The following is a 223,881-nucleotide window of genomic DNA, read 5'->3' as shown; positions in this document are numbered from 1 at the left end:
AAACGGTGGCAGCAGAGCCGTTGTCACCAGTCGGTGAAATGGCAATGGCTAGCGGCGCCCGGCTGCCACGGAGATACTCGGCGACCGAGGCGATCGAGAATTCGTTTTCCTCGATCTCGGTTTCAGCTACCGCCTCTTCCTCCTGCACCGGATTTTCCACGGGCTCTTCGGTTTCAATGGCGACGGCGAGCATGCTGGTCTTGCCCGCGCGCGGCGTGGCGACGACCGCTGGAACTGTCTCCACTTCGAGCTCGTCTTCTTCCTCACGACGCACAGGATCCACGGGACCGGCGATCGGGCGAAGCGCGCGGCCGCTGAACAGTTCAGCCAGCATGATGACGATCGAGGTCATGATGAACGTCGCAAGTGCCGCCACGATGACGATTGGAATAACCTTGGGAAAGTAAGGATCGACAGGCTGGATGGCATTGGAAACAATGCGCGCATCGGCTGGGCTGGAATTGGTATCGGCGCGCGACGCGGCTTCGCGATAGCGCGAAAGATAGGTTTCAAGCAGTTGCCGCTCGGCGGCGGCTTCGCGCTGCAGGGCGTTCAGGCCAACTTCGTCCTCGCCCGCCTGGGCGCTGCTGGCCTGCAGCTTGTTGGATTGCTGTTCCAGCTCCTGCTGGCGCAGCGCCGCAACCTTGGCTTCGTTCTCGATGCTGGCGAGAACCCGCTGCGTTTCAGTGCGAAGCTGGGACCTGATATCGGCAAGCTGGGCACGCAGCGCCTTCAGGCGCGGATGGTTATTGAGCAGCGATGTCTGCAGATCGGAGATCTGCGATTGGAGGTTCGATGCCGTCGCGTCGAGACGCTGGATCGACTGGGAGGACATGATGTCCTGCATCGCACCGGAGACTTCGCCCGAAGCAAGGGCATTGCGTACGGCCTGCGCACGGGCTTCGGCATTGGCACGCTCGCCGCGAACGCGGGTCAGTTCGGCGGAGATGTCGTTCAATTGCTGCGTCGGGAAGGTCGAGCCGCCATTTGTCGGCAGCAGGCCGTGTTCGGCACGGTATTCCGCGACCTTCTGCTCGGCGACGCTGACCTTCTGGCGCAGGCTTTCGATTTCCGGCTCCAGCCAGCGCGTCGCTTCGGAATTGGAATCGAGCTTGGCACCGCTCTGCGTGGCGAGATAGACCGCGGCCATTGCGTTCGGGATCGCCGCCGCGAGCTTCGGATCCTTCGAGGTGAAGGTGATCCCGATCACGCGGGAGCCGGGAACCTGATAGACCTGCAGGCGCTCGACGAAGGCATCGATAACGCGCTCTTCCGGTGGGTTTTCGAGCGGGTTCTTCTTCAGATGAAGCGCGACAAGGATGTCCGTCAGCGCCGAACCATTGGCGGCGGCGTCGAACTCGGGCAGATCGTAGAGCTTCTGGCTGTTGATGACGCGCTTGATCAGGTCCTGCGACTGAAGCAACTGCACCTGGCTGGCGATGTTGAGCTCGTCCATCAGCGGCCCGCTGGTGGCGTCGCTGGTCTGGGCGGCGGCGAATGCCGGGGCGCGCGGCTCGATGAGGATGCGCGTTTCGCTTCGGTATTTCGGTGAAATCATCTTAGCGCCGGCAAAGGCAACCCCTGCCCCAAGCAGCGTGATCGCCACGACCTTCAGCCGTCGCGCCCAGACGGCGCGGACCAACTGGGCCAGGTCGATGTCCACATCCTGATTACTCGCCACGCCAGACATGCCTGTACTCCAAGAACAAACGTGGACGCGAGGGTAAATGACTATAGTAACTCAACGGTTAATGTATATTTCGCCTACTCAAGCCCGGCAAACGACAGCAAATTCCAAAAAGCTCTCGATTTTTACCAGCCATTAACCCTAACGGAACAATAACGGTCAGGATCAAATCGTTTCCTGTGAGCCGCCGCGAATGTCGTTCGTCCAGCCAAAACTCCTGATGGCTCTAAGCTTTGCCGCCGCTGCCGCGGTGCTCAGCGGCTGCAACAGCTACAAGCCCGCGCCGCGCGCCTTTAACGAGGCAACCATCCAGCCTTATTCGCTCGATAGCGGCGATCGGCTTCGCATTACCGTGTTCGACCAGCCTAGCATGACCAACACCTACACGATCGACCAGGCCGGCTACATCGCCTTCCCGCTCGTCGGCCAGGTGCCGGCACGGGGGCGCACGCTGCAGCAGCTTTCCGGGCAGATCGCTCAGAAGCTGAAGCAGGGTTATCTCCGCGATCCCGATGTCACGATCGATGTCGATCGCTATCGCTCGATCTTCGTCATGGGCGAAGTCGGTCAGTCCGGCCAGTATGCCTACGTGCCCGGAATGACCGTGCAGAATGCCGTGGCGGTGGCCGGCGGCTTTACCTCGCGCGCCAATCAGGGTGCGGTCGATGTGACGCGCAAGATCAACGGCCAGGTGATTACCGGCCGGGTGAATATCTCCTCGGCGATCATCGCCGGCGATACGGTCTATGTTCGCGAGCGGTTGTTCTGACCATCAATGACGGAACAGCGCCCACTCCGCATTCTTCATTGCTTCAGGTCACCGGTCGGCGGAATTTTCCGGCATGTGCGCGATCTGGTGATGGAGCACAGCAAGGCGGGACACGAGGTCGGCATCATCTGCGACAGCTCGACCGGCGGCGAGCACGAGGACAATCTCTTCGACGATATTCGCCCCTACCTCGCCCTCGGACTGACGCGCGTGCCGATCCGCCGCTCCGTCAGTTTTTCCGACATCGGCGTGATGTGGGAGGCATACAAGAACATCAAAAGCTTGCGGCCGGATGTGCTGCACGGGCATGGCGCCAAAGGCGGCGTGCTCGCGCGACTTGTCGGCTCAGCTCTGCGGGTGAACAGGTATAGCGTAGCCCGCCTCTATACCGCGCATGGCGGAAGCCTGCACTACAATCGCGCATCGCTAACCGGCCAGTTCGTGCTTCGCATGGAACGGCTGCAGGAGCACTTCACCGATGCGCTGGTGTTCATCTGCGAATACGAGCGGGACACCTACACGAAGAAGGTCGGCCGTCCGCGAACGGAAACGCGGCTGATCTATAACGGCATAGGGGAACGCGACTTCGAGATCATTCCGACCCGATCGGATGCCGTCCACTACATCTACGTCGGCATGCTCCGGGACCTCAAGGGTCCCGATCTGTTTATAGACGCCTTCGCCAAGGCCGAGCGCATCCTCGGCCGGCCACTCTCCGCGCTGATGATCGGCGACGGCCCCGACCGCGATCGCTACCGCGACATGATGGTCGAGCGCGGGCTTGGCAAGCGCATCGGCATGCTGCCGGCGATGCGGGTGCAGCAGGCGTTCGGCATGGCGCAGAACCTTGTCGTTCCATCGCGTGCCGAGGCCATGCCCTACATCGTCCTCGAGGGCCTTGCTGCCGGCAAGACGATCATCGCCACGCGCGTCGGCGGCATTCCCGAGGCGCTTGGAAAGGACAGCCCCGCTCTGGCACAACCCGATGATGCCGACGACCTTGCGCGGATCATGGCGGACGCAATCCGCGTTCCGGGCTGGCACGACCAGACGATGCCGGAAATGGGCAAGGTGAAGGCGGTGTTCTCCGCGTCGGTCATGGCGAACGACGTCCTGCGGCTCTATCACGATCTGATCGACCGCCGCCGCAAGCGATCGGCTGCGTCCGCTTCGTAAAAGTTTCTTAGGGGCTTTCTGCTATTGCCGTCCTGTTAACAGCGGCGGTGGCCTGATGAACAAGGCAGAGAAAAACGATCAGTTTGATCTGGAAGCGCTGAGGAAGCAGGTTTCCGACATATCGAGACGCGGAGAAGTGGGCGGCGAACCGACCTCGGGCGAGCCGATCAACGCCTATGCCCGGCAGATCGCCGCGCAGTTCAGCGATGGCACACGCTCACCCTCCATCTTGATCGGCCAGTTCCGCCTTTTCGAGTTTCTGTCGCAGATGGTCATTGGCCTGCTCGCTTTCCTCGTCTGGCCCGGCGACGGTTCCGAGGCATTCTCGCATCGGCTGCTTACGGCGGCGTTGATCGCCGGATTGCTGGTGATCGCGCTACAGACGATCGACACCTATTCCATTCCGGCGCTTCGCACCCGTGCCCATCTCCTGCCGCGGGTGTTTTTCGGCTGGGCAGGCGTCTTCGTGGGCGTCACGGGTACGATCGCCGTCTTCAAGGGCCTCAGTTGGTCGCAAGCGCAGGCGGACCTTGCCTGGTTCTGCGCCGGCGCGCTGTTCCTGCTCGGCTCCCGCTTTCTCGTCGCCTACGGCATCCGCAACTGGGCGCGCAATGGCGTCATGGAGCGACGCGCGGTCATCGTCGGCGGCGGCGAGCCCGCCAAGGACCTGATCCGCATACTCGAGCAGCAGCGCGATAACGACATTCGCATCTGTGGCATCTTCGACGACCGCGGCGAGAAGCGCTCACCGATCATGGTGGCGGGCTATCCGAAGCTCGGGACGATCGCCGAACTCGTTGAGTTCGTGCGCATGACCCGCATCGACATGCTGATCATCGCGCTGCCGCTTTCGGCCGAGGCCCGAATCCTGCAGCTCTTGAAGAAGCTCTGGGTGCTGCCGGTCGACATTCGGCTGGCCGCCCATGCGAACCGCCTCCGCTTCCGCCCCCGCGCCTATTCGCATATCGGCTCGGTACCGATGCTCGATATCTTCAACAAGCCGATCCGCGATTGGGATTCCGTCGCCAAGCGCTGCTTCGACATATTCTTCGCGCTGATTGCGCTTGCCCTGCTGTGGCCGATCATGCTTGGCACCGCGATCGCCATCAAGGCGACATCGAAGGGGCCGATCTTCTTCATGCAGAAGCGTCACGGCTTCAACAACGAGGTCATCAACGTCTTCAAGTTCCGTTCGATGTACACGGAGCTCGCCGACCCCACGGCCAAGGCAGCGGTGACCAAAGGCGACCCACGCGTCACCCGCGTCGGCCGTTTCATCCGCAAGACATCGATCGACGAATTGCCGCAGCTCATCAACGTGCTGCAGGGCGGCTTGTCGCTCGTCGGTCCGCGACCGCATGCCGTTCTCGCGCAGACGCGCGACCGCGCCTTCGGTGATGTCGTCGAGGGTTACTTCGCTCGCCACCGCGTCAAACCCGGCGTCACCGGCTGGGCGCAGATCAATGGCTGGCGCGGCGAGATCGACAATGACGACAAGATCAAGTTCCGCACGGCCTACGATCTCTACTATATCGAGAACTGGTCGCTCTGGTTCGACCTGAAGATCCTGTTCCTGACACCGATCCGCCTGTTCAACACGGAAAACGCATATTGAGCGCCGTTGCGGCGACATATCCGCGCGTCGCCCAACCGCATCGCGCCACGATGCGCCTGATCGGCTCCGGCCTTTTCGCGTTCGGCATCTTCCTCTCCGGCTTCGTCATCAACGAGCCGGCGCCCTATGAACTGTGGATGGCCGGGCTTCTCGCTATCTGGTTCATTCTGGGCCTGCGGATCTCGCGCTACGTCGCACCGCTCCTCGTGCTGCTCATCACCTTCAACGTCGGCGGCATGCTGTCGCTCACGCAGATGAAGGACCTGACGGGCGGGCCGATGTATGTGGCGGTCTCCACCTTCCTGGCGCTGACGGCGGTGTTTTGCGCGGCGATCGTTGAGGACAATGCGCGCCGCCTGCCGCTGATCTTCAACACCTGGGTCGTCGCCGCGGTTATCACTTCGATGCTCGGCATCCTCGGCTATTTCCATGCGTTTCCGGGCTCCGAAGTATTCACCCTTTACGACCGTGCCAAGGGCGCCTTCCAGGACCCGAACGTCTTCGGCCCCTATCTCGTCCCCCCTTCCCTCTACCTCGTGCACGGCATCCTTACCGGCAGGCTGAATACGGCCTGGTTCAAGGCGGGTGCGCTGCTTATCCTCTCGCTCGGGGTCTTCCTGTCGTTTTCCCGCGCCGCCTGGGGCCTGTTTTTCCTCACCATCCTGCTGCTGATCTTCGTCATGCTGTTGAAGGAGCGGAGCGGCGCGTTCCGGCTGCGCATCCTCGTGCTTTCGCTTGCCGCGATCATGATGATGGTCGTGGCTTTGCTGATCGCCATGCAGTCGCCCAAGGTGAGTGATCTCTTCTCGACGCGCGCGCAGCTCGTTCAGGAATATGATGGCGAGCATCTCGGGCGTTTCGACCGTCACCGTATCGGCTTCCAGATGATGATGGAGCGCCCTCTCGGCATCGGCCCCATGGTGTTCGGCACGATCTTTCCGGAGGACGAGCACAATATCTGGCTGAAGTCGCTGACGACCTATGGCTGGCTCGGCTTCGTCAGCTATATCGGAATGCTGTGCTGGACCTTCTATCTCGGCTTCAAGAACCTTCTGAAGAACCGCTTCTGGCAGCCATACCTGATGATTGGCTGGATCTCGATCATCGGCCATGCCGCGATCGGCAACGTGATCGACATCGACCACTGGCGCCATGTCTACCTGCTGCTCGGGATCGTCTGGGGATGTGCCGCGCTGGAACAGCGCCACCGCAGCACGCAGCTCACCTGAATGCTTGCCACCCCTTGCGAAGTTCGCGCGGCACGCTAGATTTTCATCCATGATCACAGCGACACAAATCCGCGGCGCGCGCGCCATGACCGGTATGAGCATCGAGCAACTGGCAGCCGCTTCCGGCGTGCCCGTGGGCACCATCGAAACATTGGAACGCGGCGACCACAACGCCGAATCTCACACCGTGCTGGCTGTCCAGCATGCGCTGGAGACGGCGGGCGTGCTGTTTATCGCAAGCGGGAATCAGGACGAAGGCGGGCCAGGTGTGCGACTAAAGGAGCGCACGAGCGTCGATGAGGGCATCCGTCCAGAAAACCTCAGTGCCGCCAACGACGGTTGAGCCGGAACAAAACGGCTCTATTCGCGTTTTACGTCACGTTATCAAAACGTTGAGGGTAATTCGTTGAACCGCGCAAACAATCTATATTTCATCATCGGCGCACTCGTCGTCATCGTCATAGGCCTTGGCGCCTATCTTTATCACGAAGAGAGCAAGCCTGACGGCGTCGAGATGCGCATCGGCGAGAACGGCGTTTCCATCAAGGAAAACTGACGTCAGAGATAGGCCTTCGCGAGATCGGCGAGCTTGCCGCTGTCGCGTACACCCTGCTTATAAAGCTGAATAATGAGCGAGCCGATGCGCTCGGCCTCAGGCGTATCGCGCTTGAGGCCCCTTTTGTTACACACATCGCCGAGAACCCCTGACAGGAGATCGAGATCGTCCGAGAACAGTGGCATGTCACGAGGAAGAATTGGCGTCTTAAGCATTGACCCGCAAGTCCCACAAGGGCTGCCCCAACCGATGCACCATCGCCGGCCGCCCATCCATAGCCGACAATGCTCCGACTATGCGCGCCGGTATGTGTTTAATCAACCAAACATCTCGGCTCGTAACATTATGTGAATAGAGATGCATGGCAGTCGCTTTCGCGGTGGTTCATGCGATCACGACGTTTTGTGAGGATGTCACTTTCGGCTCCTGGGGGCTGCCGAAAGTCTGTTTTAAATGGTCGGGGCGGCCGGATTTGAACCGACGACCCCTTGACCCCCAGTCAAGTGCGCTACCGGGCTGCGCTACGCCCCGACCTGCCGTTACGGCCTGATCCTGTTAGTCTTTTGAAATTTTCGGCGCAAGCAAAAAAGCTGCGGCACGGAATAAAAAACGGTCAAACGCGTGGAAAAGCCCGTGCTGCAATCCGATCTGGCCGTCGCGGCGACTACCGGCACTCGCCGATCCGTTTGCGATGGCGTCACCATTGCCCCGTGACGGCAGGCAGAAGACCGAGGAGGCCCAGCAATGCCGGGCCTCCTGGAAGACTTGTTTCTGATGCATGAACAGCTTAGCGGGAGAACGACTTGTTGTTGCCCGACTGCTGGTTTCCACCGCGGGTCTGCTGGTTGCCGTTGTTCGAAGGCCCGCCTTCGTTGCGGCCCTGCTGGCTGCCATTGTCCGACGGCGCGTTGTCATTGCGCCCCTGTTGACCGTTGTTGTTGGACGATGCGCTCTCGTTGCGACCCTGCTGATTGCCGTTGTTCGACGACGGGCTTTCATTGCGATCCTGCTGTCCGCCGTTGTTGGCCGACGCGCTTTCATTGCGGCCCTGCTGGCTGTTGTTGCTCGACGGCTGACTTTCGTTGCGACCCTGCTGGTTGCCGTTGCCTGGAGACGCGCTGTCGTTACGGCCCGAGCGGTTGCCGTTGTTAGAGGACGTGTTTTCGTTGCGGTCCTGCTGGCTGCCACTGCGCGGAGAGTTGCTCTCGCCGCGGGTCTGCGGGTTGTTGTTCGACTGAGACGGACCGTCTTTACGTGCCGGCTGGTTGTTGTTCTGCGGAGCGCGATCCTTGTTATCGCGGTCCCCTTCCGGCTTGGTCTTGCCGCCAAACGGACCCTTGCGATCATCGTTCACATTCGAGCCACGCTTCCCGCCATCCTTGCGGGTCTTGTCGCCATCCTTGCGGTCCTTGTTACCCTTGGGATCCTTATGGTCCTTGCGATCCTTCTTGTCGCCGCCGTCCCGGTGATCCTTGCGGTCCTTGTGATCCTTCCGGTCCTTATCGTTCTTGTGGTCCTTATGGTCCTTACGGTCTTTGTGTTCGCTACGGTCTTTATGGTCCTTGTGTTCGTCGCGATCCTTGTGGTCTTTGTGATCCTTGTGATCCTTCCATCCGCCGGGACCGGGGTGCTGCCCATCGCGGGGCTTGCCCGGCTGGTGCTTTCCACCGCCATGGTGATGGCCGTGATGGTGAGGGTGATGTCCACTGTGCGGCGGAGTGACCGGGCCGGAGCCATTGCCGCCGTCGTCTTCACCGCCGCCTTCATTCTCGCCGTCGCCCGGGTTCTCACCACCGGAGGCCGGATTGCTTGGGGCTGCAGTCTCGTTGCGGGCTGAACGCTGCGTCGGGCGGCTGTGATCGTCGCTCTTGAAGTCGTCGGCAGCCTCAATCGAATAGGTCGGCAGGCAAAGCCGCTGTTCGATGCTGCCCGGCAATGCAATTGCGCAGTTGATCGTCAGCGGTGCGGCAACCGTCAAGCAGGTTGAACTCATGAAGAATGCGGCTGCGACTGCAACGCCAAGCGTGTTTCTTACCATTACTCCAACTCCCAATGGTTAATTTTACGTTAATTCTGGGAGATGTATTACATTAGCAATTCAAGAATACAAAATATAACCGTTTATTAACCTTACCAAATCCGAGACTTACTTAATATGTAAGATTTTATATTATACGATCTTCCATCCAAGGAGGAGCAGCCACATCATCCGGACGGCACAATTGTGTGCGCCGTCGCGACGCCTGCGCAAAAGCCTTGCTCCGTCGTGGCCAGCTGTCCTATGGAGAGTGAAAGATCAGGAGCGAGGCATCACATGCAGATCGAAATCCCCTGCCCGAAGTGCAGGAACACAAGAATGAAGTTCGAACGGCCGGAGCCGCTGGACAGCGACATGCTGACCTGCTTCACGTGCGGTCACGAATTGGGAACGCTTGGCTCGGTCAAGGAAAAGCTTCTGGCCAACATGGCGCGCATGCAGACGCAAAAGCGTAAGCACTAAGCTCACTTAGCGGCCGAGGACAAGCCGCTCGTCATTGGTCACATCCACGTGCCAGCCGCGATAATCGTCCAGTGACAGATGCGGTGTCTCGAACGGCGTTGTGTGCGTGGCGGTGATCACGGCCACGTCGGCACCGGCGGCCTCGCCGGCGAGAATGCCCGCGACGGCATCCTCGAACACCAGGCATCTGGAAGGATCGACACCGAGACGACGCGCGCCCAGAAGATAGCATTCAGGGCTCGGCTTTCCAGCCGAGACTTCTTCTCCCGTCACCATGATGGCGGGCGTGGGTATGCCTGCTGCCGTCATGCGGCGCTTGGCGAGATCGGCCGGCGCCGAGGTAACGATTGCCCATTTGCCCGATGGGATGCTGCTCAAAAGCGCGATCGCGCCGGGTATTTCGACGATGCCGTCGACATCCTCCATCTCCTCAAGCAGCAGTTGGTGGGCCTCATGGGCGGGATCCACCCCGGGCAGCGCCAATTGGCGGATGACGTCGGAGGCGCGGATGCCGTGGATGGTTTTCAGGAATACTTCCGGCACCAAGCCATGGCGCAAAGCCCAACCGGTCCAGACCCGTTCGACCACCGCAATGGAATTCAAAAGCGTGCCGTCCATGTCGAACAGGAAGGCATCGTAGGATTTGCCGAGAACGGGGCGCAAAGCAGTCACGAGAGTCTTCCTAGCAAGAGGATCGAGCAGCTCACCTAACCTGTCGCTGCCGGAGCGACGGCTGACCGGCTGCCTTCAAGGGAAAGGCGTTAGCGGACCTGGTCCAGCAGGCGCTTGCATTCCAGGAGATCATAAAGCGTCTCCTGCAAAAGCGCGCGATCCTCCTTGCCGACACTCGACTTGCCGACCGATATCTCCGGCGAATCTTCCTCGCCGCCGACGAAATTGAAGAAGCGGCGTGTGATTGGCGCCTTGGCGCGGCCGACTACCTGATCCTCGTCGGAAATGCCGACACGTGGTTCACCGGCCTCCCCGGTATCCTGCTGACCACTGGCGAGCGCCTGGACGCTCGCAACGTCTCCATGGCCGATGGAGATGACGAACTTGTTGCCGTTCGTCTTCAGGAGCTTCTGCACACCCTTGATCGTATAGCCGTGATCATAGAGCAGATGCCGAATGCCCTTTAGGAGATCGATATCCTCGGGGCGATAATAGCGTCGCCCACCGCCACGCTTCATCGGCTTGATCTGCGGAAACCGGGTTTCCCAGAAACGCAGGACGTGCTGCGGGAGATCGAGGTCATCCGCGACTTCGCTTATGGTGCGGAAAGCATCCGGGCTCTTATCCAACATCTCTACTCCCACGCGATCATCCGGCGCGCGCTGTCGAAACGAAGCGGCGACTCATCATATTTCAACGGTTTGCCGTGGCGAATTCAAGTCACGTCTTGAAATACCGCACAGTTCACTGAGGGAAAGAAAAAGAAGACAACCGGCGGACGAAATTTCCCGCCGATCTATCAGGACGCCGGATTGGCGGTCTTCAGCTTGGCCTTGCGGGATGTGTGCGCCTTGAGGATGCGCGTCTTCAGGACGTTGGAGGCCTTGAAGGTCATGACGCGGCGGGGCGAGATCGGCACTTCCTCACCGGTCTTCGGATTGCGGCCGATACGCTCGTTCTTGTCGCGCACCTGGAAGGTTGCAAAGGACGATAGCTTCACCGTCTCGCCACGAACGATCGCGTTACAGATTTCGTCGATGACAGTTTCAACGAGTTCGGCGGACTCAGTCCGGGAAAGACCGACCTTACGAAAAACGGATTCCGCCAGGTCTGCTCGCGTCACTGTCTTTCCGGTCATGGTTTCCCCGCCCATCGGCTAATTATATTATGAAAGAGACCAAAGGATATTTGTCTTGCGCCTCACGGTCAAGCTCTTGTTCGTCGGTCGTTTTTTCGATTTATCCAAGCTACCAGCGGAGCAGCACGGCACCCCAGGTGAAGCCACCACCCATGGCTTCGAGCATCACCAGATCGCCCTTCTTGATGCGGCCGTCGCCGGCAGCGGTCGCAAGCGCGAGCGGGATCGACGCCGCCGACGTGTTGCCGTGCAGATCGACCGTGATGACCACCTTGGCGGGATCGATGTTCAGCTTCTTGGCCGAGCCATCGATGATGCGGCGGTTGGCCTGATGGGGAACCAGCCAATCGAGATCGTCGGATGTCGTTCCGGTTGCATCGAATGCGGCCTGGATAACATCGGTGATCATGCCGACCGCATATTTGAAGACTTCGCGGCCTTCCATGCGCAGCTTGCCGACCGTTCCCGTCGAGGACGGGCCGCCGTCGACGAAGAGCTTGTCCTTGTGTGAGCCGTCGGAGCGCAGGTGCGCGGTCAGGACACCGCGATCGGACGTGATCCCCTCGCCTTCGCCGGCTTCGAGGATGATCGCGCCGGCGCCGTCGCCGAATAGAACGCAGGTCGTGCGGTCGTTCCAGTCGAGAATGCGCGAAAAGGTCTCGGCACCGATGACAAGCACGCGCTTGGCAAGACCGCCGCGAATATAGGCATCCGCGGTCGTTACGGCGTAGACGAAACCGGTGCAGACCGCCTGGACGTCGAAGGCGAAGCCATGGGTCATGCCGAGGCGGTTCTGGATGTTGACCGCCGTCGCCGGGAAAGTGTTATCGGGCGTCGAGGTGGCGCAGACGATCATATCGATATCGGCGGGAGTCAGGCCGGCATTGTCGAGAGCGGCGCGCGCCGCCGCCTCTCCAAGCGACGACGTCGTCTCGCCGTCGCCGGCCACATAGCGCTGACGAATGCCGGTGCGCTGGACAATCCATTCATCGGAGGTGTCCACGACATCTTCCATGTCGCGATTGGTCATCACGCGCTTCGGAAGTGCCGCTCCGAATCCACGAACCACTGAACGGATCATATTGCTTAAACCCCGTTGCTCATGCGGCTTCCGGCCCGATCGGGGGCAGCCGCTTGGCATGATATTTCTGAAGATCGTTTTCTATTTTCTGATTGAGGCCATTCTTGGCCATGTCGTAGCCGACCTCAATGGCCGCCGAAATGCCTTCCGCATTGGCGCCGCCATGGCTCTTGATGACGACACCGTTCAGGCCGAGGAAGACGCCGCCATTGACACGGCTCGGATCCATCTTCTCGCGCAGCATGTCGAAGGCACCCTTGGCAAGGATGTAGCCGATCCTGGCGAGCAGCGTGCGCGACATTGCGGCGCGCAGGTAATCGCCGATCTGGCGAGCCGTGCCTTCCGCGGTCTTCAGCGCGATATTTCCAGTAAAGCCCTCGGTCACGACCACGTCGACCGTACCCTTGCCGATGTCATTGCCTTCGACGAAGCCGAAATACTCGACCGAATCGATGTTCGCCTCACGCAGCAGGCGACCTGCTTCCTTGACCTCTTCCTGGCCCTTGATCTCTTCCACGCCGACGTTGAGCAGGCCGATCGTCGGACGTTCGATCTCGAACAGAGCGCGCGCCATGGCGCCACCCATCAGGGCGAAGTCCATCAACTGCTGTGAGTCCGCGCCGATCGTGGCGCCGACATCGAGCACGATGCTCTCTCCCCTCTTCGTCGGCCAGATTGCGGCGATCGCCGGACGTTCGATATTGGCCATGGTGCGAAGACAGAATTTGGCCATGGCCATCAGCGCGCCGGTGTTGCCCGCGGAGATCGCGACGTCGGCATCCTTGGTCTTCACGGCTTCGATCGAGCGCCACATGGTCGAGACATAGCGGCCGCGACGCAAGGCCTGGCTCGGCTTCTCGTCCATCCGCACGGCGAGCTCGCAATCGTGGAAGACCGACTTGTCCTTGAGCTTCGGGAACCTATCGAGAATAGGCTCGCACTGCTCCTTCAGACCGTACATCACGAATGAAATATCCGGATGTCTTTCCAGCGCCTTGGCAGCGCCGGGGATGACAACCTGGGGACCAAAGTCGCCACCCATGAGGTCGATAGAAATTCTGATCACGCGTCCCTGATCCTTATTTTTCGCCCCATGAGGGCGAAATTTCGGCCAAAATACCGGTTTTCCCGTCGCTTACAACTGAATTGTGTCAAATACCCAACGGGGTTCAGTCCTTTTTCCAATCCTTCAGCACTGCGAAAGCGGACGGCTTTTTATCGTTCTCTCCGGTGTCTTCTATGTGACTGCCGAACTCCACGCCCGGCTTGCGCGGGTACGGATCGATCGCCATCGCAGCGAACTCGGCGACGACTTCCCCGACATCGATCGTGTCGCCGACGAAGCTTTCCGGCACGTCGGGACCATCGGGATCGAGCACCATTTCGCCAGTGTCGTTGGCTGGGCGGCGGGCGGCGAGCTTGGAATTTTCAGGCACGAAAATCTGCTCGAAGGTCTCGTCGATCTCGGAGGTCACAGGATCGAGCGTCACGACGCAGGCCTGGACGATCTTCGCCTTCACTCTGCCCTTGATGCGGATTCCATCCCGCTTCCAGCGCGCGATCTGCAGATCGGCCCTGAGGTCGTCGACCGCCAAGATATCCCAGCTACCGGCCAGCGCCTTCAATTCGCGCTCATCGGCTTCGACATGCACCTCCACCGCATTGGCGGATATGTTGCCGACCTTGACCAGATAGGAGAAAGGCACTTCTTCGCGGGCGGCCTTCATTGATCTCTCCTTTAAGCGACGGCCGGAAGGGTCGCGGATCCTGTCGCGATCAACTCTTCCGGTTGGGACAATAGATGGGCCTCGGCCTGGAACATCCAATCGGCGAGCCCGTGCATATCGACGGCCTCGGCCGACTTGGGGTGTATATTGCGTGCCAGCGCGGCTGCCAAGGCCTCGCGGTCGTTGGCATCCATCGCCTTGGCGTAGGATTCCAGCCGGCCATAGAACATCCCCGCCAGCTTCTTCATGCGCTTAGGCACCGTGTTGTCGCCGATCCCCAGTTCGCGGATGGAATAGTCGACGTCCTCGAAAAATGCGTCGACGATCTCCTGGGCGATCTCCTGGCCGCTGGTCTGCGACGACCGGGTGCGGCGGAAGAACAGGATCATCACCACCGACAGCATCTCGAAGCGGCCCATGACGGTATCCGGCACATTCAGCCGCTCGTAGAGTTCCGGCATGCGCGCCGCCGCCGTCAGCGTCGCGTATTGCCGCTCGACGATCGACTGGTTGTTGTTTTTCTTGCCAAAGAGCCCGAAGATCATTGTTTTTTCCGGAAAGGACCCATTCTTCACGCCAAGCTGCGTGCGGCCTTGTTGCATGATTTCGAAAGCTGGTTTACCGAAGCAGGCGCGAATTGCAATGCCGAAGGTGGCTGCTTTCGGGACAGTGTCTTTATCGGTGCTTACAGGGCCGAATGGGAGTTTCCACCCCGGAATGGCCACAAAGGTTTTGCATCAGCGATCTGGGGCCGATGGCTGCTATTGATAGTTTAAGGGAGTAGATGTCGTTGAAGAAACGGTATTTCAAGTCTGACAAGAAATTCCTCAGCAGTGCCGCCATTGCCATCATGATTGCTTCCGCCGGACTTTCAGGTTGCCAAACGGGTACAGTTCTCAACGGCGGCTATGTCGCCGACGAGCAGTCTCTCAATCTCGTTCCCGAGGGATCGAGCCGCGAACAGGTTCTGCTTTCGCTCGGCACTCCCTCGACGACGGCGACCTTCGACGGCGAAGTCTTCTATTACATCTCCCAGCGGCGTCAGCGCTCCGTCGCTTTCCAGAAACTCAAGGTCGTCGACCAGAGCATCCTGGCGATCTATTTCGACAAGGACGGCGTCGTGACGCGCCGCGCCAACTACACGCTCCAGGATGGCAAGGTGTTCGACACGATCACCCGCGTTACTCCGACGGGCGGCAAGGACCTCACCTTCCTGCAGCAGCTGCTTTCGGGCGGCAGCGCGGCCAACATGGCCAAGGGTCTGTTCGGCGCCGGCAACCAGGCATCGCCGCAGAACCCCGGCAGCCTGCGCTAACAGGCTTCGTCATTCAAACAAAGAAACCCGCCGGATCGCTCCGGCGGGTTTTTCCTTGTTCGATGCAGGCGTCTCAGGCAAGAATGGCAAGCAGCAGAAGCGCCACGATGTTGGTGATCTTGATCGCCGGATTGACGGCGGGGCCGGCGGTGTCCTTGTAGGGGTCGCCGACGGTATCGCCGGTCACCGACGCCTTGTGCGCTTCCGAGCCTTTCAGGTGACGAACGCCGTCCTTGTCGACGAAGCCGTCCTCGAAGGATTTCTTGGCGTTATCCCAGGCGCCGCCGCCCGAGGTCATCGAGATCGCCACGAAAAGGCCGTTGATGATCACGCCGAGCAGCGACGCACCGAGTGCCGCGAAGGCCGAGGCCTTCGAGCCCGAGATCGCCAATACCCCGAAGTAGACGACGACAGGTGCCAGCACCGGCAACAGCGACGGGATGATCATCTCGCGAATGGCCGCCTTGGTCAGCAGGTCCACGGCCTTGCCGTAGTCCGGTCGCTCTGTGCCCTGCATGATGCCGGGCTTCGCCTTGAACTGCTGGCGAACCTCCTCGACGATCGCGCCGGCGGCACGGCCGACGGCGGTCATGGCGATGCCCCCGAAGAGATAAGGGATGAGGCCGCCGAAGATCAGCCCGGCGACGACATAGGGGTTGGAGAGATCGAAGGAGATGTCGCCGATGCCCGCGAAGTAGGGATACTTGTCGCCATTCGACGCAAAATACTTCAGGTCGTAGGAATAGGCGGCAAACAGTACCAGCGCGCCGAGACCGGCCGAACCGATTGCATAGCCCTTGGTCACGGCCTTCGTCGTGTTGCCGACAGCATCGAGCGCGTCGGTGGACTTGCGGACCTCCGGCGGCAGATGCGACATCTCGGCGATGCCACCGGCATTGTCGGTGACCGGTCCGAAGGCATCGAGCGCAACGATCATGCCGGCAATGCCGAGCATGGCGGTGACGGCGATGCCTGTGCCGAAGAGGCCACCGAGCTGGTAGGTGGCAAGGATACCGCCGACAATGACGATGGCCGGCAGCGCCGTCGATTCCAGCGAGACCGCGAGGCCCTGGATGACGTTGGTGCCGTGGCCGGTTACCGATGCCTGGGCGATCGAATTGACCGGACGCTTGTTGGTGCCGGTATAGTACTCCGTGATCACCACGATCAGAGCCGTCACGACAAGACCGATCAGGCCGCAGAAGAACAGGTTCGTGCCAGACACTTCCATGCCGCCCGCATTTCCGATTGATCCCCAGCCGATCGTCAGCGATGTCGCGATGCCGAGACCGACGATCGAAAGAAGGCCGGTGACGATAAGCCCCTTATAAAGCGCGCCCATGATCGAGCCGTTGGAGCCGAGCTTGACGAAGAAGGTGCCGACGATCGAGGTGATGATGCAAGCGCCGCAGATCGCCAGCGGATAGATCATCGCCGACTGCAAAATTGGAGCGCCGGCGAAGAAGATGGATGCTAGGACCATTGTCGCCACCACGGAGACCGCGTAGGTCTCGAACAGGTCGGCCGCCATGCCGGCGCAATCGCCGACATTGTCGCCAACGTTATCGGCGATGGTCGCCGGGTTGCGCGGATCATCCTCCGGGATGCCCGCCTCGACCTTGCCGACGAGATCGCCGCCGACATCGGCGCCCTTGGTGAAGATGCCACCGCCGAGACGCGCGAAAATCGAGATCAGCGACGCGCCGAAGCCGAGCGCGACCAGCGAATCCACTACTTCACGCGAGCCGGCCTCATGGCCAAGCACCGCCGTCAGGATATAGTAGTAGATCGACACGCCAAGCAGCGCGAGACCGGCCACCAGCATGCCGGTGATGGCGCCCGACTTGAAGGCGATCTCGAGACCGGCGGAGAGGCTGTTGGACGCGGCTTGCGCGGTGCGGACGTTGGCGCGGACCGACACATGCATACCGATAAAACCGGCGGCGCCGGACAGGACGGCACCAATCAGAAAACCGATTGCAGCAGTGCTGGAGAGTAGCAGCCATGCTGCGATGAAAACAACGATGCCGACGAGGGCAATGGTCTTATACTGGCGCGTCAGATAGGCCTGCGCGCCCTCGCGGATATAGCCCGCGATCTCCTGCATGCGGCTATTGCCCTGATCGGCGGCCAGCACCGAACGGGTTGCCCAGATGGCGTAAACCACCGAAAGCAGACCGCATGCTATTACGCATAAAAGAATGGTCATTTCGCTCTTTCCTCCAAAAGAGCCGGAGCTCACTCCCTCTCCGGCTGCGAACACGCCGACTCGATTTCCTCCCACAGAAATGCTGCAACGCCGGGTGGAGATTGCGTGGCGGAAAACGGCGCGTCAAGCCCGCAGGGGCTGAAAACCCTTACGGAGCAACGGGAAAGGAGAAGTGTGCTCTCATGGAGATGCGGCTACACGACCGCAGGTAGAGCTTATTTTTTTGCTTCGCCGCGAACCTGCTTGGCGATGCGATCGAGGACGGCATTCACCAGCTTCGGCTCATCATCGCTGAAGAATGCCTGGGCGATCTCCACGTATTCCGTGACGATCACGGCGACAGGAACGTCCTTGCGGTCGAGAAGTTCGAAAACGCCGGCGCGCAGGATGGCGCGAACGGTGCTGTCGAGACGCGAAAGCGCCCAATCATCCTGTAGCGCGGAAGCGATCAGCGGGTCGAGACGGCGCTGTTCGCGCACGACGCCCGAGACGATGGAGCGGAACCAGGACGGATCGGCCTTGAGATAGGTCTCGCCGTCGATTTCCTGGCCGAGACGGTGCGCCTCGTATTCGGCAACGATTTCGAGGACGCCGGTACCGCCGATGTCCATCTGGTAGAGCGCCTGAACGGCAGCAAGGCGCGCAGCACCTCGCTGGTTCGCAGCCTTGACCGGACGCTCTGCGTTTTCGTTGCTCATTCTTTACGCACCCAACTTCTTCTTCAGCTCAATCATGGTCAGCGCCGCACGGGCGGCAAAGCCGCCCTTGTCCTTGTCCGAACGGCGAACACGCGACCAGGCCTGCTCGTCATTTTCGACCGTCAGAATACCATTGCCGATGGCAAGCGATTCACTGACGGACAGATCCATGAGGGCGCGCGAGGATTCATTCGAGACGATATCGAAGTGATAGGTTTCGCCGCGAATGACCATGCCGAGCGCAACAAAGCCATCATAGTTCGTCCCGTCATTATCCGCTCCGTCGAGCGCCATTGCAATCGCCGCCGGAATTTCTAGCGCGCCGGGCACGGTCACGACGTCGTAGGTCGCGCCGGCTTCGTTCAGGGCAAATGTCGCACCATCAAGGAGGGCGTCAGCCATGTCGTCATAGAAGCGAGCTTCGACGATCAAAATATGGGGAGCGGTTTCACGCGCCATGCTTCACCTTCATTTTAGAGGACTTGCCGTTCGGCAGGTCGCGGTCAAAACATGCCTTCGCCCGAATGGCAAGCAAATTCCGATCATAGCTCGGATGCAAATTCGGAAAGGCCCGCAAAGGCATAGCCGACGAACGTCCGCCGGCATCCCGACGATAAATTTCGACCGCTCCGAAAATGGCAAACTGAAGGCGCGGAAGATAACCAATTTGTAATTCGAATTCAGTGGCTTAAGTATTGAAATGGAGATGATTTCACGCCAGCTTTATCTGGCAACCAGACGATCCCCTGCACGACAGCCGACCGTCAAAGCAGATGGAAAGGATACTATCATGAATCGTGTTGCCGCTATCGCTTCCGCCGTCGCCTCTCTCGCCTTCGCCGATGCTGGCCACGCCGAGGGCTTTGCCATGAACAGTCCGGCGGGCATCGAAAACACGCTCCGGAACTTCAACGGCACCAACTTCGACGTCAAGCACATCTCCGGTGATACCGATGGCATCGCAAGCGGCAGTCTTTCCGAGGAGCGTGGGCCGCGCGACGTCCATATGATCCGGGCCGCGATCGCCTCGAATGCCAGGCTCGCGCACCGTCTGAGCGAACAGGGTGTTCGCGTGCAGAACGTCATCAATGCAGACCAGGCGGCTGATGGCAGCATCGTCTTCTATTATCGTTGATCTCGAAGGGCGGCGGACTGCCTGCCGCCCTCATATGACCTTTCGAGGGTTGTATTCTCTCATGGAATGATGCCTCCTCGCCGTCACAGGAGGAGCAAATCATGTCCGCAGTTCCCAAGCCGGTTATCAACATCGGCGATCTCGCTCTCGAACACTGGGCCCAAGGCACGCTCTACGAGAGCCGCGATACGTCCTTCGGCGCCATGCTCGGGCTTGCCGGTCTCGGCATCAGCTACAACGAAGTGCCGCCAGGCAAATCCGGCTGCCCCTTTCACAATCATCACGTCGAGGATGAGCTGTTCTTCGTTCTTGAGGGCAGCGGCGAATATCGTTTCGGCGATCAGCGCTATCCGATCAGAAAGGGCGACACGCTTGGCGCACCGGCAGGCGGGCAGGAGACGGCGCATCAGATCATCAACACCGGGACGGCGACGCTGATCTATCTCGGCATCTCGACCAAATCGAAGACCGACATCGTCGAATATCCCGATTCCGGCAAGTTCCTCGCCAAGACCAATCGCCCTGAAGGCGGCGGCAGGAGCTTCCGGGCCATGGGGCGGGCGGACGGCAATCTCGACTACTGGGATGGCGAGCCCGGAGCATGACGTTCATCCCGACGATAGACACCGAACGGCTGACGCTGCGAGCGCATCACCTCGACGATTTCGACGATTACGCCGCGCTCTGGGCGAACGAAGACGTCGTCCGCCACATCTCCGGTGTTGCCTCGACACGCGAGCAGAGCTGGGCGCGGCTGATGCGGGCAGCAGGCATGTGGCACCACATGGGCTTCGGCTTCCTCGCGATCGAGGAAAAGGCGACCGGACGACTGATCGGCGAGGCCGGATTTCATGAGGTCAGGCGCGACATGACGCCGTCGATCGAAGGCACACTGGAGGTCGGTTGGCTGCTGTCACCCGAAGCACAAGGGCGCGGCTATGCGACGGAGGCACTGGGGGCGCTCATCGGCTGGGCGGGAGACAACTTTCCGGGCAAGCCGATGACCTGCATCATCAGCCCTGAAAACACCGCGTCGCTACGGCTCGCGGGCAAGCTTGGCTTCGCCGAATTCGCCCGGACCGATTATCACGGAGAGGTTATTCTGCTTTCGCGCTCGGGAATTCCGCCAGCCTAGCGGCATAGCGGGCCATGGTGTCGACCTCGAAGTTCACGAAGTCGCCCGCCTTCCGCCCACCCCACGTCGTGACCTCGAGTGTGTGGCGGATCAGGAGGACGTCAAAATCGGTTCCATCGACGGCGTTGACCGTAAGCGACGTGCCGTCTAGCGCGATCGATCCCTTGGGAGCGACGAACTTCGCCAGATGCTCCGGCGCGCGAAGCCGATAGCGCGTCGCTTCGCCTTCCTCGGTCACCGACAGGATCTCAGCCTTACCGTCGACATGGCCGGACACGATGTGGCCGCCGAGTTCGTCGCCGATCTTCAGCGAACGCTCGAGATTTATGCGGGTACCCTCACCCCATGTGCCTATCGTCGTGAGGCGGAGCGCCTCTTCCCAGGCTTCGACCTCGAACCAGCGACCATTGCTTCCATCGGTCGGCAGGCCGGTGACCGTCAGGCAGATGCCGGAATGCGAGATCGACGCCCCCATGTCGATGGTCGCGGGGTCATAGGCGGTGGCGACGCGAAGCTTGATGCCCTCCTTCATCGGAGAAACGGATTCGATCGTGCCGACGTTGGTGACAATTCCTGTGAACATCAAACTTCTCTTTCGTATTCGTCCAGGCGATCCTCGCCGACGATCAATGTACCCCTGTGGGCAAAGCCGGGTGGGATATCGGTTTTCGAGACCGGCGTTTCAATACCGCCTTCGCCGATCACCCCGGGTCCCTGGTAGAGCAGGAGGCGATCGACGAACCCCGCATCGAGGAAAAGCCGCGCCGTCTTGGCTCCACCTTCGACAAGGAGCGAGGAAATGCCGCGCGAAGCAAGCGCCGGCAGCAGCTGCTCGGGGTGGTAGGGGTGGCAGTAGACAACTTCGACGCGGGCGGCTTCCAGAGCCTGGCGGCGGGCGTCCATTTGACTGTCCTCGACGTCAGCGGTGGGAGCGCGTTCCTCGGCATCGGCCGTCAACGAAGAAACCTCCTCGCTCGCCACCACGATGACGGGAACCTCGCGCGCGGTCTTCACCAGTTTGCTCGTCAGCGGCAGCCGAAGCTGCGGATCAAGCACAACACGCACTGGCGAACGGCCCTCAAGACCGAGGATGCGGACCGTCAAGAGCGGATCGTCGGCAATGGCGGTGCCGATGCCGACAAGGATCGCATCCGTTTCGGCGCGCAGCTTCTGAACCTGTTCGCGAGCCTCGGGTCCCGTGATCGCGATCTGGCCCTCGCCCGTCTTGCCGATCATCCCATCGACGGAAACGGCAAGCTTGAGAGTCACATAGGGGCGATTGTTCGTCTGGCGCATGAGGTAGGCGGTGAGCGAGCGCTTGCCCTCTTCCTCCAGCAGACCGGTCTCGACCTCGATGCCGGCATCGCGCAGCATGGCAATACCCCTGCCCGACACCCGCTCGTCCGGATCCGTGACGCTGATAACGACGCGAGAGACGCCGTAGGCAATCAGCGCTTCGGAACAGGGTGGGGTCTTGCCGTGGTGCGAGCAGGGCTCGAGCGTGACATAGGCTGTCGCTCCGCGGGCGAGTTCACCGGCTTGCGCCAGCGCCTGCGTTTCGGCATGCGGACGGCCGCCTACGGCGGTCACGCCGCGGCCGACGACCTTTCCGTCGCGGACAATGACGCAGCCGACGGAGGGGTTGGTGGATGTCTGGCCGAGATGCTGCAGGCCGAGCCCTATGGCTTCCCGCATGAAACGCGCGTCATCGGGTGAAGCGGTCATGGCCTAGCTATCCAGCGGATCGCGGCCGATCTTGGCGTTGATCTCGGAAATGACCTTCTCGAAGTCCTCCGCATGGGAGAAATCGCGATAGACGGAGGCGTAGCGAACGAAACCGACGTCGTCGAGGCTCTTCAGCGCTTCCAGCACCTGAAGGCCGATCTGCTCGGAGCTGATCTCGACCTCGCCAGAGCTTTCAAGGCGTCGGACGATGCCGGAGACCGCACGCTCGATCCGGTCGCGATCGACAGGACGCTTGCGCAGCGCGATCTCGAAGGATCGTACCAGCTTCTCGCGGTCGAAAGGCGCCTTGCGGCCGGTCTTCTTGACAACCATGAGCTCGCGCAGCTGCACGCGCTCGAAGGTCGTGAAGCGACCGCCGCAATCGGGACAGATACGCCTGCGGCGGATGGACGTATTGTCCTCCGCCGGGCGTGAATCCTTGACCTGGGTGTCTTCCGATCCGCAGAATGGGCAGCGCATGCGCTATCCTTAGCCCATATAGTCGTACATTGGGAAGCGGTTGGTCAGGTTGACCACCTTATCCCGTACGGCAGCTTCGACGCCAGCATTGCCTTCGTCGGAGTTGGCGGCCTTCAGGCCATCGAGAACCTCGACGATGAGGTTGCCGATTTCCTTGAATTCCGCTTCCTTGAAGCCGCGCGTGGTACCGGCAGGCGCGCCGAGGCGGACGCCCGAGGTGACGAAGGGCTTTTCAGGGTCGAACGGGATACCGTTCTTGTTGCAGGTGACGTAGGCGCGGCCAAGGGCTGCCTCGGCGCGCTTGCCCGTCGCGTTCTTCTTGCGAAGGTCGACCAGCATCAGGTGGTTGTCGGTGCCGCCGGAGACGACGTCAAGGCCGCCCGCGATCAGCGTGTCGGAGAGCGCCTTGGCGTTCTTGACGATCTGGGCAGCGTAGTCCTTGAACTCAGGCTGCAGCGCTTCGCCGAAGGCAACGGCCTTGGCGGCGATGATGTGCATGAGCGGACCGCCCTGGAGACCCGGGAAGACGGCCGAGTTGAACTTCTTCGCCAGATCCTCGTCGTTGGTGAGGATGACACCACCGCGCGGGCCGCGCAGCGACTTGTGGGTCGTGGTGGTCGCGACATGGCAATGCGGGAATGGCGACGGATGCTGGCCACCGGCAACGAGACCGGCGATGTGGGCCATGTCGACCATCAGGTAGGCGCCGACTTCATCGGCGATCTCGCGGAAACGCTTCCAGTCCCAGATACGGGAGTACGCGGTGCCGCCGGCGATGATAAGCTTCGGCTTGTGGGTGCGTGCCTTTTCGGCGACGTCGTCCATGTCGAGCAGGTTATCGCCTTCGCGAACACCGTAGGAGACGACATTGAACCACTTGCCGGACATATTGACCGGGGAACCGTGGGTCAGGTGACCGCCCGAGTTGAGGTCGAGGCCCATGAAGGTGTCGCCCGGCTGCAGCAGCGCGAGGAAGACGGCCTGGTTCATCTGCGAACCGGAGTTCGGCTGAACGTTGGCAAAGTTGACGCCGAACAGCTTCTTGGCGCGTTCGATCGCGAGCTCTTCGGCGATATCGACGAACTGGCAGCCACCGTAGTAGCGCTTGCCCGGATAGCCCTCGGCATACTTGTTGGTCATGATGGAGCCCTGGGCTTCCAGAACCGCGCGGGACACGATGTTTTCCGAAGCGATCAGCTCGATCTCGTGACGCTGGCGACCGAGTTCCTTTTGGATCGATCCGAAGATTTCCGGATCGGTATCGGCGAGCGAGCGGTTGAAGAAGGTCTGTGTAGAAGCATTGGTCATCGGCGGGCTCCTTAACTGGAATGCGCTAGGCTATTAGCGCCCTGCCCTGCCAAGGGCAATACGGAGAGCGACATTTGCTAGGCAATCTACGCGCAACAAAAAACCGCGCCATGAAAGACGCGGTTTTTGATGTCGATTTTTGACTTTTCCGGCTTACTGAACCGGCTGCTCCATGCCCGATGTGGTATCCAGCGCCAGTTCGGCGTTGCCGTCCATCTCGTAGATGTCGTCGCGGAACTGCACGATACCGTCGGGCATGCCCCACGCGGAGATGTAGACGAAGTAAACAGGCACTTCTTCCGCGAGCTTGATCGGCGTGTTGACGCGGGTGGTGATCACCTGCTCCATCTGCTGACGAGACCACGGAGGCGTGTCACGCAGTAGCCAAGTCGTCAGATCGCGAACGTTCTGGACGCGGACACAGCCGGAGGACTCGAAGCGCATGAGCTTGTTGAACAGCCCCTGCTGCGGCGTGTCGTGCATGTACTCGCCGTTCTTGTTGTAGAAGTTGATCTTCGTCGACGCCATGGCGTTGATCTTGCCCGGGTCCTGACGGAACATCAGGTTCGGCGCCTTTTCGGCATTCCAGTCGATCGTCTCAGGCGCAACTTCCGTCCCCCTGCCGTCGATCAGGCGAATGCTGTTCTTCGTCAGGTAGGTCGGGTCCTTGCGCATCAACGGCACGATGTCCTTCTCGACGATCGAACGAGGGGCCGTCCAGTAAGGATTGAGGATGACTTCGTAGATCTTCGAGTTGACCAGGTGCGTCGGGCGGCTGAGACGGCCGACGACCGCATTGTGGCGGGTGACGACATTGCCATCTTCGACGCCTTCGACGTAGGCCGCCGGAATGTTGACCATGACGTGACGACGACCAAGCTCCGCCGGGAAGGTCTGCAGGCGGATCAGGTTGGTGTTCAACTGCTGCAGACGGACGTCCGCAGGAATATTCATCGCTTTCAGCGTGAATTCACCGATGACGCCGTCGGCCGGAAGACCGTGTCGGGCCTGGAAGCGCTTCACCGCGCCGTCGACGTAGGAATCGAAAGCCGAGGACAGGCCGGCTTCGCGCGGCAGGTCGCCGGTGACGGCAAGACGCTGGCGCAGCGACTGAACAGACGGATCGGTGACGCCGATCTGCAGTCGCTGTTCGCTCGGATTGACCTGCGGCCAACCACCGGCTGAGGCGATCTGCTGATATTCCATGATCGCCTGCTGGATGCTGCCAACGGACTGCGGTCCGAGGATCGGCGTGTTGGAAACCACGGCGGTTGCCGTGCGCGAGGCAGCCTTGGCGTCGAACTGATCGTCCCAATCGCCGCGTTCCGGCGCATTGATCAGCGAATCGAGTGCTGATTGCGCGAATGCGGGGCCGGCGACAGCGCCCGCTCCAGCCATTGCCGCGGACGCGAGAAACGTCCGGCGAGAAAGAGCTTCAGTTTTTGACTTTTTCGACATCATCCCAACCACTAAATTGCCGCTGCTTGAGAGACCGGCGGCTTTTGCCTCATCCCTGCGATAACGCAGATCTGTACCTACCCGTTGCAACGGTGCACCACAAAATTCCGCTACCTGTCATCACTTGATTGCGAGCAGGGAGCGCGAGGTTATCGGACCTCAAATTTGGGAAGCGCCGGATTGCTTTGTATTTTCGCTGACATGCCAATATGGCCAATTCGTGTCGCCGCATTCAACCTCAACCCAGGATGGCGAGCGGCATCGAAAAAGAACCATTTAACTGCAGAAATTTCGTCGGGTCTTAGCGGCTAAAGATTGATTTGAATACCGGCTGAAACGCTTGCCTGCCATGCGTTGCCGAGATGCCACGTGGGCTAAAACGGCAAAACCGGACGCGCAGGGAAACGCATCCGGTTTTCCTTGACCTTGGAGGAGGTCTTATGCCTTAGAGACGATACATGATCGAGTCGTTCCAGAAACGATCCAGACGGGTCAGCAGCTTGTTCATCTGCGTGAATTCGTCTTCGCCAATGCCACCGACCTTGTCGATCGAGGCGATATGGCGCTCGTAGAGCTTGGCAACGGTTTCGGCGATGTCCTGGCCGGTTTCCGTCAGGCTGATGCGGACCGAACGACGGTCGATACGCGAGCGCTGATGGTTGATGAAGCCGAGGTCGACGAGCTTCTTGACGTTGTAGGACACGTTGGAGCCCAGGTAGTAACCGCGGGAGCGAAGTTCGCCGGCGGTCAGTTCCGAGTTGCCGATGTTGAAAAGGAGGAGAGCCTGGACGGCATTGACGTCGCTGCGACCCTGACGGTCGAACTCGTCCTTGATCACGTCGAGGAGACGGCGGTGAAGACGTTCAACAAGGTGAAGGGATTCCATGTAAAGATCACGGATGCCCAGGTCCTGCTGGTCACGGAAGTTCGATACCGCCTGCGGCTTGATTTTCGTATTCATGATGACTGCCTCACTGTTTTGTTTGGCGGTGTTGGTTTTCTTCCCGCCTTGAGACAGACCCTATCGAATACAAATAAAATTCTACTTAAACCGCAGGCTTAACAGTGCCTTACCGAAAACCCATCGTTGTATCAGGGTAAATCAACGCTTACCTCGCGCCGGCGCTTGCGGTTCTCCCACCATAACGTGGCCCGGAAACCCAGGTAAACCAGCGCCACTGAGATATGCAACATCACGACGAGCCGGTTGGCGCCGAAGATTTCGGGCAGGAAACCGTACATGATAATCTGGCCGCCAGCCGCCAGCACCCAGATAACCGGCCCCCAGGAGACGACCAGCCACAGGCCGAGCGACGTCACGAGGAAAAGAACGGCGAGGCTCGAGCTCGCGACCTTCCAGGGAAGCGTCAGCAAATCGAAACGTCCCGCACCGACAAGCGAGTAGCCGACGAGCATCGCCCAGTACTGTAAACCGAACCAGAAGCAGGAAATGGCGACAAGGCGCAGGAACAGGATAAAGAGAATATCCGTCAGCGTCCGTTTCGGTATCGTCGGAGAATCAGCGTCCATGGATCAGACAATAGGGTTGCGGCGATCAATTCGCCAGTCATCGCCCTGTTGCGGCCAATCGTCCGGTTTCGGTTGCCGGAGCGTCATGGTAATGACCTCACCAGCGATGAAATGACTGAAAGCTAGACCACCATGCAGGACAAGACCCACCTCGTCGACGAAATCACCGGCCACCGCCGCATGCGCCGCAATCGCAAGGCGGACTGGACGCGCCGGATGGTGCAGGAGAACCGGGTGACGGTGGACGACCTCATCTGGCCGGTGTTCGTCGTGCCCGGCTCCGGCATCGTCGAGCCGATCCCCGCCATGCCGGGCGTCAACCGCATGAGCGTCGACAAGCTGGTCGAGGCCACCAAGGAAGCGGCCGATCTCGGCATTCCCGCGATCGCGACCTTCCCTAATATCGAGATGAACCTCCGCGACGAAACGGGCTCCAACAGCCTGGAAGCCAACAATCTGATCAACCAGGCGACGGCGGCAATCAAGAAGGCCGTGCCCAATATCGGCATCATCACCGATGTGGCGCTCGATCCCTTCACCAGCCACGGCCATGACGGCATCCTGCGCGGCGGTGAAATCGTCAACGACGAGACCGTCGACCAGGTGGCGCGTGCCGCTGTCATGCAGGCGGATGCCGGCTCCGACATAATCTCGCCGTCTGAAATGATGGACGGCCGAATCGGCGCTATCCGCCGCGCGCTCGACGCCGCGGGGCACCAGAATGTCGGCATCATGAGCTACGCGACCAAGTTCGCGTCGGCCTTCTACGGTCCCTACCGCGAGGCGATCTCCACCGGCGGCCTGCTGAAGGGCGACAAGAAGACCTACTACATCGATCCGGCGAACGGTACCGAGGCTATCCGCGACGCGGCACTCGATGTCGAGGAAGGCGCCGACATGCTGATGGTCAAGCCCGGCCTTCCATACATCGATATCTGCTGGCGCATGAAGGAAGCCTTCGGCCTGCCGACCTTCGCCTATCAGGTTTCCGGGGAGTATTCGCAGATCAAGGCCGCCGCGATGAACGGCTGGATCGATGGCGAGAAGGCGATGCTCGAAACTTTGCTCGCGTTCAAGCGCGCCGGCTGCGACGGCATCCTCACCTACTTCTCGATCGAAGTCGCCAAGATCCTGGCGAAGCGCTGATCGCTGCCGGCGAATATTGTATCTGCGTTGAGCGACACCATATCTGTGGCACCACTTCTCGAAAGGAGATCGCAACGATGTCGCTCAACCCCAACCCGCTTTATGCCGCACCTGAGGATTGGCGCGCCTATAGCGGCACGCTGAGCCGGCGCGTCTTTGCCTTCATTCTCGATTACGTCATCATCCTGCTGCTGTGCATTCCGGCGGCGGTGATCCTGTTCTTCCTGTCGATCGTGACGCTTGGTCTCGGCTTTTTCCTCTATCCGGCGCTCTTCGTCATCGTCGCGGGCCTCTATTTCGGCTTCACGGTCGGCGGCTCCAGCCAGGCGTCGCTCGGCATGCGGGCCATGGGCATCGCCATCATGCGCGTCGACGGGCAGCGGATGGATTTCCTCACCGCCATCGTCCACCTCGCCCTGTTCTGGATTCTGAACTCCGTGCTAACGCCACTTATCCTGCTGGTCGGGCTGTTCACCGAACGCAGCCGGCTGCTGCACGATTTCCTCGTCGGTACGGTAACGGTCCGGACCGCTTGATATCAGGCTAATTCGGCGTTGGGCCTTTATCCCTGAGCTTTAGCGGATATATCCGAAAGTATGACTGAGCGCGGCGTCCGACAGGCTGCCGCGCTGTTGACGTTTTTCATTCTTAAGTCATGCTGTCATATAGCTTTTAACCCGAAGGGAAGCATCTGCCCCAGATGAATACGCAGACAACGCCATCACCGCAGTTTTATCTGACGGCTCCGGCTGCGTGCCCCTATCTGGCTCATGAAATGGAGCGCAAGGTATTCACTCATCTTGTCGGCCCACGGGCGGCGGAGATGAACGATATACTGACCCAGGGCGGCTTCCGCCGATCCCAGAACATCGCCTACCGTCCCGCCTGCGAATCATGCCGTGCTTGCATCTCCGTGCGCATCCTTGCGCAGGACTTCATGCCTACGAAATCGATGAAGCGGGTACTTGCGAACAACGCGGATATCATCGCTACCGAATTTCCGGCACAGCCCTCCAGCGAGCAATATTCGCTGTTCCGGCGCTACCTGGATTATCGCCACCAGCAGGGCGGCATGTCCGACATGACCGTTCTCGACTATGCGATCATGGTCGAAGACACGCATGTGAACACCAAGATCATAGAGTACCGCTTGCGCGAGGAAGGCTCCGGCCTGCAGGAGCGTCCGACCGGCGAATTGGTGGCGGCGGCGCTGACCGATACGATGAGTGACGGACTCTCGATGGTCTATTCCTATTTCAACCCGGACCTCGAGCGGCGCTCGCTCGGAAGCTTCATGATCCTCGACCACATCAGGCGCACGAAGGCGCTCGGATTGCCGCATGTGTACCTCGGCTACTGGGTTCAAGGATCGCGGAAAATGGACTACAAGACACGCTTCCAGCCGCAGGAACACCTGACGCCTCGCGGCTGGGAACGCTTTGATCCGTCCACATTGCCCGAAAGCCCCCGCGACTAACATGTCCCTCCCATCCCCTGCCGATCATCGGAAGGGTCTTCTGCTGACAGCGATCGGCGGATTGGCTCTCTCCATGGATATTCCCCTCGTGCGACTTGCGCATGGCGAGATGTGGTCGATCCTCGGCGCGCGCAGCATCACCACCGTGCTGGTTTCGCTAGTGATCGTGACCGCGATCCGAATTTTCAGCGGGCGCTGGCCGACACTGGTACCAGGCTGGCCCGGTATCGCAGCCGGGCTGCTGTACGGCTGCGGGACGCTGACCTTCCTGCTTGCGGTGTTTCACACGGCGACAGCCAACGTCGTCTTTATCCTGGCGTTCAATCCCATGTTCGGCGCGCTGCTCTCCTGGATTTTCCTGAAGGAGCGGCCGTCCGCCTCGACCCTTACCACCATGCTGGTGATGATCTTTGGGGTCGGCCTGATCGTTCGGGAGGGTCTGGCGGGTGGCCATGTCTTCGGCGATGCCATGGCACTGCTCAGCGCTCTCGTTCTCGCTTCGGCGATTACCGTTGGTCGCGCGTCGCGGCGGGAGATGGGGTTCGTGCCGCTTCTGGCCGCCGTCTTCCCGGCAGCGCTCGGCTTTGCCATTGCCATGCCCGGCGGGGTGACTATCGAGCATCCGGCATGGATCATATTAAACGGCGCGGTGTTGATGCCGGTCGCCTTCTGGTGCCTGGCAACGGGGCCACGCTATCTTTCGGCGCCCGAGGTCGGCATGTTCTACCTTCTCGAAACCATCCTGGCGCCGATCTGGGTATGGCTGATATTTTCGGAAACGCCGCCGACCATGACACTTGTCGGCGGCGGCATTCTGGTTTGCGCGATTATGGCGCACTCGCTTTGGATGGTGCGGACGAAGTCTGCGCGACCAGTCCCGGCAGGCTGACGGTCTGCATGGCTTCCAACTCGCGCTCGAGGCCGTTCATCACATGGACCCAGCCCTGCCGGGTCTGTTCCTCATTCTGCGCCCACTCCGCGCACATTTCATGCGAGAGCGTCAGCCGCGTAACGTCACCCACCGCCTCGATATCGATCTCGATGCGGTCGGCGTTATGATCGTGTTCGGCGACAGAGAAGCAGAACACCATTCTCCTCGGTCGGCGAAGTTCCAGGAAAACGCCGTAATGGACGGCGTCTCCCGTCGGGCGCCGGTCAACGACGAGAAAATGACCTCCAATCCGCGGGTCGATCTCGGCACGGATGACCCGGCCTTCATCGGACGCGAAGAGGAAGCGTTTTGCTATATCCGGATTGAGCCACGCGTCGAAAACGGCGCAGGGCGAGGCGTTGTAAGTATGCGCTACATTCAGTGTGATGGTATTGCAGCCGATCATCAACATTCCTCCGTGATTGGACGTGGGGCCGCAAAGCGCCACATTCCATCCCGTCCGCCTTCGGAATGATCCTGTCCATATTTATGGTGACAGGACTGAGATAGCGGCGCCGGCCCGCTCGGCAAGAGCAGACCGGCTATTTTCTAAGGTCAGCCGGCGAACTTGCCGCTGCGGGGGAAGCCCTTGGGAACGGTGCGGCCGGCAGTGGCGCGATCGCCCAGCCATTCTACGAGCTCGTCCTTGTTCTTCGTGAAGGTGCGGCCGGCGCTGTCTTCCCAGACGAGGCCATCGGCGATCGTGAAGCAGCGCACGTCGGAGATGCCGCCATCCTTGTAGCGCTGTAGGCGAACGCCCTTGCCGCGCGACATTTCCGGCACCTGCTCTAGCGGGAAGACCAGCAACTTTCGGTTCTCGCCGACCACAGCGACATAGTCACCACTCACTGGCACGATCAGCTTGGCTTCGTCGGGCATGGAGACGTTCATGATCTGCTTGCCCTTGCGGGTATTGGCAACCATGTCGGCTTCAGCGACGACGAAGCCGTTGCCCGCTGTGGACACGATCATCTGCTTGCGAGAGGCGTCGTGGACGAAGGCGGTGAGCACGTCCTGGTCGTTGTCCATGTCGATCATGATGCGCAGCGGTTCGCCGTGGCCGCGACCACCCGGCAGCTTGTCGCCGCCAAGCGTGAAGGCCTTGCCGCCGGTCGTCATGATTAGGATCTTATCCGTTGTCTGCGCCGGGAACGCGATGCGCAGCCCGTCCCCTTCCTTGAAGGTCAGCGTCGAGGTGTCGGAGATGTGTCCCTTGAGCGCGCGGATCCAGCCCTTTTCGGAGACGACGACGGTGATCGGCTCCTTCTCGATCATCGCCTGCTGGATCGCCTGTTCGTCGGCCTCAGGAGCTTCGGCGAACTGCGTGCGGCGGCGGCCGAGTTCGGTGGCCTTGGCGAACTTCTTCTTCACCTCGCCGATTTCCCAGGCAATGGTCTGCCACTGCTTGTCATCCGATGCCAGCAGCGCCTCGATCTCGGCCTTCTCCTTCGAGAGTTCGTCGAACTCGGTGCGGATCTCGAACTCTTCGAGCTTGCGCAAGGACCGCAGGCGCATGTTGAGGATCGCTTCGACCTGAATGTCGGTCAGCGACCAGCGCGCGATCATCACGGGCTTCGGCTCGTCCTCCTCGCGGATGATGCGGATCACCTCGTCGATGTTGAGGTAGGCGATCAGGAGACCACCGAGAATTTCGAGGCGGCGGTCGATGGCGGCAAGACGGTGGCGCGAGCGGCGCTGCAGAACTTCGCGGCGATGGTCGAGCCACTCCTTCAACACATCGTTCAGCGCCATGACCTTGGGCACGCGGCCCATGGAGAGAACGTTCATGTTGAGCGGGAAACGGCTTTCGAGCTCGGTAAGCTTGAACATCGATTCCATCAGGATGGTCGGATCGACGGTGCGGTTCTTCGGAACCAGCACGACGCGGACGTCCTCGGCCGACTCGTCCCTGACGTCTTCCAGAAGCGGCAGCTTGCGGGCGATCAGCAGCTCGGCGATCTTCTCGATCAGGCGCGACTTCTGGACCTGAAACGGAATTTCGGTGACGACGATCTGGTAGCCGCCGCGGCCGAGATCTTCCGTTTCCCACTTAGCGCGGGTGCGGAAACCGCCGCGACCGGTCTTGTAGGCTTCGACGATGCTCTGGCGATCATCGATGATGATGCCGCCGGTCGGGAAGTCAGGACCGGGAATGAACTCGACGAGCTTTTCGACCGTCGCATCCGGATGCTTGATCAGGTGCAGGGCCGCGTCGCAGAGTTCGTGCACGTTGTGCGACGGGATCGAGGTCGCCATGCCGACGGCAATGCCGGACGAACCGTTGGCGAGAAGATTCGGGAAGGCGCCCGGCAGAACGGTCGGCTCCTCGTCTTCCTCGTTGTAGGTCAGGCGGAAATCGACGGCGTCCTGCTCAATGCCCTCGAGCAGTAGCCCTGCGACTTCTGTCATGCGCGCTTCGGTGTAACGGTAAGCAGCAGCGCTGTCGCCGTCGATGTTGCCGAAGTTGCCCTGCCCGTCCACAACCGGATAGCGCTGAGAGAAATCCTGCGCGAGGCGGACCAACGCGTCATAGACTGACTGGTCGCCATGCGGGTGGAATTTACCGATGACGTCACCGACGATACGGGCGCATTTCTTGAAGGCCGAATTCGGGCGAATGCCCATTTCGCTCATCGCGTGGATGATGCGGCGGTGCACCGGCTTCAGGCCGTCGCGAACATCAGGCAGCGCGCGGTGCATGATGGTCGACAGCGCATAGGCGAGGTAACGCTCTTCGAGCGCCGCCTTCAGGTCGATCGGCAGGATGCTGTCATCGTCTCCGCCAGAGGGCGGCAAAATCTCTTGTCCCATACCTTCTGACTAGCGGAGATAGCCCGCTCGGGCAAGGAATCCAGGCATTGCGGCTGTGGATGAAGTGTTGGAACGCCAAGAAAAGAACAGTCGAAAGCGCCCTGCCCGAATTTGGACTTTGTTTGCTTATCCCTTCAGCACAAATTTAGAAATCGCGAAATATAAACCGCCATCGATCCATAGTAGATTGACGGCCAACTTCACACCGGACAAAGGACCCATGATGACATTTTACCGGACGACGCGGCTCATGCTCTCGGGCGCGGCTTTTCTTTCGCTTGCCGGCTCCGCCTTCGCACTCGATGGCCAGGACCTGCTGAAGAAGATCAATGCCGCCTACACCCTTCAGGGCGGAACACTCCTCGCTGATGGCGTCGATGTCGATGGTACGACGGTTACGCTGAAGAAGGCCAGTTTCAAGCCCAACAGCGGCGGCGAAGCGCTTCCGATCGGCGAAATCACCATGACGGGCGTGGAAGAGGACGACGACGGCGGCTACTACATCGAGGAAGCCGCCTTCCCCGATATCAGCACGACCAATGACGGCGCGACGCTGACGGTCACCGACCTCAATCTCGGCGGCATTTCGATCCCGGCAGACCCCAAGGGCGACGGCCTGGATTCCATGCTGCTCTACGAAAGCGCCCACAGCGGCCCGCTGAAGGTCGTGAAGGACGGTGCCGAGGTGTTCTCGCTCGGCGGCAGCGACATGAACCTGACGTTGCGCGAAGACGAATCCGGTTTCGATTTCGACGGCACTTTCAAGGGCCTCAAGGCGGACCTGACCAAGGCCGCCGATCCGGCGAGCAAGGACGCGATCGAAAAGCTCGCGCTGCAGCAGGTCAACGGCGACATCACCATGAAGGGCGCCTGGGATCTGACACCAGGCACGATCGACGTCTCGGAGTTCGCCTTCGATTTCGCCAATGTCGGCAAGCTCAACCTCGCCTTCAAGATCTCCGGCTACACCATGCCGTTCGTGAAGTCGCTGCAGGAAGCGGCCAAGCAGGCCGAAGCCAACCAGAACAAGGAAGAAGCGCAGCAGGCGCTCGGCCTTTCGATGCTCGGCCTCCTGCAGCAGCTGTCGTTCGAAGGCGCACAGATCCGCTTCGACGACGCCTCGATCACCAAGCGCGCGCTCGACTATGCCGGCAGCCAGCAGGGTGTCTCGGGCAAGCAGATGGCGGATTCGCTGAAGGCGATGACCCCGATCATGCTCGCCCAGCTGAACATCCCGGAACTGCAGAACGCCGTCTCGGCGGCCGTCAGCACCTTCCTGGACGATCCGAAGAGCCTGACGGTCAATGCCGCTCCTGAAAAGCCGGTGCCGTTCCCGATGATCATGGGCGCTGCCATGGGCGCACCGAACACGCTGCCGCAGGTGCTCGGCGTCAAGGTTTCGGCGAACGATTGATCGTTGCCGCATGAATGACAAGGCCCGGCGCGCAGTGCACGCCGGGCCTTTTTTTTGTCGCTGACGTCGGAAAGCTGGGAAACAAAAAAAGCCGGGCATCGAACCCGGCTTTCTCTATTCTGAAGCGATGTTCGCTCAGTCCTTCTTGACCGGCGGCATGACGCGCAGCGACAGTTCCATCAGCTGCTTCGGCGTTGCCGGCGATGGGGCGTTCATCAGGAGGTCCTGCGCCTGCTGGTTCATCGGGAACAGCGTGATTTCGCGCAGGTTCTTGGCGCCGAGCAGCAGCATCACGACACGGTCGATACCGAAGGCGCAGCCACCGTGCGGAGGCGCGCCGTACTGGAATGCGCGGTACATGCCGCCGAAGCGTTCCTCGACATCCGTCTGGCTGAGGCCGACCAGTTCGAAGGCCTTGACCATGGCTTCCGGCGACTGGTTACGGATCGAGCCCGAGGCGATTTCGAAGCCGTTGCAGACGGCGTCGTACTGGTAGGCCTTGAGCGACAGCGGATCCTGGGTCTGCAGCGCCTCGAGACCACCCTGCGGCATCGAGAAGGGGTTGTGGGCGAAATCGATCTTCTTGTCTTCCTCGCTCCATTCGTAGAACGGGAAGTCGATGATCCAGCACAGCTCGAAGCGGTCGCGATCGACCAGGTTCAGGTCTTCACCCGCCTTGGTGCGCGCTTCGCCCGCAAACTTGTAGAACTTCGCCGGTTCGCCGGCGACGAAGAAGGCGGCGTCGCCTGCTTCAAGGCCGAGCTGGACGCGCAGCGCTTCGGTGCGCTCTTCGCCGATGTTCTTTGCAAGCGGACCGGAACCGCCGACCTTGCCGTCTTCTTCCTTCCAGAAGATGTAGCCGAGGCCCGGCTGGCCGAGCGACTGCGCCCAAGCGTTCATGCGGTCGCAGAATGCGCGCGAACCACCTGTCTTGGCCGGGATCGCCCAGACTTCGACCTTCGGGTTCGAGGCGATCATGCCGGCGAAGACCTTGAAGCCGGAGCCTGCGAAGTGCTCGGTGACGGCCTGCATCTCGATCGGGTTACGCAGGTCGGGCTTGTCGGAGCCGTACTTGCGGATGGCGACATCATAGGGGATGCGCGGCCATTCCTTGGTGACCGGCTTGCCTTCGGCGAACTGCTCGAAGACAGAGGTCATGATCGGGGCCATCGTGTCCCAGACGTCTTCCTGGGTGACGAAGCTCATTTCCAGGTCGAGCTGGTAGAATTCGCCCGGCAGGCGGTCGGCGCGCGGGTCTTCATCGCGGAAGCACGGCGCGATCTGGAAGTAGCGGTCGAAACCGGCAACCATCAAGAGCTGCTTGTACTGCTGCGGCGCCTGCGGCAGCGCGAAGAACTGGCCGGGGTGGATTCTAGATGGCACGAGGAAGTCGCGCGCGCCTTCCGGCGAAGATGCTGTCAGGATCGGGGTCGTGTATTCGCCGAAGCCGGCCGACGTCATGCGGTTGCGGATATCGGAAATGATCTGGCTGCGCTTGACGATGTTCTTGTGCAGCGTCTCGCGGCGCAGGTCGAGGAAGCGGTACTTGAGGCGGATGTCCTCGGGATAATCAGGCTCGCCGAAGACCGGCAGCGGCAGTTCCTTGGCTTCGGAGAGCACTTCGATCTCCTGGGCGTAGAGTTCGATCTCGCCGGTCGCCATGTTCTTGTTGACGGTGTCTTCCGAACGCGCCTTGACGACGCCATCGATGCGGATAACCCATTCGCCGCGAACAGTCTCGGCGATCTTGAAGGCCGGGCTATCCGGGTCGGCGACGACCTGGGTCATGCCGTAATGGTCGCGAAGGTCGATGAAGAGAACGCCGCCATGGTCACGAACGCGGTGGACCCAGCCGGAAATCCGGACATTGGCGCCGACATCCGACTTGCGGAGGGCTGCACATGTATGGCTGCGGTAACGATGCATCATCTCAATTCCCAGTATTTGGCTTAAAGACGGCAGCAGGGGCTCCAAAGGCTCTCTCGCGCCGACAAGAAAATCGGGCGGAAAAGCGCATGGACGGCCTGATTTGTCAAGACTTGGCGCCGCTTGCACGCGCTTTGAACGAGGTTTTCGGCCATACGGCAACCTTACCGCCTCCTGCCGTCATGCGGCAGTTTGGCAGAGCGCCGCATATTGCTGAAGTCAGCGGTCAACTTTAAAGAGGACGGATATCGTTCTGCCGGAGCCATGCCATGCCCCTCCTCACCCGCCGCAATCTGTTGAAAGTCTCCGCCGTGGCCGGCGCTTACGGTGTAGGCGTCGCGGTCGCGGGCAAGTTCGGGCTGGCGGAGGCCGCACCCGAGCCGCAGGTGCTGAAAGCGCTGAAGACGCAAGCGACGCTCACCGACGCCGGCATCACGAAGAACATAATGACATGGGGTGATGTAGGGGGCGATGCCGGGCTGCCGCCCGTGCTCCGCATGACCAAGGGCAAGCCGTATGCAGCGCGGCTGACGAACACGCTCGACGAGCCGACCACTATCCACTGGCATGGCCTGCGCATCCTCAACAAGATGGACGGCGTGCCGTTCATGACGCAGCCCTACGTCTATACCGGCGACAGCTTCGACTACTCCTTCACGCCGCCGGATGCCGGCACCTTCTGGTATCACCCCCACTGCAATACGCTGGCGCAGATGGGACAGGGCATGACGGGGGTGATCGTCGTCGAGGATGACGCCGACCCGACGTTCGATTCCGAAGTGGTGCTCAATCTGCGCGACTGGCGGCTGGGCGGCGACGGCCAGTTCATTGCCGCATTCCGTCCGCGCGACGCCGCCAAGGCCGGCACCTACGGAACGGTGCGAACCGCCAACTGGCACCAGGAGCCGCAATACGACGCGCCGGCCGGCGGCCTGATCCGCGTGCGCATCGCCGTCACCGATGTCACACGCATCTTCTCGATGAAGATGGAGGGCGCCGAGGCGACCGTCATTGCCATCGATGGAAACCCGGTACCGAAGCGCTTCCCGCTCGACCTGCTGCAGATCGGCCCCGGCCAGCGGCTGGATCTGGCGGTCAGAATGCCGGATAGCGAGGGCGCCATCGCGACGCTCGAGGATATCCGCGGCACGACGCCGAAGACCATTGCAAGGTTGCGATCGGTCGGAACATCGCTGAAACGCAATGTCGGTGACCTCGCGGTACTGGCCGAAAATCCGATCGCCAAGCCCGACGTGTCATCCGCGCAGAAAATTTCAGTGGTGCTCAGCGCCACCGCGGAGAACGCGCCTGTGGACGGCATCTGCGGCACGCTCGGCTACAGCTTCTGGGCCATCAACAAGGTGCCGTGGCCGGGAGACACCAGCGACCCGACGGCGCCGCTCGCGGAACTGAAGCTCGGCAGGAGCTATATCCTGCAGCTGGAAAACGTGACGCCACACACGCACCCGATCCACCTGCACGGCATGAGCTTCACGGTGCTTTCATCCTCGACGCGAGAAGTCATGCCGCTCGTCACCGATACCTATCTGGTCCAGCCGGACGAGAAGGTGCAGCTTGCCTTCGTTGCAGACAATCCCGGCGACTGGCTGTTGCATTGCCACATCATCGAGCATCAGAAGACCGGCATGACGAGTTATGTCCGGGTTGTTTGACCCCTCTTTGTCTGTAGCGGTTGACATATCCGACCGAAAGGAGAAGGAAGGTTCAACTATGTCTATCCTGCGAATGAATTGAGATGATTGTAACAACCGCCGATTTGGAGGCGGCCTGCATCGAGCTGGCCAAGTCAGAATTCATTACTATCGACACGGAGTTTCTGCGAGAGACGACGTTCTGGCCGGAGCTTTGCTTGATACAGATGGCAAGCCCGACGACCGAAGTGCTTGTGGATCCTTTGGCCAAGGGCCTCGATCTGAAGCCGTTCTTCGAGCTGATGGCCAACGCCAACGTGTTGAAGGTCTTCCACGCGGCGCGCCAGGATATCGAAATCATCTACAACAGGGGCGGTCTCATCCCGCATCCCATCTTCGATACGCAGGTGGCCGCCATGGTCTGCGGTTTCGGCGATTCGGTTTCCTACGACCAGCTCGTCAGCCGCACGAAGGGTGTACAGATCGACAAGTCGTCGCGCTTCACCGATTGGAGCCGCCGTCCGCTGTCGGACAAGCAGCTCGACTACGCGCTCGCCGACGTCACCCATCTGCGCGATGTCTACCTCTACCTCAAGGCCGAGCTCGAGCGCGAAGGCCGCTCCTCGTGGCTGTCGGAGGAGATGGATGTTCTCGAGGCGCGCGAGACCTACGACATGCATCCCGATGATGCGTGGCAGCGGCTGAAGATGCGGCTGCGCAAGCCGCAGGAACTCGCGATCCTGAAATATGTTGCCGCATGGCGCGAACGTGAGGCCCGCTCACGCAACGTGCCGCGCTCGCGCGTCATCAAGGACGACGCGATCTACGAGATCGCCCAGCAGCAGCCGAAGGATGTCGAAGCGCTCGGCCGCCTGCGCACCATTCCGAAGGGATGGGAGCGTTCCAGCTCCGGCGCGGCCGTCATCGAGGCCGTCAACGCGGCACTGGCGCTGCCGAAGGCCGAGATGCCGCATGCTCCGCGCCAGACCCAGGCGCCCGAAGGTGCTGCTGCTGCTGCCGAACTCCTCAAGGTGCTGCTGAAGTTGATTTCGGAAAAGCACGGCGTCGCGCCAAAGGTCATCGCCAACAGCGAGGATCTCGACAAGATCGCTGCCGAAGGCGAGAAGGCCGAGGTCGCGGCACTATCGGGATGGCGGCGGGAGCTTTTCGGCGAGCCGGCGCTGCAGCTGATCCAGGGCCACGTCGCCCTGCGCTTCGTCGGCAAAAAAGTAGAGACGGTAACTCTCTAACTGCCCTTACGAAGACACTTTGCGTTGCCTATATGCCGACGTAGAATGCGGCACGCAGAGCAGAGGAACGGCATGAGAGAAGTATCCCCGGTCCAGAACTGGCTTCTGATCGTGCTGGTCATGGCCGGGAGCGGCGTGCTCTACAGCGTCATGTTCTTCCAGGACAGCCGCCCGCTCATCGGGGCGGTTTTTGCATTGTGCATGGGGATGCCGATCATTGCCTTCGAGCGCAAGGTGATCTTCCGCGGGCTGCATAACCGCATCGAATCGCTACCGACTCTTACTTTTTTTCTGGCCGAGCTTTTTATCTACGAAGTGCTGATGAGTATCGGCTTTGCGGCCGCCGGCCTTTCCCTATGGGGTACCGGCATTGTCATTCCCAATTCCTGGGTCGACATGGTGGTCTTGCCGTTCAATGCTTTTCTCTACGCCCTCGCCGTCTGCTCGCTGATGATCTTCGTTCTCAGGGTTCGCGAATTGCTCGGCCGTGAGGTCTTCACCAGCATGCTTGTCAGCCGCTACCGAAAACCGGTCAGCGAGGAGCGGGTGTTTCTCTTCATCGACCTCGTCGATTCGACGGCCTTCGCGGAAAGGCATGGGGATCTGCGCGCGCAACAGATGTTGAGCTCGTTGTTTTCGGCCTTCGCCGAGCCAGTGCGGAAATACAAGGGAACGATCGTCGATTATGTCGGGGATGCCGCCATCATCACGTGGCCGCTCGACCGCGGGATCAAATTCGGCCGTTGCGTGAACTGCATCTTCGACATCATCAACGCGATCGAAGCGGATGCGGAGAACTGGCTGAGGACCTATGGCCAGGTGCCCCGCCTGCGCGCGGCGCTGCATGGCGGCAGCATCATCACCGCGGAAATCGGCGTGGACCATCACAAGATCACCTACTTCGGCGACACGATCAACACGGCATCGCGCCTGGAGACGCTGTGCAAGGCGCTGAACCGGTCGGTCCTGATCTCGACCGATCTGATGCAGCGGATCACCTTGCCCGAGGATATCTCCGCCGAAGATCTCGGCTATCACGCCGTGAAGGGACGCGGGCAGAGCCTTGGCGTGGTGGCGCTTGTGAAGGCGGATAACCTGGTGGCGTCACCAAAGCTTCACGCAGGCGTCAACGCGCCGACATAAGAGCCCTGCTAATCGAAACCCGCATTCCAATCTTTGGGGGTTTCGATGAAAAATACTCTGCTTGCGTCCGTTTCATTTCTTCTTTTGATTGCCGGTTCGGCCACCGCCGACCAGCAGGAATTTCCCGCCAAACTTGCTGGCCAGGCAATCCTGCCTGCCAATACCATGGTGCCGGCGCCCGCCGATGCACCGGAGTTCCTCAGGCATTCCGGCAAGTTCACGACGGCCGATCGCAAGCGGACCGAGGCACTTGGCACAGTTCCCGGCAAGGACGGCGCGCGCGTGACCGACCTGAAGCTTCCCTTCGACGGCCAGCCGATCCAGGGCTTCTCTGGCATCAAGACCATGGAAGATGGAACCTTCTGGACGCTTTCCGACAACGGCTTCGGCTCCAAGGCCAATTCCAGCGATGCCATGCTCTTCCTGCACCAGCTGAAGTTCGACTGGGCGACCGGCAAGGTCGAGGTCGTCAAGAACCTGTTCCTTTCCGATCCCGACAAGAAGTCCCCCTTCCCGATCGTGCTTGAGGGCGCCGAAAAACGCTACCTGACGGGCGCCGACTTTGACATCGAATCCATCCAGCCCGTTGCCGACGGCTTCTGGCTCGGCGAAGAGTTTGGCCCCTACCTGCTAAAATTCGACATCGAGGGTCGTCTGACGGACGTGTTCTCGGCATCGGTCGATGGCAAGCCGGTGCTGTCACCGGATAATCCGCTCCTGTCCGTGCCGGCCAACCCGACAGCCAAGATGCCAGCGTTCAATCTGAAGCGTTCGGGCGGCTTCGAGGGTCTTGCGATGTCCAAGGACGGCAGCAAACTCTACGGGTTGCTCGAGGGTGCGCTCTATCTGGACGACGGCAAGATGGAGAGCGTGGACGGCCACACCGCCATCCGCGTCATCGAGTTCGACACGGCTTCGAAGAGCTGGACGGGCCGCAGCTGGCTTTACCCCTTCGAAGACAAGGGCGTTTCGATCGGCGACTTCAACATGCTCGATGACAGCACAGCCCTGGTGATCGAGCGCGACAACGGCGCCGGCACCAAGGACAAGGCCTGCGCCGATCCGAAGCAGCCGAAGCCGGATTGCTTCGAGGCTCCCGCAGAACTGAAGCGCATCTACAAGATCGAGTTCAACGACGCCAATGTCGGCAAGGCCGTTCGCAAGATCGGCTACATCGATCTCCTGAACATTCAGGATCCCGATAACAAGAAGAAGGCCGGCAGCAAGGATGGCGTCTACGACATGCCGTTCGTGACCATCGAAAACGTCGATCGCGTCGATGCCACGCACATCGTCGTCGGCAACGACAACAACCTGCCCTTCTCGGCCGGCCGCGCCGTCGACAAGGCTGACGACAACGAGTTCAGCCTGCTCGAAGTCGGCGAATTGCTGAACGCCAAGTAAGCGACATCATCGGATAAAAAGAAGGCCTTCGCGGCGCCTGCCGCGAAGGCCTTCCTGCATTCAATACGCGCGTTCTATTCGAAGCGGAAAGCCAGACGCTTGTTGGTCAGCTTCGAAAGTTGCTGCAGGCGCCCTTCCAGGCGCTCGCCGGCGAAGTCGCGATACTCGTGAGGAACGACGAACTCGAGATCGAGGTCCGGGTTCGAGGACCGTTCAAGGCGCAGGTTTCGGACGACGCCCGGCATCGAAGCCGAGAACAGGTAGACGACGCGCAGCATGCCGCCGAGCAGCTTCGCCCGCTCGACATATTGCGGCGTCGCGATCGTTGCCAGCGGACCCGTCGCCCCGTCGTCATGCAGGCCTTCGAAGCGGTAGTAATTCGCCAGCGCGATGAAGGCACGGCCGGGGTGGCTGATGCCGACGAAGGAGGTGTGGGCGATGATGTTGAGCGCCTGCAGGCCGCGATAGTCCGGATGGGCACGCCAGCTGATATCGGCGAGAAGACATGCCGCCTGACGGTAACGAGCCTCTTCCGGCGTTTCGTCAATATCGAAGAACGGCATCATCCGGCCGGTCCAGTCCGCGAGTTCGCGGGCGTGTTCCGGGGATCGCGCGCGCAGGATCGCCAGTTCGCGTGCTGCTTCCAGCAGCGGATCGGCGCGGCGCTCGCTCTCCGACAGCAGCGAATAGAGATAGCCCTCGCGAACGCCCTGGCCGGAGAACGAGATGACCGAGGGCTTCATCACGCTCAGCACCTCCTTCATGGCGACGGCGCCGAAAGGAAGAAGCGCGCGGCGGTATTTCGACACGGCCATCCACGATGGATCCTTGGAGTCTTTCGCCGACTCGACCTGGTCGAGGAACTGCATCATGGCTTCGAAGGAAATTTCATAGCCCTGCATCATGTGCAGCGGATAATGGGTCATCTCCATGTGCAGCTTGGCGATGTTTCGCCAGGTGCCGCCGACGGCGTAGAAGGTGCGCCCCTCGCCCTTGGCGAGCAGCTTGGAGATGGTCTTGACGTGCTTTCTGGCGAAAGTGCGGGCCTTCTCCATAGAACCACCCGCATATTCAGACAGGCGCAGGCCGCCAAGGGGCAGCGTCACGCCCTGTCCGAGTTCCTTGCCCTTGATATCGATGAGTTCGAGCGAGCCGCCGCCGAGGTCGCCGGCGATGCCATCGGGCATATAGAAGCCGCTGACGATGCCGAGCGCGGAGAACTTCGCCTCCTCCTCGCCCGAGAGGACGCGGACCCTTCGCTGCAGGATGGTTTCGGCGCGGTGGATAAAATCGGGGCCGTTCGATGCCTCGCGGGCAGCGGCCGTCGCCAGAACGTACATCGTGGAGGCGCGAGCCTGGTCGGAAAGCGCCTTGAAGCGATGCAGGGCCGCAAGCGCCCGTTCGACGCTCGCTTCGTCCATCTTTCCGGTCAGCGCTATGCCTTTGCCGAGGCCACAGAGAACCTTTTCGTTGAAAAGGATCGTCGGCGACCGGGACATGCCTTCATAGATGACAACACGGATCGAGTTCGACCCGATATCGACAACGGAGACCGGAGCAATCCCTGGAAGGCGCCCCTGGGCTTCTGATTCAACCATGCAGGTCCAGTTTTATCTTTTTGTCCGGCCGGAAAGAAGGCCGGCAATCAGCTTTGGCGCACTGGATTTCAGGGCTTCACCACGGCCGGAAAGGCTGGGATTGGTCATGAAATACTGTTGCGCGTTGAACGGCTCCTTGCCCTTGCGCACTTCCATGCGCCTGGACGTCCCGTCGGGCAATATCTCGTAGCTTTGCTGATTGTCAATGAGGTTGCCGAGCATGATTTGAGACAATACCTGCTCGTGAACCGTCGGGTTGGTCAAGGGAACCAGCGTTTCCACGCGCCGATCGAGGTTTCTCGGCATCATGTCGGCCGAGCCGATATAGACCAGCGCCTTGTCCGACGGGAGGCCGTGGCCGTTGCCGAAGCAGAAGATGCGGCTATGCTCAAGAAAGCGGCCGACGATCGACTTGACGCGGATGTTTTCCGAGAGACCGGGCACCTGCGGACGCAGGCAGCAGATGCCGCGGATCACGAGCTCGACCTCGACGCCGGCATGGCTTGCCGTGTAGAGCGCGTCGATGATCTCGGGATCGACGAGCGAGTTCATCTTCATCCAGATCGCCGCTGGCGCGCCGTTCCTGGCGTGGACGATCTCTTCCTGGATATGTCGAAGGATGCGCGAACGCAGCGTGTAGGGAGACACCGCGAGCTTCATGCTCTCCTCCGGCTCTCCGTAGCCGGTGATGAAATTGAAGATGTTGGCCATGTCGTGGGCAATCACCGGATTGCAGGTGAAGAACGACAGGTCGGTGTAGATCTTCGCGGTGATCGGATGGTAGTTGCCGGTGCCGAGATGGCAGTAGCTGCGCAGCTTGCCCTCCTCGCGGCGGACGACCAACGACATCTTCGAATGCGTCTTCAACTCGATGAAGCCGAAGACGACCTGCACGCCCGCGCGTTCGAGGTCGCGCGCCCAGCGGATGTTCGCCTCTTCGTCGAAGCGCGCCTTAAGTTCGACCAGCGCCGTCACCGACTTGCCGGATTCAGCGGCGTCGATCAGCGCGCGGACGATCGGGCTGTCGTTGGAGGTACGGTAGAGCGTCTGCTTTATCGCCAGAACGTCAGGATCGCGCGCAGCCTGGAGAAGGAACTGGACCACCACGTCAAAGGACTCATAGGGGTGATGAACCACCATGTCCTTTTCGCGGATGGCGGCGAAGCAATCGCCGGCGTGCTCGCGGACGCGCTCTGGAAATCGGGCATTGTAGGGCGGGAAGCGCAGATCGTCGCGCGGCGCCTTGGTGATCTCGGAAAGCGTGTTCAGCGCCAAGAGGCCGGGCAGAACCGCGACGCGGTTATCGGGAACGCTCAGCGCCTGCACAACGAACTGGCGCAGCGATGCCGGCATTTCGGAATCGGTCTCGATGCGGATCACCGACCCGCGGCGACGGCGTTTCAGCGCGGTCTCGAAGAAGCGGACGAGATCTTCCGCCTCCTCCTCGACTTCGATATCGCTGTCGCGGATGATACGGAAGGTACCGGAGCCCTGCACCTCGTAGCCGGGATAAAGCCGATGGATGAAGACGTTGGCGACGTCTTCCAGCGTGATGTAGCGGATCGTGTTGCCGGCGTCGGGCAAGCGCACGAAGCGATCCAGCGCCGGCGGCAGGCGCAGCAGCGCCGTCATCGGCTCGCGGCCGCTCTTGCTGACCAGCTGCAGGCCGATCGAGAATCCAAGGTTCGGAATGAAGGGAAACGGATGGGCCGGATCGATAGACAACGGCGTCAGCACCGGGAAGATCGCCTGCTCGAATTCCGTCGCCAGCCACTGGCGGTCGCCTTCGCTGAGAGCGCCCGGGCGAACGATCAGAATGTCTTCCTTGGCGAGATACTGCTGCAGGACCGCAAGCGAAGCCTGCTGCTCCATCTGCAGGTTGTCGATCTCGCGCAGGATGGCATCGAGCTGCTCGGCCGGCGTCTTCCCATCCGGCGTGCGGATGACGATATTCTGGCGCACCTGCGCCTCGAGGCCGGCGACCCGAACCATGAAGAATTCGTCGAGGTTGGCGGCGGAGATCGACAGGAAGCGAACGCGCTCGAGCAGCGGATGCTCGGTGTTCAGCGTTTCCTCGAGGACGCGGCGATTGAACTGCAGCCAGGAAAATTCGCGGTTGATGAAGCGCTCGGGGCTGGCGAGCAGCTCTTCCAGAGGCGGAACGTCTGCCGCGCCTTCAGGGGTTGGTTCCTGGTGTTCCGCGACTGCACTGTCCATCGTCTGAATGCCCCGTTTGAATTCGCCGACGCGAATATATCAGTTTCACGACAGAACTGTGACAGTCAATCGGGCGGATCGGAATTGCCCAATTCATTCAACACTTCAGCGGCCAGCGAGCGGGTGATCTTGGTGCCACGCGACAAAGCAAGCCGGTCAAGCCTGTCGACAATCGTCTGGGCCGCGTTCAGCGAACGTTCCATCCTGTTGACAATATAGAGCACCAGTTTGTCATCTATATAAAGCTGGCGATCGGCAAACAGCTTGACGATGACCTGCGACAGCAGTTCCTCGTCTGGCTCGCCGATTTCGACCACGGTCGCCGCCTTCAGGCGCGACCGGAGGTCCGCAAGCTGCACGGGCCACGACATGGGCCAGAGGCGGCTGGTGATCAGCAGGCTGTGTCCGTTTTCGCGGACGCTATTGATGACATGGAACAACTCGGTGTCATCGAAGCCGAGGCGATCGGCATCCTCGAAGAGAACCGGACCATTGGCGGCATCGACGACGGCGTTGGCGCCCGATTTCGGGTGAATGATCGTCGCGCCGCTATGATCCTTCCAGATATTGGCGAGGTGCGTCTTCCCGGAGCCGACGGGTCCGGCCAGAATGACGACCGGCGACGGCCATTGCGGCCATGCATCGACGATCTCGACGGCGGCGGCAAGCCGCTCGGAGATCAGCAGATCGTCACGCCCGGTCGCGGCGTCGTGCGAAAAGGCCAAAGGGAGCTGCTCCACGGCCTTGCGCCTCAGGTCAGCGTTTTTCACGTCAGTCATTTGGGGCCAGCTTTTGTCTTTCGGACCGGGGCGGCCTTTGCCTCGCCCGCATAAAGATCACTGTCAAGGTAACGCGAAAGCGCGAAGCGGACAAGAACACCGACGGCAGCGGCGGCAGGCACGGCGACCAAGAGGCCGACGAAGCCGAACAGCGCGCCGAACGCAAAGAGCGCGAACATCAGCCAGACGGGATGCAGGCCGACGCTGTGGCCGACGAGCTTGGGCTGCAGGATGTTGCCTTCCAGGAACTGGCCGCTGAAGAAGACCGCGAGAACCGCACCGACCCAGATGTAATCAGGCCAGAACTGGACGATCGCGACGCCGACGGCAAGTATCAGCCCGACCATCGAGCCGACATAGGGGATGAAGCTGATCATGCCGGCGAAGAGGCCGATCAGCAGGCCGAAGTTCAGCCCGACCAGCGACAGACCGACCGCGTAGTAGATGCCGAGGATGAGGCAAAGCGAGCCCTGCCCGCGAATGAAGCCGGCGATCGACTGGTCAATCTCGAACATGATCTGGTGGACATTGGCGACGTAGTCGCGGGGGATATACTTGTCGATGTTGGCGACCATGCGGTCCCAGTCGAGCAGCATGTAGAAGGCGACCACGGGGGTGACGATCATCAGCGAGATGACGTTGACGACGGCGAGGCCGGAACTCCAGACTTGGCTAAACAGTCCCGTCAGTAGACCGAAACCCTGCGAGAGGATTTCCGAGAAATTGTTCTTGATGGTGCCGAGCTGGTTCTTGATCCAATCCGGGAGCATCGAGTTCTGCTGCTTGGCTATGAAGGCCTGCAGCTGATCGATATAGCCAGGCAGACGGCCGGCAAAATCGGTGAACTGGCTGGCGAGGATCGGGATCAGGATCATCAACGCCAGCACGATCAGGATCACGAAGGAGATGAGGATGACGATCGTTGCCATCAAACGACTGAGGCCGAAGCGCTCCAGCCGATCAGCGACCGGATCTAGGAAGTAGGCAATCGCCATACCGGCCAGGAACGGCAGCAGGATCGAGCTGAACACCAAGAGGAAGGCGATGAAGAAGGCGAGCACGATCAGCCAGAAGACGACCTGGCGCTTCAGACCGGCACCGCTAACCTGCTGTGGCATCATGTTCTCCGCTGATCGATCGCAGTCCATGCCGCATCGCAGCGATACGGCCTGCGAGCCACATAGGGTGCAGGTGCGAGAATGGTCAACCCCGACGTCCAATTTCCGCGAAGCTCCGTTCAAAAGAGCGGGAAATTGGGGCTTTTGGCACGCAACGCCTTGCATAAACGCCCCTGTCATGCAATTGCGACCCGCATATCACGCGGGGATATTTCCCGCCCGACGACAGCCATCGGAGAGCAGTATGAGCCAGTCCGGAAAAAACGGTCTCACCTATAGCGATGCAGGCGTGGATATCGACGCGGGCAACCTTCTCGTGGAGAAGATCAAGCCGGCCGTTCGCTCGACCCGCCGCCCTGGCGCCGACGGCGAAATCGGCGGTTTCGGCGGGCTGTTCGACCTTAAGGCCGCAGGCTTCACTGATCCGGTTCTGGTCGCAGCCAATGACGGCGTCGGCACCAAGCTGAAGATCGCGATCGACGCGGACTATCATGACACCGTCGGCATCGACCTCGTTGCCATGTGCGTGAACGATCTCGTTGTGCAGGGCGCCGAGCCGCTGTTCTTCCTCGATTATTTCGCGACCGGCAAGCTCGATCCGGATCAGGGTGCCAAGATCGTCGAAGGCATCGCCGCCGGCTGCCGCGACGCGGGCTGCGCGCTGATCGGCGGCGAGACCGCCGAGATGCCGGGCATGTACTCCTCCGGCGACTATGATCTCGCCGGCTTCGCCGTCGGTGCCGCCGAGCGCGGCAAGCTGCTGCCGTCTGGCGACATCGGCGAAGGTGACGTCATCCTCGGCCTCGCCTCCTCCGGCGTTCATTCCAACGGCTTCTCGCTGGTGCGCAAGATCGTCGGCATCTCCGGCCTCGACTGGAGCGAGCCGGCACCGTTTGCTGATGGCAAGACGCTTGGCGAAGCCCTGCTGACGCCGACCCGCATCTATGTGAAGCAGCTGCTCAGCGTCATCCGCGAGACCGGGGCGATCAAGGCGCTGGCGCACATCACCGGCGGCGGCTTCCCCGAGAACATTCCGCGCGTGCTGCCGAAGCATCTGGCCGCCGAAATCGATCTTGCCGCCGTCAAGGTTCCGGCCGTGTTTTCCTGGCTGTCTAAGACCGGCGGCGTGGAAGCGAACGAGATGTTGCGCACGTTCAACTGTGGCGTCGGCATGATTGCCGTCGTCTCCGCTGAAAACGCCGACACCGTCATCGCGGCGCTGGAAGCACAGGGCGAGAGCGTCGTGCGGCTCGGTCGGATGATCGCGCGTGCCGAAGGCGCCCATGGCACGCTCTACAAGGGCACGCTCGCCATATGACGTCTTCGCGCAAACGCGCCGTCGTCTTCATTTCCGGCGGCGGCTCCAACATGATGGCGCTGGTCGCCGCCGCTAAAGCTAAGGATTTCCCGGCCGAGATCGTCGGCGTGATCTCCGACAAGGCTGATGCCGGCGGGCTCGCCAAGGCAGCTGCCGAGGGCATCGGGACCTTTGCCTTTCCGCGCAAGGATTACGCCAGCAAGGAAGCGCATGAGGAAGCGATCTTCGCGGCGCTTGACGCGCTGTCGCCTGATATTCTCTGCCTTGCAGGGTACATGCGGCTCTTGAGCGGGACGTTCATCCAGCGCTACGAGGGGAAGATGATCAACATCCACCCTTCCCTGCTGCCGCTCTTCCCCGGACTGCACACGCACCAGCGGGCGATCGATGCCGGCGTCAGGGTGGCGGGCTGCACCGTGCATTTCGTCACCGAGGGCATGGACGAAGGTCCGATCATCGGCCAGGCGGCGGTGCCAGTTCTCTCGGACGACACGGCCGATGACCTGGCGGCCCGCGTGCTGACCGTCGAGCACCGGATCTATCCGCAGGCGCTCAGGCTGTTTGCCGAAGGCAAGGTGGCGATGAAGGATGGCAAGGCTGTCAGAACCGCCGAAGTGTCCGATACCACCGCAACGGGTTCTATTATCTCTGCCTGACCGGAGATTGACCGGCGAGATGATGCGGATCATCATGTGCGTGGCCCACGGGGCGACGCCATGACTGTTACCGTTAATATTGACGAAGCGAGCCTCCCCGAACTCCTTGCCAAGGTAGAAGCCGGCGAGGAGGTCGTTATCCTGCGCGATGGTTTGCCGGTGGCGAGGTTGGCGGCAGTCAGCGCGCCGCGTCAAAACCAGGAGCTTGTCGACGCCATCATTCGCGAGCGTGCCGGTCGCAAACCGGTAACGGAGGCCGAAATAGCCGAATGGAAGCAAATCGGACGGCGCTGATGACATTTGTGGTCGATGCGTCGCTTGCGCTTGCCTGGTTTCTTCCGGATGAAGCCAACCCGGCTGCCGATGATATCTTGAGGCGTGTGGCACATGAGGGTGCCTACGTGCCAGCCCTATTTTGACATGAAATGCGCAACGTATTGGTCACCTCATGTCGCCGCAGACGATTGTCACGCGACGAGGCAAGACTTTCTCTATCGCGTCTTACTCAGCTTCCTCTCGTCACCCGAACTATTGCCGATAGTGTGGCCGTGTTCGATCTGGCGGAACACCATCAGCTGACCGCCTATGATGCAGCCTATTTGGCGCTTGCTATCGACTTGACGCTGTCGCTTGCCACCGTGGACGAGAAGTTGATGGGAGCAGCGGCCCACCAAGGTGTTCCGCTGCTTCGCTGAATTGACCTTGATCGTTACGCCGCGATCGCCCGCGGCTGGTGCAGCGTGCCGTCGCTGTAGACGAAGCGGCCGCCGCGGAAGGTGGCGCGGATGCGGTGGATATCGCCGGCCTCTACCACGACCGCTGGCCGATGGCGATTTCACCGCGGTCAAGCAGGCCAGCAGAGCGGGCGGCGTTCTTCGTTGCCATTGCGACGGCGGTCGGCAGGTTGGTGGCCTCGGCAATCTTCAAGATGCCCGGAACGAAGGCGGCCGGGTGATAATCGGCGGCGATGACGGAGAGGACACCGGCGCGCGCGGCATCGAGCGCGCTGAGATTGCCCGACATGGACTGGCCGCGCAGCGCGTTCGGCGCGCCCATCAGTGTCCACAAGCCACGACGGCGTGCTTCTTCGGCTGCCGGCAGCGTTACCGGGAATTCGCTGATCGTGACGCCCATCTCGTGCATCTCAGCTACCTTCTCGGCGCTGTCGTCGTCATGCGAGGCGAGCGACAGCTTGTAGCGCAGCGAGAGGTCGACGATGCGGCGAAGCGTGGTCTCGATCTCGGGATTGTCGCGCATGGCGATGCGCTTGGCGACCATCTCGGCAGCCATTTCCTCGGAGATGGCACGGCGTTCAGCCATGCTCAGAATATAGCTCCGGATGTCGTTATACTGGCCCTGCCCCGGCGTATGGTCGGTCAGCGAGACCATGTCGACATGACCAGCGTCGAGCAGCTTTTCGAGAGCGGGAGCCGCGCCGACATTGGTGATCTCGTAGCGCGCGTGAACGCGATGATCGATCAGCAGGCTGTCCTTGAAGCGGCTGACGCCCTCGATGACGGCGCAGGTGGTTTCCAGCGAGCGGACATGGCCATAGACGCTTTCCGTGGCGAAGGAGACGGCGGCATAGGCGGTCGTCACGCCATGGGCGGCGAGCTTCTTGTCGAGTTCATGGATACTAAAGCCGATCGGCATCATGGCGTTGGGGCGCGGTGCGATCTCGCGCTCGATCATGTCTCCGTGGAGGTCGACGAAACCGGGCATCAGCAGCCGCCCCTCGCCGTCGATCGCGGCATTAGCGACGAACTCTGGGCGGATCTCGGCGATGACGCCATCCTCGATCCGGACCGAGCCGTGGTTCACGACCTCATCGGGCAGAACGATCGTGAAATTGCTGAGCCACATCGGCCTTCTCCTCGCATTTGGGAATTATGACAAGCCGGAGCCGTTAGACCCGATTCATGACATCCGAATGAACGTCTCAGGGCTTATTCAAGGCAGCCCTGTTCAGCGTCGCCCACTGCAGCAGAATGATCGTCTTGAAGTCGATGATCTCGCCGGTGGCAATCATCTGAACTGCCTCGTCGAGCGCGATTTCGACGACTTCAATGTCCTCGTGCTCCTCGGCCAAGCCGCCGCCTTCGGACACGCGGTCTTCGGTATCGATCGAGGCCGCGAAGAAGTGGACAACCTCGGCGTTGGAGCCGGGCGAACTGTAGGCCTTGAAGAGGAAACGGACATCGCGGACGCGGAAGCCGGTTTCCTCGATGGCTTCGCGGCGGATGGCCGCTTCCGGCTCATCGCCGTCGAGCAGGCCGGCGGGTGTTTCCAGCATCCAGGCCGGCTCGCCGTGGAGATAGACGGGCAAGCGGAACTGGCGTACGAGGACGACGGTGTCCCGCTTGGGGTCGTGCAGCAGGATCGTGGCGGCGGCGGTGCGGTGGTAGATCTCGCGGTGTATCCGGTGCGTTTCGCCGTCGGAATTGGTGTAATCGACCTCATAGTTGCTGAGCCGCGTCCAGCCATCCGAGAGCGTCTCCTCGTGGACGATCTCGGCATTCGCCTTTTCAAATTTCGTCATGCCGCATCCTTGCGAAGCCAAACCTTGTTGTCGTGGACGGCAGCACCGCCATAGGGCGCGACGGGATCGGCCCCGGTCAGAACGTTGATGCCTTCGCCATCCACATGCGCCTTGTTCGGCCAAAGGCCCTCGGCGATCAGCACGCCCGGCTTGACCTCGGTCGTCAGCTTGGCGTGCAGACGAACGTCGCCTCTAGCGTTGCCGACCTGAACGAGGTCGCCGTGTGCGATCCCCCGCGCTTCTGCGTCAGCGGGATTGATCATCAGCTCCGGCCGCCCCTCCTTCTGCCGCGAGGTCTTGGTCTCGGCGAAGCTGGAGTTCAGAAAGTTGCGCGCTGGTGACGTCGCCAGGCGGAACGGGTGTTCGGCGTCGGCCACCTCGATGACGTCGACCTGATCTGGGAATGGCGGCAGCTCGGGATAGGGACCGAGCAGGCCGACGGATTCGGGCGGGCGATTGGGGGCCGGCTGGTTCCGCCAGTCGGGCCGGAAATGGAAGCGGCCGTCGGGATGAGCGAAGCCGTTAAGGAAATGCGCCTCCTCGAAGGCGGGCTGGCGGTCGAACCATTTGTGCTCGAGGAAGTGGTCATAGCCGGGAAGCTCGCTTGATGTGAGGATGCGGTCGATCATCTCGCGCGCGGTGAAACCGAAGCCGGGACAGTCGGAGACGCCGAGGCGCTTGGCCAGCTCCTCGATGACGAAGAGATTGGTGCGCACCGTCTCCGGCGGCTCGACCAGCTTCGGGCCGAGCAGGATGTGGTTCTGGCCGCCGGCCCGGTAGATGTCGTCATGCTCGACGAACATGGTGGCGGGGATGACGATATCGGCCATCTCGGCGGTATCAGTCATGAATTGCTCGTGGACGGCGACGAAGAGATCGTCGCGGGCAAAGCCGCGCTTCACCAGCCGTTGTTCGGGCGCGATGTTCACCGGGTTGGTATTCTGGATCAGCATGGCGGTGACCGGGCCGCGATCGCGCAGGGCTACGGCATCACCCGTCAAGGCGCGGCCGATCTGCGACTGGTCGATCATGCGGATATCCGCATCCTTCATCGACTTGCCGGTCAGTTCCGCGCCGTTCATGCGGAAGATATCGCTGTTGGAGTGGAAAGCGCCACCGCCTTCGTACTGCCAAGAACCGAGGACAGTTGCGACCGAGGCTGCCGCGTGCATGGCGACCGCGCCGTTGCGCTGGCGGGTAAAGCCGTAGCCGAGGCGGAAGAAAGTCTTCTTCGTCGTGCCGACGAGCTTGCCGAAGGCCTCGATCTCGTCCACGGAAAGCCCGGTGATGGCGGCAGCCCATTCCGGCGTCTTCGGCTTCAGATGTGCTTCGAGGCCGGCGGGATCGTCGGCATATTTCGCCATATAGGCGCGGTCGGCATAGCCGTCGCGGAAGGCTATGTGCATGGCGGCGCAGGCAAGTGCGGCATCGGTGCCGGGCTTGAGGATCAGCGCCAGATCGGCCTGCTTCATCGTCGGGCTGTCATAGATGTCGATGACCACAATTTTGGCGCCGCGTTCCTTGCGCGCCTTGATCGCGTGGGTCATGACATTGACCTGCGTGGCGACCGCATTGGTGCCCCAGATTACGACGCAATCGGTGCGTGCCATCTCGCGCGGATCCGGCCCCCGGAGCACGCCGGTCGCCATGGTGAAGCCGGTCCAGGCCGGGTTGGTGCAGATCGACGAGAAGAAGCCGGAGTAGCGCTTGGCGTGGCGCAGGCGATCGATGCTGTCGCGCTGCACCCAGCCCATGGTGCCGGCATAGTAATAAGGCCAGATCGCCTCGCTGCCATCCCTGGCCTCGGCCTTGACGAAGGCTTCGGCGATCTCATCCAGCGCATCATCCCAAGAGATCTGCTGCCACTGCCCTGCCCCTTTGGAGCCCTTGCGGCGCAGGGGGTGCATCAGGCGGTCAGGATGATAGAGGCGCTCGGCATAGCGGGCGACCTTGGCGCAGATGACGCCCGAGGTGTAGCTGTGGTCGTTTGCCCCACGCACGCGGCCGATCCGGCCGTCATCCGTGACCTCGACCTCCAGCGCGCAGGTGGAGGGACAGTCGTGCGGACAGGCGGTGTGGCCGATCCTGACCGCAGACTTCGGGGATTTGGCTTCGATGGGGGTCGCAATGTTCATGGAGTTTCTATATTCCAACCGGCAACCGGCCAAAAGCCGGAAACGACGCCCTCACGCGAATTCATACAGGCATCAGCGAAAATGAACTACCGCCACATCTATCATGCGGGCAACTTTGCCGATGTCCTGAAGCACGCCGTTCTGGCGCGGCTCGTCATCTATATGCAGAAGAAGGATGCGGGCTTCCGCGTGCTTGACACGCATGCGGGCATCGGGCTCTACGACCTGTCCTCGGAAGAGGCACAGAAAACAGGCGAGTGGCGCGACGGGATCGGCAAGATCATGGAGGCCGAGCTCGCGCCGCAGGTGGCCGAATTGCTGGAGCCCTATCTGAGTGCAATCCGCGAGCTCAACCCCGAAGGCGGCATGCGCTACTATCCGGGCTCGCCGAAGCTCTCGCGCATGCTCTTCCGGCCGCAGGACCGGCTTTCGGCGATGGAGTTGCACCCCGAGGATTATCAGCGACTGCATCGCCTGTTCGAGGGCGATCATCATGCCCGCATCACCGAGCTCGACGGCTGGCTGTCGCTCGGCGCGCATCTGCCGCCGAAGGAGAAGCGCGGCATCGTGCTTGTCGATCCGCCCTTCGAGGAAGGCGGCGAATATGAGCGGCTGGTCGATGGCCTCGCCAAGGCCTATCGCCGCTTCCCCGGCGGCACCTATTGCCTGTGGTATCCGATCAAGAAGGGTGCGCCGATCAAGGAATTCCACGAGGCGCTGCAGGCGCTCGATATTCCGAAGACACTCTGCGCCGAACTCACCGTGCGCAGCGACCGCGGAATGGTTACGGGACTGACGGGCTCGGGGCTCATCATCGTCAACCCGCCTTATACGCTGAAGGACGAGCTGCATCAGCTGCTGCCGGCGCTGAAGGACCATATGGCGCAGGACCGTTATGCCTCGCACCGGGCGTTCTGGCTGCGCGGTGAAAACAAGGCCGTGAAAGAGGATTGACCGACTCTTTTATGCGCGGAATAGTCCGGCCGCATTCCAGATATTTTGCCAGGCATTTTGAAAGAGACCGACGATGAAGATCCTCTGCGCGCCCGCATCCCCCTATTCCAGCAAGGTCAGGATGGCCGCTCGCTATCTCGAGCTGGGCGCAACCGAGATCCGCGTCGACACCAACGCCGGCCCCGCGATCCTCGTGGACAACAATCCGTTGGGCAAAATCCCGACGGTGCTGACGGATGACGGCGTTTCCATCTTCGACAGCGTCGCGATCATGCACCATTTCGGGCGACTGAAGGGCAAGCAGCTCTATCCGTCGAAGGACGGCAAGCGCGTGGAGGCCGAAGTGCTGGAAGCGCTGTGCGACGGCATTTGCGATTGCCTCCTCGCCATCGTCTACGAGCGTCGCTTCCGTGACGAGGAAAAGATCCACCAGCCTTGGATCGACCGGCAGTGGAAGAAGGTCATCAGCGGCCTCAACCACCTGAGCGTTCATCTGCCGAAGATCGGCAAGAAGCTGCATGGCGGCCATTTCGCGCTGGCGGCAACGCTCGGCTACCTCGACCTGCGCTTCAAGGGACAGTGGGAAGCCGAGCATTCCGAGCTGATCGGTTGGATTCGTGACTTCGAGAAGAAATTCCCTGGATATGCGGAGCTCAAGCCTCAGGGCTGAGCACGATCGCGCTCCGCTTTCACGAAATCGATGAAGGCGCGCAACGCCGTCGGCAGCTGCCGGCGGCTCGGATAATAGAGGAAGAAGCCCGGGTAATGGGGGCACCAATCCTCAAGCACCCGCACCAATCGGCCGGCCTCGATCTCGTCCCGCACCTGATCCTCGAACAGATACCCCAGACCGTCGCCCTGAAGCACTGCATCGCGGATGATGTCCTGGTCGCCTAAAGTCAGCGGCCCCTGCACTTCGATCTCCAACTCGATGCCGCCGCGCTCGAATTCCCAATGATAGAAAGAGCCACCGCTGAAGCGCAATCGGATGCAAACGTGGTCCTTCAAATCATGCGGCGTCAGCGGCCTGGCCCTGCCTTCGAAATAGCCCGGCGTGCCGACAATGGCGAAGCTGTGGCGCGGCCCGATAGGGATCGCGATCATATCCGCCGCTATGCTTTCGCCGAAGCGTATGCCGGCGTCGAAGCCAGACGAGACCATGTCAATCAACGCGTCGTTGACGACGATCTCGACCTCGACGGATGGATGCGCTTTCAGAAAACGTGAGACGATCGGCAACAGCACCAGCTTGGCCGCCGCACGGGGGGCATTGATGCGCAGCTTGCCGTATGGCTGGCCGCGGAAGGTGTCGAGATCGTCAAGCGCTGCATCGATATCGAGAAAGGCCGGGCGTATCCGATCGAAGAGGCGCGCTCCTGCTTCCGTCAATGCCACGCCGCGGGTAGTGCGGTTGACGAGGCGCACTTCCAGCCTCTCTTCGATCGCTCTCAACGCGTGGCTGAGAGCGGAGGGCGTAACGCCGAGATCGACGGCCGCCTTTCGAAAGCTGCGATGATTGGCTATCGCCAGGAAGATCGCGAGATCGGTGGATCGCACGCGTTTCATTGCTGAATATTTCTCACTAGCTCATGAAGTAGAAGGGAAATTCTCTCAGCTATATGCATGGGCTAATTTCGGGATGTCAAGAAATCACAACCCGAAAGGAAAACGTCATGCGTGTTTGGTTCATCACCGGTGCGTCGCGCGGCTTCGGCGCCCTTATCACCCAGGAAGCCTTGAATGCCGGCGATGCGGTCGTCGCCACGGCGCGCAATCCGAAAGGACTGCAGGAGAAATTGCAGAATCATTCGAATCTGTTGACCGTCGCGCTTGATGTGACGGATGAAGCCTCGGCGCACGCCGCCGCCGAGCAAGCCGTCAAACGCTTCGGGCGGATCGATATCCTGCTCAACAATGCCGGCTTCGGCCCGCTCGGCGCCGTCGAGGAGGCGACCAACGATGAGATTGAGAAGCTATACGCGGCCAACGTCTTTGGCCTGTTGAAGGTGACCCGCGCCGTGCTGCCGCATATGCGCCGGCAGCGTTCCGGCCATATCCTCAACATCTCGTCGATCGGCGGCTATGTCTCGCATGCCGGCTGGGGTGTCTATTGCTCGACCAAGTTCGCGGTTGAAGGACTGACGGAAGCGCTTGCCGCCGAGGTCGCGCCGCTCGGCATCAAGGCGACGGTCGTCGAGCCCGGCTTCTTCCGTACCGATTTCCTGGACGAGAGCTCGCTATCGGTGAGCCCGAGTTCGATTGCCGATTACGCCGAGACGCCTGTTGGCGCCATGCGCGAATTCGCGGCCGGCCATAACCACCAGCAGCCCGGGGACCCTGCCCGCTTCGCCAAGGCGATGATCACGCTCACGCATTCCGACCATCCGCCGCTTCGGATGCCCTTCGGCAGCGATACAGTGGCCGCGATCGAGAGGAAGAATGCAAGCGTCGCCGAAGAACTGGCTACATGGCGGGAGCTTGCGGTATCGACGGATTTCCCGACAGGTAAATAAACGTCAGGCCGCCAAGAACAAAAAAGCCGGGCGCTGGGCCCGGCTTTTTCATGTACTTTGTTCGGCTTAGAACTTCATGCCGATACCGACCTTGACGCTGTGCTCATCGTAGCCGCGCGAAACAGTCGAGCCGCCGATGTTGTAGTCGTTGGTCTGGTAGTCGGTGTAGCGGTATTCAACACGAGCCGTGATGTTGTTGGTGATGAAGGTTTCAGCACCTGCGCCAACGGTGTAGCCGGCAGCGACGTCGGTGTCAGAGCCAACGCTGTTGCTAAACTTGTTCTTGCCGACAGCCAGACCAGCCGTGCCGTAGAGCAGGAAGGGGTTCAGGTCGTAACCGATACGGCCACGGACAGAGCCGTTGACTTCGTTCTTGCCGATGCCGTCGCGGGCAGCGCCGTCAGCGCCGGAGTAGCCGATGTCGGCTTCAACGCCGTATACGATCTGGCCCTGCTGCCAGTTGTAGCCGGTGTAGATCTGACCGCCGAGAGCGCGAGCATTGTACTTGTCGCCAAAGCCGCCCATGTTGTAGGTGCCGGCGCCGCCGAGGTAGAAGCCCTGCCAGTTGCCGGCCGGGGCAACGTCGTTCTGAGCGATCGGGGCTTCCGGGATCTGGTCAACGGCGTCTGCTGCGTAAGCTGCAGAGAAGCCACCCAGGGCAACGGTCGAAACCATCAGGCTAGCAATAAAAGTACGCATACTCGTCTCCTTTCAAACCCGCGCCCTTCGTCAACTGTTTCACAGCGAAGCATTCGCGAGCAATTACACATGTCCCTTGCGGTTCGGGAGGGAAATTGATGTCCAATTGCGGATTTGGAAGAGCCAAATTGTGATTTGATTGTGGCTGCTGGGTGACGAGAATTGGATGTTGCTTCACCGCAACAGGATATTCATTAACCATAACGAATGGTTAAAACAACAATACTTATTTTATGGAAATATACTTGCAAATAATACATACCGCGTTTCGAGCTTTGGATCAATGAAAACGCCTATTTATCTGGTCTTCCCCCGCCCCTATATAGTCGGAGAGCAGAGTTGAGCGATGAAAAGGCATGATCTTGAGCGGTGGAAGACTTCGAACAGCTGTGGTCACGGGCGCGGCAAAAAGAATAGGCCGCGCGATTGCTGAGGATCTCGCCGAGAACGGCTTTTCCGTCGCGATCCACGCGAATGGTTCCATCGCCGAGGCAGAAAATTTTGCGGCAGAATTGCGGCGAAAGGGAAAAACAGCGATTGCGCTTCACGCCGATTTGAAGAATTTCGAAGCCGCCAACGGGCTGATAAAAAAGGCTTTCGAGGCGATTGGCCCTATCGATTTGCTGGTTAACAACGCCTCCGCCTTCCACAATGATTCGGCACACCACTTTGACGCTGCGGCATGGGACGAGCATTTCGCGCTGCACGTGCGGGCGCCATCGATCCTCTCCGCCGCATTCGCGGAACAACTGCCGGAAGACCGTGCAGGGCTCATCATAAATGTGATCGACCAACGGGTCTGGGCGCTCAATCCCGGATTTTATTCCTATACACTCTCCAAGGCAGCACTGTGGACGGCAACGCAGACGATGGCGCAGAGCTTCGCGCCGCGCATCCGCGTCAACGCGATTGGCCCCGGCCCAACGGTTCGCAGCGCGCGGCAGAGCGAAGAGGACTTCCAGGCTCAGGTGGACGGCCTTATCATGAAGGCGGGGCCGGGATTCGGCGAGTTCGGACGGACGATCCGCTTCCTCTATGATACGCCCTCGATCACCGGCCAAATGATTGCCCTCGACGGCGGCCAGCATCTTGCATGGCAAACGCCCGATGTGGCGGAGATTACGGAATGAATTCAAGGAAGCTGCCGGATGGCGGCGTTCTTTACGACGAAAATGACGAGACCGACGACGATATCGAGGTGGAAGGCGAAAGCTCTGCCTCGCCCGTTGCCTCTGCCATCGACTGGAACGAAGGCGGCAGCAACGAGACGGGGCTTGTCGGCGCCGACCTGATCGCGGAATTCGTCAAGCGGCTGCCGAATAGCCCCGGCGTCTACCGCATGTTCAATGAGGCCGGCGACGTGCTCTATGTCGGCAAGGCGCGCAGCCTGAAGAAGCGCGTGAGCAACTACGCGCTCGGCCGCGTGCACTCGAACCGCATCGCGCAAATGGTGCGGCAGACGGCGCATATGGAGTTCGTGACAACAAGAACCGAGATCGAAGCGCTTCTTCTGGAAGCGAATCTGATCAAGCGGTTGCGGCCGCGCTTTAACGTGCTTCTGCGCGACGACAAGTCGTTTCCATATATCCTGATCTCGGGCGACCATCGCGCCCCTGCTATCCTGAAACATCGTGGCGCGCGCGCCCGCAAGGGCGATTACTTCGGCCCCTTCGCATCCGCCGGCGCCGTTGGCCGCACGATCAACTCGCTGCAGCGCGCCTTCCTGATCCGCACCTGCACTGACAGCGTGTTCGAGACGCGAACGCGCCCCTGCCTGCTCTACCAGATCAAGCGCTGTTCCGCCCCCTGCACGCATGAGATCAGCGATGCGGGGTATGGCGAACTGGTGCAAGAGGCGAAGGACTTCCTTTCCGGCAAGAGCCAGAAAGTGAAGGCGCATATGGCCGAGGCCATGAACGAGGCGGCCGAGGACCTCGATTTCGAGCGGGCCGCGGTCTATCGCGACCGCCTCGCCTCGCTCTCGCACGTCTCAAGCCATCAGGGCATCAATCCTGCCGGCGTCGAGGAGGCCGACGTCTTCGCGATCTACCACGAGGGCGGGATTTCCTGCATCCAGGTGTTCTTCTTCCGCACCGGCCAGAACTGGGGTAACCGCGCCTATTTCCCGAAGGCCGACCCACAACTGTCGGGCGCCGAAGTGCTGAGCGCCTTCCTGGCACAGTTCTACGACGACAAGCCGGTGCCGAAGCAGATCCTGCTGTCGGAAACGGTGGACGAGATGGAGCTTTTGGCCGCCGCGCTGGGAGAAAAGGCAGGCCACAAGATTTCGGTGCTGGTGCCGCAGCGCGGCGAGAAACGCGATCTGGTCGATCACGTCATGGGCAATGCGCGCGAGGCGCATGGGCGCAAGCTCGCCGAAACAGCATCCCAATCGAGACTGCTCGAAGGCTTCAAGGATACGTTCAAGCTCTCCTACATTCCGCAGCGCGTCGAGATTTACGACAACTCCCATATCATGGGCACGAACGCTGTCGGCGGCATGGTGGTCGCGGGGCCGGAAGGCTTCGTCAAGAACCAGTATCGCAAGTTCAACATCAAATCGACCGACATCACCCCTGGCGACGACTTCGGGATGATGCGCGAGGTGATGACCCGCCGCTTCACGCGGCTCATCAAGGAAGAAGGCATTCCCGACAGGAGCCAGTCCGTTGCGGCGGCGGATGCGGTAGACATGCCCTTCCCCGCATGGCCTGACGTGATCTTGATCGACGGTGGTCAAGGACAGATGACCGCCGTCCGCGCGATTCTCGAGGAGCTCGGGATCACCGACAGCGTCACCGCCATCGGCGTCGCCAAGGGCGCCGACCGAGAGGCGGGACGCGAGCGCTTCTTCCTACCGGGGGGCGACAACTTCACGCTGCCGCCACGCGATCCGGTGCTCTACTTCACCCAGCGTATGCGCGACGAAGCGCATCGGTTTGCCATCGGCTCGCATCGGGCGCGGCGCAAGAAGGAGATGGTGAAAAATCCGCTCGACGAGATCGGCGGCATCGGCCCTTCACGCAAACGTGCACTGCTACAGCATTTCGGCACCGCCAAGGCGGTTTCGCGGGCAGCACTGTCGGATCTGATGGCCGTCGAGGGCATTTCGGAGACGGTCGCCAAGCAGGTTTACAATCATTTTCATGACGACGCCGCGAAATAGGTGGCGTCGGTCGCAAATTCCACGCAAAGGCAGAGAAAAAACAGAAAGAATGTTGACGCCTTGCGATCAAGTCCGTCATCTACGGACGCATCAATTCAGAGAAAACACTTCATGGCTTCGCGCGCTTACAATATCCCCAATCTGCTGACCTATGGCCGCATTCTGGCCGTGCCGCTCATCGTCCTGTGCTTCTTCCTCGAAGGCAAACTGGCGATCAGCAACACGGCGCGATGGGTTGCGCTGTGGATCTTCGTCATCGCGTCAATCACCGATTTTCTCGACGGCTATCTCGCGCGTATCTGGAACCAGACGTCGAACATCGGCCGCATGCTCGATCCGATCGCCGACAAGCTGCTGGTTGCCTCCATCCTGCTCCTGGTCGCGGCCGATCAGACCATTGCCGGCTGGTCGATCTGGGCGGCGATCACCATTCTCTGCCGTGAAATTCTCGTGTCGGGCCTGCGCGAATATCTGGCGGCGCTGAAGGTCAGCGTTCCGGTCACCCGTATCGCCAAGTGGAAGACAACCGTGCAGCTGGTCGCCATCGCCTTCCTGCTGGCCGGCCCTGCCGGAGACGAGATATTTCCCTACACGACAATGACCGGCATCGGCCTTCTCTGGATCGCCGCGATCCTGACCATCTATACCGGCTACGACTATTTCCGCGCCGGCCTCAAGCACATCGTGGAAGACGAATGACAAAGCTCATCTATTTCGCCTGGGTGCGTGAACGGATCGGCAAGAGCGAGGAAGAGATCGCCCTGCCCCCCTCCGTAGTGACTGTCTCCGATCTTCTGAATCATTTGATGACCTTGGGCGAGGAATATGAGACGGCGCTTCAGTTTCCCGACGTCATCCGCGTGGCGTTGGATCAGGAGCATATCGAGCACGACGAGCCGATTGGCGACGCGCGCGAGATCGGCATCTTCCCGCCGATGACGGGCGGCTGATGCTGCCGGCGCCGACCATCCGCGTGCAGAGCGAGGATTTCGACCTGCAGGCCGAAATCGAACTCCTGACCAAAGGGAAGCCCGGGATCGGCGCCATCGTCACCTTTTCCGGGCTCTGCCGCGATGAAGGCGGAACGCTCACGGCACTCGAACTCGAGCATTACCCCGGCATGGCCGAAGCGGAGATGACGCGGATCGCGGAGATGGCGATCGAGCGATTCAATCTGCGCGGACTGACCGCGATCCATCGCTACGGCAAGATCGCGGCGGGCGAGAATATCGTTCTGGTGATTGCCGCCGCACCCCACCGCCAGGCTGCCTTCGATGGCACCAGCTTCGTCATGGATTTTCTGAAGACGGCGGCGCCCTTCTGGAAGAAGGAGCACGGTCGCGACGGCGCGAGCGGAGAATGGGTCGAGGCCAAGCATGCCGACGATGCCGCGCGGGATAAGTGGAAGTAGCTACGGCACCGCGCGCTCGCGCCGGCTGAGAACCAGAAGAAGCACGAGCAGCGCGAAGACCACCGGGTCGCGCCACAGCACCGAGCCGTATGCGCTCCAGAGCGTTTCCAGCAATCCGAGAAGACCCGCGCCCGCCGCCGATTTCAGCGGATCTGAATAACCGCCGGCAGCGGCCACCATCAACACCTTCAGCCCGAACATCAGGCCCGCGCCGAAGTCCATCGTTCCATAGTAGAAGGTAGCGAGGATGCCGCAGAGTGTCGCGACGAGGCCGGCCGCCGCATAAGCGAGCAGAAATACCCTGCCTGCACTGATGCCGCAAAGCTCGGATGCCAGGGGATCGTCGGTCACCGCGCGCCAAGCTCGGCCCCACGACGTGCGCTTCAGCGCGACCGCTCCGATCGCCGTCATGGCGCACATCAGCGCCGTGTTGATCAGCTGAATCTGCGTCAGCCGGACGTCGAATGCACCATCGCTCCAAAATGTAACGCTACCGTTGAGGAAAGGAGAAAGCCACAGGCTCTTGGTCTCCGAGGCTAGCCTGGCCGTCTCCATGAGGACGATCGAGATGCCGAGGGCGGCGACGATCACCGCGTTCGACGACTGGCGGACGAGCGGGCGCATGACCGACCGTCCAATCCAGACTGTTGCCACTATCGAATAGGCCAACGATGCCAGTGCCCCCAGCGCGATCGCAGCCGGCAGGATAAGCCACAGCCTGTTATAGGCGATGTCGGTGAACAGCAGCAGGATCTGGCCGGAGAAAGCGAAGATGGCGCCGTAAGTGATATCAGCCCGCCGCGTCACGCCGAACGCCAGTGAATAGCCAAAAGCAAGCGTTGCATAGAGCGCCGCCAGCGGTATCGCATTCGCCAGTTGCTGCAGCAGATAGGCCATGAACACTCCCCACGCAGAAATCATAACTGGCAAAATGCTTTTTACCAGTTATATTTGCGCATGACCTTTTCGTGGACCGCCCATCGCTTCTCCGGCGGCGCGTTGGCGCTTGATGTCGCCAACAGCGTCATACTCAGGCATGACGACGCGCTTCGCGTCGATCGCTTCGCCGTGCGGGAGAATTGGGAAGCGTTTCCCGCCGCCGCCGCGAAATTCTGCGCCGAGCGCGCCCTCTTCGGGGGCATGATTGCGCCGACCGCGAACAGCAAGGAAGGCCTGATCACGCTCAGGGAAGCGACGGATCGCTATTTTCGAAAGCGGGTGCTGAGCGGCAGCGACGACCTGTTGCTCGCCGATCTGCTGGAGGCGGTGGCGGGGACGTTGAGGCAGCCGGAAGCGGCAGGAGCTATAGGCCATGCGACAGCACATTCCGCTCTGCGACTGGTCTCGATGCCCGAGCCCGAGCGGATGAAGATCTGCGGCAATTGCGGCTGGCTGTTTCTTGATCGCAGCAAGAACAGGAGCCGCGCCTGGTGCGACATGGCGGTCTGCGGCAACCGAGCCAAGGCGAACCGGCACTACCGGCGGCGAAAAGAGGAGGAAGCGCCATGAAAGGAGTTTCGATCCTGCTGATAAGCGCGGCAGCGGCGCTGAGCGGTTGTCAACGGCAGAACGAGGAAGCGGTCGAGGTGAGCGGGCATGTCTTCGTGTTCAACTACCGCGTCGCGATCGCGACCTATCTTGTAACGCTGAACAAGAAGGGGACGTTGCCGGAGGGCGCGGTTGCGATCGCCGAGTTCGAGAACCCTGCGGGCGGCGATCCGCTGGTGACGGAGGAGAAGATTTTTCCCGCCTGGGACCGGATCACCCTGCAGAGCCCGGCCATTCATTGCGTCAAGAAGGATCGCCCCTATACGGTCAGCATCCGCCTCGTAGATGCCAAGGGAAGCACGTTGCAGAGCTTGAAGACGACGGTGACATCTGATGTCGATCAGTCGATCATGCCCGGCAAACCGCTGGTCGTGGGGCCGCTCTACACCAAGAACCCGGACGTGTTCAAAGCTGATGGCAGCGTGGATTACCACAGCGCTGACAATTGCCCCGCGACATGAAAAAGCCCGGCGCAGTGGCCGGGCTTTCAGAGTCATTTCAAAAGGTTCAGCCGTTGGGCTGCGCTTTTGAATCAGCCGACGATTTCGGTTTCGGCGAACCAGTAGGCGATTTCCTGGACGGCGGTCTCAGGAGCGTCCGAGCCGTGAACCGAGTTTTCGCCGATCGACAGGGCGAACTGCTTGCGGATCGTGCCTTCGTCAGCGTTAGCAGGGTTGGTGGCGCCCATGATTTCGCGGTTCTTCAGGATGGCGTTTTCGCCTTCCAGGACCTGAACGATGGTCGGGCCGGAGGTCATGCCTTCAACCAGTTCGCCGAAGAAGGGGCGTTCCTTGTGAACGGCGTAGAAGCCTTCGGCTTCGCGCTTGGACATCCATACGCGCTTGGAGGCGATGATGCGCAGGCCGTTGTCTTCGAATACCTTGGTGATGGCGCCGGTCAGGTTGCGCTTCGTTGCGTCCGGCTTGATCATCGAGAAGGTGCGTTCAATCGCCATATCGTCTGTTCCTTTTAATTCCCGTGGAAAGTGGGCGGTATCTACCCGTCCCTTTCGCCGGAAACAAGGGGGTTTAGGCTATTGCCGCCTTACCGCGTTCAATTTCACGCGGCCGTCACACTACGGCCCACGCCGTCGAAGAGATCGAGGCATCGATCGAACCACAAGCCGACCGGGTCATCCCCAGTAAAGACTTCGGTACCGGCGGTAATCCGCATCCATTGCAATGCGCCGAACAGGATGTAATCGGCAAACAGCGGCGCGTCTCCGCCGAGGAAAGGCTGGAAGGCCAGCGTCTGGCGCACGGGCTCCAGCTTTGCGGCAAACCCCGCGACCGCCGCATCACGTCCGGAACGCATGTCTTCAAGCGTCCGCCCAAGCATCTTTTCCCGCGAGGAGCGGAAATAGACCTGGTCGGCCTCGCCCAGAATGTCGTGAATGTCGGCAACCGCGATGCCTGTGATCGCCGGATGCACGATCGACTGCGAGAAGCGTTCGACGAAACGCGAAAGCGCCTTGCCGCCCTCGCCGCCAAACAAGGTCGGGCGATCCGGGTAGCGCTCTTCCAGATAAAGCGCGATATCGAAACTGTCGCGAATGAGTTCATTGCCGTCTCTCAGGATCGGCACGGTCTTGGAAAAGCCGTTCTCCAGAACCGGGATCCGGGTGAACGGTGCCGGCTTCTCGACGAAGTCGAGGCCCTTGTGCCTGAGCGCCAGGACCACCTTCCAGCAATGGGGCGAAAAAGGCCGGCTCTCGTCGGTGCCGCAGAGCGAATAGAGAATGCGAGTGGTCATGGGTCTGCTCCGGATCAGGGGATGGGTCACGATGATGGCCGCGAATGGCGATACGATCCAATCAGAAGATTTCATGAATGGTATCAATACGAAGGATCGACATTCCGGTTGCATTGCACGAAAGATGGCCGATAAAGGAGAGCAAACGATGCAGCGCCATTTCCAGATGCTTGCCGATTACAATCGCTGGGCCAATGCGCGGATCTACGACGCCTGTGCTGCGCTGCCCGACGCGGACTACCGTGCCGACCGTGGCGCCTTTTTCGGCTCCGCGCATCGCACGCTCAACCACCTTCTCGTCGCCGATCGCATCTGGTTGCGCCGCATCACCGGCAACGGAGTGGCGCCGATGGAACTCAACGTCATTCTCCATGACGACCTTTCCGAACTGCGCCGGGCACGCGAAGCGGAAGACCGCAGGTTCATCGACCTTACCGCCTCGTTCGGGCCGGAGGATTTCGAGCGCCTCGTCCACTATACGCCGGTAACGGTGCCCGAGCCGATGACGGAACCGCTCGGCGTGATGCTCGCCCATGTGTTCAACCATCAGACCCATCATCGCGGCCAGGTCCACACGATCCTCACTTCGCTCGGCCAGTCCTCCGTCGTGCTTGACATGATCGCCTTCCTGCGCGCGGACGGCAGGCAGTGGATGACGTCAAGACAGCATTAACCGCGTTCTTCGATCGCTTGCCTGCCGCGCAATTGCTGCACCCTCAATTCAACTAATATTAAATCCTGGGGTGCATAGCGGATACAACGCCAGGTCGGACAGGACCACAGAGCGAGGGAGCCGTCATGCAGCATGCAGGAGCGAATGCACAGGTACAGCGCGAAACCCCGCGCCCGGCAGCAGCAACCGATATTCAACGCATCAGCCAGCACATGACGCGGCTCGGCATTGCCGGGCTGCCGCGCAACTACGAACTCTTTCACGACGCCATCATCGGCCAGAACGCGGCGCTCGCCCAGGAGATCGCAGCACTTGGCCCGACGCCGCGCCAACCGGCGCTTGACGAGCTCGGCCTGAAATACCGGCTTGTCAGTCATTGCGGTCTGGTCAACGAGGCCTCGCAGGCGGAAATGGGAAAGATGCTTCGCGACGCCGCGGAGCGGCTGAGTGAAAGCCTGCGCCAGAAGCAGTCCTTCCTGCGCGCCGCCGAGACAGTGCTGCATTCGATCTCCGGTTCGCCGACCCAGAGCCTGTCGGGCCTTATGAGCGAGATGGAATTTCTGTCGACGGCACTCACCAACGTGCTCGCGGGCGAGACGAACCTCGAGGCCAAACTGCGTGGCGACATCGACCGGCTGGAAGCGCTGGAACGTGGCGTCGCTGCGGCGCAATCCGCCTCCTCCACCGACAAGCTGACCGGTCTTCCCAATCGCATCGCGCTCAGCCAGACGGTGCTCGATCTCTACGAACGCGACGAAGGCGCTGCCGGCAACGCGCTGATCATGGTCGATATCGACGACTTCAAGGTTCTCAACGGTCGCTACGGCACGCAGGCCGGCACGCGGCTTTTGAAGAAGCTTGCCGATCTCTTTCGCAAGTCGATCAAGAAGAACGATTTCGTGGCGCGCACCGATGGTGACGAGTTCACCTTTGTCTTCGCCAATGTCGGCATGCAGGAGGCGACGGCAATTGCCGAGCGGCTGCGCAGGTCTGTGGAAGAGCACATCATCTTCGCTGCCACGGAGACCGTGCCGGCAACGCGCATGACGGTTTCGCTGGGGATCGCGCTCAGCGCAGACGCGGCCACGGCGTCGCAACTGCAGGCCAACGCGCGCATCGCGCTCCACGCCGCGCAGACCAACCGCCACCAGCCCGTACAGGCCTTCGGACGCTGAACGACAGGCCCTTGCGCTGATCGCGGCTTTCGGCCAAAACGCCGGGCATGATCACGATCTCGGACATCTCCGCCCGCATCGCAGGCCGCCTGCTTCTCGACCATGCCAGCGTTTCGCTTCCGAGCGGAACCAAGGCCGGTCTCGTGGGGAGAAACGGCGCGGGCAAATCCACGCTGTTTCGCGTCATCACCGGCGATCTCGGATCGGAGTCCGGTTCCGTCTCGATCCCGAAGAACGCGCGCATCGGCCAGGTGGCCCAGGAAGCGCCGGGAACGGAACAGCCGCTTATCGAGATCGTGCTTGCGGCCGACAAGGAGCGCACCGCGCTTCTCACTGAGGCGGAGACCGCCAGCGATCCGCACCGGATCGCCGAAATCCAGATGCGGCTCGTCGATATCGACGCGCATTCGGCCGAAGCGCGCGCGGCAAGCATCCTTGCCGGCCTCGGCTTCGACCAAGCGGCGCAGGCGCGCCCGGCATCGGCTTTCTCCGGCGGTTGGCGCATGCGCGTGGCGCTTGCGGCGGTTCTGTTTTCCGAACCTGATCTGCTGCTTCTCGACGAGCCGACAAACTATCTCGACCTTGAAGGCACGCTCTGGCTCGAGGATTATATCCGTCGCTATCCGCATACCGTCATCATCATCAGCCATGATCGCGACCTCTTGAACAACGCGGTCAACGCGATCGTCCACCTCGACCAGCAGAAGCTCACCTTCTACCGCGGCGGCTACGACCAGTTCGAGCGCCAGAAGGCAGAAGCCGACGAGTTGCAGACCAAGGCCAAGGCGAAGAACGACGCGGCGCGCAAGCATCTGCAGAGCTTCATCGATCGCTTCAAGGCAAAGGCATCGAAGGCCCGGCAGGCGCAGAGCCGCGTCAAGGCGCTGGAGCGCATGGGCACGGTCGCGTCCGTGATCGAGAGCCATGTCCAGCCGATCACCTTCCCCGAGCCCGAGAAGCAGCCCGCCTCGCCGATCGTCGCGGTCAGCGGCGGCGCCGTCGGCTACACGCCCGGCAATCCGATCCTGAAGAACCTCAACCTTCGCATCGACAACGACGACCGTATTGCCCTCCTCGGCTCGAACGGCAACGGCAAATCGACATTCGCGAAATTCATCTCCGGCCGCCTCGACGCCGAGGCCGGCCAGGTGAAGCTGGCACCGAGCCTGAAGATCGGCTTCTTCGCACAGCATCAGCTCGACGACCTCATTCCGGACCAGTCGGCCGTCGAGCACGTGCGCCGGCTGATGCCGGACGCGCCGGAAGCCAAGGTCCGCGCCCGCGTCGCCCAGATGGGCCTTGCCACGGAAAAGATGGCGACGGCGGCGAAGGATCTCTCCGGCGGCGAAAAGGCGCGTCTGCTGATGGGACTTGCGGCCTTCCATGCGCCGAACCTCCTGATCCTCGACGAACCGACCAACCATCTCGACATCGACAGCCGTCGCGCGCTGATCGAGGCGCTGAACGACTACAGTGGCGCCGTCATCCTGATCTCGCACGACAGGCACCTGATCGAGGCAACGGTCGACCGGCTGTGGCTGGTCAATAACGGTACCGTCACGACCTTCGAGGGCGACATGGACGAGTATCGCGATATCGTCGTCGCCTCCGGCAAGAAGAAGGACGACAAGCCGCAAGCGAGCGACGATGCGGCATCGAAGGCTGAACAGCGCAAGCAGAATGCCGACAAGCGCGCCTCGCTGGCGCCGCTGAAGAAAAAGATCAGCGAAATCGAATCCTTGACCGGAAAGCTGGAGAAAACGATTCAGGCTCTTGATGCAGAGCTTGCGGATCCCGTGCTCTACGAAAAGACGCCCGCCAAGGCGGCGGAGAAGGCCAAGCAACGCGGAGAAGCGGCGGCAAAGCTTGCTGCCGCGGAAGAACAGTGGCTGGAGCTATCTTCGGAGTATGAAGAGGCTATGGCGGGATAGCCACACTCCCCGCCGAAGCGGCTGCAACGATCTGGTTTATTTACGCATTCCCACCAACAGAAACCAATCGTTAACCATAATTCGAAAGGTTGCCTCAACATTCATTACTGATTTGTTGAGCTCCTTTCATGCAGCGTTTCGCAATAATCTCCAGTCTCTTCTTGAGCGTGGCCCTCGCCGGCTGCCAGACGGCAAAGCATCCCGCGCCCGATACATCCATAAAGACGTCCTCGATCGTCTCGCCGGACGGCAAAATAGAAAGCGCGGATCACGCGCCGGCTACGCACATCGCAAGCAGCCATCATCTGGCGGGCCGGACGTTGACGGTGTCGTCCATTCACGACCTTCACCTGCTGGACAAGGAGGTCGTTCTCAGTTTCGACGACGGCCCTATTCCTGGTCGTACCGATCGTGTTCTCGCAACGCTCGACAAGTTCGGCGTCAAGGGCATGTTCATGATGGTTGGAGAGATGGCGGAACTCCATCCTGACCTGGCGCGGCGGGTGGCCGAGGACGGCAACACCATCGGCAGCCACACCTACAAGCACGACAATCTCGCCTCGCTCAGCTTCGACATGGCTATGAAGGAAGTCGCTCGCGGCCAGGCCGCGGTCACCAAGGCGACGGGAACCGACGTGAACTTCTTCCGCTTCCCCTATCTCGCCGACAGCCGCAAGCTGCGCACTGCCGTCGCCATGCGCGAAATGATCGTCATGGACGTCGATGTCGATTCCAAGGACTACTTCAACACCACGCCGGCGGCGGTGACGAAACGCACCATGGACCAACTGTACCAGCGCGGACGCGGCATCATCCTCATGCATGACATTCACAACCGCACCGCCACAATGCTGCCGACACTTCTTACGAATCTCGAAGCCGAGGGCTACAAGGTCGTAACCCTGCAATTCAAGAGGCCGGCCGCGGCCGTCGAGATGGCCTCGCTGTAATCAACAGCCGGCGCTTGCCCGCCGGTTTCTTTCTGCTAAAACAGGCTCAAAATAAATCATACTTTTGAGCGAAACACCGAACGCGAGCCAATAGCATGTCACCCATCAACCTCGCCATCGTCGGCGTCGGCAAGATCGTCCGCGACCAGCACCTTCCTTCCATCGCCAAGAACCCGGATTTCAACCTGATCGCGACGGCAAGCCGCAATGGCACGGTCGATGGCGTCCAGAGCTTCACCACGATCGATGCAATGCTCGACGCCGTGCCTGAAATCGATGCGGTTTCGCTGTGCATGCCGCCGCAATACCGCTACGAGGCGGCTCACAAGGCGCTGTCCGCCGGCAAGCACGTGTTCATGGAAAAGCCGCCGGGCGCGACTCTCAGTGAGGTTGCGGATCTCGAGGCACTTGCGGCCGAAAAGGGTCTGTCGCTGTTTGCCAGCTGGCACTCACGTTATGCAGCTGCCGTCGAGGCCGCGAAGTCGTTCCTCGCCTCGACCCGGATCGACAGCGTGCATGTCGTCTGGAAGGAAGACGTGCGCCAGTGGCATCCGAACCAGGACTGGATCTGGCAGGCCGGCGGCCTTGGTGTTTTCGATCCCGGCATTAACGCGCTCTCGATCGTCACGCACATCCTGCCGAAGGCGATCTTCCTGACCAGTGCGACGCTGGAATTCCCGGAAAACCGCGACGCGCCGATCGCCGCCGACCTGCATTTCAAGAATGCCGACAACACGCCTGTTCGTGCCGAGTTCGACTGGCGCCAGACGGGCAAGCAGAGCTGGGATATCTTCGCCGAAACGGCTGATGGAAAAATGGCTCTCGCAGAGGGTGGCTCGAAGCTCTCAGTCAACGGCGAACTGACGTTCTCGGCGCCGGAAGAAGAATACCCAGCGCTCTATCGTCGCTTCGCGGAGATCGTCAAGGCCGGCCAGTCCGACGTAGACCTGGCGCCGCTGCGTCACGTTGCCGATGCCTTCATGCTCGGCAAGCGCAAATTCGTCGAAGCCTTCCACGATTGATTCGAAATTGCCGTGCCCCGTGATACTGTGATCCCATTTACCGGTATCACGGAGGTTCGGAATGCGAGACGATGCATCTTTCGGCCTGGGACTGAAGAACCTGACGGTCTCGCTCGCCGAGCCGAATATCCTGTGGAATGATGCCTATCAGAGTGAAGCCGAGACTATCCGGCGCGCGCTCGGAGATGCTGCCATCGATATCGAGCATGTCGGCAGCACGGCCATTCCCGGCATCAAGGCAAAGCCGATCATCGACATTGTGGTCGGCATTGCGCGGTTCGAAGACGGGCCGTCCCTGATCGGCGCGATGGAGACGATCGGCTACGACTATGCCGGCAAGGATATCGTTCCCGACGATCACATCTTTGGCCGCGGGATCAACGGCGAAACCCGCACCCATCTTGTTCACGTCGTCGAGCATCGCGGCTACCACTGGAACCGCATGCTTGCCTTTCGTGACGAATTGCGCGCCAATCCGGAACTTGCGCAGGCTTACGAAGAGCTGAAGGTCGGCCTCGCGGGCAACTATGCCGAGAGCCGCGCCGAATACACGAAATCCAAACGGGAATTCATCGACAAGGTGGTGGCGGATGCAGGCCTGCCCTGACGGGGGTCAGGCCTTCTTTTCCCAACGCCCTTCCGGCGTCTGCTGCCAGTAGGTGAGCTTGTGGCCCGCGCCCTTCAGCTTTTTCCATTGCCCGCGCGCGCCTTCAAGCTGTTCCTGGTCGTAGCCATCGAACATGAAGACGATGCGCTCGTAGCCATCAACAGGAGGCGGCTCGGCGCCGTCGACGATGAAGCGCACCGTCGCGGCATTGGCGTTGCCATCGGAGGTCGTCAGAAGCACCGGCTGGTTCTGGGCGAGCTCGCCTTCGTCCGTGCCATGCGGAAGGAAGCTGTCCTCCCGAAATGTCCACAGGTGCTGGTCCAGCATCTCGCGGCGGGCAGCGTCCTTCATTTGCACGCAGACGCGCCATCCGCGCTCGACACTCTTGTCGAGCAACGGCGGCAGCGCATCTTCGAGCTTCGATTCCGTCAGATGATAGAAGAGGACTTCCGTCATCATTCGTAGTTGGCGCGGACCAGCTCATCGAGCAGGCGAACGCCATATCCGGAGCCCCAGGACTGGTTGATCTCGTCCAGCGGCGATCCCATGGCGGTGCCGGCGATGTCGAGATGAGCCCAGGGCGTCTCCTGCACGAACCGCTTGAGGAACTGGGCGGCGGTGATCGATCCGCCGTGACGACCGCCGGTGTTCTTCATATCGGCGAACTTGCTGTCGATCATCTTGTCATATTCCTTGCCCAGCGGCATGCGCCAGAGTCTTTCGCGGGTGGAAAGGCCCGCAGCGATCAGCTGTTCAGACAAGGCGTCGTCGTTGGAGAAGAGACCAGCCTGAATGTTGCCAAGTGCGACTAGAATCGCGCCCGTCAGCGTCGCCAGATTGATCATGAACTTCGGCTTGAAGCGATCATTGCAGTACCAGAGCGCATCGCAAAGCACGAGGCGTCCTTCGGCGTCGGTATTGATGATCTCGATCGTCTGGCCGGACATGGATGTGACGATGTCGCCGGGACGCTGGGCATTGCCATCGGGCATGTTCTCGACGAGGCCGATGATGCCGACGACATTCGCCTTGGCCTTGCGCGCGGCCAGCACGTGCATCAGACCGGTGACGGCGGCAGCACCGCCCATGTCGCCCTTCATCTCTTCCATGCCGGCGGCTGGCTTGATCGAGATGCCGCCGGTGTCGAAGACGACGCCCTTGCCGATGAAGGCAACCGGGCTCTCGCCCGCCTTGCCGCCCTTCCACTGCATGACGGCGAGCCGCGGCGGACGCACGGATCCCTGCGCCACGCCGAGAAGCGCACCCATGCCGAGCTTGCGCATTTCCTCTTCACCAAGGATCTCAACCTCGACGCCAAGCGCTTCCAGCGCCTTTGCCTTGGCCGCGAACTCCACAGGGCCGAGAACATTCGGCGGCTCGTTGACGAGGTCGCGCGCAAGGTTGACGCCGTTGGCGACAGCTACGGACGTATTGTAGGCCTGCGCCGCATCCTTCGCAGCAGCGGTGACGATGGTGACCTTAACGGCATCGCCGCCGGCGGCACTATCGTCGTCCTTCTTCTTCGTCTTGTAGGCGTCGAAGCTGTAGGCACGCAGCAGCATGCCGAGCGCGAAATCGGCCGCTTCCTTGCCGCCGACGTTGACGCCGGGTGCATCGACGAAAATCGTGACCTTGGTCGTGTTCTTGATCTTCGAGGCTACCGCGCCGCCCGCCTTCAGCCAATCATGCGCGGTCAGCTTTTCCGACTTGCCCAGCCCCAGCACGATAATGCGATCAGCCGAAGATCCTTGTGGCGCGACGATATCAAGCGTGGCCATCGACTTGGCGCTGAAGCCCGCGATCTTTGCTGCGCGCGCGACAACGCCGGCGGGGTCGGCTGCTGAGGCGCCCGCGGCGAGTTCGGCCTCGCTCGTCTTCAGCAGAATGGCATAGCTGCCGGCAATTTCGGCAGACTTTTCAAATGAGATATCGAATTTGGCTGACATGTTTTCTCCAGTCGGATTCTTCAGGATCCTCTCGGGTCAATCATTTCGGGTTTCCCCGGCGAACACAAGTCCCAGTGGGAAGCACAAGTTTGTATCCTGTGCGCCGTTACGGGATTTGCCGGAACCGCAATTCCTGCGTATCATCATTTCAGACCTAGCTCATATGGAGATCTGGTCTTGCAATTTTTCTCGATCCCGCCGCACTTACCGATTCGCCACATCACGAAAAAAAATCTGAAATTTGAATGAATTTTCGGCGCGGCCTTGTCGCAAAAACAGAACAAAGAGCGTAGATGGGTTTCGCTGCAAAGCGGCATGAGTTCGTAAGAGCGTTCAAAGGCATGCATGAAACTGCTTGAAACATATATACTCCGGCGCGTTGGCCAGATGTTTCTCGTCGCCCTGTTGCCGGTGCTCGCGATCATCTGGACGACTCAGGTGCTGCAGCGCATCAATCTGGTGACCGACAGCGGCCAGTCGATTGGCTCGTTCGCGAAGCTTGCGACGCTGATCCTGCCGTCGATCATCCCGGTCGTGCTGCCTTTTGCCATCGTTATCGGCGTTACGCAGACGCTGACGACGATGAACAACGATTCCGAACTTACCGTCATCGATGCCGCCGGCTCTCCGCGCAGTATCATTCTCAGGCCGATCCTCATTCTTGCGGCGTTGATAAGCGTGTTCTCTTTCCTCGTCGACAATGTCGTCGAGCCGAAGGCGAAGACCGGTGCGCGCCAGATGATCGCCGCCGCCTATGCCGACCTGCTCTCGACGGTCATCGAAGAGAAGAACTTCCGGCGCATCGACACCGGCCTGTATGTGCAGATTTCGGAGCGTTTGGCGGGTCGCGTGCTGAAGGGGCTGTTCGTCGTCGACGAACGAGATCCCAATTTCGAACTGGTCTATTACGCACGCGAGGGTGCCGTCGACGAGAAGGGCACATCGCTGATCATGCATGACGGCGAAGTGCACCGCAAAGCGCCGAACGGCGATGTCTCGATCATTCGATTCGATTCCTATTCCTTCGACCTGTCCGACCTGACGCAGAACCGCGGACAGGCGACGCTGCGCGCGGGCGACCGCGAACTGCCGTTCCTTCTCAATCCGGATCCGACGGATAAAGACTACGCATCCAAACCGGGAAGTTACCGTGCCGAACTGCATCGCCGCCTGACCGATTGGGTATTGCCGATGGTGTTCGCGCTGATATCGCTTGCCATCGCCGGGGACGCGCGCTCGCACAGAGAGGCGCGACTGCATCCGATGGTCGCCGCACTTATCTTTGCCTTCGCGATCCGCTGGGCGTGTTTCTATGCCGCCAACCAGATCGACACCAAGCCGTTCTTCATCGGGGTGCTCTACGCAATACCGACCGTTGCAAGCGCGCTGGCGATTGTTTCGCTCAGCATGCACAAGCGGCTTTCGATGGTCTCCGGCGTAAATGATTATCTCGCGGCGCGGTGGCGCAAAATTCAACAGCGCCTTGCGCGTCCGGCCGACCCCTCCGCAGGAGGCAGCGCATGATTTTCGGAACGCTCGGCCGCTATTTCTTCCGCCGCTACATGCTGACGACGATGTGGTTTTTCCTCGGCGTCATCGGCATCGTCTTCCTCGTCGATTTCAGCGAAACTTCAGGGCGTCTTTCCAACCTGCCCGGCTATACGGTGGCCGGCGGGCTGTTGATGACCGCCGTTCGCCTGCCGCTGATTATGCAGCAGACGGTGCCCTTCGTCGCGCTCTTCGTCGGCATGACGGTGCTGATCGGCCTGAACCGCAAATACGAACTCGTCGTGACGCGCGCAGCCGGGATTTCGGTCTGGCAGTTCATGTCACCGTTTATCTTCGGCGCCTTCCTGATCGGCATCGGCGTCATGACGATCCTGAACCCGCTCGCAGCCTGGGGACAGCGTCAGGCCGCGCTCGTCGAGAGCAACTGGCGGGGCGAAAGCAGCGCTTCGAAGAACGCTCCAGAGGTCCCTTGGCTTCGCCAGATCAGCGGCGACGACGACATGATCATCGGCGCGCACAAGATTCTGGAAGACGGAACGCTGCTCGTCGATGCCGTTCTGGTGCACTTCGATTCGGGTGGCCACATCATTCTGAGACAGGACGCTGCGTCGGCTAAATTGGAAGATGGTTACTGGCTTCTTAAGAACGTCATGGAGCGTCGGCCGGGTGAGATCGGCCTTCGTAAGGATGAGGTACAGGTCCGTACCAATTTGAAACGGGACTTCGTCCAACAGAGGCTTACTGCCCCTGAAACCATTGCGTTTTTTGATCTTTCGAACCGTATCGAAGCAGCGAAATCCTTTGGTCTCCCGACCAAGGCGCTGGAGACGCAATTCCACTCGCTGCTCTCTCAACCGCTGTTGCTCGTGGCAATGACTCTCATTGCTGCAACAGTGTCCCTAAAATTTAGCCGGTTCAACCAATCCCGCTCCGTGATTCTGGGTGGAATAGTCTCCGGCTTCGTGCTTTATGTGATCACCGTGCTTGTAAAAGCATTCGGAAGCAGTGGGGTTGTCCCTCCTTTCGTGGCGACGTGGATTCCGGTCACCGTCGCCTTGGCTTTGGGCGCAACAATTCTGCTTCATCAGGAGGACGGCTAGTGGCGGCAGGCGACCGCAAGACTTTTGGAAAACGGTTGGTTGCCCTGCTCGCAGGCGTGGCTCTGTCCACCTATTCCGGTGGCATCCCCGTCGCATTCGCGCAGGACGCTCTGTCGACCGTCAAGCCCAACATACCCGAAGATGCCAAGCTGATTCTCTCGGCGAACGAGCTCGTCTATAACAAGGACGCGCAGGTCGTTTCGGCTATCGGCGGCGTGCAGATCAACTACGCTGGCTACAAGATGGTATCCCAGCGCGTCGAATATAATCAGAAGACCGGACGCCTGATGGCGCTCGGCAATGTGGAGCTCGTCGGCACAGACGGCAACCGCATGTATGCCGACAAGCTCGATGTGACCGACGATTTTGCCGACGGGTTCATCAACGCATTGCGCATCGAGACGGCCGACAATACACGCCTGGTTGCCGAAAGCGGCGAACGCATTGGCGGCACGCAGATGATCCTGAACAAGGGGGTCTATACTGCCTGTCTGCCCTGCGCCGAGAATCCGTCGAAACCGCCTTTCTGGCAGGTCAAGGCCGAGCGCGTCATCCAGGACGGACAGAAGCACACGATTCGCCTCGAAAAGAGCCGGTTCGAGCTGCTCGGCCATCCAATCGCTTATATCCCGTGGCTTGAGGTCCCTGACAATACCGTAAAGCGCAAGTCCGGCTTCTTGTTCCCAAGCTTCAGTACGTCGCAGAACCTCGGTTTCGGCGTTTCTGTCCCCTATTATTATGTGTTCTCGCCCAGCAGCGATGTGACTGTGACGGGAACCGGCTATACCAGCCAGGGCTTCCTCGCGGACGCGGAATTCCGCCAGCGCTTCGAGAACGGAACGCACACGCTGCGTATCGCCGGCATCAACCAGATGAGCCCGGAGAAATTCACCTCCGATACCAGCGACGCGCAGGAAGATTTCCGCGGTCTGGTGGCATCCAAGGCTGAGTTCAAGATCAATCCTCGCTGGGCGTTCGGCTGGGATGTCATGGTGCAGACCGACAACAACTTCGCGCGCACCTACAATCTCGACGGTCTCGACCAGACCACGCACACGAATGAAGTCTACCTGACCGGTCTCGGAAAGCGGAACTACTTCGACCTGCGTTCCTTCTATTTCGATGTGCAGGACGCCGATCCGACCAACCTGGCGGAAAAGCAGCAGGCGATTGTCTATCCGACGATGGACTATCACTATGTCGCGCCGCAGCCGCTGGCAGGCGGCGAGCTTTCGGCGGATGTGAACTTCACGAACCTGTCACGCAGCCACGACGACTTCTATTCTGTGGCCGGCAATAACCGTTTCCGTGGCCTTGAAGGCCAGACGTCACGCCTGACCGGCGAGCTTGAATGGAAGCGCACGTTCGTGACGCCGGCGGGTGTGTTGATCACACCGATTCTTGCCGCTCGCGGCGATGCGCTGGCGCTCAACATGACCGATCCTACTAGCGCCGGCTATACAGGCGGCTATGACGACGGCAACACGGCAACGCGTTCCATGCTGACGGCTGGCGTCGAGATGCGCTACCCGATCCTCGGCACCACCGAGAACAGCACGCATCTGTTCGAGCCGATCATGCAGATCTACGCGCGTCCGGACGAGCGCCTTGCAGGCGCGCTACCGAACGAAGACGCGCAGAGCTTCGTGTTCGACGCGACCAACCTCTTCGAACGCGACAAGTTCTCCGGTTACGACAGGATCGAGGGCGGCACGCGTGCCAATATCGGCTTCCAGTACACGGGAACCTTCGACAACGGCTACAAGCTGCACGGCATCTTCGGCCAGTCGTACCAGCTGGCGGGCCAGAACTCGTTCGCGACGGATGACCTCGTCAACGTTGGCGCCAATTCCGGTCTGGAAACGGACGTGTCCGACCTCGTAGGTCTCGGCGGCATCGAAACGCCCGGCGGTTTCGCCTTCGCGGCATCGTATCGTCTCGATCACAAAGACCTCGGGCTGAACCGCGGCGACCTGACCGCGGGTTTCCAGACCGACAACTTCCAGAGCCAGCTGCTTTACACACACATCTCGTCGCAGCCGGAATACGGCCTCGTCGATGACAACGATGAAGTTCAGGCGAAGGCCACCGTCAAGTTCAAGGATTACTGGTCGGTCTTCGGTGGTGTTGCCTGGGATCTGAACAACGACGTCGTCAGCAAGAAGATGATCGGCCTCACATATGAGGACGAGTGCACCATCTTCACGATCGCCTACACGGACAAGCGCGATATCAGCGACGAATCCGCAAGCGACTGGAGCATTGGCGCCAAGCTGACCTTCCGTACGTTGGGCGACATCAATTACGGCAGCTTCGACGATCCGGATAAGAATATCTACAATAACTGATCAGCTTGACCCGACACGGCGAAGGAAAGGAGCCTTTCTTTCGCCGTAAGGCTGTGCAGGACATTGTCGCGGATCGTTAACCAAGGCAGAGCTGGACCAGCGATGCCATTTGTCTCGATAAGGTATGTGCGGCGCGTCCCTGACGTGCGCCGTGAATGGGAAGGGACCACAAATGATTGGCATCAGCAAAACCGCGAAAACGATGGTCGCCGGCATCGGCTTTGCGATGATGACCGCCTTGGTCATGCCAACCGGCAGCGTTGCGTTCGCGGCAAGTGAGGTTCGAGTGGTCGTAAACGGCACGGCGATCACGAGCGGCGACGTCGCCAAGCGGCAGGCGTTCCTGCGGCTGCAGCATCAGAAAGCAGATGCATCAGCCGCCGAGCAGCAGTTGGTCGAGCAGACACTGAAACAGCAGGAAATCGCGCGTGTGCGCATGTCGGTCTCCAAGGATGACGTCGATGCGTCCTTTGCGCGTTTTGCAACCGGCAACAAGCTGACCACTGCCCAGATGTCGCAAATCCTCAATCAGGCCGGCGTCGGCGTCGAGCACTTCAAGGCGTTCATCGCCGTGCAGATGAGCTGGCCGCGTCTGGTCAACGCCCGCTACGGCTCTAGTTCGCGGATGTCCAACGCGGATCTCGTTGCACGCATGATGCAAAACAACAAGCAGAAGCCGGAAGCGACCGAATACATACTGCAGCAGATGATCTTCGTGGTTCCAGCCAACAAGAAGGGTATCGTCGGCAAGCGCAAGAGCGAAGCCGAGGCATCGCGCTCCAAGTATCCGGGCTGCGAACAGGCGAAGGTATTCGCCGCAACCATGCGCGACGTTTCCGTCCGCGATCTCGGCCGTGTGATGGGCCCGGAACTGCCGACGGAATGGAAGCCTCTTGTCGAAGCGGCCAAAGGCAACACGACCGCGACCCGCGTTACCGATCGCGGCGTGGAGTATCTCGCCATTTGCAGCCAGCGCCAAGTTTCCGACGACCAGGCCGCCGAAATGATTTTCCGCCAGGAAGACCTCGACAAGTCCAAGGCTGGAAAGAACGCCCCGCCTGAAAACGAGAACGCGAAGAAGTATCTCGCGGATCTCGAAAAGAAGGCGCAGATTTCGCGGCCCTGAGGTAATATGACTATTCCGTTTTCGCGTCCGCTCGCACTTACCCAGGGCGATCCTGCAGGCATCGGTCCAGACATCACGCTCGTCGCGTGGCTGCAGCGCAGGGAATTGGGCCTGCCTCCGTTCGTCTTCATCGGCGATCCCGACGTGCTTGCCGTGCGAGCAAGGCTGCTCGACCTCACGGTTCCCGTGCGCGAGACGGACTTTGCCAATGCGGGCGACATCTTCGCGGATGCCCTGCCCGTCCTAGCCGTGCCAGCTGGTGTTGAAGTCGCGGTGGGAGAGCCGCATGTGGCAACCGCCAAGGGAACGATCGCGGCCATCGAGAAGGCCGTCGCCTTGACGATGGCCGGCGAAGCACTCGGCGTCGTCACGAACCCGATCGCCAAATCCGTGCTTTACGAGGCAGGTTTTCCCTTCCCTGGACATACCGAGTTTCTCGCCGATCTCGCGGCGAAGGCGACAGGTCGCTCCATGACGCCGGTCATGATGCTTGCCGGACCGAAGCTGCGCGCCATTCCGGTGACAATCCATATTCCGATCAAGGATGTCCCGGCGGCGCTGACGCCTGAAATCATCATCGAGACCTGCCGTATCGCGGATGCGGACCTCAAGCAGCGCTTCGGCATTGCGCAACCGCGCCTCGCCGTCGCCGGCCTCAACCCGCATGCGGGTGAAGGCGGGGCAATCGGCAGTGAGGATGAGACGATCATCCATCCCGCTATCCAGGCACTGAGAGCGCAGGGCATCGATGCCATCGGTCCACTGCCCGCCGATACGATGTTCCATGACGAGGCGCGTACACGCTACGATGTCGCAATCTGCATGTATCACGATCAGGCGCTGATCCCCGCGAAGGCCCTTGGCTTCGACGATTCCGTCAACGTCACGCTCGGCCTTCCCTTCGTACGAACGTCGCCGGATCACGGAACGGCTTTCGGCATTGCCGGCAAGGGTATCGCACGCGAGAGCAGCCTCGTGGCCGCCCTGAAGCTTGCTGGCCAACTGGGCCGCTCGCTCGAAGGCAATCACTGATGGCCGCACTCGACGGCCTGCCGCCGCTTCGTGACGTCATCCAGCGCCACGGGCTCGACGCTCGCAAGGCACTTGGCCAAAACTTCCTGCTGGATCTCAACCTCACCCAGAAGGTCGCGCGGACGGCGGGCTCGCTGGAAGGCGTTACCGTCTTCGAAGTCGGACCGGGACCGGGCGGCCTGACACGTGCCATTCTCGCACTGGGCGCAGAGAAGGTCATCGCCGTCGAGCGCGATTCCCGTTGCCTGCCGGCGCTGGCCGAAATCTCCGACCATTATCCTGGCCGTCTCGAGGTGATCGAGGGCGATGCGCTGAAGACGGATTTCGAGGCTTTGGCGGACGGGCGGCCGGTTAAGATCATCGCCAACCTTCCCTACAACGTCGGCACGCAGTTGCTTGTCAACTGGCTGCTGCCGAAACAGTGGCCGCCGTTCTGGCAGTCGCTGACCCTGATGTTCCAGAAGGAAGTGGGCGAGCGTATCGTCGCGGCCGAGGACGACGATCACTATGGGCGTCTCGGCGTGCTGTGCGGCTGGCGGACATCGGCACACATGGCCTTCGACATCTCTCCGCAGGCATTCACGCCGCCGCCGAAGGTGACGTCCACGGTCGTCCATCTGACGCCGAACGAGAACCCGCTACCCTGCTCGATCGACAAGCTCGAGAAGGTGACGCACGCCGCTTTCGGCCAGCGTCGCAAGATGCTGCGCCAGAGCCTCAAGCCACTGGGTGGCGAGGCCCTTCTCGGCAAAGCCGAGATCGATCCCCAGCGCCGCGCCGAAACGCTTTCAGTCGCCGAGTTCGTTCGATTGGCGAACTGCCTCTAGGTTGTCTTAAATTAAAGCTTGGGCTCTTCGGTCAGCAGGTTGTTGACGAAGTCGAACAGGCCGTGGCGACGGTCGCGGCGGACGCGTTCGGCATTGACGATACAGCTGACGTTGCCGAATGCCTCGTCCAGATCATCATTGACGATGACATAATCGTATTCGCGCCAGCGTTCGATCTCGGAGCGCGAATTCAAGAGCCGCGTGCGAATGACCTCTTCCGAATCCTCGGCGCGGCGATGCAGGCGTGACTGCAGTTCGGTCATTGTCGGCGGCAGCACGAAAATGGAGACGATATCGGCCTTCATCTTGTCCTGAAGCTGCAGCGCACCCTGCCAGTCGATATCGAACAGCATGTCGCGGCCTTCGGCCATGGCGAGTTCGACCGGCTCGCGCGGCGTGCCGTAGAAATTGCCGTGAACCTCTGCCCATTCCAGCAACTCGCCGCCGTCACGCATGCGCTCGAACTGCGGTACGGTGATGAAATGATAGTGCTTGCCGGCGATCTCGCTCGGCCGCTTCGCTCGTGTGGTGACGCTGACCGAAATCTCGAGGCTGTGATCGTCCCGCAGAAGATTATTGGCGATCGTCGACTTGCCGGCGCCCGATGGGGACGACAAGACAAGCATCAGGCCGCGACGTGCGATTTTGGTTGGGGTGCTCGACTGCGCCGGGCTCATGGGTCACTCCAGATTCTGGACCTGTTCGCGGAACTGGTCGATGACGACCTTCAGTTCTATGCCGGCGGCAGTCACGGCCGCGGCATTCGACTTCGAACAGATGGTATTCGATTCTCGGTTAAATTCCTGTGCAAGGAAATCCAGCTTGCGGCCGACAGGACCGCCCTTCGCCAGCAGTTCCCTGGCGGCTGCAACATGCGCCTTCAGACGATCGATCTCCTCGCGAAGATCGGCCTTGGTGGCGAGAAGCGCGGCCTCGGCATGCAGCCTGTCGCGATCCAGACGCCCTGCGCCATCCATGAGCAGAGCGACCTGCGCGGAGAGCCGCGCGGCGATCTCCTGCGGAGAGCGGGACGGGTCCTGTTCGATGACGACAGTCAGCCGCTCGATTGTCGATACGTGATCGAGAAGTATGCGAGCCAGCGCCGCGCCTTCGTGTTCGCGCATCTTCGCGAGCTCGGACAGCGCCGTCGTCAGTCCATCAATCACATCGATATCGCGAGCGGCGAGCGCTTCCTCGCTGTCTTCGGTCTCGCGGAACTCGATGATGCCGCGTATTGCAAGCAGGGTGTCCAACTGTAGCGGCGCCGGATCGATGATTCCGCCGAGCTGGTCGCGCAGAGAAAGCACGGCAGACAAGGCTTCCTGGTTCAATACCGTCTCGAAGCGGTTCTCGCCCGCCGAGATCGACAGGGACGCCTGCATGTTGCCGCGGCTGAAGCGCTCGCCGCCCATCCGGCGGACTTCGTTTTCCAACCGCTCCAGTCCTGGCGGCAGACGCAGACGGATATCGAGCCCCTTGCCGTTGACAGAGCGCAATTCCCACGCCCAGCGCCAGCGGCCGGTCGTTCCCTCGTACCGCGCAAAACCGGTCATGGACTGCAAAGCCATGCGAGCCTCCGAAATCAGTTGGTCTTTTTCTTCTTCGGCGCAGGCACCGGCACCTCGGCCTGTGGCTGGGCATCGGCCGGCTGGCCGTCGACAGCGATGTTCGGGTCAGCACCCTTGTCCGCCTCGATCTTGCGCCAGCGCTTCACGTTCGCATTGTGCTCTTCGAGCGTCGCCGCGAACACGTGACCGCCGGTGCCATCGGCCACGAAATAGAGGTCCTGCGTCTTCCAGGGATTGGCCACCGCCTCCAGCGCATCGCGACCGGGGTTAGCAATCGGGCTCGGCGGAAGTCCCTTGATGATGTAAGTGTTGAACGGCGTGTCCTTCTTCAGGTCCGACTGGTAGATCGGCCGGTCAGCCGGCTTTCCGTCGCCGCCGAAAAGACCATAGATGATCGTGGGGTCGGACTGCAGGCGCATGCCCTTGCCGAGGCGGTTCAGGAATACCGAGGCGACATGCGCGCGCTCGTCGGGAACACCGGTTTCCTTCTCGACGATCGAGGCCAGTGTGATGAACTCTTCCTTCGACTTCAGACCAAGAGAAGGATCACGCTTCTCCCAGATCTGGTCGACGAGCTTCTGCTGGGCAGCCGCCATCTGATCGACGATCTCGGCGCGCTTGGTGCCGCGCGAGAACTTGTAGGTGTCGGGGCGCAGGCTGCCTTCGGCAGGAAGCGCGGTGGGCAAGTCGCCTTCCAGCACGGTATCCTCGTTCATGCGGTTGAACATCTGCCGCACGGTCAGACCCTCGGGGAAGGACACGGAATAGAGGATCGATTTGCCGGATTTCAGCAGTTCCATGATGTCGTTCATGGAAGCCCGCGCCTTGATCTCGTATTCGCCAGCCTTCAGGCTCTCACCCTCATCGAGGTGGGTGGCCGTGAGATAGCGGAAGACACGGGCATCGGTAATGATGTTGTTGCGCTCGAGGTTCGTGGCGATCTCGGAAATACCTGCGCCGTTACGCACGATGAAATTACTGTTCGTCTCGAGCGGACCGGGGTTCTGATAAGCGGACACGGCGTAATAGAAAACGACGATCGCGGCCGCACAGCCAAGAACGACCAGCGTCATCAGGAAGTTCAGGAAGATAACGACCTGGCTTCTGGCCTTCCGGGAGCGCTTCGGCGGCTCCGGAACACGCTCCGGACGCAGCGCTTCGTTGGGCGATTTCGGAATGATCGGCCCTTTCTGCGCAGACTGGTCGTGCTGGCCAATCGTGTCGTTGCTCTGGTTCGTGTCGTTCACCGGCAATCCTCTAAATCTGGCCCATGTGCTGCTTGTTACGAAGCAATACGGCAAAATGCAGGTAGAGGGCGGCACTCGCGGCCCCGCCCTTTTCTCGCCAGAACGTCAATGCCTGGAATCAAGCGACGTAGCGGCGAAGCACCAGCGATGCATTGGTACCGCCGAATCCGAAAGAATTCGACAGGGCTACGTTAATTTCCCGTTCGCGCGCCTTGTGCGGAACGAGGTCGATGGCGGTCTCACGCTCGGGATTGTCGAGGTTGAGCGTGGGAGGGGCGATGTTGTCGCGGATCGCAAGCGTCGCGAAAATCGCTTCGATAGCGCCGGCGGCACCCAACAGGTGACCGGTGGCCGACTTGGTCGAAGACATCGAGATCTTCGACGCGGCGTTACCGACCAGACGCTCAACGGCGCCGAGTTCGATCGTGTCGGCCATCGTCGATGTGCCGTGGGCATTGATGTAATCGACATCGGCTGGCGTCAAGCCGGCACGCTTGAGTGCGGCGGCCATGCAGCGACCGGCACCCTCGCCGTCTTCCGACGGCGCGGTGATGTGGTAGGCGTCGCCAGAGAGGCCGTAGCCGACAACTTCCGCGTAGATACGGGCGCCGCGTGCCTTGGCGTGTTCCAGCTCCTCCAGGACGACGATGCCGGCGCCCTCGCCCATGACGAAGCCGTCACGGTCCTTGTCGTAAGGACGCGATGCCTTGGTAGGGTCGTCGTTATGCTGGGTGGACAGCGCCTTGCAGGCGGCGAAGCCGGCGAGAGAAATGCGGCTTACCGGCGATTCCGTGCCGCCGGCAACCATGACATCCGCATCGCCGAAAGCGATCAGACGGGCAGCATCGCCGATGGCGTGCGCACCGGTCGAGCAGGCGGTGACGACGGAGTGGTTCGGGCCGCGCAGCTTGTGGCGGATCGAGACCTGGCCGGATACGAGATTGATCAGACGGCCGGGAATGAAGAATGGTGAAATGCGGCGGGGGCCCTTGTCGCGCAGCGTATAACCGGCCTCGACAATACCTTCGATGCCGCCAATACCGGAGCCGATCAGCACGCCGGTGGAAATCTGGTCTTCATCGGTCTCAGGATGCCAGTTGGCATCGTTCAGCGCCATGTCGGCGGCGGCCATGCCGTAGATGATGAAGGGGTCGACCTTGCGCTGTTCCTTGGGCTCCATCCAGTCGTCGGCATTGAACGTACCGTTCGTGCCGTCACCGACGGGGATGCGGCAGGCAATCTTCGCGGGAAGATCGTCGACTTCGAATTCGGTCACGAGGCGAGCGCCGTTCTGGCCTGCAAGCAAGCGGGCCCACGTAACCTCGGTTCCGCATCCCAAGGGCGATACCATGCCGGTACCAGTGATAACGACGCGTCTCATCGACTGCATTCCCCCGAATTCTCAGTTCTCTGGAAAACTTGCCAGAAATAAAAAGGGCGGACTCCGAGGTCCGCCCTTCTCAAATGCACAGGATTATGCCTGTGCCTTTTCAATGAACTTGACGGCATCGCCGACCGTCAGGATCGAGTCCGCGGCGTCGTCCGGAATTTCAACGCCGAATTCTTCTTCGAACGCCATGACCAGTTCGACGGTGTCGAGCGAGTCAGCGCCCAGATCGTCGATAAAGCTCGCGCCTTCGACAACCTTGTCGGCGTCGACGCCAAGGTGATCAATAACAATTTTCTTTACGCGTTCTGCGATATCGCTCATGTCGGTTTCCTCGACCTTATATCCTGATCAGAATGCCTTTATGGCACCCCTACCCTGTTTCAGCCTGCGGTGCCCTAGGGCCACCTTCGGCAAACTCGTTGAACCCGGCTACCAGAGATGTCCCAGGCTTGCTCAAAAGCCCGCCGGTCCGTCTTCTTTCTCGGGAGACTGTTCACAGTCATGGCCCGATTAACACGGTTTATGTCTGCCGCAAAGCCAGAAAATCAACCCTGCAAGGTTGGTCAACACGCTATTGCGGGGAAAAACGGTCCGAAGACCGGTTTTCCGTTTCAGATCATAGCCATGCCGCCGTTTACGTGCAGCGTCTGGCCCGTCATGTACGCAGCTTCCGACGAAGCCAGATAAGCAACGGCGGAGGCAACTTCGGCGCCCGTGCCCATTCGCTTCATCGGGATTGCGCCCATGATCGCATCCTTCTGCTTATCGTTCAGCTTGCCGGTCATGGCGCTTTCGATGAAGCCAGGCGCGACGCAGTTGACCGTGACGTTGCGTGTCGCGATCTCCTGGGCGAGCGACTTGGTGAAGCCGATCATGCCGGCCTTGGAGGCGCAGTAGTTGGCCTGGCCGGGGTTGCCGGTGACGCCGACGATCGAGGTGATGTTGATGATGCGGCCGTAGCGGCGGCGCATCATCGGATGCGTCAGCTCGCGGGTGAGGCGGAACATCGAGGTCAGGTTGACCTCGATGACGTTGTCCCAGTCCTCGTCCGACATGCGCACGAAGAGGCCGTCCTTGGTGATGCCGGCATTGTTGACGAGAATGTCGACGCCGCCGAGCGCTTCTTCAGCCTTGACGCCGAGCGCCTTGACCTCGTCGCGATCGGCAAGGTTTGCCGGGAAGATCTGGACGCGGTCGCCGAGCTCATTGGCCAGCGCCTCGAGCTTCTCGACGCGGGTGCCGTGCAGGCCGACGATCGCGCCCTGCTTGTGAAGAATGCGGGCGATTTCTTCGCCAATGCCGCCGGAGGCGCCGGTCACGAGAGCCTTTCGGCCGGAAAGATCGAGCATGGAAGCGTTCCTTGTAATCGTTAAATCAATCAGGCCAGAAGAGCGGCAACCGCCGCGTCGATATCAGCTGGTGTGTTGACAGAGGTGCCGGTCACGTTCTTGTCGATACGGCGCGCGAGGCCAGTGAGGACCTTGCCGGCGCCGAGTTCGTAAAGCGTCGTCACGCCGTTTGCCGCGAACCATTCGACCGTCTCGCGCCAGCGAACCTGGCCGGTGACCTGTTCGACCAGCAGAGCAGCGATCTCGTCGGCATCCGTTACGGGTGCCGCGCGGACGTTGGCGATTACAGGGACGACCGGGTTTTTCTTGGTCACGCCGGCAAGCGCCTCGCGCATCGCGTCGGCAGCGGGCGCCATCAGCGCGGAATGGAAAGGCGCGGAGACCGGCAGAAGGATGGCGCGCTTGGCGCCCTTTTCGGTCGCGATGGCAGCAGCCTTTTCGACCGGCGCCTTCTCACCCGAAATCACGATCTGGCCACCGCCATTGTCGTTGGCGATCTGGCAGGCGCCGAGGGCCGAGGCTTCCTGGCAAACGGCGATCACATCGGCATGTTCGAGGCCGATGATAGCAGCCATGGCGCCGACGCCGACGGGAACGGCTGCCTGCATCGCATTGCCGCGAATGCGCAGGAGGCGTGCGGTGTCGGCGATCGAGAACATTCCGGCGGCACAGAGAGCGGAGTATTCGCCGAGCGAGTGGCCCGCGACATAGGAGACCTTGGCCCTGAGATCGACACCCTTGGCTTCGAGCACGCGGACGACGGCCAAAGAGACGGCCATCAGGGCGGGCTGGGCATTGGCAGTCAGCGTCAACGTTTCTTCCGGACCGTTGAATATCGTTTCGGACAGCTTCTCGCCGAGAGCGTCGTCGACCTCTTCAAAAACGGCGCGCGCTTCGGCGAAATTCTCGGCAAGATCCTTGCCCATGCCGACGGCCTGACTGCCCTGGCCCGGGAACGTGAAAGCGATGGTCATCCTATGTCCTTTTTATATGGACCCGCGGTCATTTCGCCTCCAATTGACATTCTTTCCCCGAGAGTCAAGTGCCGGAGGCCTGCGTTCCAAGGCTTTCGCGACTGCAATAAAGCGGCACTTTTGCTCTTGCGCTTGCTCAATTCCGGCCTAAATTCGCGCCGTCCTTCCAAGACCTCATTCTTTCAAGATCACGATTAAGGCTCCCCGATGAAGCATAAGAAACTTGGCCGCACCGATATCTCGGTGTCCGAAATCTGCCTTGGCACCATGACCTGGGGCACGCAGAACACCGAGGCGGAAGCGCACGCACAGATGGACTATGCGTTCGAAAAGGGCGTCAACTTCTTCGACACCGCCGAGCTTTATCCGACCACGCCCGTCGGCCCCGAGACCCAGGGCTTGACCGAGGACTATATCGGCACCTGGCTTGAGAAAACAGGCAAGCGCAAGGACATCGTTCTCGCCACCAAGGTCGCCGGTCCCGGCCGCTCCTACATCCGCGGCGGCGAAGGCGCCGATGCCAAGAATATGCGACTGGCGATCGAGGCCAGCCTGAAGCGGCTGAAGACCGACTATATCGATCTCTACCAGATCCATTGGCCGGTGCGCGGTCATTTCCACTTCCGCCAGAACTGGCACTACGACCCCTTCAAGCAGGATCGCGCCAAGGCCGTCGCCAACATTACCGACATCCTGGAGACGGCGGGCGAACTGGTGAAGGAAGGCAAGATCCGGACGATTGGCCTCTCCAACGAGACCACCTGGGGCACGCAGAAATATCTTACGATCGCCGAGCAACTCGGCCTGCCGCGCGTCGTCAGCATCCAGAACGAATACAATCTGCTTTACCGGCACTATGATCTCGACATGGCGGAGATGTCGCACCATGAGGACGTGGGCCTGCTCGCCTACTCACCGCTCGCCGGCGGCATCCTCAGCGGCAAGTACATCGGCGGCGCCGTACCTGGCGGCTCGCGCGGCTCGATCACCGGCGACATCGGCGGACGCCTGCAGCCGCTGCAGGAAGCGCCGACCAAGGCTTACGTCGAGATCGCCAAGCGCCACGACCTCGATCCGTCCGCCATGGCCATCGCATTCTGTCTGACGCGCCGCTTCATGACATCGGCGATCATCGGTGCCACGACGATGAAGCAGCTCGAAACGGATATAAGCGCGGCAAGCCTGAAGCTGTCGAGCGACCTCCTGGCAGATATCGAGAAGGTGCATCGCGAATATCCGATGCCGATCTGATACCATCTCTTCGATCCGCGCTTGACGACGGCCGCCAGAATGACTGGCGGCCGTCTTCGTTTTCAGTCATATCAGGCAGGCAACACCGCGCTCCTCCATTGGGCGCTTGCCTTTCTGCGAAAAATCCGTATAAGCCGCCCTGTTCGCAAAACCCGGTCTTCTGGCTGGTGGCTGAACGGAGGGCCGGTTTTCGCGAGGAAGCCGTCGGGACCGAAGGGTTCCAGCCTCCCGTGTCTCCGCTCTCGACCGTCTCGGAACGCTTTTCTTGCCTGGGTTTACCCAATCAGGAGCAGTCGTTGAGGCTTAGCCGCCGAATATCGGGTTGAATAAACGCAAGAAAGGCAAAGCTGTCATGGCTCTTTATGAACATGTATTCCTTGCCCGACAGGATATTTCCGCTCAGCAGGTCGAAGCCCTCGTAGAACAGTACAAGGGTGTTATCGAAGCTAACGGCGGTAAGGTCGGGCGCGTAGAAAACTGGGGCCTCAAGTCCCTGACCTACCGCATCAAGAAGAACCGCAAGGCTCACTACGTTCTCGTCGACATCGACGCCCCGGCTGCTGCCGTGCAGGAAATGGAACGTCAGATGCGCATCAGCGAAGACGTCCTTCGCTACATGACCATCGCTGTTGAAGCTCACGAAGAAGGCCCGTCTGCCATGATGCAGAAGCGCGACCGCGACGACCGCGGCCCGCGTGATGGCGCCGACCGTGGCCCGCGTCGCGAATTCGGCGATCGTCCGCCGCGTCGTGACGGCGACTTCCAGCGTGGCCCGCGTCCCGATCGCGCTCCGCGCGAAGACCGTGCATAAGGAGAACTGAGAATGTCTGAATCTTCCTCCGCACCGGTACGCCGTCCGTTCCACCGTCGTCGCAAGACTTGCCCGTTCTCCGGCGCAAACGCTCCGCGCATCGACTACAAGGACGTTCGTCTCCTGCAGCGCTACATTTCCGAGCGCGGCAAGATCGTTCCTTCCCGTATCACGGCTGTTTCGCAGAAGAAGCAGCGCGAGCTCGCTCAGGCGATCAAGCGCGCTCGTTTCCTCGGCCTGCTGCCGTACGTCGTCGCTTAATCAGCTGACGAAACCGAATCGAGGGAAGGCAGCAATGCCTTCCCTTCTCCCTTTCGCGATGGGCGCGGATCGGAACACTTAAAACCCATGTTGAGGCCTTCTGAAACTGATTCAGATACGCCCTCTAACTGCTTGATGAAGCAGGACAGCGACCGTGAACAAACTGAACGCAAAAACGCTAGGCATCGGCGCGCTCGCCGGATTGACCGCCGCACTTCTGGTGCTCGGCGCAAGCATGCAGCCGTCGTTCAGCGCCGTTCTCTATGCTGCTTCCGCGCTCCCCATTCTTCTCGTCGGCCTCGGCTGGGGCAACATGGCAGCGATTTCCGCCGTCGTGACCGCCGCGGTCGTTGGCGCGATCGCCATCTCGCCGTCCTTCGCGTTGATGATGACGCTGGTCACGCTGCTGCCGGCTGGCTGGCTCAGCCACCTCGCGAACCTCGCCCGCCCAGCCTCCGAGCTCGGCGGCCCCGACCACCTGATGGCCTGGTATCCGCTCTCCGACATTCTGCTGCATCTCTGCGCACTGGTCACGATCGCCGTGATCGTTGTCGGCGTGATGATCGGCTACGGCCCCGACCTGATCGATCGCCTAGTCGACGTGCTGTTCAATTCGGTCTCGCAGCAGCAGTCCGATTTCGCTCCCGATGCGACGACGACCGCGCAGACCAAGGCACTTGTCCTGCTGCTCCTGCCGGCCATCCAGGGCGGCATGTGGGTCGTCATGCTGTTTGCCGCCTATTACGTTGCCACGCGCATCGTCAGCTCATCCGGCCGTGGCCTTCGTCCGCGCGAGGACATTCCCTCGGCGCTTCGGATGAATCGCAATTCGATCTTCGTCTTTCTCATTGGCCTCGCCGCCACCTTCTTCGGCGGCATTCCGGCCATGATCGGCGCAACTCTTGTCGGCACCTTCGGCGCCGGCTTCCTGCTCTCCGGTTTCGCCGCGCTGCACTTCCGCACGCGCGGCAAGGATTGGCGCCTACCGGCGCTCATCCTCTGCTACCTGGCATCGCTCATGCTGATGGTGCCAGCCCTTTTCATCCTCGTGGTGGGGCTCAGCGATACCCGAAAGGCCATCGCACTCACCCCCAACAAGGATGCTGATGCCCCCAAACAGACAGATTCGAACATCTAAGACACGAAAGGAACTCTAACATGGACGTCATTCTTCTCGAACGTATCTCCAAGCTCGGCCAGATGGGCGAGACCGTAAAGGTTCGCGACGGCTTTGCGCGTAACTACCTCCTGCCGCTCGGCAAGGCTCTTCGTTCCAACGAAGCCAACAAGAAGCGTTTCGAATCCGAGCGTGCAACGCTCGAAGCTCGCAACCTCGAGCGCAAGTCGGAAGCCCAGACCGTTGCTGACGCTCTTGAAGGCAAGTCCTTCATCGTCGTTCGCTCGGCTGGCGAAACCGGTCAGCTTTACGGCTCCGTCGCTGCTCGTGACGTTGTTGAAATCCTCGCTGCCGAAGGCTTCAACATCGGCCGCAACCAGGTTCACCTGAACACCCCGATCAAGGCGATCGGCCTGCACCAGGTCGAGCTGCAGCTGCATGCCGAAGTCGAAATCAAGGTTGAACTGAACGTTGCCCGTTCGGCTGAAGAAGCTGAACGCCAGAAGGCCGGCGAAACCCTGACGTCCGTCGACGCCATCTACGGCGTTGACGAAGACGCTCTGCGTCCGGAAGACTTCTTCGATCCGGATGCCGACGGCAACGCCGAGGACGAATAAGGTTCAGGAGAGCAATCTCTCGAATGCGAAAGCCGGGCCCAGCGCCCGGCTTTTTGCTGTCTAATTCGCTGCCGGCTTTGCGGGTTCAGCGCTCTTGTCGACATGCACGACGACCGATAGTCCCGGCGCCAAATCCTTTGCCAGCGGTTGATCCGGATCGATGCTGATGCGGACGCCTACGCGCTGGGCGATCTTCACGAAGTTGCCGGTCGCGTTGTCGGCCTTGATGACAGAGAATTCCGAGCCCGCCGCCGGCGAGAAGCGCTCGATCCGGCCATTGAGACGCTGCCTTCCGAGGGCATCGACGACAATCGAGACAGGTTGCCCGACCTGCATCCCCTCAAGCTGCGTCTCCTTGAAGTTGGCGACGACCCAAACGTCCTGCGGGACGACCGCCATCAACTGCGTGCCGGCCGTCACATATTGCCCGAGTCGGACACCTACCTCCCCCAGATGTCCGTCGCGCGGTGCAACGATCGCTGTGTTCTGAAGATCGATTTCCGCCAGATGCACCGTTGCCTCAGCACTTGCCACATTGGCTTCGAGCAGCGAGCGATTGACGATAATAGTCGCCAGGTTTTGCTTTGAGACCTCCAGCGCGGCCTCGGCCTGATTGAGCGCGGCCTTCGCCTGTTGCAGCGTTGCCTGTGCCTGCTCGGATTCGCTTGCCGATGCGATACCGCGGTCGTTTAGATTGTTGACGCGATCCCACGAAAGCTGGGCGCGCTTCAGCGCGGCGTTGGCACTATCGATCTCAGCCTCGCTCGAAGTGATCGTCGCCTTGGCCGACAGCTCCGACTGCCGCGAATTTTCCAGCGATGCCTTCTGGCCGTCGAGAGCGGCACGGGCCTGGGCGAGTTTCTGCGCGTAGATGCGGTCGTCGATCTTCACCAGCACCTGCCCCTGCTTCACCAGGTCGTAGTCCTTGACGGGAACATCGACGACATAGCCGCTGACCTGCGGGCTCATGATCGTGACGTACCCCCTGACATAGGCGTTGTCGGTCGTCTCGATGGACGTGACGAAGGGCGGCAGGCGCCAGGCATAGAGCACCAGCAGTACGCCGGCGATTCCGGCCAGAAGGGCGATGATGCTTGTCGGGGACCTGAAGAATTTCATCATTCGGGGGAGCTCACGATCATGATTGAACAGTAGCGGCCTGATCCGCATCCCGTCCAAGCAGGTATCGGTATGCCTGATGCAAAATCATGGTAACGAGCCCGAGGATGGAAGCGAGGCAGATGACGAGGAAGGTATCGTTATAGGCAAGCGTGTAGGCCTCCCGCGAAACCTGCTGCGAGAGCAGCGCCACTCCTTCAGCGTTGAGCAGCACCTTGTCGGTGATGACCTTGCCGTAGGAGGCAGAGAGCTGAGACACGCGTTGCGCGACTTGCGGATCCTGCAAGAGGATGTGCTCGACCAGCACGTTGGAATGAAATTTCTCGCGGATCGTCACGAAGGTGCCGAGCATGGCGGAAGCGAAGAGAGAGCCGATGCTCTGCGTGAACAGGAAGATCGCCAGGAAATTGACGATGAACGGAAGGCCGCGGGCAATCGCCGCCTTGAAGCCGCTGGCCATGACCGGTGGCAGGAACAGCGCCGCGCCGCCAGCGACCATCGCCTGGCTCAGATACATCTGCTCGGGGCGCGTCAGGCTGGTCGACTGGCTGTCCATGTAGGCACCGGCGGCGATCAGGACGAGCGACAGGAAATGCGCGGTACCCACGTAGCGCGTCGTCATCAGCATCGCGCAGAACAGGCCGCCAACCACCGAGGCGATCAGGATGATGATGTATAGAGTGATCGTCTGATCATTGAGCAGACCGAGCTGCTGGTAGAAATTCGCGGCGGTCGACGATTGCTCGGAAGAGACGAAGCGGAACAGCAAGAGGACCCCCGCCATGCGCAGGTTGGGGCCGGAAAACAGCCAACGGATATCGAGCATCGGATTGGCGCGCGGCAATTCGATGACGAGCACCAGCGCGAGGCAGCCCACCGCAACGGCGAGCAGAACGCCGATCCAATCCGCCTCGAACCACCAGTAGAGGCGACCGAGCGTCAGCACCACCGCGAGACAGCCGAAGCCGACCGCGAGCAGCAGATAGCTCAGGATATCAAGCCTCTGGATCACCACGGCTCGTGGCGGCGATGTCAGCGGCATGGTGTAGATGATGGCATAGGCGATCAGCGCCAGACCCATCTCCAGTGTGTAGAGCGCATGATAGCCTCCGAAATCGAGCAAGGAGGGCGAGATGATGCGAGCGACGGGAGCGGCGAACAGCGTACACATGAGCGCGAGGCTGATGCCGGTCGAGAGCTTCCTCTCCGGCGGGAAGGCCTCCAGCATGTAGAGGAAACCCAATGTCGACAGCGGCGCCGCCGCCATGCCGCTGATGGCTCTCACCACGATCGCCGAATGCAGATCGGTGACGAGCAGATTGAGAACTGCGGCGACAACGAAGCAGATAATGCTGAACTCGGCGAAACGGCGAAGGCCGTATTGCGTGCGGATCTTGAACAGCGCGATCGAGAGGCTTGCATAGGGCGCCATGTAGGCGGCCGACAGCCAGGAGACTTCCGCCGTGGTAGCCGAGAACGAACCCTGAAGCTGGTAGATATTAGCTGTCAGCAGGTTCATGCCGAGCCCTTGCGTCAGGAACAGCAGGACCGAAGCCGCCATGTAAAACGGCACTTTCCAGGAAGCCATGGAAACGGGCGCGGGCGGTGGCGGAGCGGGCGGCGAGCTGACCTCTCCCGCCTCGTCTGTCGCCTTCGGTGCCACGTTATCGTTGGCTGTCTGGACGAGGCTCATGCACGCCTACCTCACACTCCTCGAATGCCTTGCAGGTTGGCCTGCATCGCCCGTATCGTGTTCAAGGTAGTCTTCAGATCGCTTTCGGGAATACCGGCAATCACCTGTCCGCGCACGCTGACCGCGATATCGTCGATCTCGCCGGCGACGACCTTACCTGCTTCGGTGATGTAGATTTCCTTCGCGCGGCGATCGGAACCCGCGACGCGGCGTTCCACGAAGCCCTGCGCCTCCATCGCATCCAGGATACGGACGAGCGTCGGCGTTTCGAGCTCCAGCCTGTCGGCCAGCTCACGCTGATTGATGCCGTCTTTCTTGTTGAGCGTGAAAAAGACGCGTGCGCGCGGCAGCGTCATGTTGCGTTCCCGGACAATCTTGTCGAAGACCGCCCTGAGCTTCCGGTTGAAGGCGGCAAGATCCTCGATGAGTTCACGTCCAAGTACGCGATTGACCATATAATTCAGTCCGTATCGTTAGTGTGCTAATTATATCCTTTCTACCTACATCGATTTTTTGTGCTTTTCAAGCGCTAAGAGGAATAGTTCGCATATGAGTATTCCTGCAAAAAGCTAAAATTGCACGAACAAAGCGATTCGCCACTGCCAAAAATCGCGTGTCCTACCGGAGACACGCCAGCGATTTTTGATCGGCGACAGCTCGCGCTGTGGAGAAGTCGAACAACGGGCACGCCCGAGCGCGTTTTGACAGACAGCGATCCGCATTGCCCGTTCGGCACTTGATTTTCGAACCGGCGGGCTGCAAACCCGAAGCTGAACAAGACAGATCGGATCAAGATGAACGACGTTGCGCGAAAGATTGCCTCTGTAGCTCCCGCGGAGCAGCATTATCGCGAGGCACCCAACAACATCGAAGCCGAGCAGGCGCTTCTCGGCGCGATCCTGATGAATAACGACGCCTATTACCGGGTATCGGACTTTCTCAAGCCGCCGCATCTCTACGAACCCCTGCACCGCAAGATCTTCGAGGTAGCGGGCGACATTATCCGCATGGGCAAGATCGCCAACCCGGTGACGATCAAGACCTTCCTCAAAGCCGACGACAAGGTCGGCGACATGACGGTCTCGCAGTATCTGGCAAGCCTCGCCAGCAACGCGGTGACGATCATCAACGCAGAGGATTATGGCCGCGCGATCTACGATCTCGCGCTGCGCCGCGCGCTGATCACCATCGGCGAGGACGTCGTCAACATCGCCTATGACGCGCCGCTCGACATGCCGCCGCAATCGCAGATCGAAGACACGGAACGACGGCTGTTCGAGCTTGCCGAAAACGGTCGCTACGACGGCGGCTTCCAGGCGTTTAACGATGCCGTGGCGCTGGCGATCGACATGGCGGCCGTCGCCAAGGAACGCGACGGCGGCCTCTCCGGCATTTCGACTGGCATCCATTCGCTCGACGCGAAGATGGGCGGCCTGCAGCGTTCCGACTTGATCGTGCTCGCAGGACGTCCCGGCATGGGCAAGACCTCGCTTGCCACCAACATCGCCTACAACATCGCCGCCGCCTACGAGGGCGAAGTGCAGTCCGACGGATCGTTCAAGGCGAAGCAGGGCGGCGTCGTCGGCTTCTACTCGCTCGAAATGTCGTCGGAACAGCTCGCTACGCGTATCATCTCGGAGCAGACAGAAGTCTCCTCCTCGAAGATCCGTCGCGGCGACATCAACGACGCCGACTTCGAAAAGCTCGTCGCCTGCTCGATGATGATGCAGAAGGTGCCGCTTTATATCGACCAGACCGGCGGCATCTCGATCGCCCAGCTCTCGGCTCGCGCCCGCCGTCTGAAGCGCCAGCGCGGCCTCGATTGCCTCGTGGTCGACTATATCCAGCTGATGACCGGCTCCGGCAAATCCGGCGAGAACCGCGTCCAGGAAATTACCCAGATCACCACCGGCCTGAAGGCGCTTGGCAAGGAACTCAACGTTCCTATCATCGCGCTCTCGCAGCTGTCGCGTGGCGTGGAAAGCCGCGACGACAAACGCCCGCAGCTCTCCGACCTTCGTGAATCGGGTTCGATCGAGCAGGACGCGGACGTCGTACTCTTCGTGTTCCGCGAAGAGTATTACGTGAAAAACTCCGAGCCACGGGATATCTCCGACCCGAAGTACCCGGAATGGGAAGCGCACATGGACAAGGTGAAGGGCACGGCCGACGTGATCATCGCCAAGCAGCGTCACGGACCGACCGGCACCGTCAAGCTCGCCTTCCAGTCGGAATACACCCGCTTCGCCGACCTCGCCGATCCCTCGTTCATCCAGTACGAAGAGCACTAAGGCGGCCCGGCAACTCGCTGTCGGCCTTTCGTTCTTCACAGTTGATCTTTAATCTGGCCGGAGACTGTCTCCGGCCTGTTTGTTTGATGTGACCCATGACCGATTTTGCAGACGACTACGAAGATGACCGTTTTGCCTCCGCCGGCCTGCGCCTGACGGTCGATCTCGCGGCATTGACCGAAAACTGGAAGGACATGGCGCGGCGGTCCGGCAAGGCGCGCGCCGCGGCCGTCGTCAAGGCCGACGCCTATGGCACGGGCATCGAGGATGCCGGCGAAGCGCTCTATCTTGCAGGTGCGCGCGATTTCTTTGTGGCGACGGTCGACGAAGGCGTGACGCTCAGGCTCTACGCGCCCGAGGCCCGCATCTTCGTTCTCGCCGGCATCTGGCCGGGCACCGAGCGGCGATTCTTCGAAAACGATCTCGTGCCGGTGATTTCCTCCGAGGAGCAACTAGCCTTCTGGATGGCGGTGCTTGCCGATTACGGCGATTATCCCTGCGCGCTGCACGTCGATACCGGCTTCAACCGACTGGGGCTTGCGATGGAAGACGCGATCGCGCTCGCCGACGACGTCTCGCGCCCGGCGAGCTTTTCGCCGGTGCTCGTCATGAGCCATCTCGCCTGTGGCGATGACCATGCCTCGCCGATGAACAAGCAGCAGCTCGAATCATTCCGCAGGGTTAGCGACGCCTATGAAGGTATCGATTCAAGCCTGGCGGCCTCCGCCGGTATCTTTCTCGGCAGCGATTATCACTTCGACATGACACGGCCGGGCATCTCGCTCTACGGCGGCGAAGCTGTCAACGGTATGGCCAATCCGATGCGGGCCGTGGTGACAGCGGAAGCCCGCGTCATCCAAGTCCGCACGGTCAAGTCGGGGGAATCCGTCAGTTACGGACGGGCGATGAAGCTCACGCGTGACAGCCGGCTGGCCATCGTCTCGGCGGGCTATGCGGATGGATATATGCGCAGCCAGTCGAGCGGCGGCGTGCCGTTGCGGCAGGTCGTGCCACAGGGCGGCCACGGCTTTGTCGCCGGACGCAAGGTTCCGGTCGCCGGCCGGATCACCATGGACCTGACGATCTTCGACATTACCGATCTGCCCGAGGGCGCGGTCAGCGCCGGCGATTATGTCGAGCTCTTCGGGAAGAACATCGCGGTCGACGACGCCGCGCGCGCGGCGGGCACGATCGGCTATGAAATGCTGACCAGCATGGGACTGCGCCACGAGCGGCAGTATGTTGCCGAAGAGGACTGAGCGCCTCCAGCAGGCGCATGAAATCGCCCTCTTGGAAGGCCGATATCTTCGTGCTAGAAGAGAACAAAAGGAGATCGAAATGACCGAGATCCATCTCAGCGACGACCAAAAGGCTTTCATCGAGGAGCAGGTAGCGGACGGACGATATCGGAATGCCGACGAAGTAGTGGCGGCAGGATTGCGGCTGCTTGGCAGCGAAGAAGGCGCAATACAGGAGTTGCGCCGTCAGATCCAAATGGGGATCGACGACATCGATGCCGGCCGCGTGGTGACATTCGACAGTGCCGAAGAGATGACGAAGCACATTCTCACGATGGCGGAGGAACGGAAGAATGCGGCCGCGTCGGGTGAAAATGTCGTTCGAGGCACTGAACGATCTTCTCGGAATGTATGAGCATATCGCGATCGTCGATGCCCTTGCTGCCCGCCGCTTTCTCGACGACATCAATGGCAGGATCGAATGGATCGCAAAGCTTGGTATAACCGGAAGTCCGCGCGACTTCATTCCCGGGCTGCGCGCCTTCCCTTATCGAAGAAGATGCATCTATTTCTTTATCGATGACGAAAATCTGTCCGTCCTGCGCGTCCTGCATGGACGCCAGGAAATCAAACCTTCGTATTTCCTGCCTTTCTATCAAACAGAAGAAAAAGACTGACCCTCCTCATGGCAAAAGCAAGAACACAATTCATCTGCCAGGGCTGCGGCACCATCCACACCCGGTGGGCGGGCAAGTGCGAGGGTTGCGGCGAATGGAACACCATCGTCGAGGAAGACCCGATGGGCGGGATCGGCGGCGGGCCGGCAAAGACGCCGAAGAAGGGCCGTGCCGTGGCGCTGACCGCGCTTTCGGGCGAGATCGAAGAAGCGCCGCGCATTCACACGGGAATTTCAGAGCTCGACCGGGCGCTGGGGGGCGGCTTCGTGCGCGGCTCCGCGGTGCTGATCGGCGGCGATCCCGGTATCGGCAAGTCGACCCTTCTCATGCAGGGAGCGGCGGCGCTTTCGCGGCGCGGGCACCGGATCATCTATGTCTCGGGCGAAGAGGCTGTGGCGCAGGTGCGGCTCAGGGCACAGCGCCTGCAGGCGGCGGATACCGACGTACTGCTCGCAGCCGAAACCAATGTCGAGGATATCCTGGCGACGCTGGCCGAAGGCAAGCGTCCCGATCTCGTCATCATCGATTCCATCCAGACGCTCTGGAGCGATCTGGCCGAATCCGCGCCCGGCACGGTGACGCAGGTGCGCACCGGCGTGCAGGCGATGATCAAGTTCGCCAAGCAGACGGGTGCCGCCATGGTGCTCGTCGGCCACGTGACCAAGGACGGTCAGATCGCCGGTCCGCGCGTGGTCGAGCATATGGTCGATGCCGTTCTCTATTTCGAGGGCGATCGGGGGCACCACTACCGCATCCTGCGCACGGTCAAGAACCGCTTCGGGCCGACCGACGAGATCGGCGTGTTCGAGATGTCGGACAAGGGATTGCGCGAGGTGGCGAACCCCTCCGAGCTCTTCCTCGGCGAGCGCAACGAGAAATCGCCGGGGGCAGCCGTCTTCGCCGGCATCGAGGGCACGAGGCCGATCCTGGTCGAGGTGCAGGCGCTTGTCGCGCCGACATCGCTCGGCACGCCGCGACGCGCGATCGTCGGGTGGGATTCGGCGCGGCTGTCGATGATATTGGCGGTGCTCGAGGCGCATTGCGGCGTCAAGCTTGGACAGCACGACGTTTATCTCAACATCGCCGGCGGCTACCGGATTTCCGAGCCGGCAGCGGATATGGCCGTCGCATCGGCGCTGGTTTCGTCACTTGCCGGTATTGCCCTTCCCGCCGATTGTGTCTATTTCGGCGAAGTCAGCCTGTCGGGCGCCGTCCGGCCGGTTGCGCATACGAACCAGCGCCTCAAAGAAGCCGAGAAGCTCGGTTTTTCTGCAGCGCTGCTTCCATCGGGGTCCGCCGAACTGCCGAAGGGCACGGGCGGGCGCTGGAGCGAGATCGAAAGCCTGCCGGATCTGGTCGCCCGGATCGCCGGCTCGAAGGGCGCTTTGAGACGTGTGGAAGAAGAGGTTTGATCCTTTCATCGCCGTATCGGGTGATGATATAGGATGCACGCAATGAGGCGCGACTGAGCTGCGAATTGGCGGCCGTCCTGGAGTTGGATTTATATGCCCATTACGATTTTCGACGGTATTGTCATCGGCGTCGTGCTTTTTTCCGCCGTGCTCGCCATGGTGCGCGGTTTCTCCCGCGAAGTGCTCTCGATCGCAAGCTGGGGCGGCTCGGCTGCCGCAGCCTACTATTTTTACCCCTACCTCGTGCCCTACGCCAAGAAGTACACCGATGACGACCGCATCGCGATCGTCGGTTCGGCCGCTGTCGTATTCCTGGTCGCGCTGATCGTCATTTCCTTCATCACCATGAAGATCGCTGACTTCATCATCGACAGCCGCATCGGCGCGCTCGACCGCACTTTGGGCTTTCTGTTTGGTGCCGCAAGAGGCATACTTCTGCTCGTCGTCGCCACGGCTTTCTGGAACTGGCTGGTTGCGGACCACGGTGCAGCCTGGGTGAACAACGCCAAGTCGAAGCCGTTCCTGGATTCCATGGTGGTCAAGCTGCAGTCGGTTCTGCCTTCGGAATTCGCGCAGATGATCAGGGCGACGGTAGAGAACAAAATTCAGCCGCAGGGCGGCACTACGGAGAACGGCAATGCGCCGGCTTCGGATCAGGCGCCGGCGGAAGATGCCGCGCCCGCCCCTGCCGATGGTGCACAGCAGCCGTCGAATTGACGCAGTGTTCAACAGCTTGACCCAGCCTATGGCAGTTGCCATTTGAGGGGGACGACAGTAAAGGTCCGGCCGAGCACAGGTTCCGCCGGGCCTACGCCGTTTTCGGAAGTGCCATACCATTCTTGTGAGAGCAAAGGCCCGCATCAATGAACCAGTCCCATTCCTCCACGCTGAACGACGAACTCGATGGCGATACGCTGCACGAGGAATGCGGTGTTTTCGGCTTCCTCGGACATCCTGATGGCGCCACGCTGACGGCGCTGGGGCTGCATGCCCTGCAGCATCGCGGACAGGAAGCGGCCGGCATCGTCACCTTCGACGGCAAGCAGTTCCATACCGAAAAGCGCATGGGCCTCGTTGGCGATCACTACACCGATCCCGCAACGCTGGCGAAGCTCCCGGGCTTCATCTCGATCGGCCACACACGCTATTCCACGACCGGCGAAGTGGCGCTGCGCAACGTGCAGCCGCTGTTTGCAGAACTGGAGGTCGGCGGCATCGCGGTTGCCCATAACGGCAACTTCACCAACGGCCTGACGATGCGGCGCATGCTAATCGCCGATGGCGCCATCTTCCAGGCGACGTCGGATACCGAAGTCGTGCTGCACCTGATCGCCCGCTCCAAGCAGACCTCGTCCTCCGACCGCTTCATCGACGCCATCCGGCAGATGGAAGGCGGTTACTCGATGCTGGCGATGACCCGCACGAAGCTGATCGCCGCGCGCGACCCGATCGGTATCCGTCCCCTCGTCATGGGCGAACTCGACGGCAAGCCGATCTTCTGTTCCGAGACCTGCGCGCTCGACATCATCGGCGCGAAATACATTCGCGATGTCGAGAACGGCGAAGTGATCATCTGCGAGATCCAGCCAGACGGCTCGATCACCATCGATTCCCGCAAGGCCGATCAGCAGAAGCCGGAACGCCTCTGCCTGTTCGAGTATGTCTATTTCGCCCGCCCCGATTCTGTCGTCGGCGGTCGTAGCGTCTATGTCGCCCGTAAGAACATGGGCATCAACCTCGCCAAGGAAGCACCCGTCGAGGCCGACGTCGTCGTACCGGTGCCTGATGGCGGCACGCCGGCCGCGCTCGGTTTCGCGCAGGCAAGCGGCATTCCTTTCGAATACGGCATCATCCGCAACCACTATGTCGGCCGTACCTTCATCGAGCCGACGCAACAGATCCGCGCCTTCGGCGTGAAGCTCAAGCACTCCGCCAACCGGGCGATGATCGAAGGCAAGCGGGTGGTGCTGGTCGACGATTCGATCGTGCGCGGCACGACCTCGCTGAAGATCGTGCAGATGATCCGCGATGCCGGCGCCAAGGAAGTGCATATCCGCGTCGCCAGCCCGATGATCTACTTCCCCGATTTCTATGGCATCGATACGCCCGACGCGGACAAGCTGCTGGCCAACCAGTATTCGAGCCTGAAGGCCATGTGCGACTATATCGGCGCGGACTCGCTCGAGTTCCTGTCGATTGACGGTCTCTATCGCGCCGTCGGCGGCGAAAGCCGTGACGCCGCCAGCCCGCAGTTCACCGATCACTACTTCACCGGCGAGTACCCGACCCGCCTGCTCGATCAGGACAGCACCAGCAACGTGCGCAAGCTTGCCGTCATGGCCAGCAACGGCTGAGCCCGGCAACATCCGACTCTTCATCGAGGGGCCATACCGCCCCTCGTCTCCCCGCGAATACGGAACAGGGCAACATGAGCGTCAATCTTAGCGGCAAGGTCGCACTCGTCACCGGGGCGTCGCGCGGTATCGGCTACTTCACGGCACTGGAATTGGCGAAGGCCGGCGCTCATGTGATCGCATGCGCCCGCACTGTTGGTGGGCTCGAGGATCTCGACGACGCCATCAAGGCAGCCGGCGGCTCGGCCACGCTCGTTCCCTTCGACCTCGCCGACATGAACGCCATCGACGCGCTCGGCGCCTCGATCTTCGAACGCTGGGGCAAGCTCGACATTCTCGTCGCCAATGCCGGCGTGCTTGGCGTGATCTCGCCGATTGGCCACATCGAAGCGAAAGTATTCGAGAAGGTCATGACGATCAACGTCACGGCCACGTGGCGCCTGATCCGCTCGGTTGATCCGCTGCTGACGCGCTCCGAGGCCGGACGCGCGATCATCCTGTCTTCGGCCGCCGCCCATCGCTGCCGACCGTTCTGGGGTGCTTACTCCGCATCCAAGGCCGCCGTCGAGGCGCTGTCGCGGACATGGGCCGGCGAGAGCGAGAATACGCCGCTGCGCATCACCAGCGTCGATCCGGGCGCAACCCGCACCGCCATGCGCGCGCAGGCGGTTCCGGGCGAAAATCCGGAGACGCTGCCGCATCCGTCCGAGGTGGCAAAGGCAATGATGCCGCTTCTCGCTCCCGATTATACCGAGACCGGCAAGCTGTTCATCGTGCGCGAGAACAAGCTCGTCGGCTACCGGATGCCGGAATAGGCATCCGCCCGCTCAGAACAATTCAGCAAATTTCCGGTCGGACGGGCAGAAGGCATTGAGATCGACAGGGCCTTCTATGCCATCGATCGCGCCGTTATCCGCGAACTGCCAGATCGACCAGTCCTCGCATCCCTGCTGCCGCGGCTCCTCAAAGACGCTGCGCAGCCACAGCGCATGGGCGGGGAAGCGATCCTCGTTGCCCTTCAGGTATTTGTCGAAGAATTCCCGCGTGACGTAGAAGATCGGCTCTTCCGGGAAGGTCGGCTTCAGCTCGTCCATGAAGGCCGTGACCTCAGCGGAAATCTCGTCGAGTGTCGGCACCTTGGGGCAGTTGCCAACGAATTCGAGGTCGATCGCGACCGGCAGCGTTCCCGCCTCTTTCGGCACCGCCGCCAGGACATTCCGCGCCTGATCCCTGCCCGGCCGGCAGAAGGTGAAGAAATGGTACGCGCCCCTGACGAGGCCGGCCTCTTTGGCGGCCTGCCAGTTCTCGGCGAAGCGCGTGTCGCGGTGGTCGCCGCCTTCGGTCGCTTTCATGATGACGAAACGGACATTGGGTTGTGCTGCCACCCGCGCCCAATCGATCGCCCCCTGATGGTGGCTGACGTCGATGCCCTGGATCGGATAGTCGCGAAGCGATGGGATGTTGAAGCGAAGCATGCCGCCGGTATAGCCGAGATAGGCCGCGCAGGCGATCACTGCCACGCCGGCGATTATGGCCGGCACCCATCTCGACTTCCGCATAGTTGCCCCCCGCTCCAATAAGCCTTTGGCGATAGAAGAGCTTTGCGTCGGCAAAAGGGCGTCTCGGCAAGACCACGACACCGCATGGCCCCCTTGACCAAAGTTCAAACCCGCGCCATAAAACCCGCCATGAAAACGGTTACCTGCATTATCTGCCGGAAGATTATTCGCTAGCGCGCTCGCTGGCCTGGCCGTTTTCGTCTCCCAGACACCCAAGATGAGAAACGCCCCGGCCCGCCGGCCGCGATGTGTTTTTCGGATCATAGCATTTTGGGAGAATAGACATGGGCGGCCAGCTGGAAGCCACGACGCCGGAACTCAAGCTGTACAACACGCTGACGCGCGAAAAGGCAGCCTTTGCGCCGATCGACGCCAAGAACGTGCGCATGTATGTCTGCGGACCCACGGTCTACGACTTCGCCCATATCGGCAACGCCCGTCCCGTCATCGTCTTCGACGTGCTGTTCCGGTTGCTGAAGCATGTCTATGGCGCCGACCACGTCACCTATGCGCGCAACATCACCGACGTCGACGACAAGATCAACGCCCGGGCGCTCAGGGACCATCCGCACCTGCCGCTGAACGACGCGATCCACGCCGTAACGGAAAAGACGGCGCGGCAGTTTCACGAGGACGTGGCGGCGCTCGGCTGCCTTGAGCCTTCCGTCGAGCCGCGTGCGACGGACAACATCGCGCAGATGATCGAGATTATCGAACAGCTGATCGCGCGTGGCCACGCCTATGAGGCGGAAGGCGAAGTGCTGTTCGACACGAAGTCGATGGCCGACTACGGACAGCTGTCGAAGCGGCCGCTCGACGAGCAGCAGGCGGGCGCCCGCATCGCCGTCGACGCCCACAAGAAGAACCCGAGCGATTTCGTTCTCTGGAAGGCCTCCAGCGACAACGAGCCCGGCTGGGAAAGCCCGTGGGGCCGCGGTCGTCCGGGCTGGCACATCGAGTGCTCGGCGATGAGCCAGCGCTATCTCGGCGACGTCTTCGATATTCATGGCGGCGGGCTCGACCTGATCTTCCCGCATCACGAGAACGAGATCGCCCAGTCGCGCTGCGCTCATGGCACCGAGGTGATGGCAAACGTCTGGATGCACAACGGCTTCGTGCAGGTCGAAGGCCGAAAGATGTCGAAGTCCGAAGGCAATTTCGTCACGATCAACGAATTGCTGGCGACGGAAAAATTCGGCGGACGTATTTGGCCGGGCGAAGTGCTGCGTCTTGCCATGCTGATGACGCATTACCGCGAGCCGATCGACTTTTCGGTCAAGCGGTTGGAAGAAGCCGAACGCCTGCTGGCCAAGTGGCCGGCCGCCGAGCCCGGCAATGCGGCACCCGCGGCATCCGTCATCAACGCGCTCTCCGACGACCTCAACACCGTCGCCGCCGTCCAGGCCCTGCACGCGCTCGCCCACGCCGGCGATCCGGCAACCTTCGCCGCTAGCGCCGAACTGCTCGGCCTGCGACCGGAGGTGGCCGAGATCGACGAAGCGGTAGCGATCGAGATCGACCGGCGCGTCAAGGCGCGGCTGGAACTGCTCAACGGCAAGAACTTCGCCGAGGCGGACAAGATTCGCGACACGCTGCTCGCGGAGGGGATCCAGTTGAAGGATGGCAAGGATGCGACTGGGGCGCGGGTGACGACTTGGGAGGTGAAGCGGTAGTCATGGTCAGCGCTGCGGCTTGCGATACCCTCCTCTGCCCTGCCGGGCATCTCCTCCTCAAGGGGGGAGATCGGCTGGGCGCGCCAATTGCGCCAGCCATCAGCCTAAGCGCAAAGAGCCCCCATATTCTTGGAGTTGGCGGTGTAGCAAAACATCGCCACACTCCGATCTCCCCCCGTGAGGGGGAGATGTCCGGCAGGACAGAGGGGGGTAACGCGCCCACCACGGCAGCGAAGGAGCATGCCATGCCACATGCCCCCATCCCGCCACAGCGGCGCGCCAACGCCAAGCGCATGCGCAAGGCCCTCACCGATGCCGAACTCAAACTCTGGAACGCGCTGCGTGCCCATAGATTGATGGGGCTGAGTTTCCGGCGACAATTGCCGATCGCTGGCTACATCGTCGATTTCGCCCGTCCCTCGCATCGCCTGATCGTCGAACTCGACGGATCGCAACACGCAGCGAAGGCGAACGCGGATTACGACTTAGTTAGAACATACAATCTTGAGTCCGCTGGCTGGACCGTCATCCGCTTCTGGAACGACGACGTTCTCCGCGACATCGACAACGTCTGCCTGCATATCCTCGCGATCTTAGGAAAGCACGCATCATGACCTCGACCTACACCGGCGGCTGCCAGTGCGGAGCAATCCGCTTCCGGGTCCAGGGCACGCTCAAGGACTCCTCGATCTGTCATTGCCGCATGTGCCAGAAGGCGTTCGGTGCCTATTATGCGCCGCTGGTATCGGTGCGCGGCGCGGAACTCGAATGGACGCGGGGGGAGCGCAAGCGGTTCCGGTCGTCGAACGTCGTCGAACGCGGCTTCTGCCCCGATTGCGGCACGCCGCTGACCTATGAGGCTCCAGACGGCATCGCGATTGCCGCCGGCGCTTTCGACGATCCCTCGGCGCTGCCACCGGTGATCCAGTTCGGAACAGAGCGCAAGATAGCCTTCGTCGACCACCTGCACGAGCTGCCGGCGCGTGAAACGGAGGAGGATGCGGAGGCGGCGCCCTTCGTGCTCGATCTCGTCTCCTACCAGCATCCCGACCACGACACGACCGCATGGCCGGAGGCGCCACACCAATGACGGCCGGTGAGACCATGAGCGGGGGGTGCCAGTGCGGCGCGGTTCGTTACCGGGTCGGGGGCGAACTCGGCTATCCGCATCTTTGCCACTGCCGCATGTGTCAGAAGGCATCCGGCAACTATTTCATGCCGCTTGCCGCCGCGAGGCAGTCCGAATTCACCCTCACAAGGGCGCAACCGACGTGGTTTCATTCTTCTGACCTGGTCCGTCGCGGCTTTTGCAACGCATGCGGCACGCCTTTGTTCTACGATGTTCCAGGTGCCGATTTCATCAACATCGTCCTCGGCTCGCTTGACGATCCACATGCGGTAAAGCCGGTGGCGCAGTCGAATACCGGGCGCAAGATGTCCTGGTTCCATGAACTCGACCAACTGCCTGTCGAGGCAAACGAGGAAACGCCTGATCGCGAAAATGCGATCGCCGCCAGCAACCATCAACACCCCGACCATGACGCGGCCGAATGGCCAACCGGAGCATCATCATGAGCGAACCTATCCGAACAGGCGGATGCCAATGTGGTGCCGTGCGTTTTCGTATCTCCGGCAAGCTGGGGCGTCCCTCAATTTGTCATTGCCGCATGTGCCAGAAGCAGTTCGGCGGGTTTTTCTCGGCGCTGGTGACGGCGCCCGAGGATGGCATGGATTGGTCGCGCGGGGAGCCGACCTATTTCCAGTCCTCGGTGAATATCGAGCGCGGCTTCTGCAAAAGCTGCGGCACGCCGATGGTTTATCGTCATCCCGGCGGACTGGAGCTCGCAATCGGCACCTTCGACGACCGCAGCGATCTCGCGCCGCAGATCCAGGTGAATTATGAGGCGCGCCTCCCCTGGGTCGAGAGGATCTTCGACCAGCCTGTTCATACCGACCCCGATTTCTATGCGCGGCAGGAGGCGATCATCTCCTTCCAGCATCCCGATCACGACACCTCCATGTGGCCATCCGAAGGCGTGAAGATATGACCGAACTTCTGCGTACGCTCTACCCCGAAATCGAAGCCTATGCGTCGGGCCACCTCGACGTCGGCGACGGCCATGTGATCTATTGGGAACGATCCGGCACGCCGGGTGCCAAGCCGGCGGTGTTCCTGCACGGCGGGCCTGGCGGCGGCATCGCGCCCGCCCATCGCCGGCTGTTCGATCCTGATCTTTACGACGTCATGCTGTTCGACCAGCGCGGCTGCGGCCGCTCCACGCCGCATGCGGATCTCAACGCCAACACCACCTGGCATCTCGTCGCCGATATCGAGCGGCTGCGCGAGATGGCGGGCGTCGAGAAGTGGCAGGTGTTCGGCGGGTCCTGGGGCTCGACGCTGGCGCTGGCCTATGCGGAGAAATATCCCGAGCGCGTGTCCGAGCTGATCGTGCGCGGCATCTACACGCTGACGCGACCGGAGCTCGACTGGTATTATCAGTTTGGCGTCTCCGAGATGTTCCCGGACAAATGGGAACGCTTCATCGCGCCGATCGCCCCGGAAGAGCGTCACGAGATGATGCTCGCCTATAACCGACGGCTGACACATGAAGACAAGGCTGTACGGCTGGAGGCCGCCAAGGCCTGGAGCATATGGGAAGGCGAGACGATCACGCTGATGCCGGAACCCTCGACCAGCGCCAAGTTCGAAGATGCCGAGTTCGCCTACGCATTTGCGCGTATCGAGAACCATTTCTTCGTCAACGGCGGCTGGATGGATGAAGGGCAGCTGTTGCGCGACGCCTACAAGCTGAAAGACATTCCCGGCCTGATCGTCCAGGGCCGCTACGACATGCCCTGCCCGGCCAAGTATGCCTGGGCGCTGCACAAGGCGTGGCCGAAGGCGGATTTCCATCTGATCGAAGGCGCCGGCCATGCCTATTCGGAGCTGGGTATCCTCGACAAGCTGATCCGGGCCACGGACAAGTTCGCGGGGAAATAGGCCGCTCGTTACGGAACAAGGGAGGTAATGATGGGAGACACTTTGACCGGCGGCTGCCAATGCGGCGCTGTACGCTTCGCGGTGCGCGGACCGATTACAAACCGGGCGATCTGTCATTGCCGGATGTGCCAGAAGGCCGTCGGCTCGGTCTCCTGGCCGTTTTTTACCGTCGCCATGGCGGACATCCAATGGTCTCGGGGTAAACCCTCGCTGTTTCGAAGCTCGGAGGCGGCGACACGCGGCTTTTGCTCACACTGCGGAACACCTCTGACCTTCGAGCCCGTGGATGACACCACGATCGATATGTCCATCGGTGCCCTTGATGACCCGTCAGCCGTGGAGCCTGTCGGCCAATACTACGCCCACGAACGCGTTCCCTGGTTCGACAAGCAACCGAACCTGCCATCCCTCCCCAATTCCGCATCGCCGGAAGAGCTGGAGAGGCGGCGCCCCTACCAACATCCCGATCACGACACGACCGAATGGCCAGTCCCATGAAAGACCGCATCTATCTCTTCGACACCACGCTGCGCGATGGACAGCAGACGCCGGGCATCGACTTTTCCGTCGAGGACAAGATCGCAATCGCCACCATGCTCGACGAGTTCGGCCTCGATTACATCGAGGGCGGCTATCCGGGCGCGAACCCGACGGATACGGCTTTCTTCAGTGAGAGACGCACCCGCAGCGCCTCCTTCGTCGCCTTCGGCATGACGAAGCGTGCGGGCGTTTCGGCCTCCAACGATCCGGGGCTCACCGGCCTGTTGCAGGCAAAGAGCGATGCGGTCTGTCTGGTCGCCAAGAGCTGGGACTATCACGTCAAGGTCGCGCTCGGCTGCTCGAACGAGGAGAACCTCGAGAGCATCTCCGAAAGCGTCAAGGCCGTGGTCGCGGCTGGCAAGGAGGCGATGGTCGATTGCGAGCATTTCTTCGACGGCTACAAGGCCAATCCTCGATATGCGCTGGCCTGCGCGAAGACGGCCTATGACGCCGGGGCGCGGTGGGTCGTGCTCTGCGATACCAATGGCGGTACGCAGCCGCCCGAGGTTCGCGATATCGTCGAGGCGGTGATTGCATCGGGCGTTCCCGGGCACTGTCTCGGAATCCATGCGCACAACGACACCGGCCAGGCAGTCGCCAATTCTCTCGCCGCCGTCGAAGCCGGCGTTCGCCAGATCCAGGGCACGCTCAACGGCATCGGCGAGCGCTGCGGCAACGCCAATCTGGTGACGCTGATTCCGACGCTGGCGCTGAAGGAAACTTACTCCTCGCGCTTCACCACCGCCATCGACCCCGAACGGCTTCTCAACCTCACGCGGCTATCGCATGCCTTCGACGAGCTGTTGAACCGGTCGCCCGACCACCAGATGCCCTATGTCGGCGCATCCGCCTTCGCGACCAAGGCCGGCATCCACGCCTCGGCGCTCCTGAAGGACCCGCGCACCTACGAGCATGTGACGCCTGAGAGCGTCGGCAACTTCCGCAAGGTCATGGTCTCGGACCAGGGCGGCAAGGCCAACTTCATCAACGCGCTGAAGCGGCGCGGCATTGAAGTCGGCAAGGACGATCCGAAACTCGACCGGCTGATCTCCGTGGTCAAGGAGCGCGAGGCCTCCGGCTATGCCTATGAGGGTGCAGATGCCAGCTTCGAGCTCTTGGCGCGCCGCACGCTTGGTACGATCCCCGAATTCTTCTCGGTCGAGGGCTTCAGGGTGATGGTCGAACGCCGCTTCGATTCGCACGGCCAGGTGAAGATCGTTTCCGAGGCCGTGGTGAAGCTCGGCATCGACGGCCACACGGTGATGTCGGTTGCGGAAGGCGACGGCCCGGTCAACGCACTCGACCTCGCGCTGCGCAAGGATTTCGGCAAGTACCAGCACGAGATCGACGATCTGGTGCTGGCGGACTTCAAGGTGCGTATCCTCAATGGCGGCACGGAAGCCATCACCCGCGTACTGATCGAATCAACCGACAGCGACGGCGTGCGCTGGTGGGCGGTCGGCGTGTCGGAGAACATCATCGACGCCTCCTTCCAGGCGCTGATGGATTCGGTGATCTACAAGCTGATGAAGAACCGGCAGCTGGCGGGCAGGATCGCAGCCGAATAGTCCAATCGACCGGCTTTCCCTGCAGCCTTGCTGAACGTCAATTCAACGAAATGAATTGGCGCATTCACGGCTGTTGAGTTAAGCGGGGGCATAACAAGAACAAAGATGGAAACGCCCTATGTCTGCCGATGCGAATGTTCCGGTTTTGAAGAACGAAGACAGTCCGCGCGGCTTTGCCTTCGCGTTGACGGCCTATCTGCTGTGGGGCTTCCTGCCGATCTACATGAAGGCCGTTGCCCACATCTCGCCGCCCGAGGTCATTGCGCATCGCATCCTCTGGTCGCTGCCGCTTGCGGGCATCGTCCTGATCGTGCTTGGCCGCACCCAGGACATCCGTGTCGCGCTGCGCTCGCCGCGCATGCTTGCGATGGCCGCACTCACCGCGATCTTGATCACCGTCAACTGGGGCACCTATGTCTGGGCGATCGGCGCCGGCCATTCGCTGGACGCGGCGCTTGGCTATTTCATCAATCCACTGTTCAGCATCTTTCTCGGCGCCGTGGTGCTGAAGGAAAAGCTGCGCCCGGCGCAGATCGCGGCCATCGGGCTGGCGGGGCTTGCCGTGGTGGTCCTGGCGGTCGATAGCGGCGGCCTGCCCTGGGTATCGCTGACCTTGACGATCTCTTGGGGCCTTTACGCGCTGCTTCGCAAGACGCTGCCGCTCGGCCCCAACCAGGGCTTCTTCCTTGAAGTGCTGATCCTCAGCATCCCGGCGTTCTTCTACATTCTCTATCTCGAACTCGGCACCGGCGAAGGCCATTTCTACCGGACCGGCTGGGAAGACACCGCGTTGCTGCTCGGCTGCGGCCTCATCACCGCCGTTCCGCTGATGATCTACGCCAACGGCGCCAAGCTGCTGAAGCTCTCGACGATCGGCATCATGCAGTACATCGCGCCAACCATGATCTTCCTGATCGCGGTCTTCCTCTTCAAGGAGCCGCTCGGAACCGCGCGCATGATCGCTTTCCCGCTGATCTGGGCGGGCCTTTGCCTGTACAGCTGGTCGATGCTGCGGGGTAGTCGCGGGCGCTAAAGCAATTCCGCATTTCTTCGAATCGCGGAACAGCTCCAATCTTTTGTTTTCACGCAATTCCGGACGGAAACCGCTTCGCACTTTTCCTAGAATTGCTCCAGGCGCCCGCCGGCTTACATCTTCGAGATCACGGCCTCTTCGCCGTCGCGATCCGGCGACGCGAGTTCGGCTGCATGCGCCATGATGGCCGGGATGATCTCCGAGACGTCGTCGATGACGAGCGGCTGCACGCGATGGGCCGTGTGGATGAAGCCCTCGTCCGTCATGTGGCGCATCAACTCCATCATCGGATCCCAGAAGCCGCCGATATTGGCGAAGATCATCGGTTTCTCGTGACGACCGAGCTGCGCCCAGGTCATGATCTCGACGATCTCCTCCAGCGTGCCTATCCCGCCAGGCAAAGCCACAAAGGCATCCGAGCGCTCGAACATCGCATGTTTGCGTGCATGCATGTCAGGCGTTACAATCAGTTCGTTGAGCTGGCCGAGGGAGTGGCGCGTCGCCTCCATGTCGATCAGGAATTCGGGAATGATGCCGGTCACCTGACCGCCGTTCGAAAGCACGCCGCTCGCAACCGCACCCATGATGCCTTTCGTGCCGCCGCCATAGACGAGGCGAAGGCCGTAATCGGCGATTTCCTTGCCCAGCGCACGGCCGGCCGTCATGTGGCGAGGATCGCTGCCGGGGCGCGAACCGCAATAGACACAGATGGAGCGAATGGAATGAGATTGATCTGTCATAGGGGCAAACAACTATTCTCCATGCGTCCAGTCAAGAAAAATGACGGAAAACATTCATCTTACATTTGTCCGGCTACTTTGACTGCTTGTGCAAAGCAGCGGGAATCGCTAGCAATTTTAGGAAGTCCGGCAAGCTTGCCGCCTGGGGAGACGTGATGATGAGAAAACGTGCCGGCTTGCTGGCCCTTGCAGTGCTTGTAGTTGCAATTCTGTTGATGGTCTTTTTCGTCATGCCCCGGATCGGCGGAGACGCCGCGAAAGTCAGCGACGCGATCAATCAGGCCGGTAACGAAGTCAAGAATACCGTCACCGAATCCGCGAAAACGTCACGCCCGACCGCGCCCGACGATGCCGACACAACCCAGAAGGTTGGCCGCCTCGCCTCGGACGCTGCCCAATCGCTCGGCGAACTTAAGGCGCTGTTTGCCGACGGCAAGAGCCCGACGCAGGAAGTTTTCGCCGGCGCCAAGACGAAGGCCACGACGGCACTGCACGCGCTTGCCGATTTCGCCATTCCCGAAGGCACCAATCCCGTTACTGTCGCCGCCGCCACGAAGCTGAAGGACGGCGCGAAGAAGGCGCTTGCCCTCGTCGAAGGCCTGCCGGAAACTCTGGCGCAGACCGCTGTCGATACCATCGCCAAGGCCGAGGCAGCCCTCTCCGGCGCCCCCGAGCCCGCGGCAAACACACCGCAGGCAGGTGCTTCCGCTGATGCGGCGCCGAGCGCCGATGCCGGACCGAAGCTACCAACCTTTGACGTTCTGCGCGTCGAGCCCGACGGTTCCACCGTCATCGCCGGCTCGGCCGAACCGAACAGCAAGCTCGAAATCCTCGATGGCAACAGCGTGCTGATGACGACCAATGTCGATCCGGGCGGCGACTTCGCCGCTGTTCTCGACAACCCGCTTCCGGCGGGCGACCACCAGCTGGTGCTGCGCACGACAGGCAAGGACGGCAAGACCAATACGTCGGAAGAAGTCGCGACGATCTCCATTCCGAAGAGCGGCGACGGTTCGCAGCTTCTCGCCATGGTCTCCAAGCCCGGCACGGCAAGCCGCATCATCACGGCGCCGTCGGCCGGCGCACAGGCATCGGCAGACGCCGCGGCCGGATCGACCAGCGACGCCCAACCTACGGCCCCGACCGCCGGTGCAAGCGAAACGGCGAGCGCGCCTGCCAATGGCGGCGCGCAGCCGGGCGCGACCGCGCCTGCCGACGTCATGGTCAGCGCCGTCGAAATCGAAGACGACAAGATCTTCGTTGCCGGCACCGCGAAGCCTTTGGCGATGGTGCTCGCCTATGCCGACGACAAGCTGATCGGCAAGGCAGCAGCCGGTCCTGACGGTCACTTCGTGGTCGACGGCGTGATGCCGCTTGCCGTGGGAGACCACAAGATTCGCGTCGATGTCGTCGACAAGGACGGCAAGGTTCTGGTTCGCGCCTCGGTCAACTTCAATCGTCCCGAGGGCAACCAAGTGACGGTCGCAGCCCAAGGCGGAAACGCCAATGCCAGCCCAGCGGCTCCGACCGCTATGCTACCGCTCGACGAGGGCGCGCTCGGCAAGCTGAAGAACGATGCCGCCAAGGCCTTTGCGCTGCTTCGCGGCCTCTTTGCCAACGGCAACCTGCCCGGCAACGAACAGCTTGCCGCCGCCCGCTCCGCCAACGAGATCGCACTGCGTTCGATCGCTGAATTCCGCGCCGCCGCCGATGCGACGGCCGAGTTCAAGGAGCGCGCAACCAAGGCGGCGCAGATGGCCTCGACCGCGCTTTCGACGCTGCAGGCATTGCCCAAGGATGCGAAGTCCGTCGGCGACGCAATCGGTAAACTCGACGGCATTGTCGCCGAGCTGACGGCGCCGGCCGTGGCTCCTGCCGCGCCCGCTGCCCCTTCGGCGACGAACGAGGTAGCCGCCAGCGATCCCACGCAGCCGACCACCATCGAGCAGGCACCGCTGACCGAGAGCAAGGAAACGGTGATCATCCGCCGCGGCGACACGCTGTGGCAGATCTCGCGCCGCGTCTACGGTCTCGGGGTTCGCTACACGACGATCTACGTCGCCAACGAAGACAAGATCAACAACCCGGATCGTATTCTGCCGGGCCAGATCTTCGGCCTGCCGAAGGACGTCTTGCCGAATGCGGAGGAGCTGCACCGCAAGCGCCTCTCGGGCGAGCACCTCTAAGCAGGAGAGAGATCACGGCCGGGTAATCCCCGGCCGTTTCCTTTCCCGATATCCCGCATGTTGTAATGGACCGGCCGTTGGCCTATTTGGCGGTAACGGCATCATATCGGCCAGGCACACTCCCGTGTCTTAGCCCCCGTTTGCCGACAGCACATAGCGGCCCATTCCGGCCGGAGAGATCCATGGCAAACGGCAAGACAGTTTCAGATTCCAATCTTTTGCAGACGCTTTTCAACCTCTGGCCCTACATGTGGCCGACAGGGCGTCCTGATCTGAAGATGCGCGTGGTGTGGGCGACGGTCTACCTGCTGATTTCCAAGTTCGTGCTGCTGCTGGTCCCCTATTTCTTCAAGTGGTCGACCGATGCGCTGAACGGCAAGGCGGATCTCGCCGGCAAGGTTCCCGATCTGCTTGTCGGGGCGGTGGCACTTGTCATCGCCTACAACGTCACGCGCCTGCTGCAGCTGGCGCTGAACCAGCTGCGCGATGCGCTGTTCGCCCGCGTCGGCCAGCACGCGGTGCGCCAGCTCGCCTACAAGACCTTCGTGCACATGCACGAGCTGTCGCTGCGCTTCCATCTCGAGCGCAAGACGGGCGGCCTTTCGCGCATCATCGAGCGCGGCACAAAGGGCATCGAAACGATCGTTCGCTTCACGATCCTCAATTCCGTGCCGACGCTGATCGAGTTCCTCCTGACCGCGGTGATCTTCTGGTGGGGTTACGGCTTCTCATATCTGGCCGTCACCGCCTTTACCGTCTGGGCCTATATCTGGTTCACGATCCGCGCCAGCGACTGGCGCATCTCGATCCGCAAGACGATGAACGACAGCGATACCGACGCCAATACCAAGGCGATCGATTCGCTCCTCAACTTCGAGACCGTGAAGTATTTCGGCAACGAGAAGATGGAGGCAGAGCGCTTCGACAAGTCGATGGCGCGCTACGAGGAAGCGGCGACGAGCGTATGGACGTCACTTGGCTGGCTGAACTTCGGCCAGGGTGTCATCTTCGGTCTCGGCACCACCGTCATGCTGATCCTCTCGGCGCTTGCGGTACAGCGCGGAGAGCAGACGGTGGGCGACTTCGTCTTCGTCAACTCCATGCTGCTGCAGCTCTCCGTGCCGCTGAACTTCATCGGCTTCGTCTACCGCGAAATCCGCCAGGGCCTCACCGATATCGAGCAGATGTTCGATCTCCTCGAAGTACAGGCCGAGGTCAAGGACGCACCCGATGCCAGGCCGCTCGATATCCAGCAGGGCGCGATCTCGTTCAAGGATGTGCATTTCTCCTACGATCCGGCACGGCCGATCCTCAAGGGCATCTCGTTCGATGTGCCGGCCGGCAAGACGGTAGCAGTGGTTGGCCCTTCCGGCGCCGGCAAGTCGACGCTGTCACGCCTGCTCTATCGCTTCTACGATATCCAGAGCGGCGCGATCACCGTCGACGGTCAGGATGTGCGTGGCATCACCCAGACCAGCCTGCGCTCGGCGATCGGCATGGTGCCGCAGGACACGGTGCTCTTCAACGATACCGTTGCCTACAACATCCGCTATGGCCGGCCGGGCGCCAGCGATGCCGAGGTCAGGGCCGCGGCCGGGATCGCGCAGATCGCGCATTTCATCGAACTTCTGCCTGAGGGTTTCGACACCAAGGTCGGCGAGCGCGGGCTGAAGCTGTCTGGCGGCGAGAAGCAGCGCGTGGCGATCGCCCGCACGGTTCTCAAGGCGCCGCCGATTCTCATTCTCGACGAGGCGACCTCGGCGCTCGACACGACCACGGAGCGCGAAATCCAGAGCGCGCTCGACGTCGTTTCGAAGAATCGCACGACGCTCGTGATCGCCCACCGTCTGTCGACGGTCATCGGCGCCGACGAGATCATCGTCCTGAAGAGCGGCGAGATTGCCGAGCGCGGCACGCATGCCGAACTCCTGCGGAAGGACGGTCTCTACGCGTCGATGTGGAGCCGGCAGCGCGAAGCGACGCAGGCCGAGGAGCATCTCAAGCAGGTGCGTGAAAGCGACGACATGGGCGTGGTCAACCGGCTTGCGCCGGCAAGCTGACCTGAACCAAAGGCCGATCCGGCCGTTTTGCTGTTTAGAACGGGGCGATATAAGCGCCTCCGGCATCGCCAGCATTGCTCCGGCCAATGTTTCCCTGTAACCAGCGACAACGGAAAAACGCGAGGAGAGCGGAATAAATGAGCTTGTTGAACACGGTTCGCAACACGATCGTTCCGGTGCACAAGGAAGGTTATCCCTTCATCGCGGCGTTCTTCTTCGCGTCCCTGATCCTGGGCTGGCTGTTCAAGCCGCTGTTCTGGATCGGCCTCATCCTGACGCTGTGGTGCGCTTACTTCTTCCGTGATCCGGAACGCATGACGCCGCAGGACGACGATCTGGTGATCTCTCCCGCCGACGGCAAGGTGTCGTCGGTGCAGATGGTTGTGCCGCCAGCCGAACTCAATCTCGGCAGCCTGCCGATGCTGCGCATCTCCGTGTTCATGAACGTCTTCAACTGTCATGTGAATCGCGCCCCGATGCGCGGCCGCATCATCAGCATCAATTACCGTTCCGGCAGCTTCGTGAATGCCGAACTCGACAAGGCCAGCGACGACAACGAGCGCAACGGCCTCGTCATCGAAACAGGCCACGGCCAGATCGGCGTCGTGCAGATCGCCGGCCTCGTGGCCCGCCGCATCCTGTGCTGGGCGAACGCCAACGAACCGTTGGAGGCCGGCGAACGCTTCGGACTGATCCGCTTCGGCTCGCGTCTCGACGTTTTCCTGCCGGCTGGCGCCGAGCCGCGCGTCTCGCTCGGCCAGACGGCGATTGCTGGCGAAACCGTTCTTGCCGAATTCGGCTCTGCCAAGGGCCCGGTGATCAGCCGCCGAAGCTGATCGCAACGATTGGAGCGCGACGATGGAAACACCCTTTCCGCCCTTCGAACCCAACGGCCCGCAGCAGGATGATTCCGGACGCGGGCCACGGCTTCGCGAAATCCCGCTTCGCCTCGTCGTTCCCAATCTGATCACCATCCTGGCGATCTGCGCCGGCCTCACGGGTATTCGGCTCGCCTTCGAGAACCGTTACGAACTCGCGGTCGGCATGGTGCTGGTGGCCGCGTTCCTCGACGGTATCGACGGTCGCGTCGCGCGGCTGATGAAGGCGACCTCGAAATTCGGCGCGCAGATGGATTCGCTTGCCGATATCGTCAATTTCGGCGTCGCCCCCGCCCTCGTCGTCTATGTCTTCGCGCTCGACCAGGCGCGCTCGCTCGGCTGGATCGCGGCCCTGATCTATGCGATTGCCGCCGGCCTGCGCCTGGCGCGCTTCAACGTCATGTCGGAGCGCGAGAACAAGGCGGCGTGGCAATCGGAGTACTTCGTCGGCGTACCGGCACCCGCGGGCGCCATGTTGGTGCTGTTGCCTGTCTATCTCGGCTTTCTCGGCCTGACGACGGACAAGACCTTCGGTTACATCGCCTCGGCCTACACCGTCCTGATCGCCTTCCTGCTCATCAGCCGCCTGCCGGTCTGGTCCGGCAAGTCGGAAGGCAGCAAGCTCAGGCGTGATCTCGTGCTGCCGATGATGCTCGGCGTCGTGCTCTATGTCGCCATGCTCTCCAGCTTCACCTGGGAAGTGATGGCGTTCACCGCGATCATCTACCTCGTCACACTGCCGTTCGGTGCTCGCAAGTGGAAGCGCAAGTACGGGACGCTGACGATTGAGGAGCCGGGTATCGGTGAGGACGATATCGGCCGTCATATCTGACGGTTATGCCTATGATCCCGCTTGGGTGAGCCGTGTGCAACACGGCTCGCGAATTGTACTCTCGGCACATAATTCCTGATGACCGCTGCCCCGATTTTGTCGCTATTGAAGACAAAACAGCAAGAACTAAAAGAATCACTTAGGGACAGCACGCGAGGAGATTATTGTGACCCCGAAGAAGACAAGCGCCGAACAATCGGCGAAGACCGACCTCAGTACCAACTACCGCCCGCTCGGCCTGAAGGCCGTGCTGGCAGCAGCACTGATGATCAAGGCGAAGCCCGTCAAGAAGATGGCCTGAACCAGACGTTTTCCAAAAAGCGTACGAGCAGGCTGGCGGCGAGCAGCCCCATGACGATGCCGATAATGACATCGAGAACCCGCCAAGAGGCGGGTTTTTCAAATACAGGCTGCAGCAGACGCGCGCAGTATCCCAACCCGAAAAACCAGATGAACGACGCTGCCGCGGCACCCAGGCCGTAGGCAAGCCGGTCCGCGCCCTGATAGGCCGCCGAAAGACTGCCGAGCAGCACGACCGTATCCAGATAGACGTGAGGGTTGAGGAAGGTAAAGGCAAGGCAGGTGGCGACCGCGGCCTTCAGGCCAAGCGCCTGCGGCGTTCCCGCCTGCATGGCACCCGGATGCAGGGCGCGGCGAAATGCCATGATCGCATAGGAGCCGAGGAACAATGCGCCACCAGCCGTTACGACCGCGATCAGCGTCGGTGACTGCGCGACCAATGTCCCGAGACCGGCGACCCCAGCGGCAATCAAAAGGGCATCCGAGGACGCGCAGATCAGGCACAGCATGAAGACGTGGGAACGCAGCAGGCCCTGGCGAAGAATGAAGGCGTTCTGTGCGCCGATAGCGATGATGAGGGAAGCGCCGAGGAAGAAGCCCGCGAAGGCGGCCGAGAACGAAACCATGTGAATGTCCGGAAATGGGCAATGAATGCGGATTGGGATCAGAAGAAGCTGAGTTGGCCGTCATCGGGCTTCTTCTTCTCCACGGGCAGCGGCTTCTCCACCTCCACTGCGTCCTGGAGATCCGGCCCCATGTTGGCGACCTTGTTGACCCTGTCTGAAACGGGAATCGCCTCGAAGAAATCCTCCTCGACAGGCTTCATCAGGTCCGCGACCTGTCTCGGCTCCTGGGTCTTGCAATCCAGCCAGCGTGAAAAGTCCTCGGGCTTGATCACGACCGGCATGCGGTCGTGGATCGGGGCGATCGAGGCATTGGCAGCAGTCGTCAGGATGGCGCCGGTATCGACTTCCGAACCATCGGCGGACGACCAGGTCTCCATCAGCCCGGCAAAGGCGACGACGCCGCCATGGCGCGGCTTGATCCAGTAGGCCTGCGAGCTGGCGCCGCTTTCCTTCGACGGGCGATGCCATTCATAGAAACCAGACGCGGGGATGAGGACGCGGCGATGGCGCATGGCGGCGCGGAAGGAAGCCTTCTCGATGGCGGTTTCGGAGCGGGCGTTGATCAACAGCGGAAACTGCTTTGGATCCTTGACCCAGCCGGGCGTGAAGCCCCAGCGCACCAGCACCGCCCGGCGGTCGGGAAGGTTGCTTCCCCTCTCCTGCGGTCCATCCGACGCGACGACGAGGATCGGCTGCGTGGGAGCGATGTTATAGCGCGCGGGAAAGTCCTCGAGCTCCATGATGCCGAGAATTTCCTTCAACTCTTCCGGGGATACCGTCAGCGCATAGCGTCCACACATGACCTGTCTTTGCACCCGATGCCGCCTCGGTCAAGGTCCGGTCAGCCACGCGGGGCGAAGAGAATGACGGCGGTGCCGCACAGGCAGGCGAGCGCGCCGCCGATATCCCATCGGTCAGGGACGCGGTTTTCGACCAGCCAGAGCCAGAGCAGCGAGGCGACGATATAGATGCCGCCATAGGCCGCGAAGGTGCGGCCGGCAGCTTCGCTCGGCACCAGCGTCAAAAGCCAGGCGAAAAGGGCAAGGGAGAGCATTCCGGGCGCCAGCCACCATGCGGGCTTCGCCATCTTCAGCCAAGCCCAGAAGGCAAAGCAGCCGGCGATCTCGAAAACAGCGGCCGCGGCATAGATGATATAAGTCACGAAAGCTCCTTTCGAATCGCCGGAACACTATCCAGCGGCACGGCATGGAAGCCAAGCATTCTCAGGAGAACGGACAGGCATGAGTTCCATTCGAAAGGCGGCTTCTTCGGCGATCCTGCAGCGCGGCAAGCGCTTCCTGCTCGTGCTGAGACGCAATCCGCCATCAGCCGATATGTACGCCTTCCCGGGCGGACGGGCTGAGGCGGGCGAAACACCTGGCGAGACAGCGCTGCGGGAATTCGAGGAGGAGACCGGCATCCCGGCTTCGAACCCCCGGCTGTTTTCGACTTACGACCTGAAAACCCACGGCCCTGACGGCAGCGTCAGCAGCCATTTCTTGCTCTCCGTGTTCCGGGTGGACGCCGACACGGAGGCAGTCGCGGTAGCCGCGGACGATGCGGCGGATATCGGCTGGTACACGGTCGAGGAAATCCGCCGTCTTCCGGTTCCGCAAAGCGTGCTCGAATGCGTGGAGCGGCTGGCAGTCGAGGGTGAATAAGCAGGTTGATAACCCCGCGCGCGCCTTGCTCCCGTCATCGTCAGGGTATCAACTGTCAGCATGATTCCCGTTCGACGCGTTTTGTTGAGTATCGCCTTGCTTTCAGGTGCCACTGCGCCTGTCCATGCCGCTGCGCAGGTGCAGGCCATCCCCTCGCCGCCAACGGAAAGCCCGCCTCAGGCGGTAACAGTGCCATATGACGACAAGCTTTCGCGGCTGGCGGAGGTCGTCGGCTCGGTGTCCTATCTGAGGACGCTGTGCAAGGCCGACAAAAGCGGTGACTGGCGGCAAAGCATGCAGCAACTGCTTGATTCGGAAGCCAAAGACGAGCCGAAGCGTAAAGAGAAGTTCACGGCGGCGTTCAACAGAGGATATCGTGCCTTTGCCTCTGTTTATACTGATTGCACACCGGCAGCCATCGTGGCAGAAGAGCGATACCGTATCGAAGGCGCAACACTCGCCACAGAAATAACATCCCGGTTTGGAAATTGACGCTTTATTAACCTCTTTTCACTCGCGGACGTGTCGTTTTGGGAAAAGGCTGATAAAGTTGTTAACCGGGTAGTAAGGCATGCAGTTTGAGGAAATGACAATGGAACCAAGCCTCAATGACATCGACGACATGATCGTTCATGAGAAAACTCAGGCGGCCTTGGAGTACCATAACGAAGCCTGGGCCGACGGCATGGCTGACGGCATCGAGCCTGAGATCATTGCCGACACCGCGATCATCCATGCACTGCGCGAAACGATCCGCCTGCACGGCGAAGAGAGTGCGGAGGCGCTGCTTGATTCGCTGCGCGAACGCATGCTCGCGGGCGAGTTTTCTCCGATCCGTACCCTGCAATAACAGCCACAGAGAGTTCCATGCGTACCGGTAAGGACAATGCTTCGCGGACCGCGATGGCGCCGCTTTTGCTTGCACTCGGCCTTGGCGTCGGCAGCATTCTGGCCGCCACGAACGCCTCGGCGCTATCGGAACTGCAGAAAACCCAGGGACAAGCCGACAGCTCGGCGCCCGCACAGGGCAGCGACAAGCCGGCTACCACGCCGAGCGCCACTCCCGGCGTTCCGATGCCCGATCCGCTGGTCAACAAGCAGACCGGCAAGGGTTCCGACACAACGCCTGGCGCGCAGGACGCGTCCAAGCCGGTCGAAGTGATCTACGATATCAACAAGGTTCCCGAGCCGGTTCGCAAGATGCGCGAGCAGATCGTGGAAGCCGCCGCCTCCGGCGATCTGGAGCGCCTGCGCCCCCTGTTCGGCAGCGGCGCTGACCAGACGCAGGTGACCGTCGGCGAACCGACGGATGACCCGATCGGCGCGCTCAAGGATCTCTCGGGGGATCCCGACGGCGATGAGATCCTGGCGATCATGCTCGACGTGATCTCGACCGGCTTCGTCCATGTTGGCGAGGGCACCTCCGAGGAAATGTATGTGTGGCCCTACTTCGCGGAGAAGGACCTGAAGGCCCTGACGCCGCCGGAACGCGTCGAGCTGCTGCGCATCGTCACCGCCGGCGACCTTTCCGACATGCAGGAATTCGGCGGCTACAATTTCTATCGCCTCGGCATCACGCCGGACGGCAAGTGGAAGTATTTTACCGCCGGCGACTGACGCTTGCGATCCTCCTGCCGAAGACATACTTCTGAGCGATCACCAACGCGACAGGTGCAGACATGCCAGCCGTATTCCTCAAAGACCGCTCGCTGATCCGTGTCAGCGGCACCGAGGCCCAATCCTTCCTGCAGAACCTGATCACGACCGACGTCGTTTCCCTGGCCGCCGACGAGGCTCGGCCTGGCGCGTTGCTGACGCCGCAGGGCAAGATTCTCTTCGACTTCATGATCTGGCGAGATGGCGCCGATTTTATCATCGAGACCGATGCCAGCCAGCGCGAGGCGCTCCTGAAGCGGCTGACGATGTACAAGCTGAGGGCGGCTGTTACGCTCGTCGCCAGTGGCGAAGGCGTCACCGTCTCCTGGGGCGAGCCAACGGCAACCGGCGTGAAAGATAGCCGTTTTTCCAAGGCCGGCACCGATCTCTTCAGGCAGGCGGGCGAGCATGGTTCCGACGCAACAGAGGCTTACGACGCCCTGCGTATCGCCAATGGCGTCAGCGCTTCGGGCGCGGATTATGCGCTGCAGGATGCCTTCCCGCATGATGTCCTGATGGACCTCAACGGCGGGCTCTCCTTCCGCAAGGGCTGCTATGTCGGCCAGGAAGTGATATCGCGCATGCAGCACCGGGGCACCGCGCGGCGGCGGATCGCGTTGGTGCAGGCGCAGAGCGCCTTGCCGGCATCAGGGACCGAGATCACCGCCGGCGGCAAGCCCATCGGCGCGCTGGGATCGGTAAGCGGGACCGCAGGGCTGGCGATTGTTCGCATCGACCGCGCCGGCGAAGCCATCGCTTCCGATGTTCCCTTGCTGGCGGGCGATGTGACTGTGACGTTGACCCTGCCCGCATGGTCGGGCCTGACATTCCCGTCGAATGCGGACGAGGCCAGCGCTTGACGCCCAAGGCTCCCCGCGCGTGGCAGCGCATGCTTTCCGGCCGGCGTCTCGATCTGCTCGATCCGTCGCCGCTGGATGTCGAGCTCAGCGATATCGCGCATGGACTTGCCCGCGTCGCCCGCTGGAACGGACAGACGGCCGGCGACCATGCCTTCTCCGTTGCCCAGCACAGCCTCGTCGTCGAGGATATATTCCGGCGAATCTATGAGCCGTCGGCGGACCACTGCATGATGGCGCTGCTGCATGACGCGCCGGAATATGTCATCGGCGACATGATTTCGCCGTTCAAATCCGTTGTCGGCGGCGGCTACAAGACCGTCGAGCGGCGACTGGAGGCCGCGATCCACCTGCGATTCGGCCTGCCGGCGCATGCCCCGCGTGACGTCAAGGACAAGATCAAGAAGGCCGACACGATCGCCGCCTATTTCGAAGCGACCGGCCTCGCCGGCTTTACGGCCAGGGAGGCCGAGAAATTCTTCGGCCAGCCGCGCGGCATCACGAAGGAGATGCTGCTGATCACTCCCCTGCCCGCCGTCGAGGCGCAGCGGCTGTTCTGCGAACGCTTCGACGCGATCGAGGCGATGCGGAGTGCCAGACCATGACGACGATTGTCGTGGCGCCGCTGGCACGGATCGCGGAGATGGCCGTGAGGCACAAGGCCCGGGAGATGATCAGCCTGATGGCCAAAGAGCAGGCGTTTCACCGGCCGGCCGTGATCCAGGCGGATCGGCACCTACTTCTCAACATGAACGACATCGCCTTCAAGGGCACCGGCAACCTCGTCGCGCCCGACGAAAGCCATGTGCGCGGGATTATCGACTTCGCGGCCAAATGGGACCAGAGCGCTCCGCTGCTCATTCATTGCTGGATGGGCGTCTCGCGGTCCCCGGCGGCCGCATTGATCGCAGCGCTGTCGGTCGTGCCCGACCAGGACGAGTTAGCGCTCGCGACACGACTGCGCGCGGCATCGGCCTTTGCAACGCCCAACATGAGATTGGTTGAGATCGCCGATGCAGTGCTCGAAAGAAAGGGCCGGCTGTTCGAAGCCGTTCGCATGATCGGCCGTGGCGCGGACGCGGACGGAAACGCCCCTTTCAGCTTCAGTGTGGCACCCGCCAAGACCGGAACGTTTTGATGCGACAGCGGTTAACCCTCGACAGGAGGTTGACCGATGCCGATCCCGAACTACCGCAATACATTTGTCCGATGCCTCAGTACGTTAAAGAACCTAACAACCGCGTCGGATGAATATGCGCGATTTCGCTGGCAGGCGGTCTACCTGACGCGTGAGCGTTATTCCTATTTCTTCCGTGGCACAGTCGATGGCAACCAGATCGCTTTTTTCGGCCAACAGGTTGATCTTACGGATGGCACGATCAGTTCCGTGCCGGTGCGCTCGGTGTCGCTTTATGGAGCTACCTTCGGCCTCAACGAGACAATCACCGCATACAATGGACCGCAGAAGTCGGTCATCGACGTGGCACATGCTTTTCACGAGGCGAGCGAAATGGACTACAATCCTGAGTTCTTCTACGTGAAGATGAACCTACTTTATTCCAGTGATGACAGCCGCATGGGGTTCAGCAACGACCCCCGGCTTCGTGAGAACACCAATCTGATTTTCGTCGGCCTGGAAGACGCAGCAACGGCGGGCTTGCTTGAAGAGAGCGATATCGCCCGGTGGGTGGCGAGCGATACGGTCATGAGGTCCAGCGACTGGTATGCCGAGCGCTTCTATTATAGCTGAGCGGGCCTTGGCCCGCTCACTTGAGCTCGTCACTCGATGACTCCACAGGCCAGCCTGTCGCCTGCATCGCCCGCGGGCTGGCTGCGATAATCGTCCGAATTGGCGTGCACCATCAGAGCCCGCCCACGGATACCGTTTTTCTTGTCATCGAGACTGACCATGCCGTCGAAGACCTGCGCTCTCAGCGTGCCGTCCTGACCGACGTACTGGTTCGGCATATCACCGGCGTGAGGCCCCTTGGCGGCGAGAAAGCCATGTTCGGCTTCCGTGGGATTGAAATGCTTGCCGGCGCTTTCATGGTGCGAGGCGGCATCGCACTTGCCGGTCTCATGGACATGGAAGGCAACCCAGCGGTTGGCCGGCATTCCCGAGATTTCGACTTCGATCAACACGCCACCATTGGCGGCGGCTGTGAGAGAAGCCCGCCCCGTCTCCTTGCCGTCCTTGCCGACAAAGGTCGCGGTGGCCGTCTGCTTGTCTTGCGCCATTGCTGCGAGCGGCGGGGTAACGGCAAGTGCAATAGCCGTCGCTACAAGAATGTTTTTCATGGGATTCTCCTCTTGCTAACGTTTCCAACGTGTCAGGCGTGGAGGTGTTCCGGCGCAAAAGAAAAAGCCGGCTCAAAGCCGGCTCCGCAAGTTCGGTCCGTCGCTTCTTCAGGAAGCCAGATCGAAATCATATTGCCCGTAAGTGTTCTGATACAGCGCATCGAAGCCTGACGGCTCGACTGTTTCAGTACCATTGACCGCATTGGTACGCGCCATCATGAACGCAAGAACACCGTCGGAAAGCTTAGGAGCGAGGCTGGGAGCGCCTTCGCTATCCGCCAATTGCTCCATGATACCCGGCTTCTCATCCGCCGCACGCTCGCTACGGCTCAACACGCCGTCGCCATTGGTGTCCAGTCTCGAGAGGGTAGCAAGATACGCGTAAGACGTATTACCGACTGATGAAATCTGGCTCATACAAACCTCCATTCACCGGGTCCCGGTGATTGTTTGTACGCAATACGAAGTTGAAAACGGATAATGAGACGGTGGATAAACTGATTTGTGCAATGCGTCAATAAGTTGTTAACTTGCTATTAACGATGATTGACAATTTGTGAATTTCGCACCCGATTACCCGCAACGATCAGGTTTATTCGCTCCAACAGCGAAAAATCGATATGTTTTACGCCGCAACGTTATGTTAATACGACCAAGAGATTATCTTTTATCGTCATGCAAACCAAAATTGATTAGATATCGCCGCGGATTTTCGGAAAGTCATTTCATGCCTGGCGCCAAGCGTCGAAACATAGGATCGGAACTGAACCGGGGTTCCGTGGAAACGCCGAACCCATTGGCTTCCTTGGGGATTCGTCGACATGGAGGCTGAAGCCCTCTTTAGGCGTCAGTGCAACAGCGCCATTCAGGAGGACGGCTCCGCGGATGCGCAGCATCTGATCAACCTGATCGTCAACACCTATAGAAGCCACAACCATCATGCCCGCGAGCTCGAAGATCAGGCTCAAGCGCTGCTTGCAGAGAACAATACGCTGAGGGAACTCCTCGCCTCGACGAGCCACACCGCCAACGAGTGGCAGCAACTTTTCGACGTCGTCCTCAGCAATCTGCCACTTGGCCTCAGTGTCTTCGATGCCGAACAGAAACTGTCGACATGCAATACCCGTTTCCGACAGTTGTTCGGATTTGATGAAAATGATGCCGTGCCCGGCACAAGCATGCAATCGCTGATCGCCAGGATCGCCGGCAAGGAACGATCGGCCGAAGGCGGCCGTTCGAAAACGACGACCGCGGACGGCAATTATCTTCGTCACCGCGAATGGCTCATGGAAAACGGCAGCATCATTCAGAGCGTCGTTACGGTCCTTCCAGATGGCAGCAGTATCTCGATCCATGCCGATATCACCAAGGAACGCAAAGCGGCCGACCGCATCGCCTATCTCGCGCATCACGACCCGCTGACCGGACTTCCCAACCGCATCAGCTTCCACGAGCGGATCGACGCGGCGCTCGCCGCGCGCAAACCGGATGAGCAGATCGCCCTCGTCCATCTTAATCTCGATCGGTTCAAATCGGTCAACAACACGCTCGGGCTCTCCGCCGGCGACAAGATCCTGCGACAGGTGGCGGAACGCATCAACATGTCGGCAGGCCCCGGCAACATCGTTGCGCGGCTCGGCTCCGACGAGTTCGCCATTCTCCAGTGTGGACGACAGCAGCCTTGGAATGTGACGGCACTTGCCGAGCAGATCCGACGTGAGCTTTCCGAGCCCTTCTTTCGTGGAGACAAGGCGGTCGAACTCAGTGTTTCGATGGGCATCGCGATCTGCCCTCAGGATGCGACCGACACCGACATTCTCCTGAAGCACGCCGGGGTCGCTCTTGCGCAGGCAAAGCTCGGCGGCCGCAAGGGCGAGCGCTTTTTCACGGCGGAGATGGAAGCGCAGATCGAAGCACGGCACAGGCTGGAAGCCGATCTAAGAAAAGCAATCGAGAACGAGGAGTTCGAACTCTATTACCAACCGCTCTATGACCTGCGGCAGCAGCGTATCTGCGGCTTCGAGGCACTTGTCCGCTGGAACCATCCGAAGCGCGGTCGCGTGCCGCCGATGGAGTTCATTCCGCTGGCCGAGGAAGTCGGGCTGATCGTCGATATCGGGCGGTGGGTGCTCCGGCGCGCCTGTCTCGATGCCAGCAAATGGCCTGACGACGTCAAAGTCGCCGTCAACGTCTCGGCGATCCAGTTCACAAGCAGCGATCTTACAGATGATGTTCTGTCCGCGCTGACGGAAGCGAAGTTATCACCGGCACGGCTTGAGATCGAGATAACCGAGAGCGTCCTCATGGAGAACCTCGACGAGAGCCTGCCGATCCTGCATAGCCTGAAGCAGCAAGGCATTCGAGTGGCGATGGACGATTTCGGTACCGGATATTCCTCACTCAGCCACCTCAGCAGCTTTCCCTTCGACAAGATCAAGATCGACAAGTCTTTTGTCGCAGGCATCGTCGACAACAAGGAGGCGTTCGCGATCATGCGCGCGATCATTCTGATGGGCGACGCGCTCGGCATGCGGGTAACCGTTGAAGGCGTCGAGACGGCGGAGCAGCTCGCGCTTCTCAAGCAAGAGGCCTGTGACGAGATCCAGGGCTATCATATCAGCCAGCCTCGCCCAGTGTCCGAGGTGCCCTGCATGCTGTCGGGCGTTCACATACAAAAATCCGCAAGGGTCGGCTGAAAGCTGGTTCGTTGCGACTCGAGGGCACCGGCGCTATGGAGTAGCTTCCTTCATGCGCATCCGGTGATTTAATGTTCGAGGCAAAGGCCTTCACTCCCTTCGAAACGCTGGCCAGTGAGCTGATCGCCCACTCCCACGAAGGCGACGACGGGTCGCACGACCTCGCGCATATCCTACGCGTCTTCAAGAACGCGATGCGTATCCAGTCCAAGGAAGGCGGGGATGCCCGAATTCTCGCGGCCGCCGTCCTACTGCATGACTGCGTCGCGGTCGAGAAGAACTCGCCACTGCGGTCCAAGGCTTCGGCGCTGGCAGCCGAGAAGGCATCGGCCGTGCTTGACGATATCGGCTGGAACGGTGCTGATATCGCTGCCGTCGCGCATGCGATCACGACCCACAGCTTCTCCGCCAATATCGCGCCGGAGACGCTGGAGGCGAAAATCCTGCAGGATGCTGATCGGCTGGATGCGATCGGCATGGTCGGTGCCGGACGCTGTTTTTATATCGGCGGCCGCATGGCGTCCGCGCTATACGATCCGTTCGACCCGGCGGGCAACCATCGCGCGCTTGACGACAAGCGCTATGTCATCGACCATTTCCAGACGAAGCTGTTCAAGCTGGCGGACGGCTTCCAGACGGAGGCTGGCAGGGCTTTGGCCGCCGAGCGTGACAAGCGGCTGCGCGACTTTCTCGCTGCGTTCATGGATGAAATCTAGGAGTACCGAATGCGTATCAGCGACCTCTTCATCTACCCCATCAAGAGCGCGCGCGGCATCCCGCTTGAAACGAGCGAGATCGACGCCTTTGGATTGCCGGGAGACCGGCGCGCCATGATCGTGGCGCCCGACGGCAACTTCATCACCCAGCGCGAGATGCCGGCACTGGCGCGGATCGACGTACGGCCGGAGTCCGGTGGCTATCACCTGCAGATGGGCGACCGTGAAATCGTGGCACCGGCGCCGGAAGCGGACGTCCGCATGGACGTGTCGATCTGGAAGACGATCGTGAACGCCGCCGTTGCAGACGACGAGACCAACCGGGAATTGTCCGCTTGGCTTGAGCGGGACGTGAAACTGGCCTTCTTCGATCGCGACGCCCGTCGCATCGCCAGCGTCGAATGGGCGGGCGAAGGCACGCCGGTGACCTTTGCCGACGGCTATCAGATCCTGGTGACGACAACAGGTTCGCTGAAGGCGCTGAATGCCAATCTGGCGCAGCATGAGGAAGGCAGTGTCGGCATGGAGCGCTTCCGGCCGAATCTCGTCATCGATACGGAAGAAGCATGGGCCGAGGACCGCTGGGCGGCGATCGAGATCGCGGGCATTCGCTTCGACCTCGTCAAGCCCTGCGCGCGCTGCATCATGACCACGCAGGACCAGATCACGGGGTCGCGCGACGTACCAAATCCGATGCCGGCAATGGGCCGCATCCGCATGTCGGCCGACCGACGGGTACCCGGGCCTTTGTTCGGCTGGAACGTCACGCCCCGCTCAAATGGCAAGATCAGCGTCGGCGATACCGTGAAAATCGTGGAAGAGCGGCCGGAAGGTTGGGCTTTCAAGATCAGGGCGCGGGCCTGATCAGGCCGACCGTTCCTCGGACTGCGGGGCACTCGCTTTCAACGCCTTGAGCGCGGACTGGACGAAGCCGTCGCGCGCCGAGGAGGCTTCGACACCGCGCGGCTCATAGACATGACGATGCAGGAAGAAGGCCGTGAGGCGGAAGGCGGCGTTCAGGCTGTCGAAGTCGGCGGCGCGGTTCTGGCTCGCGCTCAGGAAAGGCGGCAGGGCCAGCATCTTGTCGGCCCAAGGCGCGCCTGCGTCGCGGCTCACCGCCCTACCCGACTTCGGCGAGACATAGACAAGATCCGTGCGGCTGCCCGTTGCCGCGCATTCGTTGAGGTCCAGGCCGAAACCAAGATCGTTGAGAACGGACAGCTCGAAGCGGACGAAGAGTTCGCCCGCGTCGGCGGCGTTGTGGAGATTGTCGAGAATGACCTCCAACGCCTCGAAGAGATGCGGATGCGGATCGCGCTCGGGAAGAAGCCGCAATAGCGCGCCCATGGCCTGCACGCCGTAGACGGCTGTTGCCGTCTCCATCAGGCGTGCCGCGCGCAATGTCAGCGGCTCGACGCGAAATTCACCGAGATGTTCGTCGAGACGCGCGCGCCACGTTACCTCGACCTCATTGCCCGGCTGGAGCACTGGCTGCATCGAACGCGAGCGGCCGGAGCGGACCATGCCGAGATGGCGACCGCGCTCGCGCGTCATCACCTCGGCGATGACACTCGTCTCACCGTGGCGTTTGACGCCCAGAATGATTGCACGGTCCTGCCACTGCATTGCGCATTAAACCTCAAGCCCACGGGCCATTCTAGCGCAACCCCTCCAGCATGTCATGGAATGCGCTCAGGCGTGGGCCGGGAAAAGCTTGTCAAGGAATATCCGCATTGCCGCTTCGTCGAAAGGCTTCACAAGAAGGGGCACGTCCTGCAGATCGGGCGGAAAGTCGAGCGTATCCGAATAGCCGCTGACAAAGCCGAAGGGAATATCCAGGGCACGTAGATGGCGCGCGAAATCAAAGCTCATGACCTCGCCAAGATTGACGTCAAGCAGAGCAAAATCATAGCGCTCGGCCTTCGCGGCCTCCATAGCCTGTTCCAGGCTGCTGACGATACCGATCGTCTCGATGCCGAATGCGCGAAGCATATCCTCTGCTTCCATCGCAATGATAAGGCTGTCCTCGAGGACCAGAACACTGCTTGCGTTCATGATCAATATGCCCCTCGCTGAACGCCGCTCTCGGCGTACACCGCTGTCTTCACCCGCATCTTTACCTCTGGCGCCCTTGGCTCGTTGCCGAATGGCTGCTGCCATTCTTGCTTCAATAGCCTTTTTTTCCTTGCCGGTCGATAAGCAGCGAACCGGGAGGAAATGCGGCAATGAACGACTCTATGTCCGCAGTAGGAGATTTGCATTTAAAAAAGACATACAAGGCGGCGCTTTAGAGGAATGGGCGCATTTCGCTGCTCAAACCGTCCCATTCCGCGACACTCATCAACCCGTCAGGGTCGAGCACTTCGCACGCCCTCTCCTGCCAACGGATCATGCCTCGTTCGGCGAGCTTCCTTAGTGTCTTGTTGGTGTGGACGATGGAGAGTCCGAGCGTGTCCGCGACATGCTGCTGGGTGATCGGGATCGTCTTGTGACCGTTGAAGAGCTTCAGCCTGTTGGCGCGCTGGAAGAGGAAGGCGATGAGATAGGCGGCGCGTTCAAGGGCGGTTCGGCGGCCGATGCTCAGCAGATGCTCGTCGAGCATGCGCTCTTCCTGTGCCGCCATCCAGGTGATGTCGAAGGCGAGCGAGGGATGCTTGTTGTAAAGGGTCATGAGCTTGTCGCGCTCGAAAACGCATAGCGAAACCGGCGACAGCGCCTCAACCGAATGCTGCATCTCCCCCATGATCGTTCCCTGCAGGCCGATCAAGTCGCCCGGCATGACGTAATTCAGGATCTGCCTGCGCCCGTCCTCCAGCGCCTTGTAACGGAATCCCCAGCCGGACAGGATTGTGAAGAGATGCGCGCTGTGGGCTCCTTCCACGAGGATCGTGGCGCCGGCGTCCGCTGCGAGTTCTCCCCGCTTGAACTTGGAAACGAAATCCAACTCGTCGCGGCTGAACTCGCGGAAGGTTGGAAGCGGCCGCAATGGACATTGTTCGCACGGCGTCTTGAAGGCGTGGGTAGCCCGTGTGGTCGACATCTATCCCCTCGAGTCGAAAAAACGGCACCCCCGAAATGGAGGCGCCGTCTCGCTAAAACACGCGGAATGCAAATTTGTTCCTGTTATCGCTGCGTTTTCCGCTGCGATGAATCCCGCTCAGGTTGGGAAATCCAGTCCCATTTCGCGGAAACGCTCTGGATCGTCGCCCCAGTTCTCGCGAACCTTCACGAAGAGAAATAGGTGGACCGGCTGTTCCAGGATTTCCGACAACTCGCGGCGCGATGCGGATGAGATCGCCTTGATGGTTTCGCCACCCTTGCCGAGCGTGATCTTCTTCTGACTGTCGCGCTCGACATAGATCACCTGCTCGATGCGTACGGAGCCGTCCTTGCGCTCTTCCCATTTCTCGGTTTCGACATGGGAGGCGTAAGGCAGTTCCTGATGCAGACGCAGGAAGAGCTTTTCGCGGGTGATTTCGGCGGCGAGCTGGCGCATCGGCAGATCGGAGATCTGATCCTCCGGATAGTACCAGGGGCCTTCCGGCAGCGTTCTCGCAAGATAATCGAGAACATCGTCGCAGCCCGAACCGTTTTCAGCAGACACCATGAAGGTCTCGGTGAAGGCGATCTTCTCGTTCGCTGCCGCGGCCAGAGCCAGCAGATCCTCGCGGCGCACGCGGTCGATCTTGTTCAGCACCAGAATCTTCGGCTGGTTGACTTCCTTCAGGCCCTCAAGGATCGCCTCAGCGTCGCCGCGAATGCCGCGCTCGCTGTCGATCAGAAGCATGATCAGGTCGGCATCCTTGGCGCCGCCCCAGGCCGAAGTGACCATGGCGCGGTCCAGCCGACGGCGCGGCTTGAAGATGCCGGGCGTGTCCATGAAGACGATCTGCGCATTGTTGTGCGTGGCGATGCCGCGAACGACGGCGCGGGTGGTCTGCACCTTGTGGCTGACGATCGACACCTTGGCGCCAACGAAGCGGTTCAGCAGCGTCGACTTTCCGGCATTGGTGGGGCCGATGAGGGCCACGAAGCCCGAATGGGTCGGGCCTTGATCTTCTGTGGTTTCAGGAACCACGTTCTCTTTTTCTTCGGTCATTGTCCCGTCAATTTCCGGCAGACGATTTCTGCCAAATGCCTTCGCGCTCAAGCATCCTGGTTGCGGCCACCTGCTCGGCGGCCCTCTTGGAGCGATCCACTCCGGTTTCCGGCTGCACGCCGGGGACTTCCACGGTCACCTTGAAGCGCGGATCATGATCCGGTCCGGTGCGTTCATCAACCCGGTAGACGGGAGTGACGCCGAATTTCGCGTGCGACCACTCCTGCAGCTCGGTCTTGGCATCCCGTCTTGCGCCATCGGCACGTATTGCACGCTTTTCCCAGAACTTCAGGATGAAAAGGCGGGCGACTTCGAGGCCACCGTCCAGATAGATGGCGGCGATGAGGCTTTCGACAACATCAGCGCGGACGTTCATCATGCGCTTGCCGGTAAGCTTCTTCACGTCGGCGCCGGTGCGGATGTAGAGATGCAGGCCAAGCTCGTCGGCAACCTCGGCGCACGTATCGGCGCTGACCAGTTGGTTCAGGCGAACGGAAAGCTCGCCTTCCGCGGCAGCACCGAAGGTCCGGAAAAGCAACTCGGCAACACAGAGTCCGAGGACCCTGTCGCCGAGGAATTCCAGGCGCTCGTAGTTGCCGCCTTTTTGCGTGCGGGCGCTGGCGTGGGTCAGTGCACGGTCCAAGCGCTCCTTCTCGGCGAATTCGTGACCGATAAGGGCTTCAAGCCTTGCGCGGTCCGCTGCCGAAAGCGACTGAGCCTTGCTCATTCAACGACCTTGAACAGTCGATCCCAGCGCATGTTGGCCGGCCACTTCCAGATCTCACGGAACGAGGTGTCGTTGCCGAGCGAGAAGAAGATGACGCTGGCGCGACCAACGAGGTTCTCGGCTGGGACGAAGCCGACGTCGAAGCGGCTGTCGAGTGAGTTGTCGCGGTTGTCGCCCATCATGAAGTAGTGGCCTTCCGGCACGATGAACTCGCGGGTGTTGTCGCCGCGGGAAACGGGCGACTGATCGAGCGTGTCGTAGGTGACACCGTTATCCATGGTCTCGCGGAAGACCGGCACGTCCTGCCCTGGATCCTGCGCGTAGTCGGAATTGAATGTGCCGTCCGCTACCTTCGGAACCGGCTTGCCGTTCACGTAGAGAACACCGTCGGTGACCTGGATATGATCGCCCGGAAGGCCGACGAGACGCTTGATGTAGTCGACGTCGGGGTTCGGCGGGAAGCGGAAAACGACGACATCGCCGCGCTTCGGCTCGCTGGCGAAAATGCGACCGCTGAAGAGGTTCGGCGACAGTGGCAGCGAGTATTTGGAATAGCCGTAGGCGAATTTGTTGACGAAGATGTAATCGCCGACCAGCAGCGTCGGCATCATCGATCCCGAAGGAATGGTGAAGGGCTGGAACAGCACCGTGCGGATGACCATCGCCAGGAGCAGCGCCTGGACGATGACCTTGATGTTTTCCCAAAGGGCGTTCGGCTTCGCTTCAACTTTTTCGGACACGCAGTCTTGTTCCTTCAACGCGCCGGCAAGGGCGCAAATCCTGTTTGTTTCTCTCTAGCGGCTTCGGTGGTTTGCGGCAATGCCGCCAACATTAAAAGCACGAAAGGTCACGATTTCAGCTGTTTTCCGGGAGAGCTTCGATGATCACGAAAGCCTGAGCCAGGGGATAGTCATCGGTTATCGTCAAATGAATGGCAGCCTTATGGCCGGCCGGCAGCATCGCCTTCAATATATCGGCAGCACCGTTCGTCAGTTTCATGGTGGGCTTGCCGCTGGGCAGGTTGACGACGCCCATGTCCTTCCAGAAAACCCCCTGCGCGATGCCGGTGCCGAGCGCCTTGGAGCAGGCCTCCTTGGCGGCAAAGCGCTTGGCGTAGGACGCAGCGCGGTTGGCGCGGCGGTCGGACTTCGCCTGCTCGATCTCGGTAAAGCATCTATTGGTGAAGCGCTCGCCGAACCTCTCCAGCGATTTTTCGACGCGCCTGATGTCGATGAGGTCGCTGCCAATCCCGATGATCATACCGTCTCCTGAACAGGCATTGCCAAACGCAGCCGCGCACGCTCCATCAACCGCTCGCGGCGGCGCAACTGGAAGCCGCGGACGGCATAATATACAGCGAAATACACGATGACCGACGTGACCATCGCCGGCGGGATGGAGCCGACAAGCATCGGCTCAAGAACCGGTCGCCAAAGTTCACTGAGGTGAAGCTCGTGAAACAGCGCGGCAAGATCGATCGACTGGCCGTGCATCTCATCCCCGCGATTGAGCAGCAGATGCCCAACCTCCCAGGTTGTGCCCCAGATGAAGGGATAGGTCAGCGGGTTACCGAAAGCGGCGCAGCCAAGCGCGGCGGCAACCATATTGCCGGAGAACAGATAGGTCAGGGCAAAAGCCATGACGAAGTGGACACCTATGAACGGCGTCCAGGAGACAAAAACCCCGAGCGCCACGCCGATGGCGACGGCATAGGGAGACGCGGTCAGCCGCAAGATGCGCATCATCAGATAACGGGGCGGACGCAGAAAGCCTTTGCGAGGCCAAAGCAACTCACGCAGCTTTTCACGGAAACCGGCAGCTTTTCGGCGTCGAAATAACATGGCGCGTATGTAGTGCAGACAGCACCGACATGACAAGAGCGCCGAATGTCTCAGTCACCTTTTGATCAAGACCGACTGATCACTTCACAGGGGCGCGACATGCTATGCGCCCCTTACATCCCTCACGCAGAAACCCGATATTAGCGGGTGCGGAACAGACCACGGTCAACCTGACGCTGACGGTATTCCAGATCGATGCGGTCGAACGAGCCGTTCAGGTATGCGGTTTCGCGTTCTTCAGCAGTCGGAGCACGCAGGGCGCGGGCGAACTTTTTGATCGGTGTAAACATTGTCGTTGCCTTTTCTTCAGTTCATTTCGATGAGCTGAAGATAGTTGCCGGACGTCCCGATTACCAACGCTGTAATACGAGCGCAGGCATGCGCCAAATGCATACCTAGCCTTTGATCTGGCCAAATGCGATCATAAAACGATCACAAATTATGCAATCAACCTGTTTGGCTGACGCGATACGGCTTTACTCATACAGGCGGCGCACCGTCGCCACGCATTCGAGATCTGCCAATTGAGACAGGAGCTGATTGAGCTGGCGCAGATCCCATACTTCAACATCCAGGGTCATCTCGGTAAAATCGGTCGCGACCCTGACCGTATTGAAGACGCGGATGTTCACATCCACGCCCGCCACCGTCTGTGCGAGCTTGGCAAGCGTGCCCGGTTCGTTCAGCGCATTGACCATGACGCGAGCCATAAAGCGGGACTTGTTGGCTTCGTCCAGATCCCAACGGACATCGATCCAGCGATCGGGCTGATCATCGAAGCGTTGCAGCGCCGGCGACTGGATGGGATAGATGGTGATGCCATCGCCCTTCTCGGTGGCGTTCATGATGCCGACGATGCGATCGCCGGGGACCGCGCCCGTCGGGGAGAACTGCACATCGACGTTGGAGGAAATACCGCGGATCGGGACCGTATCCACGCCCGCGCCGGATTCGAACCCGACCGGGGCTCCCTCCCCGCCCGATTTGCTCTTGCCGGGGATCTTGAAAATCATGCCGGATGCACTGCGGACGTTGAACCAGCCGTCGTCGCCGCTGGGCTTGGCGGTGACGCGCTCTTCCTGGTGATCGGGATAGACAGCGCGTAGCACGTCGAGCGACGACATCTCGCCACGACCGACGGAGGCGATCGCATCCTCTACATCCTTCTGACCCAGGCGATGCAACGCCGGCTTCATGGATTCGCGCGAGAAAATCTTGCCGGCGCGCTCGAAGGTGCGCTCGAGAATGCGGTGGCCGAGGCCGGCATATTGCTTGCGGATGGCCATGCGGGTGGCGCGGCGGATGGCGGCGCGCGCCTTGCCGGTCACCACGATCTCTTCCCAGGCAGCCGGCGGCACCTGCACGCCGGAACGGATGATCTCGACTTCGTCGCCATTCGCAAGGCGCGTGACGAGCGGCATGATGCGGCCGTTGATCTTGGATCCAACCGTGGTGTCGCCGATGTTGGTGTGGACGGCATAGGCAAAATCGATCGGCGTCGCGCCGCGCGGCAGAGCGATCAGCTTGCCCTTCGGCGTGAAGCAAAACACCTGATCCTGGAAAAGCTCGAGCTTCGTGTGCTCCAGAAACTCCTCCGGGCTGTCGCCTTCGGCGAGCGCCTCGATGGTGTGCCGCAGCCAGGAATAGGCATTGGATTCGCGCGACAGAATGTCGTTGTCGGAGTTGGACGCACCGTCCTTGTAGAGCGTATGGGCCGCGATACCGAACTCGGCGATCTCGTGCATGCGCTTGGTGCGGATCTGAAGCTCGATACGCTGGCTGGACGGACCGACGATGGTCGTGTGCAGCGAGCGGTAATCGTTCTGCTTGGGCGTCGAGATATAGTCCTTAAAGCGGCCGGGCACGACACGCCAGCGCATGTGAACGATACCAAGCGCGCGGTAGCAGGCCGGAACGTCCTCAACGAGGATACGGAAGCCGTAGACATCGGACAGTTGCTCGAAGGATAGCGACTTCGACTGCATCTTGCGGAAGACCGAATAGGGCTTTTTCTGCCGACCCTTGACCGATACGCCGGTCAGGCCGTTTGCAACCAGGAGATCGCCGAGTTCGGTCTCGATCTTCTTGACCAGCCCCTCGTTGCGCTTCGAGAGTTCCTCAAGACGCTTGGTGACGGTTTCGTAGGCCTCGGGATTGATATGGCGGAAGGAAAGGTCCTCCAACTCCTCGCGCATGTCCTGCATACCCATGCGCCCGGCAAGCGGCGCATAGATATCCATCGTCTCCTCGGAGATGCGGGCGCGCTTCTCCGGCGACATGTGATCGAGCGTGCGCATGTTGTGCAGGCGATCGGCGAGCTTGACGAGCAGGACGCGGACGTCGTCGGAGATGGCGAGCAGCAACTTGCGCAGGTTTTCGGCCTGCTTGGCCTTCTTGGTGACGAGATCGAGCTTCTTGATCTTCGTCAGCCCCTCGACGAGGCGGCCGATATCTTCACCGAAGAGTTCATCGATCTCGGCGCGGGTGGCGGTCGTGTCTTCGATGGTATCGTGAAGCAGCGCGACGGCGATCGTCGATTCATCGAGATGCATATCCGTCAGGATGGCGGCGACTTCGAGCGGATGGGAGATATAGGGATCGCCGCTGGCGCGCTTCTGCTGGCCGTGCTTCTGCATGGCGTAGACATAGGCTTTGTTCAGCAGAGCTTCGTTGGCGTCGGGCTTGTATTTTTGAACCCGCTCCACGAGCTCGTACTGCCGCATCATCCCGAAGCCACTCCATTACAAAAGAAAAGCGCGCCAATCACAGATTGGCGCACAGGATAGTCGATAATATGCCTAAGCAATAATGGCGCAAGATTGACGATTAGTAATCGTCGCTCTTTTCCGGCGGCACGAGGCCTTCGATACCGGCAAGAAGCTCTTCTTCCGACATCTGATCGAAGGTGACCGTTTCCGGCAGATCGTCCTGCTCTTCGCCATCGGCAGCCGAGGCGCCGGCTGCAGCCGTGAGGCTTGCCGGATCGGGCTCGGGCTCGTCGACTTCGACGTGCTTCTGCAGCGAATGGATCAGATCTTCCTTGAGATCATCAGGGGAGAGCATCTCGTCAGCGATCTCGCGAAGAGCCACAACCGGGTTCTTGTCGTTGTCGCGATCAATGGTGATGGATGCGCCCTGGGAAATCAGCCGTGCGCGGTGGCTGGCGAGCAGAACCAGTTCGAAACGGTTCTCGACTTTATCAATGCAGTCTTCAACGGTGACACGGGCCATTGCCTGTCCTTTACGATCGGAATCTCGGGATTAACACGCCCGATACAATTAAAAGCGGGCAAATTCAAGTTTTTCGTTTAGCGCCATATGCCCGACCAACGCCAGCGGAAAATTTAAATGAGAATAATGGAATTCCACCAAAAGTTGCTTGGAATATCCCAAATCCTGCCCTAAATCAAACTTATATGAATAGTTGGTAAAGTTAGAATCGTTCTGCAATTCGACATAAACCATTGTTTTCGTGGCACATTGTTGAAGCTCCCCTCAGCTTGTCAAATTGGATTGGTATTGAATGTTCGACCCGCGCGAAAAAATTGCTCTTTTTATCGATGGCGCCAATCTCTACGCCGCATCGAAGAGCTTGGGCTTCGACATCGACTATCGAAAGCTGTTGAAGGCATTCCAGAAACGCGGTTATCTGCTGCGGGCCTACTATTACACGGCGCTGATCGAGGATCAGGAATATTCGTCCATTCGCCCGCTGATCGACTGGCTCGACTATAACGGGTATAAGGTCGTGACCAAGCCCGCCAAGGAATTCACCGATTCCATGGGGCGGCGGAAGATCAAGGGCAACATGGATATCGAGCTCGCGATCGACGCCATGGAACAGTCGGAAACGGTCGATCACCTTGTGATCTTCTCCGGCGACGGCGATTTCACGACACTGGTCGAAGCGCTACAGCGCAGGGGCCGGAAGGTGTCGATCATATCGACAATGGCAACCCAGCCGCCGATGATCGCCGACGACCTGCGCCGCCAGGCCGATCACTTCATCGATTTGCTTTCGCTGAAAAGCGAGATCGGCCGCGATCCGTCAGAACGCCCTCAGCGCCCGGTCGAAGCCTCGGCGCCGAGCGATCAGGAGGCCTGAGGGCCTTCAGCATTCCTACGATGCATTGAAAGAGATCAGCCGTTATCCTTGAGGAGACGGCTTTTCTGGCGATTCCAATCGCGCTCCTTCTCGGATTCGCGCTTGTCGTGCAGCTTCTTGCCCTTGGCGAGCGCCAGTTCCATCTTCGCGCGGCCGCGCTCGTTGAAGTAGATCTTCAACGGGATAAGCGTCATGCCTTCGCGGTTGATGCCGGCACGCAGGCGGTTGATCTCGCGGCCGGACAGGAGCAGCTTGCGGCGGCGACGCGGCTCGTGGTTGAAGCGGTTCGCCTGCAGATATTCCGGCAGATAGGAATTGATCAGCCAGATCTCGCCGCCCTCGTCCGAGGCGTAGGATTCGGCGATATTGGCCTTGCCTTCGCGCAACGACTTGACCTCCGTGCCCATGAGCACGAGCCCGGCCTCGTAGGTGTCGATGATCTCGTAATTGTAGCGCGCCTTGCGGTTTTCGGCGACGATCTTCTTGACGATGCGCTGGCTGCCTTTGGGGGCCATGACAAATTCCATTCGATAAGGGGCGCGACTGCCGCGCCCTCATTTTCACCCCTTATGTAAGGGAGTGCCAGTTTGTTGTGAAGACTGGCCTGCCAGGCTCAGTTGAGGAGACCGGCGTGACGCATGGCGGCGTCGATCGCAGCCTCGGTGCCCGGCTCAAGGGTCGAGACCAGCGGCGAGCGGACATTGCGGCTCATCCGGCCGAGCTTCGAAAGGCCGTACTTGGCGCCGCAAAGACCTGGCTCCATGAAGATCGCCTTGTGAAGCGGCATGAGGCGATCCTGATACTTGAGCGCCTTGGCGAAATCGCCTGACAGCGTGGCTGCCTGGAACTCGGCACAGAGGCGCGGCGCCACGTTTGCGGTCACAGAAATGCAGCCGACGCCGCCGTGAGCGTTGAAACCCAGGGCCGTCCCATCTTCGCCCGACAGCTGGATGAAGTCGCCTCCGCAGGTGATACGCTGTTCGGATACGCGCTCGATCTTGCCGGTGGCATCCTTGACGCCGACGATGTTGGAATGCGCCTTGGCAAGCGCACCCATCGTCTCCGGCGTCATGTCGATCACCGATCGGCCCGGGATGTTGTAGATGTAGATGGGCAGCCTGACGGCTTCGGCGATGGCCGAGAAATGCGCGATCAGGCCCTTCTGGGTCGGCTTGTTATAATAAGGCGTGACGACGAGAACGGCATTGGCGCCGGCCTTTTCGGCATGCTGCGCCAGTTCGATCGCCTCGCGCGTATTGTTGGAGCCGGCGCCCGCCATGACGGGCACCCTGCCCGCCGCGGCCTCGATACAGAGTTCGACGACCCGCTTGTGCTCGGCATGCGACAGCGTAGGCGATTCACCGGTGGTGCCAACAGGCACGAGACCGTTGCTGCCCTCCTTGATCTGCCAATCGACGTGAGCGGCAAACGAGGCTTCGTCGACCTGTCCAGCATCGGTGAAGGGAGTGACGAGAGCGGGAATCGACCCCTGAAACATGCAGAACTCCTTACGACCGCAATCCATGCTTCGGCCGCATTCCTTGAATATGAGTTGCGCACCATAGAGCGGCGAAAACGCCGCGACAAGCGCGCAGAGATCGGTTTAGGGCAAAATCCGATAGCAAATGTGAACGAAGTTTACCTGATATGGTAAGGTTTCGTTAAGGTGGATATCGCCAGATTGAGGGGCGTTTATTTCCAGTGCGAGAGTCCCTGATGAAGAGAGCAGCTTTGACCCTGTCCGCCCTCGGCCTGACGGTCGTCGCGTGGGGCAGCATCGCGTCGCCGCTGCCGGCATCAGGCGTTCCGACACCCGATGTGAAGCCGCTCGGCTTCGTGCCGCAGACCTCCGTTCCCGAATCGATGATGACAGGCGCCATTCCGCGCAGCCAGGCCATCGCGCCTGTGAATTCCGACCTCAAGGCCGGGCTCGATGCGCTGTCCGCCAGGGATCCGATGCGCGCGATCTCGGTGCGAGACAGCATGCGCGCGGGCACGCTCGATCGCCACATTCTTACCTGGGCCATCGCCTCTTCCGGACAGAAGGGCGTGCCATCGGCCGAGATCGCGACCGCCGCCCAGGAATTGCAGGGCTGGCCGGGGCTTGCCAGGCTGCGCAGCTATTCAGAGCGGGCGCTCTATGATGAAAACCCGGCTCCGGCATCCGTGCTTGCAGCGTTCGGCGATACGGCTCCTGAAACGACGAACGGAGCCATGATTCTGTCGCGCGCGCTGGTGGCCACAGGCAAGCAGGCGCAGGCAGCGAAATACATTCGGAAGGTCTGGCGCGGCGAGGTGCTGGACAAGGCCACGGAGGACAAGATACTCGCCGAGTTCGCCGGCTTGCTCGCGGTAAGCGACCACAAGGCGCGGATGGAATATCTGATGTACCGGAACCGCACGGCGCAGGCCAAGCGTTTCGGCGACATGGGACAGGCGCAATCGCTCTACAATGCCTGGAACGCCGTTGCGACCAAGGCGTCCAACGCCGGGCAGCTGCTGGCAGCCGTCGACGGCAAATGGGGCAGCGATCCCGGCTACCTTTTTGCCCGCATCGAATATCTGCGCAAGCAGGACAAATACGCTGAGGCCGGCGCGCTGCTGCAGAGGATGCCGCGCGACCGCGACGAACTGGTGAACTCAGGAGAGTGGTGGAACGAGCAGCGGATCATCAGCCGCGGGCTTGTCGACCAGGGGCAATTCAAGGCGGCTTATCGGATCGTTGCCAACCACGCCGCGAGCTCGCCGACCGATATCGTCGAAGCGGAATTCCATGCCGGCTGGTACGCGTTGCGCGGATTGCAGGATCCGAAGACCGCGGAAGCGCATTTCCGCAAGATCCTCGACGTCTCGAACGGGCCGATCTCCGTTTCGCGTGCGTGGTACTGGATCGGTCGCGCGGCCGAGGCCGGCGGACCGGGCAAGGCGAGCGAGTTCTATGCGAAGGCGGCGGGCTATCCGACGACCTTCTACGGCCAGCTTGCCGGCGAAAAGCTTGGGCGCAAGACGCTCAATGTCAGCTATCCATCGCCGGCTTATGCCGATCGCGAGCGCTATCAGGCGCGCGAGGCTGTGCAGGCAATCGCCCGGCTGGAATCGGCCGGCCATGGTTGGCGAGCCAACAGCCTCTATCTCTCGCTCGCCGACCAGATGCAGAGCCCGGGGGAACTCGCGATCCTCAGCGCCCAGGCGGAACGATCCGGCAACCACCATCTCTCTCTGCAGGTCGGCAAGATCGCTTATTCGCGCGGTATCGATGTCGCGGCGCTGGCCTTCCCGCTCGGCGTGATACCGACCAGCGCCAATATTTCCGGTTCCGGCAAGGCTCTGGCCTATGCCATCGCGCGGCAGGAGAGCGCATTCAACCCGACCGCGATCTCGGTCGCGGATGCGCGTGGCCTGCTGCAGATCCTCCCGGGCACTGCCAAGGCTGTCGCCAAGCGACATAACATCGCCTATTCCGCCGACAAGCTGACGGCAGATGCCGGCTATAACGCAACCCTCGGCGCGCATTATCTCGGCGAGCAGATCGACGCGTTCGGCGGCTCCTACATCATGACCTTCATCGCCTACAATGCCGGGCCGAAGCGCGTTCCGGAATGGATCGGCCGCTATGGCGACCCGCGCGGACAATCGGCCGACGCGATCGTCGATTGGATCGAACGCATTCCCTTCCCCGAGACGCGCAACTATGTGCAGCGCGTGATGGAGAACTACGAGGTCTACAAGGCGCGGCTCGGACAGCCGACCGATATCGAACGCGACCTGATCGGCGGCCGCTCGGCTTCCTGATCCCGGTTGCCACGGCGGCATGAGAAGCTACTCTCTACCGATGTCGATCAGGAAAGCACCGTGACCGCACCGGAGAAGCCAGTTTTTCGCGATGTCCATTATGCCTCGGACGACGGGCTGACGCTTCATGCGCGCGACTATGATCCGGAGCCGACCGCTACCGCTGGAAGGCCGGCGATCGTCTGCCTGCCGGGGTTGACCAGAAACTGCCGCGACTTTCATCCGCTTGCAATAGCGCTTTCACGGCAAACCGTTACGCCGCATCGGGTCGTGAGCATCGACTATCGCGGCCGCGGGCTGTCGGATTGGGACAGAGAATCTCAGAACTACAACCTCGCCGTCGAGGCTGGTGATGTCGTTGCAGCGTGCCGACATCTCGGGATCGACAGAGCGATCTTCATCGGGACCTCGCGCGGCGGGCTCATTGTGCATCTTCTGGCCGAACGGGCGCCCGAGTTCCTTGTTGCGGCCATCCTCAACGACATAGGACCGGAGCTGGAACCCAAGGGGCTTATGCGAATAAGGGATTATTTGAACACCGCCGAGGCGCCGGCGAACTGGCGCGAGGCGGTGATTGCGCTGAAGATGCGCCATCTCTCGGAATTTCCAGCTTTGTCAGACGATGATTGGCGCGAGATGGCCGAGGCGATCTTCCGCGATGTGGACGGCATGCTTCTTCCCGACTTCGATCCTGCGATCGCGGCGCAACTGCGGAACATCGACTTCGCACGGCCGCTGCCCGACCTCTGGCCGCAATATGCCAGACTGGCCGAAATTCCGCTCATGCTCGTGAAGGGCGAGAATTCCGATCTCATCTCCGAAACGACCATCCGAAGGATGGAAACCGAGCATCCGGGATTGTCCCAAATCGTGGCCGGCGGCCAGGGACACGCACCGCTGCTGCATCTGGAGCCCATTCTCGGCGCGATCAGAGCGTTCATCGCGACGATCTAGTTTGGCCGTGTGCCCTGGCCGAGCCGCGCGATCATTCATCTCCAGACAACAAAAAGCCCGGCTCGAGAGCCGGGCTTTCCTGATTGACCTAAGTCAGATCAGATTAGAATGCGCGCTGCAGGCGGAAGAAGCCCTTGGTCACGTCATCGCCACCGTCAACGTCGGTGTAGTCAACAGTTGCCTTGGCGTAGAAGTTTTCTACGATCTGGTAGTCAACCGTCAGACCAACCTTCCAAGCGTCGTCGCTGCTGAAGTCGGTCGTGTCGGTAACAGTACCAACATAGCCACCGTTGCGAACGTTGTCGAAGTACTGAACAGCCGGAGTGATCTTCAGCTTGTCAGTTGCCTGGACAGCGTATTCAGCAGCGATCGTCCACTCGGACTCTTCGTAGTAGGCGTTCGGGCCAGAAGCCCAAGCTGCTGCGAGGCCGAGGGTGCCCGGGCCGATTGCAACAGTGCCCATAGCGCGGATAGCGCCTTCTTCGGTGTCGGTGTCGTAGCCGCCGATGACCTGGTAGCTGAACGCGCCGACCTTGCCGCCGATGCCAGCAGCGATACCAACGTTGTTCCGGCTTTCGCCGAGACCCGTGGTGAACTCGTCGCCGGAAGCGGGAATGCCGTCCGGATCGTTCAAGATCGTGCCGTGGATGGAGTCTTCCAGTTCGTCAACCGAGATACCGGCGTAGAAGTCGCCAGACTCATACTGGTAACGAATGGAGTTATGCAGCGTTGCGCCAGAAGCGAGCGAGTCGGTTTCGCCAGAGAGGCCGTCGTCCCACCAGCTGTAGAACAGACCAGCGCGGAAGCCGGCGATGTCGATGTAAGCCGAGTCAAGGATCGTGCCCTGTTCGGAGGCGTTGTTTGCGTTCGCCTGCAGAACGATCACGCCGGTGAGCGGGCCGTACTCGGTGTCGCTCTTAGCCGTGAACTGAACCTGACCGCGGGTGAATGCGTTCCAGTCAGACGAGCCGGAAGCATCCGGAGCAGCGTCAACCTGGAAACGAACGTAACCTTCGATCTTCAGGCAGGTTTCCGTGCCCGGGATGTAGAAGTAGCCAGTGCCGTATGCGTCGCAAACGCGAACGTATTCGACCGGTTCCGGCTCGGCAGCAACGATAGCGTCAGCAGCCTGAGCACCGGAAACTACTGCGAGAGCAGCAGCGGAGCCGAGAAGAAGGCTCTTGATGTTCATATTGACCTCCAATTCAAGTTTCGATCGGGTCTGGGTTTTTCGCCGTTAGGCAGCGTTCCCTGCCCCATCCCCGTGTTTGAAGAAGTCGGACGATCAACCGCCCTTGCTTCCGAGGTTGAAAATACAAGACGCGGCCCGTCACGCAATCACCAACTGACCTGTTTGATGGATTTGCGACAGCCTTCCCCATGCCCTGTTGCTGAAAGGCCACAAATGCGGCGAGCGGCCTGCCGATTTCTTTATACTTTCTTAAGAAACCCCTGAATTTACGGACCTTTCGGAGAGGCGACCGCGCAAGCACTATAAGCGCATGTGCCACATTGGCACCCGTTTTACGCCGGATTCGGCGCTTTTCCAGCTGGACACGTGCCGGTGTCGCGCACGACCGCCCCAGGCGAAGCACGGCGACCAAGGAAGAATCAGGTTGATGACCTGCCGATGATTCTGTCGGTGATTCTGGCGATGAGATTTCCAGGGGCTCGCCGCCCGAAATCGGAGAGAGAGCTTAGCGGAGAGAATCCCCGAGCGTGGCGATGCCGGACCGCGCACCTTATATATAGAGAAAATCCTATCCCGTGCGATTGATGACAGCGAGCAAGCGCGGCGTCTGGCAGGATAAGGGTGCGTCAGGTTTCCCGAGATCGGCAATCGCCACAGCGAACCGGATTGGTCCGGGCGAAACCGGAACGTACTGCAGGAATTTCGGGAAAATGGCGGAGAAGATGGGATTCGAACCCACGATACCCTTCCGGGTATACTCCCTTAGCAGGGGAGCGCCTTCGACCACTCGGCCACCTCTCCGGTCGAGAGCCTGATAGAGTCATTCGCTGGGGGACGCAAGCGGTTTTTCCGCTTTGTCCGCCAAGAAAAGCCGGCTCAGCTCTGGGCCAGCAATTGCTTCAGATCCGCCGATCCGTCGGCAAGGATCGACTTGTCGGGGTTGATGCCCATTTCCAGCATCTTCTTGCCGGCGACGTAAGCCTTGGCGTCATTGATGGCGTCGACGGCGATGAAAACGCCCTTGCGGAAGTACCAGACCGAGTGCGCGCCTTCACGGGAGCCGGGCCGCAGAAGCGTCTCGTCGTAGCCGAGATTGAAGCCGGCGATCTGCAGCTTCACATCATACTGATCGGACCAGAACCACGGTTTCGGCTCATAGGGAGATGTGCCGCCGGCGATGATCGCGGCGATGGCTTCGGCCTGATCGACGGCGTTCTGGACCGATTCGAGACGGATCTGGCCGCCTTCCCAGGGTTGCACGGCGCAATCGCCGGCGGCATAAATGGAGGGATCGGACGAACGGGCGAATTCGTCGACGACAATACCGTTGGCGACCTCGAGGCCCGCTTCCTTGGCCAACTGGTCGTTCGGCACCACGCCGATGCCGACGATGGCGAAATCGATCCCGATGGTCGAGCCATCGGAGAGCGCGGCCGCCGAAACGCGGCCATCCTTGCCGACGAGGCGCTTCAGGCCGGTTTTTTCGCGAATGACGACATCGTGCGATTCGTGGATGACGCGCATGATGTCGGCAGTTTCTTTGGCGGCGACGCGCTGCAGAATTCGGTCGGCCATCTCGATCACGGTCACTTCGAGGCCGCGATGGCGCGCAACGGCCGCGGCTTCCAGGCCGATGTAGCCGCCGCCGATGATAAGGACACGACGGCCCGGGCGCATCTCGTCCGCAAGCAGATCCGCGTCACGCTTGTCGCGCGCCACATAGACGCCCTCGAGATCGCCGCCGATCGCCGCCGGCAAGGCGCGCGGCGTGGAGCCGGTCGTCAACGCGAGCGTGCCGTATTCGAGAACCGAACCATCCTGAAGGATCACCTGCCTGCTCTCGCGCTTGATCTGCTCGGCCCAGGTGGAAAGGCGAATGTCCACATCGTTGTCCGCGTACCACTGCTCGGGGCGGAACATCAGGCGATCGAAGGCCATCTCGCCCAGCAGGTATTTCTTGGTGAGCGGCGGGCGCTGGTAGGGCAAGGCGTTTTCGGCGCCAATGATGGTGATCGGGCGCGTATCCTTGAGCGCCCGGAGCTTGGCCGCCAATGCAAAGCCTGCCTGTCCCGCGCCGATGATCACCAATCTGTCCGTCACGATGCTACTCCCACCCGATAATTGCGCGTTCCGGCAAAGGCCTACCCCCTGCCCCTTGCCCCGTCAACCGGAAGAGAATCGGCCTATCCGATCTCGATCCAGCGGCGCTCGTGGAACGACTCTGCCATGGCGTGAACAGACTTCTCTATCCTGAGACCGTCTTCGAATGTCACGATCGACGCAGGCTCGCCTGAAATCGCACGCATGAGCTCGCGGCATTCGATGATCTTCAAATCGTTGAAGCCGAGGCCATGGCCCGGCGCGGGGGTGAAACGGTCATAGGGCTGGTGCGCCGGCGCAGCCAGCACCTTGCGGAAGCCCTGCTCGGTGGCGCGGCCATCAGTCTGGTAGAGATCGAATTCGTTCATCCGCTCCTGGTCGTAGAGAATCGAGCCCTTCGAGCCGAAGATCTGCAATGCGATCCGCCCCTTGCGCCCCCAGGCGGCGCGGTTTGCCATCAGAACAGCGGAGATGCCGCCTTGGAGGCGCATCAGAACACTGGCTGCATCGTGATTCTCGACGGTGCGTCGTACACCCTGCGGCAACGGCCGGTCGGCATAGGGCTTGGTCATATCGGCAATGACTGTCTCGGCATGGCCGAAAAGATACCAGAGAAGCGACAGCGGGTGCACGGCGAAATCATCGAGCGCGCCATAACCGGACGCCCGCTCGCTCTTCCAATAGAAGAAAGCTTCCGGATCGGCCATGAAATCCTCGTCCATCTCGACGCGGATGTGATTGACCGCACCGATGGCGCCCTCGTCGAGCAGCGTCCTGATATGTTGCATAACGGGGTTCTGAATATAATTGTAACCCAGGGCAGCGACGCATCCGGACGACCGGGCCGCGGCCAGCATGCGCTCGGCGTCCGCATAGGCGGGCGCCATCGGCTTTTCGCACCAGACGTGCTTGCCGGCCTGAAGCGCCGCGATGGCCATTTCGGGATGAAACTGGTTTGGCGTCGTCACGGAGACGACGTCGACATCGGGATCGCCTATCAATGTGCGCCAGTCGCCGGTCGCCTTATCGAAGCCGAATTCGGCGGCGCGCGCGGCTGCCAGTTGCGTGTCGACCTCTGCAAGATGCACGAGGCGCGGACGGGCAACGTCTCCAAAGACGGCTTTTACCGCGTTCCAGGCGAGCGCATGGCATTTGCCCATGTAGCCCGTGCCGATGAGGCCTACTCCCAGTGGCTTCATTGAACTCCTCCATCTCCCGCTCATTTTTTGGAATATCTGGACCGTTTTGGCAAGGGCGCCAATGAGGGCAACAAGTATGCGTAGCCACTGATATCGCGGGCAGTTCGCTGTCACAAAAAGAATTAGGTCCGCGATCCGAAATCACTTATGGTCGCGAAATGGAATATTTGTTTCACTTTGCGGAAAGCAGACATGGATTCTGACGACAAGGCGCATTCCCGCGTTCCCCGTGACTTCGAGAGCCTGCGAAGCGCCATCATCGAGCGCAAGGCAAGCATGCCGAAACGGCTGGCGCAGGTCGCCGCCTTTGCGCTCGCCAATCCCGACGAGGTTGCCTTCGGCACGACGGCGAGCATCGCGGCGGCGTCGCAGGTGCAGCCATCGACCCTTGTCCGGCTCGCGCATCATCTCGGCTATCAGGGTTTCTCCGATCTGCAGAGCATTTTTCGCGAGCGCCTGCGGGACCGGACGCTCACCTATGAAGAAAGGCTGGTGACACTCGATGCGGCAAGCGGCGACGACGAGGATGCCAATCTGCTTTCCGGCTTTCTTTCCGCCGCCAGCCAATCCGTGAACCGGCTGGCAACCACGGTACAGAGCGAGACCTTCAGCAAGGCAATCGATATCCTTGCCGGCGCAGAGACGATCTATCTGATCGCCAAGCGGCGCTCCTATCCGCTCAGCGCCCATATGAGCTACGCCTTCTCGAAGCTGAATATCCGTCATCAGATCGTGGCGTCGCCCAACGGGGTCGATCCCGAGATGGTGCAGTTCGCCACGCCCGCGGATGCGGCGATCGCGGCGAGTTTTTCGCCCTATGCGGCGGAAAGCCTGACCCAAGCCGAGCATCTGGCCGATCGCGGCGTGCCTGTGATCGCGATCACCGACTCGGCCTTCTCGCCTCTCGCCGCTCGCGCCACCTGCTGGTTCGAGGTTGCGGAGGCTGACTTCGCCGGTTTCCGTTCGCTCTCGGCCTCCATGGCCCTCGCGATGGCGCTGCCGGTGGCGATCGCGGAGCGGCGGCGGAAGCGCTCTCCCGCAAAATCGACAAAAAGGAAAATGGAATAAACATTCCGAATTGACATGATGGCGGAACCATTGTTTCATTGATCGATATCATCGGCGGAACAGCCGAAGCCAAGATCCAATGGGAGGACATCATGGTGCAATCAGATCCGGGCGCAAATCCGGGGCCGACGCTTGATGTGATCACAATCGGCCGCTCGTCGGTCGATCTCTATGGCCAGCAGATCGGCTCCAAACTCGAGAACATCGCCTCATTCGCCAAATCCGTGGGTGGTTGCCCAGCCAATATCGCGATCGGCACGGCGCGCCTCGGCCTGAAGTCGGGCCTGATCACACGCGTCGGCGACGAGCAGATGGGACGATTCATCCGCGAGCAGTCCGCACGCGAAGGAGTGACGACCGACGGCATCGTGACCGACAAGGAGCGCCTGACGGCGCTGGTGCTTCTGGCGGTCGAGGCCGAAGGCGTCTCGCCGATGATCTTCTATCGCTCGGACTGCGCCGACATGGCGCTCGACGAAGGCGATATCGAAGAGGCCTATATAAAGTCGTCGCGCGCGGTGCTGGTGTCGGGAACGCATTTCTCGCGAGACAATACCGAAGCGGCGCAGCGCAAGGCGATCCGCATCGCCAAGGCCAATGGCCGCAAGGTGATCTTCGACATCGATTATCGGCCGAATCTGTGGGGCCTCGCAGGCCACGCCGAAGGGTTCGAGCGCTATGTGAAGTCCGACCGCGTGTCCTCGAAGATGAAGGAGACGCTGCCGGATTGCGACCTGATCATCGGCACGGAAGAGGAGATCCTGATCGCATCGGGCGCCGACGACGTGCTCGGCGCGCTGAAGGAAATCCGTCGCCTTTCATCGGCGACGATCGTGCTCAAGCGCGGCGCCATGGGCTGCATCGTTTATGACGGGCCGATTTCGGACGATCTGGAAGCCGGCATCGTCGGCGAGGGTTTTCCGATCGAGGTATTCAATGTTCTCGGCGCCGGCGATGCCTTCATGTCCGGCTTCCTGCGCGGCTGGCTGAAGGATGAGCCGCTGAAGACCTGCGCGACATGGGCGAATGCCTGCGGCGCATTCGCGGTTTCGCGCCTGCTCTGCTCGCCGGAATATCCGACCTGGGCGGAGCTCGATTTCTTCCTGAAGAACGGCAGCAAGCATCGGGCGCTGCGCAAGGACGAGGCGATCAACCACATCCACTGGGCCTCGAACCGCAAGGGCGATATTCCGCTGCTGATGGCGCTCGCCATCGATCACCGCTCGCAGCTGACCAGCGTCTGCGACGAACTCGGCGTCGACTACAAGCGGATCGTCGCCTTCAAGCGGCTGGCGGTCGAGGCCGCCGCGCGTGTTGCAGATGGCCGCAGCGGCTACGGCATGCTGATCGACGAGCGATTCGGCCGCGACGCCTTCTTCGACGCAGCGACCAAGAATTTCTCCTGGATCGGCCGGCCGGTCGAACTGCCGGGCTCGAAGCCGCTCCGTTTCGAATTCAGCCAGGATATCGGCTCGCAGCTCACAGAATGGCCGCTCGACCATTGCATCAAGTGCCTGTGCTTCTATCATCCTGATGATCCGGCCGAGCTGAAGACGGAACAACAGGAGAAGCTGCGGGCGCTGTTCGAGGCGGCGCGCAAGGTCGGTCGCGAGTTGCTGGTCGAGATCATCGCCAGCAAGAACGGCCCGCTCACCGACGATACGATCTCGACGGCGATGGAGGAACTTTACGCGCTCGGCATCAAGCCGGACTGGTGGAAGCTGGAGCCGCAGGCGTCAAGCGCGGCGTGGAAGAAGATCGACGCCGTCATCGCGAAGAACGATCCATGGTGCCGCGGTATCGTGCTGCTCGGGCTCGAGGCGCCGGCGGACGAGTTGCTGAAGGGCTTCGAGGCAACGTTGGCCGCCCCTTCGGTCAAGGGCTTTGCCGTAGGGCGCACGATTTTTGCCGAGGCCGCCCGAGGTTGGCTGTCGGGCAAGATCAATGACGAGGAAGCGATATCGGATATGGCCGGACGCTTCCGGGAGCTGACCGAGGCGTGGTTGAAGACGCGCGGTCTGAACTAAGGAATTAAGACCCCTCCCCCACCCCTCCCCACAAGGGGGCGGGGCTTTGACTTGAGGCACCGCCTCTCTTCGCAATCGACATCTCTGCGGATGAATGGTTGTGGTGAAAGGCGGAGAGCACGGCAAGTTAGCCCCTCCCCCTTGTGGGGAGGGGTTGGGGAGGGGAAAATAGATAGAGTGAAGGTTCGGGAGGACCCGATGGGCAAGACTGTACGATTGACGATGGCGCAGGCCGTCACCCACTTTCTGAAGAAGCAGATGACCGTTGTCGACGGCAAGACCGTGCCGATCTTCGGTGGCGTCTGGGCGATTTTCGGCCATGGCAACGTCGCCGGTATCGGCGAAGCGCTCTATCAGGTGCGCGGGGAATTGCCGACCTACCGTGCGCATAACGAACAGGGCATGGCGCATGCCGCAATCGCCTATGCCAAGGCGAGCTTCCGCCAGCGCTTCATGGCCTGCACGACATCGATCGGCCCCGGCGCGCTCAACATGGTGACGGCGGCGGGCGTGGCGCATGTCAACCGCATTCCCGTGCTCTTCCTGCCCGGCGACGTCTTCGCCAACCGCGCCCCGGATCCGGTGCTGCAGCAGATCGAGGATTTCGGTGACGGCACGGTTTCGGCCAACGACGCCTTCCGCGCGGTATCCCGTTATTTCGACCGTATCACGCGGCCGGAACAGATCATCTCCGCGCTGAAGCGCGCCATGCAGGTGCTGACGGATCCGCTGGATTGCGGTCCCGTCACGCTGTCGCTTTGCCAGGATGTGCAGGCCGAAGCGTTCGATTATCCCGAAAGCTTCTTCGAAGAGAAGGTCTGGACGACGCGCCGCCCTCGCCCCGATGCCGACGAACTGGCCAATGCCATCGCGCTCATCAAGAGGGCCGAGAAGCCTGTCATCATTGCAGGGGGCGGTGTTCTTTACTCACGGGCGACGAAGGAACTCACCGAGTTCGCCGATGCGCACGGCATTCCTGTCCTCGTCACCCAGGCCGGCAAGTCGGCGATCGACGAGCGGCACCCGCTGGCGCTTGGTTCCGTCGGGGTCACCGGCACGTCGGCGGCTAATGCGCTGGCCGAAGACACCGATCTCCTGATTGCCGTCGGCACGCGCTGCCAGGACTTCACCACCGGTTCCTGGGCTCTCTTCAAGAACGAGAAGCTGTCGATTCTCGGCGTCAATATCGCCGCTTACGACGCCGTCAAGCATGACGGACACCCCGTCGTCGCCGACGCGCGCGAGGGGCTGAAGGCGATCTCGGCGGGCCTTGGCGACTGGAAGGCGCCGGCTGCACAGGCCGAGAAGGCCGAGAAAGAAAAGAAGATCTGGATGGAAGCCGCCGCCGAGGCGATGGCGTCCACGAATGCCGCGCTCCCCTCCGACGCGCAAGTGATCGGGGCCGTGACGCGCTCGATCGATCTGGAAAAAGCGATCGGGCTTTGCGCCGCCGGCGGTCTGCCGGGCGAGATGCACAAGCTCTGGCCGGCGACGACGCCGGGTAGCTACCACATGGAATACGGTTTCTCCTGCATGGGCTACGAGATCGCCGGCGGCCTCGGCGCCAAGATGGCGCATCCGGATAAGGAGGTCTTCGTGCTGGTTGGAGACGGTTCCTACATGATGCTCAACTCGGAGCTCGCGACATCAGTGATGCTCGGGCTGAAGCTCAATATCGTGCTGCTCGACAATCGCGGTTATGGATGCATCAACCGGCTGCAGATGGCGACCGGCGGCGCCAACTTCAACAATCTGTTGAAAGACGCCTATCATGAGGTGATGCCCGAGATCGATTTCCGGGCGCATGCCGAGAGCATGGGTGCGATCGCGGTCAAGGTTGCCTCGATCGCCGAGCTAGAGAAGGCGATTGCCGATTCGAAGAAGAACGACCGGACCTCGGTGTTCGTGATCGATACCGATCCGCTGATTACCACGGAAGCCGGCGGGCACTGGTGGGATGTGGCGGTGCCGGAAGTCAGCCCGCGCGAGCAGGTGAACAAGGCGCATGCGGGCTATGTGAAGGCGCGTGCGGCGCAGCGGATTGGGTGAGATTAGTTAGACGTTGGAGCCTGGAGCCCCCTCATCCGCCCTTTGGGCACCTTCTCCCCGTTGGGGAGAAGGGAAGATGCAGCGGGCGGCCCGCCACGAGTCTCTTCTCCCCACCGGGGAGAAGGTGGCGGCAGCCGGATGAGAGGGCCGCGCTCGCTGACTTTAGAGAATGACGAGGAGAAACAACAATGAAAGCCAAACTCGGCATGTCGCCCATCGCGTGGTGGAACGACGATCTTCCGGAACTCAGCGACGACGTCTCGCTCAAGGAATGCCTACGGCAGTCCCGCGGCGCCGGCTTTACCGGCATGGAACAGGGACGTCGGTTCCCCAATAATCCGCGGGAGATGCTGCCTATCCTGAAGGCGGCCGACGTGACGCTTTGCGGCGGATGGTTCTCCGGCACGCTGGTCGATGAAGATCTTGCGGCCAACAAGGATCGCATCGCGCCGATGATCGAGCTCTTCAAGGCCGTCAACGCGCCCTGCATCGTCTATGGCGAAGTCGGCCGCTCGATCCAAGGCGATCGCTCCAAGCCGCTTTCCACCAAGCCGAAACTCTCCGACGACGAGATGAAGGCCTATGCCCGCAAGGTGACGCAATTCGGCGAATGGTGCGCGGAACAGGGCATGCCGCTCTCCTACCACCATCACATGGCCGCCGTGGTCGAGACCGAACCGGAGCTCGACGCCTTCATGCGCAACTCGGGAGAAGGCATTCCGCTGCTGCTCGACGCCGGTCACCTCGCCTTTGCCGGCGGCGACGTGTTGCGCGCGATCGGTAACCATCACGCCCGCATTAACCACGTCCACGTCAAGGATATCCGCCAGGGCATCGTCGACGGGCTTGATCGCAGCCGCCAGTCCTTCCTCGACGCTGTGGCGCTCGGTGCCTTTACCGTGCCCGGCGACGGCTCGCTCGATTTCGGCGCGATCGTCAAGCGTTTTGCCGATTACGGCTATGAAGGCTGGTTCGTGGTCGAAGCCGAGCAGGATCCGCGCAAGGCGCCGCCGCAGAAGATGGCGGAGATCGGTCACGCCGAACTGATGCGGGTGATGACGGCTGCCGGGTATACGGTGGAGACGGAAGGGTTTCCGAAGGGGGCTTGAGGGCCTCAGGTTGAAACGCTGAAACTTGGAGCAAGTGGCCCCCTCGTCCGACCCTTCGGGCACCTTCTCTCCGTGGGGGAGAAGAGACTGGTGGCAGCCGGATGAGGGGCCGCACCCACTGACTAAGAGAATTTCGAGGAGACACATATGCCAAACCTCAAAGTCAAACCAACAGGCACGCACGGCCGCGTCACCCATGTCACGCCCGAGAGCGCCGGCTGGACCTATGTCGGCTTCGATCTGCACCGACTGAAGGCCGGCGAGACCGTGTCCGGCGAAACAGGCGAGCGCGAAGTCTGCCTCGTCTGGGTGAGCGGCAAGGGCAAGGCCAGCGCCGGGACGCGGGATTTCGGCACGCTCGGCGAGCGCATGAGCCCGTTCGATGGGGCGCCGCATGCGCTCTATATCCCGATGGAATCGGCTTGGTCCGTGACGGCCGAGACCGATCTGGAGCTCGCGGTCTGCTCGGCGCCGGGGGGCGGCGCCTATGAGGCGAAGGCGATTCCGCCGGGCACGCATCCGCCGCTGACGCGCGGCAAGGGCACGAATGTCCGCTATGTCAACAACGTCATGCCCGAGGACGATGCGTCGGCCTATTCGCTGCTTGTCGTCGAGGTGATCACGCCAGGCGGGCATACCTCCTCCTACCCGCCGCACAAGCACGACCAGGACAATCTGCCGAACGAGAGCTTCCTCGAGGAGACCTACTATCATCGCCTGAACCCGCCGCAGGGCTTTGGCTTCCAGCGCGTCTATACCGACGACCGGTCGCTCGACGAGGCGATGGTCTTGGAGGACGGCGACGTGACTTTGGTGCCTAAGGGGTATCACCCCTGCGCAGCCACGCACGGCTATGATCTCTACTATCTGAACGTGATGGCTGGCCCGAAGCGGATCTGGAAGTTCTACAACGCCCCGGAGCATGAATGGCTGTTGAAGCCGTGAGAGAGCGGCCGCGTCGCGAGACGCGGCCCGCCCATTTCAGAGATCCAGAACCAGATGCGGAATGCCGTCCGACGTTTTGCGCGGCGATCTGCCGTTCTCGTCGATCTGCGCATTGATGCGCTGGCGAAAGGCCGAGAAGCTCTCGAACGTGACGACATCCACCGGCTCATCGAAGTGGATGGTGATCTTGTGATCTCCTCCCGGCAACGCGGCCAAGGCCAGAACCTGGCCGCTGAACGGCTGGTTGAGATAACGGCCGCGAATACGGGCACCGACCGTGATGCCGGCCAGGGGCGGCATGTTGGTTTTCGAGGCCAGCGCGGCGAGCGTATTCCAGTCGCGCACACCATATTGCGAGGCCACGAGTTCGAGGGCGGCGCCATGAGCGATGGCGGTACCGCGTTCGGTCATTGCCTGACGCAAGCGTTTCGCCTGGGATTTCAGTTCATCGATTGACGGGTAAGCAGTCACGGATTGAGCCTTTCGGAAGGCATGCCATTACGACCGCAACCAGGGAGCTCGCATTGCCTGCAGTCAGCATGCACCAATTGGCGTGTGACCATTCCATATCCGGAACTTCACCATGGACTGTCGTCCGCGAGCGGCAGGCGTTCCTGAACCTCGTCGTGGTATGCCTGATGACCGCTCCGCCGTCAAGCTTGCCGAAACAACAGGCAATGAGCCCCGCTTTTGCTCATAAATCAGCCGATTTTCACTTCAGACACGCATAAGCTTCAGGTTTTAAACGTCTTCTTCAAGAGTTGTCAGCATTCTTGAGTTAGTCTCAACACATATAACCAGCGGAGGCTGACATGGCCTTTCAGATGCACCTCGATAGCGAAAATGCGGAACCGACCTACCAGGAATTTTCGCTCGACCGTCCGGGCAAGATCATCTTCGTTGGCCACCATCTGAGCACTGGCACGCAGGTCAAATGCCTGATCCGCACCATCACGCTTGCCGGCGCCGTGCTCGAAGTCAATCCAAGCGTCGAAGTGCCGAACCATTTCTTCCTCGAAATACTAGGCATCCACGATGAACTCGGCGCGACCGTCGTCAAGCGGGAGGCGGAACTGGTGACGATCAGCTTCAACATGCTGATCAATGCCGAATTCCTGCACCATGTGCTGCGACTGAATTTCGAGGTGTGAAAGGAGAAGGCGCGGACGGAGCCCGCGCCCTCTTCGTCACGCGGCAAGCCGCTTTTCGATCTGATCGACCGGCAGATTCGTGTAATCCTTTGGAACTTCAGCCGAAATGGCGGCTTGCGCATCCGCGCTGAGGCATGTCCTCAGTGTTCCGAGCGCCCGAGGCGGCGCGACGAGAATGATATGGCTGCCGTTCTTCTCGTGGACGATCTCATCCAGCTTCGTGGCAACCTCCTTGAGAAACTGCGCTTCCGCCTGGTCGTGCCAATCGGTTTCGGCCACCGCGCTGCCGCTTGTGCCATCGGCCGAGTAGGTCCTGCCGGGTTTATCGGTTCCGATGTCGCGATCGACCTCGCTCGGCTGCGACAGCGTCTCTTCAACCTTCAAGTTCATCAGCTGCGCGTCGCCGGCGTTTTGCATGATCAAAGCCTTTGCGCCATCACAGACGACCACCCATGATTTCCAAGGGACCCTGATGTCAGCCATTTCAATCTCCTCGTTTTTTTGTTCCGGGCGCCGAGGCGCGCGGAAAGTTCAACGAAAACAGAACGTGCGGGCTCCGAAAGAGTTCGAGCGGAATCTCCTTATTTCAGGGTCCGAACGATCCAACTATGTCCCGCAAGCGTAGCAATTAACGGACAACAGGAGCAGACAGGCATGAAGACCACCATAGCATATGTAGCCACGCTGATCGCCTTTCTCGCGCTGGATGCAGTCTGGCTTGGGCTTGTCGCGAGAACATTCTACCGCGACCAACTGGGCGAACTGATGCTGCCGTCGCCAAACCTCGCCGTCGCTGCGCTATTCTACGTGTTCTTCGCGGCAGCCATCGTCTTTCTGGCCGTGCTGCCGGGGCTCGCCGCCGGATCTCTTACGACAGTCATCGTCAATGCCGTGATTCTCGGGCTTGCCGCCTATGGTACCTACGACATCACCAACCTTGCGACCCTGAAGAACTGGCCGATCATGGTTACCGTCGTCGATATGGCCTGGGGGGCGTTTCTCACCGCTTTCGCGGCCTCCTGCGGGTTCCTGGCCACGCGCGTGATCGGCTAAACGCTTCGCCAATATGGCATTTCACCCAACGACGCGATTTGCGGCCAATGCAACCTGTGCGGCGTAAAAAAAATTGACTTCGTTAAAATTGCATTCTCTTCCTTGACGAAGACGAAAAGCATTCGTGTGACGCTCCAGTCGAACAGGAACGCAAACGCGCTGGTTTAGGGAGAGAAGTGGGATGTCGATGCTTCGAGCCACGCACCTTGCGACCGTGAAATCCGAAGTCTACGAGGCGCGCTGGGAACAGTTCAACGTGCGGCGCCCCGCCCGGATTGTTGCCGTCAGGCCCTGCCTTACCGGCATTTCGATCCGCAGCGCCGAGATCATCGACATCTCGCGCGGCGGCGCAAGCTTCATCGTTTCCTCGGCGGCGGGTCTGCCCAAGCACTATTACCTCAACATCCTCGGCCTTGCTCACCGGATCGGCTGCGCGGAAGTCTACCGCAACAACGAGCGGATCAACGTTCGCTTCATCAACACGCTGGAGCCGGAAGTGCTGCGCCGCGTCGTTCGCGCCGATTTCATGGCCGGCAATATCGAAGCGCTGGAAGCGAGCCGTTCGGCACGCATGTAGCGGCGACCTGTTGAAATAATCTTCCTTGCCATGGTGACTTGCGTGCCTATTGTTGGCGCGATTTCAATCGTCCAGGAAATACCTCAGAAATGTCCGCCTTCTCGCGCTTCACGCCCCTTGCCAGCGCCCTTCCCTCCACCGTTCCGTTTGTCGGTCCTGAAGCCATCGAGCGACAGCGCGGTCTCGCCGTCAAGGCGCGCATCGGCGCCAACGAGAACGGCTTCGGCCCCGCCCCTTCCGTGATTGCTGCCATGCGGGAGCATGCGACTGGAATCTGGAAATATGCCGACCCCGAAAATTACGAACTGAAGGAAGTGCTCTCCGCGCATCTAGGCGTGGCGCCCGCCAATATCGCAATCGGCGGCGGCATCGATGAACTGCTCGGGCAAATCGTCCGGCTGGTGATCGACCCCGGCGGGCCTGTGGTTACCTCGCTCGGCGGCTATCCGACGTTCAATTTCCACGTCAACGGCTTCGGCGGTCGTCTCGTGACCGTGCCCTACAAGGACGATCGCGAAGATCTCGGCGGACTGCTCGACGCAGTCAAGCGCGAGAACGCGCCGCTGGTCTATTTCGCCAACCCCGACAATCCGATGGGAAGCTGGTGGGATGCGGAGAGCATCGTCGAATTCGCCCGCGCCCTCCCGGAAACGACGCTTCTCATCCTCGACGAGGCCTATAGCGAAACGGGTCCGGCAGGCTCCCTGCCCGGCATTCACACGCTCATCGACCTGCCGAACGTGATCCGCACCCGGACCTTCTCGAAGGCCTATGGACTTGCAGGCGCCCGCGTCGGTTATGCCATCTCCACGCCAGGCACGGCATCCGCGTTCGACAAGATCCGCAACCACTTCGGCATGAACAGGCTGGCGACAGCCGCGGCGATCGCCGCGCTCAAGGACCAGGCTTATCTCGCCGAGGTGGTCGGCAAGATTCACGCGGCGCGCGAACGGATCTCCGGCATCGCGGTGGCGAACAATCTCAAGCCGCTGGCTTCGGCGACGAACTTCGTAGCAGTCGACGCCGGTCGTGACGGCACCTATGCGCGCGCTATCGTCGACGGACTGATGCAACCCGGCGTGTTCATCCGTATGCCGGGCGTGGCGCCACTCAACCGCTGCATCCGCGTCAGCGTCGGCCCGGAGAACGACATGGCGCTGTTGGAAGCGGCATTGCCCGAAGTGCTGAAATCGCTCGGCTAAGCATAACGCGATGAACCGCGCCGGCCTTGTGTCTGCCGGTCGCGGTTCTGTTTGATCCGGCGCGGCGCATCATGGCGCCGGCCAGCCCCCTCTTCAGAGGTTGTTGTTCTTGTTTCGATCGACGCATTCTTAATGAACCGTCATCCACTCGCGGGCGGCGCGCAACGCCTCGACGATCTGCATCTTGTCCATTCCGGCGGCGACATCGGCGCGCAGTTCGGCGGCGCGATCGTTGCCCTTGATCGCGGCGATGTTAAGCCACTTGTGGGCGGCGATCAGATCCACGGCGCAGCCGCGGCCCGTCGCATACATCAAGCCCATTTCGCAGAAGACATCGGCGTTGTTTTCGCCACCCATGGTGGCCATTTCAGCATTGTGCATTTCAAAGCGTGCCATCGGTTTATCCCTGTTTAGCCTGTTGTCGACTTACCCTGTTTTACCTTCCGGGCCTTGCCGTCTAACGCGGCTTCTGGTCCCTTCGGTTCGGCGGGTTTGCCCCGCTCGTTTGATGACCCCACTATGCCCCAGCGCCTTCAAAAAACGCCTAAAATGCATGATTAATTTGAGACAAACAAAGTGCAAACGCTTGGTAAACTTGGTTTTTTGTTAAACATCGCATCCCCTATCAATTAAGGATTTTCAGGTGATGTTTACTGAAAATTCAGATTTGAAAATCAACCCTTTGTTCACCACGATAAAAGCAGCGAAAATAAAAAAGCCTGAAATTCCGCTGTTTTAGACAGGACAAAAGACCCGGCTGACGGGCAGGAAACGATATTTACCTTTACGTTCGCGTCAGTTATTTTGCGCGCCGAGGATATCAGGGGGAGAAACAGAATGATCCGCAGTCTCATTCTCGCAGGCGCGATTGCGCTTTCGGCAACGGTTGCGAGCGCCGAGGAGCCGATCGTCGGCAACTGGAAAACCGCTTCCGGCGACACGGCCGTAATCGCCTCGTGCGGCGGCGGCTACTGCATCACGCTGAAGACGGGCAAATATGCGGGCAGGAAAATCGGGTCACTGGCTGGCAAGGACGGGAGTTATTCCGGCGAGATTACCGATCCCTCCAACGACAAAACCTATAGCGGGTCGGGAACCGTTTCGGGCGGTTCGCTGAAGATGCAGGGCTGTGTGCTCAAGATACTCTGCAAGTCGCAGACCTGGACCCGGCTCTGACCAGCCTTGAAACGTCCGGCCGGCCGGCCGTTTCATGCATCCCGAGAAAGCAGTCGCATTTCTGAACGCCTGATGAACCGCGATCTCAGCATCGGTTCAGCCGGAACATGGCAAAAACGTCCCAACGCTAAGGCGATATCGGGGCAAGGCCATGGAAATGATGATACTGGCAAGACGTTTCACCATCATCACGCTATTCGCGGCGATTTTCGCTGTGACATTCTCGGCGGCGGTCAGCCGCAATGCCGGCGGCGGTGCCCAGTCGCACTTCGGCGCCAACTACACCTGCCTTGACGGCAGCGGGCCGGCCTGCGTCGCACGCAACTGACGATGACGGCCTTGGTCTCATGCAGGGACCGGGGCCATCCAAAAATCTGCGACCGCTAATTCAGACGTCGTTTGCTTGTAAAAAACATCACTCTATAATGTCTCATGAGCAAACGAATCTCTTCCGCACCTCTGGACGTTTCATCTCCAACTCCCTTCGTGCCGCGGACAATCGACGACCCCGCAGTCGCCGTCGATCTGCTCACGGAGTTGTACGAGCGCAATACGTCCTTCCTGATCGATAACTTCGCAGAGCTTGCGAAAGGCGCGCCGATCACCTCGCGTTACCGCGCCTACTATCCGCAGGTTTCGATCGAAACCACCAGCTTCGGACATATCGACACCCGCCTCTCCTACGGGCATGTAACCGCGCCCGGCATCTACACGACCGGCGTGACGCGGCCGCGGCTGTTCAGGCACTATCTCAAGCAGCAGCTCGGCCTCTTGATGAAGAACCACAACGTGCCGGTCGTTGTCTCGGAATCGACCACGCCGATCCCGCTGCACTTCGCGTTCGGCGAAGGGGCGCATGTCGAAGCATCGGCTTCCGCCTTCGTAGACATTCCGATGCGCGACCTTTTCGACACGCCGGATCTCAACACGACCGACGACGAGATCGCCAATGGCGAATACATCCCGCCGCCCGGCGAACCCTCGCCGCTCGCCGCCTTCACGGCGCAGCGCACGGATTATTCGCTGGCCCGCCTCGCCCACTACACGGCGACCGGCGCGCAGCACTTCCAGAACTTCGTGCTGTTTACGAACTACCAGTTCTACATCGACGAGTTCTGCGCCTGGGCGCGCAAGCTGATGGCGGATGGCGGCGACGGCTACACCTCCTTCGTCGAGCCGGGCAACATCATTACTCATGCCGGCTCCAGCCAGCCGGAGACGGACGTGACGCTGGCGCGGCTGCCGCAGATGCCGGCCTATCACCTGAAGAAAAAGGGGCATGCCGGGATCACCATGATCAACATCGGCGTCGGCCCTTCCAACGCCAAGACGATCACCGACCACGTCGCCGTCCTGCGCCCGCATGCCTGGCTGATGCTCGGCCACTGCGCTGGACTGCGCAACAGCCAAAGGCTCGGCGATTATGTTCTGGCGCACGCCTATATGCGCGAGGATCATGTGCTTGACGACGACCTGCCGGTCTGGGTTCCGATCCCGGCGCTTGCCGAAGTGCAGGTCGCGCTCGAGGGTGCGGTGGCCGAAATCACCGGCTACGAGGGCTTCGAACTGAAACGGATCATGCGCACTGGCACGGTCGGAACGATCGACAACCGCAACTGGGAGCTCCGTGACCAGCGCGGGCCGGTCAAGCGACTATCACAGGCGCGCGCTATCGCGCTCGACATGGAATCGGCGACCATCGCCGCCAACGGCTTCCGCTTCCGCGTGCCTTACGGCACCCTGCTCTGCGTCTCCGACAAGCCGCTGCATGGCGAACTGAAGCTGCCGGGCATGGCGACCGCGTTCTACCGCACGCAGGTCAACCAGCACCTCCAGATCGGCATCCGCGCGATCCAGAAGCTCGCGGCGATGCCGCCCGAGACTTTGCATTCCCGCAAGCTCAGAAGCTTCTTCGAAACGGCGTTTCAGTAAGGGCGCTCTGCGAGCCTTAATGCTTCGCGGCACGGCCGAAGGGCAGCGAGATGGCGGTGCCCGTGAGTGCCGAAACGATGATCAGCAGATGCGCATTGATACTCGCCTTGGCCAGTGCGGCGAGCGCGACCTTGTCGCTCGCCGCGCCGAAGGCAACAGCGCCGGCGGTGATGCCGGCGGGATAAGTGCCGACGCCACCCGGCGCGTGAACCGGCAGCACGGAAGACAGCTCGCCGCCGAGCGCGCCGCCGAAGCTCGCGGCCATCGGTTCGACGCCCATGAGGCCGAGCGCCCAGGCCAATACCAAGACCTTCACCAGCCAGTTGATCACGGTCATGGCCCAGGCGCGTGCGAATGCGGCGGCATCGGCCGGCAGGCCGTTCTCGATCTCTGCAACAATTTTCGCGGCCTTCGCGGGCAGGAGCTTGACGGCAATCTTCAGCAATTGCCGACGCGCGGCAAATCCTGCGACGGGCAGCGCCAGGAAAGCCGCCCAGAGGATCCACGCGAGAACGGTGTGGATGGAGGCGATCGCGAAGCCGATGCCGGCGGCCGCAAGCAGCGCATGCAGGTCAAGCAGCCGCATGACGAGGAGCGCAGAGGTGCCGCGCGCCAGCGGAATGCCGAACTCGCTGCGCATCAGCACCGGGAAACTCGTTTCCCCGGCGCGAAACGGCAGCATGATGTTCAGGAGATTGTGGATCTGCGTGACCCGGAACAAGGCCTTGAAGCGACCTGAGGTCGCCTGTGGAAAATAATCATAGATGCGCCAGGTCCTGAGGAAATAGGTGCTCGTCAAAAGCAGCAGTGCGCCGACGACGGGCAAGACGCCGACTTCGGCCCATTGCCCGATGATGACGGGCCATCCCCATAGCCATTGGATGAAAAGAGCATAGGCCGCAACGATCGCCACGGTGAGCGCCGTCATGCGATTGCGGACAAACCAGGATTGTCGGCTGGCAACAACCGGAGACTTCATGTACTAGGCTTCCTGACTTTGCGGCGAAAACCGCGATGCGGCCGTGTGGCCTTTTAGGAGAATTAGCACTTGCAGACAACGGTAGACTCGGTCGCAGAGGCCATCGATCTGGCGCTCCCCTTCGAGCTGTCGCTCGTCGTTCCGATTTTCAACGAAGAGGAAAGCGTCGGGCCGCTCGTCGATCGCATCTGTTCGGCGATGGTCAACTTCACCGCCCGCTGGGAGCTGATCCTGGTGGACGACGGCAGCACGGATGCGACGCTCGCCAACGCGCGACAGCACCTTGACCGTGACGGGCTCACGCTGAAGATTGTCGCCCTGCAGCGCAATTTCGGCCAGACCGCCGCCATGCAGGCGGGGATCGACACCGCCGCCGGGCGTCTGATCGCGACAATGGACGGCGATCTGCAGAATGATCCCAAGGATATTCCCGCCATGGTGCGGGAGCTGGAGCGGCGGGAACTGGATCTTCTCGTGGGCTGGCGCAAGAACCGTCAGGACGGCCTGCTCCTGCGCAAGATTCCTTCCTGGTGCGCCAATTACCTGATCGGCCGGATCACCGGCGTGAAGCTTCACGATTACGGCTGCAGCCTGAAGATCTACCGTGCGTCGATCATCAAGCAGGTGAAGCTGATGGGCGAAATGCATCGCTTCATTCCGGCCTGGGTAGCCGGCGTGGTACCGAGCTCGCGTATCGGCGAGATGGTGGTCACCCACCATGCGCGCGAGCACGGCCAGTCGAAATACGGGATCTCGCGCACCTTCCGCGTCATTCTCGACCTGCTCTCGGTGATGTTCTTCATGCGCTACAAGGCGCGGCCGGGCCACTTCTTCGGTTCGCTCGGCCTTGGGCTTGGCGGCATCGCCGTGCTGATCCTGCTCTACCTGTTCTTCGACAAGTTCATCATGGGCAACGATATCGGCACCCGCCCGATGCTGATGGTCGGCATCGTCTTTCTGCTGTCATCCGTGCAGCTTATCACCACAGGCATTCTCTCGGAGATGATCGCACGCACCTACTACCGCGACGATGCTTCGCCGAACTACATCGTCCGACAGATCCTCGACGGAAATGAGAATGCGTAATCTGCTCGTGCGCAGACCGGACTTCATAGTCCTTCTGCTCACCGGATATTTCCTTCTAGAGTTTGCCGTTCGCATGTCGATGCCTGACGGCCTGCGCTACGACGAAGCGCAGCAGGCCTTCTTCTCGCAGTGGCTGGCATTGGGCTACGATTCCCAGCCGCCGCTATACAACTGGTTCCAGGCGGCCGTCGTGTCGGTCTTCGATCTTTCGATGACGACGATCGCGGCGGTGAAAAATCTTGTTCTGCTGCTGGTCTATCTCAGCTACTACAAGCTTGCCCGTATTCTGTTGCAGGACCGGCTGTTCGCGGTCATCGCGACACTTTCGCTTCTCACCATCCCGCAGCTTTTCTGGGAAGCGCAGCGCGACCTCACCCACACCGTCGCGCAGATGCTTGCCATCAACCTTCTGCTCTATGGCATCGTCAAGACGCTGAAGGCACCGTCGCTGAAATCCTATGTGGTCGTCGGACTGGCGCTCGGGCTGGGGATGCTGACCAAGTACAATTTCGCGCTGATCGCGGTCGCGGCGCTGGTTGCCGTCTGGCTGCATCCGGACGGCCGGGCACGGATCTTCGACAGGCGTTTTCTTCTGTCGATCGCCATCGCTGCCCTGCTTTTCCTGCCGCACGCCCTGTGGCTGCTGGACAATTTCGCTGTCGCCTCCGGCCGCACGCTCGGCATCATGGAGCAGGACGCGCCGAATGGAGCGCTGGCCAAGCTGATTCAGGGGCCGTTCAAGTTCCTGCGGCTGGCGGTCGTGATCGTCGCGCCGACCTTCGTCGTTTATGCCATCGTCTTCGGCAAGTCCTTTCTTCGCAATCTGCGCTCGACGACCGTCTGGACACGCTTCTTCGATGTGATCTTCGTGACGATCGCCGTTATCGTGCTGGTGCTGATCGTCGCGATCGGAATGACGGCGCTTCGGGATCGCTGGCTGCTGCCGTTCCTGTTCCTCGTGCCGATCTATTTCTGCCTGAAGATGCAGGCTGCGGGCATCAGGCCAGAAAACTTTGCGCGCCGCTTCCTGGTGGTGCCGCTGGTGATGATGGCGCTGATCCCGACGGCCCTGTTCGTCCGTGTCAACTTCCCGACGTTGTTCGGCAGCTACCAGGCCTACAACGTGCCCTACGCAACATTTGCCGAGAAGGTCGTTGCCGAGGAGGGCAAGACGCCGGGCCTGATCATGACCAACGATTGGCTGGCAGCCGGCAACATGCGCCTCCAGATGTCGCATACGACTGTCATGTCGCTGTTCTTCGCCAACTTGACGCTGGACTACAACTGGACGAGCGAGAAGCCGGTGCTGCTGGTCTGGCTTTCCACGAAAGACGCGCCGCCCGCGCCGTCGGCACTGAGGCAATGGGTGGGGCAGAATCTCGGCACGCAATATTCCGGTTTCGACGCCAGACTGATGGCCGTTCCATATGCCCGCGGCAGGCCTGACGACATGCAGTATTTTGGTTACGCCTGGATCTATCCCACGCGGCCGACCAATTAAGCTTTCAACTCTTTCCAGGCGGCATCGAGCGCGAGTTTCGCAATGCGCGCGATCTCGTCGATCCCCTCGCGGCTGATGACCAGCGGCGGCGATGCGAGCATGCGGTCGCCGGTGGCGCGCAGAATGAGCCCGTTTGCCAGAGCGTGGTTGCGCACCAGCGCACCGCTTGCATCGGGCTTTTCGAAGCGCTTGCGGTTGCTTTTGTCGGCGGTCAACTGCAACGCCCCCATCAGGCCGACGCTGGGGGCCTCGCCGACGAGATCATGTTCACCGAGCGCGCCCCAGACCTTCGCGAAATAGGGCCCGATATCGTCGCGCACCCGCTCGACCAACCTCTCGTCCTCGATGATGCGCAGGTTCTCAAGGGCGGCCGCAGCGCAAACCGGGTGGCCGGAATAGGTGAAGCCGTGATTGAAATCGCCGACATCGTTGATCAGCACATCCGCGACGCGGTCGGCGACGAGCACGCCGCCGATCGGCAGATAGCCCGAGGAAAGTCCCTTGGCGATGGGGGCCAGATCCGGTTCCACGCCAAAATACTGATGACCGAACCATTCGCCTAGCCGGCCGAACCCACAAATGACTTCGTCGGTGACGAGCAGGATGTTGCGCGCCTTGCAGATGCGATCGATTTCCGGCCAGTAGGTGTCGGGCGGAATGATGACGCCGCCGGCTCCCTGTACCGGTTCGGCGACGAACGCCGCGACGTTGTCTTCGCCAAGCTCGTCAATCTTCGCTTCGAGCTCGCGCGCGACCTTTAGGCCAAATTCGGCAGGCGACAGTTCCCCGCCCTCGCCGTACCAATAGGGCTGGCCGATGTGGACGATGCCCGGGATCGGGAGATCGCCCTGCTCGTGCATGTATTTCATGCCGCCGAGGCTGGCGCCCGCGACCGTCGAGCCGTGATAGCCGTTCTTGCGAGCGATGACGATCTTCTTCGACGGCTTTCCGACGGCGCTCCAATAGACGCGGGCCATGCGGAACCAGGTGTCGTTCGCCTCCGATCCCGAGCCGGTGAAGAAGACATGGTTGAAGCTCGGTCCCGCATGGGCGGTGACTTTCTCTGCCAGCAGCGTGGCCGGCGTGGTCGTCGTGCCGAAGAAGGTGTTGTAATAGGGCAGTTCGTTCATCTGGCGGGCGACGGCGTCGGTGATCTCACGGCGGCCGTAGCCGACGTTGACGCACCACAGGCCGGCGAAGCCATCGAGATACTTCCTGCCGTGGTTATCCCATATGTGGACGCCCTCGCCACGCTGGATGATGCGGGTACCATCGGCGTTCAGCTTCTTCATATCGGAGAAGGGATGAAGGTGATGAGCGGCATCGATGCCGGCGATATTCGAACGCGCGTAAGTATCGGACATGATTTGCTAAACACCCCAGAGATTGAAAGCCTCTTGCCAATGGGCTACGACCTTGGCCTTGTCCGAGGGGATTTTCAAGATCATGACGCCTGACAAAATGCACGGCATAGCTGCGGGCGGCGACCCGCGCATCGAAATCATACTGGTCGGCATGAACGGGGACCTGCGCGGCAAGCAGATTCCGCTCGAGGCGCAGAAGAAGATCTGGGCCGGCGAGGTCCGGCTCCCCTCCTCCACGCAGTCGCTCGATATCTGGGGCGACGACAACGATGACATCACCGGCCTCTCGTTGTCGGTCGGCGATCCCGACGGGAACTGCATTCCTGATAAGCGCAGCCGTGTGCCAATGCCGTGGGCGCCCGATGGCTCGATACAGGTGCTGGCGACGATGCACGAATTCGACGGCACGCCGAGCTTCATGGACCCGCGCGCCATTCTCGCGGCCATGCTCGAGCGCTACAAGCAGCGAGGGCTGACGCCTGTTGTGGCAACGGAGCTGGAATTTTACGTCGTCGAACCCGACTGGCGGGAGACCGGCCATCCCTCTCCCCCCAAAGGCCTCACCTACAAGGGCGAGCCGAACGGTTTCCAGCTTTACGACATGAGCGCGGTGGATACGCTGGACGACTATCTGCAAACCGTGCGCGCCTACGCGAAGGCGCAAGGGCTGCCCGCGGATGCGACGACGGCGGAGTTCGGCCCCGGACAGTTCGAGATCAATCTTCTGCACCGCGCCGATGCGCTGGCCGCGGCCGACGACTGCATCTACCTGAAACGGATCGTCGAACAGGCAGCACGCAAGCACGGACTGAAGTCGACCTGCATGGCCAAGCCCTATTCCGAGCACGCGGGCTCCGGACTTCATGTGCACGCCAGCATCATAGACAGGGATGGCCGGAATATCCTGGACGCCAAAGGCGGTGAGCCGAAGCTGCTCAAATCGGTCTGTGGCGGAATGCTGCAGAGCATGCGCGAGGCACAGCTGATCTTCGCGCCCTTCGCCAACTCCTACCGGCGCTTCCAGCCGGGTTCCTTCGCGCCTGTCGATCTGACGTGGGGTTACGGGCACCGTGGAACGGCGGTACGGATTCCGGATCGCGACGGTCCCGCAGCCCGGGTCGAACACCGTGTCGCCGGCGCCGACGCCAATCCCTATCTGCTGCTGACGGCGATCCTGGGCGGAATGCTGCTTGGGCTGGACAGCGAGATCGATCCGGGCGAGGAAACGACACCCTCGCATGTTCCGGAAAACACCACGCAACTGACGCATGATTTCCTGACGGCGGTTGACACCTTCCGGTCCTCGCCGTTCATTGCCGACGTCTTTGGACAGAGGTACCAGCAACTCTACGGCGATACGAAGCGCAAGGAGGCGATCACCTACCTGCGCACCGTTTCCGATTTCGACTACCGGACTTACTTGCCTCGGCTCTAGCTTAGCTGATCGGCTCGCGGCGCTCCGTTTCATCGACCTGCGCCGCCAAACCACGTTTCACCAGAACCTTCAGTTCTCCGGGGTGAAGCTTGAGCGCGACATCGCGCTCGAGCGGCAGAAGCTCGCCGTCCATCACGCAGTTCGCCTTGGAATGCAATTTCGGAAAATGGAGATCCACCTCGGCGGGGTGCATGATCATGACGTCGGCGTTCTCGCGAACCTTGCCGCGCAGCAAATCGAAGGCGAGGCGCGCAACGCCGAGTGGCTTCAGCGGCTTTGCAGTGTAGAAACCGAGCTCTCCGCCCGTCAGGTTATCAGCGTAGAGCAGCGCATTCTCGCCGAACGGATTGTTCGACACCGACACGGCCGAGACGCGGCGATGTTCGCGAATACCCTGTGCCCGGAACTCCACCTCGAACTCGGGCGGATTGAGCACCACGCCCAGCGCGGCACGCGTGCTCGCTCTCATCTTTCCGAGTCGGGAACGGTAGCTGTAGGAATTGCGGTAGCGCACCATGCGCGCGTGCAGGCCCGCCGAAAACTGGTGAATGAACGGCCGACCGTTGGCGCTGGCTATATCGACATTGTCGACCTCGCCGTTCGCCAGCACCTCGAGCGCCGTCCATATGTCGAGTGGGACGCGTAGCGACCGGGCAAACAGGTTCATGGTGCCCGCCGGAACCACGCCCAAGGCGACACCGTTCTTCCAGGCGATCGAGGCGGCCGCCGAAATCGTTCCGTCGCCGCCGCCGGCAACAATTCCATCGAGATCGTCGCGCCGCGCCGCTCGCTCCATTGCCGGCACGATCTCCTTTCCGGAGAAGACGACGGCCTCGAAGTCATGACCGGCGTCACGGAACACCGCCTCGGCGCGCTTCTCATAGGCTTCCATATCGGTCGTTCGGAACGTCCCGCCGTCCCGATTGAAAAAACCCATAAGCTTCATGAGATTCCTGTCAGCTTCGAAAACCCTCGCGAGACTTGTCGCGCCGCTTAGAGATGGTTGCGCGCCGAGCTATTTCAAGCAGAGGCGGCTCTAATCGCCGGCCGCCTCCACGCCACGAGCCACGCAACCAATGCAATGGATACATGCGCTGAGAGGGACGCTGCACTGCAGAAAACGCACTCGACGCCATCGGGTGTCGTCGCCAATAATGAGATATTGGAGCATTCCTCCATCCCCCATCATTTTCCGGCTTGCCGGCTCGGTCGGCATCCTGCCCTCGCGCCCATTCTCAAGCGTCAGAATGCCTAAGGAGCTCTCGTGAGCCAAATAGCCGTAAACGATTCCATCGATAGCAGCCCAGCCGTCGAGGCGCCCTCGCCGATGGCGGTCGCGCTGGTGCAACTGGCGCTTGCCTGCGGCGGGTTCGGCATCGGCACTGGCGAATTCGCGGTCATGGGTCTGCTGCCCAATGTCGCCGGCACCTTCTCCGTAACCATTCCGCAAGCCGGTTACGTGATCAGCGCCTACGCGCTGGGTGTGGTCATCGGGGCGCCCGTTATTGCTGTACTCGCGGCGAAAATGACGCGCCGCTCGCTGCTTCTGCTCCTGATGGGTATCTTCGCGACCGGAAACATATTGAGCGCTCTAGCGCCGACCTTCGAGAGCTTTGCTGCCCTTCGCTTTGTCACGGGGCTCCCGCACGGCGCCTATTTCGGCGTGGCGGCAGTCGTCGCCGCGTCGATGGTGCCCGTGCACAAGCGGGCACGGGCCGTGGGAAGCGTCATGCTCGGACTGACGATCGCCACGCTGCTCGGCACTCCGCTCGCAACCTTCTTCGGGCAGTCGCTCGACTGGCGTATCGCATTCACCTCGGTCGGGATCATCGGCCTCGTGACCATGGCGCTCATCTGGTACTACGTACCGCGAGACGAGGTCTCGGAAGGCGCCAGCTTCATGCGCGAACTCGGGGCCTTCAGGCGCCCGCAGGTCCTGCTGACACTTGCCATCGCGGCTGTCGGCTACGGCGGCATGTTCGCAATGTTCAGCTACATTGCCGATACGACAACCGAGGTCGCCATGCTGCAGCCGGGGATGGTCGCGGTGATGATGGTGCTGTTCGGCGTCGGCATGAACGCCGGCAATGTCGTCGGTTCCCGGTTGGCCGACAAGTCGATCATGGGGACGATCGGCGGATCGCTGATCTTCAACATCATTGTGCTGACGCTGTTTTCGCTGACGGCGTCCAATCCCTTTATGCTCGGGCTCTGCGTGTTCCTGATCGGCTGCGGCTTCGCTGCCGGCCCTGCCCTGCAGACGCGCCTCATGGACGTTGCTGCCGATGCACAGACCCTTGCCGCGGCGTCCAACCATTCGGCCTTCAATATTGCCAATGCGCTTGGCGCCTGGCTCGGCGGCCTCGTCATCGCCTGGGGCTATGGCTCCGCGGCGACCGGCTATGTCGGCGCCATTCTTTCGGTGTTGGGGATGCTGGTATTCGCGGCATCGCTACGCCTGGACCGTCGCAGCCGCGGCTGATGCAGTATCGGCCGTCACGTCACGCAGCTGGCGGCCATCGGGACGGCAGAAGACATTCTGCTCGCCCCATACCGCTAGTGCCGTAATTACCGGCCGCAGCGTCTGTCCAAGGGGCGTCAACGCATAGTCGACACGCGGCGGCACTACCGGATAGACGGTGCGGGAAACCAGCCCCGACTCTTCCAGCTCCCGCAGTTGCTTGGTCAACATGCGCTGCGTTACCGCAGGCAGCTTTCGGCGCAGTTCGTTGAAACGGTGCGTGCCCGCCATCAGGTGGAAGAGAATGACGCCCTTCCATTTTCCGTCCAGAAAACTCAGCGTCGCCTCGACGGGGCAGCCGGGAAAATTCTCAGTCAGCTTGTCCCGCGGCAACGACATTTGACGGTATCCTTTTTGGTACTACGTACAGAATTTGTGCATTCTTGCGCTTCCCGAACATAGGACGCATCTAGCATCTGTGCAACCGAACAGGAGTTTCCCATGCGCGCCGTCGCCTACAAGCTTCCCCAGCCAATCACCGCAGAGACGTCATTGATCGACGTCGATCTGCCCACGCCGGAAGCCGGCGGGCATGACCTGCTCGTCGAGGTCAAGGCAGTCTCCGTCAATCCCGTTGACGTCAAGGTTCGTGCCGGCGTCGCACCCGACGGAACGGAGTTCAAGGTGCTTGGGTGGGATGCCGCAGGCATCGTCAAAGCCGTTGGCCCTGACGTCACTCTGTTCAATGTCGGCGACGAGGTGTTCTATGCCGGCGCCATCAATCGGCCGGGCTCCAACGCGGAATTTCATCTCGTCGACGAGCGCATCGTCGGCCGCAAACCGAAGGTACTCGATTTCGCGGCCGCGGCCGCCCTGCCGTTGACCTCGATAACCGCTTACGAGGCGCTGTTCGATCGCCTGAAGGTTCAGGACAAGGTTTCAGGCGCGGCGAATGCGATCCTCATCATCGGCGGTGCGGGTGGGGTCGGCTCGATCGCGATCCAGATCGCCCGCGCCTTGACCGACCTCACGGTCATCGCCACTGCGTCGCGGCCGGAAACGCAGGCATGGGTCAAGGCGCTGGGCGCGCATCACGTGGTCGACCATTCGCAGCCGATCGCAGCCCAGGTGCAGGCGCTCGGCATCGGCGCGCCCGGTTTCGTGTTCTCGACGACCAACACCATCGATCATCTCAAAGAGATTGTCGAAACGATTACGCCACAGGGTCGCTTCGCGCTGATCGACGACCCGAAGATGCTCGACATCGTGCCCTTCAAGCGCAAGGCGGTTTCCGTTCACTGGGAGCTGATGTTTACCCGCCCGCTCTTCGGCACACCCGACATGATCGAACAGCACAAGCTGCTGAACAGGATCGCCGGACTCGTCGACGAGGGCGCGATCAGGACGACGCTCAACGAGACCGTGGGGCCGATCAACGCCACCAACCTCAAGAAGGCACATGCAATGATCGAGAGCGGCAAGACGAAGGGCAAGCTTGTTCTCGCCGGCTTCTGAGGCCGATAAATCACGCACCTCTCCCGCCATCCCCGAAATGCCGCGCCGCGGGTGCGGCATTCTCGCCGCAAGCACCTCGCTCGCTTGACTTTTTCCGCAATTGGGACCACCTAGTGCCGCACGAGGAAAACGTCCGTTTTCCGCGGATATCAACGGAGCCATCTCACGATGCCAAGCGACAGTAGCAGTCGATTGCCTTTGCCGTACGCGGCCCTCGTGCGCTGACCGATTCCTGTCGGGCTCGCCCGTCGGACGCTACGGCGGATCGACGGAAAGGCGAGCCATATGAACTCCAATCGCTTCCCCCTGCGGGCAGGCCATGCCGCCCGTTTCTTCAACGACAACCTCGGCACCATCACGACGGCCGAGCGCGTCGAACGTCTGAACTCACTCGACATCCACGAAGCGGCAGGCGTTCTCGCCACCCTGCCCCAGCAGAAGGCCGTCCGTATTCTCGGTCGCCCGGAGTTGCACCATGCCGCCGCGATGCTGACCGAAATGCCGGTCGAGCATGCCGCACGGCTGTTGAACGCCACCGCCAACGACCGGGTTGCCGACCTCTTCCAGGAAATGGACGAAGGCGCAAGGGCGCATCTGTTCTCCAAGCTGGACCGCGCCACCTCTCTCGCAGTCCAGCATCTCATGGGATATCCGCCGCGAACGGCCGGCAGCATCATGACGACAGAGTTCGTCAGCGTTCCCGCAAGCTGGACGGTGGAGCGGACGCTCGAGCATGTCCGCAAGGTTGAGCGTTCGCGCGAAACGGTTTATGCCATCTACGTTCTCGACACCGAAACGCAGGCGCTCATCAGCGTCGTCACCCTGCGCCGACTGATCACAGGTGAGCCGCAGGCGTCGGTACTGAGCGTGGCGCAGCAGGGCGGCATCGTGAAGGCCGATCCGCTGATGACGCAGGAGGATGTGGCGCGGCTGATCCGCAAACACAACCTGCTTGCCCTGCCCGTCATCGGGGAAGAAGGGCATATGCTGGGGATCGTCACCGTCGACGACGTGATCGACACGATGATCGCCGACCAGACCGAGGACGCGCAGAAGTTCGGCGGCATGGAAGCGTTGGGCAAGCCCTACATGACGATCAGCTTCGCAGGCATGCTGAAAAAGCGTGCGGGCTGGCTCTGCGCTCTCTTCCTGGGCGAAATGTTGACGGCAAGCGCCATGCAGCATTTCGAAGGCGAGCTGGAAAAGGCGATCGTGCTGACGCTGTTCGTGCCGCTGATCATGAGCTCGGGCGGCAATAGCGGTTCGCAGGCGACCTCGCTGATCATCCGGGCACTGGCGCTGGGAGAACTGAAGCTCGGTGACTGGTGGCGGGTGCTGCTGCGCGAATTGCCGACCGGCATCGTGCTCGGCGCCATCCTTGGCCTCGTCGGCTTCGGTCGGATCCTGCTCTGGCAGAGCATCGGCCTCTATGATTACGGCGAGCACTGGGTGCTGATCGGCGTAACGATCTTCGCAGCCCTGATCGGGATCGTGCTGTTCGGTTCCATCGCCGGCTCGATGCTGCCGTTCATCCTGCAGAAGCTCAGGCTCGACCCCGCCAGCGCATCGGCGCCGCTTGTCGCCACGCTCGTCGATGTCAGCGGGCTGGTCATCTACTTCACGGTGGCGCTGCTGATCCTCAGTGGCACACTTTTATGAATAGAGAGACGGGGCCGAAGGAGCCCCGTTTTCATTTCGGCTGGAACAGCCCACTAGGCCTGGATAACAACGACCTTGGCGCCGGGCGTCACCCGATCATAGAGATCGATGACATCGTGGTTCAGCATGCGGATGCAGCCGCTCGACATGGCCAGACCGATCGATTGCGGCTGGTTGGTGCCGTGAATACGGAAGTGGGTGTCGTTGCCACCACGGTAAAGGTACATGGCGCGGGCGCCGAGCGGATTGTTCGGACCGCCAGGCATGCCGCCGGCGAGCTTGCGGTAACGTTCCTCGCGGCGCTGCATGTTTTCGGTCGGCGTCCAGCTCGGCCATTCCGCCTTGCGGCCGACATAGGCGCCGCCGGAAAACGCCAGTCCCTCGCGACCGACACCAACACCGTAGCGCATCGCCCTGTCGCCGCCGAGGATGTAATAGAGGCGTCGGGCGGGCGTATCGACGACAACGGTGCCCGGATCGTAGCTTGAGGCGTATGATACTTCCTGACGGCGGAGCTCGGGATCGAGCTTGTCGAGCGGCATGGCCGGCAGCGGATACTTCTCGGCTGGCAGGGCCGCGTAATTGGCACGATGATCAGGACCGCTGGCGGCGCATCCGGCAAGAAGTGCGGAAACGCCGAGAACGAAACCGCGACGGGAAATCGACATTAATACAGTTCCTTAACGTTCAATTGATGCAACCGACGTTAGGAAAAACATGGTTAATACTGGGTTAAACTCGGGCGGATGCCTGAAAGGAATTTGGCGGAAAGGCGGCGGAGCACATGACACCTTTTCGTGATCGGGACGGGACCAACTTGGATAACCGCCCCTAGAGAGCGAGAACCATGGCAACCCGCCGGTCGGGATCCATTCCCACGGAGATTTCGTGATCCAGCTTCTCTCGCAGAAACCGTGGAAGCGCCTCAGTCGGCGTCAGCACAAAGCCGAGCGAGGCATAGAATGGCGCGTTGAAGAGGACGTGGCGGTCGGTCGTCAATGTCACCGCAGAAAGCCCGTGCGACTTCGCCAGCTCGAAAGCAGACATCATCAGGCCACGGCCAACACCCCGCCTCTGCCATGCCGTGGAGACATTGAGCTCTTTCACATAAAGCGTTTCGTCGATCTCTTCCGCCGCAAGAAAGCCGACCGGGTGATCGGCCATATCGGCAGCCACCAGTAGCAGACCCGCATCGAGGGATTGCTGGAGGATGCTTCGCGGCAGTGCATGCGGCTCGCGGTCCCCGCCAATCGCCTCCGCAAGAGTCGCGAATGCGTCGAGTTCGATCTCCGTCAGGCGCGGCAGCTCATCGATGCGCGCCTGTCTTATGGCCCAGGCGTCACCCATCCTCTTCCTCACATATTAGGATAAACAGGCCCCTCGCCGCCCTGCGGCGGCACCCAGTTGATGTTCTGGTTGGGATCCTTGATGTCACAGGTCTTGCAGTGGACGCAGTTCTGGGCGTTGATGACGTAGACCTCCTCGCCGTCCTTCTCCACCCACTCGTAAACGCCGGCCGGACAGTAGCGGGTCGAGGGGCCGGCATAGACATCGTGCTCGGAGCGCCTCTGCAGCGCCATGTCCTTCACCTTGAGATGAACCGGCTGATCCTCCTCATGGTTGGTGTTCGACAGGAACACCGAGGAAAGACGGTCGAAGGTGAGGACGCCGTCGGGCTTGGGATAGTCGATCTTCTTGTGCTTCGAGGCCGGCTCCAGCGACTGGGCATCGGTCTTGCCGTGGCCGAGCGTGCCGAAGAAGGAGAAGCCAAGCAGCTGGTTGGTCCACATGTCGAGGCCGCCGAGCGCCACGCCAATCGCCGTGCCGAACTTCGACCACAGCGGCTTGACGTTGCGCACCTTCTTCAGGTCCTTGCCGATGTCGCTCGAACGCCAGTCGTTCTCGATCTCGATGACTTCGTCATTGGCGCGGCCATCGGCGATCGCGGCGGCGATCCGGTCGGCCGCCAGCATGCCCGACAGCACCGCATTGTGGCTGCCCTTGATGCGGGGCACGTTGACGAAGCCGGCCGAACAGCCGATCAGCGCGCCGCCCGGGAAGGTCAGTTTCGGCACCGACTGATAACCGCCCTCGGTGATGGCGCGAGCGCCGTAGGACAGGCGCTTGCCGCCCTCGAAGGTGGTACGGATGGCGGGATGCGTCTTGAAGCGCTGGAATTCCTCGAAGGGATAGAGATAGGGGTTCTTGTAGTTCAGGTGCACCACAAAGCCGACGGCCACGAGATTGTCTTCGAGATGATACAGGAACGAGCCGCCACCGGTCTTCATGCCGAGCGGCCAGCCGAAGGAGTGCTGCACGAGGCCCTGTTTGTGGTTCTCCGGCTTCACCTGCCAGAGCTCCTTGATGCCGATGCCGAATTTCTGCGGCTGGCGATCCTTCTGAAGATCGAACTTTGATATCAGCTGCTTGGCGAGCGAGCCGCGCACGCCCTCGCCGATCAGCGTGTACTTGCCGAGCAGCTCCATGCCGCGGGTGAAGTTCGGGCCGGGCTCGCCGTTCTTCTCGACGCCCATGTCGCCGGTCGCAACACCGATGACGGCGCCCTTGTCGTTATAGAGCACTTCGGTTGCGGCGAAGCCCGGATAGATCTCGACGCCCAAGGCTTCCGCGTGGCCCGCCAGCCAGCGACAGACGTTGCCGAGCGAGACGATGTAGTTGCCGTGATTGCTCATCAGCGGCGGCATGGCGAAGTTCGGCAGGCGGATCGAGCCGGCCGGACCGAGCAGCAGGAAGTGGTCGTCCTTGACCTCGGTCTTGAACGGGTGATCGGCCTCCTGACGCCAATCGGGCAGCAGGCGGTCGATGCCGATGGGGTCGACGACCGCACCCGACAGGATGTGCGCGCCGACTTCGGCACCCTTCTCCAGGACAACAACCGAGAGATCCGGATTGACCTGCTTCAGCCTGATCGCCGCGGACAGACCGGCCGGCCCACCACCGACGATCACAACGTCGAATTCCATGCTTTCGCGTTCAGGCAGCTCAGTCGTCTCGGTCATTCACTCAATCTCCGCTCGGCCGCCGCTACAGCCGTGGTCCCCGTAATTAAGCTATCTATTCTCAAAACCGCGATGCGTTGTCGAGCCGGGAAACGACACCCAATCCTCAATTCGCACAATGCGTTGGCGAGACACCCAGAAAACATATGACGTTTACGTTAACGTAATTAAAATGTCGAATGAATATCGACGTAGCGCTTCTTCCCTCCCCTTCGAGCGCGCCCTATAACTGGCCGGAAAGAACGGAGAATGCAAAATGGATCTCGGCATCAAGGGCAAGCGCGCACTGGTATTGGCATCGTCGAGGGGGCTCGGGCATGGCATCGCCGTCGCCCTGGCGCGTGAAGGTGCGGACGTACTGTTGTGCGGGCGCAGCGGCGAAACTCTTGAGGCCAACTGCAAGGCGATCAACGCCGAAGGCAGAGGCAAGGCCGACTGGATCTGGGCAGATCTGGAAGACGAAAACTTCGTCGAGACGGTCAAGGCCGCAGCCGAAAGCAAGCTCGGCGGGATCGACATTCTCGTGAACAACACCGGCGGTCCGAAGCCCGGAACAGCCGAGGAGATCGCGGCGGATCGCCTGGAGACCTATTTCTTCTCCATGGTCCTGCGCGTTATCACGCTCACCAATGCGTTGCTGCCGGCGATGAAGGCGCAAGGCTGGGGCCGCATTCTGACGATCGCCTCTTCGGGCGTCATCGAGCCGATCGCCAATCTCGCCCTCTCCAATACGCTGCGCCCCGCGCTTGCCGGTTGGAGCAAGACGCTCGCCACCGAGGTCGCGCGCCATGGTGTGACGAGCAATCTGCTGCTTCCGGGCAGCATTTTGACCGGGCGGCTGGACGAACTGGACGGTGCGGCCGCCAAACGCACCGGCAAGAGCATGGATGACGTGCGCGCCACCAAGGAAGCGGCAATTCCGACGGGACGCTATGGGACGGTGGAAGAGTTTGCAGCCACCGCGGCGTTCCTCTGCAGCCAGCCGGCAAGCTACATCACCGGCAGTCTGGTGCGGTGCGACGGCGGCGCTGCGCGCTCGGTCTGAAGAGCGCCAAAACGCCGATCGAGCGGTCTTTCGCACGTGATCGCGCAAGACCGCCCTTTCATTACCAAACTTTAAGGCAAAATAACCGGTTAGTGATGGCCGGAGGACTGCGGCTATCTTTCTGCACCGCGGCAACCATGGTTCAATAGAGGCCTCGTTCGCCAATGCCCCCAAGAGCGGTCTCACATATGAAAAAATTCTGGATTACCACCTGTATCGTTGTCGTTGCCGGCGTCGGCGCTTGGCAATATAGGGATCACATTCCCTATCTATCCGAGCTTGGCAAGACAGGTGGTCATAGCTCAAGCGGCGACGCGCAGCAGGCAGGCGATCAATCTGGAGATCAGAAGAGCGGCAACGGCCGCAAACGCGGTGGCGGCGGACCGACGCTGGTCAAAACGGTCGCCGCGGTCAAGACGACGCTGCCTCGGGATGTGACCGCATCCGGCTGGGCCGATGCGGACGACACGACGACGATCGCGGCCCAGGAACAGGGTCTGGTGACCGAGATCGTCGCCACGGATGGCTCCACCGTCAAGCAGGGCGACCTGATCGCCAAGCTCGATGATCGCACGGCGCAGGCCGCCGTCGACAAGGACAACGCGATGATCGTACGCGACACCGCGACCGTGGCCGAGGCCGAGACGGCGCTGACGCGCGCGCAGGACCTTCTGAACTCGAAGGCCGGCACCCAGCAGACATTCGATCAGGCGAAGGCGGCACGCGACACGGCCGTCGCCACCGTGCAGGCGGACAAGGCGACCCTCGCCGCCGATCAGGTCCTGCTGGAGCACACTGAGATCCGCGCTCCCTTCGACGGCCGCCTCGGCGACATCACCGTCAGCCCCGGCGCCTTCCTTGACGCGGGCTCGGCCGTCGTGACCATCGCCAAATATGATCCTATCTTCGTGAAATTCCATTTGCAGGAACGCGACCTCAGGCAGCTCAAGCAATCGATGGCCGCCGGTCCCGTCGAGGTCAGCACGGTTCCGCAATCCGACAAGGCCAAGGCACGCCAAGGCGTCATCAGCTTCTACGACAATACCGTCGACCCTGCGTCCGGCACCATCCTCGCCAAGGCCAAGTTCGAAAACGCATCGGGCACCTTGTGGCCGGGCCAGTCGGTCAACATCGTCGTTCACTTCAACAGCAAGGAACAGCAGGTGGTCGTTCCGACCGTCGCGGTCAGCCCCGGCGCCGACGGGTTCTTCTCCTATGTCGTCAAGGACGGGAAAGCGCAGCTGACGCCGGTCACCGTGGCGCGCGCCAACGGCGACTTCACCGCCGTTTCGGCCGGGCTTTCCGAGGGCGACCACGTGGTGATCGAGGGGCAGGCGCAACTCGTCGACAAGCAGCCTATCAAGGAAGAGTTCGATGACGCGGCGCTCGATGTCGCTTCGGCCGAGCAGAAACCCAAGAAGACAGAAACCATCATGGCGGACACGGAAGAATGATACCGAATTTCTGTATCCAGCGCCCTGTCGCCACGACCCTGCTTGCGATCGGCGTGATCCTCGCGGGCCTCATGGGTTATCGGCTGGTGCCGGTGGCGGCCCTGCCTCAGGTCGATTTCCCGACCATCAACGTCTCGGCGGCGCTGAGCGGCGCCTCGCCGCAGACCATGGCGACATCGGTCTCCACTCCGCTGATCAAGCAGTTCCAGACCATTCCCGGCATCAGCGAAATCAGCGCGACCAACTCGCTCGGCAATACGAGCATCGTGCTGCAGTTCGATCTCAGCCGTGACATCGACGCGGCCGCCGCCGACGTGCAAGCGGCAATCTCGCATGCCACGCGGCAGCTGCCCGACAACATGACGACACCGCCGAGCTACCGCAAGACGAACCCTGCAGATGCGCCGGTCATGCTGCTGGCAGTGCAGAGCGATGCCATGCCGCGCAGCAAGCTCGACGAGATCGCCGAGGACATCATCTCGCCGTCACTTTCGACACTCCCCGGCGTCGCCGAAGTGACGGTGTTCGGCGCGCAAACCTATGCCGTGCGCGTCGAGGTCGATCCGAACAAGCTGCTCAATCGCAGCATCGGCATCGATACGGTCAACAAGGCGCTGGCCGCGGCCAACAGCCAAGTGCCGGTCGGCTCGCTGCAGAACGCCACGCAAAGCATGACCATCAATGCCAACACACAGCGAACCAACGCGGCGGAGTTTCGCTCGCTCGTCATCGCAAGCCCGAACGGCGCGCCGATCCACCTCGGCGATGTCGCCGACGTGCAAGACAGCGTGCAAAACCGCTACACCGGCAGCTGGTATGACGGCAACCGCAGCATCATCCTGGCCGTCCAGCGCCAGCCTGACGCCAATACCGTTGCCGTTGTCGATGCGATCAACGCGAAGCTGCCCGGCCTGCATGCCGAAATCCCGAAGTCGGTTTCCGTGCAGGTCATGAACGATTCGGCCAAGCCGATCCGCGATGCCATCGCGGACGTGAAGTTCACGCTGTTCCTGACGATCGGGCTCGTCGTCCTGGTGATCTACCTCTTCACCGGTCACCTGACCGCCACCATCATCCCAGGCCTCGCGGTGCCGCTGTCGCTCATCTCGACCTTCGGGATGATGTACGTGCTCGGATACAGCATCGACAACATCTCTCTGCTCGGCCTGACGCTTGCCGTCGGTCTCGTGGTCGACGACGCGATCGTCATGCTCGAAAACATCCTGCGCCACGTGGAAGAAGGCATGCCGGTGCTGGCCGCCGCCGTCAAAGGTGCGGGCGAAGTCAGCGGCACCATCGTCTCCATGTCGGTGTCGCTGATCGCCGTCTTCATCCCCATCCTTTTGATGGGCGGTGTCGTCGGGCGCATCTTCAACGAGTTCGGCATGGTGGTGGCGATCGCCATCATCGCGTCGGCGATCGTCTCGCTGACCGTGACGCCGATGCTTGCCTCGCGTCTCGGCAGTGGCCATGACCGGCCACCCTTCTTCATCCGCTGGTTCGATGCCGGCTTCGACTGGACGCTTCGCGGCTACGGCCGTGCGGTCGGCTGGTGCCTCGATCACCGGCCCACCATCCTGTTTCTGTTCGCGGGCTCCGTCGGGCTGACCGTCTACCTTTTCATGACGCTGCCATCGAGCTTCTTCCCCACCGAGGATATCGGCCGCCTGAACATTTCCACCCGCGCGCGGCAGGACATATCCTATCAAGCGATGGAAACCCTGCAGAACAAGGCCGCCGAACTAGTGAAGGAGAACCCGGCCGTCAATCATGTGATGTCGATCGTCGGCGGCAACGCCCGCAGCCCGCTCAACAACGGCACGATGTATGTGGAGTTGAAGGACAGGGAGCAGCGCCCACCGCTTGATCAGACCTTGCGCGAACTGCGCGCCAGCATTTCCAAGATTCCAGGCCTGCAGGCCTATATCACGCCGCAGCAAAGCCTGCGCTTCGGCGGACGCCAGACGGCCAGCCAGTACCAGCTGGTGGTCCAGGCTCTCAGCGCTGATCAGACTGCTCTGTGGGCCGACAAGATCCAGAAGGCGCTGCGTGCCGATTCGCGCTTTACCGACGTGACGTCGGATGCGCAGAACAATGCGCTACAGGCAAATATCGTGGTGGACACGGAAAAGGCAGCCGCCTTCGGCGTCGACGACGACCAGTTACGCACCACCCTGCAGGAGGCCTTCGGGGGTTACGCGGCGGCCCAGATCCAGTCCACCGGCGACAGCTACGACGTCATCGTCGAGTATGACACCAACAGGCCCTGGGACGACCAGAAACTCCAGGAGATCCGCGTCGCCTCGAGCAGCGGCGCGCTGGTGCCGCTGTCGAACTTCGCGACAGTACAGCGCACGACCGGGCCGGTGACCATCAACCAGACCGGCCAGCTTGTATCGACGACCGTGTCCTTCAACCTGCCGGCCGGCCAGTCGCTGAGCGACGCGACGGCGGCGATCGACCAGATCAAGAGGGATATCGACATGCCGGCGGATGTGTTCACATCCTATGGCGGGACGGCCCAGATCTTCCAGCAGTCTCAGGGCAACACGCCGCTGCTGATCATCGCTGCCGTGTTGACGATCTACGTGGTGCTCGGCGTTCTCTACGAGAGCTTCATCCATCCGCTGACCATCCTCTCCGGCCTGCCGGCCGCAGCCCTCGGCGCGCTGCTTGCGCTCAAGGTGATGGGCTTCGACCTGTCGATCATCGCGTTGATCGGCCTGCTGATGCTGATCGGCATCGTCAAGAAGAACGCGATCATGATGATCGACGTGGCGCTGGAAAACTTGCGCTCGGGAACCGGCATGTCCCCGTCGGAAGCAATCCACGAGGCCTGCGTGCGGCGTTTCCGGCCGATCATGATGACGACCTTCTGCGCTTTGCTCGGCGCGCTGCCCATCGCGCTTGGCAGCGGCGCAAGCTCGGAACTCCGCCAGCCTCTCGGCATTGCCGTCGTCGGCGGCCTGATCGTCAGCCAAGCGCTGACGCTGTTCATCACGCCGGTCATTTTCGTCGAGATGGGCAAGTTCAACGATTGGCTGCTTGGTCTCGGACGCAAGAAGAAAGAGGCGGAACACGAGGAAGAGGTTCCGACAGCGATGGCTGCCGAATGATGCAACGGGCGCCTCGGGCGCCCGTTTTCTTTTCATCTCATGCCTTGAATATGTAAGGCCCCTGTGGCATCACGCGCCCTCCTGAATTCGGGCGCTGCCTTTTCTCGCGCGCCGGCGGAGCCAGTCTCCGGTCTCAAATAACAATTGATCTCAAGAGGTGCGAGCATGGCTCAGGCGCTGGGTTTGGACTTTGGCACGACGAATACCGTCATCGCTTCGGCGAGCGGCAATACGACCCATTCGATGAATTTCACCAGTGCCGCCGGCACCGCCGACAGCATGCGCACCGCGCTGTCGTTCATGAAGGACCGCAATCTCGGCGCCTCGGCGCTCAAGGTCGAGGCCGGGCATGCGGCGATCCGCCAATTCATCGACAATCCCGGCGACTGTCGTTTCCTGCAATCGATCAAGACCTTCGCGGCCAGCCCGATTTTCCAGGGCACGCTCATCTATGCGAAGCGCCATAGCTTCGAGGACCTGATGGAGATTTTCCTACGGCGTCTGAAAAACTATGCCGGGGAGGAATGGCCTACCGATACCAAGCGTATCGTGGCCGGCCGGCCCGTGCATTTCGCCGGTGCCAGTCCGGACCCGGCACTTGCGGCGGAGAGATATAATGCGGCCCTCTCCCGCTTCGGCTTTCCTGAGATCCACTATGTCTACGAGCCGGTCGCGGCGGCGTTCTACTTCGCGCAGAACCTCAAGGCCGATGCCACTGTTCTGGTCGCCGACTTTGGTGGCGGTACGACCGACTATTCGCTGATCCGCTTCGAGACGATAGCCGGCAAGCTTACCGCGACGCCGATCGGTCATTCGGGCGTCGGTGTCGCCGGCGATCACTTCGACTACCGCATCATCGACAATGTCGTGGCGCCACAGATCGGCAAGGGGAGCCATTTCAAGAGCTTCGACAAGATCCTTGAAGTGCCAACCAACTACTATTCGAGCTTCGGCCGCTGGAACCAGCTGTCGATCTTCAAGACGTCGCGCGAGTTCGAGGATTTGAAGAAGCTGGTGCGCACCGCGCTGGAGCCGGAGAAGCTCGAGACCTTCATCGATCTCGTCGATCACGATGAGGGTTATCCGCTCTACCAGGCGGTGTCGGCGACCAAGATGGCGCTGTCGGCAAATGAAGAAGCGGCCTTCGATTTTGCCCCGCTCGGCAAAGGTGGTCATCGCACCGTACGCCGCTCGGATTTCGAGGGCTGGATCAGTGACGACCTCGCCCGCATCGAAGGCGCGCTCGACGATGTGCTGCAAACGACGAACACGCCATCCTCGGCGATCGACAAGGTGTTCCTCACCGGTGGCACATCCTTCGTGCCGGCCGTGCGCCGCATATTCACGGAACGCTTCGATGCCGCTCGCATCGAGACCGGTGGCGAGCTTCTCTCGATCGCGCATGGTCTGGCGCTGATCGGCGAGCGGGACGATATCACGCAATGGACGGTGTAATAGCCGGCCTTGCCGTTTGCGTGCTCTTTCATTGAGGCCAAGGCTTCGCTAAGGTCGCGGCCATGATTTCCGTCAACGACCTCTCTCCGGGCGAGCTCGCCGCGCTTCTGCATTTTCATGCGGATGCGGGCGTCGAATGGCTGCTGGAAGAAGAGGCGGTCGACAGGTTCGCGGAATTCGAGGCCATGAGGGCGGCTAGGCGCAGCGCAGCGCCCACTCAGCAGGCAGTCCCGCCAAGCGGCGGATCGGCAAGACAAGCAGCGCCGACGCAGCCAAGGGCGGCGGCCGCCGAGCGCCCGGTGGCTCAAAGACCGTCTATTCCCGATGGCGAGGCCGTGCAGCAGGCGCGGTTTGCCGCTGAATCAGCGCGCTCGCTGGATGAACTGAAAACGGCCATCGAAGCCTTCAACGGCTGCAACCTCAAACACAGCGCCCGCTCCACCATCTTTGCCAGCGGGGATGCGGCAAGCGGCATCATGGTCATCGGATCCGGTCCGGGCGCCGAGGACGACCGGGAAGGACAGGCTTTCGCCGGACGTCCCGGTCTACTGCTCGACAAGATGCTTGCGGCCATCGGCCTCGAGCGCAGTGCGATCATGCTGACGCAGGTCATTCCCTGGCGGCCGCCGGGCAACCGGATTGCATCGCCGGCGGAGATGGACATCTGCCGCCCCTTCATAGAACGCCAAATCGCGCTGGCCGAATCAAAGGTGGTGCTGCTGCTTGGAAACTACGCCGCACGGGTGTTTTTCGGCGAGGGAGACACGATCCACGGACTGCGCGGCCAATGGCGCGAGATCGGTGTCGACGGACGAATGATTCCGGCCATGGCGACCCTGCATCCGCAAGACCTTCTGACTGCGCCAGTCAATAAGCGCTTGGCCTGGCAGGATTTATTGGCTTTTCAGGCAAAGCTGGCAACACTGTAGATTGCCCGAAAAATAATCACGTTTGGCACTTTTGTGAAAATCGACATGCGCTAAACGCATAGCTGTCCCTTATTCTTACATGTTGTAAATGCCATGCTGCGCTGCAATATTAACGTCGTGTCTTGGGAGGAATAAACAGGAACCAAGGCCATGAGCACACAGTTTCGCAATACCCCCTGCAGGTTTGAAACCCTGCGACATGCGAGCGACCACGTTCGCGCGATGCAGAGCAACGGCCACATCGGCTTCGCCACCAACGAGCAGATTGTCGCTCGCGGGACCGGTATGAGCGGACGCATCGCGCGTCCTGCCAGTCTCTTTGCGGATTTCCAGCAGTACTGAGTAGCGAGGCGACCGCCTCGCAGCATTCCGGGCTTAGATCATGACGACCATCATCGTTTCACTCCTATGCAAGTTCGACGCGATCGAGCATATCCGCGCAGCCGTGCGCGCCGCCGAGGAGTATGAGCGGGAATCCGCGCCGCGCCCTTCCTCAGGCATCCAGCCGGAATGCGCAACGATCGGCCTCTAGGTCGCCTTTTCCGCCTGACCCTTCGCCCAATGGAACGCTTCGTCGATACAAGCGAACTTGATCGCCTGCCAGTGGCAATATTCGTTCACGAACGCGCGGGACATCCATAGTTCCGGTTTGTCGGCGGCCTCTTCCCAGCCAAGGCAGCCATGCTGCACCGCCTTTGCAAACAGCCGCTGCAGATGCGTGCGCGATATCATGAAGTCCGCGGCCAGCGCACGGGTGTCGAGATGGCCGATCGGATAGCGTTGCGGATGCGTGCTGTCGAGATCGATCCGTGACACCAGATAGTCCACGATCAGGCCGCCCGCGTCGTTCCAGAGGAACAGGGCAATACGCTCGGAAGGCTCGCGCCATGCATGGTCGGCAAGGCAGTCGCGGGCGATGCGTGGTTGCATAGTGCGGATGAGTTCAGGATGATCGACGAAATACGTGGCGCGCGTGCCGCCATCCAGTACGTCTAGAGCGACCAAATTGGAATGCATCCAGCCCACCATGCCCTGATGAGTGACTTCCGAGGCATGGTAGTGACGCGGCCGCCTCCGCTCGTCGCCGGCTTCACAGACGATGAAGCGATAGGTCAGCAGCTCGTCGATGAAGCTCAAGATTGTGTTGCGGCTCGCGGCTTTGTGGCGGGTGATCTCGTTTACCAGCGCGACGGCCGTAAGACCTGACGCCGGGATCGCGAGATCGCGCTCCATGCTCAGCGCATAGGCGGTTTGTGCAAGCAGCCAGCGCTGGTGAGAAGCAAGAAGACGCGCAAGGCGCGGGCCGGCGTCGAAGAGACCGCGCATGCGGACGGCATGAAATCGAACCGTCGCCAGGAATTGCGGATCACCGGCAAGCTGTTCGACACTGAGCGGCATGTCTTCCCCGTATGCGTATCCATCGTCTCGGCCGGCGATGATACCTCGTCGCATCCGACCAACTCCACGAAGTCTCCGATAGATGAGACTTCGTCAAGTTCACAATGCATACGATCCGATCGCGCGCCACTCCAATAATTGATGGTTTATTGCGACACGCGGCGGGCAAGTGCGAGCTGATGCTCGCGAAAGATGATGAATATGCCGGCAGCAACGACGATCACCGTGCCCAACAGCATGCTTGCCGTGGGAATATCGCCGAAAACGAAGTAGGCCACGATGCTGCCTATGACGATCGAGGTATATTCAAACGGCGCCATCGTCGAGACGTCGGCATGGCGATAACTCTCGGTGAGCAGAATTTGAGCGACGCCGCCGCAGAAGCCGGCGGCAATCAACAGAAGCTGCGGCTTGAGATCCAGAAAATCCCAGCCAAACGGAATGGTCGCCAGCGAGAAGACGGACGCGATGATCGAGAAATAGAGCACGATGGTCGACGTCTTCTCCTCTTCAACGAGCCGACGCACCTGGATCATCGCCATACCGCCAAGAACGGAGGCCAGAAGTACGGCAATCGCGCCAATCGCCTGTTCCGCCTCGATACCTTCGCCACTGAGCAGCGTGAGCTTCGGCCAGGAGATGATTCCCACGCCGACCATTCCGATCAGCACCGCACTCCATCGATAAAGGCGCACGGTCTCGCCGAGAAACAGCGCGGCGAAGACGACGGCTACCAGCGGCAGCGCATAGCCGAGCGCGATCGCCTCCGGCATCGGCAGATGCAGAAGGCCGTAGAAGCCCAGCCCCATGGAAATGATGCCGAGCGTGCCGCGTGTGAGATGCCCGAACGGGTTTGCGGTTTGGAAGGCCGACTTGAGCTGCCCGCGATAGGCGAGATAGGCCATGATCGGAAACAACGCGAAGAAGGAGCGGCAGAACGTAACCTGTCCTGGCGGTATTTCAGGTCCAGCCAGCTTGATGAAGGTCTGCATCGCCAGAAAGACCACCACCGAGGCCACTTTGCACGCAATACCCTTTATCGGGTTTCCGGAAGCCGATCGCATATTCAAGAACTCTACGGGAACTGTCTGAGGCAAGAAATCGTCAGAATCGATACCTGACAACTGTGTCAGGCACCATCTCGATTGAACAGGTCCACCACTAAAAATCGGCATCTGCCGATATTTTTGTCACGACGCAAGAACAGTTCGATGAAATTCTTATCAGCCGCCGGACTAACCTGGAATTCTTCGGCAGCCACACGACCAAGTTAACGATTTCACAACCATAAAAGACACTATTATCAGCAATATCTCAGTCTTTCTCTTTTCCATATTCGACAGCCATTTGCAGGATCATTTCATGACGTACCTTGAAAAGCGTAGCGTTGGTCGCAATCCGCCCGTTGCCACTCCCCGTTCGATGCGTGTCGTTACAGAAGAGATCGGCACTGATCTCGAACGCTTCAGCGCTTCGAATTCGCATGTGGTCAAGCAGATCCGGCTGCTCGCCATCAACGCTCTTATCGAAGCCGCTCGTGCTGGCGAGACGGGAAAAGGCTTCGCTGTCGTCGCCAACGAGGTCCAGCGCCTTGCTCAGGTCGCAAGCGATATCGCCGGCAAGTTCGAGAGCAATGTACTGGGGCGTATCGGCCTCTCGCGTTCGATGGCTGAATCGCTCGTCAATGAGATGGAAGGCGTTCGCCTGACGGACCTCGCCCAGACGCTCATCCAGCTCATCGTCCGAAACCTGTTCGAGCGCACCGCCGATGTCAGGTGGTGGGCGACGGATACCGCCCTTTGGGAAGCACTGCAGGATCCGAACAAGGAACACGCAAGCTTCGCCGCGGAGCGGCTTGGCGTCATCAACCGCTTCTACACCGTTTATCTCGATCTGGTGCTCACAGACCTGTCAGGTCGGGTGGTCGCTTCGGCCAATCCCAATTTCCAGCGAAAGATCGTCGGCAGTTCGCTCGCCAGCGCCCCCTGGTTCCAGGCGGCTTCGCGTTGCGCCAACGGCGACGACTACATCGTCGACGAAGTCCGCCAGAGCCATCTGCACGGCGATCGCACCGCGCTTGTCTACGCAACCGGCGTTCGCGAGGGCGGCAAGTTGGATGGGAAGATCGTGGGCACCCTCGGTGTCTATTTCGACTGGCAGAACCAGGGTCAGGCGATCGTCGACAAGGAAGCCAATCTGCCCCCGCAAGTAGCGGAACAGACAACCGTGCTCCTGCTCGACGGCTCCAACAGGATCATCGCCTCCAACAATCCGGCGCTGGTATTCACCCATTTCGCGCTACAGAACCAGGCAGGCCAGCCGCGCGGACACTACTACGACAACAATGGCTCCATCGTCGCCTTCGCAAAGACGCTCGGCTATGAAGATTATGACGGGTTGGGCTGGCATGGGGTGGTCATCCAGAGAACGGAAGAGGATTCCGCCATCCGCTCGTCCCTGGACTTGAGATAGTTCGCCGCTCGCCGGACTATACCGGCCAGCCCGCCGGTCAAATCTTCCGTTACATGCAAATCGCTTTAACTTTAGTTCAGACTTTAATGTAATCATGCCCTTCAAGATTTGTGGAGCGGGGCATGCCCGCGCAAAGCGCTATTCGTTAAAGGTCTTCAGGAACCATCATGCGTACAGATATCGGCCAGGTCATCAATCTGGCAGACTACCAGCCCACCGACTTCGTTCTGGAACGCGTGGACCTTACCTTCGAGCTTGATCCCGAAAATACCAAGGTCGAAGCACGCCTGATCCTCCATCGCCGCGACGGCGTGGACAAGAAGGCGCCCCTAGTTCTCGATGGCGATGAACTGACGCTCTCCAGCCTGCTGCTCGACCAGATCGATATCCCGCCCGCGCAATATGATGCGACGCCGGAAAGCCTGACGATCCGCGATCTTCCCGAAGAAACCCCGTTCGAAGTCTGCATTACCAACTACATCAATCCGACCGCCAACACGCAGCTGATGGGCCTTTATCGCACCAGCGGCCTCTATTCGACGCAGTGCGAGGCGGAAGGCTTCCGTCGCATCACCTATTTCCCCGACCGTCCCGACGTTCTCGCGCCCTACACGATCACCATCATCGCGGCCAAGGAGGGGAACCCTCTGCTGCTGTCGAACGGCAATTTCCTCGGCGGCGGCAATTACGACGAAGGCCGTCACTTCGCCGCCTGGTTCGACCCTCATCCGAAGCCGAGCTATCTCTTCGCGCTCGTCGCCGGCGATCTTGGCGTGATCGAGGACAGTTTCACGACCATGTCCGGCCGCGAGGTCGCACTGAAAATTTACGTCGAGCACGGCAAGGAGCCGCGCGCGACCTACGCCATGGATGCGCTGAAGCGCTCGATGAAGTGGGACGAGGAAGTTTTCGGCCGCGAATACGACCTCGACATCTTCATGATCGTCGCCGTCTCCGACTTCAACATGGGCGCCATGGAGAACAAGGGGCTCAATGTCTTCAATGACAAGTATGTGCTTGCCGATCCGGAGACCGCGACGGATGCCGATTACGCCAATATCGAGGCGATCATCGCGCATGAATACTTCCACAACTGGACCGGCAACCGCATCACCTGCCGCGACTGGTTCCAGCTCTGCCTCAAGGAAGGGCTGACCGTCTATCGCGACCACGAGTTCTCCGCTGACCAGCGCTCGCGTCCTGTCAAGCGCATCGCCGAAGTGCGTCACCTTAAGTCGGAACAGTTCCCCGAGGATGGCGGCCCGCTGGCGCATCCGGTGCGCCCGACCACCTATCGCGAAATCAACAACTTCTACACGACGACGGTCTATGAAAAGGGCAGCGAAGTCACGCGCATGATCGCGACGCTGCTCGGCAAGGACTTGTTCAAGAAAGGCATGGATCTCTACTTCGATCGCCATGACGGCCAAGCCGTGACGATCGAGGATTTCGTCAAGTGCTTCGAGGAAGCCAGCGGCCGCGACCTTGGCCAGTTTTCGCTGTGGTATCATCAGGCGGGTACGCCGCTGGTCACTGCATCGGGAACATATGACGCCGCCGCCAAGACCTTCAGCCTCGCGCTCGAGCAAATGGTCCCCGCGACACCCGGCCAGAGCGACAAGAAGCCGATGCATATTCCGCTCAGCCTGGCGCTGTTTGCCGAAGACGGCAACGCGTTCGAGCCAAGCTCCGTCACGGGTGCAGAGTTCACCGGCGGCGTACTGCACCTTACCGAACGTACGCAGACGGCGGTCTTCCAGGGCATTGGCTCGCGCCCGGTCGTTTCGATCAACCGCAGCTTCTCGGCGCCGATCAACCTGCACTTCGACCAGTCGCCAGCCGACCTTGCGCTGCTCGCGCGGCACGAGACCGATCATTTCGCCCGTTGGCAGGCCCTGACCGATCTGGCGCTTCCCAATCTCCTGAAGGCCGCTCGCGATGCGCGTGATGGCAAGACCATCGCCTCGGAAAAGACCTTCGTCGATACGCTGCTGATTGCCGCTGCCGATGAGAGCCTCGAGCCCGCCTTCCGAGCTCAGGCGCTGGCGCTGCCGAGCGAATCCGATATGGCGCGCGAGCTTGGCGGCAACAATGACCCCGACGCGATCCATGCCGGCCGGCAGGCGGTGATCAAGCAGATCGCCGATGCGGGCAAGGATGTGTTCGCCGCACTCTACGATGCCATGACCACACCCGGCGAGTTCAGCCCGGACGCCAAGAGCGCCGGCCGCCGCGCGCTACGCAACACCGCCCTCACCTTCCTGTCCTACGCCGAGAATTCCCCGGCCCGGGCGAAGGCGGCGTTCGACGGCGCCAACAACATGACCGACCTCTTGCAGGCGCTGACGATCCTGGCGCATCGCTTCCCGGACAGCAGCGAGGCCACGGATGCGCTCGCGTCCTTCCGTGATCGCTTCGCGGAAAATGCGCTCGTCATCGACAAATGGTTCGCGGTGCAGGCCACCATTCCGGGCGCCGGCACGCTGGATCGGGTGGTGAAGCTGATGGACAATCCGCTCTTCAAGCGCACCAATCCGAACCGCATGCGCGCGCTGGTCGGCACCTTCGCCTTCACCAACCCGACAGGCTTCGGTCGTGCCGACGGCGAAGGCTATCGCTTCCTCGCACGTGAGATCCTCGATATCGATCGCCGCAACCCACAATTGGCGGCGCGCATCCTGACATCGATGCGTTCCTGGCGTGCTTTGGAGCCGGTTCGGGCGGAGCATGCGCGGGCGGCACTTGCCGAAATCGCGCAGTCTTCCGAGCTCTCGACCGACGTTCGCGACATCGTCGAACGGACGCTCAAGGGGTGATTTGCCCGGGACGGCCAACGCATCATCAGCGGCGGCCTTTCATCGTGCAACGAAAAGCAAGCATCTAGAATCGGTTAACGGATTTTTACCTTTTCCTCTGGACAAGGCGAATCGCGAATGATTCATTGAGTCAGGTTCGGGCGAGCGGCGCAGCGAATCACACGAGGGATCAAGGCTAAAGATGATGAACGTGCGGCGGGCAACCGTGGCCGATGGACGGCTGCGTGTCGATTTCGAGGGGTTCCGCGCCTGGCGGCAGGCCTTCACCGAGAAGGCCGCGCGCGCTCCCCAGCCATCGTCCCGCAGTCTCTCTCAGGTTGAAATCATCCTCAAGCGTATCATTCCGCTTCTGATCGTCGCCTTTCTCGCGGTCGTTGCCGTCTCCCACGTGGTCGGCATGATGTCCGAGTATAGCCGGATGGAGGCAGCCGCCCGTCATTCCACCGCTCTTGCCGCCGCGACCGCTGCTGCCGCCCTTGCCGACATGGATACCGCCTTCGAGACCGGCGATGCCGAAGCCGCCCAACTGCGCCTGACGCGGTTCCTGCCGCAAGACCGTCTCGATGACGATGCGTTCGTGCTGCTGGTACAGCCGAGCGGGAAGGTATTCGCCTCGACGGTCGCCGGCAGCGCCTATATCGGCGAGAGCGTCGGCGATTTCTTTTCGGAGGTGTCGACGATCCGCCGTTTCGGCGACCGCGCCGGTGTTATCGAGACTTCGATCAGCGGCCGTCCCTACTATGCGGAAATCACGCCGATCGGCTCGTCGGGCGGCTATGTCATCGCCGCGACCTCACTGGAGCGCATCGCTACGTTGTGGCGCGAGGAGGTGACCCTCAATGTCACCCTGTTCGCCGGCATCTCATCGATCCTGCTCGTCATCCTCTATGCATACTACATGCAAGTACGACGCGCTCGCGACGCGGACGAGATATTTCTTGAATCCAATCTGCGCGTCGATACCGCGCTTTCGCGCGGTCGTTGCGGTTTGTGGGATTTCGATTTCGATCGCCGCGAATTCTACTGGTCGCGCTCGATGTACGATATGCTCGGCCTGCCGGCTTCGGAGCATCCCATGTGCTTCAGCGACGCGGCACGCCTGATTCACCCTGACGACAATGGCATCTACGACATTGCCCGCTCGATCGCACGAGGCGATGCTGGACAGGTCGACCAGATTTTCCGCATGCGTCACGCCGGTGGACACTACGTGTGGATGCGTGCCCGCGCGCAGGCGATCCGGGCCAACTCCGGCCGCGTCCACATGATCGGCATCGCGATGGACGTCACGGAACAGCACCGCTTGGCCCAACGCTATGCCGAGGCCGACCAGCGTTTGGCTGATGCCATCGAAAGCACGTCCGAGGCTTTCGTACTCTGGGACAAGAACGACCGCCTGGTGATGTGCAACGCACACTATCAGCAGGCCTACCGCCTGCCCGACAGTGTACTCGTACCAGGTACCGAACGCACCGTCGTCAACGCGGCAGCCGCCCGTCCCGTCATCGAGCGTCGTATCGCGGATGCAGACCGCTCCAGCTATTCCCGCACCACGGAAGTTCAGCTCGCGGATGAGCGCTGGCTGCAGATCAACGAGCGACGTACCCGCGACGGCGGCATGGTTTCCGTCGGCACCGACATCACGCTTCTGAAGCGCAACCAGGAGCGGCTGCGCGAATCCGAACGGCGCCTGATGGCGACCATCGGCGACCTCTCCTCCTCTCGTCAGACGCTGGAGAGCCAGAAGGCGGCGCTCTCCATCGCCAACGCCAACTATCTCCTCGAGAAGGAACGCGCGGAAGCCGCGAACAAGGCCAAGTCCGAGTTTCTCGCCAACATGTCGCATGAGCTGCGGACACCACTCAACGCCATCCTCGGCTTCTCCGAGATCCTGCAGGATCAGATGTTCGGGCCGCTCGGCTCTGCAAAATACAACGAGTATTCGCGCGACATTCACGACAGCGGCAAGCACCTGCTCAACGTCATCAACGACATCCTCGACATGTCGAAGATCGAAGCCGGTCACATGAAGCTCGAATGCGAGACGATCGATCTCGTGCCGCTGATCGAGGAAAGCCTGCGCTTTACCTCCATCCCTGCCGCAGAGAAGGGCATCGAGATCGAGCAGCGTCTTTGCCAGGGCATGACGCTGATGGCCGACCGCCGCGCCATGAAGCAGATCCTGCTCAACCTGCTTTCCAATGCCGTGAAGTTTACCAATGACGGCGGCCGCATCGCCGTCCGCACGCGCCGCACCGCGAAGGGCGTAATGCTGACGATCGCCGACACCGGTATCGGCATTCCGAAGGCTTCGCTCTGCAAGATCGGCCAGCCCTTCGAGCAGGTGCAGCAGCAATATGCCAAGAGCAAGGGTGGCTCCGGCCTTGGCTTGGCAATCTCCCGCTCTTTGACCTCGCTGCATGGCGGGCGCATGAAAATCCGCTCGCGCGAAGCGATCGGCACAATCATTTCCCTTCACATCCCGGATAGCGTGGCCGAAGCCTAATCCTTCACCACCGACTGGAACACCTTTCGGACGGCCTTGGACAGGCGTTTGACTTCGCCTTCCAGCGTCTTGATATCGGGGCAGTCACCGGCCCGGCACACCAGATCAATGAGGCCTGCTGGAGCCTGCTTGGGATCGAACAGCCCGTCGATGCACAAGCGGATCAGCTGCGAGAGATCGGTGTAAAGGGTCAGCGCCTCGATGCATATATCGACATCGCTCGCAGCCATCAGCTTGCCCCCGAGCAACTTGAGTGCCTCGGCCGTGTTCAGGCCGTTCACCTTGACATCTATGCCCTTCGCCGGGGCGATCAGCGTCAGGTACTGCGCGATGAATTCGATGTCGACCAGCCCGCCCGGTATCAGCTTGAAATCCCAGATACTGCCGGGCGGCTTTTCGGTCTCGATCAGGTCGCGCATCTCGGCGACGTCGTGGGTCACCTTGCCGGTGTCGCGCTTTGCCGCCAGCACCTGCGCGATCACGCGTTCCGCCTCTTCCGTCAGGCTGCGATCGCCCCAGATCAGCCTGGCGCGGCTAAGCGCCATATGTTCCCAGGTCCAGGCTTCCTCGCGCTGGTACTTCTCGAAGGCGCCGATGCGCGTGGCGACCGGTCCCTTGTTGCCCGAGGGACGCAGACGCATATCGACCTCGTAGAGCACGCCTTCGGCTGTGGGCGCCGAGAGAGCAGCGATCAGCCGTTGCGTGATGCGGGTGAAATAGCGCGTCGAATCGAGCGGCTTGGCACCATCGGATTCGGAGGCTGTGTCATCGTAATCGTAGAGGAGGATGAGGTCGACATCGGAGCCGGCCGTCAGCTCGAAGCTGCCGAGCTTGCCCATGCCGGCAACGGCAACACGGCCGCCGGGAAAATCGCCATGGGCCGCATGGATCTCGCCCAGAACCGCGTTCAACGCGGCATCGATGATGAGATCGGCGAGATGCGTGAAGGCGCGGGCCGCCATGCTGCCGTTGATCGTGCCCGTCAGCAGCCGGATACCGATCAGGAATCGCTGCTCGGCCGCGAAGATGCGCAGGAGATCGAGTATCTCTTCGTAGTGTCGGGCCTGCTGGAGGGAGCTCTTCAGGCGCTCGGCGAGATAATCCCGTGTCGGCAGCTGCGCCATGAGGCGGGGATCGAGCATGCCGTCGAAGACATGCGGCCTGGCGGCGATCACCTCGGCAAGACGGGGGGCTGATGACATGATGTTGACGATGAGGGAGAGCAGTGCCGGGTTGCTGCTAAGCAGCGAGAACAGCTGGATGCCCGCCGGGAGGCCGGAGAGGAAGCTGTCGAAGCGCAGGATCGCCTCGTCGGCGCGGGTGCTCTCACCGAAGACGCGCAGCAGCTGCGGTGTGAGCTCCGTCAGCCGCTCACGTGCCTCGACCGACTGGGTCGCCCGGTAGCGACCGTAATGCCAGGTGCGAATGACGCGAGAGATATCCGAAGGGCGCTCGAAGCCGAGCTTGCTCAGCGTCTTCAGCGTGTCGGGATCGTCGCCCTGACCGGTGAAGACCAGGTTTCCGGTCTCGGTGGAGAGGCCGGTTTCCTGCTCGAACAGGCGTGCATAGCGCCGCTCGACGGTGCGGAAGACTTCCACCAGCCGCTCGGAGAAACTCGACGTGTCGCCGTAACCCATCATGAAGGCAATGCGCTTCAGGTCGGCTTCGGCCTCCGGCAGCAAATGGGTCTGTTCGTCACGCACCATCTGGATGCGATGCTCGACGTCGCGCAGGAACCAGTAGGCTTCCGTCAGCTCGTCGCGCGTCTCCTCGTCGATCCATTTCGCCTTGGTCAGTTCCGCAAGCGTCTCCTCCGTGGGGCGGCTGCGCAACTGCGGCATGCGGCCGCCGGCGATCAGCTGCTGGGTCTGGGCGAAGAACTCGATCTCGCGGATGCCGCCGCGGCCGAGCTTGACGTTGTGACCTTTCACAGCAATGGCACCATGGCCCTTGTGGGCGTGGATCTGCCGCTTGATGGAATGGATATCGGCGATCGCCGCATAGTCGAGATACTTGCGGAAAACGAAGGGCACGAGCCCGCGCAGGAACTCTTCGCCCGCGGCGATATCGCCGGCCACGGCGCGGGCCTTGATGAAGGCGGCGCGTTCCCAGTTCTGGCCCCTGCCCTCATAATAGATCATCGCCGCATCGACGGGGATGGCGAGGGGCGTCGAGCCCGGATCAGGGCGCAGGCGCAGGTCGGTGCGAAAGACATAGCCGTCGGCGGTGCGCTCCTGCATGATCCGCACGAGCCGACGCATCAATCGCGGAAAGACGTCGATCGCGTCGTCGGGATCGGGCACGATGCCCGCTTCCTCGTTGAAGAAGACGACGAGGTCGATGTCGGAGGAATAATTGAGCTCGCCGGCGCCGAGCTTGCCCATGCCCAGCACGATCAACCCGGAGCCTTCGCTGGGCGCCAAGGTGTTCTTCAGCCTGATCTTGCGCCCGTCATTGGCAGAGAGCAGCAAATGGTCGATGGCGGCGGCGACGGAGGCCTCCGCCAGCCGGCTCAGCCAGGCGGTGGTGGTGCGACCATCGAAGACACGTGCGAGGTCGGCCAACGCGACCAGGAAGGCCACGCGGCGCTTGATGACCCGCAGGCGGCTCATCACATCGGATTCGCTCGGTATGCCGCCATCGGGCTGCGGCTTCCAGCAGTTGCGGGCGTCGGCGATCAGCGCTTCGAGCTGCGGCTCCAGCGGCTCTGAAATCGCAAGGGAGAGAACGGCCGGATCGATATTGGCGGTATCACGCAGGTACGGCGAGAGCGTCAGCGCTGACGTCACGAATTCGCGCAGTGGGGTCTCGGTCTTGAGCATCGCGGCAACCGCCGGCTCGCTCTTGCCGATCTTCTGCAGGTCGGTCTGGGCGAGTTTCAGCTCGGTCTTGTTCAGCGGCTTCAGCAAGCCGTTGGCAACGCTCGCGATACTATGTTCCGATTTCGTCAGCATGCGCCCTCCCCGGCAACCAGCAGCGAAGCAGCCGGGGAAGAATCATCGCTCCGGCTGCTTCCGTGTAAGTTAGGGTCTGGGAGGGTAATGGCCAACAGCCAATTGTCGCGGCTCACTTCACCGGGAAGATCATGCTGACCGTCAGGCCGCGGTTTTCGGTGTTATCCGGCTCGCTGTCGGAAAGCTCCAACCGGCCGCCATGCAGTTCCATGACGGCTTCAACGAGTGATAGGCCCAGACCGGTTCCGGGCTTTGAACGGCTTTCGTCGAGACGATAGAAGCGCTTCAGCACGTCCTCGCGCTTTTCGGCCGGGATGCCCGGACCGTGATCCGCGACCGAGAGGCAGATGCCGTCAGGGCGTCTCGTCAACCCGATCGAGATGCCCTTGCCGCCCTCTATGCCGGACGAATACTTGATGGCGTTGTCGATCAGGTTGAAGATCGCCTGGCCGATCAGTTCGCGATTGCCCTGAACCTCGATCGATGGCTCGATTGCCGAGGACAGCTCGAGCGCGGCTTCCTCCGCAACGGGCTCATAAAGCTCGGCGCTATCGGCGACGATCGCGGAGAGATCGACCATCGACATCTCGGCCGCCACCGATCCTGCCTCGACGCGAGAGATCATCAGAAGCGCGTTGAAAGTGCGGATCAGCTGGTCTGATTCGGAAATAATCCCCTCCAGCGCGACGCGGCGGGTTTCCGCATCCGGCGTATCGATCGCGTCGGCCGCCTTGTTGCGCAGGCGCGTGAGCGGCGTCTTCAGATCATGCGCGATGTTGTCTGACACCTGCCGCAGGCCCTCGTTCAGCTTCTCGATGCGGTCGAGCATGGCGTTCAGCGAGGTGGAGAGGCGATCAAACTCGTCGCCGGAACCGACAACCGGCAGGCGCTGCGAGAGATCGCCGGCCATGATCTTCTTGCTCGCCGCCGACATGCGGTCGATGCGCTTCAGCGCATTGCGGCCGATGCCGAACCAGATGATCACGGCGCCGAGGCCCATGATCGCCAGGGCAATCATCAGCGCCTGCCGCACCAGCACGCGAAACGCCTCGGGCTCGCCAAGGTCGCGGCCGATCAGCAGGCGCAGGCCGTTGTCGAGGACGAAGATGTTGGCCACCGCCATATGCGGCTTGTCGCGCCCGCTCTCCGAATAGCGCTGGTAGCGGAAGGGCATGGATGTCCAGCCTTCTTCCTCCAGAACGCCCGGCTGTACCGAGGCGACGTTGCCCGCGAGGATATCGCCGGAGGGGGCGGCGATGATGTAGAGATTGGCACCCGGCTGGCGGGCGCGGCGCTCCATCGTGCGCAGAAGCAGGTTCATGCCGCCGGCGTCATAGGCGCGCTGCACCTGATCAACCTCCTGCTGCACGGCCTCGTGGATCTGGCTGGTGAGGAGACGTTCGGACATGGCCGTCACGTAGAAGACGAGCACGGCCGCGCAGATCGCGAAGAGCAGGATGTAGAGTGCCGAAAGACGGACCGCCGTGGACTTCCACAGCAACCAGAAACGGTTCATCCCTCGTCCTTGATCATGTAGCCAGCGCCGCGGATCGTCTTCAGCAACGGCTGGCTGAAGTCCTTCTCGATCTTCGAGCGCAACCGCGAGACGTGGACGTCGATGACATTGGTCTGGGGATCGAAGTGATAGTCCCAGACATTTTCGAGCAGCATCGTCCGGGTCACGACCTGTCCGGCGTTCTTCATCAGATATTCCAGCAGGCGGAATTCGCGCGGCTGCAACGGAATATCGCGTCCGCCTCGGCGGACCTCGTGCGCGAGACGGTCGAGTTCGAGGTCACCAACACGATAGACGACGTCCTGATCGGGAGTCCCCTTGCGGCGGCCGAGCACCTCGACGCGGGCCAAAAGTTCGCTGAAGGCATAGGGCTTCGGCAGATAGTCGTCGCCGCCGGCGCGCAGACCGGTCACGCGGTCATCGACCTGACCGAGGGCGGAGAGGATGAGGACGGGAGTATGAATGCCCTTGCGGCGCAGCTCGCTGATGACGGAAAGACCATCGCGGCGCGGCAGCATGCGGTCGATGACGATGACGTCGTAAGTGTTCTCCGAGCCCATGAACAGCCCGCTTTCGCCATCGCTGGCGTGGTCGGCCACGATGCCGGCTTCACGGAATGCCTTGGTGAGATAGACCGCGGCCTCCAAATCGTCTTCGATGATCAGAATCTTCATGCGGCCGACATTACCTACCGGTTGCGTTTCGGCAAGGCTCAAAGCGTCTTCCTGTTGTGCAGAGGTCATTGCGGTCACTCACCATCCATTGACGGAAGGGAGCCGCGCCTTGTGAGCGCGGCTCCCGTCTTGATCAGAGCTGGGCGGAATTAGCCCTGATCATTGATCGGGAGGGCAACGAAGCGGCTGCCTTCCTTGGACTGGATCTGGAAGAGCGCGCGGGTGCGGCCATCCTTCTTCGCCTGGTTCAGAACCTTGACGACATCATCGGCCGAGGTGACATCCTGGTTGTTGACCGAGGTGATCTTCTCGCCTTCCTTGATGCCCTTGTCGGCGGCATCGGAGTTCGGGTCGATGCCGGTGATCTGCAGGCCCTTGCCATCGTCGGCCGGACCGACGCTGAGGCCGAGGTCGGCAAGCGCCTTTTCGGAAGCGGGCGCCTGTGTTTCTGGTGCCTGATCGCCATCGTCAACCGAGGCGTCCTTCTGCTCGGCCGGAAGAGTGCCGAGTTCGACTGTCAGCGGCTGCGACTTGCCGGAGCGCCAGACAGACAGCTCGACCTTCTTGCCCGGCGTCATTGCACCGATGCGGCGGCTGAGATCACGGGCATCCTTGACGGTCTCGCCATTGACGGCAGTGACGACGTCGCCAGCCTTCATGCCGGCCTTTTCGCCGGGTGTGCCGGCCTGCGCTGAGACGACAAGCGCGCCGTTTGCCTCGGAGAGACCGAGCGAGTCGGCGATATCCTTGGTGACAGGCTGGATCTGCACACCGAGATAGCCGCGAGATACCTGGCCGTCCTTCATCAGGTCGGCGACCACGTCCTTGGCGGTCGAGGCCGGAATGGCGAACGCAATACCGACATTGCCACCCGACTGGGAGAAGATCGCTGTGTTAATGCCGACGACTTCGCCATTGAGATTGAAGCTCGGACCACCGGAGTTGCCGCGGTTCACGGCCGCGTCCACCTGGAGATAGTCGTCGTAGGGACCGGAGCCGATGTCACGACCACGAGCAGAGACGATACCCGCCGTCACCGTGCCGCCGAGACCGAAGGGGTTGCCAACGGCAACGACCCAGTCACCGACGCGGACATTGTTGTCATCGGCCCAGTTTACGTAGGTGAACTTTTTGCCCTTGCCGTCGACCTTCAGTACGGCGAGGTCGGTGCGCGGATCCTTGCCGATAAGCTTGGCATCGAGTTCGGTGCCGTCATTCATGACAGCGACGAAGGCGGCGCCATCGGAGACGACGTGGTTGTTGGTGACGATGTAACCGTCTTCGGAGATGAAGAAGCCGGAGCCCTGGGCAACCGGACGCAGGCGACCCTTGCCGTCATGCGGTCCGAAGTGCTTGCCGGGAGGGCCACGGCGGGCGTCCGGACCGTTCGGGCCTTGCTCGCCGAACTGGCGGAAGAAAGGCTTCAGTGCGTCGGGAATGTTGTCCAGGTCACGACCGCCAAAATCGAAGGAAAAGCCGTTTCCGTCATCGTTGGAAACAGGATTGATGCGGTTTTCGACACGGACCGAGACGACGGCCGGCGACACGGCATCGACGACGTTCGCGAAGCTCGGGACGGACGGGGACTGGACCTTGACGGCTTCGGCATAGGAACGGGTGATTTCGAGGGGAATGCCAGTCGCCAGCACCGCGGCAGCAAGACCGGCAACGGTCGAGGCCTTCAGCATGGTATTGAGCGACGGAGCCTTGATGTTCTTCAGCATGGTACGCACCTTTGTTGTCTGCATTCTACAGGGTCGGCAACCACCGGAGCCGGTGTTGTTGAATACAGATATAGGGTGGAGCACCTTACTGCGAACTGTCCGGGCGATGAAAAATCGGTAATGTCGGCAAGTTCTTGCGAATACGCGCAGAAGGCCGCGCCGATCTCGCACACGGCCAGCCTAAACAATTGAAATTATTGGTCCAGAAGTTCGTTCAGGCGGGCCTGTTCATCCGCGGTCAGGCTGGATCCAGTCGGCTTTCCGGCCCGGCGCCGGGCAAAGACTGCAAGCGAAAGACCGCCGGCAAGGATCAGCAGGACGGGCGCGCCCCAAAGAAGAACGGTCTTCATTTCAAAGCGCGGCTTCAACAGCACGAACTCGCCATAGCGCGAGACGATGTAGCTCATAACCTGCTGGTCGCTATCACCATCGGTCAGGCGCTTGCGCACGAGAAGCCGCAGGTCCTTGGCCAGTTCGGCGTTGGAATCGTCGATCGACTGGTTCTGGCAGACCATGCAGCGCAGTTCAGCGGAAATTGCGCGGGCGCGCGCTTCGAGCGCGGGATCGGCTAGAACCTCGTCCGGGTTGACGGCGAAGGCCGGAGCCGCTGAAAGCAGCAGCCCCACGAGAAGCAGAAGCCGGGCGATCATTCCGCCGGCTCCATGGCGCCAGCGGCCACGGCCTTTTTCCTGCGGTTCGGCGCGCCGACGCGCAGGCGGCGATCGCTGAGCGACACGAAACCGCCCAGGCCCATGACCAGCGCCCCGCCCCAGATGCACAGGATGAACGGCTTCCACCAGATTCTGACGACCATGCCGCCATTCTCGGTGGCGTCGCCGAGGGAAACGTAGAGCTGACTCAGCCCGAAAGTCAGAATGCCGGCTTCGGTGGTCGGCATCCGTTGCGCCACATAGATGCGCTTCGACGACCACACATCGGCAACCTCGACACCGCCGCGCGCGATCGTGAAATGGCCGCGCTCCTCTGTGTAGTTCGGACCCTTGGCAGGCTTCATGCCGTCGAAGCGCAGGCTATAGCCGCCGGCCTCGACCGTCTGGCCCTGCTTCATTTCAGTGACGTGTTCGGTCTGGAAGGTCGAGACGGCGACGATGCCGAGCACGGAAATGCCGAGGCCCGCATGGGCGAGTGCCGTACCGAAGGCGGAGCGTGGCAGGCCTCTCAGCCGGCGCCACGCAATGCCAGGCGCGACCTTGCCGACGCCGGCACGATACCAAAGATCGGCAACAGCGCCGAAGACCAGGAATAGACCGGCCGCAAGACCGAGGACGGAGAGGACCGGACCGCCATGCTCGGCATAGAAGAACACGAGCGCCGCCACGAAGGCGAGGCCGGCGGCGACATAGAGGCGCTGCAGCGCGCCCAGCATATCCCCGCGTTTCCAGGCGAGCATCGGCCCGAAGGGAACGATGACGAGGAGCGGTGCCATCAACAGGCCGAAGGTCATGTTGAAGAAGGGCGGGCCGACGGAAATCTTGTCGCCAGTCAACGTTTCCAAGAGCAGCGGATAGAGCGTTCCCGTCAGCACCGTGCCGCAGGCGACGGTGAGGATGAGGTTGTTGACGACGAGCGCACCTTCCCGCGAGATAGGCGCGAACAGGCCGCCAGCCGTCAGCAGCGGCGCGCGGAAGGCGAAGAGCGACAGCGCGCCGCCGATGAAGATCAGCAGGATGCAAAGGATGAAGATACCGCGCGTCGGGTCGCTGGCGAAGGCGTGCACCGAAGTGAGGACGCCTGAGCGGACGAGGAAGGTGCCCATCAGCGACAGCGAGAAGGTCAGGATCGCCAAGAGCACGGTCCAGATCTTCAGCGCCTCGCGCTTTTCCATCACCAGCGCCGAATGCAGGAGCGCCGTTCCGGCAAGCCATGGCATGAAGGATGCGTTTTCGACCGGATCCCAGAACCACCAGCCGCCCCAGCCGAGTTCGTAATAGGCCCAATAGGAGCCCATGGCGATGCCGAGTGTCAGGAACGTCCAGGCGGCGAGCGTCCAGGGACGCACCCAGCGCGCCCAGGCGGCATCGATGCGGCCTTCCAGAAGCGCGGCGACCGCGAAGGAGAAGCAGACGGAGAAGCCGACATAGCCGAGATAGAGAAGCGGCGGATGGATGGCGAGACCGACATCCTGCAGCACGGGATTGAGATCCTTGCCCTCTGCCGGAGCCGGATAGAGGCGCGCGAAGGGGTTGGAGGTCAACAGGATGAAGAAGATGAAGGCAACGGAAATCCAGGCCTGCACGGAGAGCACGTTGGCCTTCAGCGTATCCGGCAGATTGCGCCCGAAGATCGCCACCAACGCGCTGAACAGCGCCAGGATCAGCAGCCAGAGCATCATCGATCCCTCGTGATTGCCCCAGACGCCGGAATATTTATAGAGCAGCGGCACCAGCGAGTGCGAATTCTCCCAGACGTTCTGCACGGAGAAATCCGACACGACATGGGCGTAGGTCAGCACGCCAAAGGAAAACGCCACCAGCGCGAACAGCAGTACCGAGCCGAGCGGGCCGATATCCATCATCGCCTGGTCGCGGCGCGCGGCACCGATGGCCGGGACGAATGAGACGATGATCGCCGTTGCCAGCGCCAGCACCAGAGCGTAGTGGCCAAGCTCGATAATCATTTCGCGCCCTCGCCTTCCTTCCAGAGCCCCTGAGCCTTCAGCCTGTCGGCGACGTCCTTGGGCATGTATTTCTCGTCATGTTTCGCCAGCACCGTATCGGCGGTGAAGGTATCGCTGCCAGTTTCGAAGCGCCCCTCGGTGACCACGCCCTGCCCCTCGCGGAACAGATCCGGCAAGATGCCGGTGTAGCGCACCTGCACCGATTCACCGGTGGCATCCGTCACCGCGAACTGCACCGTGGAGCCGACGCCGCGCACGACGCTTCCCTCTCCGACGAGACCGCCCAGGCGGATGCGGGTGCCAGGTGGCACGGGGTTGTTGGCGAGGTCAGCCGGCATGTAAAAGTAGGCCACCGACCGGCTGAATGCGAACATCACCAGGAGAACGGCCACGAGGATGAAGCCCATGCCGCCCGCGATGACCGCCAGACGCTTCTGTTTGCGCGTCATTGCGCCGTTCCTTCTGTGTCGATGCCAAGTTCGCGCCCGAGCGCGACAAGCTGCTTGCCCTGTTCCCCGCTTGCCGGGAACGCCGCGAGACCGCGCTTCAGGGCGTCGGCAGCGCGATCCTTTTCGTTGATAACGCTGTAGGAACGCACGAGCCGCAGCCATCCTTCCAGATTGTTCGGATCATCCTTGAGCTTGGCATCGAGACTATCGACCATGCCGCGGATCATCTGCTGCCGATCGCCAGCGTTCATGTTTTCGGCGGCGGCCACGTCGGCCGTGGTGGGACCGCCGAGCGTCCGCGCGCCAGCATCCGCCACGGTACCACCATTCTTGGCGATATGCTCGTTCACCAGCGGCAGCCACGGCGCATCGGCGGGCGATTGTCTGGCGATCGTCTCGAAGGCCGCGCGGGCCTCGTCTGCCTTGCCCGTCTGCTCCAGCCCGAGCGCCAGATAGAAGCTGGCACGCGGATTGTCCGGCTCCAACTGCAGCGCCTGTTCCAGCACCTTGCGGGCGTCTTCGGTGACGATACCGCCGGATGCTGCCATCAGCGTCTCGGCCAGTCCGTCGAGGCGCGCCGCGTTGGCACCGAGAAGACGGATAGCGTTGCGATAGGCGGCTTCGGCTTCCGGCAGGCGCTCGGAGCGGAAATAGATCGGCGCCAGCACGTCCCAGCCCTTGCCGTCGTCAGGATTGTCGGCGAGATGCTGCTCCGCCTTGACCACAAGCACGGCCATGTCGTTGCCGGGATTGGCCAGCCGCGCGGCCAGTGGCTGCGAGGGAAGATCCGGTCTGCCCGACATGGTGTAGAGACAGAGACCGATGATCGGCAGCAGGATCAGGATGAAGGCTTCGGTCAGCCTATGGCCCTTGGTGACCTTGCGATCGGCTACTGCCTCGGGCGCGGATACGGCGATCAGGCGCCGGCCTATCTCGGCCCGGGCATAGTCCGCCTGTTCGGCGGTAATCAGGCCGCCGGCAAGATCACGATCGAGTTCACGCAATTGATCGCGATAGACGGCGGCTTCGCCGGCGCGGGAGGTATCGGCCTGCCTCGCGCCGCGCAGAAGCGGGTAAAGCAGAATGGCGGCCACGACAGCCGTCATGACGGCCACTATAATCCAGAAAAGCATGGTCGCCCATTACTCTAAGCGCAGCGGCATTCCAACAAGCAAAGCGGCGTTGACAAAGAATTGAGGCGTTTGGCCGCAAAGCGTCACGGTAAACCGGCCATTCCCGCAACCGCAGGGTAGGATCAGCCGAGCGGCGACCAGCTGCCGTTGTCGTTTCTGCAGGCAGAGCCCCGCGCCACGGTTTCCTTGCCTTCGATTGTCAGCGTGTGTGTGTACTGCCGGCAATTCTGCGAGCCCACCTGATAGGGAGCGGAGGCGACGACCCTGCCACTGACATTGCGGCCGCTCCACACGACAGGCTGGCCGACGGCCGCGCCCTCGAGCGCGCGATATTCCGCTTCCAGCGCGCGCTGGCGGTCGCTGTCGCTCAGCGTCACACCGCTACGGCCGACGATGCCACCGTTCAGCGCGGTGATGAATTCGGCGGATGCCGAGGGCTTGCTGGAGAACAGACCGCCCGAGCTTCCGCTCTTCGTTGTCTGGCAGCTGGACAGCGCCACGGCAAAAACGAGCGAAGAAACGACCATGCCTTGCGAACGTAGTATCATTCAGCCGAACCAAAAACAGATGCCAAACAAGCCGCACCGGCGCATCGCGCCCCGCAGGCATTAAGGCAAAGCATGCTATGCAGTTGCCTGTCTCTTTCTGACACCAAGCGGTTGCTCACGCAACATCCTTTGTGATGCCTGGCAGGATAAGACGCGCCTTGAGGCCGCCCCACTCGCCGCGCGACAGCTCGAGCCGCCCCTGGTATTCGTTGGAAATCTCGGTGACGATGGAAAGGCCGAGGCCAGTGCCCGGCTTGCTCTCGTCGAGCCGCTTGCCGCGCTTCAGCGCCTCGCGGATCTGGTCCGGCTCCAATCCCGGGCCGTCGTCCTCCACAACAATTTCGACCCAATGTCGGCGCGAACTGCCGTCGACGCCCTTGATGTCCTCGGCCGCGTCGGTCGCCGACAGACGCACCTTGTGGACGGCGAAACGGGCGGCGTTTTCGAGCAGGTTGCCGACGACTTCCTCTAAATCCTGTTGTTCCAGTGCGACGGCCAGATGCGGCGGCGTCACCACCAGTTCGAACTCCTTGTCGACGTTCAGGCGGCGCATGACGCGCACCAGACGCTCCAGCGCCGGCTCCGCATCGGTGCGGGCAAGAACGGATTCACGCTGCGCGGCGATGCGGGCGCGGTTGAGATAGGACTGCACCTGCCCCTGCATCGCCTCGGCCTGGTTGCGCACGAGGTCGCCGTGCGACTGGTCCAGCACGCGGGCCTCGTTGAGCAGCACGGCGATCGGAGTCTTCAGCGAGTGCGCGAGATTGCCGACCTGCATGCGGGCGCGCTCGACGATGCGGCGGTTGCTGTCGATCAGCGCGTTGACCTCGTTGGCGAGCGGCAGGATCTCGCGCGGGAACTCGCCCTTCAGCTGCTCGCTCTCGCCGGCGCGAATGCGCTCCAGCGCGCCGCGCGCCTTGTCGAGAGGCTTGAGTCCATAGAGAATCGCAAGCGCGTTGACGATCAGGCTGCCGACGCCGAAGCCTGCGAGCGCGAGATAGAGGCTGTGGGAAAAGTTGCGGACGTCGTCCTCGACCACGTCGACATTGCCGGTGACGCGGAAGCGTGCGGCGCGGCCGTCGGTGTCGAGCACGACTTCGGTCTCGGCCACCTGTATCCGGTTTCCCGATGCGTCGGTGACCTGGTAGTAGCGCTCGTAGTTCTTGTCGAAGGGTGCTTCCAGCACCGAGGGGGTGGGAATGGCGACGTTGCCGAGAGAGGGAGAGACCAGCGGCGGCGCGGTATAGGTGCCGAGCGGTTCCACCACCCAGTACCAACCGGTGCGCGGCTGGGCGAAGCGAAGATCGCCAAGTTGCGGGCTGCCCGATAGCGCGCCCTGGTCGCCGATGGTGACGGAGTTGATGACGTTATAAAGCTGCGCCCGCAACAGGTCCTGGAAGCCGCGCTCGGCGCTCTTGCGGTAGAGCGTCGAGATCAACAGGCCGATGACGACGAGCGCCACGGTCGACCAGATAGTGGTCAGTAGCAGGACGCGTGCGGTGAGCGACTTAATTCGCATTGCTCGGCGCTTGTATGCGGTAGCCGAGCCCGCGCACCGTTTCGATCAGGTCGACGCCCATCTTCTTGCGCAGACGACCGACGAAAACTTCGATCGTGTTGGAATCGCGGTCGAAATCCTGGTCGTACATGTGCTCGACCAGCTCGGACCTAGAGACGACCTCGCCCATGTGGTGCATGAGATAGGCGAGCAGACGGTATTCGTGCGAGGTGAGCTTCAGCGTCACGCCGTTGACCACGGCCTTCGAGGTCTTGGTATCCAGGCGAACCGGGCCGCAGACGATCTCGGAGGAGGAATGGCCAGCGGCGCGGCGGATGAGCGCGCGGATGCGGGCCAGCACTTCCTCGACATGGAAAGGCTTGGTGACGTAGTCGTCGGCGCCCGCGTCGATGCCGGCGACCTTGTCGCTCCAGCGGTCGCGGGCGGTCAGGATCAGCACCGGCATGCCACGGCCGGAACCGCGCCACTTCTCGAGCACGGTCACGCCGTCCATCTCGGGAAGGCCGATGTCGAGGATGATGGCATCATAGGGTTCGGTGTCGCCGAGGAAGTGGCCTTCCTCGCCATCGAAGGCCTGATCGACGACATAGCCCGCCTCTTTCAGGGTCTCGCTCAGTTGGCGGTTCAGATTGACGTCGTCTTCGACTACCAGAATGCGCATCGGCCTGCTCTACCCTGCTTGATCTCTTCGCTGTCTCATAGGCCGATTCTGCCTACATCGGAACCTTGACCGTGACCTTGCGCGGGCGCTGGCCGTTTCCCTGGACAAGAACCGTGATGATACAGCTATCGCCGGATGGCTGAACGGAAAGAAGCTGGCCGCCGGTTTTTTCCACGACGGCACGCGCGGCATCGCTGCAATCGCCTGCGACGCGCACGACAAGGTTGCGCGGATTTTCCGGTGAGGGCGACGTTAGCGCGAGCCCTGCGGCCAACGCTGCGACGCTCAAGGGAGAGGCCATGTGCTATGCTTCCAGTGGATATCAAACTTGACGAGACTATGTACTCACGTGACCTGAATGGCAAATGAATGCCTTGTAATGACGGATGTTTAGAACGTTTCTGCGTTTGCAAACGCGGCCTTCCGGCAACAGGGTAACGACCATCCCTGCCGCCGGTTCAACCCTGAAGATGCTACTTGATCCCCGACCTGGCGGTGACGCGGCCATAGACGGCGAGAAGTCCGCCGAGGGCGCCCGCGATGTTGACGATCGCGTCGACGATCAGGCCACGATCGGCGCTCGGGATATCGATGCCGCTCACATGCAGCAGCGACGCGATCACGGCGATCATCGCGCCCCAGATGGTCTTCGAGGTGTACCAGGATTTGAGTTCGATCATGTCGGCCTCCTTTTTGAAAGTTCAGATTGAAAAACTCGCGACAACAGGAAAGCCCAGCGGCACGCGCTGGCCCAGTTGGCGGACGCGGATGGTGAGGCTTTGCTGCGCGCCGCCAAAGTCGGCGGCTTCATCCGCTGGCGGATAGGTCCATTGCGGCCGGTCGGTTTCGGCGGAGCGGACGACCACATCGCCTTCGAGCAACTCGATGGCGTAGCGTTCATAGGGTTCGTCGAACGGGATGTCGGAAGATGTCCAGCCGTCGGCATCGTCCCGCCCCCGGCGTATCCAGGAAAAGACGGCTGCGCCGGATACGTCGCGGGCGCAGCGCAGATGGACGGGAGAGAGCGGTGTCTGCGCCCTCATCCCACCCTCGAAGGAAAAGGGCCCCGCCTTTGCCGCGGAGGTCGCTGTCTCGGCGATCCAGTTCAGCCGCAGTCCCATTTCGTCGCTGCCGAGACCCAGCGGCTTGACCGCTTCGTCGAGCAGCACCGCCGAGGCGCCGGCCTCGGCACCCGCTCGCATGGCATCGTCGGTTCCGGCCAGTCCGCGCAGCAGGCCTTTGAGACGCCAGCGCCCGGCGGCAATCTCCTCCGCCTGGCAAAACGATAGGACTTCCCAGGTGCCATTCGCAGCCAGCAGCGCCAGCATGTTGGCACCGTTCAGAACCGAGACCGCATCCGCCGAGGACAGCCCGCCATAGGGCAGATCGATTTCCAGCGTCTGCGACCAATCGAAACGACCGAGCACTCCCTGCCCCAACGGACCGACAAGCGTGCCGATGCGGGCCGGGCGGTCGAGCAGCACCCTTCCTTTGTAGCCTTCCTGCGTTGCGGAGGACGACAGCCCCACCGCCGACCAGGGCTTGGCCAAAACTGCGCCGCGCGCGAAGCCAGCCGCATCGCCGCCATCGAAACGCGGCAAATCCATCAGCAGCACGACCGGGGCGAAGAGGTCGGCCGCACCATTGTCGTCCGTCCTGCCTCCGGATGCCTCGCGCAACGCGCCGCCGGCCGAGGGCGAGAATGCCCTCGCCTCGACGCTCCTGCTGCCGCCGTCCTCGATGCGCGAGATCAGAAACCGTCCGGCGGGGCCATTCGGCAGACTCACGACATCGCCCGGCTGCAGATGCACTTCGTTCGGCGACAGCGAGAAGCGGATCGACTGGCGGGCGATCCTGTTGTCGCGCAACAGGGCCTCGGCGGCCGCAAGCGCGGCCTCCTCGGACATGACGGCCGTGAGATCCTGCTTGATCACCCTGTTCGTGCCGGCCGCCGCGCGGTGCGAGCGTACGCTCGCCTGCTCGTAGTCCTGGGCGGGATCATAGAAGGTCAGCATCGCCTCGGCGGCGAAATCGCTGCCGTGGCCCCGCGTCTCCTGCCAGAGCGGCTCGTCCTCGCTATCGACGAAGGTGTCCAGTTCGATTGGCGGCAGGCTCGCCCTCATGCGCGAGCGGAAGCGCAGCAGGCCGGCATCCTCGAAGGCGTCTATCTGGAAGGCCTGCAGCAGCGGTTCGATCAGGCTGCGTGCCGAGGTGACATCGCCCTGCACATAGCCCGTGACATCGCCGCTGACTTCGGAGACGTCGAAATCGTCAAAGCCGTGGTCGGCGAGCACGGCCGCGATCACGTCGGCCAGCGTGCCGCCGCCCAGCCTTCCGTTCAGCCAGTGGCCGGTCGCCCAATTGGCCCCGTCGCTCCACAGGCCGATATTTTGTGGGAAGGCGGGAAAAGGCCGCGCGTCCCAGGCCCAGATGAAGAGATGGCCGGGATCAACCATTCCCGGCGGCGCGCCCTCACCGTTCCACCATTGATGATGCGCTTCGAGAAAGCGCCGCTGGGCGCTGTCGGAGCGCGTGCCGTTGGAGAAGTAGGGTACGGCGCTCTCGGCGGATTTCGGATCGGCGAAGACGTTCGGCTGGTTGGCACCCTTGTCGATCGCCCCGCAGCCGAGTTCGGTGAACCAGACCGGCTTGCCCGATGGTGTCCATTCCGTCGACTCGGCACGCTCCACGCCGCCGATCCGCTCGTAATGCGGATTGGCCCACCATGCGGCGATGTCTTTGTAGCGGTAGAGCCAGGGCTTGCCGCCACCGTCGGTGATCGGGGTGCGTACGCGGTCGCGGCGATCCTCGTCGCTGCGGTAGTACCAGTCGAAGCCCTCGCCCGCGGTGATTGCCGCCGTCAGCGCGGAGAGATCGTCGGCGGCGCGGAAACCGTCCAGGTTGACCTCACCCAGATCGCCGTCGCGCCAGTCCGACAACGGCATGTAGTTGTCGATACCGACGGCATCGATCGCGGGCGACACCCAGAGCGGGTCGAGATTGAACAAGACGTCACCGCTGCCGTCGTCGGGGTGATAGCCGAAATACTCGCTCCAGTCGGCGGCATAGGTGAGTCTGGTGGAGGGCAGCAATGTCTTCACGGCGGAGGCGAGCGAGGCCAGCGCTTCCACAAACGGGAAGGCATCCGCGTCGTCGCGAACCGAGGTCAGACCGCGCAGTTCGGAGCCGATGATGAAGCCATCGACCCCACCGGCGGCCTTCGCCAGTTGCCCGTAATGCAGGATGAACCGCCGATAGCCTGCGTCGCCACCACGATAGGAGACGTGCTGGCCCGACACCGTGAAATCGCCCGGCTGCGCCGGTCCAGCGAAGGAATGTAGCTGCGTGCGTGCCAGCACGGTGCGGTCGGCGGTGTCGGCTTGGCCGATCGCCGGGTGACAGGTCAGGCGTCCGCGCCAGGGATAGGCCTGCTGCAGTTCCGCGCCATAGGGGTCGGGCAGCGTGTTGTCGGCGGGAATATCCATCATCAGGAACGGATAGAGATAGACCTCGAGCCCGCGCGCCTTGAGATCAGCGATGGCGGAAACCACGCTCGTATCATCGGGCGTGCCGCCATAAGCCGGCCCGCCATTGTTGCGGCTGACGCGATAGGCGTTGCCGCGCGTAACGCCCGAAACCGACCAGGGGCTGCTTTCGCTATTGCGCGCCGAGACCTCGACGCCCGGCAGAACCTTGCAATTGCCGGCCCTGAGATCGGTGCCGAACCAGGAGACGACGAGCGCCACGCGCTCGAGGTTCGGGCAGAGCGTCATCAGTTCATCGATCGAGACCTCCCAGTCCGTCAAGCCGCGCAGGGTGTTGCGGTTGAGCCGCCGGGCACTCCCGGCACCGGTCTGCTCGGAGACGGTCACCGTGCGATAGCCATGCTCCGTGGCGCCGGGGATGATGCACACCGCCCGGATCTCGTTTTCCAGACCGCCCACGGGACGCACGACCTCGAACTGCAGGAGCGGAATGCGATTGCCGTAAGCATCCAGCGGCAGGCGCTCGAACACCACATAAGCCAGCCCGCGATAGGCCGGCGCCATGCCCGCGCCCTGCTTCGCCTCGATCAGCGGATCCGGCTGCTGCTCGTCATCGCCGGGATAGAAGCGCATCTCGATCCTGTTGAGATCGAGCTCCTTGCCGTCGGCCCAGACCCGGCGCAGGCTCGCCACCGGCCCCTCGCAGAGGCCGATCGCCATGTTGGCGAAATAGCGGTACGTCTCGACGCGGGTGCCGCCGGAGGACTTGCCGCCGGTGCGCTCGCTCGTCACCTGCTCCTCGAAACGCGTCGCCCAGATCATCGTGCCGCCGATCCGCGCCGCGCCATAAAGACGGTTGATCGACGTTCCCTCATCAGCGCCAGGGATGCGGGCGGTCGAGAGGTGGGCGCCGCGCACGGTCGATGTGCCGCCGAGCAGCGCGTGGTCGACGACGCTGCCGGCAAGCGCGCCCGCGGCCCGACCGATGATCGCGCCGACGGGTCCGAAAACGCTGCCGAGGGCGGCGCCGGCGGCCTGAAGAAGGAGAGTGGCCATCAAACGCTCCGCAGCGGTGCCCCAGCCGCTCGCACGGCTCTTGCATTTTCCCGCAAAGATTGTGTTAGATTGTTTCAGTCGCGAGCAGAAGCAGAAGCGCCGAGACCAGCCCGCGCACTGGAGAGGACGGGCCTCTCCAGCCTCGGCAAAGGCCTTGCTCTCGATCAGGGAGGTGATGCGATGTGGTTCTTGCCACTTGCTATCACGCTTAGCCTAAGAAAAACCCGGACGGGCTGGTACCTAGCCGTCCGGGTCATTTTCAAAAGCTAAGCAAACGGTGGGCGGAGCTCCAACTCCGCTCACCACTCCTCAAACATACAGTCCATCGACGCTATTTTCAAGTTCCGGTACAACTTCCGGGAACCGGAACGCCGCCGCAATCCGCCGCCGCCAGCTCGGCACCAGCGGCGAGCGGATGACGGCCGCCTGTTCGTAGGCGTGGATGAAGAAGCGATCCGGGGCCAGAATGCCGGCATGCTTGGCGGCCATGTCGGGCCGCCAGCGAAAGAGCAGCAGATCACCGGGCGCGGCTTCAGCTGGCGGCAGGGGTTTGCCGAAGTGCCGCATTGCCGAGGCGATCAGTCTGTCCTCGCCGCTGCGCTCGGCCCAATCTGGCGCATAGGGCGGCGGCAGCTCCGGCTCTTCACCGTAGATCTCCCGCCAGATGCCCCTGACGAGGCCGAGGCAATCGCAGCCAACGCCCTTGAGCGACGCCTGATGCCTATAGGGCGTGCCGATCCAGCTTTCGGCGGAAGCGAGGACACGTTGCGCGATCAGGGTCATTTGAACAGCGCGCTCCCATCATGGACGCTTTCGCCATCGGCGTAGGTGTAGGCGAAATCGGCGCCCGGCACGTGCGGAAAGCCGCGGAAATTCAGCTGGTTGGCAAACTTCGCTCGGCAGGTGGGGAAGGACTTGTCGCAGCCCGCGGTAATCGTGACCCGATCGCCGACATCGGGCGCGCGCGACAGCGGCAGCCAGAGCGACAGCTCCATCCCATCTTCGTCCGCGGCATGCATCTCTATATCCAGCCGCTCGCCGGCGTTGACACTGTCGAGAAATGTCAGGACGCCCAACCGAAAGAAGCCATCGGGAAAATCGCCGATCCCGGTGAGTTTCAGCCTTCCGGCATCGATCACCGCCGCGACGATACCCTCGGCCGTCAGCGGCGCCATGGCGACGCGGCATCTCTGATCGCCGAGGCTCGCATCGCAGCGTCGCCCGTAGACGCGCCCCTGCGGCTGGTCGAGCCGGCTCGTGAAGCTGCGAAGCTCGGCGCGGAAGCTGCCGGCGTCACGGGTAACATCGCCGATCTCCTGCACCTTCAAAAGCAGGTGCTGGTCCGGCGACGCCCAATTGACGAGAAAGACCTCGACGCGCGCGCCGTCATAGCGGCCGCGCTCGAGGTCCGCCTCGGTGATCGCATCGCTGGAAAAGCCGCCCGCGACCTCGCTCGTCGCCGCTGGAAGCCCGACTTCCTCCTCGGTCGCGCTCGCCGAGAAGCCGGAGGCCGCCAGGAAGGTGGTTCCCGCGAAACTCAGATCATGGTCGTGTTCGGTAAATCCGAGCACCACGCCATCGCCGCGTGTCACGCGCCAGGCGTGGCAAAGCGTCGTGGCATCGCCGGCAAGAAGCGCCTTCAGCGCCGGATCGATCGTTCTCATGGCAGGATCTCCATCAGTGGGATGGTCGGGATGCGCCCGGCGTTGAAGGCGGAAAGATTGACGTCGATCCGCCCGGTGGCGAAGCGCACCGGTACGTCGAACTCGAATCCGGCCGTTACCGCCGCGCCGGCCGACGGAACATGCCCCTCCGCGAAGGTCACCAACCCGGTCGCGCTGTCGCAAGTGAAAGACGAGGCCGGCAGCGCGGCGCCGCCGATCGCCACGACGACGGAGCCCGCTACCGGCTTGGCGATATGGCGCACGCTGCCGGCGGCAGCATCGCCATACGTCTTGATCAGTTGGAAACTTGCCCTGACGCCGTCGCCGATGCCGATCGTCTGGTCCAGCGCGCTCAACGGCTGATCCGGGCGGCGGGACCTGCAGTCGATGGGATCGCGGAAGCGGAAGCCGTAGAGCTCGCCGCTTCGGGCCTCGAAGAATTCGAGCACATCATAGAGATCGGCAACCGACCTGAGGCCCGAGCCGGCATCATAGCTGCGCCGCGCGTCGCGCCAGCGGCTGTTTCTGGTCTCGCGGCCGTTGGAGAGATTGACGATATCGGTGCGTCGCTCCGGCCCGCCGCTGGTCGCCAGCGACAGGCGTAGCGGAAAGCGCACCTCGTGAAAGGCAGTTGCCATCGAAACCTCACAGATTGCGCTGGCCGCGCATTGCGGTGCGCGCCAGCATGGAGGAAATCTGCGCCTCGCTCTTGCGGAAACTCTGCGCATCGGTGGCGGTGACGTTGAAGACGATCTGGGTCGATCCGCCACCTGAGGCGGCAACGCCGAGCGAACCATCGGCGCCGCGCTTCAGTGGAAGGATCGCCTCGCTTCCCGCCTCGCCCATCAGCCCCATATCCCCGCCCATTGGGAAATAGGTGGGCTTGGACACCACACCACCATCGGCGAACGGCAGGATCTTGCCGACATCGCCGAGCAGGCTGGAGGCTGCGCCCGAGAGCATGGTTTCAAGGGGCTTCAGCCCGGCCGAGAGCGCGATGTCGCTCAGCCGGCTGCCGAGGCCGCGCAGCACATCGTCCAGCCCCTTGCCGCCGGCAACCGCGCTTTTCAGCGCACCCGACAGCGCCGAGCCGAAGGAGCGTGACCGCGCCTCCAGTCCATCCAGCGCGCGCTGCAGCAGTTCCGCCTCGCCCGTGGCAGAGGAGAAATCCAGATCTTCGCTTTCCATGGTGTTCCCTTGCTAAACTCGAGGCGCATCCGGAAAGCGGGCCATCAGCCCGTCCAGATCGGCGCGCGAGACGGCCGTGCCGCGCGGCGCGAGGCCGCCTGCGGCCGCGTGAAACTCTCGGGGCGTCATCGCCCAGAATTGCATTGGTGGAAGCCGCAACAGGCAGAGGCCGACATGCAGGACCCGCGCCCAGGGGAATGGCGCCGGTCCCGCCGCATTGCCGGTCTCGATGCCCGCTGCGGCTAGAGGGGGTGGGCGGAGGCGTCCGCATCCACCCCGAGAAAGGTCGCGGTCAGGAGATCGCCGACAATGGCGGCATAGCCACCGATCCCGCCTTCGACATCGGCTTCGGCGACGTCTTCGTCGGAATAAAGATTGCCGCCGCCGCGCAGGCCGGCACCGATAATGCGGATCATGTCCGCCGCCTTCAGCCGGCCGCCGGCGAAGCGCTCGGCAAGGCCGTTCAGGCTGTCGACCGAAAAGGCTGCTTCGAGCTCGGCGAGCGCCCCTAGCGTCAGGCACAGAACCCGTCGCTCGCCGTCGATGACGGCCTCGATCTCGCCGCGCCGGCGATTGGCGCGTGTCCCGGCGGACCGCATCACAGCACCTCGAAACCGATGGCACCCGCCGATTCCAGCGCCAGCTCGAACATAACCTCGCCATTGTACTGGCCGGAATATTCGAGCGCGGTCGCCTGGAACGGACCCGTCACCGTGCCGAAATCGGGAATGACGAGCTGCCAGTTCAGGACGGCGCCGTTGAAAAAGGCATTGCGCACCAGCGCGTCGGACGCCGCATCCTTGAAGATGCCGGCCCCCGAGATCGACGCTCGCTGCACACCGGCGCCGCCGAGCAGCTCGCGCCAACGCCCGACGCTTTCCGCGTCGGTCACATCGACGGTCTCGGCATTGAACGCGATCCGCTTCGACCGCAGCCCCGCCACCGTCGCATAGCCCTCGCCGTCCAGCACCTTCAGCAGAAGATCCTTACCCCTTTGCGCCACCATGGCCTTATCCCTTCAACGAAAAAGGGCGCCCTCAGGGACGCCCGTGCGATGTCATCGACTTGTCACTTTCAACCCACGGGCGCGGATGCTACGACCACGCGGTCTTCCTCATCCTACATCGCCCAAGTACCTGTCATGTCCTCTTCCTTGCGCTCGACCCAGACGATCGCCGTGCTTGCCGTGACGCAGCTGATCGGCTGGGGCACGACCTTCGACATGCTCGGCGTCATGGGCCGCGTGATCGCGCCGGAGCTCGGCCTGGCGAACGAGATCGTCTTCGGCGGATTGACCATCATGATGATCGTCAGCGCGATCATCGGTCCGGTGACCGGTCGTCTTCTGGAGCGCCACGGCGCCGCGCGCGTGCTCGCAGCCTCATCCATCGTTTTCGCGATCGGCCTTCTGCTTCTCGCAGTAAGCCATGGCATCGTGCTCTATGCGATCTCCTGGGTCGTCATCGGCATCGGCGCGGCACTGTGCCTCACCGCGCCGACCTATACCGCCGTCGTCGAGCGCGAGGGCGCAAACAGCAAGCGCGTGATCGCCATCCTGATGCTGTTTACCGGCCTTTCGAGTGCGATCTTCTGGCCGGTGCTGAGCCTGCTCACCGCCGAATTCGGCTGGCGGCTTACCTTCGTGATCTCGGCTGCGCTGCATCTGTTCATCTGCCTGCCGCTCTATCTTCTCGCGCTGCCGCGACCGCTCGCAACGCAGGCAGCCAATGCCCAGATGCTGACACCGCCAGTCCAGCTCTCGGCGAGCGACCGGCGCAATGCGTTCCTGCTGATTGCCGCGACAACGACGATCTCGACCTTCGTCACCTTCGGACTAGCGCCTTCGCTTCTCGAAGTCCTGCGCCAATACGGCGCCTCGCCGGCGCTTGCGCTGCAGCTCGGATCGGCACGCGGCGTCATCGGCATTTCGGCGCGGGGCATGGACATGCTGCTCGGCAAGCGCGGCAGCCCGATCGTCAGCGCGACCATGGGTATCGGGCTGATGGTCACAAGCTTCGCGCTGATCCTCGTCATTCCGCCCTCGACCGCCCTGCTCGTCGGCTTCATCCTGATCTACAGCTTCGGCTCAGGCGTCATGGCGGTCGCCCGGGCGCTGCTGCCGCTTGCGCTGTTTTCGCCGCGCGAATACGGCCTGCAGGCGGCGCGCCTGTCGCTGCCCCAAAACATCGCCAACGCCGTCGCCCCCGTCATCTTCACCGCCCTCCTAGACCGCACCGGCGCCAGCACGGTGATGGCTGTCTGCGGCGTGCTTGCGGCGGTATCGCTCGGTTTCGTGACGATGCTCGCCATGCTCATCCGCCGCGCCCGGCCGGTTGCTCAGACTGCCTGAGCGAGGGAGGCGACGATGTCCTTTGTCGGCAGCAGCAAGGTTCTCTCCAGCCCCTTGGCATAGCGAAAACCGAATTTAGCGTAGTACGCCTCCGCCTCGTCGTCCAGGGCGTGCACCATGACGGCGCGGAAAGCGACCAGTTGTGCCGAAGATACGACCGCCATAAGCGCGTTCTTGAGGAGCGCCTTACCAAGTCCGTCTCTCTGATAGCGCCGATCAACCGCCAGCCGCGCCAGCAGCGCGACCGGGATTTCACCCGGTGCGCCGTGGCCGCCGATCTGTTTCGGCGCATTGTAGCGGCTGATCATCCCGGCACATAGGGAATGATAGCCCACGACACGATAATCCTCGGTCGCGATGACGAATGTCCGGCTATATCCCTGCTGCTGATTGTAGAGCGCCATCTCCTTGAGAAAGGCATCCAGAGTCGGCTTGCCGCTGTCAAACTCATCGACCCGATGGTTTTCCGCGAGCGGAGCGGGCTTGCGGAACATCCGTTCAATCGATCCATTCGCGGTTTGATTTGAAAAGCTCAACGAGCTTGTCGTTTGCCTTGGCGGGCTCAGCGAGCAGGGCTTCGACATTATCGAATACCGACGCATCTACGCCGACAAAGCGCTGGTCCAGCAGTTCTTTCTGCGCGGAGGCATAAGCCGCTTCCGTCATGAAGGCCGTCAGCGATTTTCCGCTTACCTCTGCCGCACGCGAGATCACGTCACGTGTGCTGGGATCCATGCGTAGATTGATCGTTTCGTTCTTCTTCGTGATTGGCATTAATCTGGTCCCGCAGGTTCACAACGCTGCGCTATGGTCGCGGCTCTATATGTATACACGATGTAATTACATCGGTGAAGCGATTAATCTTCAGCACGTGCTCCACGCTAAGCCCCCACCGCCTCCGTCACCGCCCTGAAGCGCATCTCGGCCACATGCAGCTTTGTCTTCGGCTGCCGTCGCGATTGGGTCTGGCGATGATGGAGGTTGACCAGATGGTGGACGGCGAGGTCGAGGGTGGCGTCGTGCAGCAGTGTACGCACGCGATGGGCGATCTCCTCGGCCAGTTTCCTGCCGCCTGCATCGGACCAGATTTCCAGCGTCAGAAGATGCTCCTCGCTGGCCTCCGTCGACGTGGAGTAATCGTTGCTGGCGAGCTCGGCGATGACGACGCAGGGCAGCGCCCGGCCTGATATCAGGCGATCTCGAATACCGTCGGGGCCGATCAGCTGCGTCAGTTCCGCATCGGCGCCCAGGCGGATGCGGATCGCCGTCAGGAGGTCATTGGCCGCGCTTGTCATGACGGATCTCCTTTCGTCCTGATGCCGCGCCGCGCGAGAGCTTCGACAACGCGGCGGCGAGATCGCGGAGCGTAATACCGAGCGGGGTGACGGTAACGGTCGATACTGACGGCCAGGTACTTGCGGTTTCGTTCTTGCTCATCGGCCTTCCTCCTCGCAAAGACAGACGAGATAGTTGCCGCGCTCGTCGGGATCCCGCCAGGCGCCGATCGCAAAGACGCGCGCGCCCTTGCGCAGCCGCATGCCGGATTTGATATCGTCGCGGAAGCGCAGCCAGATGCGATGCGTCAGGGTGAAGACATCCGATCCCGCCTGTTCCTCGCTGAGTTCGCTCACCGGTTCGATACGGGCCCAGAGCGAGGCGATTTCGGTGAAGGAAACAGTGGCGCCGCCCTGGCCGTCCGGCGTCTCCACCGGCGCCTCCAGCTCCAGCCGCGCCGTCATCTGGCCGGCATCGAAGAACACGGAGCGCATCAGAGCCGCCTCATCATGAAGGGCGCGATCAGGCGGTCGTAGCCTGCGGGAATATCGGCAGGCTGATCCTCGACCGCGATCGTACCCCGAAACGCAAACATCTGCGCGACATGCATCAGCATTGCCCGCTTAAGCGTATCCGGGACCTCGGCGCCGCTCTCGCCGAAGCCGGCGGTGAAGTCGATCTCGATGCCGTTGATCGGCCGGCCCGAGCCGACAGCGCGGCCGAGCACGAGGCGCGCCGGGCGGGCGTGGCCGTCGAGGATGTGGCCGGTGAGCGGCAGTTGGAGCTCTTCGCCGGATGCATCGTAAAGCGTCAGGCTTTCAATGGTTTGCACCGGCCCCTTGGCAATCTGAATCACGCCGTCTTCAGGAATTGAATCAAGATAGAGGCGCCAGGTCTGGGTGATGAGGCAAAGGCCGGTTGCGCGTTCGAGGTGCTCGCGGGCGGTGCTTATGAGGGAGGCGAGCAGCGTGTCTTCATTGGTGTCGTCGAGGCGCAGATGGGATTTTGTCTCCGTGAGGGTGATGGGTTCGGAGGTGGGTGGGGTGATGAGGGCGTAGGTCATTAGTGGGGCTCCTGGTGGTGTGGTGAGATGGGTGGCGACAGCTGAGACGTTGTGCCCGTCGTGCTGCTTCCTGTCAGACGTTGTGCTGTGTGGCCCCTCATCTGCCTGCCGGCATCTTCTCCCCGCTGGGGAGAAGAGACTCGGAGTGGGCCGCTCGCGCCGACCTCCCCTTCTCCCCCGCGGGGAGCAACCATGTCTCATTCTCTGCAATATTCCGGCGTCCATTCGGCTTTGCGGATGAGGATGGCATTGGCGAGAATGATGAGTTTGCGGGCGACGG

Annotated in this window: 226 protein-coding genes, 2 tRNA genes and 1 pseudogene (1 of these 229 only partly in view); 116 read left to right on the top strand and 113 right to left on the bottom strand. The window is 61.4% G+C overall.

Annotated elements, in window-relative coordinates; translation table 11 throughout:
- Positions 1-1,690, bottom strand: the 5' portion of a protein-coding gene (locus QTL95_RS25750; protein ID WP_289722731.1) for a GumC family protein. It extends 488 nt beyond the left edge of the window; 1,690 of the gene's 2,178 nt are visible here — the first part of the coding sequence; its start codon is at positions 1,688-1,690; the stop codon falls past the left edge of the window.
- Between the two features lie 190 nt (positions 1,691-1,880).
- Between QTL95_RS25750 and QTL95_RS25745 the strand changes: the two genes are divergently transcribed.
- The 6 genes from QTL95_RS25745 (at position 1,881) to QTL95_RS25720 (ending at position 7,032) form a co-directional block, all read left to right on the top strand.
- A complete protein-coding gene (locus tag QTL95_RS25745; protein ID WP_289722730.1) occupies positions 1,881-2,456 on the top strand; it encodes a polysaccharide biosynthesis/export family protein in 576 nt (191 codons plus the stop codon).
- A 6-nt stretch (positions 2,457-2,462) separates the two neighbouring features.
- Entirely contained in the window at positions 2,463-3,632 is a 1,170-nt protein-coding gene (locus QTL95_RS25740) for a glycosyltransferase family 4 protein (RefSeq protein ID WP_289722729.1), read from the top strand.
- Between the two features lie 55 nt (positions 3,633-3,687).
- The gene (locus QTL95_RS25735) at positions 3,688-5,247 is read left to right on the top strand and encodes an undecaprenyl-phosphate glucose phosphotransferase (RefSeq protein WP_289722728.1); all 1,560 of its coding nucleotides are present in this window, start codon (positions 3,688-3,690) and stop codon (positions 5,245-5,247) included.
- Positions 5,244-6,476 (top strand): O-antigen ligase family protein, encoded by a 1,233-nt coding sequence (locus QTL95_RS25730; RefSeq protein WP_289722727.1) that lies wholly within the window; start codon positions 5,244-5,246, stop codon positions 6,474-6,476. Before QTL95_RS25735 ends, QTL95_RS25730 begins: the two co-directional genes overlap by 4 nt.
- A 49-nt stretch (positions 6,477-6,525) precedes the next feature.
- The gene (locus QTL95_RS25725) at positions 6,526-6,819 is read left to right on the top strand and encodes a helix-turn-helix domain-containing protein (protein ID WP_289722726.1); all 294 of its coding nucleotides are present in this window, start codon (positions 6,526-6,528) and stop codon (positions 6,817-6,819) included.
- A 63-nt stretch (positions 6,820-6,882) separates the two neighbouring features.
- On the top strand, positions 6,883-7,032 hold the full coding sequence (locus QTL95_RS25720; protein ID WP_289722725.1) for a hypothetical protein: 150 nt from the start codon (positions 6,883-6,885) through the stop codon (positions 7,030-7,032).
- A 2-nt stretch (positions 7,033-7,034) separates the two neighbouring features.
- On the opposite strand, the gene QTL95_RS25715 is transcribed toward QTL95_RS25720, so the two are convergent.
- The 4 genes from QTL95_RS25715 to QTL95_RS25700 all read right to left on the bottom strand — a co-directional run bounded on the left by QTL95_RS25715 (position 7,035) and on the right by QTL95_RS25700 (position 9,070).
- Complete coding sequence (locus tag QTL95_RS25715) at positions 7,035-7,247, bottom strand: hypothetical protein (RefSeq protein WP_289722724.1); 213 nt, start codon at positions 7,245-7,247, stop codon at positions 7,035-7,037.
- Between the two features lie 239 nt (positions 7,248-7,486).
- Positions 7,487-7,563 (bottom strand) — tRNA-Pro (locus tag QTL95_RS25710).
- 24 nt (positions 7,564-7,587) lie between these two features.
- Positions 7,588-7,812, bottom strand: a complete 225-nt coding sequence (locus tag QTL95_RS25705) for a hypothetical protein (RefSeq protein WP_289722723.1) — start codon at positions 7,810-7,812, stop codon at positions 7,588-7,590.
- Positions 7,813-7,819: 7 nt separating this feature from the next.
- On the bottom strand, positions 7,820-9,070 hold the full coding sequence (locus QTL95_RS25700; protein WP_289722722.1) for a hypothetical protein: 1,251 nt from the start codon (positions 9,068-9,070) through the stop codon (positions 7,820-7,822).
- Positions 9,071-9,388: 318 nt separating this feature from the next.
- Between QTL95_RS25700 and QTL95_RS25695 the strand changes: the two genes are divergently transcribed.
- Positions 9,389-9,532, top strand: a complete 144-nt coding sequence (locus QTL95_RS25695; protein WP_289722721.1) for a hypothetical protein — start codon at positions 9,389-9,391, stop codon at positions 9,530-9,532.
- 6 nt (positions 9,533-9,538) lie between these two features.
- Here the strand turns inward: QTL95_RS25695 and QTL95_RS25690 are convergent, their stop codons facing one another.
- From QTL95_RS25690 to QTL95_RS25660, 7 genes are all read right to left on the bottom strand, one after another.
- Entirely contained in the window at positions 9,539-10,204 is a 666-nt protein-coding gene (locus QTL95_RS25690) for an HAD family hydrolase (RefSeq protein ID WP_289722720.1), read from the bottom strand.
- 89 nt (positions 10,205-10,293) lie between these two features.
- On the bottom strand, positions 10,294-10,836 hold the full coding sequence (locus QTL95_RS25685; protein WP_289722719.1) for a MerR family transcriptional regulator: 543 nt from the start codon (positions 10,834-10,836) through the stop codon (positions 10,294-10,296).
- A 167-nt stretch (positions 10,837-11,003) separates the two neighbouring features.
- A complete protein-coding gene (locus QTL95_RS25680; protein ID WP_037180164.1) occupies positions 11,004-11,342 on the bottom strand; it encodes an integration host factor subunit alpha in 339 nt (112 codons plus the stop codon).
- Between the two features lie 109 nt (positions 11,343-11,451).
- On the bottom strand, positions 11,452-12,423 hold the full coding sequence (locus QTL95_RS25675; RefSeq protein ID WP_289722718.1) for a beta-ketoacyl-ACP synthase III: 972 nt from the start codon (positions 12,421-12,423) through the stop codon (positions 11,452-11,454).
- Between the two features lie 19 nt (positions 12,424-12,442).
- Positions 12,443-13,489, bottom strand: coding sequence for a phosphate acyltransferase PlsX (gene plsX / locus QTL95_RS25670; protein ID WP_289722717.1), 1,047 nt, complete (start codon positions 13,487-13,489; stop codon positions 12,443-12,445).
- Between the two features lie 103 nt (positions 13,490-13,592).
- On the bottom strand, positions 13,593-14,150 hold the full coding sequence (locus tag QTL95_RS25665; RefSeq protein ID WP_289722716.1) for a YceD family protein: 558 nt from the start codon (positions 14,148-14,150) through the stop codon (positions 13,593-13,595).
- 11 nt (positions 14,151-14,161) lie between these two features.
- Positions 14,162-14,752, bottom strand: a complete 591-nt coding sequence (locus QTL95_RS25660; RefSeq protein ID WP_289722715.1) for a ubiquinol-cytochrome C chaperone family protein — start codon at positions 14,750-14,752, stop codon at positions 14,162-14,164.
- Between the two features lie 182 nt (positions 14,753-14,934).
- Here QTL95_RS25660 and QTL95_RS25655 point away from each other — a divergent pair, with 182 nt between their 5' ends.
- Complete coding sequence (locus tag QTL95_RS25655) at positions 14,935-15,465, top strand: outer membrane protein assembly factor BamE (protein WP_289722714.1); 531 nt, start codon at positions 14,935-14,937, stop codon at positions 15,463-15,465.
- 73 nt (positions 15,466-15,538) lie between these two features.
- Here the strand turns inward: QTL95_RS25655 and QTL95_RS25650 are convergent, their stop codons facing one another.
- The 3 genes from QTL95_RS25650 to ribH form a co-directional block, all read right to left on the bottom strand.
- A complete protein-coding gene (locus QTL95_RS25650; RefSeq protein ID WP_289722713.1) occupies positions 15,539-17,674 on the bottom strand; it encodes a sodium-translocating pyrophosphatase in 2,136 nt (711 codons plus the stop codon).
- Between the two features lie 215 nt (positions 17,675-17,889).
- A complete protein-coding gene (gene nusB / locus QTL95_RS25645; RefSeq protein WP_037180172.1) occupies positions 17,890-18,372 on the bottom strand; it encodes a transcription antitermination factor NusB in 483 nt (160 codons plus the stop codon).
- A gap of 3 nt (positions 18,373-18,375) precedes the next feature.
- Positions 18,376-18,831 carry a 6,7-dimethyl-8-ribityllumazine synthase gene (gene ribH, locus QTL95_RS25640; RefSeq protein WP_289722712.1) on the bottom strand — a complete coding sequence of 152 codons (456 nt, stop codon included), beginning with the start codon at positions 18,829-18,831 and terminating at the stop codon, positions 18,376-18,378.
- 331 nt (positions 18,832-19,162) lie between these two features.
- On the opposite strand from ribH, the gene QTL95_RS25635 reads away from it, so the two are divergent.
- The 3 genes from QTL95_RS25635 (at position 19,163) to QTL95_RS25625 (ending at position 20,642) form a co-directional block, all read left to right on the top strand.
- Positions 19,163-19,507 carry a hypothetical protein gene (locus QTL95_RS25635; protein ID WP_289722711.1) on the top strand — a complete coding sequence of 115 codons (345 nt, stop codon included), beginning with the start codon at positions 19,163-19,165 and terminating at the stop codon, positions 19,505-19,507.
- A 101-nt stretch (positions 19,508-19,608) separates the two neighbouring features.
- Complete coding sequence (locus tag QTL95_RS25630; RefSeq protein WP_289722710.1) at positions 19,609-20,112, top strand: cupin domain-containing protein; 504 nt, start codon at positions 19,609-19,611, stop codon at positions 20,110-20,112.
- Positions 20,109-20,642 (top strand): GNAT family N-acetyltransferase, encoded by a 534-nt coding sequence (locus QTL95_RS25625; RefSeq protein ID WP_289722709.1) that lies wholly within the window; start codon positions 20,109-20,111, stop codon positions 20,640-20,642. Before QTL95_RS25630 ends, QTL95_RS25625 begins: the two co-directional genes overlap by 4 nt.
- Here the strand turns inward: QTL95_RS25625 and QTL95_RS25620 are convergent.
- From QTL95_RS25620 to QTL95_RS25590, 7 genes are all read right to left on the bottom strand, one after another.
- The gene (locus tag QTL95_RS25620; protein WP_289722708.1) at positions 20,605-21,225 is read right to left on the bottom strand and encodes a riboflavin synthase; all 621 of its coding nucleotides are present in this window, start codon (positions 21,223-21,225) and stop codon (positions 20,605-20,607) included. The genes QTL95_RS25625 and QTL95_RS25620 overlap by 38 nt on opposite strands.
- Complete coding sequence (gene ribD / locus QTL95_RS25615) at positions 21,225-22,367, bottom strand: bifunctional diaminohydroxyphosphoribosylaminopyrimidine deaminase/5-amino-6-(5-phosphoribosylamino)uracil reductase RibD (RefSeq protein ID WP_289722707.1); 1,143 nt, start codon at positions 22,365-22,367, stop codon at positions 21,225-21,227. Before ribD ends, QTL95_RS25620 begins: the two co-directional genes overlap by 1 nt.
- Positions 22,368-22,370: 3 nt before the next feature.
- On the bottom strand, positions 22,371-22,847 hold the full coding sequence (gene nrdR, locus QTL95_RS25610) for a transcriptional regulator NrdR (protein WP_037180179.1): 477 nt from the start codon (positions 22,845-22,847) through the stop codon (positions 22,371-22,373).
- A 9-nt stretch (positions 22,848-22,856) separates the two neighbouring features.
- The gene (glyA, locus tag QTL95_RS25605; RefSeq protein WP_289722706.1) at positions 22,857-24,155 is read right to left on the bottom strand and encodes a serine hydroxymethyltransferase; all 1,299 of its coding nucleotides are present in this window, start codon (positions 24,153-24,155) and stop codon (positions 22,857-22,859) included.
- A gap of 153 nt (positions 24,156-24,308) precedes the next feature.
- Entirely contained in the window at positions 24,309-25,613 is a 1,305-nt protein-coding gene (locus QTL95_RS25600; RefSeq protein WP_289722705.1) for a L,D-transpeptidase family protein, read from the bottom strand.
- A gap of 445 nt (positions 25,614-26,058) precedes the next feature.
- The gene (ldtR, locus tag QTL95_RS25595; RefSeq protein ID WP_037180182.1) at positions 26,059-26,574 is read right to left on the bottom strand and encodes a transcriptional regulator LdtR; all 516 of its coding nucleotides are present in this window, start codon (positions 26,572-26,574) and stop codon (positions 26,059-26,061) included.
- 131 nt (positions 26,575-26,705) lie between these two features.
- Positions 26,706-27,143, bottom strand: coding sequence for a DUF6163 family protein (locus tag QTL95_RS25590; RefSeq protein ID WP_289722704.1), 438 nt, complete (start codon positions 27,141-27,143; stop codon positions 26,706-26,708).
- Positions 27,144-27,275: 132 nt separating this feature from the next.
- On the opposite strand from QTL95_RS25590, the gene hemB reads away from it, so the two are divergent.
- The 4 genes from hemB (at position 27,276) to QTL95_RS25570 (ending at position 30,655) form a co-directional block, all read left to right on the top strand.
- Positions 27,276-28,289: a porphobilinogen synthase gene (gene hemB, locus QTL95_RS25585; protein WP_289722703.1), complete on the top strand. Its 1,014-nt coding sequence runs from the start codon at positions 27,276-27,278 to the stop codon at positions 28,287-28,289.
- A 77-nt stretch (positions 28,290-28,366) separates the two neighbouring features.
- Positions 28,367-28,825 carry an RDD family protein gene (locus QTL95_RS25580; RefSeq protein WP_112536449.1) on the top strand — a complete coding sequence of 153 codons (459 nt, stop codon included), beginning with the start codon at positions 28,367-28,369 and terminating at the stop codon, positions 28,823-28,825.
- Positions 28,826-28,989: 164 nt separating this feature from the next.
- Positions 28,990-29,766 (top strand): arginyltransferase, encoded by a 777-nt coding sequence (locus QTL95_RS25575; protein ID WP_289722702.1) that lies wholly within the window; start codon positions 28,990-28,992, stop codon positions 29,764-29,766.
- A 1-nt stretch (position 29,767) separates the two neighbouring features.
- Positions 29,768-30,655 (top strand): DMT family transporter, encoded by an 888-nt coding sequence (locus QTL95_RS25570; RefSeq protein ID WP_289722701.1) that lies wholly within the window; start codon positions 29,768-29,770, stop codon positions 30,653-30,655.
- On the opposite strand, the gene QTL95_RS25565 is transcribed toward QTL95_RS25570, so the two are convergent.
- Complete coding sequence (locus QTL95_RS25565; RefSeq protein WP_442981359.1) at positions 30,594-31,103, bottom strand: SRPBCC family protein; 510 nt, start codon at positions 31,101-31,103, stop codon at positions 30,594-30,596. The two genes, QTL95_RS25570 and QTL95_RS25565, sit on opposite strands and share 62 nt — an antisense overlap.
- A gap of 149 nt (positions 31,104-31,252) precedes the next feature.
- On the bottom strand, positions 31,253-33,508 hold the full coding sequence (gene parC / locus QTL95_RS25560) for a DNA topoisomerase IV subunit A (RefSeq protein ID WP_289722700.1): 2,256 nt from the start codon (positions 33,506-33,508) through the stop codon (positions 31,253-31,255).
- Between the two features lie 223 nt (positions 33,509-33,731).
- Between parC and QTL95_RS25555 the strand changes: the two genes are divergently transcribed.
- On the top strand, positions 33,732-34,922 hold the full coding sequence (locus tag QTL95_RS25555) for a hypothetical protein (RefSeq protein ID WP_289723169.1): 1,191 nt from the start codon (positions 33,732-33,734) through the stop codon (positions 34,920-34,922).
- A 135-nt stretch (positions 34,923-35,057) separates the two neighbouring features.
- Here QTL95_RS25555 and aspS read toward each other — a convergent pair whose 3' ends face one another.
- Positions 35,058-36,848 carry an aspartate--tRNA ligase gene (gene aspS, locus QTL95_RS25550; RefSeq protein WP_047513643.1) on the bottom strand — a complete coding sequence of 597 codons (1,791 nt, stop codon included), beginning with the start codon at positions 36,846-36,848 and terminating at the stop codon, positions 35,058-35,060.
- Between the two features lie 269 nt (positions 36,849-37,117).
- On the opposite strand from aspS, the gene QTL95_RS25545 reads away from it, so the two are divergent.
- The 4 genes from QTL95_RS25545 to QTL95_RS25530 all read left to right on the top strand — a co-directional run bounded on the left by QTL95_RS25545 (position 37,118) and on the right by QTL95_RS25530 (position 42,297).
- Positions 37,118-38,521, top strand: a complete 1,404-nt coding sequence (locus tag QTL95_RS25545) for a multicopper oxidase family protein (RefSeq protein ID WP_289722699.1) — start codon at positions 37,118-37,120, stop codon at positions 38,519-38,521.
- A gap of 83 nt (positions 38,522-38,604) precedes the next feature.
- Positions 38,605-39,750 (top strand): ribonuclease D, encoded by a 1,146-nt coding sequence (gene rnd, locus QTL95_RS25540; RefSeq protein WP_289722698.1) that lies wholly within the window; start codon positions 38,605-38,607, stop codon positions 39,748-39,750.
- A gap of 72 nt (positions 39,751-39,822) precedes the next feature.
- Positions 39,823-40,893 (top strand): adenylate/guanylate cyclase domain-containing protein, encoded by a 1,071-nt coding sequence (locus QTL95_RS25535; RefSeq protein ID WP_289722697.1) that lies wholly within the window; start codon positions 39,823-39,825, stop codon positions 40,891-40,893.
- 45 nt (positions 40,894-40,938) lie between these two features.
- A complete protein-coding gene (locus tag QTL95_RS25530) occupies positions 40,939-42,297 on the top strand; it encodes an esterase-like activity of phytase family protein (RefSeq protein ID WP_289722696.1) in 1,359 nt (452 codons plus the stop codon).
- A gap of 74 nt (positions 42,298-42,371) precedes the next feature.
- Here the strand turns inward: QTL95_RS25530 and ppx are convergent, their stop codons facing one another.
- The 4 genes from ppx to QTL95_RS25510 form a co-directional block, all read right to left on the bottom strand.
- Positions 42,372-43,895: an exopolyphosphatase gene (gene ppx, locus QTL95_RS25525; protein ID WP_289722695.1), complete on the bottom strand. Its 1,524-nt coding sequence runs from the start codon at positions 43,893-43,895 to the stop codon at positions 42,372-42,374.
- A gap of 12 nt (positions 43,896-43,907) precedes the next feature.
- A complete protein-coding gene (locus QTL95_RS25520; protein ID WP_289722694.1) occupies positions 43,908-46,112 on the bottom strand; it encodes an RNA degradosome polyphosphate kinase in 2,205 nt (734 codons plus the stop codon).
- Positions 46,113-46,177: 65 nt separating this feature from the next.
- The gene (gene hdaA, locus QTL95_RS25515) at positions 46,178-46,891 is read right to left on the bottom strand and encodes a DnaA regulatory inactivator HdaA (protein WP_289722693.1); all 714 of its coding nucleotides are present in this window, start codon (positions 46,889-46,891) and stop codon (positions 46,178-46,180) included.
- Complete coding sequence (locus tag QTL95_RS25510; protein WP_289722692.1) at positions 46,888-48,009, bottom strand: AI-2E family transporter; 1,122 nt, start codon at positions 48,007-48,009, stop codon at positions 46,888-46,890. Before QTL95_RS25510 ends, hdaA begins: the two co-directional genes overlap by 4 nt.
- Positions 48,010-48,253: 244 nt before the next feature.
- Between QTL95_RS25510 and purM the strand changes: the two genes are divergently transcribed.
- The 4 genes from purM to QTL95_RS25490 all read left to right on the top strand — a co-directional run bounded on the left by purM (position 48,254) and on the right by QTL95_RS25490 (position 50,678).
- Positions 48,254-49,327 carry a phosphoribosylformylglycinamidine cyclo-ligase gene (gene purM / locus QTL95_RS25505; protein WP_289722691.1) on the top strand — a complete coding sequence of 358 codons (1,074 nt, stop codon included), beginning with the start codon at positions 48,254-48,256 and terminating at the stop codon, positions 49,325-49,327.
- Positions 49,324-49,983, top strand: a complete 660-nt coding sequence (purN, locus tag QTL95_RS25500) for a phosphoribosylglycinamide formyltransferase (protein WP_289722690.1) — start codon at positions 49,324-49,326, stop codon at positions 49,981-49,983. Before purM ends, purN begins: the two co-directional genes overlap by 4 nt.
- A gap of 60 nt (positions 49,984-50,043) precedes the next feature.
- Positions 50,044-50,277 carry a type II toxin-antitoxin system Phd/YefM family antitoxin gene (locus QTL95_RS25495; RefSeq protein ID WP_289722689.1) on the top strand — a complete coding sequence of 78 codons (234 nt, stop codon included), beginning with the start codon at positions 50,044-50,046 and terminating at the stop codon, positions 50,275-50,277.
- Between the two features lie 131 nt (positions 50,278-50,408).
- On the top strand, positions 50,409-50,678 hold the full coding sequence (locus QTL95_RS25490) for a hypothetical protein (RefSeq protein WP_289722688.1): 270 nt from the start codon (positions 50,409-50,411) through the stop codon (positions 50,676-50,678).
- 14 nt (positions 50,679-50,692) lie between these two features.
- On the opposite strand, the pseudogene QTL95_RS25485 reads toward QTL95_RS25490, so the two are convergent.
- From QTL95_RS25485 to QTL95_RS25475, 3 genes and pseudogenes are all read right to left on the bottom strand, one after another.
- Positions 50,693-51,846: pseudogene (locus QTL95_RS25485) on the bottom strand (alpha-D-ribose 1-methylphosphonate 5-triphosphate diphosphatase).
- Between the two features lie 76 nt (positions 51,847-51,922).
- Positions 51,923-52,522 carry an NUDIX domain-containing protein gene (locus tag QTL95_RS25480; protein WP_289722687.1) on the bottom strand — a complete coding sequence of 200 codons (600 nt, stop codon included), beginning with the start codon at positions 52,520-52,522 and terminating at the stop codon, positions 51,923-51,925.
- Complete coding sequence (locus QTL95_RS25475; RefSeq protein ID WP_289722686.1) at positions 52,519-54,657, bottom strand: molybdopterin-containing oxidoreductase family protein; 2,139 nt, start codon at positions 54,655-54,657, stop codon at positions 52,519-52,521. Before QTL95_RS25475 ends, QTL95_RS25480 begins: the two co-directional genes overlap by 4 nt.
- Positions 54,658-54,738: 81 nt before the next feature.
- On the opposite strand from QTL95_RS25475, the gene QTL95_RS25470 reads away from it, so the two are divergent.
- Both QTL95_RS25470 and QTL95_RS25465 read left to right on the top strand, forming a co-directional pair.
- Positions 54,739-55,611 carry a 23S rRNA (adenine(2030)-N(6))-methyltransferase RlmJ gene (locus QTL95_RS25470; protein ID WP_289722685.1) on the top strand — a complete coding sequence of 291 codons (873 nt, stop codon included), beginning with the start codon at positions 54,739-54,741 and terminating at the stop codon, positions 55,609-55,611.
- A gap of 73 nt (positions 55,612-55,684) precedes the next feature.
- The gene (locus tag QTL95_RS25465) at positions 55,685-56,281 is read left to right on the top strand and encodes a glutathione S-transferase family protein (protein ID WP_289722684.1); all 597 of its coding nucleotides are present in this window, start codon (positions 55,685-55,687) and stop codon (positions 56,279-56,281) included.
- Here the strand turns inward: QTL95_RS25465 and QTL95_RS25460 are convergent.
- Positions 56,272-57,177: a LysR family transcriptional regulator gene (locus QTL95_RS25460; protein ID WP_289722683.1), complete on the bottom strand. Its 906-nt coding sequence runs from the start codon at positions 57,175-57,177 to the stop codon at positions 56,272-56,274. The genes QTL95_RS25465 and QTL95_RS25460 overlap by 10 nt on opposite strands.
- A gap of 107 nt (positions 57,178-57,284) precedes the next feature.
- Between QTL95_RS25460 and QTL95_RS25455 the strand changes: the two genes are divergently transcribed.
- Positions 57,285-58,124 (top strand): oxidoreductase, encoded by an 840-nt coding sequence (locus tag QTL95_RS25455; protein WP_289722682.1) that lies wholly within the window; start codon positions 57,285-57,287, stop codon positions 58,122-58,124.
- Between the two features lie 66 nt (positions 58,125-58,190).
- On the opposite strand, the gene QTL95_RS25450 is transcribed toward QTL95_RS25455, so the two are convergent.
- Entirely contained in the window at positions 58,191-58,823 is a 633-nt protein-coding gene (locus QTL95_RS25450) for an outer membrane protein (RefSeq protein WP_289722681.1), read from the bottom strand.
- A 362-nt stretch (positions 58,824-59,185) separates the two neighbouring features.
- Between QTL95_RS25450 and QTL95_RS25445 the strand changes: the two genes are divergently transcribed.
- The 5 genes from QTL95_RS25445 to QTL95_RS25425 all read left to right on the top strand — a co-directional run bounded on the left by QTL95_RS25445 (position 59,186) and on the right by QTL95_RS25425 (position 63,400).
- Positions 59,186-59,953 carry an SDR family oxidoreductase gene (locus tag QTL95_RS25445; RefSeq protein WP_289723168.1) on the top strand — a complete coding sequence of 256 codons (768 nt, stop codon included), beginning with the start codon at positions 59,186-59,188 and terminating at the stop codon, positions 59,951-59,953.
- The gene (gene uvrC, locus QTL95_RS25440) at positions 59,950-61,989 is read left to right on the top strand and encodes an excinuclease ABC subunit UvrC (RefSeq protein ID WP_289722680.1); all 2,040 of its coding nucleotides are present in this window, start codon (positions 59,950-59,952) and stop codon (positions 61,987-61,989) included. Before QTL95_RS25445 ends, uvrC begins: the two co-directional genes overlap by 4 nt.
- Positions 61,990-62,100: 111 nt before the next feature.
- Positions 62,101-62,688 carry a CDP-diacylglycerol--glycerol-3-phosphate 3-phosphatidyltransferase gene (pgsA, locus tag QTL95_RS25435; RefSeq protein ID WP_112536471.1) on the top strand — a complete coding sequence of 196 codons (588 nt, stop codon included), beginning with the start codon at positions 62,101-62,103 and terminating at the stop codon, positions 62,686-62,688.
- Entirely contained in the window at positions 62,685-62,939 is a 255-nt protein-coding gene (gene moaD, locus QTL95_RS25430; protein ID WP_289722679.1) for a molybdopterin converting factor subunit 1, read from the top strand. Before pgsA ends, moaD begins: the two co-directional genes overlap by 4 nt.
- Positions 62,939-63,400 (top strand): molybdenum cofactor biosynthesis protein MoaE, encoded by a 462-nt coding sequence (locus QTL95_RS25425; protein WP_289722678.1) that lies wholly within the window; start codon positions 62,939-62,941, stop codon positions 63,398-63,400. The genes moaD and QTL95_RS25425 overlap by 1 nt, the downstream gene beginning before the upstream one ends.
- Here the strand turns inward: QTL95_RS25425 and QTL95_RS25420 are convergent, their stop codons facing one another.
- The gene (locus tag QTL95_RS25420) at positions 63,401-64,297 is read right to left on the bottom strand and encodes a branched-chain amino acid ABC transporter permease (protein WP_289722677.1); all 897 of its coding nucleotides are present in this window, start codon (positions 64,295-64,297) and stop codon (positions 63,401-63,403) included.
- A gap of 60 nt (positions 64,298-64,357) precedes the next feature.
- Between QTL95_RS25420 and QTL95_RS25415 the strand changes: the two genes are divergently transcribed.
- Both QTL95_RS25415 and QTL95_RS25410 read left to right on the top strand, forming a co-directional pair.
- Entirely contained in the window at positions 64,358-64,909 is a 552-nt protein-coding gene (locus tag QTL95_RS25415; RefSeq protein ID WP_289722676.1) for a CGNR zinc finger domain-containing protein, read from the top strand.
- The gene (locus QTL95_RS25410) at positions 64,906-65,409 is read left to right on the top strand and encodes a hypothetical protein (RefSeq protein WP_289722675.1); all 504 of its coding nucleotides are present in this window, start codon (positions 64,906-64,908) and stop codon (positions 65,407-65,409) included. Before QTL95_RS25415 ends, QTL95_RS25410 begins: the two co-directional genes overlap by 4 nt.
- A gap of 71 nt (positions 65,410-65,480) precedes the next feature.
- On the opposite strand, the gene ndk is transcribed toward QTL95_RS25410, so the two are convergent.
- Complete coding sequence (ndk, locus tag QTL95_RS25405; protein WP_018898730.1) at positions 65,481-65,903, bottom strand: nucleoside-diphosphate kinase; 423 nt, start codon at positions 65,901-65,903, stop codon at positions 65,481-65,483.
- 104 nt (positions 65,904-66,007) lie between these two features.
- Positions 66,008-66,700, bottom strand: a complete 693-nt coding sequence (locus tag QTL95_RS25400; protein ID WP_289722674.1) for a glutathione S-transferase family protein — start codon at positions 66,698-66,700, stop codon at positions 66,008-66,010.
- Positions 66,701-66,848: 148 nt separating this feature from the next.
- On the opposite strand from QTL95_RS25400, the gene QTL95_RS25395 reads away from it, so the two are divergent.
- The 6 genes from QTL95_RS25395 (at position 66,849) to QTL95_RS25370 (ending at position 73,058) form a co-directional block, all read left to right on the top strand.
- Positions 66,849-67,373: a DinB family protein gene (locus QTL95_RS25395; RefSeq protein ID WP_289722673.1), complete on the top strand. Its 525-nt coding sequence runs from the start codon at positions 66,849-66,851 to the stop codon at positions 67,371-67,373.
- A 125-nt stretch (positions 67,374-67,498) separates the two neighbouring features.
- Positions 67,499-68,548: a GGDEF domain-containing protein gene (locus QTL95_RS25390; RefSeq protein ID WP_289722672.1), complete on the top strand. Its 1,050-nt coding sequence runs from the start codon at positions 67,499-67,501 to the stop codon at positions 68,546-68,548.
- Between the two features lie 47 nt (positions 68,549-68,595).
- Positions 68,596-70,479 carry an ATP-binding cassette domain-containing protein gene (locus QTL95_RS25385; RefSeq protein ID WP_289722671.1) on the top strand — a complete coding sequence of 628 codons (1,884 nt, stop codon included), beginning with the start codon at positions 68,596-68,598 and terminating at the stop codon, positions 70,477-70,479.
- 128 nt (positions 70,480-70,607) lie between these two features.
- A complete protein-coding gene (locus tag QTL95_RS25380; protein ID WP_289722670.1) occupies positions 70,608-71,429 on the top strand; it encodes a polysaccharide deacetylase family protein in 822 nt (273 codons plus the stop codon).
- 95 nt (positions 71,430-71,524) lie between these two features.
- The gene (locus tag QTL95_RS25375; protein ID WP_289722669.1) at positions 71,525-72,451 is read left to right on the top strand and encodes a Gfo/Idh/MocA family protein; all 927 of its coding nucleotides are present in this window, start codon (positions 71,525-71,527) and stop codon (positions 72,449-72,451) included.
- 61 nt (positions 72,452-72,512) lie between these two features.
- Complete coding sequence (locus QTL95_RS25370) at positions 72,513-73,058, top strand: GrpB family protein (protein ID WP_289722668.1); 546 nt, start codon at positions 72,513-72,515, stop codon at positions 73,056-73,058.
- A gap of 6 nt (positions 73,059-73,064) precedes the next feature.
- On the opposite strand, the gene QTL95_RS25365 is transcribed toward QTL95_RS25370, so the two are convergent.
- Both QTL95_RS25365 and QTL95_RS25360 read right to left on the bottom strand, forming a co-directional pair.
- Entirely contained in the window at positions 73,065-73,514 is a 450-nt protein-coding gene (locus QTL95_RS25365) for a DNA polymerase III subunit chi (protein WP_289723167.1), read from the bottom strand.
- Positions 73,514-75,004 (bottom strand): leucyl aminopeptidase, encoded by a 1,491-nt coding sequence (locus tag QTL95_RS25360; protein ID WP_289722667.1) that lies wholly within the window; start codon positions 75,002-75,004, stop codon positions 73,514-73,516. Before QTL95_RS25360 ends, QTL95_RS25365 begins: the two co-directional genes overlap by 1 nt.
- A 345-nt stretch (positions 75,005-75,349) precedes the next feature.
- On the opposite strand from QTL95_RS25360, the gene lptF reads away from it, so the two are divergent.
- The 6 genes from lptF (at position 75,350) to rsmA (ending at position 82,946) form a co-directional block, all read left to right on the top strand.
- Positions 75,350-76,528 carry an LPS export ABC transporter permease LptF gene (lptF, locus tag QTL95_RS25355; RefSeq protein ID WP_289722666.1) on the top strand — a complete coding sequence of 393 codons (1,179 nt, stop codon included), beginning with the start codon at positions 75,350-75,352 and terminating at the stop codon, positions 76,526-76,528.
- Positions 76,525-77,613, top strand: coding sequence for an LPS export ABC transporter permease LptG (gene lptG / locus QTL95_RS25350; protein ID WP_289722665.1), 1,089 nt, complete (start codon positions 76,525-76,527; stop codon positions 77,611-77,613). The genes lptF and lptG overlap by 4 nt, the downstream gene beginning before the upstream one ends.
- On the top strand, positions 77,613-79,961 hold the full coding sequence (locus QTL95_RS25345) for an LPS-assembly protein LptD (RefSeq protein WP_289722664.1): 2,349 nt from the start codon (positions 77,613-77,615) through the stop codon (positions 79,959-79,961). The genes lptG and QTL95_RS25345 overlap by 1 nt, the downstream gene beginning before the upstream one ends.
- Before the next feature lie 172 nt (positions 79,962-80,133).
- The gene (locus QTL95_RS25340; protein WP_289722663.1) at positions 80,134-81,087 is read left to right on the top strand and encodes a peptidylprolyl isomerase; all 954 of its coding nucleotides are present in this window, start codon (positions 80,134-80,136) and stop codon (positions 81,085-81,087) included.
- A gap of 6 nt (positions 81,088-81,093) precedes the next feature.
- On the top strand, positions 81,094-82,119 hold the full coding sequence (gene pdxA / locus QTL95_RS25335; RefSeq protein WP_289722662.1) for a 4-hydroxythreonine-4-phosphate dehydrogenase PdxA: 1,026 nt from the start codon (positions 81,094-81,096) through the stop codon (positions 82,117-82,119).
- A complete protein-coding gene (gene rsmA, locus QTL95_RS25330; RefSeq protein WP_289722661.1) occupies positions 82,119-82,946 on the top strand; it encodes a 16S rRNA (adenine(1518)-N(6)/adenine(1519)-N(6))-dimethyltransferase RsmA in 828 nt (275 codons plus the stop codon). Before pdxA ends, rsmA begins: the two co-directional genes overlap by 1 nt.
- Positions 82,947-82,957: 11 nt before the next feature.
- Here the strand turns inward: rsmA and gmk are convergent, their stop codons facing one another.
- From gmk to fabD, 7 genes are all read right to left on the bottom strand, one after another.
- Entirely contained in the window at positions 82,958-83,623 is a 666-nt protein-coding gene (gene gmk / locus QTL95_RS25325; RefSeq protein WP_289722660.1) for a guanylate kinase, read from the bottom strand.
- A gap of 3 nt (positions 83,624-83,626) precedes the next feature.
- Positions 83,627-84,514: a YicC/YloC family endoribonuclease gene (locus QTL95_RS25320; protein ID WP_289722659.1), complete on the bottom strand. Its 888-nt coding sequence runs from the start codon at positions 84,512-84,514 to the stop codon at positions 83,627-83,629.
- A gap of 14 nt (positions 84,515-84,528) precedes the next feature.
- A complete protein-coding gene (gene mltG, locus QTL95_RS25315; RefSeq protein ID WP_442981353.1) occupies positions 84,529-85,767 on the bottom strand; it encodes an endolytic transglycosylase MltG in 1,239 nt (412 codons plus the stop codon).
- Between the two features lie 112 nt (positions 85,768-85,879).
- Positions 85,880-87,142 (bottom strand): beta-ketoacyl-ACP synthase II, encoded by a 1,263-nt coding sequence (fabF, locus tag QTL95_RS25310; protein ID WP_289722657.1) that lies wholly within the window; start codon positions 87,140-87,142, stop codon positions 85,880-85,882.
- A gap of 93 nt (positions 87,143-87,235) precedes the next feature.
- A complete protein-coding gene (locus tag QTL95_RS25305; protein WP_003502080.1) occupies positions 87,236-87,472 on the bottom strand; it encodes an acyl carrier protein in 237 nt (78 codons plus the stop codon).
- A 290-nt stretch (positions 87,473-87,762) separates the two neighbouring features.
- Positions 87,763-88,500 (bottom strand): 3-oxoacyl-[acyl-carrier-protein] reductase, encoded by a 738-nt coding sequence (fabG, locus tag QTL95_RS25300; protein WP_112430542.1) that lies wholly within the window; start codon positions 88,498-88,500, stop codon positions 87,763-87,765.
- A gap of 29 nt (positions 88,501-88,529) precedes the next feature.
- Positions 88,530-89,474 (bottom strand): ACP S-malonyltransferase, encoded by a 945-nt coding sequence (fabD, locus tag QTL95_RS25295; RefSeq protein ID WP_289722656.1) that lies wholly within the window; start codon positions 89,472-89,474, stop codon positions 88,530-88,532.
- 207 nt (positions 89,475-89,681) lie between these two features.
- Between fabD and QTL95_RS25290 the strand changes: the two genes are divergently transcribed.
- From QTL95_RS25290 to rplI, 5 genes are all read left to right on the top strand, one after another.
- A complete protein-coding gene (locus QTL95_RS25290; protein ID WP_289722655.1) occupies positions 89,682-90,725 on the top strand; it encodes an aldo/keto reductase in 1,044 nt (347 codons plus the stop codon).
- Between the two features lie 352 nt (positions 90,726-91,077).
- A complete protein-coding gene (rpsF, locus tag QTL95_RS25285) occupies positions 91,078-91,536 on the top strand; it encodes a 30S ribosomal protein S6 (RefSeq protein WP_037180256.1) in 459 nt (152 codons plus the stop codon).
- 12 nt (positions 91,537-91,548) lie between these two features.
- A complete protein-coding gene (gene rpsR, locus QTL95_RS25280; RefSeq protein WP_007531286.1) occupies positions 91,549-91,797 on the top strand; it encodes a 30S ribosomal protein S18 in 249 nt (82 codons plus the stop codon).
- A 154-nt stretch (positions 91,798-91,951) separates the two neighbouring features.
- A complete protein-coding gene (locus QTL95_RS25275) occupies positions 91,952-92,935 on the top strand; it encodes a DUF2232 domain-containing protein (RefSeq protein ID WP_289722654.1) in 984 nt (327 codons plus the stop codon).
- A 20-nt stretch (positions 92,936-92,955) separates the two neighbouring features.
- Complete coding sequence (rplI, locus tag QTL95_RS25270; protein WP_289722653.1) at positions 92,956-93,531, top strand: 50S ribosomal protein L9; 576 nt, start codon at positions 92,956-92,958, stop codon at positions 93,529-93,531.
- Positions 93,532-93,591: 60 nt separating this feature from the next.
- Here the strand turns inward: rplI and QTL95_RS25265 are convergent, their stop codons facing one another.
- Genes QTL95_RS25265 through QTL95_RS25255 form a run of 3 tightly spaced genes read right to left on the bottom strand, consistent with a single transcriptional unit; the run spans position 93,592 to position 96,798 of the window.
- A complete protein-coding gene (locus tag QTL95_RS25265; RefSeq protein WP_289722652.1) occupies positions 93,592-94,653 on the bottom strand; it encodes an HlyD family secretion protein in 1,062 nt (353 codons plus the stop codon).
- 16 nt (positions 94,654-94,669) lie between these two features.
- Positions 94,670-96,343 (bottom strand): MFS transporter, encoded by a 1,674-nt coding sequence (locus QTL95_RS25260; protein ID WP_289722651.1) that lies wholly within the window; start codon positions 96,341-96,343, stop codon positions 94,670-94,672.
- Positions 96,344-96,354: 11 nt separating this feature from the next.
- A complete protein-coding gene (locus tag QTL95_RS25255) occupies positions 96,355-96,798 on the bottom strand; it encodes a MarR family winged helix-turn-helix transcriptional regulator (RefSeq protein ID WP_289722650.1) in 444 nt (147 codons plus the stop codon).
- A 339-nt stretch (positions 96,799-97,137) separates the two neighbouring features.
- Between QTL95_RS25255 and QTL95_RS25250 the strand changes: the two genes are divergently transcribed.
- From QTL95_RS25250 to QTL95_RS25215, 8 genes are all read left to right on the top strand, one after another.
- Positions 97,138-98,634, top strand: coding sequence for a replicative DNA helicase (locus QTL95_RS25250; protein ID WP_289722649.1), 1,497 nt, complete (start codon positions 97,138-97,140; stop codon positions 98,632-98,634).
- A 95-nt stretch (positions 98,635-98,729) separates the two neighbouring features.
- Positions 98,730-99,893, top strand: a complete 1,164-nt coding sequence (gene alr / locus QTL95_RS25245; RefSeq protein ID WP_289722648.1) for an alanine racemase — start codon at positions 98,730-98,732, stop codon at positions 99,891-99,893.
- A 79-nt stretch (positions 99,894-99,972) separates the two neighbouring features.
- A complete protein-coding gene (locus QTL95_RS25240) occupies positions 99,973-100,287 on the top strand; it encodes a type II toxin-antitoxin system ParD family antitoxin (RefSeq protein ID WP_289722647.1) in 315 nt (104 codons plus the stop codon).
- Complete coding sequence (locus QTL95_RS25235; protein WP_289722646.1) at positions 100,280-100,549, top strand: type II toxin-antitoxin system RelE/ParE family toxin; 270 nt, start codon at positions 100,280-100,282, stop codon at positions 100,547-100,549. Before QTL95_RS25240 ends, QTL95_RS25235 begins: the two co-directional genes overlap by 8 nt.
- A gap of 8 nt (positions 100,550-100,557) precedes the next feature.
- Positions 100,558-101,961: a DNA repair protein RadA gene (gene radA, locus QTL95_RS25230; protein WP_112430574.1), complete on the top strand. Its 1,404-nt coding sequence runs from the start codon at positions 100,558-100,560 to the stop codon at positions 101,959-101,961.
- 93 nt (positions 101,962-102,054) lie between these two features.
- A complete protein-coding gene (locus QTL95_RS25225; RefSeq protein ID WP_289722645.1) occupies positions 102,055-102,678 on the top strand; it encodes a CvpA family protein in 624 nt (207 codons plus the stop codon).
- Between the two features lie 146 nt (positions 102,679-102,824).
- The gene (gene purF, locus QTL95_RS25220) at positions 102,825-104,315 is read left to right on the top strand and encodes an amidophosphoribosyltransferase (RefSeq protein ID WP_289722644.1); all 1,491 of its coding nucleotides are present in this window, start codon (positions 102,825-102,827) and stop codon (positions 104,313-104,315) included.
- Positions 104,316-104,389: 74 nt separating this feature from the next.
- Positions 104,390-105,130 (top strand): SDR family NAD(P)-dependent oxidoreductase, encoded by a 741-nt coding sequence (locus QTL95_RS25215; protein WP_289722643.1) that lies wholly within the window; start codon positions 104,390-104,392, stop codon positions 105,128-105,130.
- A 12-nt stretch (positions 105,131-105,142) separates the two neighbouring features.
- Here QTL95_RS25215 and QTL95_RS25210 read toward each other — a convergent pair whose 3' ends face one another.
- The gene (locus QTL95_RS25210) at positions 105,143-105,874 is read right to left on the bottom strand and encodes a glycoside hydrolase family 25 protein (RefSeq protein WP_289722642.1); all 732 of its coding nucleotides are present in this window, start codon (positions 105,872-105,874) and stop codon (positions 105,143-105,145) included.
- Between the two features lie 284 nt (positions 105,875-106,158).
- Here QTL95_RS25210 and cysS point away from each other — a divergent pair, with 284 nt between their 5' ends.
- From cysS to rarD, 9 genes are all read left to right on the top strand, one after another.
- Positions 106,159-107,547 carry a cysteine--tRNA ligase gene (gene cysS / locus QTL95_RS25205; protein WP_289722641.1) on the top strand — a complete coding sequence of 463 codons (1,389 nt, stop codon included), beginning with the start codon at positions 106,159-106,161 and terminating at the stop codon, positions 107,545-107,547.
- Between the two features lie 245 nt (positions 107,548-107,792).
- A complete protein-coding gene (locus QTL95_RS25200; protein ID WP_289722640.1) occupies positions 107,793-108,161 on the top strand; it encodes an endonuclease domain-containing protein in 369 nt (122 codons plus the stop codon).
- Entirely contained in the window at positions 108,158-108,637 is a 480-nt protein-coding gene (locus QTL95_RS25195; protein ID WP_289722639.1) for a GFA family protein, read from the top strand. Before QTL95_RS25200 ends, QTL95_RS25195 begins: the two co-directional genes overlap by 4 nt.
- Positions 108,634-109,122 (top strand): GFA family protein, encoded by a 489-nt coding sequence (locus QTL95_RS25190; protein ID WP_289722638.1) that lies wholly within the window; start codon positions 108,634-108,636, stop codon positions 109,120-109,122. Before QTL95_RS25195 ends, QTL95_RS25190 begins: the two co-directional genes overlap by 4 nt.
- Positions 109,119-109,595 carry a GFA family protein gene (locus QTL95_RS25185; protein ID WP_289722637.1) on the top strand — a complete coding sequence of 159 codons (477 nt, stop codon included), beginning with the start codon at positions 109,119-109,121 and terminating at the stop codon, positions 109,593-109,595. The genes QTL95_RS25190 and QTL95_RS25185 overlap by 4 nt, the downstream gene beginning before the upstream one ends.
- The gene (gene pip, locus QTL95_RS25180) at positions 109,592-110,548 is read left to right on the top strand and encodes a prolyl aminopeptidase (RefSeq protein WP_289722636.1); all 957 of its coding nucleotides are present in this window, start codon (positions 109,592-109,594) and stop codon (positions 110,546-110,548) included. Before QTL95_RS25185 ends, pip begins: the two co-directional genes overlap by 4 nt.
- Before the next feature lie 30 nt (positions 110,549-110,578).
- On the top strand, positions 110,579-111,046 hold the full coding sequence (locus QTL95_RS25175) for a GFA family protein (protein ID WP_289722635.1): 468 nt from the start codon (positions 110,579-110,581) through the stop codon (positions 111,044-111,046).
- Complete coding sequence (cimA, locus tag QTL95_RS25170; protein WP_289722634.1) at positions 111,043-112,656, top strand: citramalate synthase; 1,614 nt, start codon at positions 111,043-111,045, stop codon at positions 112,654-112,656. The genes QTL95_RS25175 and cimA overlap by 4 nt, the downstream gene beginning before the upstream one ends.
- Positions 112,657-112,774: 118 nt before the next feature.
- The gene (rarD, locus tag QTL95_RS25165) at positions 112,775-113,689 is read left to right on the top strand and encodes an EamA family transporter RarD (RefSeq protein WP_289722633.1); all 915 of its coding nucleotides are present in this window, start codon (positions 112,775-112,777) and stop codon (positions 113,687-113,689) included.
- Between the two features lie 113 nt (positions 113,690-113,802).
- Here the strand turns inward: rarD and QTL95_RS25160 are convergent, their stop codons facing one another.
- Positions 113,803-114,429 carry a TIGR00730 family Rossman fold protein gene (locus tag QTL95_RS25160; protein ID WP_289722632.1) on the bottom strand — a complete coding sequence of 209 codons (627 nt, stop codon included), beginning with the start codon at positions 114,427-114,429 and terminating at the stop codon, positions 113,803-113,805.
- Positions 114,430-114,584: 155 nt separating this feature from the next.
- On the opposite strand from QTL95_RS25160, the gene QTL95_RS25155 reads away from it, so the two are divergent.
- The 5 genes from QTL95_RS25155 (at position 114,585) to QTL95_RS25135 (ending at position 120,686) form a co-directional block, all read left to right on the top strand.
- Positions 114,585-116,615, top strand: coding sequence for a LysM peptidoglycan-binding domain-containing protein (locus QTL95_RS25155; RefSeq protein WP_289722631.1), 2,031 nt, complete (start codon positions 114,585-114,587; stop codon positions 116,613-116,615).
- Between the two features lie 182 nt (positions 116,616-116,797).
- Positions 116,798-118,675 carry an ABCB family ABC transporter ATP-binding protein/permease gene (locus tag QTL95_RS25150; protein WP_289722630.1) on the top strand — a complete coding sequence of 626 codons (1,878 nt, stop codon included), beginning with the start codon at positions 116,798-116,800 and terminating at the stop codon, positions 118,673-118,675.
- Between the two features lie 137 nt (positions 118,676-118,812).
- Positions 118,813-119,511, top strand: a complete 699-nt coding sequence (locus QTL95_RS25145; RefSeq protein WP_289722629.1) for a phosphatidylserine decarboxylase — start codon at positions 118,813-118,815, stop codon at positions 119,509-119,511.
- A gap of 22 nt (positions 119,512-119,533) precedes the next feature.
- Positions 119,534-120,385: a CDP-diacylglycerol--serine O-phosphatidyltransferase gene (gene pssA / locus QTL95_RS25140; protein WP_289722628.1), complete on the top strand. Its 852-nt coding sequence runs from the start codon at positions 119,534-119,536 to the stop codon at positions 120,383-120,385.
- A gap of 166 nt (positions 120,386-120,551) precedes the next feature.
- Positions 120,552-120,686, top strand: coding sequence for a hypothetical protein (locus QTL95_RS25135; protein WP_289722627.1), 135 nt, complete (start codon positions 120,552-120,554; stop codon positions 120,684-120,686).
- On the opposite strand, the gene QTL95_RS25130 is transcribed toward QTL95_RS25135, so the two are convergent.
- Genes QTL95_RS25130 through QTL95_RS25120 form a run of 3 tightly spaced genes read right to left on the bottom strand, consistent with a single transcriptional unit; the run spans position 120,670 to position 122,473 of the window.
- A complete protein-coding gene (locus QTL95_RS25130) occupies positions 120,670-121,311 on the bottom strand; it encodes a LysE/ArgO family amino acid transporter (RefSeq protein ID WP_289722626.1) in 642 nt (213 codons plus the stop codon). The genes QTL95_RS25135 and QTL95_RS25130 overlap by 17 nt on opposite strands.
- Positions 121,312-121,349: 38 nt before the next feature.
- On the bottom strand, positions 121,350-122,111 hold the full coding sequence (locus QTL95_RS25125; protein ID WP_289722625.1) for an SOS response-associated peptidase: 762 nt from the start codon (positions 122,109-122,111) through the stop codon (positions 121,350-121,352).
- Positions 122,112-122,152: 41 nt separating this feature from the next.
- Positions 122,153-122,473 carry a YnfA family protein gene (locus QTL95_RS25120; RefSeq protein WP_289722624.1) on the bottom strand — a complete coding sequence of 107 codons (321 nt, stop codon included), beginning with the start codon at positions 122,471-122,473 and terminating at the stop codon, positions 122,153-122,155.
- Between the two features lie 79 nt (positions 122,474-122,552).
- Here QTL95_RS25120 and QTL95_RS25115 point away from each other — a divergent pair, with 79 nt between their 5' ends.
- The 8 genes from QTL95_RS25115 (at position 122,553) to QTL95_RS25080 (ending at position 127,235) form a co-directional block, all read left to right on the top strand.
- Entirely contained in the window at positions 122,553-122,972 is a 420-nt protein-coding gene (locus QTL95_RS25115) for an NUDIX hydrolase (RefSeq protein ID WP_289722623.1), read from the top strand.
- A 36-nt stretch (positions 122,973-123,008) separates the two neighbouring features.
- Positions 123,009-123,464 carry a TIGR02301 family protein gene (locus tag QTL95_RS25110; protein ID WP_289723166.1) on the top strand — a complete coding sequence of 152 codons (456 nt, stop codon included), beginning with the start codon at positions 123,009-123,011 and terminating at the stop codon, positions 123,462-123,464.
- Between the two features lie 100 nt (positions 123,465-123,564).
- Positions 123,565-123,822 carry a hypothetical protein gene (locus QTL95_RS25105; protein WP_037181170.1) on the top strand — a complete coding sequence of 86 codons (258 nt, stop codon included), beginning with the start codon at positions 123,565-123,567 and terminating at the stop codon, positions 123,820-123,822.
- A gap of 17 nt (positions 123,823-123,839) precedes the next feature.
- Entirely contained in the window at positions 123,840-124,589 is a 750-nt protein-coding gene (locus QTL95_RS25100) for a hypothetical protein (protein ID WP_289722622.1), read from the top strand.
- Between the two features lie 62 nt (positions 124,590-124,651).
- Complete coding sequence (gene ygfZ, locus QTL95_RS25095) at positions 124,652-125,488, top strand: CAF17-like 4Fe-4S cluster assembly/insertion protein YgfZ (protein WP_289722621.1); 837 nt, start codon at positions 124,652-124,654, stop codon at positions 125,486-125,488.
- A 29-nt stretch (positions 125,489-125,517) separates the two neighbouring features.
- Positions 125,518-126,090: an HD family hydrolase gene (locus QTL95_RS25090; protein WP_289723165.1), complete on the top strand. Its 573-nt coding sequence runs from the start codon at positions 125,518-125,520 to the stop codon at positions 126,088-126,090.
- Positions 126,087-126,623, top strand: a complete 537-nt coding sequence (locus tag QTL95_RS25085) for a tyrosine phosphatase family protein (RefSeq protein ID WP_289722620.1) — start codon at positions 126,087-126,089, stop codon at positions 126,621-126,623. The genes QTL95_RS25090 and QTL95_RS25085 overlap by 4 nt, the downstream gene beginning before the upstream one ends.
- Positions 126,624-126,659: 36 nt before the next feature.
- Positions 126,660-127,235, top strand: a complete 576-nt coding sequence (locus tag QTL95_RS25080; protein WP_289722619.1) for a hypothetical protein — start codon at positions 126,660-126,662, stop codon at positions 127,233-127,235.
- Positions 127,236-127,264: 29 nt separating this feature from the next.
- Here the strand turns inward: QTL95_RS25080 and QTL95_RS25075 are convergent, their stop codons facing one another.
- On the bottom strand, positions 127,265-127,783 hold the full coding sequence (locus tag QTL95_RS25075; RefSeq protein WP_289722618.1) for a superoxide dismutase family protein: 519 nt from the start codon (positions 127,781-127,783) through the stop codon (positions 127,265-127,267).
- 108 nt (positions 127,784-127,891) lie between these two features.
- Positions 127,892-128,200, bottom strand: coding sequence for a hypothetical protein (locus QTL95_RS25070; RefSeq protein WP_289722617.1), 309 nt, complete (start codon positions 128,198-128,200; stop codon positions 127,892-127,894).
- A gap of 404 nt (positions 128,201-128,604) precedes the next feature.
- Between QTL95_RS25070 and QTL95_RS25065 the strand changes: the two genes are divergently transcribed.
- From QTL95_RS25065 to QTL95_RS25055, 3 genes are all read left to right on the top strand, one after another.
- Positions 128,605-130,479, top strand: coding sequence for a putative bifunctional diguanylate cyclase/phosphodiesterase (locus QTL95_RS25065; RefSeq protein WP_289722616.1), 1,875 nt, complete (start codon positions 128,605-128,607; stop codon positions 130,477-130,479).
- A gap of 71 nt (positions 130,480-130,550) precedes the next feature.
- Positions 130,551-131,195: an HD domain-containing protein gene (locus tag QTL95_RS25060; RefSeq protein ID WP_289722615.1), complete on the top strand. Its 645-nt coding sequence runs from the start codon at positions 130,551-130,553 to the stop codon at positions 131,193-131,195.
- A gap of 9 nt (positions 131,196-131,204) precedes the next feature.
- Entirely contained in the window at positions 131,205-132,059 is an 855-nt protein-coding gene (locus QTL95_RS25055) for an MOSC domain-containing protein (RefSeq protein ID WP_289722614.1), read from the top strand.
- Here the strand turns inward: QTL95_RS25055 and recO are convergent, their stop codons facing one another.
- The 12 genes from recO to QTL95_RS24995 all read right to left on the bottom strand — a co-directional run bounded on the left by recO (position 132,060) and on the right by QTL95_RS24995 (position 141,327).
- Positions 132,060-132,821 carry a DNA repair protein RecO gene (gene recO, locus QTL95_RS25050; RefSeq protein ID WP_289722613.1) on the bottom strand — a complete coding sequence of 254 codons (762 nt, stop codon included), beginning with the start codon at positions 132,819-132,821 and terminating at the stop codon, positions 132,060-132,062.
- A gap of 66 nt (positions 132,822-132,887) precedes the next feature.
- Positions 132,888-133,355 (bottom strand): response regulator, encoded by a 468-nt coding sequence (locus QTL95_RS25045; RefSeq protein WP_289723164.1) that lies wholly within the window; start codon positions 133,353-133,355, stop codon positions 132,888-132,890.
- A gap of 127 nt (positions 133,356-133,482) precedes the next feature.
- On the bottom strand, positions 133,483-134,235 hold the full coding sequence (locus QTL95_RS25040; protein WP_289722612.1) for a Crp/Fnr family transcriptional regulator: 753 nt from the start codon (positions 134,233-134,235) through the stop codon (positions 133,483-133,485).
- A 117-nt stretch (positions 134,236-134,352) separates the two neighbouring features.
- The gene (gene era / locus QTL95_RS25035) at positions 134,353-135,294 is read right to left on the bottom strand and encodes a GTPase Era (protein ID WP_289722611.1); all 942 of its coding nucleotides are present in this window, start codon (positions 135,292-135,294) and stop codon (positions 134,353-134,355) included.
- Positions 135,295-135,301: 7 nt separating this feature from the next.
- On the bottom strand, positions 135,302-136,021 hold the full coding sequence (gene rnc / locus QTL95_RS25030; RefSeq protein WP_289722610.1) for a ribonuclease III: 720 nt from the start codon (positions 136,019-136,021) through the stop codon (positions 135,302-135,304).
- On the bottom strand, positions 136,018-136,761 hold the full coding sequence (gene lepB, locus QTL95_RS25025; protein WP_289722609.1) for a signal peptidase I: 744 nt from the start codon (positions 136,759-136,761) through the stop codon (positions 136,018-136,020). Before lepB ends, rnc begins: the two co-directional genes overlap by 4 nt.
- Positions 136,762-136,876: 115 nt before the next feature.
- Positions 136,877-137,281 (bottom strand): holo-ACP synthase, encoded by a 405-nt coding sequence (gene acpS / locus QTL95_RS25020; protein ID WP_289722608.1) that lies wholly within the window; start codon positions 137,279-137,281, stop codon positions 136,877-136,879.
- Positions 137,278-137,862, bottom strand: coding sequence for a DUF2062 domain-containing protein (locus QTL95_RS25015; RefSeq protein WP_289722607.1), 585 nt, complete (start codon positions 137,860-137,862; stop codon positions 137,278-137,280). The genes acpS and QTL95_RS25015 overlap by 4 nt, the downstream gene beginning before the upstream one ends.
- Positions 137,863-138,002: 140 nt before the next feature.
- Positions 138,003-138,152, bottom strand: a complete 150-nt coding sequence (locus QTL95_RS25010) for a DUF3563 family protein (protein ID WP_081931627.1) — start codon at positions 138,150-138,152, stop codon at positions 138,003-138,005.
- A gap of 186 nt (positions 138,153-138,338) precedes the next feature.
- Complete coding sequence (locus QTL95_RS25005; protein WP_289722606.1) at positions 138,339-140,588, bottom strand: RelA/SpoT family protein; 2,250 nt, start codon at positions 140,586-140,588, stop codon at positions 138,339-138,341.
- Between the two features lie 100 nt (positions 140,589-140,688).
- The gene (gene rpoZ, locus QTL95_RS25000) at positions 140,689-141,093 is read right to left on the bottom strand and encodes a DNA-directed RNA polymerase subunit omega (RefSeq protein WP_289722605.1); all 405 of its coding nucleotides are present in this window, start codon (positions 141,091-141,093) and stop codon (positions 140,689-140,691) included.
- Between the two features lie 48 nt (positions 141,094-141,141).
- Positions 141,142-141,327 (bottom strand): hypothetical protein, encoded by a 186-nt coding sequence (locus QTL95_RS24995; protein WP_289722604.1) that lies wholly within the window; start codon positions 141,325-141,327, stop codon positions 141,142-141,144.
- Positions 141,328-141,385: 58 nt separating this feature from the next.
- On the opposite strand from QTL95_RS24995, the gene QTL95_RS24990 reads away from it, so the two are divergent.
- Entirely contained in the window at positions 141,386-141,967 is a 582-nt protein-coding gene (locus QTL95_RS24990; RefSeq protein WP_289722603.1) for a LabA-like NYN domain-containing protein, read from the top strand.
- 35 nt (positions 141,968-142,002) lie between these two features.
- Here the strand turns inward: QTL95_RS24990 and smpB are convergent, their stop codons facing one another.
- Together smpB and dapA are read right to left on the bottom strand one after the other, a co-directional pair.
- Positions 142,003-142,482: an SsrA-binding protein SmpB gene (smpB, locus tag QTL95_RS24985; protein WP_037180353.1), complete on the bottom strand. Its 480-nt coding sequence runs from the start codon at positions 142,480-142,482 to the stop codon at positions 142,003-142,005.
- Between the two features lie 98 nt (positions 142,483-142,580).
- Entirely contained in the window at positions 142,581-143,465 is an 885-nt protein-coding gene (gene dapA, locus QTL95_RS24980) for a 4-hydroxy-tetrahydrodipicolinate synthase (RefSeq protein ID WP_289722602.1), read from the bottom strand.
- Between the two features lie 218 nt (positions 143,466-143,683).
- On the opposite strand from dapA, the gene QTL95_RS24975 reads away from it, so the two are divergent.
- Positions 143,684-145,759: a lytic transglycosylase domain-containing protein gene (locus tag QTL95_RS24975; protein WP_289722601.1), complete on the top strand. Its 2,076-nt coding sequence runs from the start codon at positions 143,684-143,686 to the stop codon at positions 145,757-145,759.
- A 60-nt stretch (positions 145,760-145,819) separates the two neighbouring features.
- Positions 145,820-146,713 carry an alpha/beta fold hydrolase gene (locus tag QTL95_RS24970; protein WP_289722600.1) on the top strand — a complete coding sequence of 298 codons (894 nt, stop codon included), beginning with the start codon at positions 145,820-145,822 and terminating at the stop codon, positions 146,711-146,713.
- A 103-nt stretch (positions 146,714-146,816) separates the two neighbouring features.
- On the opposite strand, the gene QTL95_RS24965 is transcribed toward QTL95_RS24970, so the two are convergent.
- The 4 genes from QTL95_RS24965 to QTL95_RS24950 form a co-directional block, all read right to left on the bottom strand.
- Positions 146,817-147,905 (bottom strand): porin, encoded by a 1,089-nt coding sequence (locus tag QTL95_RS24965; protein ID WP_289722599.1) that lies wholly within the window; start codon positions 147,903-147,905, stop codon positions 146,817-146,819.
- A 711-nt stretch (positions 147,906-148,616) separates the two neighbouring features.
- Positions 148,617-148,706: transfer RNA gene (locus QTL95_RS24960), tRNA-Ser, on the bottom strand.
- A gap of 75 nt (positions 148,707-148,781) precedes the next feature.
- Positions 148,782-150,005, bottom strand: coding sequence for an NAD(P)/FAD-dependent oxidoreductase (locus QTL95_RS24955; RefSeq protein WP_289722598.1), 1,224 nt, complete (start codon positions 150,003-150,005; stop codon positions 148,782-148,784).
- 83 nt (positions 150,006-150,088) lie between these two features.
- Positions 150,089-151,204, bottom strand: a complete 1,116-nt coding sequence (locus QTL95_RS24950; RefSeq protein ID WP_289722597.1) for a Gfo/Idh/MocA family protein — start codon at positions 151,202-151,204, stop codon at positions 150,089-150,091.
- A gap of 192 nt (positions 151,205-151,396) precedes the next feature.
- Between QTL95_RS24950 and QTL95_RS24945 the strand changes: the two genes are divergently transcribed.
- From QTL95_RS24945 to iolB, 5 genes are all read left to right on the top strand, one after another.
- Entirely contained in the window at positions 151,397-152,272 is an 876-nt protein-coding gene (locus QTL95_RS24945) for a MurR/RpiR family transcriptional regulator (protein WP_289722596.1), read from the top strand.
- 92 nt (positions 152,273-152,364) lie between these two features.
- Positions 152,365-154,299, top strand: a complete 1,935-nt coding sequence (locus QTL95_RS24940; protein ID WP_289722595.1) for a bifunctional 5-dehydro-2-deoxygluconokinase/5-dehydro-2-deoxyphosphogluconate aldolase — start codon at positions 152,365-152,367, stop codon at positions 154,297-154,299.
- Between the two features lie 198 nt (positions 154,300-154,497).
- A complete protein-coding gene (gene iolD / locus QTL95_RS24935) occupies positions 154,498-156,348 on the top strand; it encodes a 3D-(3,5/4)-trihydroxycyclohexane-1,2-dione acylhydrolase (decyclizing) (RefSeq protein WP_289722594.1) in 1,851 nt (616 codons plus the stop codon).
- Between the two features lie 188 nt (positions 156,349-156,536).
- Positions 156,537-157,457 carry a myo-inosose-2 dehydratase gene (gene iolE, locus QTL95_RS24930; RefSeq protein ID WP_289722593.1) on the top strand — a complete coding sequence of 307 codons (921 nt, stop codon included), beginning with the start codon at positions 156,537-156,539 and terminating at the stop codon, positions 157,455-157,457.
- A gap of 147 nt (positions 157,458-157,604) precedes the next feature.
- Positions 157,605-158,402, top strand: a complete 798-nt coding sequence (iolB, locus tag QTL95_RS24925; RefSeq protein WP_289722592.1) for a 5-deoxy-glucuronate isomerase — start codon at positions 157,605-157,607, stop codon at positions 158,400-158,402.
- Between the two features lie 36 nt (positions 158,403-158,438).
- On the opposite strand, the gene QTL95_RS24920 is transcribed toward iolB, so the two are convergent.
- On the bottom strand, positions 158,439-158,873 hold the full coding sequence (locus tag QTL95_RS24920; protein WP_289722591.1) for a glyoxalase superfamily protein: 435 nt from the start codon (positions 158,871-158,873) through the stop codon (positions 158,439-158,441).
- Positions 158,874-159,226: 353 nt separating this feature from the next.
- Here QTL95_RS24920 and QTL95_RS24915 point away from each other — a divergent pair, with 353 nt between their 5' ends.
- Positions 159,227-159,553 (top strand): hypothetical protein, encoded by a 327-nt coding sequence (locus QTL95_RS24915; RefSeq protein ID WP_289723163.1) that lies wholly within the window; start codon positions 159,227-159,229, stop codon positions 159,551-159,553.
- Positions 159,554-159,589: 36 nt separating this feature from the next.
- Here the strand turns inward: QTL95_RS24915 and QTL95_RS24910 are convergent, their stop codons facing one another.
- A complete protein-coding gene (locus QTL95_RS24910; RefSeq protein WP_289722590.1) occupies positions 159,590-160,036 on the bottom strand; it encodes a host attachment family protein in 447 nt (148 codons plus the stop codon).
- Positions 160,037-160,207: 171 nt separating this feature from the next.
- Between QTL95_RS24910 and QTL95_RS24905 the strand changes: the two genes are divergently transcribed.
- From QTL95_RS24905 to QTL95_RS24895, 3 genes are all read left to right on the top strand, one after another.
- Positions 160,208-160,606, top strand: coding sequence for a DUF2177 family protein (locus QTL95_RS24905; RefSeq protein ID WP_289722589.1), 399 nt, complete (start codon positions 160,208-160,210; stop codon positions 160,604-160,606).
- A 181-nt stretch (positions 160,607-160,787) separates the two neighbouring features.
- Positions 160,788-161,183, top strand: coding sequence for a PilZ domain-containing protein (locus QTL95_RS24900; protein WP_289722588.1), 396 nt, complete (start codon positions 160,788-160,790; stop codon positions 161,181-161,183).
- A gap of 89 nt (positions 161,184-161,272) precedes the next feature.
- A complete protein-coding gene (locus QTL95_RS24895) occupies positions 161,273-162,385 on the top strand; it encodes a pyridoxal phosphate-dependent aminotransferase (RefSeq protein WP_289722587.1) in 1,113 nt (370 codons plus the stop codon).
- A gap of 129 nt (positions 162,386-162,514) precedes the next feature.
- Here the strand turns inward: QTL95_RS24895 and QTL95_RS24890 are convergent, their stop codons facing one another.
- Positions 162,515-162,781 carry a sel1 repeat family protein gene (locus QTL95_RS24890; RefSeq protein WP_289722586.1) on the bottom strand — a complete coding sequence of 89 codons (267 nt, stop codon included), beginning with the start codon at positions 162,779-162,781 and terminating at the stop codon, positions 162,515-162,517.
- Positions 162,782-163,222: 441 nt separating this feature from the next.
- Between QTL95_RS24890 and QTL95_RS24885 the strand changes: the two genes are divergently transcribed.
- The 3 genes from QTL95_RS24885 (at position 163,223) to amn (ending at position 165,493) form a co-directional block, all read left to right on the top strand.
- A complete protein-coding gene (locus tag QTL95_RS24885; RefSeq protein WP_289722585.1) occupies positions 163,223-163,561 on the top strand; it encodes a DUF2147 domain-containing protein in 339 nt (112 codons plus the stop codon).
- Positions 163,562-163,712: 151 nt separating this feature from the next.
- Complete coding sequence (locus QTL95_RS24880) at positions 163,713-163,889, top strand: hypothetical protein (protein ID WP_197069510.1); 177 nt, start codon at positions 163,713-163,715, stop codon at positions 163,887-163,889.
- A 104-nt stretch (positions 163,890-163,993) separates the two neighbouring features.
- A complete protein-coding gene (amn, locus tag QTL95_RS24875; protein ID WP_289722584.1) occupies positions 163,994-165,493 on the top strand; it encodes an AMP nucleosidase in 1,500 nt (499 codons plus the stop codon).
- Between the two features lie 16 nt (positions 165,494-165,509).
- On the opposite strand, the gene QTL95_RS24870 is transcribed toward amn, so the two are convergent.
- Positions 165,510-166,472, bottom strand: coding sequence for a lysylphosphatidylglycerol synthase domain-containing protein (locus QTL95_RS24870; protein WP_289722583.1), 963 nt, complete (start codon positions 166,470-166,472; stop codon positions 165,510-165,512).
- A gap of 69 nt (positions 166,473-166,541) precedes the next feature.
- Between QTL95_RS24870 and QTL95_RS24865 the strand changes: the two genes are divergently transcribed.
- Both QTL95_RS24865 and QTL95_RS24860 read left to right on the top strand, forming a co-directional pair.
- Positions 166,542-167,558: a glycosyltransferase family 2 protein gene (locus QTL95_RS24865; protein WP_289722582.1), complete on the top strand. Its 1,017-nt coding sequence runs from the start codon at positions 166,542-166,544 to the stop codon at positions 167,556-167,558.
- Positions 167,551-169,059, top strand: a complete 1,509-nt coding sequence (locus tag QTL95_RS24860; RefSeq protein ID WP_289722581.1) for a glycosyltransferase family 39 protein — start codon at positions 167,551-167,553, stop codon at positions 169,057-169,059. The genes QTL95_RS24865 and QTL95_RS24860 overlap by 8 nt, the downstream gene beginning before the upstream one ends.
- Here the strand turns inward: QTL95_RS24860 and QTL95_RS24855 are convergent.
- Entirely contained in the window at positions 169,056-170,423 is a 1,368-nt protein-coding gene (locus QTL95_RS24855; protein WP_289722580.1) for an aspartate aminotransferase family protein, read from the bottom strand. The two genes, QTL95_RS24860 and QTL95_RS24855, sit on opposite strands and share 4 nt — an antisense overlap.
- Before the next feature lie 82 nt (positions 170,424-170,505).
- Between QTL95_RS24855 and QTL95_RS24850 the strand changes: the two genes are divergently transcribed.
- Entirely contained in the window at positions 170,506-171,858 is a 1,353-nt protein-coding gene (locus QTL95_RS24850) for a glutamine synthetase family protein (protein ID WP_289722579.1), read from the top strand.
- A gap of 1 nt (position 171,859) precedes the next feature.
- Here QTL95_RS24850 and QTL95_RS24845 read toward each other — a convergent pair whose 3' ends face one another.
- Positions 171,860-172,804, bottom strand: coding sequence for a diacylglycerol/lipid kinase family protein (locus QTL95_RS24845; RefSeq protein ID WP_289722578.1), 945 nt, complete (start codon positions 172,802-172,804; stop codon positions 171,860-171,862).
- Positions 172,805-173,122: 318 nt separating this feature from the next.
- Between QTL95_RS24845 and QTL95_RS24840 the strand changes: the two genes are divergently transcribed.
- Positions 173,123-174,340, top strand: a complete 1,218-nt coding sequence (locus QTL95_RS24840) for an MFS transporter (RefSeq protein ID WP_289722577.1) — start codon at positions 173,123-173,125, stop codon at positions 174,338-174,340.
- Here QTL95_RS24840 and QTL95_RS24835 read toward each other — a convergent pair.
- A complete protein-coding gene (locus QTL95_RS24835; protein ID WP_289722576.1) occupies positions 174,311-174,718 on the bottom strand; it encodes a winged helix-turn-helix transcriptional regulator in 408 nt (135 codons plus the stop codon). The genes QTL95_RS24840 and QTL95_RS24835 overlap by 30 nt on opposite strands.
- 102 nt (positions 174,719-174,820) lie before the next feature.
- On the opposite strand from QTL95_RS24835, the gene QTL95_RS24830 reads away from it, so the two are divergent.
- The gene (locus QTL95_RS24830; RefSeq protein WP_289722575.1) at positions 174,821-175,834 is read left to right on the top strand and encodes a zinc-binding alcohol dehydrogenase family protein; all 1,014 of its coding nucleotides are present in this window, start codon (positions 174,821-174,823) and stop codon (positions 175,832-175,834) included.
- A gap of 285 nt (positions 175,835-176,119) precedes the next feature.
- Positions 176,120-177,493 (top strand): magnesium transporter, encoded by a 1,374-nt coding sequence (mgtE, locus tag QTL95_RS24825; RefSeq protein ID WP_289722574.1) that lies wholly within the window; start codon positions 176,120-176,122, stop codon positions 177,491-177,493.
- Between the two features lie 53 nt (positions 177,494-177,546).
- On the opposite strand, the gene QTL95_RS24820 is transcribed toward mgtE, so the two are convergent.
- From QTL95_RS24820 to QTL95_RS24810, 3 genes are all read right to left on the bottom strand, one after another.
- Positions 177,547-178,161 carry a L,D-transpeptidase gene (locus QTL95_RS24820; protein ID WP_289722573.1) on the bottom strand — a complete coding sequence of 205 codons (615 nt, stop codon included), beginning with the start codon at positions 178,159-178,161 and terminating at the stop codon, positions 177,547-177,549.
- Positions 178,162-178,324: 163 nt separating this feature from the next.
- Positions 178,325-178,840: a GNAT family N-acetyltransferase gene (locus tag QTL95_RS24815; protein ID WP_289722572.1), complete on the bottom strand. Its 516-nt coding sequence runs from the start codon at positions 178,838-178,840 to the stop codon at positions 178,325-178,327.
- Positions 178,841-178,848: 8 nt separating this feature from the next.
- Entirely contained in the window at positions 178,849-180,513 is a 1,665-nt protein-coding gene (locus QTL95_RS24810; protein WP_289722571.1) for an electron transfer flavoprotein-ubiquinone oxidoreductase, read from the bottom strand.
- 256 nt (positions 180,514-180,769) lie between these two features.
- Between QTL95_RS24810 and QTL95_RS24805 the strand changes: the two genes are divergently transcribed.
- From QTL95_RS24805 to QTL95_RS24775, 7 genes are all read left to right on the top strand, one after another.
- Positions 180,770-181,558, top strand: coding sequence for an SDR family oxidoreductase (locus tag QTL95_RS24805; RefSeq protein WP_289722570.1), 789 nt, complete (start codon positions 180,770-180,772; stop codon positions 181,556-181,558).
- A gap of 188 nt (positions 181,559-181,746) precedes the next feature.
- Positions 181,747-183,012, top strand: coding sequence for an efflux RND transporter periplasmic adaptor subunit (locus QTL95_RS24800; RefSeq protein ID WP_289722569.1), 1,266 nt, complete (start codon positions 181,747-181,749; stop codon positions 183,010-183,012).
- Complete coding sequence (locus tag QTL95_RS24795; RefSeq protein WP_289722568.1) at positions 183,009-186,128, top strand: efflux RND transporter permease subunit; 3,120 nt, start codon at positions 183,009-183,011, stop codon at positions 186,126-186,128. Before QTL95_RS24800 ends, QTL95_RS24795 begins: the two co-directional genes overlap by 4 nt.
- Positions 186,129-186,293: 165 nt before the next feature.
- Positions 186,294-187,583, top strand: coding sequence for an Hsp70 family protein (locus QTL95_RS24790; protein WP_289722567.1), 1,290 nt, complete (start codon positions 186,294-186,296; stop codon positions 187,581-187,583).
- Positions 187,584-187,645: 62 nt separating this feature from the next.
- A complete protein-coding gene (locus tag QTL95_RS24785) occupies positions 187,646-188,512 on the top strand; it encodes a uracil-DNA glycosylase (protein WP_289722566.1) in 867 nt (288 codons plus the stop codon).
- 150 nt (positions 188,513-188,662) lie between these two features.
- Positions 188,663-188,854 carry a hypothetical protein gene (locus tag QTL95_RS24780; RefSeq protein WP_289722565.1) on the top strand — a complete coding sequence of 64 codons (192 nt, stop codon included), beginning with the start codon at positions 188,663-188,665 and terminating at the stop codon, positions 188,852-188,854.
- A gap of 40 nt (positions 188,855-188,894) precedes the next feature.
- A complete protein-coding gene (locus tag QTL95_RS24775) occupies positions 188,895-189,044 on the top strand; it encodes a hypothetical protein (protein WP_289722564.1) in 150 nt (49 codons plus the stop codon).
- Here the strand turns inward: QTL95_RS24775 and QTL95_RS24770 are convergent.
- Entirely contained in the window at positions 189,041-189,910 is an 870-nt protein-coding gene (locus QTL95_RS24770) for a hypothetical protein (RefSeq protein ID WP_289723162.1), read from the bottom strand. The genes QTL95_RS24775 and QTL95_RS24770 overlap by 4 nt on opposite strands.
- Positions 189,911-190,056: 146 nt before the next feature.
- Positions 190,057-190,974 (bottom strand): DMT family transporter, encoded by a 918-nt coding sequence (locus QTL95_RS24765; RefSeq protein ID WP_289722563.1) that lies wholly within the window; start codon positions 190,972-190,974, stop codon positions 190,057-190,059.
- A gap of 298 nt (positions 190,975-191,272) precedes the next feature.
- Between QTL95_RS24765 and QTL95_RS24760 the strand changes: the two genes are divergently transcribed.
- From QTL95_RS24760 to QTL95_RS24750, 3 genes are all read left to right on the top strand, one after another.
- On the top strand, positions 191,273-192,382 hold the full coding sequence (locus QTL95_RS24760; protein ID WP_289722562.1) for a methyl-accepting chemotaxis protein: 1,110 nt from the start codon (positions 191,273-191,275) through the stop codon (positions 192,380-192,382).
- Positions 192,383-192,549: 167 nt separating this feature from the next.
- Positions 192,550-195,198 carry an aminopeptidase N gene (gene pepN / locus QTL95_RS24755; RefSeq protein ID WP_289722561.1) on the top strand — a complete coding sequence of 883 codons (2,649 nt, stop codon included), beginning with the start codon at positions 192,550-192,552 and terminating at the stop codon, positions 195,196-195,198.
- 181 nt (positions 195,199-195,379) lie between these two features.
- Positions 195,380-197,704, top strand: coding sequence for a PAS domain-containing sensor histidine kinase (locus tag QTL95_RS24750; RefSeq protein ID WP_289722560.1), 2,325 nt, complete (start codon positions 195,380-195,382; stop codon positions 197,702-197,704).
- On the opposite strand, the gene QTL95_RS24745 is transcribed toward QTL95_RS24750, so the two are convergent.
- From QTL95_RS24745 to QTL95_RS24645, 21 genes are all read right to left on the bottom strand, one after another.
- Positions 197,701-200,658 (bottom strand): bifunctional [glutamine synthetase] adenylyltransferase/[glutamine synthetase]-adenylyl-L-tyrosine phosphorylase, encoded by a 2,958-nt coding sequence (locus QTL95_RS24745; protein WP_289722559.1) that lies wholly within the window; start codon positions 200,656-200,658, stop codon positions 197,701-197,703. The two genes, QTL95_RS24750 and QTL95_RS24745, sit on opposite strands and share 4 nt — an antisense overlap.
- A 112-nt stretch (positions 200,659-200,770) precedes the next feature.
- The gene (locus tag QTL95_RS24740) at positions 200,771-202,174 is read right to left on the bottom strand and encodes a sensor histidine kinase (protein ID WP_289722558.1); all 1,404 of its coding nucleotides are present in this window, start codon (positions 202,172-202,174) and stop codon (positions 200,771-200,773) included.
- Entirely contained in the window at positions 202,171-202,917 is a 747-nt protein-coding gene (locus tag QTL95_RS24735; protein ID WP_289722557.1) for a response regulator transcription factor, read from the bottom strand. The genes QTL95_RS24740 and QTL95_RS24735 overlap by 4 nt, the downstream gene beginning before the upstream one ends.
- Positions 202,918-202,997: 80 nt before the next feature.
- Positions 202,998-204,572 (bottom strand): Do family serine endopeptidase, encoded by a 1,575-nt coding sequence (locus tag QTL95_RS24730; protein WP_289722556.1) that lies wholly within the window; start codon positions 204,570-204,572, stop codon positions 202,998-203,000.
- A 194-nt stretch (positions 204,573-204,766) separates the two neighbouring features.
- The gene (locus QTL95_RS24725; protein WP_289722555.1) at positions 204,767-205,222 is read right to left on the bottom strand and encodes a cytochrome c-type biogenesis protein; all 456 of its coding nucleotides are present in this window, start codon (positions 205,220-205,222) and stop codon (positions 204,767-204,769) included.
- Positions 205,219-207,210: a heme lyase CcmF/NrfE family subunit gene (locus tag QTL95_RS24720; protein ID WP_289722554.1), complete on the bottom strand. Its 1,992-nt coding sequence runs from the start codon at positions 207,208-207,210 to the stop codon at positions 205,219-205,221. Before QTL95_RS24720 ends, QTL95_RS24725 begins: the two co-directional genes overlap by 4 nt.
- Positions 207,207-207,659: a cytochrome c maturation protein CcmE gene (ccmE, locus tag QTL95_RS24715; protein WP_289722553.1), complete on the bottom strand. Its 453-nt coding sequence runs from the start codon at positions 207,657-207,659 to the stop codon at positions 207,207-207,209. The genes QTL95_RS24720 and ccmE overlap by 4 nt, the downstream gene beginning before the upstream one ends.
- The gene (gene ccmI, locus QTL95_RS24710; protein WP_289722552.1) at positions 207,656-208,792 is read right to left on the bottom strand and encodes a c-type cytochrome biogenesis protein CcmI; all 1,137 of its coding nucleotides are present in this window, start codon (positions 208,790-208,792) and stop codon (positions 207,656-207,658) included. The genes ccmE and ccmI overlap by 4 nt, the downstream gene beginning before the upstream one ends.
- Before the next feature lie 122 nt (positions 208,793-208,914).
- On the bottom strand, positions 208,915-209,340 hold the full coding sequence (locus tag QTL95_RS24705; RefSeq protein ID WP_289722551.1) for a hypothetical protein: 426 nt from the start codon (positions 209,338-209,340) through the stop codon (positions 208,915-208,917).
- 115 nt (positions 209,341-209,455) lie between these two features.
- On the bottom strand, positions 209,456-210,859 hold the full coding sequence (locus QTL95_RS24700; protein ID WP_289722550.1) for a sensor histidine kinase: 1,404 nt from the start codon (positions 210,857-210,859) through the stop codon (positions 209,456-209,458).
- A complete protein-coding gene (locus QTL95_RS24695; protein WP_037180454.1) occupies positions 210,849-211,520 on the bottom strand; it encodes a response regulator transcription factor in 672 nt (223 codons plus the stop codon). Before QTL95_RS24695 ends, QTL95_RS24700 begins: the two co-directional genes overlap by 11 nt.
- A 52-nt stretch (positions 211,521-211,572) precedes the next feature.
- Positions 211,573-211,821 (bottom strand): hypothetical protein, encoded by a 249-nt coding sequence (locus tag QTL95_RS24690; protein ID WP_037180457.1) that lies wholly within the window; start codon positions 211,819-211,821, stop codon positions 211,573-211,575.
- A gap of 172 nt (positions 211,822-211,993) precedes the next feature.
- Positions 211,994-212,200: a hypothetical protein gene (locus tag QTL95_RS24685; protein ID WP_289722549.1), complete on the bottom strand. Its 207-nt coding sequence runs from the start codon at positions 212,198-212,200 to the stop codon at positions 211,994-211,996.
- 21 nt (positions 212,201-212,221) lie between these two features.
- Complete coding sequence (locus tag QTL95_RS24680) at positions 212,222-216,061, bottom strand: baseplate multidomain protein megatron (RefSeq protein ID WP_289722548.1); 3,840 nt, start codon at positions 216,059-216,061, stop codon at positions 212,222-212,224.
- Between the two features lie 309 nt (positions 216,062-216,370).
- The gene (locus QTL95_RS24675; protein ID WP_289722547.1) at positions 216,371-216,844 is read right to left on the bottom strand and encodes a C40 family peptidase; all 474 of its coding nucleotides are present in this window, start codon (positions 216,842-216,844) and stop codon (positions 216,371-216,373) included.
- Positions 216,841-217,725, bottom strand: a complete 885-nt coding sequence (locus QTL95_RS24670) for a DUF2163 domain-containing protein (protein WP_289722546.1) — start codon at positions 217,723-217,725, stop codon at positions 216,841-216,843. The genes QTL95_RS24675 and QTL95_RS24670 overlap by 4 nt, the downstream gene beginning before the upstream one ends.
- Complete coding sequence (locus tag QTL95_RS24665; protein WP_289722545.1) at positions 217,722-218,363, bottom strand: TIGR02217 family protein; 642 nt, start codon at positions 218,361-218,363, stop codon at positions 217,722-217,724. The genes QTL95_RS24670 and QTL95_RS24665 overlap by 4 nt, the downstream gene beginning before the upstream one ends.
- Before the next feature lie 7 nt (positions 218,364-218,370).
- Positions 218,371-218,913 (bottom strand): phage tail tape measure protein, encoded by a 543-nt coding sequence (locus tag QTL95_RS24660; protein ID WP_289722544.1) that lies wholly within the window; start codon positions 218,911-218,913, stop codon positions 218,371-218,373.
- Between the two features lie 12 nt (positions 218,914-218,925).
- Positions 218,926-219,144: a rcc01693 family protein gene (locus QTL95_RS24655; RefSeq protein WP_289723161.1), complete on the bottom strand. Its 219-nt coding sequence runs from the start codon at positions 219,142-219,144 to the stop codon at positions 218,926-218,928.
- Positions 219,145-219,155: 11 nt separating this feature from the next.
- Complete coding sequence (locus QTL95_RS24650; protein WP_289722543.1) at positions 219,156-219,512, bottom strand: gene transfer agent family protein; 357 nt, start codon at positions 219,510-219,512, stop codon at positions 219,156-219,158.
- A complete protein-coding gene (locus QTL95_RS24645) occupies positions 219,512-219,919 on the bottom strand; it encodes a phage major tail protein, TP901-1 family (protein ID WP_289722542.1) in 408 nt (135 codons plus the stop codon). Before QTL95_RS24645 ends, QTL95_RS24650 begins: the two co-directional genes overlap by 1 nt.
- A 135-nt stretch (positions 219,920-220,054) precedes the next feature.
- Between QTL95_RS24645 and QTL95_RS24640 the strand changes: the two genes are divergently transcribed.
- The gene (locus QTL95_RS24640; RefSeq protein WP_289722541.1) at positions 220,055-221,263 is read left to right on the top strand and encodes an MFS transporter; all 1,209 of its coding nucleotides are present in this window, start codon (positions 220,055-220,057) and stop codon (positions 221,261-221,263) included.
- Here the strand turns inward: QTL95_RS24640 and QTL95_RS24635 are convergent.
- The 6 genes from QTL95_RS24635 to QTL95_RS24610 form a co-directional block, all read right to left on the bottom strand.
- Complete coding sequence (locus tag QTL95_RS24635; protein ID WP_289722540.1) at positions 221,251-221,757, bottom strand: GNAT family N-acetyltransferase; 507 nt, start codon at positions 221,755-221,757, stop codon at positions 221,251-221,253. The two genes, QTL95_RS24640 and QTL95_RS24635, sit on opposite strands and share 13 nt — an antisense overlap.
- Before the next feature lie 4 nt (positions 221,758-221,761).
- Entirely contained in the window at positions 221,762-222,037 is a 276-nt protein-coding gene (locus QTL95_RS24630) for a type II toxin-antitoxin system TacA family antitoxin (protein ID WP_289722539.1), read from the bottom strand.
- A gap of 107 nt (positions 222,038-222,144) precedes the next feature.
- On the bottom strand, positions 222,145-222,558 hold the full coding sequence (locus tag QTL95_RS24625) for a DUF3168 domain-containing protein (RefSeq protein WP_289722538.1): 414 nt from the start codon (positions 222,556-222,558) through the stop codon (positions 222,145-222,147).
- On the bottom strand, positions 222,539-222,700 hold the full coding sequence (locus QTL95_RS24620) for a hypothetical protein (protein WP_289722537.1): 162 nt from the start codon (positions 222,698-222,700) through the stop codon (positions 222,539-222,541). Before QTL95_RS24620 ends, QTL95_RS24625 begins: the two co-directional genes overlap by 20 nt.
- Positions 222,697-223,032, bottom strand: coding sequence for a phage head closure protein (locus tag QTL95_RS24615; RefSeq protein WP_289722536.1), 336 nt, complete (start codon positions 223,030-223,032; stop codon positions 222,697-222,699). The genes QTL95_RS24620 and QTL95_RS24615 overlap by 4 nt, the downstream gene beginning before the upstream one ends.
- Positions 223,032-223,601 (bottom strand): head-tail connector protein, encoded by a 570-nt coding sequence (locus tag QTL95_RS24610; protein WP_289722535.1) that lies wholly within the window; start codon positions 223,599-223,601, stop codon positions 223,032-223,034. Before QTL95_RS24610 ends, QTL95_RS24615 begins: the two co-directional genes overlap by 1 nt.
- Positions 223,602-223,881: the final 280 nt, after the last annotated feature.

Source organism: Rhizobium sp. S152 (genome assembly GCF_030380735.1).
Classification (GTDB): Bacteria; Pseudomonadota; Alphaproteobacteria; order Rhizobiales; family Rhizobiaceae; genus Rhizobium.
Note: the sequence above shows the minus strand (reverse complement) of the source record. Positions and strands in the feature narration are given on the sequence as shown.

What these genes read in the sequence shown, in the direction of transcription:
- QTL95_RS25635 (WP_289722711.1), top strand. Translation starts at nt 19,163, where the DNA reads ATGAATCGTGTTGCCGCTATCGCTTCCGCCGTCGCCTCTCTCGCCTTC.
- QTL95_RS25415 (WP_289722676.1), top strand. Translation starts at nt 64,358, where the DNA reads ATGACCTTTTCGTGGACCGCCCATCGCTTCTCCGGCGGCGCGTTGGCG.
- aspS (WP_047513643.1), bottom strand. Translation starts at nt 36,848, where the DNA reads ATGCATCGTTACCGCAGCCATACATGTGCAGCCCTCCGCAAGTCGGAT.
- QTL95_RS24820 (WP_289722573.1), bottom strand. Translation starts at nt 178,161, where the DNA reads ATGTCGATTTCCCGTCGCGGTTTCGTTCTCGGCGTTTCCGCACTTCTT.
- mgtE (WP_289722574.1), top strand. Translation starts at nt 176,120, where the DNA reads ATGAACTCCAATCGCTTCCCCCTGCGGGCAGGCCATGCCGCCCGTTTC.
- QTL95_RS25400 (WP_289722674.1), bottom strand. Translation starts at nt 66,700, where the DNA reads ATGACCACTCGCATTCTCTATTCGCTCTGCGGCACCGACGAGAGCCGG.
- QTL95_RS25040 (WP_289722612.1), bottom strand. Translation starts at nt 134,235, where the DNA reads ATGTCGACCACACGGGCTACCCACGCCTTCAAGACGCCGTGCGAACAA.
- QTL95_RS25240 (WP_289722647.1), top strand. Translation starts at nt 99,973, where the DNA reads ATGACCGAGATCCATCTCAGCGACGACCAAAAGGCTTTCATCGAGGAG.
- QTL95_RS25260 (WP_289722651.1), bottom strand. Translation starts at nt 96,343, where the DNA reads ATGAGCCTCGTCCAGACAGCCAACGATAACGTGGCACCGAAGGCGACA.
- QTL95_RS25490 (WP_289722688.1), top strand. Translation starts at nt 50,409, where the DNA reads ATGCGCAACGTATTGGTCACCTCATGTCGCCGCAGACGATTGTCACGC.
- QTL95_RS25535 (WP_289722697.1), top strand. Translation starts at nt 39,823, where the DNA reads ATGAGAGAAGTATCCCCGGTCCAGAACTGGCTTCTGATCGTGCTGGTC.
- QTL95_RS24910 (WP_289722590.1), bottom strand. Translation starts at nt 160,036, where the DNA reads ATGGCTGACATCAGGGTCCCTTGGAAATCATGGGTGGTCGTCTGTGAT.
- QTL95_RS25065 (WP_289722616.1), top strand. Translation starts at nt 128,605, where the DNA reads ATGGAGGCTGAAGCCCTCTTTAGGCGTCAGTGCAACAGCGCCATTCAG.
- radA (WP_112430574.1), top strand. Translation starts at nt 100,558, where the DNA reads ATGGCAAAAGCAAGAACACAATTCATCTGCCAGGGCTGCGGCACCATC.
- QTL95_RS24705 (WP_289722551.1), bottom strand. Translation starts at nt 209,340, where the DNA reads ATGATACTACGTTCGCAAGGCATGGTCGTTTCTTCGCTCGTTTTTGCC.
- ndk (WP_018898730.1), bottom strand. Translation starts at nt 65,903, where the DNA reads ATGGCGATTGAACGCACCTTCTCGATGATCAAGCCGGACGCAACGAAG.
- purM (WP_289722691.1), top strand. Translation starts at nt 48,254, where the DNA reads ATGAGCCAGTCCGGAAAAAACGGTCTCACCTATAGCGATGCAGGCGTG.
- QTL95_RS25570 (WP_289722701.1), top strand. Translation starts at nt 29,768, where the DNA reads ATGTCCCTCCCATCCCCTGCCGATCATCGGAAGGGTCTTCTGCTGACA.
- QTL95_RS24615 (WP_289722536.1), bottom strand. Translation starts at nt 223,032, where the DNA reads ATGCGCTCCGTGTTCTTCGATGCCGGCCAGATGACGGCGCGGCTGGAG.
- QTL95_RS25715 (WP_289722724.1), bottom strand. Translation starts at nt 7,247, where the DNA reads ATGCTTAAGACGCCAATTCTTCCTCGTGACATGCCACTGTTCTCGGAC.
- ppx (WP_289722695.1), bottom strand. Translation starts at nt 43,895, where the DNA reads ATGGTTGAATCAGAAGCCCAGGGGCGCCTTCCAGGGATTGCTCCGGTC.
- QTL95_RS25365 (WP_289723167.1), bottom strand. Translation starts at nt 73,514, where the DNA reads ATGACGGAAGTCCTCTTCTATCATCTGACGGAATCGAAGCTCGAAGAT.
- QTL95_RS25465 (WP_289722684.1), top strand. Translation starts at nt 55,685, where the DNA reads ATGAAGATCCTCTGCGCGCCCGCATCCCCCTATTCCAGCAAGGTCAGG.
- rpsF (WP_037180256.1), top strand. Translation starts at nt 91,078, where the DNA reads ATGGCTCTTTATGAACATGTATTCCTTGCCCGACAGGATATTTCCGCT.
- ribH (WP_289722712.1), bottom strand. Translation starts at nt 18,831, where the DNA reads ATGGCGCGTGAAACCGCTCCCCATATTTTGATCGTCGAAGCTCGCTTC.
- QTL95_RS24795 (WP_289722568.1), top strand. Translation starts at nt 183,009, where the DNA reads ATGATACCGAATTTCTGTATCCAGCGCCCTGTCGCCACGACCCTGCTT.
- QTL95_RS24815 (WP_289722572.1), bottom strand. Translation starts at nt 178,840, where the DNA reads ATGGGTGACGCCTGGGCCATAAGACAGGCGCGCATCGATGAGCTGCCG.
- QTL95_RS24770 (WP_289723162.1), bottom strand. Translation starts at nt 189,910, where the DNA reads ATGCCGCTCAGTGTCGAACAGCTTGCCGGTGATCCGCAATTCCTGGCG.
- QTL95_RS24760 (WP_289722562.1), top strand. Translation starts at nt 191,273, where the DNA reads ATGACGTACCTTGAAAAGCGTAGCGTTGGTCGCAATCCGCCCGTTGCC.
- QTL95_RS24660 (WP_289722544.1), bottom strand. Translation starts at nt 218,913, where the DNA reads ATGGAAAGCGAAGATCTGGATTTCTCCTCTGCCACGGGCGAGGCGGAA.
- QTL95_RS25565 (WP_442981359.1), bottom strand. Translation starts at nt 31,103, where the DNA reads ATGATCGGCTGCAATACCATCACACTGAATGTAGCGCATACTTACAAC.
- QTL95_RS24860 (WP_289722581.1), top strand. Translation starts at nt 167,551, where the DNA reads ATGCGTAATCTGCTCGTGCGCAGACCGGACTTCATAGTCCTTCTGCTC.
- QTL95_RS25395 (WP_289722673.1), top strand. Translation starts at nt 66,849, where the DNA reads ATGCAGCGCCATTTCCAGATGCTTGCCGATTACAATCGCTGGGCCAAT.
- QTL95_RS24645 (WP_289722542.1), bottom strand. Translation starts at nt 219,919, where the DNA reads ATGGTGGCGCAAAGGGGTAAGGATCTTCTGCTGAAGGTGCTGGACGGC.
- uvrC (WP_289722680.1), top strand. Translation starts at nt 59,950, where the DNA reads ATGAATTCAAGGAAGCTGCCGGATGGCGGCGTTCTTTACGACGAAAAT.
- QTL95_RS24680 (WP_289722548.1), bottom strand. Translation starts at nt 216,061, where the DNA reads ATGGCCACTCTCCTTCTTCAGGCCGCCGGCGCCGCCCTCGGCAGCGTT.
- QTL95_RS24650 (WP_289722543.1), bottom strand. Translation starts at nt 219,512, where the DNA reads ATGCGGTCCGCCGGGACACGCGCCAATCGCCGGCGCGGCGAGATCGAG.
- iolE (WP_289722593.1), top strand. Translation starts at nt 156,537, where the DNA reads ATGAAAGCCAAACTCGGCATGTCGCCCATCGCGTGGTGGAACGACGAT.
- parC (WP_289722700.1), bottom strand. Translation starts at nt 33,508, where the DNA reads ATGGGACAAGAGATTTTGCCGCCCTCTGGCGGAGACGATGACAGCATC.
- glyA (WP_289722706.1), bottom strand. Translation starts at nt 24,155, where the DNA reads ATGACCAATGCTTCTACACAGACCTTCTTCAACCGCTCGCTCGCCGAT.
- QTL95_RS25155 (WP_289722631.1), top strand. Translation starts at nt 114,585, where the DNA reads ATGATGAGAAAACGTGCCGGCTTGCTGGCCCTTGCAGTGCTTGTAGTT.
- QTL95_RS25045 (WP_289723164.1), bottom strand. Translation starts at nt 133,355, where the DNA reads ATGGCAGCAGCCATTCGGCAACGAGCCAAGGGCGCCAGAGGTAAAGAT.
- QTL95_RS25210 (WP_289722642.1), bottom strand. Translation starts at nt 105,874, where the DNA reads ATGCGGAAGTCGAGATGGGTGCCGGCCATAATCGCCGGCGTGGCAGTG.
- QTL95_RS25420 (WP_289722677.1), bottom strand. Translation starts at nt 64,297, where the DNA reads ATGGCCTATCTGCTGCAGCAACTGGCGAATGCGATACCGCTGGCGGCG.
- QTL95_RS25115 (WP_289722623.1), top strand. Translation starts at nt 122,553, where the DNA reads ATGAGTTCCATTCGAAAGGCGGCTTCTTCGGCGATCCTGCAGCGCGGC.
- QTL95_RS25100 (WP_289722622.1), top strand. Translation starts at nt 123,840, where the DNA reads ATGCGTACCGGTAAGGACAATGCTTCGCGGACCGCGATGGCGCCGCTT.
- purN (WP_289722690.1), top strand. Translation starts at nt 49,324, where the DNA reads ATGACGTCTTCGCGCAAACGCGCCGTCGTCTTCATTTCCGGCGGCGGC.
- QTL95_RS24965 (WP_289722599.1), bottom strand. Translation starts at nt 147,905, where the DNA reads ATGAACATCAAGAGCCTTCTTCTCGGCTCCGCTGCTGCTCTCGCAGTA.
- QTL95_RS25145 (WP_289722629.1), top strand. Translation starts at nt 118,813, where the DNA reads ATGAGCTTGTTGAACACGGTTCGCAACACGATCGTTCCGGTGCACAAG.
- rsmA (WP_289722661.1), top strand. Translation starts at nt 82,119, where the DNA reads ATGGCCGCACTCGACGGCCTGCCGCCGCTTCGTGACGTCATCCAGCGC.
- QTL95_RS24735 (WP_289722557.1), bottom strand. Translation starts at nt 202,917, where the DNA reads ATGACCTCTGCACAACAGGAAGACGCTTTGAGCCTTGCCGAAACGCAA.
- pgsA (WP_112536471.1), top strand. Translation starts at nt 62,101, where the DNA reads ATGGCTTCGCGCGCTTACAATATCCCCAATCTGCTGACCTATGGCCGC.
- QTL95_RS24640 (WP_289722541.1), top strand. Translation starts at nt 220,055, where the DNA reads ATGTCCTCTTCCTTGCGCTCGACCCAGACGATCGCCGTGCTTGCCGTG.
- QTL95_RS25055 (WP_289722614.1), top strand. Translation starts at nt 131,205, where the DNA reads ATGCGTATCAGCGACCTCTTCATCTACCCCATCAAGAGCGCGCGCGGC.
- smpB (WP_037180353.1), bottom strand. Translation starts at nt 142,482, where the DNA reads ATGGCCCCCAAAGGCAGCCAGCGCATCGTCAAGAAGATCGTCGCCGAA.
- rnc (WP_289722610.1), bottom strand. Translation starts at nt 136,021, where the DNA reads ATGAGCAAGGCTCAGTCGCTTTCGGCAGCGGACCGCGCAAGGCTTGAA.
- QTL95_RS24700 (WP_289722550.1), bottom strand. Translation starts at nt 210,859, where the DNA reads ATGCGAATTAAGTCGCTCACCGCACGCGTCCTGCTACTGACCACTATC.
- QTL95_RS25085 (WP_289722620.1), top strand. Translation starts at nt 126,087, where the DNA reads ATGACGACGATTGTCGTGGCGCCGCTGGCACGGATCGCGGAGATGGCC.
- QTL95_RS24905 (WP_289722589.1), top strand. Translation starts at nt 160,208, where the DNA reads ATGAAGACCACCATAGCATATGTAGCCACGCTGATCGCCTTTCTCGCG.
- moaD (WP_289722679.1), top strand. Translation starts at nt 62,685, where the DNA reads ATGACAAAGCTCATCTATTTCGCCTGGGTGCGTGAACGGATCGGCAAG.
- QTL95_RS25175 (WP_289722635.1), top strand. Translation starts at nt 110,579, where the DNA reads ATGGGAGACACTTTGACCGGCGGCTGCCAATGCGGCGCTGTACGCTTC.
- QTL95_RS25390 (WP_289722672.1), top strand. Translation starts at nt 67,499, where the DNA reads ATGCAGCATGCAGGAGCGAATGCACAGGTACAGCGCGAAACCCCGCGC.
- QTL95_RS25650 (WP_289722713.1), bottom strand. Translation starts at nt 17,674, where the DNA reads ATGACCATTCTTTTATGCGTAATAGCATGCGGTCTGCTTTCGGTGGTT.
- pdxA (WP_289722662.1), top strand. Translation starts at nt 81,094, where the DNA reads ATGACTATTCCGTTTTCGCGTCCGCTCGCACTTACCCAGGGCGATCCT.
- ccmI (WP_289722552.1), bottom strand. Translation starts at nt 208,792, where the DNA reads ATGCTTTTCTGGATTATAGTGGCCGTCATGACGGCTGTCGTGGCCGCC.
- purF (WP_289722644.1), top strand. Translation starts at nt 102,825, where the DNA reads ATGAACCAGTCCCATTCCTCCACGCTGAACGACGAACTCGATGGCGAT.
- acpS (WP_289722608.1), bottom strand. Translation starts at nt 137,281, where the DNA reads ATGATCATCGGGATTGGCAGCGACCTCATCGACATCAGGCGCGTCGAA.
- QTL95_RS24830 (WP_289722575.1), top strand. Translation starts at nt 174,821, where the DNA reads ATGCGCGCCGTCGCCTACAAGCTTCCCCAGCCAATCACCGCAGAGACG.
- QTL95_RS25305 (WP_003502080.1), bottom strand. Translation starts at nt 87,472, where the DNA reads ATGAGCGATATCGCAGAACGCGTAAAGAAAATTGTTATTGATCACCTT.
- lptG (WP_289722665.1), top strand. Translation starts at nt 76,525, where the DNA reads ATGATTTTCGGAACGCTCGGCCGCTATTTCTTCCGCCGCTACATGCTG.
- recO (WP_289722613.1), bottom strand. Translation starts at nt 132,821, where the DNA reads ATGCAGTGGCAGGACCGTGCAATCATTCTGGGCGTCAAACGCCACGGT.
- QTL95_RS24880 (WP_197069510.1), top strand. Translation starts at nt 163,713, where the DNA reads ATGGAAATGATGATACTGGCAAGACGTTTCACCATCATCACGCTATTC.
- QTL95_RS25600 (WP_289722705.1), bottom strand. Translation starts at nt 25,613, where the DNA reads ATGTCGAAAAAGTCAAAAACTGAAGCTCTTTCTCGCCGGACGTTTCTC.
- QTL95_RS24810 (WP_289722571.1), bottom strand. Translation starts at nt 180,513, where the DNA reads ATGACCGAGACGACTGAGCTGCCTGAACGCGAAAGCATGGAATTCGAC.
- fabF (WP_289722657.1), bottom strand. Translation starts at nt 87,142, where the DNA reads ATGAGACGCGTCGTTATCACTGGTACCGGCATGGTATCGCCCTTGGGA.
- cysS (WP_289722641.1), top strand. Translation starts at nt 106,159, where the DNA reads ATGGGCGGCCAGCTGGAAGCCACGACGCCGGAACTCAAGCTGTACAAC.
- QTL95_RS25150 (WP_289722630.1), top strand. Translation starts at nt 116,798, where the DNA reads ATGGCAAACGGCAAGACAGTTTCAGATTCCAATCTTTTGCAGACGCTT.
- rpoZ (WP_289722605.1), bottom strand. Translation starts at nt 141,093, where the DNA reads ATGGCCCGTGTCACCGTTGAAGACTGCATTGATAAAGTCGAGAACCGT.
- QTL95_RS25705 (WP_289722723.1), bottom strand. Translation starts at nt 7,812, where the DNA reads ATGCATCAGAAACAAGTCTTCCAGGAGGCCCGGCATTGCTGGGCCTCC.
- QTL95_RS25010 (WP_081931627.1), bottom strand. Translation starts at nt 138,152, where the DNA reads ATGTTTACACCGATCAAAAAGTTCGCCCGCGCCCTGCGTGCTCCGACT.
- QTL95_RS24620 (WP_289722537.1), bottom strand. Translation starts at nt 222,700, where the DNA reads ATGAGCAAGAACGAAACCGCAAGTACCTGGCCGTCAGTATCGACCGTT.
- QTL95_RS25360 (WP_289722667.1), bottom strand. Translation starts at nt 75,004, where the DNA reads ATGTCAGCCAAATTCGATATCTCATTTGAAAAGTCTGCCGAAATTGCC.
- QTL95_RS24995 (WP_289722604.1), bottom strand. Translation starts at nt 141,327, where the DNA reads ATGGTTTATGTCGAATTGCAGAACGATTCTAACTTTACCAACTATTCA.
- QTL95_RS24690 (WP_037180457.1), bottom strand. Translation starts at nt 211,821, where the DNA reads ATGGCCTCTCCCTTGAGCGTCGCAGCGTTGGCCGCAGGGCTCGCGCTA.
- QTL95_RS24885 (WP_289722585.1), top strand. Translation starts at nt 163,223, where the DNA reads ATGATCCGCAGTCTCATTCTCGCAGGCGCGATTGCGCTTTCGGCAACG.
- QTL95_RS25380 (WP_289722670.1), top strand. Translation starts at nt 70,608, where the DNA reads ATGCAGCGTTTCGCAATAATCTCCAGTCTCTTCTTGAGCGTGGCCCTC.
- QTL95_RS24950 (WP_289722597.1), bottom strand. Translation starts at nt 151,204, where the DNA reads ATGAAGCCACTGGGAGTAGGCCTCATCGGCACGGGCTACATGGGCAAA.
- QTL95_RS24895 (WP_289722587.1), top strand. Translation starts at nt 161,273, where the DNA reads ATGTCCGCCTTCTCGCGCTTCACGCCCCTTGCCAGCGCCCTTCCCTCC.
- QTL95_RS25480 (WP_289722687.1), bottom strand. Translation starts at nt 52,522, where the DNA reads ATGACGAAATTTGAAAAGGCGAATGCCGAGATCGTCCACGAGGAGACG.
- QTL95_RS24765 (WP_289722563.1), bottom strand. Translation starts at nt 190,974, where the DNA reads ATGCGATCGGCTTCCGGAAACCCGATAAAGGGTATTGCGTGCAAAGTG.
- QTL95_RS24870 (WP_289722583.1), bottom strand. Translation starts at nt 166,472, where the DNA reads ATGAAGTCTCCGGTTGTTGCCAGCCGACAATCCTGGTTTGTCCGCAAT.
- QTL95_RS24610 (WP_289722535.1), bottom strand. Translation starts at nt 223,601, where the DNA reads ATGACCTACGCCCTCATCACCCCACCCACCTCCGAACCCATCACCCTC.
- amn (WP_289722584.1), top strand. Translation starts at nt 163,994, where the DNA reads ATGAGCAAACGAATCTCTTCCGCACCTCTGGACGTTTCATCTCCAACT.
- QTL95_RS25555 (WP_289723169.1), top strand. Translation starts at nt 33,732, where the DNA reads ATGACATTTTACCGGACGACGCGGCTCATGCTCTCGGGCGCGGCTTTT.
- pip (WP_289722636.1), top strand. Translation starts at nt 109,592, where the DNA reads ATGACCGAACTTCTGCGTACGCTCTACCCCGAAATCGAAGCCTATGCG.
- QTL95_RS25225 (WP_289722645.1), top strand. Translation starts at nt 102,055, where the DNA reads ATGCCCATTACGATTTTCGACGGTATTGTCATCGGCGTCGTGCTTTTT.
- QTL95_RS24745 (WP_289722559.1), bottom strand. Translation starts at nt 200,658, where the DNA reads ATGCTGACGAAATCGGAACATAGTATCGCGAGCGTTGCCAACGGCTTG.
- QTL95_RS25215 (WP_289722643.1), top strand. Translation starts at nt 104,390, where the DNA reads ATGAGCGTCAATCTTAGCGGCAAGGTCGCACTCGTCACCGGGGCGTCG.
- QTL95_RS25520 (WP_289722694.1), bottom strand. Translation starts at nt 46,112, where the DNA reads ATGGACAGTGCAGTCGCGGAACACCAGGAACCAACCCCTGAAGGCGCG.
- iolB (WP_289722592.1), top strand. Translation starts at nt 157,605, where the DNA reads ATGCCAAACCTCAAAGTCAAACCAACAGGCACGCACGGCCGCGTCACC.
- QTL95_RS25460 (WP_289722683.1), bottom strand. Translation starts at nt 57,177, where the DNA reads ATGAAACGCGTGCGATCCACCGATCTCGCGATCTTCCTGGCGATAGCC.
- QTL95_RS24720 (WP_289722554.1), bottom strand. Translation starts at nt 207,210, where the DNA reads ATGATTATCGAGCTTGGCCACTACGCTCTGGTGCTGGCGCTGGCAACG.
- hdaA (WP_289722693.1), bottom strand. Translation starts at nt 46,891, where the DNA reads ATGACTGACGTGAAAAACGCTGACCTGAGGCGCAAGGCCGTGGAGCAG.
- QTL95_RS24725 (WP_289722555.1), bottom strand. Translation starts at nt 205,222, where the DNA reads ATGATCGCCCGGCTTCTGCTTCTCGTGGGGCTGCTGCTTTCAGCGGCT.
- QTL95_RS24975 (WP_289722601.1), top strand. Translation starts at nt 143,684, where the DNA reads ATGAAGAGAGCAGCTTTGACCCTGTCCGCCCTCGGCCTGACGGTCGTC.
- QTL95_RS25130 (WP_289722626.1), bottom strand. Translation starts at nt 121,311, where the DNA reads ATGGTTTCGTTCTCGGCCGCCTTCGCGGGCTTCTTCCTCGGCGCTTCC.
- QTL95_RS24625 (WP_289722538.1), bottom strand. Translation starts at nt 222,558, where the DNA reads ATGACAAGCGCGGCCAATGACCTCCTGACGGCGATCCGCATCCGCCTG.
- QTL95_RS25450 (WP_289722681.1), bottom strand. Translation starts at nt 58,823, where the DNA reads ATGCGTACTTTTATTGCTAGCCTGATGGTTTCGACCGTTGCCCTGGGT.
- QTL95_RS24665 (WP_289722545.1), bottom strand. Translation starts at nt 218,363, where the DNA reads ATGGCAACTGCCTTTCACGAGGTGCGCTTTCCGCTACGCCTGTCGCTG.
- QTL95_RS24850 (WP_289722579.1), top strand. Translation starts at nt 170,506, where the DNA reads ATGACGCCTGACAAAATGCACGGCATAGCTGCGGGCGGCGACCCGCGC.
- QTL95_RS24775 (WP_289722564.1), top strand. Translation starts at nt 188,895, where the DNA reads ATGACGACCATCATCGTTTCACTCCTATGCAAGTTCGACGCGATCGAG.
- QTL95_RS24855 (WP_289722580.1), bottom strand. Translation starts at nt 170,423, where the DNA reads ATGTCCGATACTTACGCGCGTTCGAATATCGCCGGCATCGATGCCGCT.
- QTL95_RS25410 (WP_289722675.1), top strand. Translation starts at nt 64,906, where the DNA reads ATGAAAGGAGTTTCGATCCTGCTGATAAGCGCGGCAGCGGCGCTGAGC.
- QTL95_RS25475 (WP_289722686.1), bottom strand. Translation starts at nt 54,657, where the DNA reads ATGAACATTGCGACCCCCATCGAAGCCAAATCCCCGAAGTCTGCGGTC.
- QTL95_RS25200 (WP_289722640.1), top strand. Translation starts at nt 107,793, where the DNA reads ATGCCACATGCCCCCATCCCGCCACAGCGGCGCGCCAACGCCAAGCGC.
- QTL95_RS25685 (WP_289722719.1), bottom strand. Translation starts at nt 10,836, where the DNA reads ATGTTGGATAAGAGCCCGGATGCTTTCCGCACCATAAGCGAAGTCGCG.
- QTL95_RS25160 (WP_289722632.1), bottom strand. Translation starts at nt 114,429, where the DNA reads ATGACAGATCAATCTCATTCCATTCGCTCCATCTGTGTCTATTGCGGT.
- QTL95_RS25590 (WP_289722704.1), bottom strand. Translation starts at nt 27,143, where the DNA reads ATGGACGCTGATTCTCCGACGATACCGAAACGGACGCTGACGGATATT.
- QTL95_RS24635 (WP_289722540.1), bottom strand. Translation starts at nt 221,757, where the DNA reads ATGTTCCGCAAGCCCGCTCCGCTCGCGGAAAACCATCGGGTCGATGAG.
- QTL95_RS25740 (WP_289722729.1), top strand. Translation starts at nt 2,463, where the DNA reads ATGACGGAACAGCGCCCACTCCGCATTCTTCATTGCTTCAGGTCACCG.
- QTL95_RS25005 (WP_289722606.1), bottom strand. Translation starts at nt 140,588, where the DNA reads ATGATGCGGCAGTACGAGCTCGTGGAGCGGGTTCAAAAATACAAGCCC.
- QTL95_RS24685 (WP_289722549.1), bottom strand. Translation starts at nt 212,200, where the DNA reads ATGATCGAACTCAAATCCTGGTACACCTCGAAGACCATCTGGGGCGCG.
- gmk (WP_289722660.1), bottom strand. Translation starts at nt 83,623, where the DNA reads ATGAGCCCGGCGCAGTCGAGCACCCCAACCAAAATCGCACGTCGCGGC.
- QTL95_RS25075 (WP_289722618.1), bottom strand. Translation starts at nt 127,783, where the DNA reads ATGAAAAACATTCTTGTAGCGACGGCTATTGCACTTGCCGTTACCCCG.
- QTL95_RS24915 (WP_289723163.1), top strand. Translation starts at nt 159,227, where the DNA reads ATGCACCTCGATAGCGAAAATGCGGAACCGACCTACCAGGAATTTTCG.
- QTL95_RS25470 (WP_289722685.1), top strand. Translation starts at nt 54,739, where the DNA reads ATGAACTACCGCCACATCTATCATGCGGGCAACTTTGCCGATGTCCTG.
- QTL95_RS25495 (WP_289722689.1), top strand. Translation starts at nt 50,044, where the DNA reads ATGACTGTTACCGTTAATATTGACGAAGCGAGCCTCCCCGAACTCCTT.
- pepN (WP_289722561.1), top strand. Translation starts at nt 192,550, where the DNA reads ATGCGTACAGATATCGGCCAGGTCATCAATCTGGCAGACTACCAGCCC.
- QTL95_RS25425 (WP_289722678.1), top strand. Translation starts at nt 62,939, where the DNA reads ATGCTGCCGGCGCCGACCATCCGCGTGCAGAGCGAGGATTTCGACCTG.
- QTL95_RS25660 (WP_289722715.1), bottom strand. Translation starts at nt 14,752, where the DNA reads ATGCAACAAGGCCGCACGCAGCTTGGCGTGAAGAATGGGTCCTTTCCG.
- QTL95_RS25455 (WP_289722682.1), top strand. Translation starts at nt 57,285, where the DNA reads ATGCGTGTTTGGTTCATCACCGGTGCGTCGCGCGGCTTCGGCGCCCTT.
- ribD (WP_289722707.1), bottom strand. Translation starts at nt 22,367, where the DNA reads ATGACCGCTTCACCCGATGACGCGCGTTTCATGCGGGAAGCCATAGGG.
- QTL95_RS25015 (WP_289722607.1), bottom strand. Translation starts at nt 137,862, where the DNA reads ATGTTATTTCGACGCCGAAAAGCTGCCGGTTTCCGTGAAAAGCTGCGT.
- rnd (WP_289722698.1), top strand. Translation starts at nt 38,605, where the DNA reads ATGATTGTAACAACCGCCGATTTGGAGGCGGCCTGCATCGAGCTGGCC.
- QTL95_RS25235 (WP_289722646.1), top strand. Translation starts at nt 100,280, where the DNA reads ATGTATGAGCATATCGCGATCGTCGATGCCCTTGCTGCCCGCCGCTTT.
- hemB (WP_289722703.1), top strand. Translation starts at nt 27,276, where the DNA reads ATGCAGGACAAGACCCACCTCGTCGACGAAATCACCGGCCACCGCCGC.
- QTL95_RS25250 (WP_289722649.1), top strand. Translation starts at nt 97,138, where the DNA reads ATGAACGACGTTGCGCGAAAGATTGCCTCTGTAGCTCCCGCGGAGCAG.
- QTL95_RS24800 (WP_289722569.1), top strand. Translation starts at nt 181,747, where the DNA reads ATGAAAAAATTCTGGATTACCACCTGTATCGTTGTCGTTGCCGGCGTC.
- QTL95_RS25290 (WP_289722655.1), top strand. Translation starts at nt 89,682, where the DNA reads ATGAAGCATAAGAAACTTGGCCGCACCGATATCTCGGTGTCCGAAATC.
- ygfZ (WP_289722621.1), top strand. Translation starts at nt 124,652, where the DNA reads ATGCCAGCCGTATTCCTCAAAGACCGCTCGCTGATCCGTGTCAGCGGC.
- lptF (WP_289722666.1), top strand. Translation starts at nt 75,350, where the DNA reads ATGAAACTGCTTGAAACATATATACTCCGGCGCGTTGGCCAGATGTTT.
- QTL95_RS24835 (WP_289722576.1), bottom strand. Translation starts at nt 174,718, where the DNA reads ATGTCGTTGCCGCGGGACAAGCTGACTGAGAATTTTCCCGGCTGCCCC.
- QTL95_RS25735 (WP_289722728.1), top strand. Translation starts at nt 3,688, where the DNA reads ATGAACAAGGCAGAGAAAAACGATCAGTTTGATCTGGAAGCGCTGAGG.
- nusB (WP_037180172.1), bottom strand. Translation starts at nt 18,372, where the DNA reads ATGAGCAACGAAAACGCAGAGCGTCCGGTCAAGGCTGCGAACCAGCGA.
- QTL95_RS25070 (WP_289722617.1), bottom strand. Translation starts at nt 128,200, where the DNA reads ATGAGCCAGATTTCATCAGTCGGTAATACGTCTTACGCGTATCTTGCT.
- QTL95_RS24790 (WP_289722567.1), top strand. Translation starts at nt 186,294, where the DNA reads ATGGCTCAGGCGCTGGGTTTGGACTTTGGCACGACGAATACCGTCATC.
- QTL95_RS24670 (WP_289722546.1), bottom strand. Translation starts at nt 217,725, where the DNA reads ATGAGAACGATCGATCCGGCGCTGAAGGCGCTTCTTGCCGGCGATGCC.
- QTL95_RS24845 (WP_289722578.1), bottom strand. Translation starts at nt 172,804, where the DNA reads ATGAAGCTTATGGGTTTTTTCAATCGGGACGGCGGGACGTTCCGAACG.
- QTL95_RS25725 (WP_289722726.1), top strand. Translation starts at nt 6,526, where the DNA reads ATGATCACAGCGACACAAATCCGCGGCGCGCGCGCCATGACCGGTATG.
- alr (WP_289722648.1), top strand. Translation starts at nt 98,730, where the DNA reads ATGACCGATTTTGCAGACGACTACGAAGATGACCGTTTTGCCTCCGCC.
- cimA (WP_289722634.1), top strand. Translation starts at nt 111,043, where the DNA reads ATGAAAGACCGCATCTATCTCTTCGACACCACGCTGCGCGATGGACAG.
- QTL95_RS24900 (WP_289722588.1), top strand. Translation starts at nt 160,788, where the DNA reads ATGTCGATGCTTCGAGCCACGCACCTTGCGACCGTGAAATCCGAAGTC.
- QTL95_RS24740 (WP_289722558.1), bottom strand. Translation starts at nt 202,174, where the DNA reads ATGAACCGTTTCTGGTTGCTGTGGAAGTCCACGGCGGTCCGTCTTTCG.
- QTL95_RS24805 (WP_289722570.1), top strand. Translation starts at nt 180,770, where the DNA reads ATGGATCTCGGCATCAAGGGCAAGCGCGCACTGGTATTGGCATCGTCG.
- QTL95_RS25125 (WP_289722625.1), bottom strand. Translation starts at nt 122,111, where the DNA reads ATGTGTGGACGCTATGCGCTGACGGTATCCCCGGAAGAGTTGAAGGAA.
- era (WP_289722611.1), bottom strand. Translation starts at nt 135,294, where the DNA reads ATGACCGAAGAAAAAGAGAACGTGGTTCCTGAAACCACAGAAGATCAA.
- QTL95_RS25700 (WP_289722722.1), bottom strand. Translation starts at nt 9,070, where the DNA reads ATGGTAAGAAACACGCTTGGCGTTGCAGTCGCAGCCGCATTCTTCATG.
- QTL95_RS25625 (WP_289722709.1), top strand. Translation starts at nt 20,109, where the DNA reads ATGACGTTCATCCCGACGATAGACACCGAACGGCTGACGCTGCGAGCG.
- QTL95_RS25675 (WP_289722718.1), bottom strand. Translation starts at nt 12,423, where the DNA reads ATGATCCGTTCAGTGGTTCGTGGATTCGGAGCGGCACTTCCGAAGCGC.
- QTL95_RS25665 (WP_289722716.1), bottom strand. Translation starts at nt 14,150, where the DNA reads ATGAAGGCCGCCCGCGAAGAAGTGCCTTTCTCCTATCTGGTCAAGGTC.
- QTL95_RS24780 (WP_289722565.1), top strand. Translation starts at nt 188,663, where the DNA reads ATGAGCACACAGTTTCGCAATACCCCCTGCAGGTTTGAAACCCTGCGA.
- QTL95_RS25695 (WP_289722721.1), top strand. Translation starts at nt 9,389, where the DNA reads ATGAAGTTCGAACGGCCGGAGCCGCTGGACAGCGACATGCTGACCTGC.
- QTL95_RS25060 (WP_289722615.1), top strand. Translation starts at nt 130,551, where the DNA reads ATGTTCGAGGCAAAGGCCTTCACTCCCTTCGAAACGCTGGCCAGTGAG.
- QTL95_RS25185 (WP_289722637.1), top strand. Translation starts at nt 109,119, where the DNA reads ATGAGCGAACCTATCCGAACAGGCGGATGCCAATGTGGTGCCGTGCGT.
- ccmE (WP_289722553.1), bottom strand. Translation starts at nt 207,659, where the DNA reads ATGACGCGCAAACAGAAGCGTCTGGCGGTCATCGCGGGCGGCATGGGC.
- QTL95_RS25510 (WP_289722692.1), bottom strand. Translation starts at nt 48,009, where the DNA reads ATGCCACAGCAGGTTAGCGGTGCCGGTCTGAAGCGCCAGGTCGTCTTC.
- QTL95_RS24785 (WP_289722566.1), top strand. Translation starts at nt 187,646, where the DNA reads ATGATTTCCGTCAACGACCTCTCTCCGGGCGAGCTCGCCGCGCTTCTG.
- QTL95_RS24750 (WP_289722560.1), top strand. Translation starts at nt 195,380, where the DNA reads ATGATGAACGTGCGGCGGGCAACCGTGGCCGATGGACGGCTGCGTGTC.
- QTL95_RS25375 (WP_289722669.1), top strand. Translation starts at nt 71,525, where the DNA reads ATGTCACCCATCAACCTCGCCATCGTCGGCGTCGGCAAGATCGTCCGC.
- QTL95_RS24990 (WP_289722603.1), top strand. Translation starts at nt 141,386, where the DNA reads ATGTTCGACCCGCGCGAAAAAATTGCTCTTTTTATCGATGGCGCCAAT.
- QTL95_RS25090 (WP_289723165.1), top strand. Translation starts at nt 125,518, where the DNA reads ATGCTTTCCGGCCGGCGTCTCGATCTGCTCGATCCGTCGCCGCTGGAT.
- QTL95_RS25320 (WP_289722659.1), bottom strand. Translation starts at nt 84,514, where the DNA reads ATGGCTTTGCAGTCCATGACCGGTTTTGCGCGGTACGAGGGAACGACC.
- rplI (WP_289722653.1), top strand. Translation starts at nt 92,956, where the DNA reads ATGGACGTCATTCTTCTCGAACGTATCTCCAAGCTCGGCCAGATGGGC.
- iolD (WP_289722594.1), top strand. Translation starts at nt 154,498, where the DNA reads ATGGGCAAGACTGTACGATTGACGATGGCGCAGGCCGTCACCCACTTT.
- QTL95_RS25530 (WP_289722696.1), top strand. Translation starts at nt 40,939, where the DNA reads ATGAAAAATACTCTGCTTGCGTCCGTTTCATTTCTTCTTTTGATTGCC.
- QTL95_RS24730 (WP_289722556.1), bottom strand. Translation starts at nt 204,572, where the DNA reads ATGCTGAAGAACATCAAGGCTCCGTCGCTCAATACCATGCTGAAGGCC.
- QTL95_RS25745 (WP_289722730.1), top strand. Translation starts at nt 1,881, where the DNA reads ATGTCGTTCGTCCAGCCAAAACTCCTGATGGCTCTAAGCTTTGCCGCC.
- QTL95_RS25655 (WP_289722714.1), top strand. Translation starts at nt 14,935, where the DNA reads ATGTCGTTGAAGAAACGGTATTTCAAGTCTGACAAGAAATTCCTCAGC.
- QTL95_RS24630 (WP_289722539.1), bottom strand. Translation starts at nt 222,037, where the DNA reads ATGCCAATCACGAAGAAGAACGAAACGATCAATCTACGCATGGATCCC.
- QTL95_RS24945 (WP_289722596.1), top strand. Translation starts at nt 151,397, where the DNA reads ATGGATTCTGACGACAAGGCGCATTCCCGCGTTCCCCGTGACTTCGAG.
- QTL95_RS24890 (WP_289722586.1), bottom strand. Translation starts at nt 162,781, where the DNA reads ATGGCACGCTTTGAAATGCACAATGCTGAAATGGCCACCATGGGTGGC.
- fabG (WP_112430542.1), bottom strand. Translation starts at nt 88,500, where the DNA reads ATGCTCGATCTTTCCGGCCGAAAGGCTCTCGTGACCGGCGCCTCCGGC.
- QTL95_RS25580 (WP_112536449.1), top strand. Translation starts at nt 28,367, where the DNA reads ATGTCGCTCAACCCCAACCCGCTTTATGCCGCACCTGAGGATTGGCGC.
- QTL95_RS25545 (WP_289722699.1), top strand. Translation starts at nt 37,118, where the DNA reads ATGCCCCTCCTCACCCGCCGCAATCTGTTGAAAGTCTCCGCCGTGGCC.
- fabD (WP_289722656.1), bottom strand. Translation starts at nt 89,474, where the DNA reads ATGACCATCGCTTTCACGTTCCCGGGCCAGGGCAGTCAGGCCGTCGGC.
- QTL95_RS24940 (WP_289722595.1), top strand. Translation starts at nt 152,365, where the DNA reads ATGGTGCAATCAGATCCGGGCGCAAATCCGGGGCCGACGCTTGATGTG.
- QTL95_RS25105 (WP_037181170.1), top strand. Translation starts at nt 123,565, where the DNA reads ATGGAACCAAGCCTCAATGACATCGACGACATGATCGTTCATGAGAAA.
- pssA (WP_289722628.1), top strand. Translation starts at nt 119,534, where the DNA reads ATGGAAACACCCTTTCCGCCCTTCGAACCCAACGGCCCGCAGCAGGAT.
- QTL95_RS25080 (WP_289722619.1), top strand. Translation starts at nt 126,660, where the DNA reads ATGCCGATCCCGAACTACCGCAATACATTTGTCCGATGCCTCAGTACG.
- QTL95_RS25370 (WP_289722668.1), top strand. Translation starts at nt 72,513, where the DNA reads ATGCGAGACGATGCATCTTTCGGCCTGGGACTGAAGAACCTGACGGTC.
- QTL95_RS25385 (WP_289722671.1), top strand. Translation starts at nt 68,596, where the DNA reads ATGATCACGATCTCGGACATCTCCGCCCGCATCGCAGGCCGCCTGCTT.
- QTL95_RS24695 (WP_037180454.1), bottom strand. Translation starts at nt 211,520, where the DNA reads ATGCGCATTCTGGTAGTCGAAGACGACGTCAATCTGAACCGCCAACTG.
- rarD (WP_289722633.1), top strand. Translation starts at nt 112,775, where the DNA reads ATGTCTGCCGATGCGAATGTTCCGGTTTTGAAGAACGAAGACAGTCCG.
- QTL95_RS25255 (WP_289722650.1), bottom strand. Translation starts at nt 96,798, where the DNA reads ATGGTCAATCGCGTACTTGGACGTGAACTCATCGAGGATCTTGCCGCC.
- QTL95_RS25195 (WP_289722639.1), top strand. Translation starts at nt 108,158, where the DNA reads ATGACCTCGACCTACACCGGCGGCTGCCAGTGCGGAGCAATCCGCTTC.
- QTL95_RS25620 (WP_289722708.1), bottom strand. Translation starts at nt 21,225, where the DNA reads ATGTTCACAGGAATTGTCACCAACGTCGGCACGATCGAATCCGTTTCT.
- nrdR (WP_037180179.1), bottom strand. Translation starts at nt 22,847, where the DNA reads ATGCGCTGCCCATTCTGCGGATCGGAAGACACCCAGGTCAAGGATTCA.
- rpsR (WP_007531286.1), top strand. Translation starts at nt 91,549, where the DNA reads ATGTCTGAATCTTCCTCCGCACCGGTACGCCGTCCGTTCCACCGTCGT.
- dapA (WP_289722602.1), bottom strand. Translation starts at nt 143,465, where the DNA reads ATGTTTCAGGGGTCGATTCCCGCTCTCGTCACTCCCTTCACCGATGCT.
- QTL95_RS25190 (WP_289722638.1), top strand. Translation starts at nt 108,634, where the DNA reads ATGACGGCCGGTGAGACCATGAGCGGGGGGTGCCAGTGCGGCGCGGTT.
- QTL95_RS25630 (WP_289722710.1), top strand. Translation starts at nt 19,609, where the DNA reads ATGTCCGCAGTTCCCAAGCCGGTTATCAACATCGGCGATCTCGCTCTC.
- QTL95_RS25575 (WP_289722702.1), top strand. Translation starts at nt 28,990, where the DNA reads ATGAATACGCAGACAACGCCATCACCGCAGTTTTATCTGACGGCTCCG.
- ldtR (WP_037180182.1), bottom strand. Translation starts at nt 26,574, where the DNA reads ATGAATACGAAAATCAAGCCGCAGGCGGTATCGAACTTCCGTGACCAG.
- QTL95_RS25340 (WP_289722663.1), top strand. Translation starts at nt 80,134, where the DNA reads ATGATTGGCATCAGCAAAACCGCGAAAACGATGGTCGCCGGCATCGGC.
- QTL95_RS25680 (WP_037180164.1), bottom strand. Translation starts at nt 11,342, where the DNA reads ATGACCGGAAAGACAGTGACGCGAGCAGACCTGGCGGAATCCGTTTTT.
- QTL95_RS24675 (WP_289722547.1), bottom strand. Translation starts at nt 216,844, where the DNA reads ATGACCCTGATCGCGCAACGTGTCCTCGCTTCCGCCGAAAGCTGGATC.
- QTL95_RS25265 (WP_289722652.1), bottom strand. Translation starts at nt 94,653, where the DNA reads ATGATGAAATTCTTCAGGTCCCCGACAAGCATCATCGCCCTTCTGGCC.